213 protein-coding genes, 4 tRNA genes, 1 other RNA gene and 3 pseudogenes (1 of these 221 cut by a window edge) are annotated in these 224,818 nt (G+C 68.4%); 133 read left to right on the forward strand and 88 right to left on the reverse strand.

The genetic code is table 11. The annotated features are described in order from the left end of the window. Nucleotides 1–47: 47 nt before the first annotated feature. The 3 genes and pseudogenes from ABDW31_RS06550 (at nt 48) to ABDW31_RS06560 (ending at nt 909) form a co-directional block, all read left to right on the forward strand. A tRNA-Met gene (locus ABDW31_RS06550) sits at nt 48–124 on the forward strand. 257 nt (nt 125–381) lie between these two features. Continuing rightward, nucleotides 382–585 (forward strand): annotated as a pseudogene (locus ABDW31_RS06555) (cold-shock protein); the annotation flags it as partial. Nucleotides 586–714: 129 nt separating this feature from the next. After that, nucleotides 715–909 (forward strand): cold-shock protein, encoded by a 195-nt coding sequence (locus ABDW31_RS06560; RefSeq protein WP_233206781.1) that lies wholly within the window; start codon nt 715–717, stop codon nt 907–909. A gap of 111 nt (nt 910–1,020) precedes the next feature. Here the strand turns inward: ABDW31_RS06560 and ABDW31_RS06565 are convergent, their stop codons facing one another. Then, entirely contained in the window at nt 1,021–3,300 is a 2,280-nt protein-coding gene (locus tag ABDW31_RS06565) for an NADP-dependent malic enzyme (RefSeq protein WP_184717564.1), read from the reverse strand. 335 nt (nt 3,301–3,635) lie between these two features. Here ABDW31_RS06565 and uraH point away from each other — a divergent pair, with 335 nt between their 5' ends. From uraH to guaD, 5 genes are read left to right on the forward strand one after another with little or no spacing between them, the layout of a single operon-like run. Continuing rightward, complete coding sequence (uraH, locus tag ABDW31_RS06570) at nt 3,636–3,983, forward strand: hydroxyisourate hydrolase (protein ID WP_184717566.1); 348 nt, start codon at nt 3,636–3,638, stop codon at nt 3,981–3,983. Further along, entirely contained in the window at nt 3,983–5,428 is a 1,446-nt protein-coding gene (gene xdhA / locus ABDW31_RS06575; RefSeq protein ID WP_184717568.1) for a xanthine dehydrogenase small subunit, read from the forward strand. The genes uraH and xdhA overlap by 1 nt, the downstream gene beginning before the upstream one ends. After that, nucleotides 5,421–7,754: a xanthine dehydrogenase molybdopterin binding subunit gene (gene xdhB, locus ABDW31_RS06580; RefSeq protein WP_184717570.1), complete on the forward strand. Its 2,334-nt coding sequence runs from the start codon at nt 5,421–5,423 to the stop codon at nt 7,752–7,754. Before xdhA ends, xdhB begins: the two co-directional genes overlap by 8 nt. 5 nt (nt 7,755–7,759) lie before the next feature. Further along, nucleotides 7,760–8,755: a xanthine dehydrogenase accessory protein XdhC gene (gene xdhC / locus ABDW31_RS06585; protein ID WP_184717572.1), complete on the forward strand. Its 996-nt coding sequence runs from the start codon at nt 7,760–7,762 to the stop codon at nt 8,753–8,755. A 3-nt stretch (nt 8,756–8,758) separates the two neighbouring features. Next, the gene (guaD, locus tag ABDW31_RS06590; RefSeq protein ID WP_184717574.1) at nt 8,759–10,048 is read left to right on the forward strand and encodes a guanine deaminase; all 1,290 of its coding nucleotides are present in this window, start codon (nt 8,759–8,761) and stop codon (nt 10,046–10,048) included. 114 nt (nt 10,049–10,162) lie between these two features. Here the strand turns inward: guaD and ABDW31_RS06595 are convergent, their stop codons facing one another. From ABDW31_RS06595 to ABDW31_RS06610, 4 genes are read right to left on the reverse strand one after another with little or no spacing between them, the layout of a single operon-like run. After that, entirely contained in the window at nt 10,163–11,134 is a 972-nt protein-coding gene (locus ABDW31_RS06595) for a nucleoside hydrolase (protein WP_184723714.1), read from the reverse strand. Between the two features lie 3 nt (nt 11,135–11,137). Beyond that, entirely contained in the window at nt 11,138–11,554 is a 417-nt protein-coding gene (gene hpxZ, locus ABDW31_RS06600) for an oxalurate catabolism protein HpxZ (protein WP_184717576.1), read from the reverse strand. After that, nucleotides 11,554–12,945 carry an AtzE family amidohydrolase gene (locus ABDW31_RS06605; RefSeq protein WP_184717578.1) on the reverse strand — a complete coding sequence of 464 codons (1,392 nt, stop codon included), beginning with the start codon at nt 12,943–12,945 and terminating at the stop codon, nt 11,554–11,556. The genes hpxZ and ABDW31_RS06605 overlap by 1 nt, the downstream gene beginning before the upstream one ends. Beyond that, nucleotides 12,942–13,160 carry a hypothetical protein gene (locus tag ABDW31_RS06610; protein ID WP_184717580.1) on the reverse strand — a complete coding sequence of 73 codons (219 nt, stop codon included), beginning with the start codon at nt 13,158–13,160 and terminating at the stop codon, nt 12,942–12,944. Before ABDW31_RS06610 ends, ABDW31_RS06605 begins: the two co-directional genes overlap by 4 nt. Nucleotides 13,161–13,382: 222 nt before the next feature. Here ABDW31_RS06610 and ABDW31_RS06615 point away from each other — a divergent pair, with 222 nt between their 5' ends. The 3 genes from ABDW31_RS06615 (at nt 13,383) to ABDW31_RS06625 (ending at nt 18,668) form a co-directional block, all read left to right on the forward strand. Beyond that, nucleotides 13,383–14,327: an acetamidase/formamidase family protein gene (locus ABDW31_RS06615; RefSeq protein WP_184717582.1), complete on the forward strand. Its 945-nt coding sequence runs from the start codon at nt 13,383–13,385 to the stop codon at nt 14,325–14,327. 263 nt (nt 14,328–14,590) lie between these two features. Then, the gene (locus tag ABDW31_RS06620) at nt 14,591–17,860 is read left to right on the forward strand and encodes a cytochrome D1 domain-containing protein (RefSeq protein WP_184717584.1); all 3,270 of its coding nucleotides are present in this window, start codon (nt 14,591–14,593) and stop codon (nt 17,858–17,860) included. Between the two features lie 79 nt (nt 17,861–17,939). Beyond that, a complete protein-coding gene (locus ABDW31_RS06625) occupies nt 17,940–18,668 on the forward strand; it encodes a YceI family protein (RefSeq protein ID WP_184717586.1) in 729 nt (242 codons plus the stop codon). Nucleotides 18,669–18,671: 3 nt separating this feature from the next. Here the strand turns inward: ABDW31_RS06625 and ABDW31_RS06630 are convergent, their stop codons facing one another. From ABDW31_RS06630 to trmFO, 9 genes are all read right to left on the reverse strand, one after another. Beyond that, nucleotides 18,672–19,367 (reverse strand): TetR family transcriptional regulator, encoded by a 696-nt coding sequence (locus tag ABDW31_RS06630; RefSeq protein WP_184717588.1) that lies wholly within the window; start codon nt 19,365–19,367, stop codon nt 18,672–18,674. Further along, entirely contained in the window at nt 19,364–20,551 is a 1,188-nt protein-coding gene (locus tag ABDW31_RS06635; RefSeq protein WP_184717590.1) for a urate hydroxylase PuuD, read from the reverse strand. The genes ABDW31_RS06630 and ABDW31_RS06635 overlap by 4 nt, the downstream gene beginning before the upstream one ends. 1 nt (nt 20,552) lies before the next feature. Further along, the gene (gene uraD, locus ABDW31_RS06640) at nt 20,553–21,077 is read right to left on the reverse strand and encodes a 2-oxo-4-hydroxy-4-carboxy-5-ureidoimidazoline decarboxylase (RefSeq protein WP_184717592.1); all 525 of its coding nucleotides are present in this window, start codon (nt 21,075–21,077) and stop codon (nt 20,553–20,555) included. Then, nucleotides 21,074–21,985 (reverse strand): allantoinase PuuE, encoded by a 912-nt coding sequence (gene puuE / locus ABDW31_RS06645; RefSeq protein ID WP_184717594.1) that lies wholly within the window; start codon nt 21,983–21,985, stop codon nt 21,074–21,076. The genes uraD and puuE overlap by 4 nt, the downstream gene beginning before the upstream one ends. Continuing rightward, the gene (locus tag ABDW31_RS06650; RefSeq protein ID WP_184717596.1) at nt 21,982–23,202 is read right to left on the reverse strand and encodes an alanine--glyoxylate aminotransferase family protein; all 1,221 of its coding nucleotides are present in this window, start codon (nt 23,200–23,202) and stop codon (nt 21,982–21,984) included. The genes puuE and ABDW31_RS06650 overlap by 4 nt, the downstream gene beginning before the upstream one ends. Continuing rightward, entirely contained in the window at nt 23,199–24,452 is a 1,254-nt protein-coding gene (locus ABDW31_RS06655) for an allantoate amidohydrolase (RefSeq protein WP_184717598.1), read from the reverse strand. Before ABDW31_RS06655 ends, ABDW31_RS06650 begins: the two co-directional genes overlap by 4 nt. Before the next feature lie 169 nt (nt 24,453–24,621). Then, nucleotides 24,622–25,635, reverse strand: a complete 1,014-nt coding sequence (locus ABDW31_RS06660) for a mechanosensitive ion channel domain-containing protein (protein WP_343698444.1) — start codon at nt 25,633–25,635, stop codon at nt 24,622–24,624. Nucleotides 25,636–25,877: 242 nt separating this feature from the next. Continuing rightward, entirely contained in the window at nt 25,878–29,261 is a 3,384-nt protein-coding gene (locus ABDW31_RS06665) for a TonB-dependent receptor (RefSeq protein WP_343698445.1), read from the reverse strand. A 304-nt stretch (nt 29,262–29,565) separates the two neighbouring features. Continuing rightward, entirely contained in the window at nt 29,566–30,978 is a 1,413-nt protein-coding gene (trmFO, locus tag ABDW31_RS06670; protein ID WP_184717602.1) for a methylenetetrahydrofolate--tRNA-(uracil(54)-C(5))-methyltransferase (FADH(2)-oxidizing) TrmFO, read from the reverse strand. A gap of 107 nt (nt 30,979–31,085) precedes the next feature. On the opposite strand from trmFO, the gene ABDW31_RS06675 reads away from it, so the two are divergent. The 4 genes from ABDW31_RS06675 (at nt 31,086) to ABDW31_RS06690 (ending at nt 34,736) form a co-directional block, all read left to right on the forward strand. Continuing rightward, complete coding sequence (locus tag ABDW31_RS06675; protein ID WP_184717604.1) at nt 31,086–32,024, forward strand: hypothetical protein; 939 nt, start codon at nt 31,086–31,088, stop codon at nt 32,022–32,024. Between the two features lie 84 nt (nt 32,025–32,108). Further along, complete coding sequence (locus tag ABDW31_RS06680; RefSeq protein ID WP_184717606.1) at nt 32,109–32,867, forward strand: hypothetical protein; 759 nt, start codon at nt 32,109–32,111, stop codon at nt 32,865–32,867. After that, on the forward strand, nt 32,868–33,725 hold the full coding sequence (locus ABDW31_RS06685; RefSeq protein ID WP_184717610.1) for a hypothetical protein: 858 nt from the start codon (nt 32,868–32,870) through the stop codon (nt 33,723–33,725). It begins immediately after the preceding gene. 93 nt (nt 33,726–33,818) lie between these two features. Continuing rightward, nucleotides 33,819–34,736 carry a hypothetical protein gene (locus ABDW31_RS06690; RefSeq protein WP_184717611.1) on the forward strand — a complete coding sequence of 306 codons (918 nt, stop codon included), beginning with the start codon at nt 33,819–33,821 and terminating at the stop codon, nt 34,734–34,736. Between the two features lie 166 nt (nt 34,737–34,902). On the opposite strand, the gene uvrA is transcribed toward ABDW31_RS06690, so the two are convergent. Further along, entirely contained in the window at nt 34,903–37,812 is a 2,910-nt protein-coding gene (uvrA, locus tag ABDW31_RS06695) for an excinuclease ABC subunit UvrA (protein WP_184717613.1), read from the reverse strand. Nucleotides 37,813–38,070: 258 nt separating this feature from the next. On the opposite strand from uvrA, the gene ABDW31_RS06700 reads away from it, so the two are divergent. The 5 genes from ABDW31_RS06700 (at nt 38,071) to ABDW31_RS06720 (ending at nt 41,326) form a co-directional block, all read left to right on the forward strand. After that, nucleotides 38,071–38,709, forward strand: a complete 639-nt coding sequence (locus tag ABDW31_RS06700) for a hypothetical protein (RefSeq protein WP_343698446.1) — start codon at nt 38,071–38,073, stop codon at nt 38,707–38,709. Nucleotides 38,710–38,802: 93 nt separating this feature from the next. Next, nucleotides 38,803–38,976: a hypothetical protein gene (locus ABDW31_RS06705; protein WP_184724278.1), complete on the forward strand. Its 174-nt coding sequence runs from the start codon at nt 38,803–38,805 to the stop codon at nt 38,974–38,976. Between the two features lie 64 nt (nt 38,977–39,040). Beyond that, nucleotides 39,041–39,154 (forward strand): hypothetical protein, encoded by a 114-nt coding sequence (locus ABDW31_RS06710; protein WP_184717617.1) that lies wholly within the window; start codon nt 39,041–39,043, stop codon nt 39,152–39,154. Then, on the forward strand, nt 39,111–40,694 hold the full coding sequence (locus tag ABDW31_RS06715; protein WP_184717619.1) for an ABC-F family ATP-binding cassette domain-containing protein: 1,584 nt from the start codon (nt 39,111–39,113) through the stop codon (nt 40,692–40,694). The genes ABDW31_RS06710 and ABDW31_RS06715 overlap by 44 nt, the downstream gene beginning before the upstream one ends. Before the next feature lie 56 nt (nt 40,695–40,750). Continuing rightward, complete coding sequence (locus tag ABDW31_RS06720) at nt 40,751–41,326, forward strand: 50S ribosomal protein L11 methyltransferase (protein ID WP_343698447.1); 576 nt, start codon at nt 40,751–40,753, stop codon at nt 41,324–41,326. Here ABDW31_RS06720 and ABDW31_RS06725 read toward each other — a convergent pair. Genes ABDW31_RS06725 through ABDW31_RS06735 form a run of 3 tightly spaced genes read right to left on the reverse strand, consistent with a single transcriptional unit; the run spans nt 41,323 to nt 43,256 of the window. Then, the gene (locus tag ABDW31_RS06725) at nt 41,323–41,772 is read right to left on the reverse strand and encodes a flagellar basal body protein (protein WP_184717621.1); all 450 of its coding nucleotides are present in this window, start codon (nt 41,770–41,772) and stop codon (nt 41,323–41,325) included. The two genes, ABDW31_RS06720 and ABDW31_RS06725, sit on opposite strands and share 4 nt — an antisense overlap. 3 nt (nt 41,773–41,775) lie before the next feature. After that, nucleotides 41,776–42,132 carry a rod-binding protein gene (locus tag ABDW31_RS06730; protein WP_184717622.1) on the reverse strand — a complete coding sequence of 119 codons (357 nt, stop codon included), beginning with the start codon at nt 42,130–42,132 and terminating at the stop codon, nt 41,776–41,778. Continuing rightward, a complete protein-coding gene (locus ABDW31_RS06735) occupies nt 42,132–43,256 on the reverse strand; it encodes a flagellar basal body P-ring protein FlgI (RefSeq protein WP_184717624.1) in 1,125 nt (374 codons plus the stop codon). Before ABDW31_RS06735 ends, ABDW31_RS06730 begins: the two co-directional genes overlap by 1 nt. A 222-nt stretch (nt 43,257–43,478) precedes the next feature. Here ABDW31_RS06735 and ABDW31_RS06740 point away from each other — a divergent pair, with 222 nt between their 5' ends. Both ABDW31_RS06740 and dksA read left to right on the forward strand, forming a co-directional pair. Then, on the forward strand, nt 43,479–43,916 hold the full coding sequence (locus tag ABDW31_RS06740; RefSeq protein WP_184717626.1) for a flagellar assembly protein FliX: 438 nt from the start codon (nt 43,479–43,481) through the stop codon (nt 43,914–43,916). 212 nt (nt 43,917–44,128) lie between these two features. Then, complete coding sequence (dksA, locus tag ABDW31_RS06745) at nt 44,129–44,557, forward strand: RNA polymerase-binding protein DksA (RefSeq protein ID WP_172267878.1); 429 nt, start codon at nt 44,129–44,131, stop codon at nt 44,555–44,557. Between the two features lie 69 nt (nt 44,558–44,626). Here the strand turns inward: dksA and adhP are convergent, their stop codons facing one another. Beyond that, nucleotides 44,627–45,661: an alcohol dehydrogenase AdhP gene (adhP, locus tag ABDW31_RS06750; protein WP_184717628.1), complete on the reverse strand. Its 1,035-nt coding sequence runs from the start codon at nt 45,659–45,661 to the stop codon at nt 44,627–44,629. Between the two features lie 186 nt (nt 45,662–45,847). Here adhP and ABDW31_RS06755 point away from each other — a divergent pair, with 186 nt between their 5' ends. After that, nucleotides 45,848–47,380, forward strand: coding sequence for a cation:proton antiporter (locus ABDW31_RS06755; RefSeq protein WP_184717630.1), 1,533 nt, complete (start codon nt 45,848–45,850; stop codon nt 47,378–47,380). Nucleotides 47,381–47,383: 3 nt separating this feature from the next. Here ABDW31_RS06755 and ABDW31_RS06760 read toward each other — a convergent pair whose 3' ends face one another. Then, entirely contained in the window at nt 47,384–47,998 is a 615-nt protein-coding gene (locus ABDW31_RS06760; protein ID WP_184717632.1) for a pyridoxamine 5'-phosphate oxidase family protein, read from the reverse strand. Nucleotides 47,999–48,021: 23 nt separating this feature from the next. Further along, entirely contained in the window at nt 48,022–48,390 is a 369-nt protein-coding gene (locus ABDW31_RS06765; protein WP_184717634.1) for a response regulator, read from the reverse strand. A gap of 178 nt (nt 48,391–48,568) precedes the next feature. Between ABDW31_RS06765 and ABDW31_RS06770 the strand changes: the two genes are divergently transcribed. Beyond that, complete coding sequence (locus tag ABDW31_RS06770; RefSeq protein WP_184717636.1) at nt 48,569–49,381, forward strand: crotonase/enoyl-CoA hydratase family protein; 813 nt, start codon at nt 48,569–48,571, stop codon at nt 49,379–49,381. A gap of 2 nt (nt 49,382–49,383) precedes the next feature. Further along, entirely contained in the window at nt 49,384–49,977 is a 594-nt protein-coding gene (locus tag ABDW31_RS06775; protein ID WP_184717638.1) for a DUF3052 family protein, read from the forward strand. A gap of 124 nt (nt 49,978–50,101) precedes the next feature. Here ABDW31_RS06775 and ABDW31_RS06780 read toward each other — a convergent pair whose 3' ends face one another. From ABDW31_RS06780 to ABDW31_RS06790, 3 genes are all read right to left on the reverse strand, one after another. Further along, entirely contained in the window at nt 50,102–51,019 is a 918-nt protein-coding gene (locus tag ABDW31_RS06780) for an oxygenase MpaB family protein (protein WP_343698448.1), read from the reverse strand. Between the two features lie 71 nt (nt 51,020–51,090). Further along, nucleotides 51,091–52,560, reverse strand: coding sequence for an NAD(P)/FAD-dependent oxidoreductase (locus ABDW31_RS06785; RefSeq protein ID WP_184717642.1), 1,470 nt, complete (start codon nt 52,558–52,560; stop codon nt 51,091–51,093). Between the two features lie 129 nt (nt 52,561–52,689). Beyond that, nucleotides 52,690–55,560, reverse strand: a complete 2,871-nt coding sequence (locus ABDW31_RS06790; protein ID WP_184717644.1) for a TonB-dependent receptor — start codon at nt 55,558–55,560, stop codon at nt 52,690–52,692. Between the two features lie 186 nt (nt 55,561–55,746). Between ABDW31_RS06790 and ABDW31_RS06795 the strand changes: the two genes are divergently transcribed. Both ABDW31_RS06795 and ABDW31_RS06800 read left to right on the forward strand, forming a co-directional pair. Continuing rightward, nucleotides 55,747–56,322 (forward strand): RNA polymerase sigma factor, encoded by a 576-nt coding sequence (locus ABDW31_RS06795; RefSeq protein ID WP_184717646.1) that lies wholly within the window; start codon nt 55,747–55,749, stop codon nt 56,320–56,322. Further along, nucleotides 56,319–57,332, forward strand: a complete 1,014-nt coding sequence (locus ABDW31_RS06800) for a FecR domain-containing protein (protein WP_184717648.1) — start codon at nt 56,319–56,321, stop codon at nt 57,330–57,332. The genes ABDW31_RS06795 and ABDW31_RS06800 overlap by 4 nt, the downstream gene beginning before the upstream one ends. Here the strand turns inward: ABDW31_RS06800 and ABDW31_RS06805 are convergent. The 12 genes from ABDW31_RS06805 to ABDW31_RS06860 form a co-directional block, all read right to left on the reverse strand. After that, the gene (locus tag ABDW31_RS06805) at nt 57,298–57,705 is read right to left on the reverse strand and encodes an AraC family transcriptional regulator (RefSeq protein ID WP_184717650.1); all 408 of its coding nucleotides are present in this window, start codon (nt 57,703–57,705) and stop codon (nt 57,298–57,300) included. The genes ABDW31_RS06800 and ABDW31_RS06805 overlap by 35 nt on opposite strands. Nucleotides 57,706–57,842: 137 nt before the next feature. After that, on the reverse strand, nt 57,843–58,679 hold the full coding sequence (locus ABDW31_RS06810) for an alpha/beta hydrolase (RefSeq protein WP_221444834.1): 837 nt from the start codon (nt 58,677–58,679) through the stop codon (nt 57,843–57,845). A 143-nt stretch (nt 58,680–58,822) separates the two neighbouring features. Further along, a complete protein-coding gene (locus ABDW31_RS06815) occupies nt 58,823–59,527 on the reverse strand; it encodes a hypothetical protein (protein WP_221444639.1) in 705 nt (234 codons plus the stop codon). A gap of 26 nt (nt 59,528–59,553) precedes the next feature. Then, a complete protein-coding gene (locus ABDW31_RS06820) occupies nt 59,554–60,417 on the reverse strand; it encodes an alpha/beta hydrolase (RefSeq protein ID WP_184717653.1) in 864 nt (287 codons plus the stop codon). 11 nt (nt 60,418–60,428) lie between these two features. After that, nucleotides 60,429–61,877, reverse strand: coding sequence for a catalase (locus ABDW31_RS06825; RefSeq protein WP_184717655.1), 1,449 nt, complete (start codon nt 61,875–61,877; stop codon nt 60,429–60,431). Nucleotides 61,878–61,970: 93 nt separating this feature from the next. Further along, entirely contained in the window at nt 61,971–62,579 is a 609-nt protein-coding gene (locus ABDW31_RS06830; RefSeq protein WP_184717657.1) for a response regulator, read from the reverse strand. Then, a complete protein-coding gene (locus ABDW31_RS06835; protein WP_184717659.1) occupies nt 62,576–63,883 on the reverse strand; it encodes an MFS transporter in 1,308 nt (435 codons plus the stop codon). Before ABDW31_RS06835 ends, ABDW31_RS06830 begins: the two co-directional genes overlap by 4 nt. 11 nt (nt 63,884–63,894) lie before the next feature. Next, entirely contained in the window at nt 63,895–65,940 is a 2,046-nt protein-coding gene (locus ABDW31_RS06840; protein WP_184717661.1) for a PAS domain S-box protein, read from the reverse strand. 65 nt (nt 65,941–66,005) lie between these two features. Further along, nucleotides 66,006–66,380: a response regulator gene (locus ABDW31_RS06845; RefSeq protein ID WP_184717663.1), complete on the reverse strand. Its 375-nt coding sequence runs from the start codon at nt 66,378–66,380 to the stop codon at nt 66,006–66,008. A gap of 4 nt (nt 66,381–66,384) precedes the next feature. Then, nucleotides 66,385–66,921, reverse strand: a complete 537-nt coding sequence (locus ABDW31_RS06850) for an AraC family transcriptional regulator (RefSeq protein ID WP_184717665.1) — start codon at nt 66,919–66,921, stop codon at nt 66,385–66,387. A 386-nt stretch (nt 66,922–67,307) separates the two neighbouring features. After that, complete coding sequence (locus tag ABDW31_RS06855) at nt 67,308–68,840, reverse strand: AMP-binding protein (RefSeq protein ID WP_184717666.1); 1,533 nt, start codon at nt 68,838–68,840, stop codon at nt 67,308–67,310. A gap of 13 nt (nt 68,841–68,853) precedes the next feature. After that, nucleotides 68,854–69,666, reverse strand: a complete 813-nt coding sequence (locus ABDW31_RS06860) for a crotonase/enoyl-CoA hydratase family protein (protein WP_343698449.1) — start codon at nt 69,664–69,666, stop codon at nt 68,854–68,856. A 96-nt stretch (nt 69,667–69,762) separates the two neighbouring features. On the opposite strand from ABDW31_RS06860, the gene ABDW31_RS06865 reads away from it, so the two are divergent. The 14 genes from ABDW31_RS06865 (at nt 69,763) to murD (ending at nt 83,709) form a co-directional block, all read left to right on the forward strand. Next, the gene (locus ABDW31_RS06865) at nt 69,763–70,563 is read left to right on the forward strand and encodes a PaaX family transcriptional regulator (RefSeq protein ID WP_184717670.1); all 801 of its coding nucleotides are present in this window, start codon (nt 69,763–69,765) and stop codon (nt 70,561–70,563) included. A 108-nt stretch (nt 70,564–70,671) separates the two neighbouring features. Beyond that, nucleotides 70,672–71,367 (forward strand): hypothetical protein, encoded by a 696-nt coding sequence (locus ABDW31_RS06870; RefSeq protein WP_184717672.1) that lies wholly within the window; start codon nt 70,672–70,674, stop codon nt 71,365–71,367. Between the two features lie 295 nt (nt 71,368–71,662). Next, a complete protein-coding gene (locus ABDW31_RS06875) occupies nt 71,663–72,556 on the forward strand; it encodes a DMT family transporter (RefSeq protein ID WP_184717674.1) in 894 nt (297 codons plus the stop codon). Then, entirely contained in the window at nt 72,553–73,281 is a 729-nt protein-coding gene (locus ABDW31_RS06880; protein ID WP_184717676.1) for an N-acetylmuramoyl-L-alanine amidase, read from the forward strand. Before ABDW31_RS06875 ends, ABDW31_RS06880 begins: the two co-directional genes overlap by 4 nt. Continuing rightward, nucleotides 73,281–73,880, forward strand: coding sequence for an FMN-binding negative transcriptional regulator (locus ABDW31_RS06885; protein WP_184717677.1), 600 nt, complete (start codon nt 73,281–73,283; stop codon nt 73,878–73,880). The genes ABDW31_RS06880 and ABDW31_RS06885 overlap by 1 nt, the downstream gene beginning before the upstream one ends. A 171-nt stretch (nt 73,881–74,051) precedes the next feature. Then, nucleotides 74,052–74,432, forward strand: an RNA gene (rnpB, locus tag ABDW31_RS06890) — RNase P RNA component class A. 312 nt (nt 74,433–74,744) lie between these two features. After that, a complete protein-coding gene (locus ABDW31_RS06895; RefSeq protein WP_184717679.1) occupies nt 74,745–75,212 on the forward strand; it encodes a division/cell wall cluster transcriptional repressor MraZ in 468 nt (155 codons plus the stop codon). Beyond that, nucleotides 75,209–76,144 carry a 16S rRNA (cytosine(1402)-N(4))-methyltransferase RsmH gene (gene rsmH, locus ABDW31_RS06900; RefSeq protein WP_184717681.1) on the forward strand — a complete coding sequence of 312 codons (936 nt, stop codon included), beginning with the start codon at nt 75,209–75,211 and terminating at the stop codon, nt 76,142–76,144. The genes ABDW31_RS06895 and rsmH overlap by 4 nt, the downstream gene beginning before the upstream one ends. After that, entirely contained in the window at nt 76,141–76,584 is a 444-nt protein-coding gene (locus tag ABDW31_RS06905) for a cell division protein (protein WP_184717683.1), read from the forward strand. The genes rsmH and ABDW31_RS06905 overlap by 4 nt, the downstream gene beginning before the upstream one ends. Next, on the forward strand, nt 76,581–78,338 hold the full coding sequence (locus ABDW31_RS06910; protein ID WP_184717685.1) for a penicillin-binding protein 2: 1,758 nt from the start codon (nt 76,581–76,583) through the stop codon (nt 78,336–78,338). The genes ABDW31_RS06905 and ABDW31_RS06910 overlap by 4 nt, the downstream gene beginning before the upstream one ends. After that, nucleotides 78,335–79,795, forward strand: a complete 1,461-nt coding sequence (locus ABDW31_RS06915; protein ID WP_184717687.1) for a UDP-N-acetylmuramoyl-L-alanyl-D-glutamate--2,6-diaminopimelate ligase — start codon at nt 78,335–78,337, stop codon at nt 79,793–79,795. Before ABDW31_RS06910 ends, ABDW31_RS06915 begins: the two co-directional genes overlap by 4 nt. After that, a complete protein-coding gene (gene murF / locus ABDW31_RS06920; RefSeq protein ID WP_184717689.1) occupies nt 79,788–81,173 on the forward strand; it encodes a UDP-N-acetylmuramoyl-tripeptide--D-alanyl-D-alanine ligase in 1,386 nt (461 codons plus the stop codon). The genes ABDW31_RS06915 and murF overlap by 8 nt, the downstream gene beginning before the upstream one ends. Then, the gene (gene mraY / locus ABDW31_RS06925; RefSeq protein ID WP_184717691.1) at nt 81,173–82,285 is read left to right on the forward strand and encodes a phospho-N-acetylmuramoyl-pentapeptide-transferase; all 1,113 of its coding nucleotides are present in this window, start codon (nt 81,173–81,175) and stop codon (nt 82,283–82,285) included. Before murF ends, mraY begins: the two co-directional genes overlap by 1 nt. Nucleotides 82,286–82,299: 14 nt before the next feature. After that, on the forward strand, nt 82,300–83,709 hold the full coding sequence (gene murD, locus ABDW31_RS06930) for a UDP-N-acetylmuramoyl-L-alanine--D-glutamate ligase (protein ID WP_184717693.1): 1,410 nt from the start codon (nt 82,300–82,302) through the stop codon (nt 83,707–83,709). A gap of 67 nt (nt 83,710–83,776) precedes the next feature. On the opposite strand, the gene ABDW31_RS06935 is transcribed toward murD, so the two are convergent. Both ABDW31_RS06935 and ABDW31_RS06940 read right to left on the reverse strand, forming a co-directional pair. Continuing rightward, nucleotides 83,777–85,759 (reverse strand): TonB-dependent receptor, encoded by a 1,983-nt coding sequence (locus tag ABDW31_RS06935; protein ID WP_343698450.1) that lies wholly within the window; start codon nt 85,757–85,759, stop codon nt 83,777–83,779. Between the two features lie 243 nt (nt 85,760–86,002). Further along, on the reverse strand, nt 86,003–87,019 hold the full coding sequence (locus ABDW31_RS06940) for an HWE histidine kinase domain-containing protein (RefSeq protein ID WP_343698451.1): 1,017 nt from the start codon (nt 87,017–87,019) through the stop codon (nt 86,003–86,005). Nucleotides 87,020–87,224: 205 nt separating this feature from the next. Between ABDW31_RS06940 and ABDW31_RS06945 the strand changes: the two genes are divergently transcribed. Beyond that, nucleotides 87,225–87,656, forward strand: a complete 432-nt coding sequence (locus ABDW31_RS06945; protein WP_184717697.1) for a thioredoxin domain-containing protein — start codon at nt 87,225–87,227, stop codon at nt 87,654–87,656. On the opposite strand, the gene ABDW31_RS06950 is transcribed toward ABDW31_RS06945, so the two are convergent. After that, nucleotides 87,653–88,540, reverse strand: a complete 888-nt coding sequence (locus tag ABDW31_RS06950) for a LysR substrate-binding domain-containing protein (protein ID WP_184717699.1) — start codon at nt 88,538–88,540, stop codon at nt 87,653–87,655. The two genes, ABDW31_RS06945 and ABDW31_RS06950, sit on opposite strands and share 4 nt — an antisense overlap. A 106-nt stretch (nt 88,541–88,646) precedes the next feature. Between ABDW31_RS06950 and speB the strand changes: the two genes are divergently transcribed. Further along, nucleotides 88,647–89,444, forward strand: a complete 798-nt coding sequence (gene speB, locus ABDW31_RS06955; protein WP_184717701.1) for an agmatinase — start codon at nt 88,647–88,649, stop codon at nt 89,442–89,444. Nucleotides 89,445–89,481: 37 nt separating this feature from the next. On the opposite strand, the gene ABDW31_RS06960 is transcribed toward speB, so the two are convergent. After that, complete coding sequence (locus ABDW31_RS06960; protein WP_184717703.1) at nt 89,482–89,880, reverse strand: hypothetical protein; 399 nt, start codon at nt 89,878–89,880, stop codon at nt 89,482–89,484. 92 nt (nt 89,881–89,972) lie between these two features. Here ABDW31_RS06960 and ftsW point away from each other — a divergent pair, with 92 nt between their 5' ends. From ftsW to ABDW31_RS06975, 3 genes are all read left to right on the forward strand, one after another. Next, nucleotides 89,973–91,142 carry a putative lipid II flippase FtsW gene (gene ftsW, locus ABDW31_RS06965; RefSeq protein WP_184717705.1) on the forward strand — a complete coding sequence of 390 codons (1,170 nt, stop codon included), beginning with the start codon at nt 89,973–89,975 and terminating at the stop codon, nt 91,140–91,142. A gap of 4 nt (nt 91,143–91,146) precedes the next feature. Next, nucleotides 91,147–92,232 carry an undecaprenyldiphospho-muramoylpentapeptide beta-N-acetylglucosaminyltransferase gene (gene murG / locus ABDW31_RS06970; RefSeq protein ID WP_184717707.1) on the forward strand — a complete coding sequence of 362 codons (1,086 nt, stop codon included), beginning with the start codon at nt 91,147–91,149 and terminating at the stop codon, nt 92,230–92,232. Between the two features lie 93 nt (nt 92,233–92,325). Next, a complete protein-coding gene (locus ABDW31_RS06975; protein ID WP_184717709.1) occupies nt 92,326–92,982 on the forward strand; it encodes a DOPA 4,5-dioxygenase family protein in 657 nt (218 codons plus the stop codon). Here the strand turns inward: ABDW31_RS06975 and ABDW31_RS06980 are convergent. Then, nucleotides 92,979–93,488: a hypothetical protein gene (locus tag ABDW31_RS06980; RefSeq protein ID WP_184717711.1), complete on the reverse strand. Its 510-nt coding sequence runs from the start codon at nt 93,486–93,488 to the stop codon at nt 92,979–92,981. The two genes, ABDW31_RS06975 and ABDW31_RS06980, sit on opposite strands and share 4 nt — an antisense overlap. On the opposite strand from ABDW31_RS06980, the gene murC reads away from it, so the two are divergent. The 8 genes and pseudogenes from murC (at nt 93,487) to ABDW31_RS07020 (ending at nt 104,056) form a co-directional block, all read left to right on the forward strand. Further along, nucleotides 93,487–94,905 (forward strand): UDP-N-acetylmuramate--L-alanine ligase, encoded by a 1,419-nt coding sequence (murC, locus tag ABDW31_RS06985; RefSeq protein ID WP_184717713.1) that lies wholly within the window; start codon nt 93,487–93,489, stop codon nt 94,903–94,905. The genes ABDW31_RS06980 and murC overlap by 2 nt on opposite strands. Then, a complete protein-coding gene (gene murB, locus ABDW31_RS06990; protein WP_184717715.1) occupies nt 94,902–95,804 on the forward strand; it encodes a UDP-N-acetylmuramate dehydrogenase in 903 nt (300 codons plus the stop codon). The genes murC and murB overlap by 4 nt, the downstream gene beginning before the upstream one ends. Nucleotides 95,805–95,884: 80 nt before the next feature. Then, complete coding sequence (locus tag ABDW31_RS06995) at nt 95,885–97,288, forward strand: M20/M25/M40 family metallo-hydrolase (RefSeq protein ID WP_184717717.1); 1,404 nt, start codon at nt 95,885–95,887, stop codon at nt 97,286–97,288. A gap of 538 nt (nt 97,289–97,826) precedes the next feature. Then, a complete protein-coding gene (gene ftsQ / locus ABDW31_RS07000) occupies nt 97,827–98,735 on the forward strand; it encodes a cell division protein FtsQ (RefSeq protein WP_184717719.1) in 909 nt (302 codons plus the stop codon). A 26-nt stretch (nt 98,736–98,761) separates the two neighbouring features. After that, nucleotides 98,762–100,087, forward strand: coding sequence for a cell division protein FtsA (ftsA, locus tag ABDW31_RS07005; RefSeq protein WP_184717721.1), 1,326 nt, complete (start codon nt 98,762–98,764; stop codon nt 100,085–100,087). A 295-nt stretch (nt 100,088–100,382) separates the two neighbouring features. Next, nucleotides 100,383–100,467 (forward strand): annotated as a pseudogene (locus ABDW31_RS07010) (hypothetical protein). A gap of 16 nt (nt 100,468–100,483) precedes the next feature. Then, nucleotides 100,484–102,034 (forward strand): cell division protein FtsZ, encoded by a 1,551-nt coding sequence (gene ftsZ, locus ABDW31_RS07015; protein WP_184717723.1) that lies wholly within the window; start codon nt 100,484–100,486, stop codon nt 102,032–102,034. Between the two features lie 165 nt (nt 102,035–102,199). Then, on the forward strand, nt 102,200–104,056 hold the full coding sequence (locus tag ABDW31_RS07020) for a M61 family metallopeptidase (protein ID WP_184717725.1): 1,857 nt from the start codon (nt 102,200–102,202) through the stop codon (nt 104,054–104,056). Between the two features lie 15 nt (nt 104,057–104,071). Here ABDW31_RS07020 and ABDW31_RS07025 read toward each other — a convergent pair whose 3' ends face one another. Both ABDW31_RS07025 and ABDW31_RS07030 read right to left on the reverse strand, forming a co-directional pair. Further along, entirely contained in the window at nt 104,072–104,977 is a 906-nt protein-coding gene (locus ABDW31_RS07025) for an SPFH domain-containing protein (RefSeq protein ID WP_184723728.1), read from the reverse strand. Beyond that, nucleotides 104,967–105,191, reverse strand: a complete 225-nt coding sequence (locus tag ABDW31_RS07030; RefSeq protein ID WP_184717727.1) for a hypothetical protein — start codon at nt 105,189–105,191, stop codon at nt 104,967–104,969. The genes ABDW31_RS07025 and ABDW31_RS07030 overlap by 11 nt, the downstream gene beginning before the upstream one ends. 135 nt (nt 105,192–105,326) lie before the next feature. Between ABDW31_RS07030 and ABDW31_RS07035 the strand changes: the two genes are divergently transcribed. Then, on the forward strand, nt 105,327–105,794 hold the full coding sequence (locus ABDW31_RS07035; protein ID WP_184717729.1) for an Lrp/AsnC family transcriptional regulator: 468 nt from the start codon (nt 105,327–105,329) through the stop codon (nt 105,792–105,794). On the opposite strand, the gene ABDW31_RS07040 is transcribed toward ABDW31_RS07035, so the two are convergent. Then, entirely contained in the window at nt 105,791–106,228 is a 438-nt protein-coding gene (locus tag ABDW31_RS07040; protein WP_184717731.1) for a hypothetical protein, read from the reverse strand. The two genes, ABDW31_RS07035 and ABDW31_RS07040, sit on opposite strands and share 4 nt — an antisense overlap. A gap of 221 nt (nt 106,229–106,449) precedes the next feature. Here ABDW31_RS07040 and ABDW31_RS07045 point away from each other — a divergent pair, with 221 nt between their 5' ends. The 5 genes from ABDW31_RS07045 to ABDW31_RS07065 all read left to right on the forward strand — a co-directional run bounded on the left by ABDW31_RS07045 (nt 106,450) and on the right by ABDW31_RS07065 (nt 111,537). After that, nucleotides 106,450–107,640 carry an amino acid aminotransferase gene (locus ABDW31_RS07045; RefSeq protein ID WP_184717733.1) on the forward strand — a complete coding sequence of 397 codons (1,191 nt, stop codon included), beginning with the start codon at nt 106,450–106,452 and terminating at the stop codon, nt 107,638–107,640. Next, on the forward strand, nt 107,637–108,698 hold the full coding sequence (gene hppD / locus ABDW31_RS07050; RefSeq protein ID WP_184717735.1) for a 4-hydroxyphenylpyruvate dioxygenase: 1,062 nt from the start codon (nt 107,637–107,639) through the stop codon (nt 108,696–108,698). Before ABDW31_RS07045 ends, hppD begins: the two co-directional genes overlap by 4 nt. Nucleotides 108,699–108,842: 144 nt before the next feature. Beyond that, nucleotides 108,843–110,132, forward strand: coding sequence for a homogentisate 1,2-dioxygenase (gene hmgA, locus ABDW31_RS07055; protein ID WP_184717737.1), 1,290 nt, complete (start codon nt 108,843–108,845; stop codon nt 110,130–110,132). Between the two features lie 26 nt (nt 110,133–110,158). Further along, complete coding sequence (locus tag ABDW31_RS07060; RefSeq protein WP_184717739.1) at nt 110,159–111,166, forward strand: fumarylacetoacetate hydrolase family protein; 1,008 nt, start codon at nt 110,159–110,161, stop codon at nt 111,164–111,166. Continuing rightward, nucleotides 111,163–111,537, forward strand: a complete 375-nt coding sequence (locus ABDW31_RS07065) for a Rieske (2Fe-2S) protein (protein WP_184717741.1) — start codon at nt 111,163–111,165, stop codon at nt 111,535–111,537. The genes ABDW31_RS07060 and ABDW31_RS07065 overlap by 4 nt, the downstream gene beginning before the upstream one ends. Nucleotides 111,538–111,601: 64 nt before the next feature. On the opposite strand, the gene ABDW31_RS07070 is transcribed toward ABDW31_RS07065, so the two are convergent. The 3 genes from ABDW31_RS07070 to ABDW31_RS07080 are packed head-to-tail and all read right to left on the reverse strand — an operon-like array spanning nt 111,602 to nt 114,117. Beyond that, the gene (locus tag ABDW31_RS07070; RefSeq protein WP_184717743.1) at nt 111,602–112,084 is read right to left on the reverse strand and encodes a RidA family protein; all 483 of its coding nucleotides are present in this window, start codon (nt 112,082–112,084) and stop codon (nt 111,602–111,604) included. Nucleotides 112,085–112,109: 25 nt separating this feature from the next. Next, nucleotides 112,110–112,505: a cytochrome c gene (locus tag ABDW31_RS07075; RefSeq protein WP_184717745.1), complete on the reverse strand. Its 396-nt coding sequence runs from the start codon at nt 112,503–112,505 to the stop codon at nt 112,110–112,112. A gap of 13 nt (nt 112,506–112,518) precedes the next feature. After that, nucleotides 112,519–114,117: a flavin monoamine oxidase family protein gene (locus ABDW31_RS07080; protein WP_184717747.1), complete on the reverse strand. Its 1,599-nt coding sequence runs from the start codon at nt 114,115–114,117 to the stop codon at nt 112,519–112,521. A gap of 204 nt (nt 114,118–114,321) precedes the next feature. On the opposite strand from ABDW31_RS07080, the gene ABDW31_RS07085 reads away from it, so the two are divergent. Continuing rightward, a complete protein-coding gene (locus ABDW31_RS07085) occupies nt 114,322–114,867 on the forward strand; it encodes a GNAT family N-acetyltransferase (protein WP_184717749.1) in 546 nt (181 codons plus the stop codon). Between the two features lie 60 nt (nt 114,868–114,927). On the opposite strand, the gene ABDW31_RS07090 is transcribed toward ABDW31_RS07085, so the two are convergent. Beyond that, on the reverse strand, nt 114,928–117,318 hold the full coding sequence (locus tag ABDW31_RS07090; RefSeq protein ID WP_343698452.1) for a TonB-dependent receptor: 2,391 nt from the start codon (nt 117,316–117,318) through the stop codon (nt 114,928–114,930). A 440-nt stretch (nt 117,319–117,758) separates the two neighbouring features. Continuing rightward, nucleotides 117,759–118,121 carry a hypothetical protein gene (locus ABDW31_RS07095; protein ID WP_184717753.1) on the reverse strand — a complete coding sequence of 121 codons (363 nt, stop codon included), beginning with the start codon at nt 118,119–118,121 and terminating at the stop codon, nt 117,759–117,761. 72 nt (nt 118,122–118,193) lie between these two features. Here ABDW31_RS07095 and ABDW31_RS07100 point away from each other — a divergent pair, with 72 nt between their 5' ends. The 3 genes from ABDW31_RS07100 to phaH all read left to right on the forward strand — a co-directional run bounded on the left by ABDW31_RS07100 (nt 118,194) and on the right by phaH (nt 120,820). Further along, entirely contained in the window at nt 118,194–119,192 is a 999-nt protein-coding gene (locus ABDW31_RS07100) for a YafY family protein (RefSeq protein ID WP_184717755.1), read from the forward strand. Beyond that, entirely contained in the window at nt 119,189–120,010 is an 822-nt protein-coding gene (rlmJ, locus tag ABDW31_RS07105; RefSeq protein ID WP_184717757.1) for a 23S rRNA (adenine(2030)-N(6))-methyltransferase RlmJ, read from the forward strand. The genes ABDW31_RS07100 and rlmJ overlap by 4 nt, the downstream gene beginning before the upstream one ends. A 102-nt stretch (nt 120,011–120,112) precedes the next feature. Then, entirely contained in the window at nt 120,113–120,820 is a 708-nt protein-coding gene (gene phaH / locus ABDW31_RS07110) for a phasin PhaH (RefSeq protein ID WP_184717759.1), read from the forward strand. On the opposite strand, the gene ABDW31_RS07115 is transcribed toward phaH, so the two are convergent. After that, nucleotides 120,817–121,137 (reverse strand): YbjQ family protein, encoded by a 321-nt coding sequence (locus tag ABDW31_RS07115; RefSeq protein ID WP_184717761.1) that lies wholly within the window; start codon nt 121,135–121,137, stop codon nt 120,817–120,819. The genes phaH and ABDW31_RS07115 overlap by 4 nt on opposite strands. 197 nt (nt 121,138–121,334) lie before the next feature. Here ABDW31_RS07115 and ABDW31_RS07120 point away from each other — a divergent pair, with 197 nt between their 5' ends. Then, the gene (locus ABDW31_RS07120; protein WP_184723731.1) at nt 121,335–121,799 is read left to right on the forward strand and encodes a DUF4112 domain-containing protein; all 465 of its coding nucleotides are present in this window, start codon (nt 121,335–121,337) and stop codon (nt 121,797–121,799) included. Between the two features lie 41 nt (nt 121,800–121,840). Beyond that, nucleotides 121,841–122,296, forward strand: a complete 456-nt coding sequence (locus tag ABDW31_RS07125) for a DUF4112 domain-containing protein (protein ID WP_184717763.1) — start codon at nt 121,841–121,843, stop codon at nt 122,294–122,296. Here ABDW31_RS07125 and ABDW31_RS07130 read toward each other — a convergent pair whose 3' ends face one another. The 3 genes from ABDW31_RS07130 to ABDW31_RS07140 are packed head-to-tail and all read right to left on the reverse strand — an operon-like array spanning nt 122,297 to nt 126,443. After that, nucleotides 122,297–122,869, reverse strand: a complete 573-nt coding sequence (locus ABDW31_RS07130; RefSeq protein ID WP_184717765.1) for a Uma2 family endonuclease — start codon at nt 122,867–122,869, stop codon at nt 122,297–122,299. A gap of 31 nt (nt 122,870–122,900) precedes the next feature. Then, nucleotides 122,901–125,054, reverse strand: coding sequence for a methylmalonyl-CoA mutase (gene scpA, locus ABDW31_RS07135; RefSeq protein ID WP_184717767.1), 2,154 nt, complete (start codon nt 125,052–125,054; stop codon nt 122,901–122,903). Between the two features lie 3 nt (nt 125,055–125,057). After that, nucleotides 125,058–126,443 (reverse strand): methylmalonyl-CoA mutase subunit beta, encoded by a 1,386-nt coding sequence (locus tag ABDW31_RS07140; protein ID WP_343698476.1) that lies wholly within the window; start codon nt 126,441–126,443, stop codon nt 125,058–125,060. 229 nt (nt 126,444–126,672) lie between these two features. Between ABDW31_RS07140 and ABDW31_RS07145 the strand changes: the two genes are divergently transcribed. From ABDW31_RS07145 to ABDW31_RS07165, 5 genes are all read left to right on the forward strand, one after another. Then, a complete protein-coding gene (locus ABDW31_RS07145) occupies nt 126,673–127,680 on the forward strand; it encodes a nitronate monooxygenase family protein (protein WP_184717771.1) in 1,008 nt (335 codons plus the stop codon). A gap of 92 nt (nt 127,681–127,772) precedes the next feature. After that, nucleotides 127,773–128,489 (forward strand): DUF2793 domain-containing protein, encoded by a 717-nt coding sequence (locus ABDW31_RS07150; RefSeq protein WP_184717773.1) that lies wholly within the window; start codon nt 127,773–127,775, stop codon nt 128,487–128,489. A gap of 352 nt (nt 128,490–128,841) precedes the next feature. Next, a complete protein-coding gene (locus tag ABDW31_RS07155) occupies nt 128,842–129,417 on the forward strand; it encodes a TMEM165/GDT1 family protein (RefSeq protein WP_184717775.1) in 576 nt (191 codons plus the stop codon). Nucleotides 129,418–129,462: 45 nt separating this feature from the next. Then, a complete protein-coding gene (locus ABDW31_RS07160; RefSeq protein ID WP_184717777.1) occupies nt 129,463–133,053 on the forward strand; it encodes a hydantoinase B/oxoprolinase family protein in 3,591 nt (1,196 codons plus the stop codon). After that, nucleotides 133,035–133,526 (forward strand): low molecular weight protein-tyrosine-phosphatase, encoded by a 492-nt coding sequence (locus ABDW31_RS07165; RefSeq protein WP_184717779.1) that lies wholly within the window; start codon nt 133,035–133,037, stop codon nt 133,524–133,526. The genes ABDW31_RS07160 and ABDW31_RS07165 overlap by 19 nt, the downstream gene beginning before the upstream one ends. A gap of 4 nt (nt 133,527–133,530) precedes the next feature. On the opposite strand, the gene ABDW31_RS07170 is transcribed toward ABDW31_RS07165, so the two are convergent. The 4 genes from ABDW31_RS07170 to ABDW31_RS07185 form a co-directional block, all read right to left on the reverse strand. Continuing rightward, nucleotides 133,531–134,016, reverse strand: coding sequence for a hypothetical protein (locus tag ABDW31_RS07170; protein WP_184717780.1), 486 nt, complete (start codon nt 134,014–134,016; stop codon nt 133,531–133,533). Nucleotides 134,017–134,165: 149 nt separating this feature from the next. Further along, nucleotides 134,166–134,810, reverse strand: a complete 645-nt coding sequence (locus ABDW31_RS07175) for a DUF1190 domain-containing protein (protein WP_184717782.1) — start codon at nt 134,808–134,810, stop codon at nt 134,166–134,168. Nucleotides 134,811–134,822: 12 nt separating this feature from the next. Then, complete coding sequence (locus ABDW31_RS07180; protein ID WP_184717784.1) at nt 134,823–135,236, reverse strand: DUF350 domain-containing protein; 414 nt, start codon at nt 135,234–135,236, stop codon at nt 134,823–134,825. 14 nt (nt 135,237–135,250) lie between these two features. Then, nucleotides 135,251–135,898: a YjfK family protein gene (locus tag ABDW31_RS07185; protein ID WP_184717786.1), complete on the reverse strand. Its 648-nt coding sequence runs from the start codon at nt 135,896–135,898 to the stop codon at nt 135,251–135,253. Nucleotides 135,899–136,056: 158 nt separating this feature from the next. Between ABDW31_RS07185 and ABDW31_RS07190 the strand changes: the two genes are divergently transcribed. From ABDW31_RS07190 to pelA, 4 genes are all read left to right on the forward strand, one after another. Continuing rightward, on the forward strand, nt 136,057–136,722 hold the full coding sequence (locus tag ABDW31_RS07190) for a YjfI family protein (protein ID WP_184717788.1): 666 nt from the start codon (nt 136,057–136,059) through the stop codon (nt 136,720–136,722). An 18-nt stretch (nt 136,723–136,740) separates the two neighbouring features. Next, nucleotides 136,741–137,514, forward strand: a complete 774-nt coding sequence (locus ABDW31_RS07195) for a PspA/IM30 family protein (RefSeq protein WP_184717790.1) — start codon at nt 136,741–136,743, stop codon at nt 137,512–137,514. Continuing rightward, nucleotides 137,514–138,677, forward strand: coding sequence for a glutathionylspermidine synthase family protein (locus ABDW31_RS07200; RefSeq protein ID WP_184717792.1), 1,164 nt, complete (start codon nt 137,514–137,516; stop codon nt 138,675–138,677). Before ABDW31_RS07195 ends, ABDW31_RS07200 begins: the two co-directional genes overlap by 1 nt. 82 nt (nt 138,678–138,759) lie before the next feature. Next, a complete protein-coding gene (gene pelA / locus ABDW31_RS07205; RefSeq protein ID WP_184717794.1) occupies nt 138,760–140,070 on the forward strand; it encodes a pectate lyase in 1,311 nt (436 codons plus the stop codon). Here the strand turns inward: pelA and ABDW31_RS07210 are convergent. Beyond that, a complete protein-coding gene (locus ABDW31_RS07210) occupies nt 140,067–140,804 on the reverse strand; it encodes a copper homeostasis protein CutC (protein ID WP_184717796.1) in 738 nt (245 codons plus the stop codon). The two genes, pelA and ABDW31_RS07210, sit on opposite strands and share 4 nt — an antisense overlap. Before the next feature lie 53 nt (nt 140,805–140,857). Between ABDW31_RS07210 and ABDW31_RS07215 the strand changes: the two genes are divergently transcribed. The 8 genes from ABDW31_RS07215 to ABDW31_RS07250 all read left to right on the forward strand — a co-directional run bounded on the left by ABDW31_RS07215 (nt 140,858) and on the right by ABDW31_RS07250 (nt 148,725). Beyond that, nucleotides 140,858–141,883, forward strand: coding sequence for a N(4)-(beta-N-acetylglucosaminyl)-L-asparaginase (locus ABDW31_RS07215; protein ID WP_184717798.1), 1,026 nt, complete (start codon nt 140,858–140,860; stop codon nt 141,881–141,883). Nucleotides 141,884–141,954: 71 nt separating this feature from the next. After that, nucleotides 141,955–142,818 carry a dienelactone hydrolase family protein gene (locus ABDW31_RS07220; protein WP_184717800.1) on the forward strand — a complete coding sequence of 288 codons (864 nt, stop codon included), beginning with the start codon at nt 141,955–141,957 and terminating at the stop codon, nt 142,816–142,818. 143 nt (nt 142,819–142,961) lie between these two features. Next, nucleotides 142,962–143,420: a MarR family transcriptional regulator gene (locus tag ABDW31_RS07225; RefSeq protein WP_184717802.1), complete on the forward strand. Its 459-nt coding sequence runs from the start codon at nt 142,962–142,964 to the stop codon at nt 143,418–143,420. A 13-nt stretch (nt 143,421–143,433) separates the two neighbouring features. Continuing rightward, entirely contained in the window at nt 143,434–145,452 is a 2,019-nt protein-coding gene (locus ABDW31_RS07230; RefSeq protein ID WP_184717803.1) for an FUSC family protein, read from the forward strand. Further along, nucleotides 145,449–145,658 (forward strand): DUF1656 domain-containing protein, encoded by a 210-nt coding sequence (locus tag ABDW31_RS07235; RefSeq protein ID WP_184717805.1) that lies wholly within the window; start codon nt 145,449–145,451, stop codon nt 145,656–145,658. Before ABDW31_RS07230 ends, ABDW31_RS07235 begins: the two co-directional genes overlap by 4 nt. Before the next feature lie 2 nt (nt 145,659–145,660). Next, nucleotides 145,661–146,542 (forward strand): efflux RND transporter periplasmic adaptor subunit, encoded by an 882-nt coding sequence (locus tag ABDW31_RS07240; RefSeq protein WP_184717807.1) that lies wholly within the window; start codon nt 145,661–145,663, stop codon nt 146,540–146,542. Then, a complete protein-coding gene (locus ABDW31_RS07245; RefSeq protein WP_184717808.1) occupies nt 146,539–147,993 on the forward strand; it encodes an efflux transporter outer membrane subunit in 1,455 nt (484 codons plus the stop codon). Before ABDW31_RS07240 ends, ABDW31_RS07245 begins: the two co-directional genes overlap by 4 nt. A gap of 66 nt (nt 147,994–148,059) precedes the next feature. After that, nucleotides 148,060–148,725: a DedA family protein gene (locus ABDW31_RS07250; protein WP_184717810.1), complete on the forward strand. Its 666-nt coding sequence runs from the start codon at nt 148,060–148,062 to the stop codon at nt 148,723–148,725. Here ABDW31_RS07250 and ABDW31_RS07255 read toward each other — a convergent pair. The 5 genes from ABDW31_RS07255 to ABDW31_RS07275 form a co-directional block, all read right to left on the reverse strand. After that, entirely contained in the window at nt 148,722–150,230 is a 1,509-nt protein-coding gene (locus tag ABDW31_RS07255) for an MDR family MFS transporter (protein ID WP_221444645.1), read from the reverse strand. The genes ABDW31_RS07250 and ABDW31_RS07255 overlap by 4 nt on opposite strands. A gap of 325 nt (nt 150,231–150,555) precedes the next feature. Then, nucleotides 150,556–152,757 (reverse strand): TonB-dependent siderophore receptor, encoded by a 2,202-nt coding sequence (locus ABDW31_RS07260; RefSeq protein ID WP_221444646.1) that lies wholly within the window; start codon nt 152,755–152,757, stop codon nt 150,556–150,558. Between the two features lie 39 nt (nt 152,758–152,796). Continuing rightward, entirely contained in the window at nt 152,797–153,087 is a 291-nt protein-coding gene (locus tag ABDW31_RS07265) for a DUF3325 domain-containing protein (RefSeq protein ID WP_184717812.1), read from the reverse strand. Further along, the gene (locus ABDW31_RS07270; RefSeq protein ID WP_184717814.1) at nt 153,084–154,646 is read right to left on the reverse strand and encodes a PepSY-associated TM helix domain-containing protein; all 1,563 of its coding nucleotides are present in this window, start codon (nt 154,644–154,646) and stop codon (nt 153,084–153,086) included. Before ABDW31_RS07270 ends, ABDW31_RS07265 begins: the two co-directional genes overlap by 4 nt. After that, the gene (locus tag ABDW31_RS07275) at nt 154,643–154,948 is read right to left on the reverse strand and encodes an iron transporter (RefSeq protein ID WP_184717816.1); all 306 of its coding nucleotides are present in this window, start codon (nt 154,946–154,948) and stop codon (nt 154,643–154,645) included. The genes ABDW31_RS07270 and ABDW31_RS07275 overlap by 4 nt, the downstream gene beginning before the upstream one ends. A 171-nt stretch (nt 154,949–155,119) precedes the next feature. Here ABDW31_RS07275 and ABDW31_RS07280 point away from each other — a divergent pair, with 171 nt between their 5' ends. Beyond that, a complete protein-coding gene (locus tag ABDW31_RS07280) occupies nt 155,120–155,920 on the forward strand; it encodes a helix-turn-helix transcriptional regulator (protein ID WP_343698453.1) in 801 nt (266 codons plus the stop codon). On the opposite strand, the gene ABDW31_RS07285 is transcribed toward ABDW31_RS07280, so the two are convergent. The 3 genes from ABDW31_RS07285 to ABDW31_RS07295 are packed head-to-tail and all read right to left on the reverse strand — an operon-like array spanning nt 155,917 to nt 160,416. Beyond that, nucleotides 155,917–158,931: a TonB-dependent receptor gene (locus ABDW31_RS07285; protein WP_184717820.1), complete on the reverse strand. Its 3,015-nt coding sequence runs from the start codon at nt 158,929–158,931 to the stop codon at nt 155,917–155,919. The genes ABDW31_RS07280 and ABDW31_RS07285 overlap by 4 nt on opposite strands. Next, nucleotides 158,928–159,845, reverse strand: coding sequence for a FecR domain-containing protein (locus tag ABDW31_RS07290; RefSeq protein WP_184717822.1), 918 nt, complete (start codon nt 159,843–159,845; stop codon nt 158,928–158,930). Before ABDW31_RS07290 ends, ABDW31_RS07285 begins: the two co-directional genes overlap by 4 nt. Further along, nucleotides 159,826–160,416 carry an RNA polymerase sigma factor gene (locus ABDW31_RS07295; RefSeq protein WP_184717824.1) on the reverse strand — a complete coding sequence of 197 codons (591 nt, stop codon included), beginning with the start codon at nt 160,414–160,416 and terminating at the stop codon, nt 159,826–159,828. The genes ABDW31_RS07290 and ABDW31_RS07295 overlap by 20 nt, the downstream gene beginning before the upstream one ends. A gap of 297 nt (nt 160,417–160,713) precedes the next feature. Here ABDW31_RS07295 and ABDW31_RS07300 point away from each other — a divergent pair, with 297 nt between their 5' ends. From ABDW31_RS07300 to ABDW31_RS07310, 3 genes are all read left to right on the forward strand, one after another. Beyond that, nucleotides 160,714–161,016, forward strand: coding sequence for an HU family DNA-binding protein (locus ABDW31_RS07300; RefSeq protein ID WP_184717826.1), 303 nt, complete (start codon nt 160,714–160,716; stop codon nt 161,014–161,016). Then, complete coding sequence (locus ABDW31_RS07305; protein WP_184717828.1) at nt 161,009–163,645, forward strand: glycoside hydrolase family 3 C-terminal domain-containing protein; 2,637 nt, start codon at nt 161,009–161,011, stop codon at nt 163,643–163,645. The genes ABDW31_RS07300 and ABDW31_RS07305 overlap by 8 nt, the downstream gene beginning before the upstream one ends. Nucleotides 163,646–163,716: 71 nt before the next feature. Then, the gene (locus tag ABDW31_RS07310; protein ID WP_184717830.1) at nt 163,717–167,175 is read left to right on the forward strand and encodes a TonB-dependent receptor; all 3,459 of its coding nucleotides are present in this window, start codon (nt 163,717–163,719) and stop codon (nt 167,173–167,175) included. Between the two features lie 22 nt (nt 167,176–167,197). Here the strand turns inward: ABDW31_RS07310 and ABDW31_RS07315 are convergent, their stop codons facing one another. From ABDW31_RS07315 to ABDW31_RS07345, 7 genes are all read right to left on the reverse strand, one after another. Continuing rightward, the gene (locus tag ABDW31_RS07315) at nt 167,198–167,635 is read right to left on the reverse strand and encodes a hypothetical protein (RefSeq protein WP_184717832.1); all 438 of its coding nucleotides are present in this window, start codon (nt 167,633–167,635) and stop codon (nt 167,198–167,200) included. Between the two features lie 82 nt (nt 167,636–167,717). Beyond that, nucleotides 167,718–169,181 carry a hypothetical protein gene (locus tag ABDW31_RS07320; RefSeq protein ID WP_184717834.1) on the reverse strand — a complete coding sequence of 488 codons (1,464 nt, stop codon included), beginning with the start codon at nt 169,179–169,181 and terminating at the stop codon, nt 167,718–167,720. A 94-nt stretch (nt 169,182–169,275) separates the two neighbouring features. After that, nucleotides 169,276–169,800: a hypothetical protein gene (locus ABDW31_RS07325; RefSeq protein ID WP_343698454.1), complete on the reverse strand. Its 525-nt coding sequence runs from the start codon at nt 169,798–169,800 to the stop codon at nt 169,276–169,278. Between the two features lie 98 nt (nt 169,801–169,898). Then, nucleotides 169,899–170,699, reverse strand: coding sequence for a DUF6683 family protein (locus tag ABDW31_RS07330; protein ID WP_184717837.1), 801 nt, complete (start codon nt 170,697–170,699; stop codon nt 169,899–169,901). Between the two features lie 89 nt (nt 170,700–170,788). Beyond that, nucleotides 170,789–171,502, reverse strand: a complete 714-nt coding sequence (locus tag ABDW31_RS07335) for a hypothetical protein (protein WP_184717839.1) — start codon at nt 171,500–171,502, stop codon at nt 170,789–170,791. A gap of 112 nt (nt 171,503–171,614) precedes the next feature. After that, nucleotides 171,615–171,983, reverse strand: a complete 369-nt coding sequence (gene fliO, locus ABDW31_RS07340) for a flagellar biosynthetic protein FliO (protein WP_184717841.1) — start codon at nt 171,981–171,983, stop codon at nt 171,615–171,617. Next, nucleotides 171,983–173,170 carry an EscU/YscU/HrcU family type III secretion system export apparatus switch protein gene (locus ABDW31_RS07345; RefSeq protein WP_184717842.1) on the reverse strand — a complete coding sequence of 396 codons (1,188 nt, stop codon included), beginning with the start codon at nt 173,168–173,170 and terminating at the stop codon, nt 171,983–171,985. Before ABDW31_RS07345 ends, fliO begins: the two co-directional genes overlap by 1 nt. Nucleotides 173,171–173,627: 457 nt before the next feature. On the opposite strand from ABDW31_RS07345, the gene ABDW31_RS07350 reads away from it, so the two are divergent. Genes ABDW31_RS07350 through ABDW31_RS07405 form a run of 12 tightly spaced genes read left to right on the forward strand, consistent with a single transcriptional unit; the run spans nt 173,628 to nt 184,351 of the window. Next, a complete protein-coding gene (locus ABDW31_RS07350; RefSeq protein ID WP_221444647.1) occupies nt 173,628–174,107 on the forward strand; it encodes a lytic transglycosylase domain-containing protein in 480 nt (159 codons plus the stop codon). 19 nt (nt 174,108–174,126) lie between these two features. Beyond that, nucleotides 174,127–176,130 carry a flagellar biosynthesis protein FlhA gene (locus tag ABDW31_RS07355; protein WP_184717846.1) on the forward strand — a complete coding sequence of 668 codons (2,004 nt, stop codon included), beginning with the start codon at nt 174,127–174,129 and terminating at the stop codon, nt 176,128–176,130. Nucleotides 176,131–176,147: 17 nt separating this feature from the next. Continuing rightward, nucleotides 176,148–178,037 (forward strand): type III secretion system outer membrane ring subunit SctC, encoded by a 1,890-nt coding sequence (gene sctC, locus ABDW31_RS07360; RefSeq protein ID WP_184717848.1) that lies wholly within the window; start codon nt 176,148–176,150, stop codon nt 178,035–178,037. Nucleotides 178,038–178,052: 15 nt separating this feature from the next. After that, on the forward strand, nt 178,053–179,264 hold the full coding sequence (locus ABDW31_RS07365; RefSeq protein ID WP_184717850.1) for a hypothetical protein: 1,212 nt from the start codon (nt 178,053–178,055) through the stop codon (nt 179,262–179,264). 41 nt (nt 179,265–179,305) lie between these two features. Beyond that, a complete protein-coding gene (locus tag ABDW31_RS07370) occupies nt 179,306–179,626 on the forward strand; it encodes a hypothetical protein (protein WP_184717852.1) in 321 nt (106 codons plus the stop codon). An 8-nt stretch (nt 179,627–179,634) separates the two neighbouring features. Further along, nucleotides 179,635–180,027: a hypothetical protein gene (locus ABDW31_RS07375; protein ID WP_184717854.1), complete on the forward strand. Its 393-nt coding sequence runs from the start codon at nt 179,635–179,637 to the stop codon at nt 180,025–180,027. A gap of 12 nt (nt 180,028–180,039) precedes the next feature. Further along, a complete protein-coding gene (gene sctJ, locus ABDW31_RS07380; protein WP_184717856.1) occupies nt 180,040–180,780 on the forward strand; it encodes a type III secretion inner membrane ring lipoprotein SctJ in 741 nt (246 codons plus the stop codon). Then, nucleotides 180,777–181,304, forward strand: coding sequence for a hypothetical protein (locus ABDW31_RS07385; protein WP_184717858.1), 528 nt, complete (start codon nt 180,777–180,779; stop codon nt 181,302–181,304). Before sctJ ends, ABDW31_RS07385 begins: the two co-directional genes overlap by 4 nt. Continuing rightward, a complete protein-coding gene (locus ABDW31_RS07390; protein WP_184717860.1) occupies nt 181,301–181,900 on the forward strand; it encodes a FliH/SctL family protein in 600 nt (199 codons plus the stop codon). Before ABDW31_RS07385 ends, ABDW31_RS07390 begins: the two co-directional genes overlap by 4 nt. Further along, nucleotides 181,897–183,216, forward strand: coding sequence for a FliI/YscN family ATPase (locus ABDW31_RS07395; protein WP_184717862.1), 1,320 nt, complete (start codon nt 181,897–181,899; stop codon nt 183,214–183,216). The genes ABDW31_RS07390 and ABDW31_RS07395 overlap by 4 nt, the downstream gene beginning before the upstream one ends. 23 nt (nt 183,217–183,239) lie before the next feature. After that, entirely contained in the window at nt 183,240–183,689 is a 450-nt protein-coding gene (locus tag ABDW31_RS07400) for a hypothetical protein (protein WP_184717864.1), read from the forward strand. Further along, complete coding sequence (locus ABDW31_RS07405) at nt 183,686–184,351, forward strand: hypothetical protein (RefSeq protein WP_343698455.1); 666 nt, start codon at nt 183,686–183,688, stop codon at nt 184,349–184,351. Before ABDW31_RS07400 ends, ABDW31_RS07405 begins: the two co-directional genes overlap by 4 nt. A gap of 11 nt (nt 184,352–184,362) precedes the next feature. Here the strand turns inward: ABDW31_RS07405 and ABDW31_RS07410 are convergent, their stop codons facing one another. Continuing rightward, complete coding sequence (locus tag ABDW31_RS07410; RefSeq protein WP_184717868.1) at nt 184,363–184,998, reverse strand: hypothetical protein; 636 nt, start codon at nt 184,996–184,998, stop codon at nt 184,363–184,365. A gap of 15 nt (nt 184,999–185,013) precedes the next feature. Beyond that, nucleotides 185,014–185,247, reverse strand: coding sequence for a hypothetical protein (locus tag ABDW31_RS07415; RefSeq protein ID WP_184717870.1), 234 nt, complete (start codon nt 185,245–185,247; stop codon nt 185,014–185,016). Between the two features lie 77 nt (nt 185,248–185,324). Between ABDW31_RS07415 and ABDW31_RS07420 the strand changes: the two genes are divergently transcribed. From ABDW31_RS07420 to ABDW31_RS07450, 7 genes are all read left to right on the forward strand, one after another. Next, nucleotides 185,325–186,404, forward strand: coding sequence for a sensor histidine kinase (locus ABDW31_RS07420; RefSeq protein WP_184717872.1), 1,080 nt, complete (start codon nt 185,325–185,327; stop codon nt 186,402–186,404). Beyond that, the gene (locus tag ABDW31_RS07425) at nt 186,401–187,033 is read left to right on the forward strand and encodes a response regulator (protein ID WP_184717874.1); all 633 of its coding nucleotides are present in this window, start codon (nt 186,401–186,403) and stop codon (nt 187,031–187,033) included. The genes ABDW31_RS07420 and ABDW31_RS07425 overlap by 4 nt, the downstream gene beginning before the upstream one ends. Next, nucleotides 187,030–187,983 carry a FliM/FliN family flagellar motor switch protein gene (locus ABDW31_RS07430; RefSeq protein ID WP_184717876.1) on the forward strand — a complete coding sequence of 318 codons (954 nt, stop codon included), beginning with the start codon at nt 187,030–187,032 and terminating at the stop codon, nt 187,981–187,983. Before ABDW31_RS07425 ends, ABDW31_RS07430 begins: the two co-directional genes overlap by 4 nt. A 5-nt stretch (nt 187,984–187,988) precedes the next feature. Continuing rightward, a complete protein-coding gene (gene sctR, locus ABDW31_RS07435) occupies nt 187,989–188,651 on the forward strand; it encodes a type III secretion system export apparatus subunit SctR (protein WP_184717878.1) in 663 nt (220 codons plus the stop codon). Between the two features lie 11 nt (nt 188,652–188,662). After that, entirely contained in the window at nt 188,663–188,935 is a 273-nt protein-coding gene (sctS, locus tag ABDW31_RS07440) for a type III secretion system export apparatus subunit SctS (RefSeq protein ID WP_172268257.1), read from the forward strand. After that, nucleotides 188,932–189,741 (forward strand): type III secretion system export apparatus subunit SctT, encoded by an 810-nt coding sequence (gene sctT / locus ABDW31_RS07445; protein ID WP_184717880.1) that lies wholly within the window; start codon nt 188,932–188,934, stop codon nt 189,739–189,741. The genes sctS and sctT overlap by 4 nt, the downstream gene beginning before the upstream one ends. Before the next feature lie 130 nt (nt 189,742–189,871). Next, on the forward strand, nt 189,872–190,690 hold the full coding sequence (locus ABDW31_RS07450) for a DUF1521 domain-containing protein (protein WP_184717882.1): 819 nt from the start codon (nt 189,872–189,874) through the stop codon (nt 190,688–190,690). Nucleotides 190,691–190,802: 112 nt separating this feature from the next. On the opposite strand, the gene ABDW31_RS07455 is transcribed toward ABDW31_RS07450, so the two are convergent. Genes ABDW31_RS07455 through ABDW31_RS07465 form a run of 3 tightly spaced genes read right to left on the reverse strand, consistent with a single transcriptional unit; the run spans nt 190,803 to nt 193,362 of the window. Beyond that, nucleotides 190,803–191,300, reverse strand: coding sequence for a hypothetical protein (locus tag ABDW31_RS07455; RefSeq protein ID WP_184717884.1), 498 nt, complete (start codon nt 191,298–191,300; stop codon nt 190,803–190,805). Further along, nucleotides 191,297–191,602 carry a hypothetical protein gene (locus ABDW31_RS07460; protein ID WP_184717886.1) on the reverse strand — a complete coding sequence of 102 codons (306 nt, stop codon included), beginning with the start codon at nt 191,600–191,602 and terminating at the stop codon, nt 191,297–191,299. The genes ABDW31_RS07455 and ABDW31_RS07460 overlap by 4 nt, the downstream gene beginning before the upstream one ends. Before the next feature lie 11 nt (nt 191,603–191,613). Continuing rightward, nucleotides 191,614–193,362 carry a LysM domain-containing protein gene (locus tag ABDW31_RS07465; RefSeq protein ID WP_184717888.1) on the reverse strand — a complete coding sequence of 583 codons (1,749 nt, stop codon included), beginning with the start codon at nt 193,360–193,362 and terminating at the stop codon, nt 191,614–191,616. 120 nt (nt 193,363–193,482) lie between these two features. Between ABDW31_RS07465 and ABDW31_RS07470 the strand changes: the two genes are divergently transcribed. Continuing rightward, entirely contained in the window at nt 193,483–194,211 is a 729-nt protein-coding gene (locus tag ABDW31_RS07470; RefSeq protein WP_184717890.1) for a DUF4241 domain-containing protein, read from the forward strand. A 101-nt stretch (nt 194,212–194,312) separates the two neighbouring features. Here the strand turns inward: ABDW31_RS07470 and ABDW31_RS07475 are convergent. Further along, nucleotides 194,313–194,387: transfer RNA gene (locus tag ABDW31_RS07475), tRNA-Thr, on the reverse strand. Between the two features lie 89 nt (nt 194,388–194,476). Between ABDW31_RS07475 and ABDW31_RS07480 the strand changes: the two genes are divergently transcribed. From ABDW31_RS07480 to ABDW31_RS07495, 4 genes are all read left to right on the forward strand, one after another. Then, the gene (locus ABDW31_RS07480; protein WP_343698456.1) at nt 194,477–194,932 is read left to right on the forward strand and encodes a hypothetical protein; all 456 of its coding nucleotides are present in this window, start codon (nt 194,477–194,479) and stop codon (nt 194,930–194,932) included. Nucleotides 194,933–195,065: 133 nt separating this feature from the next. Next, the gene (gene murA, locus ABDW31_RS07485) at nt 195,066–196,355 is read left to right on the forward strand and encodes a UDP-N-acetylglucosamine 1-carboxyvinyltransferase (protein WP_184717894.1); all 1,290 of its coding nucleotides are present in this window, start codon (nt 195,066–195,068) and stop codon (nt 196,353–196,355) included. 2 nt (nt 196,356–196,357) lie between these two features. After that, entirely contained in the window at nt 196,358–196,795 is a 438-nt protein-coding gene (locus ABDW31_RS07490) for a DUF2948 family protein (RefSeq protein ID WP_184717896.1), read from the forward strand. Nucleotides 196,796–196,975: 180 nt separating this feature from the next. After that, entirely contained in the window at nt 196,976–197,170 is a 195-nt protein-coding gene (locus ABDW31_RS07495) for a hypothetical protein (protein ID WP_184717898.1), read from the forward strand. Here ABDW31_RS07495 and ABDW31_RS07500 read toward each other — a convergent pair. After that, nucleotides 197,167–197,541, reverse strand: coding sequence for a nuclear transport factor 2 family protein (locus ABDW31_RS07500; protein ID WP_184717900.1), 375 nt, complete (start codon nt 197,539–197,541; stop codon nt 197,167–197,169). The two genes, ABDW31_RS07495 and ABDW31_RS07500, sit on opposite strands and share 4 nt — an antisense overlap. Nucleotides 197,542–197,618: 77 nt before the next feature. Between ABDW31_RS07500 and ABDW31_RS07505 the strand changes: the two genes are divergently transcribed. From ABDW31_RS07505 to ABDW31_RS07585, 17 genes and pseudogenes are all read left to right on the forward strand, one after another. After that, complete coding sequence (locus ABDW31_RS07505; RefSeq protein WP_184717902.1) at nt 197,619–198,104, forward strand: MarR family transcriptional regulator; 486 nt, start codon at nt 197,619–197,621, stop codon at nt 198,102–198,104. Nucleotides 198,105–198,114: 10 nt separating this feature from the next. Beyond that, nucleotides 198,115–199,559: pseudogene (locus ABDW31_RS07510) on the forward strand (NCS1 family nucleobase:cation symporter-1). A gap of 45 nt (nt 199,560–199,604) precedes the next feature. Then, nucleotides 199,605–200,891: a histidinol dehydrogenase gene (gene hisD, locus ABDW31_RS07515; RefSeq protein ID WP_184717904.1), complete on the forward strand. Its 1,287-nt coding sequence runs from the start codon at nt 199,605–199,607 to the stop codon at nt 200,889–200,891. Between the two features lie 21 nt (nt 200,892–200,912). Then, the gene (locus ABDW31_RS07520) at nt 200,913–201,392 is read left to right on the forward strand and encodes a UPF0262 family protein (RefSeq protein WP_184717906.1); all 480 of its coding nucleotides are present in this window, start codon (nt 200,913–200,915) and stop codon (nt 201,390–201,392) included. A 5-nt stretch (nt 201,393–201,397) separates the two neighbouring features. Beyond that, nucleotides 201,398–201,856, forward strand: a complete 459-nt coding sequence (locus ABDW31_RS07525; RefSeq protein WP_184717908.1) for a low molecular weight phosphatase family protein — start codon at nt 201,398–201,400, stop codon at nt 201,854–201,856. Nucleotides 201,857–201,952: 96 nt separating this feature from the next. Beyond that, nucleotides 201,953–202,171, forward strand: coding sequence for a translation initiation factor IF-1 (gene infA, locus ABDW31_RS07530; RefSeq protein ID WP_035044427.1), 219 nt, complete (start codon nt 201,953–201,955; stop codon nt 202,169–202,171). A gap of 34 nt (nt 202,172–202,205) precedes the next feature. Further along, complete coding sequence (locus ABDW31_RS07535) at nt 202,206–202,787, forward strand: Maf family nucleotide pyrophosphatase (RefSeq protein ID WP_184723740.1); 582 nt, start codon at nt 202,206–202,208, stop codon at nt 202,785–202,787. Between the two features lie 10 nt (nt 202,788–202,797). Further along, the gene (locus ABDW31_RS07540) at nt 202,798–203,844 is read left to right on the forward strand and encodes a ribonuclease E/G (RefSeq protein ID WP_184717910.1); all 1,047 of its coding nucleotides are present in this window, start codon (nt 202,798–202,800) and stop codon (nt 203,842–203,844) included. Next, nucleotides 203,841–204,014 carry a DNA gyrase inhibitor YacG gene (gene yacG / locus ABDW31_RS07545; protein ID WP_184717913.1) on the forward strand — a complete coding sequence of 58 codons (174 nt, stop codon included), beginning with the start codon at nt 203,841–203,843 and terminating at the stop codon, nt 204,012–204,014. The genes ABDW31_RS07540 and yacG overlap by 4 nt, the downstream gene beginning before the upstream one ends. A 99-nt stretch (nt 204,015–204,113) precedes the next feature. Then, nucleotides 204,114–204,189: transfer RNA gene (locus ABDW31_RS07550), tRNA-Phe, on the forward strand. Between the two features lie 567 nt (nt 204,190–204,756). After that, on the forward strand, nt 204,757–205,650 hold the full coding sequence (locus tag ABDW31_RS07555) for a MotA/TolQ/ExbB proton channel family protein (protein ID WP_184717921.1): 894 nt from the start codon (nt 204,757–204,759) through the stop codon (nt 205,648–205,650). A gap of 5 nt (nt 205,651–205,655) precedes the next feature. Beyond that, on the forward strand, nt 205,656–206,087 hold the full coding sequence (locus ABDW31_RS07560; protein WP_184717923.1) for a biopolymer transporter ExbD: 432 nt from the start codon (nt 205,656–205,658) through the stop codon (nt 206,085–206,087). Nucleotides 206,088–206,100: 13 nt separating this feature from the next. Beyond that, on the forward strand, nt 206,101–206,832 hold the full coding sequence (locus ABDW31_RS07565) for an energy transducer TonB (protein ID WP_184717925.1): 732 nt from the start codon (nt 206,101–206,103) through the stop codon (nt 206,830–206,832). Nucleotides 206,833–206,980: 148 nt separating this feature from the next. Continuing rightward, a tRNA-His gene (locus ABDW31_RS07570) sits at nt 206,981–207,057 on the forward strand. Between the two features lie 190 nt (nt 207,058–207,247). Continuing rightward, a complete protein-coding gene (locus ABDW31_RS07575) occupies nt 207,248–207,892 on the forward strand; it encodes a YfiR family protein (RefSeq protein ID WP_184717927.1) in 645 nt (214 codons plus the stop codon). Next, the gene (locus ABDW31_RS07580; RefSeq protein WP_184717929.1) at nt 207,889–209,613 is read left to right on the forward strand and encodes an ATP-binding protein; all 1,725 of its coding nucleotides are present in this window, start codon (nt 207,889–207,891) and stop codon (nt 209,611–209,613) included. Before ABDW31_RS07575 ends, ABDW31_RS07580 begins: the two co-directional genes overlap by 4 nt. Before the next feature lie 408 nt (nt 209,614–210,021). After that, nucleotides 210,022–210,558 carry a hemerythrin domain-containing protein gene (locus tag ABDW31_RS07585; protein ID WP_184717931.1) on the forward strand — a complete coding sequence of 179 codons (537 nt, stop codon included), beginning with the start codon at nt 210,022–210,024 and terminating at the stop codon, nt 210,556–210,558. Nucleotides 210,559–210,688: 130 nt separating this feature from the next. Here the strand turns inward: ABDW31_RS07585 and ABDW31_RS07590 are convergent, their stop codons facing one another. The 3 genes from ABDW31_RS07590 to ABDW31_RS07600 form a co-directional block, all read right to left on the reverse strand. Continuing rightward, entirely contained in the window at nt 210,689–212,125 is a 1,437-nt protein-coding gene (locus ABDW31_RS07590; RefSeq protein WP_184717933.1) for a UdgX family uracil-DNA binding protein, read from the reverse strand. After that, nucleotides 212,125–213,345, reverse strand: coding sequence for a putative DNA modification/repair radical SAM protein (locus ABDW31_RS07595; protein ID WP_184717935.1), 1,221 nt, complete (start codon nt 213,343–213,345; stop codon nt 212,125–212,127). The genes ABDW31_RS07590 and ABDW31_RS07595 overlap by 1 nt, the downstream gene beginning before the upstream one ends. A 129-nt stretch (nt 213,346–213,474) precedes the next feature. Beyond that, nucleotides 213,475–213,753 (reverse strand): HU family DNA-binding protein, encoded by a 279-nt coding sequence (locus ABDW31_RS07600; protein ID WP_004617663.1) that lies wholly within the window; start codon nt 213,751–213,753, stop codon nt 213,475–213,477. 319 nt (nt 213,754–214,072) lie between these two features. On the opposite strand from ABDW31_RS07600, the gene ABDW31_RS07605 reads away from it, so the two are divergent. Further along, nucleotides 214,073–214,342: a hypothetical protein gene (locus ABDW31_RS07605; RefSeq protein ID WP_184717937.1), complete on the forward strand. Its 270-nt coding sequence runs from the start codon at nt 214,073–214,075 to the stop codon at nt 214,340–214,342. Nucleotides 214,343–214,347: 5 nt separating this feature from the next. Beyond that, nucleotides 214,348–216,951, forward strand: coding sequence for a DNA ligase D (gene ligD, locus ABDW31_RS07610; RefSeq protein WP_184717939.1), 2,604 nt, complete (start codon nt 214,348–214,350; stop codon nt 216,949–216,951). 51 nt (nt 216,952–217,002) lie between these two features. On the opposite strand, the gene ABDW31_RS07615 is transcribed toward ligD, so the two are convergent. The 3 genes from ABDW31_RS07615 to ABDW31_RS07625 all read right to left on the reverse strand — a co-directional run bounded on the left by ABDW31_RS07615 (nt 217,003) and on the right by ABDW31_RS07625 (nt 219,432). Then, nucleotides 217,003–217,860, reverse strand: a complete 858-nt coding sequence (locus ABDW31_RS07615; protein WP_184717941.1) for a Ku protein — start codon at nt 217,858–217,860, stop codon at nt 217,003–217,005. Nucleotides 217,861–217,873: 13 nt separating this feature from the next. Then, nucleotides 217,874–218,905, reverse strand: a complete 1,032-nt coding sequence (locus tag ABDW31_RS07620) for a DNA topoisomerase IB (protein ID WP_184717943.1) — start codon at nt 218,903–218,905, stop codon at nt 217,874–217,876. 119 nt (nt 218,906–219,024) lie between these two features. Beyond that, nucleotides 219,025–219,432: a helix-turn-helix transcriptional regulator gene (locus ABDW31_RS07625; protein WP_172268416.1), complete on the reverse strand. Its 408-nt coding sequence runs from the start codon at nt 219,430–219,432 to the stop codon at nt 219,025–219,027. A gap of 212 nt (nt 219,433–219,644) precedes the next feature. Here ABDW31_RS07625 and ABDW31_RS07630 point away from each other — a divergent pair, with 212 nt between their 5' ends. Beyond that, complete coding sequence (locus tag ABDW31_RS07630; RefSeq protein ID WP_184717945.1) at nt 219,645–220,658, forward strand: FAD-dependent oxidoreductase; 1,014 nt, start codon at nt 219,645–219,647, stop codon at nt 220,656–220,658. A gap of 29 nt (nt 220,659–220,687) precedes the next feature. Beyond that, nucleotides 220,688–221,851 carry an acyl-CoA dehydrogenase family protein gene (locus ABDW31_RS07635; RefSeq protein WP_184717947.1) on the forward strand — a complete coding sequence of 388 codons (1,164 nt, stop codon included), beginning with the start codon at nt 220,688–220,690 and terminating at the stop codon, nt 221,849–221,851. 19 nt (nt 221,852–221,870) lie between these two features. Here the strand turns inward: ABDW31_RS07635 and ABDW31_RS07640 are convergent, their stop codons facing one another. Beyond that, entirely contained in the window at nt 221,871–222,584 is a 714-nt protein-coding gene (locus tag ABDW31_RS07640; RefSeq protein ID WP_184717949.1) for an energy transducer TonB, read from the reverse strand. A 193-nt stretch (nt 222,585–222,777) separates the two neighbouring features. Between ABDW31_RS07640 and ABDW31_RS07645 the strand changes: the two genes are divergently transcribed. After that, the gene (locus ABDW31_RS07645) at nt 222,778–223,647 is read left to right on the forward strand and encodes a transglycosylase SLT domain-containing protein (RefSeq protein ID WP_184717951.1); all 870 of its coding nucleotides are present in this window, start codon (nt 222,778–222,780) and stop codon (nt 223,645–223,647) included. Here ABDW31_RS07645 and ABDW31_RS07650 read toward each other — a convergent pair. After that, a protein-coding gene (locus ABDW31_RS07650) for a CaiB/BaiF CoA-transferase family protein (protein WP_184717953.1) crosses the window boundary here: on the reverse strand, nt 223,634–224,818 show its 3' portion. It continues 6 nt past the right edge of the window; only the last 1,185 of its 1,191 coding nucleotides appear in the window; the start codon falls outside the window, past its right edge; the stop codon is at nt 223,634–223,636. The genes ABDW31_RS07645 and ABDW31_RS07650 overlap by 14 nt on opposite strands.

The following is a 224,818-nucleotide window of genomic DNA, read 5'->3' on the forward strand; positions in this document are numbered from 1 at the left end:
CGTTACTAAGTCCAACACCCTGCCATCACAATCACACAACACCCTGACGCGGGGTGGAGCAGCCCGGTAGCTCGTCAGGCTCATAACCTGAAGGTCACAGGTTCAAATCCTGTCCCCGCACCCAAGGTCCCCTGAAAAGGGTTGAAGTTCGATCACCCCGTCCGTCATCGGTCGGGGTTTTTCAATTTCTAAGTCTGCAACCTATAGCGGCATTTCGGCAACGCCCGTTGCCTGAAGCGTGAATTTTTCGAACGTCTGTCGCTGTTCAGCCAACTTTCTACGCTCAAAGCCCATAGCGCTTGCTGCGGTTTTGCGTCATGACTTCCGTTGGAAGGACGCGGGCCGACTATCAGCCCGTCGATTGAGGTGTTTGAGGATAATATGGCGAACGGTGTCGTTAAGTGGTTCAACCCGGCCAAGGGCTTTGGCTTCATTCAGCCCGAGGACGGCGGCCAGGACGTGTTCGTCCATATCGCCGCGGTTGAACGCTCGGGCCTGAGCGGCCTGAACGAGGGTGATCAAGTTGCGTACGAGCTGGAAGAAGACCGCCGCTCGGGCAAGACCTCGGCTGGCCAACTGCGCGTGACGGGTCACGGCGAAGTTCCCGGTGGCGGCGGCGCTCGTGCTCCGCGTCCGCAGCGCAGCTTCGACGGCCCGCGTGGCGGTGGCTACGGTGGCGGCGGCGGTGGCGGCGGTGAAGCCGGCACGGGCGTCGTGAAGTGGTTCAACACCACCAAGGGCTTCGGCTTCATCCAGCCGGACAACGGCGGTGGCGACATCTTCGTGCACATCTCGGCCGTTGAGCGCGCCGGCCTGCGCGGCCTGAACGAAGGCCAGCAAGTCGGTTACGAGCTTGAACAGGACCGCCGCTCGGGCAAGACCTCGGCCGGCAACCTGCGCATCCTCTAAGCGCCTTCCAAAAGGAAAGGCCGCCCGAACGGACGGCCTTTTCCAAGGATTTTCGAGAGGCCCCGCCGACGTGAACCGTCGGACGGGGCCTTTCTGCGTTTTGGCGAGCTGCTATTCGGCTGCCGCGCGGGCGGCCTGATTGACCGCCAGAGCCGTCAGATTGACGATGCCGCGGGCCGTGACGCTGGGCACCAGCACGTGCACCGGCTTGCTCATGCCCAGGAGGATCGGACCGACCAGCAGGGACTCGGTGGCGGCGCTGAGCAGGGTCAGGCCGATATTGGCAGCGTCCAGGGTCGGCATGACCAGCAGGTTGGCCGAGCCCTTCAGCGGGCTGTCGGCCACCATGCGGTCGCGCAGGTGCTGGCTGAGGGCGGCGTCGGCGTGCATCTCGCCATCGACCTCGAGATCCGGCGCCTGCTCGCGCAGGATGGCCAGGGCCTCGCGCATCTTGCGAGCGGTCGGCGAGTTGCTGGCCCCGAACGAGGAGTGCGAGAGCAGCGCGGCCTTGGGCGTCAGGCCGAAGCGGCGAACGGCCTCGGCGGCCAGCTGGGTGCACTCGGCGATCTGCTCGGCGGTCGGGTCGACGTTGACGTGGGTGTCGCAGAAGAACAGCGTGCCGTTGTCCAGGATCAGCGACGACATGGCGTAGACGCGGCTGACGTCATCGCGCTTGGGGATGATCGGCAGGGCGTACTTCATGTGCTGCCACCAGTCGCCGCTGCCGCCGACCAGGGCGGCCTCGACATGGCCCGACATCAGCAGCATCGAGGCGGCCACGGTGCGGCGGCCCGAGACGCGGCGCTCGGCGGCGATCGGCGGCACGCCGCGCCGGCCGACCAGCTTCTGGTAGTCGGCGACCAGCGGGGCGAAGAGCGCCTTGTCGGTCTGCGGATCGGCGATCTCGACCGCGCCGTCCAGATCCAGGCGCAGGCCCATTTCGGCGACCTTGGCCTTGATGACCTCGCGACGGCCGACCAGCACGGGGCGGGCCAGGCCTTCGTCCACGACGGTCTGCACGGCGCGCAGGACGCGCTCGTCCTCGCCCTCGGCATAGGCGACCTTCACCGGGGCCTTGCGGGCGCGTTCGAACACCGGGCGCATCAGCTGGCCCGAGCGGTAGACGAACAGCTCCAGCTCGTCGTGATAGGCGTCGAAGTCGGCGATCGGACGCGTGGCCACGCCGGTGTCCATGGCCGCCTTGGCCACGGCCGGGGCGATCTGCAGGATCAGGCGCGGGTCGAACGGCTTGGGAATGATGTATTGCGAGCCGAACACGGGGGCGGCGCCACCGTAGGCCGAAGCGACCACTTCCGAAGCCTCGGCGCGGGCCAGTTCGGCGATGGCCTCGACGGCCGCGACCTTCATGGCCTCGTTGATCTCGGACGCGCCGACGTCCAGCGCGCCGCGGAAGATGAACGGGAAGCACAGGACGTTGTTGACCTGGTTGGCGTAGTCGCTGCGGCCGGTCGCCATGATGGCGTCCGGACGGGCGGCATAGACCAGCTCGGGCAGGATTTCCGGATCCGGATTGGCCATGGCCAGGATCAGCGGCTTCTCGGCCAGCAACGGCAGCCATTCGGGCTTGAAGACGCGCGGCGCGGAAAGGCCCAGGAATATGTCGGCGCCGGGCAGGACCTCGGGCAGCGTGCGCGCGTCGGTCTGGCGAGCGTAGCGGGCCATGTTATCGGGCATGTCCGGCTCGCGGCCGGCGTGCACGACGCCCTTGATATCGGTCAGGGTGACGTTCTCGACCGGCAGGCCCATCGAGACCAGCAGGTCGACGCAGGCGAGAGCCGCCGCACCGGCGCCCGAGGTGACCAGCTTGACGTCCTGCAGCGTCTTGCCCTGGACAAGCAGGGCGTTGCGGACGGCCGCGGCGCAGACGATGGCGGTGCCATGCTGGTCATCGTGGAAGACCGGGATGTTCATCCGCTCGCGCAGCGCGCGCTCGATGACGAAGCACTCCGGCGCCTTGATGTCTTCCAGGTTGATGCCGCCGAAGGTGGGCTCCAGGGCCGCGACCACTTCGATGAAGCGGTCCGGATCCTTGGCGTCGACCTCGATGTCGAAGACGTCGATGCCGGCGAACTTCTTGAAGAGGACGGCCTTGCCCTCCATCACCGGCTTGGAGGCCAGCGGGCCGATATCGCCCAGACCCAGCACGGCGGTGCCGTTGGAGATCACGGCGACCAGGTTGCCGCGCGCGGTGTAGTCGCGGGCCAGCTCCGGGTTCTCGGCGATGGCGACGCAGGGCGCGGCGACGCCGGGCGAATAGGCGAGGGCGAGGTCGCGCTGGGTGGCCATCCGCTTGGTGGCTTCGATCGCCAGCTTTCCGGGTCGCGGGAGGCGATGGTAGTCCAGCGCCGCCTTACGGAAATCCTCGTCCATCTTGTTCCTCTTGAAGCTCTGCGCACGTCTCGCGCGGCCCGTCTTCGCGCGCGGGCCGTTAGAGGGTCTAGCTACCGGGGATGGGCGGCTTTTCCAACCCTGCGCGCCGGTTTGTGGGCTGGGCTGTGTGATAGCGGTAACATTCACATTGATGCGCGAACGCCGTTCCGGGGCTCCATAAGTAATAAAACTATTATATATTGCCTGCGCTTCGGGCGCCCACCGCCCCGTTCCTCGGCGCTTGTCCTTCCAATGTGATCGCCGGGGCCTGGGCGCTGGACAGGGTGTCCGGAGCAACCGAGCATCGATCGTTAGAGGCGATCCGAGGGCGGACCATGAGCGGACTGACGACCCACATCCTTGACCAGGCGGCCGGAAAGCCGGCGGCGGGCGTGGCCGTGCGGGTGTCGCGGCGCGAGGCGTCCGAGGTCGCGTTCGTGGCGGAATTCCGCACCGATGCGGACGGCCGTGCGCGACTTCTCGCCGTCGAGGACCTGAGGGTGGGCGGCTACCGCCTGGAGTTCGCGATCGGCGAGCACTTCAAGGCCTCGGGCCTGGCCGTGACCGAGCCGCCGTTCCTGGACGTGGTGGTCATCGATTTCGCGGTCTCGAACCTCGAGCAGCACTGGCACGTGCCGCTGCTGGTCTCCCCCTACGGCTACGCGACCTACCGGGGCAGCTGATGGGCGAGACGATCCGCTTCCTGCTGGACGGCCAGGCGCACGAGGTGCGCGGCGCCAACCCAACGACGACCCTGCTGGAACATCTGCGCGGGCCGATGCGGCGCACCGGGACCAAGGAAGGCTGCGCCGAGGGCGATTGCGGTTCCTGCACGGTGCTGGTCGGCGAAGGCGAGGGCGACACAGTCGCCTGGCGGGCGGTCAACGCCTGCATCCAGTTCCTGCCCATGCTGCACGGCAAGGCGCTGATGACGGTCGAGAGCTTGGCTGCGAAGGACGGCGCGCTGCATCCGGTGCAGCAGGCCATGGTCGACAAGCATGGCTCGCAGTGCGGCTTTTGCACGCCCGGTATCGTCATGTCGCTGTATGCCCGCGTGGTCGGGGCCAAGGGCGCGCGCGCGCCGGTGGGCGAGGTGCTGGCCGGCAACCTGTGTCGCTGCACCGGCTATGGCCCGATCATCGAGGTCGCCCAGGGCGTGGCGGCCGAGGCGGCGCCGGCCGTCGATCTCTCCGCCGTGCGTGACGAGACCATGCTGGCGCTCAGCTACGAGGACGAGATCCACGGCGTCACCCGTCGCTGGTTCGCGCCGCGCACGGTGGATGAGCTGGCGCAGGTCTATGCCGCCCATCCGGACGCGACGATCGTGGCCGGGGCGACCGATGTCGGCCTGTGGGTGACCAAACTGCGCAAGCCGCTGCCGACCCTGATCAGCGTGTCCGAGGTCGCCGAGCTCAAGGCGCTGGACGAGACCGCCGACAGCCTGCGCATCGGCGCAGGCGTCCGCTATGTCGACGCGATCGCGGCGGTGGCGAGCCTCTATCCGGACCTGGGGCGGATGATGCGGCGGCTGGGCTCGACCCAGGTGCGCAACAGCGGCACGGTCGGCGGTAATATCGCCAACGGCTCGCCGATCGGCGACATGCCGCCCGCCTTGATCGCAGCGGGCGCGACGCTGGTCCTGCGGCGCGGCGATGAGCGACGCGAGATGCCGCTCGAGGCCTTCTTCATCGACTACGGCAAGCAGGACCGCCGGCCCGGCGAGTTCGTCGAGGCGGTGATCGTGCCCGCGCCGGCGAGGGACCGGATCTTCAAGGTCTTCAAGCTGTCCAAGCGCTTCGACCAGGACATCTCGGCGGTATGCGGGGCGTTCTCGCTGGCGGTCGAGGGCGGGGTCGTCACCGACGCTCGCATCGCGTTCGGCGGCATGGCCGGCACGCCCAAGCGGGCCACGGCCTGCGAGGCGGCGCTGGTTGGCCAGGCCTGGAGCGAGGCGACGATCGAGGCCGCGATGGCCGCGCTCGATACCGACTACGCGCCGATGAGCGACATGCGCGCCTCGGCAACCTACCGGTCGCTGGCCGCTAGGAACATGCTGCGCAAGGTGTTCCTGGAGAGCCAGCACGCCGAGGTGGAAACGCGGGTCATGCCGGAGAGCGCTCATGGCTGACTCCGCCGCTGTTGCGCCGATCCAGACTTTCCAGGGCGTGCACGCCTCGCTGCCGCATGACAGCGGTCCGCGCCACGTGGCGGGCTCGGCGGTCTATATCGACGACATGCCCGAGCCGGCCGGCCTGCTGCACATCGCCTTCGGCATGAGCGCCAAGGCCCATGCCACGATCATCCGCATGGACCTGTCGGCCGTCCGCACGGCGCCGGGCGTGGTGCTGGTGCTCTCCGCCGAGGACGTGCCCGGCGAGAACGACGTCAGCCCGGTGATCCACGACGACCGACTGTTCGCGGACGGTGAAGTCTACTGCGTCGGCCAGAGCCTGTTCGCCGTCGCCGCCACCTCGATCGCCGCCGCCCGCGCCGCCGCGGCCAAGGCCGTGGTCGAGTACGAAGAGCGGCCGGCCGCCATTGACATCGCCGCCGCCCGTGAGATGAACCTGACGATCGAGTCCAGCCAGCGCATGGCGCGGGGCGACGCGCAGGCCGCCCTGGACGCCTCGCCACGTCGCGTGCAGGGCCAGTTCGCGATCGGCGGTCAGGACCACTTCTATCTTGAGGGCCAGATCGCCCTGGCCACGCCGCGCGAGGACGGCGACGTCCACGTCTGGTCCTCGACCCAGCACCCCACCGAGGTGCAGCACCTGATCGCCCGCGTGCTGGGCAAGCCCGACCACAGCGTCACCGTCGAGGTGCGCCGCATGGGCGGCGGATTCGGCGGCAAGGAGACCCAGGCCTCGCTGTTCGCCGCCGCGGCCGCCCTGGTGGCGGTGAAGACCGGCCGGCCGGCCAAGGCGCGCCCGGACCGCGACGAGGACATGGTCATGACCGGCAAGCGGCATGATTTCGAGGCCGCCTACGACGTGGGATTCGACGACGAGGGCCGGCTGACGGGACTTTCGCTGGAGCTGGCCTCACGCTGCGGGGCGACGACCGACCTCTCCATGGCGATCAACGACCGGGCGATGTTCCACGCCGACAACGCCTACTTCCTGCCGGCCATCGAGATCGTCTCGCACCGCTATCGGACCCACACGGTGTCGAACACCGCGTTCCGGGGCTTCGGCGGGCCGCAGAGCATGATCGCGATCGAGCGGGTGATGGACGCCGTGGCGGCCGCCACCGGCCTGGACCCGCTGGAGGTCCGCCGCCGCAACCTCTATGGCGGCGAGGGTCGCGACCTGACGCCCTACCACCAGGTGGTCGAGGACAATGTCGCGCCGCAGCTGATCGACGAGCTGGCCGCGTCCTGCGACTACGAGGCCCGCCGTCGCGAGATCGCGGCGTTCAACCGCGCCAGCCTGGTCCTGAAGAAGGGCATCGCCCTGACGCCGGTGAAGTTCGGCATCTCGTTCACGACGACGTTCCTGAACCAGGCCGGGGCGCTGATCCATCTGTACGCCGATGGCTCGATCATGCTGAACCATGGCGGCACCGAGATGGGGCAGGGGCTCTATGTGAAGGTCGCCCAGATCGTCGCCAACGCCTTCCAGGTCGAGGTCGCGCGGGTGAAGATCACCTCGACGGTCACCGACAAGGTGCCCAACACCTCGGCCACCGCCGCCTCGTCGGGCGCGGACCTCAACGGCATGGCGGCCCTGAACGCGGCCGAGACGATCAAGGCGCGGCTGGTCGAATTCGCCGCCGCCAAGTGGAGCGTCGCGCCGACCGACGTGGCCTTCACCCCCGCCGGCGTGCGCGTCGGGGCCGAGACCTTCGCGTTCGGCGATTTCATCCGCCAGGCCTATCTGGCGCGGATCTCGCTGTCGGCGACGGGCTTCTACGCCACGCCCAAGATCCACTACGACCGCGCCACCCACACCGGCCGGCCGTTCTATTACTTCGCCTACGGGGCCGCGTGCAGCGAGGTGCTGATCGACACCCTGAGCGGCGAGATGAAGGTCACCCGCGCCGACATCCTGCACGACGTCGGCAAGTCGCTGAATCCGGCCATCGACCTGGGCCAGATCGAGGGGGGCTTCGTCCAGGGCATGGGCTGGCTGACCACCGAGGAACTGGTGTTCGACGCGCAAGGGCGGCTGCGGACTCACGCTCCCTCGACCTACAAGGTGCCGACCTGCGGCGATCGCCCGGCCCACCTGGACGTCAAGCTGTGGGCGGCTGGCCGCAATGTCGAGGCCACGGTGCACCGTTCCAAGGCCGTGGGCGAACCGCCGCTGATGCTGGCCATCTCGGTGTACTGCGCGATCAACCACGCCGTCGCCAGCGTCGGCGACCACAAGGTCTTCCCGCAGCTGGACGCGCCGGCGACGCCCGAGGCGATCTTAATGGCCTGCGAGGATGTCCGGAGGCGCAGCCGTGCGTAACTCCCATGCGTAATTGGGCCCGCGCCGCCCTGGCTCGCCTCGACGCTCACGACGAGGCCGCCCTGGTCACCGTGCTGGCAACCGAGGGCTCGGCCCCGCGCGAGGCCGGGACCAAGATGGTCGTCTGGCGCGGCGGGCAGTCGGGCACGATCGGCGGCGGCAATCTGGAATATCGCGTGGCCGACCAGGCCCGGCGGATGCTGGACGGCGGCCAGGCCCATTTCGCGATCCAGGACTATCCGCTGGGTCCGCTGCTGGCCCAGTGCTGCGGCGGCCGGGTGCGGATGTTCCTGGAACGGCTGAACGACAACAGCCGCGACTGGCTGACCGAGGCCGCCCGGCGCATGGACGCGGCCCAGCCGTTCGAGGTGCGCACCCGCTTCGATCCGGGCCTGCTGACCAAGTCGATCGCTCCGATCCTGGCCACCGAGGACGGCGCCTCCGTCACCCTGTCCGGCGCGCCCGCTACCGCGCGCGGTGTGCGCCCCGAGCTGGGCGACGTCATGGTCGAGCGCGCCGACGCGCCGCGCCCGCCGCTGCTGCTGTTCGGCGCCGGCCATGTGGGTCAGGCGATCGCCCAGGCCTTTGCACCGCTGCCCTTCCGGCTGTTCTGGTACGATAGCCGGCCCGAGACGGCCGACATTCCCGGCGTCACCGTCCTGCCGCCCGACGAGATCGTCGCCAAGGCCCGGAGCGCCAGCCCCGACGCCTACGGCCTAGTGCTGACCCACGACCATGCCCAGGACTATGCCCTGGTGTCGGCGGGCCTGGCCGGTGGCGGCTTTTCCTACTTCGGCGTCATCGGTTCCAAGACCAAGCGTGCGCGTTTCATCAGCCGGTTACGCGACGGTGGTTTCTCGGAAGCCGTATTGACCCGAATGACCTGTCCCATCGGCTTGCCGCAGCTTAAGAGCAAGGCGCCGGAGGTGATCGCGGTCTCGGTGGCCGCCGACCTCCTGATGCGCCATGAAGCGGCGCGCATTCGAAACGACGAGATCTGACCCGTGCGAGCCTATAGGGCGTCGATCCTGCATCTGCTGGACGACCCGACCAAGACGACGGAGGGCGCGGTCGCCTTCCACAAGGACGGCCTGCTGCTGGTCGAGGACGGCCGCATCGTCGGCTGCGGCGAGTATGAGGAGCTGTCGCCCTGGTTGGGCAAGGCCGAGCTGGAGGACCTGTCCGGCCATCTGATCACGCCGGGCTTCGTCGACACCCACATCCACTTCCCGCAGGTCGACATCATCGCGGCCCACGGCAAGCAGCTGCTGGACTGGCTGGAGCAGCACACCTTCCCGGCCGAGGCGGCCTTCGCCGATCCCGAGCACGCCAAGGGCGCGGCGACGTTCTTCCTGGACGAGCTGCTGCGCAACGGCACGACCACGGCCCTGGTGTTCGGCTCGGTGCACAAGGCTTCCGTCGACGCCCTGTTCGCCGAGGCGCTGGAGCGCGACATGCGCCTGATCGCCGGCAAGGCGCTGATGGACCGCAATGCGCCCGAGGGCCTGACCGACACGGTGGAGGAAAGTCGCGCCGACATGCTGGCCTTGATCGAGGCCTGGCATGGCAAGGGCCGCCTGGGCTACGCGGTCACCCCGCGCTTCGCGATCAGCTGCAGCGACGCCCAGCTGACCATGGCCGGCGAGGTGCTGGCGACCCATCCCGACGTCTGGATGCAGACCCACCTCTCCGAGAATGTCCACGAGATCAAGGAGACCGCGCGCCTCTTCCCCAAGGCCAAGGACTATCTGGATGTCTATGACCGCTTCGGCCTGCTGCGCCCGCGTTCGGTGTTCGCCCATTGCGTCCACCTGAAGGGCGACGCGTTCCGGCGCATGGCGGCCAAGGGCGGGGCGGCCGCGTTCTGCCCGACCTCGAACCTGTTCCTAGGCTCGGGCCTGTTCCCGCTGGAGGAGGCCTGTTCGCACGGGGTGAAGGTTGGCATCGGCACCGACGTCGGGGCCGGCACGACCTTCTCGATCCTCCACACCCTGGGCGAGGCCTACAAGGTCGGCCAACTGCGTGGGGATGCGTTGGACCCGTTCCATGCGCTGTACCTGGCCACCCTGGGCGGGGCGCGGGCGCTGGATCTGGGCGACAAGATCGGCAACCTGGAGCCCGGCAAGGAAGCTGACTTCCTGGTGCTGGACCTGGCCGCGACCCCGCTGCTGCAACGGCGACTGGCGGCGGCCCGGACGCTGGAAGACAAGGTGTTCGCGCTGACGGTGCTGGGGGATGACCGGGTGGTAGCGCGGACGTACCTGGCGGGCGTGGAGCGGCATCGGCGGGGCTAGCGCGAGCACTAGCCCCCTCCGCGCCTCCGGCGCTCCTCCCCCGGAGGGGGAAGACGAAGCACCGTCTGCCCCCTCCGGGGGCGGACGACCGCGAAGCGGTCAGGTGGGGGCAAGTTACCCGTGCGCCGCGTTCATCGTGTCCGCGTACAGCTTCAGCAACCGCTCGCCATCCACCGCCACGGTCGCGGCCTGGATTGGCTGGTCATCCCAGGCTGAGGGGCCGAACAGTTCGCCCTCGGGGCTCTGGCAGGTCTGGCCCAGGGTGATGCCTTCGGTGACCACGCGCACCGCGCCGCGGCGAACTTCAAACAACGTCGGGTCGATCACGAAGGCCACCGCCGCGGCGTCGTGGACGCAGCAGCCGACGATGCCGTCGCGGCCGCCGTAGAAGGCCGCATAGGGCTTGGAGATCTCATTGAGGAACACGCCGGCGTCGCTGCCGCCCGAGGCCAGGGCCTCCATGTAGGCCGGCGACATCACGACCTGGGTCGTCACGTCCAGGCTGACAGCAGTCAGGCTCCACGGCGCCGTGAAGACCTGATCGGCGGCTTCCGGGTCGTTCCAGATATTGGCCTCGGCCACCGGGGTGACGTTGCCGGGCTTGCCGGCCACGCCGAACGCGCCGCCCATGATCACCACGGACTTGAGCAAGCTGGCGATTTCCGGATCGGCCTGCAACGCCAGGGCCAGGTTGGTCAGCGGACCAACGGCGCACAGCACCACCTCGCCCGGATACTGGCGGGCCAGGTCGATGATCGCCTGGTGCGCCGGCTTGGCCTCGGGCTGGGCGGGGACCAGGCCGTCGAGCTCGACATCGCCCAGGCCGTTGACGCCGTGTACGAAGGTCGGCGATGGGTTGCGCGGGCGGGTCAGCGGCTTGCTCGCGCCCTTGTAGACCGGCGCCGTCAGCCCGAAGCGTTGCTTCAGATACAGGGCGTTGCGGGTGGTGGTCTCGATGTCGGCATTGCCGAAGACGGTCGTCACCGCGATCAGGTCGAGAGCGGGGCTCGCCTCGATGAACAGCAGCGCCATGGCGTCGTCGATGCCGGGATCGGTGTCAAAAATGATCTTGGTCGTCATTGTCAGGCTCTAGCGCTTTTCCGTGTCGGACGCGAGACGTTGGTCGCTGACGCCCTGCATCAGGGAGACGTGGGCGGCCACCACCTTCCAGCCAGCGTCGGTGCGCACCCAGGTCTGGCTCTGGCGGCCGGTCTTGCCGGTGTCGTCGCGGCGGAACTCAATATTGGCCACGGCGAAGTCGGCGCCGAAGGTGGTGATCTGGGTCCGCAGGCGGGTGCGCGGTGGCGAGCCGCCGGCCCGGGCCAGGCGGAAGGCGGCGATCTCGTCGAAGCTCCACAGGTTCTCGGCCACGCCCAGGCGCACCGTGTGGGGCGAGACCCAGAACGCGCCGTCCAGGGCCTGGACATCGTTGCGCATCAGCGCCGCCTCATAGGCGTCGACCTGGACGGTCACTTCGGCCAGGGTCTCAGGATCGTCGACGACCATCAGGCGCCTTTCGGGGGATGGGCGGCCACGACGCCGTCGCGCTGCAGTCGGGCGGCGGCGGCGAAGGCCAGGTCCTCGCGCCAGGGCGGAGCGATGATCTGCACGCCGATCGGCAGCAGGCCCGGCCGGTTCACCGGCGCGGCCACCACCGGCAGGCCGATATAGCTGATCGGCTGGGTGAAGGCGCCCAGGTTCTTGCGGACCGAGACGGGGACCCCGTCCATGTCCATGGTCGCCTGGCCGATCGGCGGGGCGGGGCACACCGACGACGGGGCCAGCAGCACGTCATAGCGCTCGAACGCCTTGGCGACCTCATCGCGGAAGACGGTCCGATAGCGCTGGGCCGCACGGTGCACGCCTTCCGGCAGCAGGGCGCCGGCCAGCAGGCGGTCACGCACAGCCGGGTCGTAGTCCATGGCCCGGGCAGTCAGGTCCTTCAGGTGCAGTTCGCCGCCCTCGAAGGCAGTCAGGGTGAAGGCCGCCGCCCGCGCGGCCTGGGCCCCGGGCAGGGCGAGCAGGCCCTCTGCGCCCAGCGCCTGGGCCACGCGGTCCAAAGCCTCCAGCACCTCGGGGAAGGCGCCTTGCTGGAACCAGCCACCCATCACGCCCACACGCAGGGGCTGGTCAGCCAGGGCGTCCAGGCGTTCGGCTAGCGGCTGGGCTTCACGCACGCAGATCGCGTCGCCGTCGGGATCGGGACCCTGCAGCACGTCATAGGCCAGGGCCAGGTCCTGGATCGACCGCGCGAACGGGCCGACATGGTCCAGGCTCTCGACGAAGGGAAACACCCCCTGGCGCGACAGGCGGCCATAGGTGGGCTTCAGGCCATAGACGCCGCACAGGCTGGCTGGAATGCGGACCGAGCCGTTGGTGTCCGAGCCCAACGTCAGCGGGACCAGCCCGGCCGCCACGGCCGCCGCCGAACCGCCCGACGAGCCGCCAGCGATCCGCGTGGGGGCGTGCGGATTGCGGACCGGTCCGTCATGGGCGTTCTCGGTGACGAAGCCATAGGCGAACTCGTCCATGTTCAGCGCGCCGACCATGATGCCGCCCGCGGCGGCAAGACGCCGGACCAGGGTGGCGTCATAGGCGGGCGGCGCGGCGTCGCGACGGATCTTCGAGCCGGCCAGGGTCGGCAGGCCTTCAAGGTCGAACAGGTTCTTCACCGCGAACGGCACGCCGGCCAGCGGACCGACCGGGCGGCCGGCGGCCAGGTCGGCGTCGACCGCCTCGGCCGCGGCCAACGCGCGCTCGGCGGTGACGGCGGTAAAGGCGTTGATGCCGCCGTCCAGGCGCGCGACCCGCGACAGGGTGGCCTCCGTGACGGCGCGGGCGGTGACGCGGCCGGCGCGGACCTCGCCGGCGATCTCGACGATGCTACAGAAGCTCACGGCTGGAAAGTCTCCGGAGCCTCGGCCGCCTGATCGCCGAGCGCGGCGATGAACAGCGCCGACTGGCCCCGCAGCAGGGCGATGTTGTCGATCACGGCGGCCAGGGCAGAGGGCGGCAGGGAAAGATCACGTTCGGCGGCGCGGGCGGCGGTCCAGGGGGCGACCTCGGCGTCGGTGAGATCCAGGAAGGCTTGCGTTTCCGCGTCCAGCGCCATGAGGCCCGCGCTCCATAAGTAAGAAAAAACTTCATACACCCGCGTTCGCGCGCCGCGCCAGTCCCGCACGCCTTCGCGGGCCGATCCGCCCAAGCCTGCGCCACCTGTCGCCACGATCGCCCGGATGGTGGGCAGGGGAGGGCGATCCAGCGCCCTCGACCGCTTCGCGACTTGGGCCTGCCTCGCGGCCCGCGCCAGATGTGCAGGTAAGAAGGAACTTACTTGATGGCGCATCACCGACTGGCTTCCACGCCCGACACCATCCGCTTCGGCATGTTCGACGCGGCGTTCGATCCCGTACTGACCGTGCAGCCCGGCGACAGCGTCACCTTCGAATGCGTCTCGGGCGGGGTCGAGGTGATGCCGCCAACCGGATCGCCCTACGCCGTGCCGCCGGCCCTGCAGGCGATCCACGACAGCAAGCCCGAGCGCATCGGCCCGCACATCCTCACGGGCCCCGTCGCCATCGCCGGCGCCGAGCCCGGCGACGTGCTGGAGGTGCGCATCGAGGCGATCGAGCCGAACAACGACTGGGGCTACTGCGCCGTGCGCCCGCTGGCCGGCACGATCCCCGAGGACTTCCCCGAGCGCTACGTCAGCCACATCGCCGTCGATCGCGCCGCCGGAACCTGCAAGCCGGAATGGGGGCCGCAACTGCCGCTGGCCCCGTTCTTCGGCACCATGGGCGTGGCCCCGCCGGCCCGCTATGGCCGTCTGTCCAGTCGAGAGCCGCGCGAGCACGGCGGCAACATGGACAACAAGGAACTAGTCGCCGGCTCTACCCTGTATCTCCCGGTCTGGGTCCCAGGCGCCAATTTCTCGGTCGGCGACGGCCATGGCCGCCAGGGCGACGGCGAGGTTTGCGTCAACGCCCTGGAGATGGGCCTGACGGGAACCTTCACCTTCCTGCTGCACAAGGCGGGAGATCTGAAGCAGCCCCGCGCCGAGACGCCGACCCACTACATCCTGATGGGCTTCCACGAGGACCTGGACCTAGCCATGAAACAGGCCCTCCGCCAGACCATCGACTTCATCACCGCCCGCTCCAGCCTGACCCGCGTGCAGGCCTATCAGTTCTGCTCGCTGGCCGTGGACTTCCGCGTCACCCAGACCGTCAACGGCGAGAAGGGCGTCCACGCCCTGCTGGCCAAGGGGCTCCTGTTCTGAACGATCCCGGGGCTCTAGCCTCCACCTCCGCGCGTGCGGAGAAAACGGCCGAAGGGCGCTCCCGGGGCGATGGTCCCTGGAGCGTTCTTACTTCCAAGCCAGACCATGCGGGCCTTTGTGGCAAAAGGCTTTGACGTCTCTTTACGGCACAGCTGGCCCGGTTTGATCCGCCGAAAGGCGGTTCAGGCCCCCAAAAACGCGGCGCCCCTCTTGCAGTCGACAGGTCACGCTGAAGTTGCAGCTGGGGTGGAGGGGTCTCGACGATGTTGTTGCAGGGCACGATCAACGCCGACGTTCTGACGGGCGGCGCAGGGGACGACATCATCAACGGCTACGGCGGCAACGACACGCTGCGCGGCGGCGCGGGTGACGACGGCCTGGCCGGCGGCGACGGCGACGACATTCTGGAAGGCGGCGAAGGCGACGACTACCTGATGGGCGGCGCCGGCAACGACACGCTCGATGGCGGTCCGGGCTCGGACTGGGCCGGCTACGAGGACGCGACGTCCGGCGTGAAGGTCGACCTGAACATCACCGGGGCCCAGAACACCGGCGGCAGCGGCCGCGATCGGCTGATCAACATCGAGAACCTGCACGGGTCGGACTTCAACGACACCCTGACCGGCGACGCCGCCAACAACATTCTGGACGGCGGCAAGGGCAATGACACCCTCTACGGCATGGGCGGCGACGACACCCTGGTGGGCGGCGACGGCAATGACATCCTGGACGGCGGCGACGGCGACGACTGGCTGATCGGCGGCGCGGGCGACGACATCATCCGCGGCGGCGCGGGCGCCGACTGGTCGTCCTACGAGCATGCGACGGCCGGCGTGATCGTCGACCTGAGCAAGACCGGTCCGCAGGACACGGTCGGCGCCGGCAAGGACACCTTGAGCGGCATCGAGCACCTGTACGGCAGCCAGTACGATGACGTGCTGACGGGCGACGCCGGGACCAACTACCTCTATGGCGGCGCGGGCGACGATAAGCTGTACGGCGGCGCCGGCGACGACAACCTGTCGGGCGGGACCGGCAACAACCTCATCGACGGGGGCGAGGGCTGGGACCTGGTCGACTACGGGTTCAGCGACGTTGGGATGACGATCGACCTGGGCATGACCGCCAAGCCGGTGACGGGCGACTGGCTGATCTCGATCGAGGGCGCGGTAGGCTCGGCCTATGACGACGTCATCACCGGCAATGCGGCGGAGAACTACATCGCCGGTGGTGCGGGCAACGACGTTCTGATCGCGGTGGGCGGCAATGACACGCTAGAAGGCGGCGACGGCGACGACATCCTGCGCGGCAGCTTCCGCAAGCCCGGCGACATCCTGGTCGGCGGCGCGGGCGACGACCTGGCCATCGTCTTCGTCGGGCCGGGTAGCGAAGGTCTGACGATCGTCGATGGCGGCGCGGGTGTCGACACCCTGAGCTTCGCGTCGGTCTACGACATCAACTTCGATCTTTCGAACACCAACGAGCAGGTCGTCGCTCCGGGCGTGCGCTTCAACGTGCGCGAGGTCGAGAACGTCACGGGCGGCGCGGGCAACGACCGCATCACCGGCGATGCGGGCGCCAATGTCATCAGCGGCGGCGCGGGCGACGACATCCTCGACGGTGGGGCGGGCTTCGACATCGTCTCCTACGAGGGCGGCTCCGCCGTTCGGGTTGACCTGTCCAAGACCGGCCCGCAGGACACCCGCGGCGCCGGCGTCGACACCCTGAGCAACTTCGAGGGGATCAAGGGCTCTTCCCTGGGCGACATCCTGATCGGCGACGCCAACGACAACACCCTGCAAGGCGGCATGGGCGACGACATCCTGGATGGCGGCGCCGGCAACGACACGGCGATCTTCTGGGGCAATGCGTCGGACTACACCTGGAACCGCAACGCCAACGGCGCCTGGACGGTGAAGGGCCTGGATGGCGTCGACACCCTGCTGAACATCGAGACGCTGAAGTTCAACGACAAGTCGGTGACGCTGACCCCGTCGGCTACGACGGTGACGGTGGATGACCTCCTGAAGCCGAAAGTGCTGGCCAGTTCACCGACAGGAGAACTGCGGGACGCCGTGCTGTCCTCGGATGGCCGAACGGCATATGTCTCGAGCGACGACGGCTATGTCACCGCCTATGGCTCGTTGACGGGCGAAGTCTTGGGACGCTGGAAGGTCGGCGTTTCGCTGACTGGGATGGATGTCTCGGCTGACGGACGCTTCTTGGTCGTGTCGGAGTATGAAGCCGACAATCCCTATGTCCTCAACCCCCAGATCAGAGTCCATTTGCTGGACCTGGCAACTGGATCGGTGAAGGATTACGTGGCGTCGGGTTTCGGCTCGGACGGTTTCCACGATGCAGCCTTCACGAGCGACGGTAAGGTCGTGCTGACCCAGGCCTTTTTGAATGGCTCGGGGGCGCAGCCGCTGACGACACTAGACCTGGCCACAGGTGTCTTCACCATGATCGCACAGGCGTTCGGTCAGACTGCCGCCATTTCTGTCAGCGCCGACCATCAGACCATGCTGCTCGCGCCGGCCAATATCTCAGACGCGCCATTGTCGATCTATAAATCGGGCCAGGGTATTAGCGCATTCCACGGCTGGTACGCCGATGGTGTGCAGGGGGGCAACCGCGGCCTTCAAGCGCTGTCCAACGATGGCAAGCTTGTCGCCCAGTCCAGCAGCAGGGACCAACTGAATGTCTATGACGGCGCATTGAAATTTGTTGGCAACTTAGCCAAGACCCTGCCGCTGCTATCAAACGTTTACGGACTGGATTTCAGCGACGACGGCAAGCATCTCTATGTGGTCGATGCTGAAGCTGATCGTGTGCTTCAGATCTCGACCGAGACGTGGGGGCTCGAGCAATCCTTTACCATCGGCGTAGACATTGTCGCGGACTACCCCGTCTTCTACGATAGCGCGCCAGCCGCTTATGGCGACCGCGTCGCGGTGAGTGGCGACCGCATGATCATCGCGGGAGAGAAGTCAGTGGTCTCGCTGAACCTGATGGGGCTTGCGCCCAGTAGCGCCACCAACGGCGGCGACGCTCTGGTTGGGACCAGCGCGGCTGACGACATCAATGGCTTGGATGGCGACGACTATATCGTTGGTGGCGGTGGGGCAGACGTGATCACCGGCGGCAAAGGCGCCGATATCCTGACTGGCGGCAGTGGTTCCGACACCTTCGTGTTTGGCCTCCATGACTCGATGCCAGTCGACATCACAACCGGCGCAGGCGTCGACATGATCACGGACTGGGAAAGCAACGACGAAGTTCGCTTCGTCGGCAAGGATCTGCCGGTCAGCTTCGGAACCTACGCAGCCGCCAGCTTCTCGGCAGCTCAAGCGACGGCTGACTGGTTGTTGAAGACCCCCGGCTACAACCAGCTGTACATGGCGTTCCAGGTTGGTTCGGATGTCTACGTCTTCGCGGGGCAAACCGTCGATCCGAACGCGCCGGCCTTGGAAAATGTGATCAAGCTCGTCGGTGTTTCGACCAACGACATCAGCATCGAAAACTTCCACTGACGACTGGCCGCAACCTTCACCGTCCCCCTACGTTGACCTCTGGTCGGCGTAGGGGCGCCGCGTTCAAGGAGGGAAGCGTATGAGGACGATCCTGCCCGTCGTGGCCCTGCTGGCCCTGGCCGCCTGTTCGCCGGCTCCGGCCGACAAGAAGGAAGACGGGCCGCCCGTCGTGCCCGCGCCCGCCGCGACCACGCCCAAGCCGCCGAAGGCCGATATCCCGGCCGGCGACTACACGCTGGACAAGACCCACGCGACCCTGGTGATGAAGGTCAATCACCTGGGCTTCTCGAACTACACCGCCGCCTTCGCCAGCTTCGACGCCAAGCTGAAGTTCGACCAGAACAACGCCGCCGCCAGCAGCCTGGAGGCGACGATCGATCCCAAGTCGCTGACCCTGCCCGCGCCGCCGGCCGGCTTCCTGGAGGAGCTGACCGGGCCGCAATGGCTGAACACGGCCAGCTATCCGGCTATCACCTTCAAGTCGACCAAGATCGAGACCACCGGCGCCGACACCGGCAAGGTGACCGGCGACCTGACGCTGCACGGCGTCACCAAGCCGGTCGTTCTGGATGTGACCTACAACGGCGGCTACACGGGCCATCCGATGGACCCGCACGCTCGCATCGGCTTCTCGGCCAAGGGCATGTTCAAGCGCTCGGACTTCGGCATCGCCTACGGTGTGCCGGCCCCGGGCACGACCATGGGCGTGTCTGACGAGGTCCAGGTGATCATCGAGGCCGAGTTCAGTGGCCCGCCGCTGGCGACCGCGGCCCCTGCCGCCACTGCTCAGCCGCCGGCCGCCCAGTAGCGGTCAGCGCGCGCCGCGCGTGAGATAGCCTTCGAGCAGCGCCAGGGCGTGGTTCAGCCGCGCCCGGCGCCACTCGGGGGCGCTCATGTCGGTGTCCAGCGTCGCCGACAGCGAATAGCCGTTGGCCAGGTGGAAGCGGCTCATGGCCGCGATGGTCACGTAGATCTGCACCGGGTCCAGGTCGGATCCGAACAGCCCCTTGGCCTGACCGCTCTCGATCAGCTTCTCGATCGTGCGGCGCAGTGGGAAGGCCGTCTCGGTCACAACCCGCGACTGAGCGGCGAACTTGCCGTGCTGCAGGTTCTCGTTGCGCAGCAGCCCCTCGAAGCGCGGGTTCTTTTCGAAATAGTCGAACGTGAAGCGCTGCAGCTCCATGAAGCCGTCGAGCGGCTGATCGAAGTCGATCTTCAGCTCGGCCTCGCGCGCCCGCAGGTCCATGTAGGCGCTTTCGAGGACGGCCATGTACAGGCCCTTCTTGTCCCCGAAGTAGTGGTACAGCATCCGGATGTTGCACTTGGCGGCCTTGACGATCCGCTCGATGCGCGCGCCCGCGAAGCCGGCTTGCGAGAACTCCTTCAGCGCGGCGGCCAGGATCGCCTTGCGGGTGCGCTCGGCGTTGCGCTTGCGCGGCGCGCCCCCGGAGTCGAGCAGGGCGGTCTCGGCTTCGGCCTTGTTCGCGTCCAGGACGGCGTCGGTCACGGGATCTTGGCTCCCTGTTTGATCCAGGCGCCCAGCTGGGCCCGCTCCTCTACGGTCATGCCGGTCTCGTTGCCAAGGGGCATGCTGGTCGAAGCCACCGCACGCTCGTGGATTTTCGGCGCATAGGTGGCGATATGCTCGGGCGTGTCGAAGACCGCGCCCAGCGGCGGGGCCGAGAAACCGGGGTGAGTAGGGGTCGCGCTATGGCAGGCCGTGCAGTGCTTTCCGATGATCGCCTGGGCGGTGGTGAAGGGCACATCGCCGTCGATCTGGACCACATCCTTGGGCTTGAGACTGGCGACCATGGTCGCGGCGAATACCAGCATGAAGCCGTAGAACAGGAAGTCGTGGCGGATCTTGCCGTGGTGCTTGAGCAGGAAGAACTGGCGGATCGAGATCCCGCCGGCGCTGATCATCGCCAGCAGCAGCCACGACAGCGGATGGCCGGTGACCATCGGATAGTGGTTGCTGATCATGATGAAGATGACCGGCAGGGTCATGTAGGTGTTGTGCACCGACCGCTGCTTGCCCATCGCCCCCAGGCGCGGATCGACCGGGCGGCCGGCCAGCATGTCGGCGACGATTTTCCGCTGGTTGGGGATGATCACCAGGAAGACGTTGGCGACCATGGCGGTGCCGATGATCGCGCCGACGTGGATGAAGGCCCCGCGGTCGCTGAACAGCTGCGACAGCGCCCAGGCCGCGCCGGTCAGGGCTGCGAACCAGATGATCCCGAAGGCGAGGCCACGCTGGCCCAGCGGCGAGCGACACAGGATCTCGTAGACGGCCAGACCGCCGAAGATGAAGGCCAGGCCTGCGCCGATCGCGGCTGGCTGGCTGAAGGCGTGCTTGGCGGTGTCGATCAGATAGACCGGCGCCTGCCAGTAGTAGAGCACGATCAGCAAAGCAAAGCCCGACAGCCAGGTGGTGTAGGCCTCCCACTTGAACCAGTGCAGGTGGTCGGGCATGTGCGCCGGAGCGACCATGTACTTCTGCGAATGGTAGAAGCCGCCGCCGTGCACGGCCCACAGCTCGCCTTTGACCCCGTCCTTGGGGGGATCGGGTTCGCGCAGATTGTTGTCCAGCCAGACGAAGTAGAACGAGGCGCCGATCCAGGCGACGCCGGCGATCACGTGCAGCCAGCGCAGGCCCAGGTTCAGCCAGCCGGGAAGATCGTATTCCATCTCAGGCGGTCACCGCGTCGAGCAGCCGAAGCTTGGAGATCAGGCCGATCTGGGTGATCGCCTCGGCGATCTCGGCCGCCTCGTCATTGGCCGCGCGCGCTTCCATGGCGGCCAGGATCGAGGCCTTGTCGTTCAGGCGGACGGCGATGATGAACGGGAACGAAAAGCGCGCCTGATAGGCCGCGTTCAGCTGGTGGAAGCGGGCGAATTCGTCCTCGGTCAGCCGGTCGAGACCGGCGCTGGCCTGTTCGGCGGTGCTCTCGGCGGTCAGCTGCTTGGCGATCGCCGCCTTGCCGGCCAGCTCAGGGTGGGCGCGGATCAGGGCCAGCTTGTCGGCGGTGGTCGCGGCGCGAAGCACGTCCATCATCGCGTCGTGCAGGGCCTCGACGCTGGCGAACGGCCGCTCGCTCCAGGCGCGCTCGACCACCCACGGCGACAGCTCGAAGGCGAAGCCCAGCGCGGTGGTGAAGCCCGTCTGGTTCATGCTGTTCAGGCGGGCCAGGGTCAGGGGCGGAGCGCCGCTCATGCCTCTACCTCGTAAGGATGGGTGGCGATCCAGTGGCGGGCGATATCGATGCGCTTGGCCACCCACACCCGATCGTGCCGGGTGATGTGCTCCAGGAACCGTCGCAGGGCGCCGATGCGTCCGGGCTTGCCTACGACGCGGCAGTGCAGGCCGACGCTCATCATCTTTGGCGCGGTCTCGCCCTCCCGATAGAGGGCGTCGAAGGCGTCGCGCAGATAGGTGAAGAACTGCTCGCCGGTGTTGAAGCCCTGCGCCGCGGTGAAGCGCATGTCGTTGGCTTCCAGGGTGTAGGGGACGATCAACTGAGCGCGGCCGTGCTGGTCGTCCCAGTAAGGCAGGTCGTCGGCATAGCTGTCAGCGTCGTAGACGAAGCCGCCGTCCTCGGCGATCAGCCGGGCGGTGTTGGGACTGGTGCGGCCCTGGTACCAGCCCAGGGGGCGCTCGCCGGTCAGGCGCTTCTGGATCTCGATCGCCCGCTGGATATGCTCCAGCTCCTGGTCGGGCGTGAAGTGCTGATAGTCGATCCAGCGATAGCCGTGGGAGGCGATCTCCCAGCCCGAGGTCATCATCGCCTCGACGGCCTCGGGATGGCGCTCCATGGCCTGGGCGACGCCGAACACGGTCAGCGGCAGGCCGAACTCTTCGAACAGTCGCCGGATACGCCAGAAGCCGGCGCGCGAGCCGTATTCGTACAGGCTCTCCATCGACATGTGGCGCATGCCCTGGATGGGCTGGGCGCCGACCATCTCCGACAGGAAGAACTCGCTGACGGGATCGCCGTGGAGCACGCTGCGCTCGGCGCCTTCCTCGTAGTTCAGCACGAACTGCACGGCCACCCGCGCGCCGCCCGGCCACTGGGCCTGAGGCGGGTGTTCGCCATAGCCGATCAGATCTCTCGGATAGCTCATACGAAGACCTTTGCGGCTGCGTCGACGCCTGCGCCGGCCGGAGCCTCGAAGCCTTCCCAGCGCAGCACGGCCTCCAGCGCCGCCAGGGTCTGTAGAACCGTATGCTTGCGGGCGTTCATGCCCATGGTCCCGATGCGCCAGATCTTGCCAGCCAGGGGGCCGAACGCCGCGCCGATCTCGATCTCGAACTCGGTGCGCATGCGCGCCTTGACCCGGTCGTAGTCGACGCCGCCGGGCGCGATCACACCGGTGACATTGGTCATCTTGTGGGCCTGGTCGCCATAGACCGTCAGCCCCAGCGCCTCGATCCCTGCGACCATGGCCGCACCGGCCTGCTTGTGGCGGGCGAAGCGGGCTTCGAGACCTTCCTCCAGCACGATCCTCGCGCATTCGCGGGCCGCGAACAGCATGGAAGCCGCTTCCGTGTGGTGGTTCAGGCGCTTGTCGGACCAGTAGTCCATGATCATCGCCAGATCGAAATAGTTGGAGGCGATGCGACGGCCGTTTCCGGTCATGCCCGGACCCGCCAGACCCTTCTCGACATGGCGGCGGCCGAAGATGTGGTCGGCGGCGCGGTCGCTGATGGTGATCGGGGCCGAGCCCGACGGACCGCCCATGCACTTCTGCAGGCCGGCGGTGACCAGATCGGCCTGCCAGGCGTCGACCGGCACGCTCATGCCGCCCAGGGTCGCGGTGGCGTCGACATAGAGCAGGGCGTCGTGACGGCGGCAGATCTCGCCGATGGCCTCGATCGGCTGGGCGATGGTGGTTGAAGTGTCGCCGTGCACGCAGGCCACAAGGCGCGGCTTGACGCGCTTGACGGCGTCCTCGACAGCCTGCGGATCAACGGCCTTGCCCCAGTCGCCTTCGACGAAGGTCACCTTGGCGTCGCAGCGCTCGGCGATCTCGGCCAGCAGCAGACCAAAGCGCCCGGCATTGACCACCACGACGTCGTCGCCGGGGTTCAGCGTCGAGACCAGCGCCGCCTCGATCCCGGCGCGCGAGGTGCCGTCGACTAGGAACGTCCATCGGTTCTTCGTCTCGAACACGCCGCGGTACAGCGCCATGACCTCGTTCATGTAGCCGGTGAACTCGGGGTCGAACTGACCCAGCAACTGCACCGACATGGCCCGCAGCACGCGCGGGTGGACGTTGATGGGGCCTGGACCCATCAGCAGCCGGGCGGGGTGGTCGAGCTCTTTGAAAGTTTCGGTCATGCGCGTTCGCGTCGTTCTAGCTTGTCGATGAAAAGGAGCATGGCCTGGGCCGCCAAGGCGCAGTCGGCCTCGGTGACGGCTTCGGCCGGATTATGGCTGATCCCGCCCTCGCAGCGGATGAACAGCATGGCGGTGGGGCAGAGGTCGGCCATGACCATGGCGTCGTGACCCGCGCCCGACGGCAGACGGCGCAGCGGCAGATCAAGGTCGCGCAGGGCTTGCTCCAGCAAGCTCATGAGCGATGAATCGCAAGGGCTCTCGGCCAGGGCCTGCATCAGGGTGACGGTCGCCGACAGTCCGCGCTTGGCGGCTAGTGCGTGGATCTCGGCGCCGATGGTCAGTACGGCTTCGTCGCGCGTCGTCGACGTCTCGGCGCGGATGTCCATCGAGAACTCGACCGCGCCGGGGATGACGTTGAAGGCGCCGGGCAGGGCGGTCATGCGGCCCACCGTGCCGACCAGGCCGTCGGTTCCCGCGCGGCAGATCCGCTCCAAGGCCAGCATGGCCTCAGCGGCGGCGGGGCCAGGGTCCTTACGCAGGGTCATCGGCGTGGTGCCGGCATGGCCCGCAACGCCCTCGATCCGCACCATCAGCCGCTTCTGGGCGGCGATGGCGGTGACGACGCCCAGGGCCAGGCCCTCGGCCTCCAGCACCGGTCCTTGCTCGATATGCGCTTCCAGGAAGGCCAGCACATCTTCCGGTTTGCGCGCGGCCGAAGCGACGCCGGCCGGATCGCCGCCGAACGCCGTCAGGGCCTGCGCGACCGACACGCCCTCGGCGTCCTTCATCTCCAGGGCGCTGGCGTCCAGCGTGCCGGCGATCGCCCGGCTGCAGCTCATCGAGGCGGGAAAGCGCGAGCCTTCCTCGTCGCCGAACGCCACGACCTCGATCGCGAAGGGCAAGCGGCGGCCGGCGCGGCTCAAGGCCTCGACCACGTCCACGCCCAGCATGACCCCCAGCGGCCCGTCGTAGCGCCCGCCGTTGCGCACGCTGTCGATGTGCGAGCCAATGATCAGCGCCTTGGCGCCGGGCGTCTCGCCCTCGTAGCGACCGATCAGGTTGGCGGCGGCGTCGCGGCGCACGCTCATGCCGGCTTCGAGCATCCAGTGCGTGATAGCGTCCAACGCCGCGCCATGGGCAGCGGTGAGGAACCGCCGCGTCAGCTGGCCCTCGGCCTCGCTATAGGGCGGGGCGCCCAAGGCGTCGCAACGGGCCTTGGCCCTGGCGCCGATATCGAGACCCGCGGTCACGTCCGCCTTCGCTTCCATCCCAGAACCCTAGCAGGCTGACCCCGCCGCTCTTCGTCGACAAGCGTTCTCGGCAGAGGTTCCCGCCCAGGCGCCCGCGCGCGCGCCATGTCGAGACGGCGGCGCCTCTTCATAAGTCATAATTTGCTTACTTGCGGAAGGCCGCGCTCGCTCAGCCCGCTTCGGCCGCCAGCGCCAGGCGCTGCTTTGGGAAGGCTTCCGGGAGTTCGTCGCGCAGGAAGGCCATCATTTTTTCGCGGACTTCGCAACGCAGGTCGAAGGTCTTGGGGGCGTTGCGGGCGCTGACCAGGCAGCGGATCTCCATCACTTCCGGACGAATGTCGGTCACCGCCAGATTGACGACCTTGCCGTCCCACAGCGGCGAGTCCTTGGCGATCTCTTCCAGCTTGGCGCGCAGGCGATCCACGGGGGCGGCGGGGTCGACATAGAGCATGGCGGTGCCGATCAGGGCGGCGCTCTCGCGGGTCCAGTTCTGGAACGGCGTCTGGATGAAGTAGCTCAGCGGCAGCACCATCCGCCGCCAGTCCCACAGGCGCACCACCACGTAGGTGGCGTTGATCTCCTCGATGTTCCCCCATTCCTTCTCGACGATGACGGCGTCGTCGATGCGGATCGGCTGGGTGACGGCGATCTGGATACCGGCGATCAGGTTGGTCAGCAGAGGCTGCAAGGCCAGGCCGACGATCAGCGAGGCCGCGCCGCCGGCGGCCAGCAGGCTGACGCCCCACTGGCGCACGCCGGGAATGGTCATCAGCGCCAGGGCGACCGTGACGATGCCGACCAGGATGGCCACCGCCCGCCGCAGGATCCGCACCTGGGTGATGTGCTTGCGGGCCAGCAGGTTGTCTTCGACGTCGACCTTGAAGCCGCGCAGGTAGAGGGCTGCGGCGATGTCCAGCGCCGTCATCGCCATCCAGCCCAGCAACAGGATGAACAGCACCAGCAGGCCGTGCTTGGCGGCTTCGGACTGGGCGTTGTTGAGCGGGGAGGCGGTCACTGCCGGGCCCAGGGCGGCGACGATGATCGCCAGCCGGGTGACGCGCCGCGTGCGGGCGATCAGGGCCTGCCAGAAGGCGTCGCGCTTGGAGAGGCTGTGGCGGACGAGGCGCACCAGCACCGCATGGACGGTGAGGGCGACGGTCACGGCCAAGGCGATCAACGCCATGCTGACGAGCCAAGGCGGCGCCCAGCCGATGAGCCAGACGGAGTCGGAAAGCCAGTCTTGTACGCGGGTCATGCGGGGGCGAACGCCCTGGGTCCCGGAAGGCTGCATGACAAAAAAAGAAAGGGCCGCGTCGTGATCGACGCGGCCCCAGTCAAAGCGTTGGGAGGAACTAACGCTCTAGTTCGTTGGCGCGTGGCGGGCGCCGAAACCGGTTTCCACTTTCGGCTGCCACGCTTGCCGGATCAGTAGACGAAGCGGACGCCGCCGAAGATCGAGCGGCCGACCGCGGCGTAGCGCGTCACGACCGGGTCGTTCTCGTAAGCCCAGCGGTTTTCCGTCTGGTTCGTCAGGTTCAGGGCTTCCAGCGAGAACGTGATGTTGTCGTTCAGCTTGTAGGTCATCGAGCCGTCCAGGTTGAACGTGCTCTTGTTGCCCAGGAAGTCGTTGACCAGCGGGCTGTCGCAGTAGCCCGGCTCACAGGTGCCGGCCGCGATCGGGTACTGGGTCTTGTAGTTGGTGCGGTAGGCCGACGACAGGCGGGCGCTGAACTTCTCGACTTCATAGTAGACGGTGAAGTTGAAGGCGTTCGGCGAGGCGCCGGTGAACGGACCCTTGGCGGTGATGGCGGCCGTGCCCAGGCGGGCGTTGGCCGGAGTCACGATGTACTCCATCTCCGACTTCAGGTGCGTGGCGTTGAACTGCACGCCCAGGTTCTTGAAGTACCAGGGCAGGAACGTGAGGTTCTGCTGGTAGTTGAACTCGATGCCGCGGATGTAGCCGCCGGGCGCATCGCCGAACTGGCGAACGTCGAACGGGTTGTTGGCGTCGATATAGGCGACCGCCTGCGGGTTGGTCTGGGCCGCGCGCAGCGCCGCGATGGCTTCGGCGTCGAGGAACGAGCTCAGGTTCGACGCGGTGACCAGGGTCTGCGGGAAGTTCGAGATGTCCTTGTTGAACACCGCGACCGAGACCAGGGCGCCGGGCTGGAAGTACCATTCCAGGCTCAGGTCCAGGTTGGTGGCGCGGAACGGTTCCAGCTTCGGATTGCCGACCGTCAGCGAGCCGCCGACCGTTGCGCCGTTCGAGGGCACGCTGATCGAGGTCACGTTCGGGGCCAGGTTGGCCAGCAGCGGACGGGCCATGACCTTGGCGGCGCCGAAGCGCAGCAGCATGTTGTCATAGACCTCGTACGAGGCGTTCAGCGACGGCAGGAAGTCGTTGTACTTGTTGTGGCCCGAGATCGGACGCGAGGTGTTGGTCAGGCCGTCGGAATCGATCTCGGTGATCGCATAGCGACCGCCGATGTTACCGCGCAGTTCGCGACCGAACAGCTCGGTGTCGTAGTCGAACTGGACGTAGTAGCTGGTGCTGGTTTCGTCGACCGAATAGCGGTTGGCCGCGCTGGCCAGGTACGACAGACGCCAGTCGCCGTACTTGTTGATGCAGTTACAGTCGAAGTCGAACAGGCTGACCATCTTGTTCAGGTCAGGCGCCAGGAACGCGGTCGTGGTGCCGGCCGGGACGTCCAGGCCCGTACCCCAGTTGATGACCTTGCTGACCGAGGCGATGTCCGAATTGCCTTCGCGCAAGCTCGGGTTCAGCGTTTCGCCGGTCAGGCGGCGATATTCCGAGGTACCGAAGCCGTACTTGCGGCGGCTGCCGCCGAAGCGGACGGCGTAGTTGTCGCCCAGGTCGTACTTGAAGTCGAGGCGCAGGGTCTCGTAGTCGTTGCGGGTGTAGCGCTGGAAGTGGCGCAGGGCCGAGTAGCCCTTCACGAAGTCCCAGGCGCCCGTCTGCGTGGCGTCGAAGCCCAGGTTCAGCATCGGCATGTCGCCACCGCCGCGGGCGTCGTAGACGAGGTAGTCGTTGCCGGCCACGCCCTGACCGCTGTCCAGGCGGATGAAGTCCGCCAGCAGGCCTTGGGTTTTATTGTTCGACGACGACTTGCCGTAGATGGCGCTCATCGAGAAGCGGTCGTTGAACTCGTGGTCCAGACGCAGCGACGTCTGACGGAAGTAGGTGCTGAAGAAGGCGGCGTCGGCGGCCGAGCGCAGGTCGACGTTGCCCAGCTTCAGGTAGTCGGCGTTGGCGCCCGAAGCGCTCAGGGCGCCGTCGATCAGCTTCACCGACGGACGGCCGATGAACTGGGTCAGCATCGCGATGCCGGCCGGGTCGGCCACGTAACCCACCGAGCGCGGGTTGTTGTAGTAGTCGTACGGGTCGAGGTTGTTGGGGTTGTAGCTGAACGCCATGCCCGGGACGAGCGCGCCGCCGTTCATCGACTGGCCGCAGTCGATGGCGTCCTGGATCGCGCTGGCCGCACGCGCGGTGCAGTTGGCGTACAGGGCGCGCTTGGTGGCGATGTCGCTGCTGGCGCCGATGCCATTCAGGTTGGCGTTGGTGTTGTTGCGGTTCAGGCCAACGGTCTGGATCTGGTAGTTGACCGAGTCCTGCTTCAGCTCCGAATAGGCCCAGTCCAGCGACACCGTGGTGCGGCTGGTCGGACGCCATTGCAGGGCGCCGGTCATGCCGGTGCGCTTCTGGTCCAGGTCCTGCTGGTTCAGGGTCGCCAGGGCCGGGATGCGGGCCAGCGGACCGGCGGCCGTGATCTGGCCGTTCGCGACGGTGGCCGTGGTCGGGTTGTTGATCAGGTTGTAGGCGGCCGGGTTCGAACCCGTCAGGGCCGAGCAGACGGCCGCGTTGGTGATGTTGACGCCCGGGATCACGCCGTTGTTGCAGGCGGTGCCGGTCGGGGCGGCGAAGCCCTGGCGACCTGGGGTGGCCGTGGTCGAGCCCGTGCCCAGGAAGGTCGACTGGCGATACAGGTAGTCCGACTGGCCGGCCTGACGGGCGTAGCTGTCGATGATCTGGCTGCGCTTGTTGAAGGCCAGCGAGAACAGGGCGCCGAATTCACCCCAGTTGGTGTCCCAGCGGTCCGAGACCAGGCCGGCGAAGCGCGGCGAGTGGGTGCCGCCGTTCTTGTAGTAGGCGTCCTGCACCGAGAGAGCCAGGCGACGGCCCTTGAAGCTCAGGGGGCGGCCGGTTTCCAGGTCGACGGTCGCGCCCAGCGAGCCTTCGTCGGTCTCGGCCGAGGCGGTCTTCTGGACCTTCAGGGCGTTGAAGAGTTCCGAGGCGAAGGTGTTGAAGTCGAAGCCGCGCGAGCGGTTGGCGCTGTCGCCGGCGGCCGACGGACCGGCCGTCGACAGGGCTTCCAGGCCGTTCAGGCGCACGCGGGTGAAGTCGCTGCCCAGACCGCGGACGGTGATGGTGCGGCCTTCGCCGTTTTCACGGTCGATCGAGACGCCCGGCAGGCGCTGCAGCGACTCGGCCAGGTTGGCGTCGGGGAAGTCGGCGATGTCCTCGGCGTTGATGGCGTCGACCATCGTGTTCGAGTTGCGCTTCAGGCTGATGGCGCTCTGCAGGGCGGCGCGATAGCCCGTAACGACGACGGCCTCGACTTCGGCGCTTTCGGTTTCCGGCGCGGGGGCTTCGGCCGGAGCGGGCGCGGCCTGCTCCTGGGCGAAGACGGCGCTGGCCGACAGCGTGGCCGCGGCGATGGTCAATGCGCCGAGCGAGGCCTGAGCCAGCAGCGCGCATGTACGATTATGCTTGGAACGAATTTGCACGGTTCCCTCCCGGAAAGTTGGAAGAGGGCCCGGCTCTTGTTCGGGTCGGCCGGTCCCCAGAAATGGCTGGTACCGCTAACGGATACCGGTGTCACTCGCAAGAGAAACCGGTGTCAGATGAAACTTTGTCACTAATGTTGAAAAATGAACGCCGTAATCCGGCCGTGGTTAAGGCGTCGCGTACGTTGACGTAAGCGTCGAGATAAGGGGTTGAATAATCTGTCCTATGCGCGTCGAAAGGGGTAAATCACCCAGACGCGAAAAGGCCCTCGCACGCGCTGCGTGGAGGGCCTCACTTAAGGGATCAGGCGGCCGTCCAGGCGTCCAGATCGGCCAGGGCGCGCACGCTCATCAGCCGCTTCTTGGCCCGTCCACGCTCCTTGAGCGGGATCTTCTTGCCGTCTTCGTCGACCTTCGGCGCCTCGAGCGGCGGCAGCAGGCCATAGTTGATGTTCATCGGCTGGAAGCTGCCCGGACCGTTGCCGGCCGCCAGGTGACCGCCGGTGATGTGCTCGACCAGGGCGCCCAGGGCCGTTGTCGGCGGCGGGGCGTCGATCGGCGCGCCCTTGCGGTCGGCGGCCGCGAAGCGGCCGGTCAGGAGGCCCATGGCCGCGCTTTCGACATAGCCTTCGACGCCGGTGACTTGGCCAGCGAAGCGCAGGCGCGGCGCGGCCTTCAGGCGCAGCGAGCGGTCCAGCAGCTTGGGCGAGTTGATGAAGGTGTTGCGGTGTAGGCCGCCCAGACGGGCGAACTGGGCGTTCTCCAGGCCCGGGATCATCCGGAAGGTGTCGGCCTGGACGCCGTGCTTCAGCTTGGTCTGGAAGCCGACCATGTTCCACAGCGTGCCCAGGGCGTTGTCCTGGCGCAGCTGGACGATGGCGTAGGACTTCACCGTCGGATCGCGCGGATTGGTCAGGCCGACCGGCTTCATCGGGCCGTGGCGCAGGGTCTCGCGGCCGCGCTCGGCCATCACCTCGATCGGCAGGCAGCCGTCGAAATAGGGGACGTTCTCCCACTCCTTGAACTCGGACTTCGGGCCGGCCAGCAGAGCGTCGATGAAGGCTTCGTACTGCTCCTTGTTCATGGGGCAGTTGATGTAGGCGGCCGCGTCGCCGCCGGGGCCTTCCTTGTCGTAGCGCGACTGGCGCCAGGCCTTGTCCATGTCGATCGACTCGAAATGGATGATCGGGGCGATGGCGTCGAAGAAGCTGAGTTGGCCTTCGCCGGTAGCGTCCAGGATGGCCTGGGCCAGGGCAGGGGACGTCAGCGGGCCGGTGGCGACGATGACATTGTCCCAGTCTTCGGGCGGCAGGCCGGCGATCTCCTCGCGGACGATGGTGACCAGCGGGTGCTGCGACAGGCGCTTGGTGACCTCGGCCGAGAAGCCGTCGCGGTCGACGGCCAGGGCGCCGCCGGCCGGCACCTGGTGCTGGTCGGCGCAGGCCATGATCAGGCTGTCCAGCTTGCGCATCTCGGCGTGCAGCAGGCCCACGGCGTTGAACTGCCAGTCGTCCGAGCGGAACGAGTTGGAGCACACCATCTCGGCCAGGCCGTCGGTGTTGTGGGCGTCGGTGGTGACTTTGCCGGTGGCGTCGTCCTTGCGCATCTCGTGCAGGATGACGGGCACGCCGGCCTGGGCGATCTGCCAGGCGGCCTCGGAGCCGGCCAGGCCGCCGCCGACGACATGGACGGGCTTGTGGGTCGAGTTCGAATTCATGGCGCGCCCTATACCCCCGGCTGTCGCTCGGCGAAACCTGCGTGTAGGCTCGCGCGAGGGGAAGGAGCCTTCGCGCTGCGCGCGCATGGCGAAGACGAGGAGGGGAGATGCCGAGCTTTTCCGTGACCGCGGCCGCAACGGCCGGTTTCGGCGTGATCGGGCGCAAGCCGTTGGCGGTGGTCGGATGGGGCCTGGCCCTGATCGTCGCCCTGGCCTTGCCGGCCTTGCTGTGCGTCGCGGCCATGGGGCCCGACTTCATGACCCTGTTCCAGGCCGCCGCGGCCCAGTCGGGCGGAGAGCCCGATCCGGAGCTGTTGAACCGCATGATGCGGATGCAGTCGGGGATGATGGCCCTGAATATGCTCTATTGGCTGTGGTCCAGCTTCGTGACGGCGGTGCTGTGCGCGGCGGTGTTCCGCGCCGTGCTGTCGCCCGAGCAGTCGGCCTGGGCCTATCTGCGGGTCGGCTCGCGCGAGCTGTGGCTGACCTTGCTGATGCTGGTCGAGCAGGTGCTGGCCATGATCGTGGTGTTCGTCGTGGTGCTGCTCGTGGCGGTGCTGACGGCCATCGCCGGCTTCGGCGGCGGTGAGAACGGCGTCGTCGCCGCGATCGTCACCGGTAGCGCGGGCGCGATCGTCGCCGGCGCCGTGCTGGCCTGGTTGGCGCTTCGCCTGTCGCTGGCCCTGCCGATGACCTTCGTCGACAACCAGTTCCGCTTGTTCGAGTCGTGGGGCCTGACCAAGGGCCATGTCTGGAAGCTGCTGGGCGTGGCGCTGCTGATGGTGCTTTGCGTGTTGGTGCTGGAGATCCTGGCGGGCGGCGTCGTGTTCGGCCTGCTGGTCGCGTTCGCCGGATCGCTGGCCGCGGTGAGCGGACCGGTCGACGCCGACACCCTGTTCAACCAGGCCTCGATGCAGTCGCTGCGGGCGCTGTGGCCGTTCATCGCCGGCGTGGCGGTGCTGATGGCGGTGTTCGGCGCGGTGCTGCAGGCGCTGTTCTACGCCCCGTGGGCCGCCGTGCATCGCGCCTTGACCCAACAGCCCTAGGCGCGCCCATCGCCAGACGCCGCGCGAGGCCCTAGATTGGCCGGGCGCGGCGACTCAGGGGTGAGCGCCGCGGCGGAGGTTGGAATGAAGGACGGATCGGCGATGGTCGGCGCGACGCTGCGCGCGGGCTTGTCCGACGTGACGGGCGCGGTGAAGGACTGCTGGGTCGCCCTGGCCCTGGCCGCGGCTCTGGGCGTAGCGTCCAACCTGTTGCCGCCGGGCCTGCGCCTGCCCGCCGCCGTGCTGGCCGGCGTCATCGCCCAGGGCGCTCTGTTTCGCCGCGCCTTCGGTCGCCAGGGCGGGCTCAAGGGCCTGCGCTGGGGCCGCGACGAGTGGCGGCTGCTGGGCGCTCAGCTGATGATCCTGGCCTTGTTCCTGCTGATCGGCGCGATCCTGATGATCATCGTCGGCGGCGTATCGCTGGGCATCGCCCGCACCGCCTCGCCGGACTTCGACGCCAGCACGACCGCCGGCTGGAAGGCCGCCTATGCCAGCGCCGGCCCCGCTGGCTTCGTCGTCGCCCTGGTCCCGCTGGCCGCCTTCGCCATCCTGCTGTGGCTGGGCCTGCGCCTGTCGCTGTCGGCCCCGGCCACGGTGGACCAGGCCGGCGTGCGGGTGCTGAGCGCCTTCCCGCTGACCAAGGGCTATGTGCCGGTGCTGCTGGCCGTCGGCGTTGTCATCGTACTGCCGGTCGTGCTGGTCAGCACGGCGATGCGGTTCGCGCCCCAAGGTTTCGTGGTCGCCGCCATCCTGGCGGTCTGCGCCTATTTCTACGCCATGCCGGCCTGGGCCGGCGCCCTGGCCCACGTCTACCGCCGCCGCGCGGCCCTGCAGGACGCCTAGATGTCTGTTCGCCCCGTCGACGCCGCCCTCGAGGGCCTTCGCACCGTTCGCCGCAAACCCAAGGCCGTCGCGGCCTGGGCGGCCTTCGCCCTGGTCATGCTGCCGGTGCTGGGCCTGATCGTGCAGATCGTGCTGGGTCCGGAAGGGCGCGCGGTGCTGCGCGGTCGCGGGGCCTCGGCCGATCCGCGCGAGATCCTGGAGCTGGTCACCCATCTGGGCGGGGCCATGGTGCTGCTGATCGTGCTGGCCCTGGCCATCGGCGCGGTGCTGGCCGCGGCGATCATCCGTTCGGTCCTGCAGCCCGACGACAAGCGCTTCGCCTATCTGCGGCTGGGCAAGGAAGAGATCCAGCTGCTGATCGTCTCGCTGATCACCTGGGTAGCGGCCCTGCTGGCCACGGTCATTCCCTCGGGCGCGGTGGTGCTGGGCACGGCCCTGCTGTCGGGCAGCGCATCGACCTGGTTCGCCTTCCTGGGCGGCCTGGCCGTGATCGGCCTGTCGCTGTGGATCGCCGTGCGGCTGTCGCTGCTGGGCCCGCACGCCTTCTCGCACCACCACATCGACGTCCGCACGGCCTGGATCCAGACCCATGGCCAGTTCTGGCGGCTACTGGCGATGTACGTGATGGTCATCGTCATGACGGCGGTCATCTCGATTGTCGGCACCATCGTCGCCTCGCTGATCGGCTGGGTGATCAGCCTGGCCGCCGGCTATCCGGCCCTGATCCTGGCTTCGCTGGTCAATATCGTCATGGTGCCCATCGTCCTGACCCTGCAGGCGGTGGTCGTGACCTCGGCCCCGGCCCGCGCCTTCGCCCACCTGAACCAGGACGAGATCGACGCCGGCCTGCACGACTGATCGCGCACCCGAAAAGTGGGCCTCGGGCCTGTCGAAGCGGCTCGAACCTTGTTAGGCCTGTCGGCCAATTCACGATCCAGTCCAGAGCGCGACATGTCCAAGTTTTCGGCCTCCGACGCGGCCTTCTCCGGTTTCCGGCTGGTGCGGGAAAACCTGAAGACCGTCGCCATCTGGGCGGCCGTCATGACGGTTGTCTCGATCCTGACCAACGTCGCCGCGATCCAGTTCTTCGGGCCGCAGCTCGAGGCCTTCCTGGGCTACATGCAGGACAACAACAATCCCGAGCCGGACGAGTTCATGCGCCTGGCCTCGGCCCTGACGCCGCTGACCCTGTGGATGCTGCCGCTGAGCCTCATCCAGAATGGCGTCGTGTTCGCCGCTCTGAACCGGCTGGTGCTGCGCCATGACGACAGCCGCTACGCCTATCTGCGTCTGGGCAAGGACGAGGCCCGCCAAGCCGCCGTGTGGCTGCTGACCGGGCTGACGCTGATGGGGACGCTGTTCCTGGGCTCGGCCGTGTCGGGCTTCCTGGGCGCGATGGGTGGGGCCACCGGCGCCTTCCTGGCCCTGGCGGGTCTGATCGGCTCGATGTGCGCGGTCGTGTGGCTGGCTATCCGCCTGTCGTTCGCGCCGGCCGTCACTTTCGACACTGGCAAGATCACCCTGTTCAAGTCGATGCCGCACACCAAGGGCCTGTTCTGGCCGCTGATGGGCGCCTACTTCCTGGCCGCCGTGATGAGCATCATCGTGGTGCTGCTGATCTGGACCATCGTCTCGGCCGTCGGCTTGGTCGCCTCGGGCGACTTCGCCGCCACCGGCAAGATGATGCGGGCCGACACCAGCTCGCTGCAGGCCTATTTCACGCCGGCCGGCATCGTCCAGGCGCTGTTCTCGGGCGTGATCCAGGTGTTGACCACCCTGATCGTCTTCGCCCCGCCGCCGTCGATCTACAAGGAGCTGAAGGAGCGCGAGACCCCGCCCATGCCCAGCGCCGGCAACGGCGGCTGGTAGGTATTCTCTTTGCCTTCCTCGCCCTTGTGGCGAGGACCCATCGCGCCGCCAGGCTTGGCGCAAAGGAAAGGGCGCGGCCAGTGTTGGCGCGCGCCCTTGCTTCTCAGTACGGGCTGAACCCTGAACCCTGGGCCCTAGGCACAAGGCCTAGGGAGGCAGAGAAAGCTTAGGCCCGCTTGCTCTTCTTCAGCTCGGCCACCCGCGCCTTGCGGCGTTCCTCGTGGCGGTCCAGCAGCTCCTTGAGGTAGCGGCCGGTCCAGCTGGCCTCGACCTTGGCCACGTCCTGGGGTGAGCCGGTGGCGACCACCTGGCCGCCGCCGTCGCCGCCTTCCGGACCGAAGTCCAGCAGCCAGTCGGCGGTCTTCACGACGTCCAGGTTATGCTCGATGACGACCACGGTATTGCCCTGGTCGACCAGCTCGTGCAGCACCTCGAGCAGCTTCTTGGTGTCCTCGAAGTGCAGGCCGGTGGTCGGCTCGTCGAGGATGTACAGCGTTCGGCCGGTGGCCCGGCGCGACAGTTCCTTGGACAGCTTCACCCGCTGCGCTTCGCCGCCCGACAGGGTCGTGGCCTGCTGGCCGACCTTGATGTAGCTGAGACCCACGCGCTTGAGGGTCTCCATCTTGTCGCGGATCGGCGGCACGGCCTTGAAGAAGTCGGCGGCCTCCTCGACGGTCATGTCCAGGACGTCGGCGATGGTCTTGCCCTTGAACACCACATCCAGGGTCTCGCGGTTGTAGCGCTTGCCCTTGCAGATATCGCAGGTGACGTAGACGTCCGGCAGGAAGTGCATCTCGATCTTGATGACGCCGTCGCCCTGGCAAGCCTCGCAGCGGCCGCCCTTGACGTTGAACGAGAAGCGGCCCGGGCCGTAGCCGCGCGCCTTGCTCTCCGGCAGGCCGGCGAACCAGTCGCGGATCGGACCGAAGGCGCCTGTGTACGTCGCCGGGTTCGAGCGCGGGGTGCGGCCGATCGGGCTCTGGTCGATGTCGATGACCTTGTCGAACTGCTCCAGGCCCTCGATCCGCTCGTGCGGGGCGGGGGCGTCGCTGGCGTTGTTCAGGCGGCGCGCGGCGGCCTTGTACAGGGTCTCGATCGTGAAGGTCGACTTGCCGCCGCCCGACACGCCGGTGATGCAGGTGAAGGTCCCGACGGGGATCTCGGCCGTGACGTTCTTGAGGTTGTTGCCGGTGGCGCCGATGACCTTCAGCACCTTCTTCTTGCTGATGGGGCGGCGCTGTTCGGGCACCTCGATCTCGCGGGCGCCGGTCAGGTACTGGCCAGTGATGCTGTTGGGATTGGCCATCACCTCGGCCGGCTTGCCCTCGGCGATGATCTGGCCGCCGTGCACGCCGGCGGCCGGACCCATGTCGATGACGTAGTCGGCGGTCATGATCGCCTCCTCGTCGTGCTCGACGACCAGCACCGAGTTGCCGAGGTCCCGCAGGCCTTGCAGCGACTGCAGCAGGCGGGTGTTGTCGCGCTGGTGCAGGCCGATCGACGGCTCGTCCAGCACGTACAGCACGCCGGTCAGGCCTGAGCCGATCTGGCTGGCCAGGCGGATGCGCTGGCTCTCGCCGCCCGACAGGGTGCCCGAGCCGCGCGACAGGTTGAGATAGTCGAGGCCCACATCGACCAGGAACCGCAGGCGATCATTGATCTCCTTCAGGATCCGGCGGGCGATCTCCATCTGCTTGTCGGTCAGCTGGCCTTCCAGGCCGGCGAACCAATCTCGAGCAGGCCGGATGGCCAGGCCCGAGACCTCGGCGATGTCCATGGCGGCGATCTTCACGGCCAGGGCTTCGGGCTTCAGGCGCTTGCCGTGGCAGACCTCGCACGGCGTGTCCGACTGATAGCGGCCCAGCTCCTCGCGCACCCAGCTCGAGTCGGTTTCGCGCCAGCGGCGCTCCAGGTTCGGCAGCACGCCCTCGAAGGGCTTCTCGACCTCGTATTTGCGGGCGTTGTCGTCATAGACGAACTTGATCTTCGTGCCCTTGCTGCCTTGCAGGACCACGTCGCGGGCCTCGGCCGGCAGCTTGTACCAGGGCTCGTCCATCGAGAAGCCGTAGTGACGGGCCAGGGCCTGCAGGGTCTGGGTGTAGAGCGGCGAAGGGCCCTTGGCCCACGGCGCGACGGCGCCTTTGTGCAGGCTACGCTCGCGATCGGGGATCACCAGGTCGGCGTCGAAGGCCAGCTTGGCGCCCAGGCCGTCACACGCCGGACAGGCGCCCGCCGGATTGTTGAACGAGAACAGGCGCGGCTCGATCTCGGCGATCGTGAAGCCGCTGACCGGACAGGCGAAGCGCTCCGAGAACAGGATCCGGCGCGGCTCCTTCTCACCCTCTTCGATATTGGCGAACTCGGCGACGGCCAGACCATCGGCTAGGCGCAGGGCCTGCTCGATCGAGTCAGCCAGGCGCTGCTCCATGTCAGGCTTGGTCACCACGCGGTCCACGACCACGTCGATGTCGTGCTTGAACTTCTTGTCGAGCGCCGGGGCGTCCTCGATCGGGTAGTATTCGCCGTCGATCTTCAGCCGCTGGAAGCCGGCCTTCTGCCACTCGGCGATCTCCTTCTTGTACTCGCCCTTGCGGTCGCGAACGACGGGGGCCAGCAGGTAGAGACGCGTGCCTTCGGGGAGGGCGGTGATCTTGTCGACCATCTGGCTGATGGTCTGGCTCTCGATCGGCAGGCCGGTGGCGGGCGAGTAGGGGACCCCGACCCGCGCCCACAGCAGGCGCATGTAGTCGTGGATCTCGGTCACCGTGCCGACGGTCGAGCGCGGGTTGCGCGACGTGGTCTTCTGCTCGATCGAGATCGCGGGCGACAGGCCCTCGATCAGGTCGACGTCGGGCTTGCTCATCAGCTCCAGGAACTGACGGGCATAGGCCGACAGGCTCTCCACATAACGGCGCTGGCCCTCGGCATAGATCGTGTCGAAGGCGAGCGACGACTTGCCCGAGCCGGACAGGCCGGTCAGCACGACCAGCTCGCCACGGGGGATATCGACGCTGACGTCCTTCAGATTGTGCTCACGGGCGCCGCGAACGCGGATGAAGTTCAGTTGCTCGGCCATGTTTTCCGGAACGTTGGGCCGCGACATTGGTCGCAGCGCAGCGGCTATATGTAGGGCTCGAAGCGCGAATTAACACAAGAACAAGGTGTGAACAAATGTCGCGCGCGCGAGGCGGGCCGATTGCTGACAGTGGATGTCAGCAGCCCGACACGTCGCACGGCGCCGCTTGGCCATGTTAGCGCCTCGAAAGCGGCGCCAGTGGCGCGCGTCCTTCTGTCCAACTGAGCCGGAGGTGGTGGGCGGATGGGGCGGGGCGCGGTGACCCGGCGATGGATCGCCGGCGCGGGCGGGGTCCTGGTCAACGCCCTGGTCCTGGGCGGCCTGGCCCTGCTGGAGCGCGCACCGCCGGTCGCTGAGGCGCCGGCGATGATCCTCGAACTCGAACGGGCCGAGCGAACACCGGGGCGCCGGTCGGAGGCGGCGAAGGCGGGAGCCTCCTCGGCCGCAGCGCAAGCACAGGCCTCGGTCCCGTCGATGGTATCGGGCGACAGCGTGTCCGTCGCTGCGCCAGCGGAGCCCGGGCCGCCCGCCGTCGAGCCTGCCTGGCGCGTCGATCCCAAGGCTGTCGAGCGCTGGAAGATCACCGAGGGCAATCCGGACGCCGGCTGGGGGCGCTATCATCGGGCCTGCTACGGCCACAGCAACGAACACATGACGCCCGAGGAGAAGGAGCGCTGCTACGACGCGTGGGGCGGTCGTCGCGACAAGCGGCCGTCGCCCCAGTTCGTTGGCCCCATCGACGAGACGAAATGGGAAGAGCCCGAGCCCGCCCCACGCAAGCCGCCGACGGCGGACCAGGAAAGGCGGCGTCATCGCGACCTCTGCAAGGTCTATGGCCAGCGTCGTAAGGCCGACCCGTCCGCACCGCCCGTGCTGCGCCAGGGCGCCTGCCCCTGATCAAGGCCGTTCGGATTTCTGAAACCCTGTTTGGAAGCGGGTTCTTCAGTCCACGCATGGTCTAAGCGTCACGGTCGGGCAGAAGTCCGAGGCATGCAGGAACTCGCCATGGCCAAGGCCGCCGCCAGCGGAAAACAGGGCGCCAAGCAGGACGCATTCGACGCCCTGAAGGCCCCCAAGCCGCGCTCGATCGTCATCGACGGCCTGGTGTTCTTGGGCGGCGTCGGCTCGCTGATCTGGGTCCTTCACGCCATGGCGCCGACTTAAGGCCTGATCCCGGCCAAGCTTGCCGAACCGCGTTCGCGGGCGTAGAAGCCCCGCCTCACGTCCAATGGAGGCTCCCATGATCAGCAAGACGGAAGACCGCTTCGTCCTTCCCGTTTCCCTGACCGTGGGCTCGCATGTCCTTCATCACTCTGGATGCCGTTTCCGCCGCCACGCCTGATGGCCGGCCGCTCTTCGAAAATCTGAACCTAGCCCTCGGGACCGAGCGCATCGGTCTGGTGGGTCGTAACGGCGCGGGCAAGTCGACCTTGCTGGCGCTGATCGCCGGCGCACGCGCGCCGACGGCCGGGACCATCACCCGCGCCGGGACCGTCGCCAGTCTGGCGCAAACGCCGGACGTCTCGCCCGGTGCGCGGCTGGCCGACCTGTTGGGCGTGCGTTCCGCGTGGGATCGCCTGTCGCGTATCGAGCGCGGGGAGGGCGACGACACCGACCTCTCTGAAGCCGACTGGGACCTGCCGGCGCGGCTGGACCAGGCTCTGAGCGATGTCGGTCTGGCGGGCCTCGATCCCGAGCGGCCGGCGGCGGCGCTGTCGGGCGGCCAGGCGACGCGGGCAGGGCTGGCGAGGCTTCTCATCGCCCGGCCCGACGTCCTGTTGCTGGACGAGCCGACCAACAACCTCGACGCCGACGCCCGCGAGATCGTCGCCAGGGCGCTGGCGCGCTGGAAGGGCGGGGCGGTGGTGGTCAGCCACGATCGGTCCCTGCTGCGCGGCATGGACCGCATCGTCGAGCTGTCGTCGCTGGGCGCTCGGTCCTATGGCGGCGGCTACGACCTCTATGCCGAGCGCAAGGCGCTGGAGGCTGACGCCGCCCAGCGCGACCTAGACCACGCCGAGAAGGAGGTCCGCCGCGTGGCGCGCGAGGCCCAGGTCGCCCGCGAGCGCAAGGACCGCCGTGACGCCGCCGGCCGCAGGTTCGCCGACCGCGGCGGCACACCGAAGATCGTGCTGGGGATGATGGCCGAGCGGGCGCAGAACAGCGGCGCGCGCGAGGGACAGCTGGCCGACAAGCTGGCGGCCGAGGCGGCGCAGGCCAAGGCGTCGGCGCAAGCCCGCGTCGAGCGGGCCCGCACCCTGGGCTTTGATCTGCCGTCCAGCGGACTGCCGGAGGGGAGGTCGGTGCTGGCCTTCGATGAGGTCGGGTTCGTCTGGCCGGATGGGACGCCAGCGATTACCGGGCTGTCGTTCCGCATCGCCGGTCCCGAGCGCATCGCGGTGATCGGGCCGAACGGGACGGGCAAGACGACCTTGATCCGGCTGGCGACGGGCGATCACTCCCCGACCTCCGGCCTGGTGAAGCTGTCGGTCCCGGTCGCCCTGCTGGACCAGCGGGCGGCGCTGCTGAACGACGACGAGACCATCCTGGAGAACTTCCGCCGCCTGAATCCGGCCGCCAGCGTCAACGACGCCCACGCCGCCCTGGCGCGGTTCCTGTTCCGCAACGCCGCCGCCCACCAGGTCGCCGGAACCTTGAGCGGCGGCGAGCGCTTGCGAGCGGCCCTGGCCTGCGTGCTGTGCGCCGCGACACCGCCGCAGCTGCTCATCCTGGACGAGCCGACCAACCATCTGGACCTGTCGTCGATCGAGGCGGTCGAGGCGGCGCTTTCCGGCTATGACGGCGCGCTGCTGGTCGTCAGCCACGACGAGGACTTCCTCAACGCCATCGGCGTGGAGCGGCGCATCGCATTGGGAGCCTGACCCTGGACATCGCCGCCTTCATCCAGGCCAACCTGCCGCTGGAGCCCGTGCCAGGCGTGCCCGAGATCCGCCTGCACCGGGCCGGACCACGCAGCGGGCTGATGCGGCTGGCCGATGCTGATCCGGACTTTGGCTCGCCCTACTGGGCGCGGCCGTGGGGCGGTGGACTGGCCCTGGCGCGGCATGTGCTGGATCGGTCGGCGACGGTGAAGGGCAAGCGCGCGCTGGATCTCGGCGCCGGCTCCGGCCTCGTCGCCATCGCCGCGATGATGGCGGGCGCGAGCGCGGTGACCGCCGCCGACGTCGATCCCTATGCGCTGACGGCCACGCGCCTGAACGCCGACGCTAACGGCGTGACGGTCGAGACGGTGTTGGCCGACCTGACGACGGGCGATCCGCCAGACGTAGACCTGATGCTGGTGGGCGATCTCTTCTACGACCCGGACCTGGCGGCGCGGGTCCTGGCCTTCCTGGAGCGCTGCACCGCGGCGGGGATCGCGGTGTTGATCGGCGATCCGTGGCGGACGCCCCTGCCGGCCGACCGTCTGCGGGTCGTGGCCGAGCATGTCGTGGCGGACTTCGGCGATCCGGACGGCGCGGCCCGGGCCGCCGCCGTCTTCGAACTGATCTAGGCCTTGCGGTTCAGCGTGATCGCCGAGCCGAGGGCGGGGCGGTCGTTGATCATGGCGCCGGCGCCGTAGGTAGTGGCCGGGGCGGCACGCTGGTTGGCGATCTCCGAGGCCACGGCATGGACCAGGCCCTCGGTCACGGTCTTGGCGGCGGCGACGGCGCGCGACTGGCGGGCCAGCACGGCGTCAAAGGCCTCGGTGGCGCGCATCAGCCGCTGGCGCAGCTCGGGCCGGGCGGCCTCGACCAGGGCGACATTGGCCTTAACCCGCATCGACTCGTGCCGATAGACATTGGCGAGCTTGGCGGTTTCTTCAACGTACTGCGCCGCCTCGTGCGGGCGGTGGTTCTCGAAGGCCGTGGCTTCCTTGGCGACCAGCTCGGTGAGGCGCTCGGTCAGCAGGGTCAGCTGGTGGACGCGATCGTCGGCGTCTGCGGCGGCGATGGCCATGGGCTACTCCTTCAGACCTTGCATCTTCAGCATTTCGCGCTGGATCGTGCTGGACAGGCCGACGCCGCCGGCCTTGGTGACCTCTTTGGACATCGCGTCGGTCAGCATCGACTTGAACATCTCCTCGCCCTGGCCGCCGCCGAAGGGCTCGGAGGTTTTTACGCCTTCGAACATCTGCTGCATCATCACCGACAGGAACGAGGCCTCGAAGGTCTTGGCCGTGTCGGCGATCTTGGCGCGCTGGGTTGTTTCCTTGGCGGCCGAGGCGGCGGCCTTGACCGCGTCGGCGGCGGTCTTGGTAGCCGAGACGGCGGCGCCGAACTGGGGAACCAGGGTGGAGATGGTGGACATCGCGTTCATCACATCACCTCGATGTCGGCTTGCAGGGCACCCGCGGCCTTCACGGCCTGCAGGATCGAGATCATGTCGCGGGGCGTGACGCCCAGGGCGTTCAGGCCGCCGACCAGGCTCTTCAGCGAGGGCGAGCCGCCCAGGGTGACCAGCTTCTTGCCCTTCTCCTCGTCGACGCTGACGGTCGACTGCGGGATGACGGCGGTCTGGCCCTGGCTGAACGGCGCGGGCTGGCTAACGGCCGGGGTTTCCTGGACCGAGATGGTCAGGTTGCCCTGAGCGATGGCGACTTGGCTGATGCGCACGTCGTCGCCCATCACGATCACGCCGGCCACTTCGTCGATGACCACCTTGGCGGGGCCTTCGGGCTCGACCTGCATGTTCTCGATGGCCGTGATGAAGCTGATCATGTCCATGCCGGCCGGGGCGCGGACCGCGACGATGGTCGGGTTCTGGGCCTGGGCGCAGCTGGGGAATTTCTGGTTGATGGCGTCGGCGATGCGGCGCGCGGTGGTGAAGTCCGGGTTGCGCAGGGTCAGGCGCAGGATGTCCATGCTGACCATCTGGAAGCCGGTCTCGCGCTCGATGACGCCGCCGCCGGCGATGCGGCCCGCGGTCGGAACGCCCTTGGTGACCGACGAGCCCGAGGCGCCCCCGGCCGAGACCGAACCGGTCTGCACCGTGCCTTGAGCAACGGCGTAGGTCTGGCCGTCCGCGCCCTGCAGGCTGGTGACGATCAGGGTGCCGCCCAGCAGGCTCTTGGCGTCGCCCAGGGCCGAGACGGTGACGTCCATCTTCGAGCCGGCGGCCGCGAACGGCGGCAGGTTGGCGGTGACGATGACCGTGGCGGTGTTCTTGGTGTTCAGCGTCGCGTCGCGGACGTTGACGCCCTGGCGCTCCAGCATCGCTTCCAGGCTCTGCTTGGTCATCGGCGCGTTGCGCAGGCTGTCGCCCGTACCGTTCAGGCCGACCACCATGCCGTAGCCGACCAGCGGGTTGTCGCGGACGCCCTCGAACGAGACGATGTCCTTGATGCGCGACTTGGCGAACGCCGGTGCGGCCACGAAGACGCTGGCGACGACCACAGCGGCGAGGACCGGGCGGAGGACGGTGCTGAAGAATGAACGCGACATGGCAATCTCGTAGCGGGGGAGAGGTCCCCGCGCCGCTCATGCCAGAAGCGGGCCAGTTCTAAGGGCCTTGTGACTCAAGGGATTCCTGGGATGGCGCTGGTCCGCTCGGCGCCCTCCGGCAGATTCTGCCCGGCATTAACCATACTTCAAACGCCGAGGGAGATTATGATCTCGCGTCGGGATAGTATGACGTAACGCGTGTGAGCTTATTGGAGCTGTCGGATGAAGGTTTCAGGCACGGGGAGCGTAGGAGCAGCCGGCGCATCGCGGGCCAAGCCGGCCGGCGGCTCGTCGTCCAGCTTTTCGCTGCCTTCGGTCAACGCCGCCAGCGGCGCGGCCAGCACGGCTGCCGTCGGCGGTCTGTCGGGCGTCGGCTCGGTCGATGCTCTGCTGGCCCTGCAGGAGACCGGCGCGGTCGGCAGCCCGCTGGAACGCAAGAAGCGCGCGGTGCGCCGCGCCGACCAGATCCTGGACATCCTGGGCGAGGTCCGCGTCGCGATGATCGACGGCGACATCTCCCAGAACACGCTGGAGCGCCTGACCCGCGCCATTCGCGAGCAACGCGAGAACACCGACGACCCCAAGCTTGAGGGGGTCCTCAACGAGATCGAGACCCGCGCCGCGGTCGAGCTGGCCAAGCTTCAGAGCCAAGGCCGCTGACATGGGTAGCGGCAGGGAACCGAATTGGTTTTCTTCCTGCCACGCTTCGCCGTCTCGCGCGTTTTACACCTGTCGTCGTCGGGTTCCGGGGCCCCGCACGCGAGCAGCGCGTGCTGAACGCGCTACTCACGCGAGGTTCATTGAACGCGGCTCACCTTTTGGTATAAGCACCCGCCCGTTTCGGGCTGCGTTCATTGGGGCGTGAGGCGTTAATGCAAACGGCCACTGTTCTAGTCGAAGAGTCTGGGTATCGTCCTTCCGAGGACGAGCCTTTTATGAACGACCGGCAGCTTGAGTATTTCAAGAACAAGTTGCTGGCCTGGAAAGAGGAAATCCTCCGCGAATCTCGCGAGACGGTTGCTCATCTCCAGAAAGAAACCGAGAACCACGCCGATCTAGCCGATCGCGCGTCCTCGGAAGCTGATCGTACGCTCGAGCTTCGTACCCGCGATCGCCAACGGAAGCTGATTTCCAAGATCGACCAGGCCCTGCGCCGAGTCGAGGATGGCTCCTATGGCTATTGCGAGGAGACGGGCGAGCCGATCGGTCTGGCCCGACTGGATGCTCGCCCCACGGCGACCATGAGCGTCGAGGCCCAGGAACGCCACGAGCGCCGCGAACGCGTCCACCGCGACGACTAAGCGACCCTCAGGCGACTATGTGTTTCGAACGGCCCGGGGTGGGGAGCCTCGGGTCGTTCTTGTTTTCACCTATTGGGTCAGGTCCAGGACGACGCGGCCCTCGATCTGGCCCTTGTGCATGCGGGCGAAGACGTCGTTGACGTCGTCCAGGCGGGCGGTGCTGATCGTGGCCTTGACCTTGCCGTCAGCGGCGAAGTCCAGCGACTCCTGCAAATCGAGGCGCGTGCCGACGATCGAGCCGCGCACGGTCACGCCGTTCAGCACCATGTCGAAGATCGACAGCGGGAAGTCGCCGGGCGGCAGGCCGTTCAGGGCCACGGTGCCGCCACGCGAGACCATGCCCAGGGCCTGACGGAAGGCGATCGGCGAGACGGCCGTCACCAGCACGCCCTGAGCGCCACCGGAGGTCTGCTTCTTGATCTCGGCGGCCGGGTCCTGGCTGGTCCTGGCGTTGACGGTGACGGTCGCGCCCAGTTGGCGGGCCAGGTCCAGCTTGGCGTCGTCGATGTCAACGGCGGCGACGTTCAGGCCCATGGCCTTGGCGTACTGCACCGCCATGTGGCCCAGGCCCCCGACGCCGGAGATCACCACCCAGTCGCCGGGCTTGGTGTCGGTAACCTTCAGCCCCTTGTAGACCGTGACCCCGGCGCACAGCACCGGCGCGATCTCGTTGAAGCCGATCTCCTTGGGCAGGTGACCGACGAAGTTCGGATCGGCCACGACATAGTCGGCGAAGCCGCCGTTCACGGAATAGCCGGTGTTCTGCTGGCTCTCACACAGCGTCTCCCAGCCGCCCAGGCAGTGCTTGCAGTGGCCGCAGGTGCTGTAGAGCCACGGTACGCCGACGCGGTCGCCTTCCTTGACGTGCTTCACCCCGGCCCCGACGGCCGAGACGAAGCCGACGCCCTCGTGGCCCGGGATGAAGGGCGGGTTCGGCTTGACCGGCCAGTCGCCCTCGGCGGCGTGCAGGTCGGTGTGGCAGACGCCCGAAGCCTGGATGCGGACCTGAATCTGGCCGGGACCGGGCTCGGGGATCGGCGCGTCCTCGATCACCAGCGGCTTGCCGAATTCCCGCACGACGGCGGCCTTCATCGTCTTGGCCATGGGCGGATTTCCTTTCGCGTTTCCTCTGCGGCGAGGCTCGGACGCGGGACCCGGCGGGGCTAGACGGGCGGGGTAGGGGAGGGCGCGAAGCGTCGCAGAACTGCGACAGTCCGAGGGGCCGACAAACATCGTTGTGCGGACGACGCACTTGCCCCCTAAGGTCGCTCAACGGTTGGAGATCGCCGCTTGAGCTTCTTTGAGAGTTTGCTGGTCCTGCTGTTGGCGGCGGTTCTGCTGTTGCAGGTGTCGCGTCGACTGACGGTGCCCTATCCGACCATGCTGGCCGCCGCCGGGGTGTGCATCGCCCTGGTCCCCGGCGCGCCGCGCATATCGCTCGAGCCGCACACGACCCTGGCGCTGTTCCTGGCCCCGGCCCTAGTCGATGCAGCCTTCGACTTCCCCGTCGGCGACGCGCGCAAGCTGTGGCGGCCGCTGTTCGCCCTGGCCGTGCTGGCGGTGGTGATCAGCGCCGGGGCGGTGGCGTGGTTGGGCGTGGCCATGGCCGGCCTGCCGATCGCCGCGGCCCTGGCCTTGGGTGCGATCGTCGCCCCGCCGGACGCGGCCGCCGCCACCGCCGTGCTCAGCAGCGTACGCATGCCGCGCGGCTCGATCGTGGTGCTGAAGGGCGAGAGCCTGCTGAACGACGCCTCGGCCCTGCTGCTGTTCTCGGCGGCCCTGGCCTTCCAGGCGCGCGGCGAGGTCGACGGACACCTGGCGTGGCGCCTGGCCTTGGCCGCGCCGGGCGGGATCATCCTGGGCATCGTGCTGGCCAAGGTGCTGCGCGCCCTCAATCCGCTGGTCAGCGGCACCTTGGGCGGCAACGTCCTGGAGTTCGTCACCGCCTTCGGGGTCTGGGTGATCGCCGAGCGCCTGGGCCTGTCGCCGGTGCTGTGCCTGGTGGCCTTCGCCATGACCATCGCGCGCCGGGCCGGCCTGCGTACGCCGCCGCGAATGCGGATCCACAGCTTCGCGGTCTGGACCTCGGCGGTGTTCTTCCTAAACGTGCTGGCCTTCCTGCTGATGGGCCTGCAGGCGCGGATCATCCTGGCCGACATGAGCCGCGAGCGTCTGGTCGAGGCCGCCGGCTTCGTCTCGGCGGTGATCGCCTGCCTGATCGTGGTGCGGATGGCCTGGGTGCTGATCTATATCCGCCTGGCCCAACTGATCCCGTCCTTGCGCGGCGGTTACAAGCCCAACCTGCGGCACGGGGTGCTGGTCGGCTGGTGCGGCATGCGGGGCCTCGTCACCCTGGCCACGGCCTTCGCTCTGCCGGCCGATTTCCCGCAGCGCGACCTGGTGGTGCTGACCGCCTTTGCGGTGGTGCTGGCCACCCTGGTGATCCAGGGGCTGACCCTGTCGCCGCTGGTCAAGCTGCTGGGCCTGGACGGCGAGACCGGCATCGACGCCGAGCTGGTTCATGTGCGCGCCGAACTGGCCGCCGCCGCCTTGAAGGAACTGGAGAACGACCACGGCGAGGCCGCAGACCACTGGCGCTTCCGCTTCGCCGCCGTCCCGGTTGGCTTCCCGCCCGCCACCGGCCCGCTGGAAGCGCGCTGCACGCTGGGCCTGAAGGCCCTGGCCCGCCAGCGCGTGCGGCTGGAGGAACTGCGCGACGAACAGATCGTCGGCGCCGACGCCTTCCTGATCGTGCAGGAGGAGCTGGATTTCGAAGAGGTCTCGATCAGCCGCGACGACCAAAGGCAGATCGAGGAGAGTTGATCGCTACCACATGGTCTTGGCGGCGCGGCCGGGCCATTCGCGGTCGTAGGTGTCGCCGCCGACTTCGCCGGCGGTGACGGCGGCCAGCATGGCGCCGGGCGTGGGGAGGGTGGCGGCCGCGACCTGGCTTTCCGGCTTCCACAGGCCTGAGCGGACGATGGCGCGGGCGCACTGGAAGTAGGCTTCCTCGACCGTGACGACCATCACCGTTCGCGGCGGCTTGCCGTCGACGGCGAAGCTGGCCAGCAGGTCGGGATCGGCGCTGAGCACCGCGCGGCCGTTGACGCGGAAGGTGGAGCCCGAGCCCGGGATCAGGAACAGTAAGGCCACGCGCGGGTCGCGGACGATGTTGCGCAGGCTGTCGATGCGGTTGTTGCCGCGCCGGTCGGGCAACATCAGGGTCTTGGGATCGGCGATGCGGACGAAGCCGGGCAGGTCGCCGCGCGGACTGCAGTCCAGACCTTCGGGCCCCACGGTGGCCAGGGCCACGAATGGCGAGGCGTCGATCAGCGCGGCGTAGTGCGGGGTGATGTGGCTCGTGACCTTGACGGTCGAGGCGGCGACAGGCGCGGGTTGGTACAGCGCCTCGAGCGCGTCCAGGGTGGTGATCTCGTGCATCGCAGCCTCCTGCGATCCCCAGTCTAGGGGCGGGGGAGGCCGACGTCCACGCAGGCGGCGGCCAGATGTCGGCGCGAGATCGGTTTGTCGACGATCGGCTTGACCTGCCCCCGAAGCTGTTCGGCGTTGCCGGTGACATAGACCACGGGGATGCGACCCAGGAGGCGCTGGATAGCCTCGACGGCTTCGAGCCCGGTGCCGCCGACAATGCGGTAGTCGGCCGTGATCAGGTCGGGCGGATTGGCCGTGGCCATGGCCAAGGCGTCCGCCGGACTGTCGGCGATATCAAAACTCGTGAAGCCCATCTCCGCCAGAAGGGCCTCGACCTCGAACGCGACGAGGATTTCATCCTCGATAATCAACACGTGTCGGGCCTTCGCGTGCTCGGTCATTCACCGCGCCTTCGTCTTCGTCCCAAGAGACATACAGAGGATGTCGCAGCCTGGTGCGCCAGTCGCGTTTTCGTGATCGGTGTGATCGCACAGGTTGTGGTGGCGGGTTCGGCTGCGCGGCGGCGGAAAGCAGGCTATGCAAGGACAAAACGAATAATATGCAGGAGCGCCTCACCCCATGTCCGTCGACAACAAGTCCCTCATCCTCACCGAGAAGCGCGGCCACGTCGCCATCCTCACCCTGAACCGCCCCGAGGCGATGAACGCCCTGGGCGCGCCCGGCGACGGCGACCAGGTGGCGACCGCTTGCGAGGCGATCAACGACGATCAGGACATCCGCTGCGTGATCCTGACCGGCGCGGGCAAGGCCTTCTCGGCCGGCGGCGACGTCAAGGCCATGAAGGCCCGCGAGGGCGCGTTCGGCGGCAACGGCGTGGCCGTGCGCGACGGCTACCGCAAGAACATCCATCGCATCGTCCGGGCCATCTACGGCCTGGAGGTCCCGTCGATCGCGGCGGTCAACGGCGCGGCCATCGGCCTGGGCTGCGACGTGGCCTGCATGACCGACATCCGCATCGCCGCCGACACCGCCAAGTTCGGCGTCACCTTCCTGAAGCTGGGATTGATCCCCGGCGACGGCGGCGCCTGGCTGATGCCACGCACGATCGGCATGAGCCGCGCGGCGGAACTACTGTTCACCGGCGACGTCATCGACGCGGCCAAGGCGGCCGAGTGGGGTCTGGTCAGCAAGGCCGTGCCGGCCGATACGCTGATGGACGAAGCCCTGGCGCTGGCCAACCGCATCGCCCAGCAGCCGCCCCACGCCCTGCGTATGGGCAAGAGCCTGCTCAAGCACGGCCAGACGGCCAGCTACGACACCCTGATGGAGATGAGCGCGGCCGCCCAGGCCATCGCCCACCACACCGAGGACCACATGGAAGGCGTCGACGCCATCCTCGAGAAACGACAACCGAAGTTTGAAGGCAAGTAGGCATGGGTAAAGAAGCGAGCGGCGTCTGGGGGCAACTGTCCGAGGGCGAGAGCGAGGGCAAGCTACTGTGGGAGCCGCCCAAGCTGATCTTCCGCGGGGCCTATCGCGGCATCTATCAGGGTCACGCCCTCAAGCACGTGCGGGTCGAGGGCGATGACCTGGTGCTGCGGGACGGCACGCGCTTCACAATGGAGCCCGGCCAGGCGCAGACCTGGGTCCACGCCATCGAGAACCCGCCCACGCGCCTGGACAAGCTGGGCGTGAAGCCCGGCATGACCGTGGTGATCGACGGGCTGGAGGACGCGGCGTTCCTGGCTGAGCTTTCGGCGCGCGTCGAGCCGGTCGAGGCCGACGAGAACGTCGACCTGCTGTTCCTGGCCGCCGAGGACCTGGCCGACCTGGATCGCCTGGAGGACTGGGCCGGCGCCCTGGCCGACAAGGGCGCGGTCTGGGTCGTGGCCCAGAAGGGCAAGGGCGCGCCGCTGAAGGACGCCGAGATCCTGGAAGCCGCGCGCGGCCTGGGCTTCGTCGACACCAAGGTCTGCGCCTTCTCGACGACTCACTCGGCGCTGCGGTTCGTGGTGCGGAAGGGGTAGTGAGATGCTCCCCTGCGATGCGGGGGAGCTGTCGCGGAGCGACTGAGGGGGCTAATGCGGCAGATGTCCAGCTAGCCCCCTCCGGCCCTTCGGGCCACCTCCCCCGCATCGCGGGGGAGGATCTTCAGGCCGAAGCCGCCGCCAGCGAACCCTCCCGCTCCGCCAGCAGCCGCTTCTGCTCGGCCTGGCTGCGGTACAGGAAGTCGTACGGCAGCCCCAGGCGGAGGCTGGCCTGGCTGGGCGGGCTGGACTTGATCGCGATGCGGTCGGCCAGCTTGCCCGCCGCCTTCAGCGACAGCGTGTCCAGCGGCGTCAGGTCGTATTCCCGGCCCAGCGCCAGCTTGGTCCGCACGATCGGCGGCAGCAGCGACACCGAGGCCCGGGCCAGGGCCTTATGCAGGAACTTCGGCGCGGCGGACGCGGCCTTGCCCGACTGGATGATGTCCAGGAACTCGCCGACGATCGGGTGTGGCTCGAAGCGCGGCGCCAGCTTGTCCATCATCGCCATGAAGTCGGCCTGGTTGCTGGGCGAGTACTTCACGCCATAGAGCCGGGCGATCGGATGGGCCTCTTCGTAGAACCGGGTCTTCTGCGCCTCGCTCAGCGGGGCGACGAAGCGGTCATAGGCGTTGAGGAAGCCGTAGCCGGCGGTGGCGCTGACCCAGTCCAGCAGCTCGACATCCAGCGCCTTATAGGCCTCGCCCTTGGGCGTCTCGCCGACCACGCGGGTATGCATGTTGGTGACGCCCTGGATCACGCGCCGCGCGGCGGCCTGAGGGCCATAGACCCCGACCATGGCGGCGATGCCGGTGCGCTTGGAGCGGCCGATCGGGTCGGCCTTGTAGGTCGAGTGATCCCAGACGCCCGAGCGGATCCGCGCGTCGGCGAACTCCAGCAGCACGGCGGCCACGCCCCCGACCGCCAGGGCGATCGGGTTCTTGTACACCCGCCAGTGCATTGAGCCCGGCTCCAGATAGGCGGGCTCGCCGGGCGGGTTGGCGTAGTCGATCTTCCAGCCCAGGTACGAGGACGGTGCGGCCATACGGGTCTCCTTACCCTTGAAAGGTCGGAGCCGCCGCCACCGGTTGCAACCTATCAGATCCGATAGGGAAACTAGGCCGCGACCTTGGCCGGAGTCGCCGCCGCCTTGCCGAACGCCATCACCCCGTCGTCCATCTTGCCGAAACGCAGGGCGACCAGGTCCAGCGCGTAGTTCTGGTGCACCTTCCACGGCTTGCGCAGGCCCTGCTTGGGGAACTGGTCCATTGAGCGGGTGACGTAGCCGGACGAGAAGTCCAGCCACGGGGCGGTCTCGATCGCGCCGTCCAGGCGCGGCGCGCACCAGTCGGCGCCCACCCGGTCCATGTGGTTCAGCAGGCGGCAGACATATTCGCTGGTCAGGTCGGCCTTCAGCGTCCAGCTGGCGTTGGTGTAGCCGAACGCCGAGGCCAGGTTCGGCACGTCGCTGAACATCATGCCCTTGTAGCTCATCGATTGTGCCAGGTTGGCCACGACGCCGTCGACCACCACCTCCATGCCGCTCAGCAACTGCAGCTGCAGGCCGGTGGCGGTGACGATGACGTCGGCGGGCAAGGTCCTGCCCGACTTCAGCAGGATCCCATTCTCTGTGAAGGTCTCGATGTGGTCGGTGACCACCGAGCTGGAGCCAGCCTTGATCGAGTCGAACAGGTCGGCGTCGGGCACCAGGCACAGGCGCTGGTCCCAGGGATTGTAGCGCGGCGTGAAGTGAGTCTCGACGTCGTAGTCGGGGCCCAACTGGTCGCGGACCAGGCCGATCAGCCGCTCCTTGGTCTTCTCCGGTTTCTTGCGGGCCAGGTTGAAGAACAGCATCGACAGCAGCACGTTCTTCCAGCGCGTGAAGCCGTAGGCGGCCATCGGCGGCAGCTTGGTGCGCAGCCAGTTGGCCAGGCCGTCCTCGGCCGGGCGCGAGACCACATAGGTCGGCGAGCGCTGGAGCATGGTCACGTGGCCGGCGGTCTTGGCCATCTCCGGCACCAGGGTCACGGCGGTGGCGCCGCTGCCGATCACCACGACCTGCTTGCCGGCATAGTCCAGATCCTCAGGCCAGTGCTGCGGGTGGACGATGCGCCCCTGGAAACGGTCGCTTCCGGCGAAGTCGGGCGTGTAGCCGGACGAATAGCGGTAATAGCCCGAGCACATGTAGAGGAAGCCGCAGCTGAACTTGACCACCTGGCCGTCGTGCTCGGCCTCGACCGTCCAGGTCGCCGTCTCGGTGGACCAGCTGGCGCGCTTGACCAGGTGCTTGAAGCGGATGTGGCGGTCGACATCGTTCTCGCGCGCGGTTTCGCGGACATAGGACAGGATGGATGGCCCATCGGCGATGGCCTTGGCGGCCTTCCACGGCTTGAAGCTATAGCCCAGGGTGTACATGTCGCTGTCAGAGCGGATGCCTGGATAGCGGAACAGGTCCCAGGTGCCGCCGATCGCCTCGCGGCCTTCCAGGATTGCGTAGGTCTTGCCCGGGCAGTGCTTTTTCAGGTGATAGGCCGCGCCGATCCCCGAAAGCCCCGCGCCCACGATCAGTACGTCGACATGGTCCATGGTCCGCGTCCTCCCCGTTGCCATCCTTCAGTTGACCCGAAGTGACGGTATGTGAACAGTGTTCACCAACAGACGACCGTTTTGACCGAACGTCAACTGCGGCCGTTGGCCCAGCGGCAAGGACGGTGTCTAGAACCGCGCGATCAGTGTCGCTTCCACGCGCCGCTGCAGCGGATCCTCGAGCGACCATCGGTCGAGTAGGTTGCGCACGCCCAGGCGAAGCTCGGTCTGCGGGGCGTCGAGAGGCGCGGGGAGTTTCCAGGCGAACGAGAGATCCACCGTCGTGCGCGCCGGCAGGGAGGTCACTGCGTAGGCGTCGACGTAGCGCATGGTCGCTGACGCCGCGATGCGGTCGTTCGACCATCGCGCGCCGAGCGCGCCGCGCCATTCCGGCGTCGCCCCGTCCTGCGTGCGCTTGGACACGATGTTGTCGGGCGGCGCGCGTCGGCGCAGGGTCGGCTGCCAGGTCAGGGCGGCGCTGAATGCCAGCCGGCCGCTGCCCAGGTCCAGATCGTGATCCGCGGCGATGTCGACCGCCTCGATCAAGCTCGACCCCGTGTTCTCGTTGAGGTCGCGCACCTCCAGGATGCGGCCGGCCGTGTAGCCCTTGGCGCGGTCGGCCTCACTGAGCGGCGCGCGAATGACAGTCCCGGGGAAACGATCCTCGTTCTGGAGGTAGAAGTCGTAGCCGCGATAGACCTGGACCAGCAGGTCGCGGCCTTCGATGCGGGTATAGTCGACGGACAGACGGGACCGAGGCAGCCGCCGCGGCGTCAGCACCATGCCGGCCGAATAGGTTCGCATCTGGTCGGGCCGGAGATCGGGAGAGCCGCCCCAGGCATGGCGGAACCAGCCTTCCGCCGAGATCGGCTGGGTGGGATTGCGCTTGGGGTCGATCAGGCTGCTGATGCCCGCGCCCACCGCGCTCATGAACATGACCGGCTCGGGAAGCTGCGCGCCAGAGGCATAGGCCATGCGCAGGGTGAGGCCTGGCGCGGGCTCGGCCTTGGTGCCCAGCAGATAGAGGTCGGCGGTCTTCTCGACCGGACCGGCGGGACCGCCGTAGAAGATGCGGATGCGGCCGACCTGCCGTCGCGCTGCAGCCTGCACCTCCAACCCCGGAACCCCGGTCAGGCCTTCCAGAGGCGCGCGCAGTTCGCCAAACAAAGAGCGCGAGCGCATCGAGACATGGTTTCGCGGCTCGCCGGGGAAGTTGGGCAGGCTTTCCCAGAGCTGCTGCGCGGTGAGCGAGAGCGTGACGTCGCGACCCCTCAGCCGGGCCAGGGGGCCGGAAGCGCGTAGCGAAATGTCTTCCAGGCGGGATGAACCGTAGGGAGCAGGTTCTGCCCAGTTGCTTTGGTATTGGCCCAGGTCGGCCAGAAACTGGGTCTGGTCGCCGAACGGGTTTGGCGCGCGCCGCCCGTCCGCGGGCGCGACGCCGCTGGCGATGCTGGGGCGCGCCTGTTCGTCGAAGCCCACCTCCTGGGTGACCTGGCGAAAGCGCACATCGCCGACCGCATAGTCCAGACCGCCCCGCCACCGGGCCGGGAGATCGAACACCAGCCCGACGGTCGTGCGGCGCGAGATCAATCGGCTGTCCGACGTTCCGAACACATAGGGCAGGGGCGCGACCAGTTCGACCGGACTGCTCCCCGACAGCATCGTCGCGATCCCCTGGCCCGGCGTGAGTTGGGTGGAAAGGGCGCCGTAGGCGAGGGGGGCGGCGTCGTGGCTCGCCAGGTAGATGTGGTCGAAATAGGCTTCGGCGCCGCGCCACAGGCGCTGGCGGAGATTGACCAGCACCGCGTCGGTGCGGCTGTCGGTGGTCAGCAGGCCGTCTCGGTGGGCCGGCGCCAGGCCGGGCGCGGACCGGCCGGCATTGGCGATCAGCACCGTCTCGATTGGTGTCGAACCGTCATAGTCCGCCGGGATGTAGGTCTTCAGCATCTCGACGCCGCCGACCGTGAAGGGGCCGTTGAGGCCAAACAGGGTGACGCCGTTTCCGGGCGGCCGGTTGTAGGCCTGGCCCGGCTTCATCTGCGCGCCGTCCAGAGGCGCCGCCGCCTGGTTTCGATCACCGAAGGTGACGCCGTTGAAGCGCTTCTGGCCATAGCGCACCATCAGGGCCGTGGCGCCGTCCGCGGTGCTATAGCCCAGGCGGGCGTCCAGCCGACCATAGCCGCCGTCGCCGTGCTTGCCGCTGCCGACCGTGGCGGCGACCTCGGCCCCACGATAGTTGCGATCGATCACCAGATTGACCACGCCATTGACCGCGCCCAGGCCATAGAGCGCGCCGCTGCTGGCGCCGAGGGTTTCGATCCGCCCGATCGCCGCCAGCGGAATGGGACCAACATCGGCCTGCGCGAGCTGCGCTATGCCGGGCACCGCGGGCATGCGTCGCCCGTCCACGAGCACCAAGGTGCTGGAGAGCGCCGAAGGATCGCGGAAGCTGAAATTGGATCGTGACGGCGGCAGGCCGCGTCCGCGGCTGGGCACGATCTCGTGGGTGTCGCTGTTGCTGGTCAGCCAGGTCTGGAGAAAGTCATCGGCCGACAGGCCCTGGGCCGCTCTCAGCGTCGCGCGGTCGAAGACCCGGTAGGGTTGGATGCCATCGGGATCGCGTCTCTGGTCGACGTTCTGGGTGCGCACGCCCACGACCAGAAGCTCGGGCAGGACCACAGGATCGGACAGCGCCGCAGCCTTGGTGACGCGTCCCGCCCGCACAACATAGCCCTGACCCTCGAGGCTTTCGAACTCCAGGCCCGAGTCCGCGAGCAGCAGCTGCAGCGCCTGGCCGGGCGTGTAGCGACCGCGCAGAGACGGCGCACGTCGGTTCCCGACGCTGGCCGACGAGAGCAGGATGTCGACGCCGGCCTGCCGGCTCAGCTCGACCAGCGCGTCGTCCAGCGGCAAGGCGGGCAGGGCGAGGGTCACGGCGCGCTCGGCCGCCCCCGCCGGCGTCGCCAGCAAGCCGGCGCAGGCCATGGCCGCCAGCCGCAAGGGGGCGCCTGCCCTGGAACCTAGAAGTGAACGTCGTTCGCCCATTGCGCCGATCATGGAAGAGCAGGCGGGGCCATAGAACGAACATCGTTCTGTCGGCAAGCGTCGCTTGCTGCGCCGGACCTGGACGGTGCGGATTTTCCCGCCGGCTGCGTGTTTCCTAGAAAGCCCGCGCTGGAGTTTGCGATGCTATTGGCCCATGAACAGCGCATGGGGGAGCCGGTCGACGTGTCGGCTGACGGTGAGAACCGCCACGCCAGCGCGCGGGGCGGCGCGATGGCGGCGTTGCTGGCCAAGCCGCTGGCGGCGTTCTTCCGGCGACGCCTGGGGCCCGGCTACGAGGCCGAGATCGAGGATCTGGTCCAAGACGTCTTCCTGCGCGCCGCCGACCAGTTGAATCTAGCCGAAGAAGAGCACGCACGGGCCTACGCCTTTCGGGTGGCGGCCAGCGTCTGGATCGACCGGCATCGCCGTCGCCAGGCGCGCCAGGCCGATCAGCATGTCTCGTTCGACCCAGCCCGGCACGATACGGCCGACCGCGACCTGGCCCGGCAACTGGATGCGCGGGAAACCCTGCGGGCGGCGACCCTGGCGCTGGCCGACCTGCCCGAGCGCACGCGCGCGATCTTCATTCTGAGGCGCATCGAGGGTCTGGCCGTGCGCGAAGTCGCCGCCAGGCTGGGGCTGTCGACGAGCGCGGTGGAGAAGCACATGGTTCGAGCGCTCGAACACATACTGACGCAGACGAGGGCCTGGCGATGAGCGACCGCATGCCCAGCGACCTCGACGGACTGACGCCCGACCAGGTGGCCGCCCGCCTGCTCCTGCAGGTGGACGAAGCCGATCCGGTCCAGGCCGCGCGCCTCGATGCCTGGCTGGACCAGGACCCGGCTCATCGTCAGGCCTGGCTGGACGCCCAGGCGGTCTGGGCCAGTTTCGACGCGGCTGACGCCCATCGCCCTCTGGATCTGCCGCGCCGCCGGGCCAAGGCGCTGAAGGCTGGGCGTGCGCCCGTTCAGTGGATCGCGGCGGCCGCCTGCGTGGCCATGGCGCTGGGAGTCGTTCTGACGCCCTGGCGGCGCGCGACCGAGGCGCCGGCGCCAGTCCAGCATGTCATCTATGAAGCGACGGGCCAGCAGCGCCTGCTGACCTTGCCCGACGGCAGCAAGGCGGTGCTGGCGGCGGGCGGCGCCCTCGACCTGGCCTATGCCGGCGACGCGCGGCGCGCGCGCCTGATCCGCGGCCGCGCCTATTTCGACGTGGCGCACGATGGATCCAGGCCCTTCGTGGTCGAAGCGGGCGGTCGGTTGATCACGGTCCTGGGCACGCGTTTCGACGTGGCAAGCGACGCCGAGGGTCTGAGCGTGACCTTGCTGGAGGGCAGCGTCCGGGTGGCCGCGCCGGGGGGCGACCCTGTGGTGCTGCGGCCGGGTCAGGCGCTGGTCGTCGCGCACGGGCGCACGCAGGTCCGGCAGGCGGACGAGGCGGCGACCGAGCGCTGGCGCGAGACGCGGGCGGTGTTCGACGACAAGCCCTTGAGCGAGGCCATTGTCGAGATGAACCGTTACTCGGTTCTGCAACTGGTCATCGATGATCCGCAGGTGGCGGCCCTGCGGATCACCGGACAGTTCCGCGTCGGCGACAACGCCCGCTTCGCCCGCGGTTTGGCGCGGCTCTATCCGTTGCGCGCGGTTCCCGACGGCCCCGCGCGCTTGAAGCTCGTAAGCGGCCGGCCGCTCAGTTCGCCCGATGGGTCCGGCGCCAGGCGTTAGGCGTAAGGCCCGTCACGTGGCGGAAACGGTTCTGGAAGTGGGGCTGATCGGCAAAGCCGCAGGCCAGGGCGATCTGGCTTAGCGGATCATCCGTGGTGGCCATCAAGCGCTTGGCATGGGCCAGCCGCATGTGGACGATCAGCGCGCGGGGGCCGAGACCGAAAGTCTCTCGGCAGGCTCGGCCGAGATCTCGCAGACCTAGTCCTGACAAGGCCGCGACCCGCGCGACGGTCAGCGGCAGGCTGATGTTGTCCTCGATGGAGCGTTCGATCACCTGGGCTCGGGCAGGCGGCGGACGGTCGCGATCCTGGCTCCCGATAGAAGTGATGGTTTCGCGCCGCGAGGCGCCGGTTTCGACGTGCAGTCCCGACATGGTGTTCTCCCCGAGGCGAGGGGCCTCGACAGTGAACACGCAGCGGTTGGGCGAAATCCGTATTTCGCCGAACGGCGTTCACGATGTGCAAAAGGGGGCGCACGGGATCGCGCGCCCCAAGCGGACGGCCGGATAGCTCAGGCCTTGATGAAGGCCAGCAGGTCGGGGTTCACCACGTCGGGATTGATCGTGCAGACGCCGTGGCCCAGGCCCTTGTAGGTCTTGAGCTGGCCGTGCCTGAGCAGCTTGACCGAAAGCGGGGCGCTGTCGGCATAGGGCACGATCTGGTCGTCGTCGCCGTGCAAGACCAGGGTCGGGACGGCGATCTTCTTGAGGTCCTCGGTGAAGTCGGTTTCTGAGAAGGCCTTGATGCAGTCGTAGTGAGCCTTGGCGCCGCCCATCATGCCCTGGCGCCACCAGTTCCAGATCACGCCCTGGTCGGCCTTCGCGCCCGGCCGGTTGAAGCCGTAGAACGGGCCGGCGGGGACATCGTGGTAGAACTGGGCGCGGTTGGCGACGAGCGCGGCGCGGAAGCTGTCGAACACCTCGATCGGCAGGCCGCCGGGGTTCTTGTCCGACTTGACCATGATCGGCGGCACCGCGCCGATCAGCACGGCCTTGGCCACTCGGCCGGGCTTGGCGCGGGCGACATAGCGTGCGACCTCGCCACCGCCGGTCGAGTGGCCGATATGGACGGCGTTCTTCAAGTCCAGATGGTCGGTCAGGGCCGCGACGTCGGCGGCATAGGTGTCCATCTCGTTGCCGGTGTCGGTCTGGGTCGAGCGCCCATGGCCTCGGCGGTCATGGGCGATGACCCGGAAACCCTGGGCGTAGAAGAACAGCATCTGGTTGTCCCAGTCGTCGGCCGACAGCGGCCAGCCGTGGTGGAACACGATCGGCTGGGCGGTCTTGGGACCCCAGTCCTTGTAGAAGATCTGCACGCCGTCCTTTGTGGTGACGAAACCGCTGCTCATGGTCTTGGCTCCTGGAGAAGTCGGGGCCGCCACGGCGGCCAGGGCGGGGGAGGCGGAGGTCATCGCCAGCACGGCCATGCCGAAGCCGCTGGTGAGGACGCCGCGGCGCGAGGCGCCGTCGATGGCGGGCGGGAAGGCGTCCATCAGCGGGTCACCTTGCCCGGCAGGCTGAGATCGCCCGACGCCACGTCGAAAACGTCCGAGATGCACAGCAGCGGCGCATGCAGGTTGGCGTTGACCTTCAGGGCCGAGGTGACACCGTCGAACTTGACGCCCTCGACCGCGCCGATGACCGCGCCCGGCACCTTGACCTCGACGGTGTCGGTGGCCAGGGACGTCGGGTAGGTCGGGCTGTCGATCAGCAGCGGCACGCCGGGCCAGGTGGCCGGCACCTTGGGCTTGGTCCCCTCGGGGATGTCGCGGACCTTCAGCGCGCCCACGCCGCAGGCCTCGTCCTTGACCAGCACCACCCAGTGCGGATGCCAGACGTGCCGGTTGACCGCGCCGGCCGCGCCGTCGTCGAAGTCCGGGTGGAAGGTCACGGCCAGGGCCAGAATGCCTTGCGCAGTCTCGAAGCCGACCGTTCCGCTGTCCAGCGAGGTCGGCCAGACGTAGCTGTAGACGGCGCTGCCGGCGAACTGGCCGACGGCCTTGGGCTTCAGGTCGCCCGCCTTGCCGGCCACCTGAACCTGGAAGACGACCTCGGGCCCGACGCTCTTGACCGAGGTGCGGACGATGTCGAAGGCGGCCATGGTCTTGGGCGACTTGGGCGAGGTGATGTCCTGGGCGAGTACGGGCGCAGCCGCGACGCTCAGGGTCAGGATCAGGGGCGTGGAAAGGCGACGCATGGACAGGCTCCTTGAGGCGAAAGGGATCAGTCGGCGACCTTGACGAAGGTCCCGATGTGGGCGGCGCTGGAGACGGGGTGCTGGTGCTGGGGGCCGTGGCCGGCGCTGGGATAGGTCAGCAACTGCAGGGTCGGCAGCTGGTCGTTCAGCGCGTACCAGTTCTCGACGGGGCAGATCAGGTCGTGGTCGCCGCCGATGTGCAGGATGGGGATGCTGGTCGACTTCAGGATCGCCAGGATCGGTGGGGCTGGAAACGGCTCGGCCTTGGGTCCGTCGCCGAGATTGGCGGCGGCCCATTCGTAGGGGACCGGCGTGGCGCGCTCGGCCGTGCGCGCGGCGATGCGGTCGTGCGAGGCCCTGGCCGCCGCGCGGCTGGCCGGCGCGTTCGGCTCGAAGAACAGGATGACCTCATCCTCGAAGTCGTTCTGGCGGATGGCGACCTCGTAGAACAAAGGCTCGGCCAGCTTGGCGGTCGGTCCCGGCGGCGTCGTGCCGATCAGGACCAGGTGGCTGATCTTCTCGGGGAAGATCGACAGGGCCGCCTGGCCGGCGAACCCGCCCAGAGACCAGCCCAGCAGGACAACCGACGTGAGGTCCAGGGCGGTGATCAGGTCGCCGGCGTCCTTGGCCCAGTCGAACGGATTGAGGGATTTCTCGCCGGTGGACAGGCCAAGGCCCGAATAGTCGAAGGTGATGACCCGGAAGCCCTGGCCGACCAGACTGTCCAAGAACAGCGGATCCCAGTCGTCGATCGTGCCGCGAAAGCGGGTGCACAGCACCATGGGCTGGCCGGTCCCGATCGAGCGGTAGGCCAGGCGTCGGCCGTCGAGTTCGGCGTAGCGGGTCGGGGCGTTCACGGCCCCGGCGAGCGGGAGATCGGACACGGTCATGCCGGGACCCTTCAGGCTTTCTTGGAGAGGCGCGCGATCGCGTCGGCCACGCCCGCGCCATAGGCCGGATCGGCCTTGGCGCAGTTGGCGACGTGTCGCTGCTGGACGTCGGGCGAGGCGCCGGCGATCGCACGGGCGGTGTTGTCGAACAGGGCCTGCTGCTGGACCGGCTCCATCAGTCGGAAGAGGTCGCCCGGCTGCTGGTAGTGGTCGTCGTCCAGGCGGTGGTCCCAGTGGGCGGCCGCCCCGTCCAGGGGCAGCGGCGGCTCGGCCAGCTCGGACTGGTCGATCCACTCGCCGCGGCTGTTGGGCCAGTAGGTCGGCGTGGCGCCCAGATTGCCGTCGGTGCGCATGGCGCCGTCGCGGTGATAGGCATGGACCGGGCAGCGCGGGGCGTTGACCGGGATGTGGTTGAAATTGACCCCCAGCCGGTAGCGCTGGGCGTCGCCGTACGAGAACAGGCGCGCCTGCAGCATCCGGTCCGGCGAGAAGCCGATGCCAGGCACGACATTGGCCGGCGTGAAGGCGGCCTGCTCGACCTCGGCGAAGACGTTGTCGGGATTGCGGTTCAGCTCCAGCACCCCGACCTCGATCAGCGGGAAGTCGCCCTTGGGCCAGACCTTGGTCAGGTCGAACGGGTTGAAGGGAAAGGCCTTGGCCGCCTGCTCGCTCATCACCTGGACCGACAGCGTCCAGCGCGGATAGTCGCCCTGCTCGATGGCCTCGAAGAGGTCGCGCTGGCTGCTCTCGCGGTCCTGGCCGACGAGGTTCTGGGCCTGGGCGTCGGTCAGGTTTTCCACGCCCTGGTGCGTGCGAAGGTGGAACTTGACCCAGGTCCGCTCGCCCTGCGCGCTGACGAAGCTGAAGGTATGGCTGCCGAAGCCGTGCATGTGGCGATAGCCGCGCGGCAGACCCCGGTCGCTCATCACGATGGTCACCTGGTGCAGGGCCTCGGGCAGCAGGGTCCAGAAGTCCCAGTTGTTCTGGGCGCTGCGCATGCCGGTGCGCGGGTCGCGCTTGACCGCATGGTTGAGGTCGGGGAACCGCAGCGGATCGCGGAAGAAGAACACCGGGGTGTTGTTGCCCACCAGGTCCCAGTTGCCCTCGTCGGTGTAGAACTTGATCGCGAAGCCGCGGATGTCGCGCTCAGCGTCGGCCGCCCCGCGCTCGCCGGCCACGGTCGAGAAGCGCACGAAGACCGGCGTCTGTTGGCCGATCCGCGCGAACAGGTTGGCCTTGGTGTGGCGGGTGATGTCACCGGTCACCACGAAGGTCCCATAGGCGCCCGAGCCCTTGGCGTGCATGCGTCGCTCGGGAATCACCTCGCGGTCGAAATGAGCCAGCTTCTCGATCAGCCAGACGTCCTGCAGCAGGGCGGGGCCGCGCGGGCCGGCCGTCTGGATGTTGACGTTGTCGACGACAGGCGCGCCGCTGGCATGGGTGAGGCGGTGGTCCGACATGATCCGCTCCGGTCTGGCGATGACGGGAGCTTGCCGGGTTCGAGGCCCTGGTTATTGGACGGATTGGCGCGTTCTGGCGCCGATCGGCCGTGGTCAGGGTCGCTTCAGGCCCAGGGCGTCGGCCATGCGGATCAGCTCCGCGAAGGTGCGAGCGCCCATCTTTCGCATCGCTGCGCCGCGATGGATCTTCACGGTGATCTCGGAGAGGTCCAGGTGGCCGGCGACCTGCTTGTTCATCAGGCCGGACGTGACCAGGGTCATGACTGCCTGCTCGCGCGGCGACAGGGTGGCGAAGGCTTCGCGCAGGGCTTCGATCCCGACCGCGCCCTCGCGGCGCTCGGCGTCGCGGGCCAGGGCGGCGGCGACCGCGTCCAGCATGTCCTGGTCCCGGAACGGCTTGGCCAGGAAGTCGACGGCGCCGGCCTTCATGGCCTGGACGCTCATCGGAATGTCGCCGTGGCCGGTCATCAGCACGACCGGCAGGGCCACGCCCAGGGCGGTCATCCGGGCCTGGAAGTCCAGGCCGCTGAGGCCGGGCAGGCGCACGTCCAGCACCAGGCAGCCGGGCGTGTCGTCGTGATCCTCCAGGAACGCCTGCGCCGAGCCGTAGGTGCGGGTCTTCAGCCCTACCGAACGGAACAGGCTGTCTAAGCCTTCACGCAACGAAACGTCGTCGTCGATGATGTGGACGGTCTGGCTCACGGGGTCTGCGCCTGCAGTCGGGTGCGGATCTCGGCATGGGCTTGAGCGGTCAGGGCGTGGCCGCGGGCCAGCAGGGCGGCCACCAGGCCGATTGCCGCCGGCGCCCAAATGGCCATCAGGGCCAGCGCGCGAACGGTCTCGGGCGCCTGGGTCGCCGTCTTGGCCTGGAAGCCGGTCGCGCCCAGCACGGCGAAGGCGACGGCCGGGCCGATCACCGCGCCCAGCTTGTTGGAATTGGAGAACAGGGCCGAGATCAGGCCGGTGTGGTCCGCGCCGCGCAGCAGCCGCTCCTCGTCGCCGACATCGGCCAGCATCGAGCGCACCAGCACCGGACCCGCCGACAGGGTGGCCCCGAACAGCATCATGACCCCCGCGCCGACCGGCAGGCGCTCGAATGGCGCCAGATGGACGATCGCCAGAAGCGCCGCATAGGCGATGAAGCCGACGCTGGCGGCCTGGTGCTTGCCGATCAGGCTGCCCAGCCGGCCCCACAGCAGGGCGCCGATCAAAGAGCCCAGATTGGTCGCGAACAGCAGGATCGCCGCCTGGCCGAACGGCAGGCCGCGCGCGAAGCCGAAATAGAAGAAGAACAAGGCCGCATTGGTCGCCACCGCCACGCCGATCAGGAGGTCGATGGCCAGCAGCCGGGCGATGTTGGGACGGACCATCAGCTTCAGATAGTCGGCCAGGGCGACCCTGGGGCGCGGACCGGACGGCGGCTCCGGCACGACCAGCAGGGCCACGATCACCGCCAGCGGCGTGGCGATCAGGATGAATTGGCCCATGGTCGGCACGGCCAGGGCCGGATCGGTGCGCAGGGCCGGGGTCAGGGGCAGGGTGGTGATCACCAGGCTGCCCAGCAGATAGGCCGCCTGCCACCAGCCGAAGATGCTGTTGCGCTCGGCATAGTCGCCCGACAGCGCCACGCCCCAGCCCAACTGGGAAACGAAGCAGATCGACCAAGCCGCGTAGGCGGCCAGCAGGGCCAGGACCAGATAGGTCAGACCCGCGCCGGCCGGCGGCATGAACAGCGCATAGACCGCCAGCATGAACAACGGCGTGCCGACGGCCATCCACGGCTTGAAACGGCCAAAGCGCGTCCGCGTCCTGTCCATGGCCGCGCCGATCAGCGGGTCGAAGCCGATGTCCAGCAGGCGGATGATCGCGAAGGCGGCGCCGACCGCGGCGATCTGCAGGCCGCGTTGGGTGGCGTAGTAGGTCGGCAGGAAGATCAGCAGCGGCAGGCTGACCCCGGCGAGCCCGACGCTGGGCGCGGCATAGGCGGCTTTGGTGAGCAGTCGCATGGGTCCCCCGACTAGTCGCTGCGCAGGTCGAGCGGGAGGGTGAAGCTGAAGACCGCGCCGCCGTCTTGTAGGTTTCGGACGCCGATCGCTCCGCCATGGCTCTCCACGATCGAGCGGCAGATCGATAGCCCCATGCCCATGCCTGTGGGCTTGGTGGTGAAGAAGCTGTCGAACAGCCGGGTCAGGTCGGCTTCCGGCACGCCGGGGCCGCTGTCCTCGACGATGACCGCGATCCGTCCGGACCCGTCGAGAGCGGCGCGGATCGTCAGGTCGCGTTGGGAGCTGCTGGCCATGGCCTGCAGCGCGTTCATGGCCAGATTGACCACGACCTGCTGCAACTGGGTGCGGTCGCCCAGCACCGGAGGCAGGTCGGGCGCGATGTCCAAGGTCAGGCTGGCCTTGCGGCTCTGGATTTCGTGACCCAGGAACACGGTCGCTTCCTCGATCAGGCCGGCCAGGGCGATCGGGACCCTGTCATCGCCGCCCCGCGCCACCATCCTCTGGATGCGGGCGATGATGTCAGCGGCGCGGCGGGCGTCGGAGACCATGCGGGCGGTGGCGGTGCGCGCCTCGTCCAGGTCCGGCTCGGGCCGGTTCAGCCAGCGCAGGCCGGCCTCGCCATGGGTGGTGATCGCCGCCAGCGGCTGGTTGACCTCGTGGGCGATGGAGGCGGTCAGTTCACCCAACATCGACACCCGGGCGGCGTGGGCCAGGTCGGCCTGCATCCGCTCCAGCGCCCGCCCGGCGGCGACCCGCTCGGAGATGTCCACGACGCCGATCAGGATGTTGCCGCGCGCGGCGTTGTCGGCCGGCACCGTTGCGGTGAAGATGACGTCGATCCGACGGCCGTCCAGCGTGGCCAGCTGTGTCTCGGCTTCGAAGTGGGCCTGGCCGTTCAGATTGGCGTTCAGCGCCTGGACGAACACCGCGCGGCTCTCGGGCGGCCAGTAGGGCTTCGCCGGGCCCAGCAACGCCTCGCGCGCGCCGCCGGCGGCGAAGAGCTCGACGGTCTTGGCGTTGACGTCCACCACCGTGGTGCGCTCCAGCGCCTGCTCCAGGAACTCCGGATGCGCGCGGACATGGGCCGGCAGGTCGCTCACCCCGGCCACGACCAAGGCGTCGAGGTCGGTGCGCACGGCGCGGAAGTCCAGCTCCCAGAACGATACGGCGGTGGCCTGGAAGATGTTGCGATAGCGATCCTCGCTGGCCCGCACCTCGCGCTCGGCGGCCTTGCGGTCGGAGATGTCGATCACCCCCACTAGCACCGTGCCCTTGCCCTTGTTCTCGGTCGGCCAGGCGACCGTCAGCAGCGCGTCGAACAGCGTGCCGTCGGCGCGCGCCAAGACGGTCTCGGCCATGAAGCGCGGGGCGTTGACGATGGCGGCCATCAGGCTGGCGGCGAACACGTCCTGGCTGATCGCCGGCCAGAACGGGCCGATCGAGGCGCCGATCAGGTCCTCGCGCGACACCCGATACATCTCCAGGGTCTTGTCGTTGACGTCGACCACGCGAGTGGAGTCGATCGCGGCGCGGATGAATTGCGGGTGCTCGGCGAAATAGGCGCGCGGATCGGTGACGCCCGAATTGAACAGGTCCTCCAGCATTCGCCGCACGCCGGTGAAGTCCAGGTCCCAGAACGAGGCGGCCATGGCCTGAAACAGGTTGCGGTAGCGATGCTCGGTCTGCCGCGCCTCGCGCACTTCACGCGAAAGACCTCCAAGGTCGCGGCCGATCTCGACCACGTCGCAGGGACTTCCGTCGGCGTCGCGTCGCAACCGCCAGCGGGTTTCGACCAGGATCTCGTCGCCGGCGGCGTTGCATCGGGTGACTTCGCCCGCCCAGGCGTTGTCGGCCCAAAGGCGACGCTCGACCTCGCCGATGGTCAAGGGATGGCGGCTGCCCAGCAGGTCGTGGGTGATCTGGCCCAGAGCCTGGTCGCGCGACCAGCCGTAGAGCCGTTCGGACACCGCGTTCCAGGCCGTGATGCGGCCCTGCGGATCGCGCACGATGATGCTGTCTTCGACCAGGTCGAGGATAGCCGCGTCGTCCGCCCCCATCGCCGTCCCCCAAACGCCTGCCTGGCGTTCTTGCCCCGTAACGACGGTCGACGAAAAGCGAAATCTCAACCTTGGCGACGGGCCAACGCCTTTTCCACACAGGCCAGCAGAGCGTCGGCGGCGAAGGGTTTGCGCAGCACGCAAAGCGCGCCGGTCGCCGCCGCCCGGCTCAGAAGGTCGGTTTCGCCGCGAGCGGTGATGATCACGACCGGCGGCGATGGCGTCGCATCGCGCAGCCTCAGCGCCAGGTCGATCCCGCTGAGGCCGGGCAGTTGGAGGTCGGTGACGACGCAGTCCGCGCTCCCGGCCTCGCCGCTTTCCAGGAACGCCTCGGCCGAGCCGTGGCCGCTGCCGATCCAGCCCACGGCCGCGAACAGGGTCATCAGAGCGTCTCTCAGCGACGCGTCGTCTTCGACGATCGAGATGCGGGGCGAACGCACCGACCTACTGCAGGACCTGGCCGCGCATCCGCCGCCAGCGGTGCGGCGTGACGCCGGTGAGCTTGCCGAACACCCGCGTCATGTGAGCCTGGTCGGCGAAGCCGCAGGTCAGGGCGATATCGGCCAGGCTCTGCTCCGCCTGGCCGATCAGGTTCTGGGCCAGAGCGACCCGGCGACCCATCACATAGGCATGGGCGGATTGACCGAAGGTCTTGCGGAACGCCCGGCCGAAATAGCTGACCGACAGATTGGTGAGCCGCGCCAGTTCGGTGTTGCAGATCACCGCGTCCAGATTGGCGTCGATATGGGCCTGAAGCCGGCGCGCCTTCCAGACGGGCAGGCCGCCGATTTCCGTCTCGATCGTCTTCGGGGGGAGGAGGGCGGGCTCGACCGGTGCGAGCACGTCCAGGCCAGCCATCTGGGCCAGACGGGCGATCGCCGCGCGGGCTTCGTGGAGAGCAGCAGGGGGGATGTGCTGAGCCTCGGCCAAAAGGGCCTGAAGCGGAGCGGCGGCGGGCTGGGTCGAGGTCTGGAAGGTCATGGCGTGTCCCCGGTTCGAAGGTTTCGAAGTCGGGATCACGATGATCGGCCCAGCATTCGCCAGCCATCGGACCTAGGTCTCGACCGGGGCCTACTTGAGTATGAGCCCCCCTATACGAAGGTATGGTTGGCCAAGGCCATGGATCGCCACAAGGGGGGGCGTCCTAGGCGGCGCGTCCCATCTCCTCCAGATACAGCGCCTCCAGATCCTGGGCGGTGATCGTGTCGGCCGCGAGGGTGCGACGCAGGCGGCCGGCGCGCATCAGGCCATCATCATAGCCCCCAAAGTGCTCGAAAGGAATCGTTATGATATAATATATCATCTTTATCTCGCGCTTAGGGGAAGGGGCGTGAAGCTGTCAAGCTTGGGGCCAGAACGTCGCGCCGTCAGTCGGCCAACATGCGCGCCTTCAGGGTCTTGCGATCCAGCTTGCCGACGGCCGTCTTCGGGATGGCGTCGGCAAACACGATCCGGTGCGGCTTCTTGTAGGAGGCGATGGCGCCCGCGACGTGGGCGGTCAACTCAGCCTCGCTCACGTCCTGGCCGGCGCGCCGCACGATCACGGCGGTGACGGCCTCGACCCACTTGTCGTCGGGCAGGCCCACAACCGCGACCTCCAGCACCGCCGGATGGGTGATCAGGGCGTCCTCCACCTCGCGCGGATAGATGTTGTAGCCGCCCGAGATGATCATGTCCGAGGTGCGGTCGCGCAGGTGCAGCAGGCCGATCGCGTCGAACAGGCCGACGTCGCGGGTATGGACCCAGCCCTCAGCGTCGAAGGTCTGGGCGTTCAGGTCCGGGGCGTTGAAGTAGCCGGCCGCGGCGCTGGGCGTGCGCACCAGGATCTCGCCGGTCTCGCCCGCCGCCACGTCATGGCCGGCCTCATCGACCAGCCGGATCTCGACATCCGCCGCCGGCCGCCCGCAGGCGCCCAGTTGATCGCCGTGGTGATCCTCGGGTCGCAGCACGGCGATGCACAGCGGGACCTCGGTCTGGCCGAAATACTGCCAGAACCGATCCTGGCCGAAGCGGGCGATGGCCCGCTGGATCACTGCACGCGGCATGGGCGAGGCGCCGTAGATGATCCGCTCCAGCGACGAGACGTCGAAACGGTCGATGTCGGGATGCTCCAGCAGCATCTGCATCATGGTCGGCACCAGGTTGATTGCGGTGACCCGATGCTCGGCGATCGCCTGCAGGAAGGTGGCGGGCGCAAAGCCCGGCAGCACGACATTGCGCGCCCCGCGCAGCCACAGCGGCAATACGAACGTGCCACTGGCGTGGATCAGCAAGGCCGAGTGCAGCATGGCGTCGTCGGGGCCGGCCGGGAACAGGTTCATCAAGATGTTCCGGCAGATCGCCGCATAGGAGCCCTGCGTGTGTTGGGCCGCCTTCAGCACGCCGGTGGTGCCCGACGTGTAGAGTGTGACGATCACGTCCTCGGGCCGGGCGTCGGCCTCCGGTGCGGTGGTCGGCATCGCCTCGGCCATGGCCAGCAGGTCGTCGCCGTCGTCCAGCCGCGCCCCCAGGCCCAGGCAGGCCAGATCCGGCTTCAGCGCCTTCAGCTCGGCGGCGCGGTCCAGCAGGTCCGGGCCGAACACCAGGACGCCGCACTGGGCCTCGGTCAGCATCCGGGCGTGCTCGGCGGCCGACAGGCGGGCGTTCAGCGGCACGCGGTTCAGGCGCGCCTTCACGCAGGCGAAGTCCAGGGGCACGCTGTGGACGCCGTTATTGGCCAGCAGCGCCACGCGGTAGTGCGGCGACAGGCCGGCCGAGCGCATCGCGTGGGCCAGTCGGTTGGCGCGAAGGTTCACCTCGGCGAAGGTCAGGCTTTGCCCCTCGGCGATCACGGCGATGCGGTCGGCGTGCTGGCGCGCGCCGCGCTCGATCAGCTCCAGGCAGGTCGGGCCTTGGGTCATGGCGGGATCTCCCTCAGCGTCCGAACTGGCCGTGACGGCCGGCGCCGCCCACGAAACGACGCGCGCCCGCGCGGCCTTCCGCCGCCACGATCGGCGCGCCCAGGCGACCCTCCTGTTCCAAGGCGGCGTCCAGCGGCAGGTCCCACTGGGCGTAGGCCGAATGGCGGTCGGCCTTCATGCAGGCCTGAGGGAAGGCGGCGATCTCGCGGGCTAGGGCCTCGGCGGCGGCGCGGGCCTGGCCCGGCGACACGACCCGGTTGGCCAGGCCCATGGCAAGGGCCTCGCGGGCGTCGACCGGACGGCCGGTCAGGATCATGTCCAAGGCGCGCGACATGCCGATCGCCCGCGGCAGGCGCACCGTGCCGCCGTCGATCAGCGGCACGCCCCAGCGCCGGCAGAAGACGCCGAAGATCGCGCTTTCCTCGGCCACCCGCAGGTCGGCCAGCAGGGCCAGCTCCAGTCCGCCGGCCACGGCATGACCGGTCACGGCGGCGATCAGCGGCTTGGACAGCAGGAGGCGCGAGGGTCCCATCGGGCCGGCCCCGCCGCCGCTAGGGTCCAGCTCGTGGGCCCGGGCCGGATCCTCCAGCGCCGACAGATCCGCGCCAGCGCAGAACGCGCCGCCTTCTCCGAACAGCACCGCCACAGCCTGGCTGTCATCGGCCTCGAAGGCCTGGAACGCCGCGCGCAACGCCAGGGCCATGGGGCCGTCAACGGCGTTCCGCCGCTCGGGCTTGCTCAGGATGATGGTAGTGATCGCGCCGTTGATCTCGACCCGGACGCCGGCGTCCGAGCGGTCGGGCGCGGGGGTGCTGTCCGCCGTCACGTTGTCCTCCCTGGTTGAGATGTTACAGATCATGATGAAAATAGATCATCAAGAGAAACATTCGGCCTGAGGTAAAATCGGGCTAAGAGCTGAAACATGACGCCGGTCGTTCCGCCTGCCACCGATCTCGTGCTCGACCTGCTGACCGCGGTCGACGGCGGCAGGCTGTCGGTCCAGGACCTGGGCCGCGCAGGGGCGATCCTGGGCGTAGGCGAGGGCCAGATGCGCGTGGCCCTGACCCGGCTGGTCCAGCAGCAAAAGCTCTGCAAGGCCGAGCGGGGGCTGTACGGCTTCCATTCCGCCTATCAGCCCATGGCCGAGGACGTGATCGGCTGGCTGGGCCGGGTGTCGTGGATGACGCCCTGGGCGGGCGACTGGGTCGCCGTCGTCGACCCCCGGATCCCGACGACGGACCGCACTCGGCTGCGCCGGCATCAACGGGCCCTGAGCCTGCGGGGCTTTCGCACCTGGCGGCCGGGCTTCCACCTGCGCCCCGCCAACCTGGTCGGACGGGCGGAGAGCCTGCGGCTTCAGCTTCCGCAGCTGGGCCTGGCCGAGGGCGCCGAGGTGATCGGTGTGGAGCGGCTGGACGCGGTCCAGCACACCGAGGTTCAGGCGTTGTGGGCCATCGACGCCTTGCGCGCCAATTATCGCCGCCTGATCCAGGCCCTTGTCGAGAGCGAGCCGCGCCTGGACCAGTTCGCGCCCGAGGCCGCCGCCCGCGAGAGCTTGCTGCTGGGCCGCGCGGTGATCGCCGAGATCATGCACGACCCCTTGCTGCCCTCCGAGCTGATCGGGGGCGGCGAACTTCTGGAGCTGGTCGAGCGCATGCGTCTCTACCAGGAGCGCGGACGCCGCATCTGGAGCCACGTATTGGGGCAGGGCGCCGCGCGCTAACCGGCGCTGGACTGGGTGGCTGGTCGGCAAAGCGCGAGTGTTCGGCTTACTATGCGCCATGCGATCTGGGAAGGTCGCCGGGTCGCTTCGTTCGATCGGATTGGCGCCATGATCCCCAAGGCTTCGCAGATGGACTTCATCCGTATTCTCCGGTCGCTGGAGGAGTTCCTGTACGAGGTGATGACCTGGCTGGTCTTCTATCCTCGGACGTTGCTGCGCACCGCGTTCCGGCCGGTCGAGGTCCTGGAATATTCGCGCACGGAAATGCGCAAGCCCGAGGAGGAGCAGTTCCAGGACGCCCTCAGCGCGCCGCTGTTCCTGATGCTGACGCTGGTCATCTCACACACGCTGGAGTTGGTGGTGGCGCCCAAGGTCTTCGACGTCGGAGGGCCGGCGGCCGCGCGGCTGTTCGGCTCGTACCAGAACCTGGTGATCCTGCGCTCGCTGATGTTCGCGGCGTTCCCGCTGATGTTCGCCCTGCAACAGGTCAAGGACACCAAGCAGGCCCTGACCCGGCAGACGCTGCGCGGGCCGTTCTTCGGCGAGTGCTATCCGGCGGCGGTGTTCTGCCTGGTGTTCGGCATCGGCGCGACCCTGGCCCAGGGCTTCCCGCACCATCGCCCGATCGGCTGGATGTGCATGGCGGTGGCGACCGTCTGGTACCTCGTGCTTCAGGTGATCTGGCTGAAGCGCTTCAACGAGCGCTGGAGCCGCGCGATCCTGGTCACGGCGACGTCGTTTCTCAAGGCGCTGGTCGTGGTGTTGATCGTCTCGGTATCCGTGGCCCTGGCGATCAAGGATTAGGGCCGACGCGCGAGCGCCGGCCCCGTCCTGGCTAGAACTTGCGATCGCCGCCCGACGATTTGACCACGACTAGGTGACATTCGATGTGCGAAAAAGTCGAGTTCAGCCTCGCATGCTGCTTTTCGTTGATTGCGGCGCGGCCCTGGTCCAAGGCTCGGCGGCGGCGCTGATGGCGAACCGGTACTAGTCGCAAGCGGCGATCCGGCCCGGTTTGCCCAATCTGCGCATTTGGCGATCCCCTGAAAATCCAGCGTGCTAAAGGGGCAGTCCAAACCTGCACGAACAAAAACGCTTCATGTCCCTGCGCGACTTCGGTCTTCTGGTCCTGATCTGCCTGGTCTGGGCCGGCAACAACATCATCTCGAAGATCGTGGTCGCCCACTGGGGCGTGCCGCCGCTGTTCTATGCGGCCGTGCGCTTCGCTCTGGTGATGCTGGCGACCCTGCCGTGGCTGCTGCCCGCGCCGCGCCCGACCTGGCGCATCGTGGTGGTGGCGCTGCTGATGGGGGCGGGGAACTTCGCGCTGCTGTTCATGGGCTTCAAGACCGCCTCGCCGTCGGCCGCCTCGGTGGTGATCCAGCTGGGTGTGCCGTTCACGACCCTGCTATCGGTGCTGATGCTGGGCGAGAAGATCCATTGGCGGCGAGGCCTAGGCATCGCCCTGACCCTGGCTGGCGCGGTGACGGTGATGTGGAGCCCCAAGGGCCTGCAGCTGTCACCCGGCCTCTGGCTGATCGCCGCCGCCGCCTTCGCCGGTTCGCTGGGGGCGGTGATGATGAAGCAGGTCGAGGGCGTCAAACCGCTGCAGTTCCAGGCTTGGGTCGGATTCTCGTCGGTGTGGCCGCTGGCGGCGATGAGCAGCTTCATGGAGCCGGGACAGGTCTCGGCCGGCCTGGCCGCCGGCTGGCCGTTCATCGTGGCGGTGGTGTTCTCGGCCCTGGTGGTTTCGGTCGTGGCCCACACGGCCTATTACGGTTTGATCCAGCGCTACGAGGCCAATCTGATCGCGCCGCTCACCCTGCTGACGCCGCTGTTCACCATTGGGCTCGGAGTGTTGGTCACCCACGACCACTTCGACCTGCGGATGGGGATCGGCGCGGCCCTGGCTTTGTTCGGCGTTCTGATCATCGCGCTGCGGCGGAATCAGGTCATGCCCTTGCTGATGTCGATCCGGAACCGCGCCCAATGAGCCTGTCCTTTATCGAGGCCCCGTCGCCGAACTTCGACGCCCGCAAGGCCGTGCCCGACACCGTGGTGCTGCACTACACCGGCATGGAAACGGGCGAGGCGGCGATCGAGCGTCTGCGCGATCCCGAGGCCAAGGTCTCGGCCCACTACTGCGTCGAGGAGGACGGCCGCATCGTCCGCCTCGTGCCCGAGGAGCGCCGCGCCTGGCATGCCGGGGCCGCCTTCTGGAAGGGCGCCAAGGACATCAACTCGGCCTCGATCGGCATCGAGATCGTCAACCCTGGCCACGAGTTCGGCTATCGCCCGTTCCCGGAAGCCCAGGTCGCTGCCGTGATCAATCTGCTGGCCGACGTGCGCTCGCGCTGGATGATCTCCGACAGCCGGATCCTCGGCCATTCCGATGTCGCCCCTGCGCGCAAGATCGATCCGGGCGAGCTGTTCCCCTGGCAGCGCTTGGCGCAAAGCGGCCACGGTCTGTGGATCGAGCCGCCGCCGTCTCCCGGCGCGCCGCTGGGTGAGGGCGAGGAGGGGACTGGCGTCTTTGCCCTGCAAGCCGGCCTGAGCCGCCTGGGCTTCGACTGCGCCCCGACCGGCAAGTACGACGAATGGACCACCACTGTCGTCTCGGCCTTCCAGCGCCACTGGCTGCAGACCCGCTTCGACGGCGTCGCCGACGGCGAGACCCGCGCCCGCCTGGTCGGTCTGCTGCGGGCGGCGGCCGAGTAATGCATCCCGCGGCCAGCTTCCATGTCGAGGACCGGACGGTCCTGCTCGACTTCCTGCGCGCCCATCCGTTCGTGACGATCGCCGCCTCCGTCGGCGGCCGGCCGTTCGTGGCCCAGAGCCCGGTGGTGATCCGCGACCTGGGCGGCGAGATCGCGCTCGACTTCCACCTGTCGCGCGGCAACGTGCTGACGCCGCACCTGACGCAAGGCTTCCGGGCGGTGGTGCTGGCCACGGGGCCGGACGCCTATATCAGCCCCGACTGGTACGAGAGCGCCGACCAGGTCCCGACCTGGAACTACCAGTCCGTCGAGGCGGCGGGCTCGGTCGCGCCGCTGAACGACGAGGAACTGGTCGCGCTGCTGGACGACCTCTCGGCCCAGGAAGAGGCGCGGCTGCTGCCGAAGACGCCCTGGACCCGTCACAAGATGAAACCCGGCAAGTTCGAGGCCATGCTGCGCGGCATCCAGGGTGGCCGCCTGTTCGTCGAGCGGCTGGAGGGCACGTTCAAGCTCTCCCAGAACAAGACCGCCGCCGACCGCCTGGGCGCGGCCGCGGGCCTGGGCGATCATCCGATCGCGAGGTTGATGCGCTCCACATAGACTGTCATCCCGGCCAAGCGCGCAGCGCGCCGAGCCGGGACCACGACAAGCATTAGCGTTTCCGGCGGTCCCGGCTCTCCGCTTCGCTGCGGCCAGGATGACAACTATTGTTGACGTCAACGTTGTCTAAAGTTGACGTTTCCATGTCGCGCCGTCAAACACCCTCCCGGACCAGATGGTCGGGCGGTCGCGTCGTCTTCGGACGCCGAGGAAAGTCCGGGCTCCACGGTGACAAGGCGGTGGGTAACGCCCACCGGGAGCGATCCCAGGGATAGCGCCACAGAAAGCAAACCTCCTCCCTACGGGGCGGGAAGGGTGAAAGGGTGGGGTAAGAGCCCACCGCGGACCTGGCGACAGGGACGGCATGGCAAGCCCCGCCTGGAGCAAGACCGAATAGGGACCCCGCGCCGGCCTCGCGTCGGATAGGCCGTCACTGGCTGAGAGGGTCCGGGTAGGTCGCGAGAGCCGTCCAGCAATGGCCGGCCTAGAGGAATGATCGTCGCCGTTTCTTCGGAAACGGAACAGAACCCGGCTTACAGACCGTCTGGTCCGTCTTGGGGCGGAGAGCTTCGGCTCTCCGCCCGCATTGCTTGGCCTCGACTCTGGGCCGGCCTCGCAAAACTCCGTTTTTCAGCATCGCGATGGGACGAGATGACACCGTATGAGTCTTGCGGCGCAATAGTTCTGTGTATGTTCTGTTAATTAATGTCCTGCGCCGGTGAAGAAGGGGTGCGACACCTTTGAAAACTCGACGAAATGGGTTTGGTGTCATTGTCTCCCAGTTCATCCCATGTTAACCCAATTGGCGTCGGAGCGAGATGGCTGCTCGCCGTCCGGCTTGGGTTTGGCGGGGTTTAAGCTTCAGTGTTTCTCTCGACCTTCGAGAAACAGCTCGACAGCAAGCGGCGCATCGTTGTGCCGCAGGAATTCCGCGCGGCCGTCTCGGGCATGTTCGACGGCATCTTCTGCTTCCCCGCCATCGAGGCCGACTGTCTGGAAGCGGGCGGCAAGGCCCTGTTCGACCGCTACATGGGCGTGATCGAGGAGTTGCCGTTCGGCGATCCGACCCGCACGGCGCTGGAAACCAGCATCCTGGGCGGCATGGCCAAGCTTTCGTTTGATACAGCTGGTCGCATTACGCTTCCGGACCACTTGTGCGAAATGTGCGGTCTCACGGATTGGGTGACCGTCGTCGGTATGGGTGAGCGTTTTCAGATCTGGTCGCGCGAGGCTTTCCAGGCCCATCGCGCCGCCCAGCGTGACTTGGCCCGCGACGGCCTGGCGGCCTTGCGCGCCCAGCAGCGCGCCGCAAAGCTGGGGAGCGCCTCGTGAGCGCCGCCCCTCATATCTCGGTCCTGCTGAACGAAGTCGTTGAGGCGCTCGACGCCAAGCCGGGCGACGTCGTCATTGACGGCACTTTCGGTGCAGGCGGCTACACCCGCGCGATCCTGGCGACGGGCGCGAGCGTCGTCGGCTTCGATCGCGATCCCACCGTTCAGCGCTTTACCGAAGGTCTGCCGGCCGACCGCTTCCGCCTGATCGGCGATCGCTTCTCGCAGATGGCCGAGCATTTCGAGCCCGCAAGCGTTGATGGGGTCGTGCTGGATATCGGTGTGTCGTCGATGCAGCTGGACGAGGCCGAGCGCGGCTTTTCGTTCATGCGTGACGGTCCGCTGGACATGCGGATGAGCGACACCGGGCCGACCGCCGCCGATCTCGTGAACACGCTGGACCACACCGAGCTGGCCCGCATCCTGTATGTCTATGGCGAGGAGCACGCCTCGCGCCGCATTGCCAGCTTCCTGATCCGTCGCCGGGAAGAGCGCCCGTTCGAGCGCACCCTGGATCTGGCCCATGTGATCGAGCGGGCTCTGGGCGGCCGCAAGGGCGCCAAGGTGCATCCGGCCACCCGTTCGTTTCAGGGTCTGCGCATCGCGGTCAATGACGAGCTGGGCGAGCTGGAGGCCGGCCTCGCCGCCGCTGAGCGCATCCTCAAGCCGGGCGGCCGCCTGGCGGTGGTCACCTTCCACTCGCTGGAAGACCGGATCGTCAAGAATTACCTGGCCGAGCGGGCAGGGCGCACGCCGGGCGGCTCGCGCCACCTGCCGCAAGTCGTGGCGGGCGCGCCGGCCAGCTTTCAGCTGATCGCCAACAAGGCCATCGCGCCGGGCGAGGCCGAGCTGGCCGTCAATCCGCGCGCTCGCTCGTCGAAGCTGCGCGCCGCCATCCGCACCTCGGCCCCGATCTGGGAGGCCGAGGCATGAGCTCGGTCGGCCTGTTCAACCGCCGGGTCCGGGGTTTTCGCGTCGTCGAGGTCGTGGGCCTGGGCATCCTGCTGACCTTGGTCACCAGCGTCTATCTGGCGAAGACCTTCGCCGGTCGCGAGCGCCAGGAAATCAGCCGCATCGAGCAGCAGATCCAGGACGAGGCGTCGCGCAAGCGCCTGCTTGAGGCCGAGGTCGCTCACCTGGAGCAGCCGCGCCGCATCGAGCAGCTGGCGATGATGATGCAGCTGAAGCCGATCGCGCCGGATCACGAGATCACCGAGGACGCGCTGATCGACGTCGCGCGTCGCCGCGACCTGCCCCGCGGTCCCGTCACGGCCACGCCGGTCGCGCCCGAGGCCCTGATCGCCGACGAGCCGCAGCCGGTGCCGGACGACACCTCGACCCCGCCCCAAATCTCCGGGGAGGCTCTGCGATGAGCCTTTCCAACCTCGGTCCCGGCGGTTTCCAGTCGCGCACCTGGCGCTGGCTGAGCGAGCATGTCTGGCGGCTGGAGCACGCCTTCGAGCGCTCGCGCGCCGCGGCAAAGCCTGAAGACGACACCCGAATCCGCATCTTCCTGGTGATGGCGTTCTTTTCGCTGTGCTTCATCGGCCTGGCGCTGGGCGCGGGCTGGTCGGCGCTGTTCTCCAACGCCGGTCGCGGCAACGGCTACGCCCAGGGCCTGGAAGGCGCGCGCGGCGACATCGTCGACCGCAACGGCAAGCTGCTGGCCGTCGACCTGGCCCACTACGCGCTCTACGTCGATCCGCGCGAGGTCTGGGACGCCAAGGAGACGCGTCGCGCCTTGGGCAAGGCTCTGCCCCAAGTGCCGGGCAAGCGCCTGGACAAGGTGGTGTTCGGCGATCACCGCACCTTCGTGCTGGGCGGCCTGACGCCCGAGCAGAAGGACAAGATCTTCGAGCTGGGCCTGCCGGGCATCTCGTTCGAGGAGCAGGAGCGGCGGATGTATCCGCTGGGCCCGACGGCCGCGCACCTGGTCGGCTTCGTCGACAGCGGCGGCAAGGGTCTGGCCGGCGTCGAGCGCGCCCTGGACGATCCGATCCGCAAGGCCGCGGGCGGCGAGGGCGCGCCCACCCAGCTGTCGATCGACATCCGCGTGCAGGCGGCGCTGGAAGACGAGCTGCGCAAGGCGGCGATGGAATTCACGCCCAAGGGCGCCGTCGGCCTGGTCACCAACGTCCACACCGGCGAGATCCTGGCCCTAGCCAGCTATCCCGACTACGACGCCAACAAGGCCGGCGACGCCACCGACGAGCAGCGCCTGAACCGCGCCGCGGCGTCCGTCTACGAGATGGGCTCGACCTTCAAGGCCTTCACCGTGGCGATCGGCCTGGACACGGGCGTGGCCAACATGGCCTCGACCTTCGACGCGCGCGAGCCCTACAAGCTGGGCTACCGCACGATCCACGACTACCACGCGGCGCGGAAGGTCCTGACCCTGATCGAGGTCTTCCAGCACTCGTCGAACATCGGCACCGCCATCCTGGGCGAGAAGGTCGGCGGCGAGCGTCTCAGCAAGTACTTTACCAATCTGAACCTGACCAAGCCGGCCCAGGTGGAGCTGCGCGAGTCCGCCCGGCCCCTGACCCCGCGCAAGTGGGACATGGACGCGGTGGCCTCGACCTCGTTCGGTCACGGCATCAATGTCAGCCCGCTGGCCCTGGCCCAGGCGATGGGCGCGCTGCTGAACGGCGGCAAGATGATCCCGCTGACGATCAAGAAGATGCCGCCCGGCGTGCGTCCCGAAGGGCAGGCGGTCCTGAACGAGAGCACCTCGCAGCAGATGCTGACGATCATGCGCGCCAACGTTACCGGCGGCAGCGGCAAGACGGCCAACATTCCGGGCCTGTCGGTCGGCGGCAAGACTGGCACCGGCGAGAAGTACGACCCGTCGATCCGGGGCTACAACCACCAGCGCCAGGTGTCGTCGTTCGCGGCCGTGTTTCCGACCGAAGGGGCGATCGAGGCCGATCGCTACTTCGTATTGATCCTGATGGACGAGCCGCACGGCACGGCCAAGACCTTCGGCTTCTCGACGGGCGGCTGGGTCGCCACGCCGGCGGTCGGCCGGGTCATCGATCGCATCGCGCCCTTCCTGGGCGTGCAGAGAAAAGCCGAGCTGGTGACGATCGCCCAGCCGAAGTCGACTGCGCCGGAGGCGGGACTATGACGAAGCGACTGTCCGAGCTTTTCAACCGTCCCTTCGCCGTCGATCCGGCCGTCGCCGGGGTCACCGCCGACAGTCGCAAGGTCACGGCCGGCTGGCTGTTCGCAGCCCTGCCGGGCTCCAAGGTCGACGGCCGCGAGTTCGCCGCCGGCGCAGTGGCTCAGGGCGCCGCCGCCATCCTGGCCCCCGAGGGCGGGCTGGAAGGCCTGGGCGTTCCGGTCGTCCGCTCCGAGGACGCCCGCCGCGCCTACGCCCTGGCCTCGGCCGCCTTCTGGGGCAAGCAGCCGGCCATGTGCGTGGCGGTCACCGGCACTAACGGCAAGACCTCGGTCGCCGGCTTCGCCCGCCAGATCTTCGCCGGTCTTGGGCGTAAAGCAGCTAGCATGGGCACCTTGGGCGTGGTGGTCAGCGAGAAGGGCCAGCCCGACCAGCAGCTGACCCCGCCGGGCCTGACCACGCCGGACGCCGGCGATGTGGCCGAGATGGTCGCGCGCCTGGCCGACATGGGCGTCACCCACCTGGCGCTGGAAGCCAGCTCGCACGGCGTCGATCAGCGCCGCATCGACGGCGTGCGCCTGAACGCCGCCGGCTTCACCAACTTCACCCAGGATCACCTGGACTATCACGGCTCGATGGAGGCCTATCGCGCCGCCAAGCTGCGCCTGTTCGACACCCTGGCGCCCAACGGCGGCACGGCGGTTCTGAACGCCGACAGCGAGGCCTTCCCCAACTTCGCCGCCGCCGCCGTCACCTCGGGCCAGAGCATCTTCTCGGTCGGCGAGGACGGCCAGGGCCTGCGCCTGATTTCGCGCACCCCGACCCCGGAAGGCCAGACCCTGGTGATCGAGGCCGGCGACGAGACCTACAAGATCAAGCTGCCGCTGGCGGGCGCCTTCCAGGCCTCGAACGTGCTGGTCGCCGCCGGCCTGTGCATTGCCGCCGGCGAGGATCCGGTTGCGGTGCTGAAGGCGCTTGAGACCTTGGAAGGCGCGGCCGGCCGGCTTCAGCGTGTGGGCCGCGGCCCCAAAGGCGGCGAGGCCTATGTCGATTACGCCCACACGCCTGACGGCCTGCAGACGGTGCTTGAGGCTCTGCGCCCGCACACGCGCGGCAAACTGATCGCCGTGTTCGGCGCCGGCGGCGACCGCGATCGCGGCAAGCGCCCCCTGATGGGCGCGATCGGCGCCAAGCTGGCCGACATCGCCATCGTCACCGACGACAACCCGCGCTCGGAAGACCCCGCATCGATCCGCGCCGCCGTGCTGGAAGCCGCGCCGGGCGCGCGCGAGATCGGCGACCGCCGCGCCGCCATCCGCGCCGCCGTGGCCCTGATGGGCGAGGGCGATGTGCTGGTCATCGCTGGCAAGGGCCACGAGCAGGGCCAGACCATCGCCGGCGTCGTCCACCCGTTCGACGACGTGGCCGTGACCCTGGAAGCGCTGGAGGGCGTCGATGCCTGAAGCCCTCTGGACCGCTGACGAGATCGCCGCCGCGACAGGCGGTACGGTCGCCGGCGACTTCGCCGCCAACGGCGTCTCGATCGACACCCGCTCGGTCGAGCCGGGCGACCTGTTCGTCGCCCTGGTCGGCGCGCGCGACGGCCACGACTTCGTCGGCGACGCCCGCATCGCCGGCGCCACCGGCGCCCTGGCGTCCAAGTCCGTCGCCGGTCCCGCCGTGATCGTGGCCGACACCTTCAAGGCCCTGGAAGCCCTGGGCGTCGCCGCCCGTGAGCGCGCGCCGCAGTGCCGACGCGGCGCGGTCACCGGCTCGGTCGGCAAGACCAGCGTCACCCGCGCCGTCGAGGCCGGCCTGCGCCTGGCGGGCAAGGCCCACGCCTCGGTGAAGAGCTACAACAACCACATTGGTGTGCCCCTGACCCTGGCTCGGATGCCGCGCGACACGGAGCGCGCCGTGTTCGAGATCGGCATGAACCACGCCGACGAGATCACCCCTCTCAGCCAGTTCGTCCGCCCGCATGCGGTGGCCATCACCACGGTCGGCCCGGTCCACCTGGAGAACTTCGAGAACGAAGAAGGCGTGGCCCGCGCCAAGGCCGAGATCTTCGACGGTATCGAGCCCGGCGGCATCGCCGTGCTGAACGCCGACAACAAGTGGTTCGACCTGCTGAAGGCCGAGGCCGAGAAGGCCGGCGCCACCGTCTGGAGCTTCGGCGAGGCCGCCGGCGCGACCGCGCGCCTGACCGGCTTCGCGGTCGAGGGCGAGGGCGCGACGGTGTCGGTCGAGCTGCGCGGCGAGGCGATCCGCTTCCCGATCCTCCAGACCGGCGTGCACTGGGGCCCCAACAGCCTGTGCGTCCTGCTAATGCTGGAAGCCCTGGACGTGTCGCGCGAGACCGCCCTGGCGGCCCTGGGCGCCTTCGCCCTGATCGAGGGCCGCGGGGCCGAGAAGACGGTGCGGATCCCGGGCGGGTCCTTCACCCTGGTCGACGAGAGCTACAACGCCAATCCGGTCTCGATGCAAGCCGCCCTGAAGACCCTGGGCGCGCGCAAGGTGGCAGGCCGCCGGGTGATCGTCCTGACCGACATGCTCGAACTGGGCGAGGACAGCCCGCGCTTTCACGCCGAGCTTGCAGGGCCGATCGCGCGTGCAAACGTCGACGCGGTTTTTCTCGCAGGCGTCCACATGAAATCGCTGTGGGAGCAGCTTCCGCCGACTCGGCAGGGCGGCTACGCGGAAGTTACTGAAAAGTTAACGTCGTCGCTGACGGGGGCTGTCCAGCCTGGCGACGTGGTGATGGTGAAGGGGTCGAACGGATCCAAGGCCGGCGTCCTCGCCAAGGCCCTGGCCGCGCTCGATCTTGGGGAACAGGGCTGATGCTGTACTTCCTGTATGAATGGCTGGCGCGCTCGCAAGAGCATGTCCCGGCGCTGAACCTGCTGAAGTACCTGACCTTCCGGTCGGGCATGGCGATGCTTACCGCCTATATCGTGGCCGTCGCCATGGGCTCGCGCTTCATCCGCTGGATGAAGGCCAAGCAGGGCAAGGGTCAGCCGATCCGCACCGATGGCATCGCGCGCCACGTCACCGAGAAGGCCGGCACCCCGACCATGGGCGGCTTCATGATCCTGGCCGGCCTGTTCGCCGGCGCGCTGCTGTGGGCGGATCTCCGCAACATTCACGTCTGGGTCGTGCTGCTGGTCACCGGCAGCTACGGCGTGCTGGGCTTCATGGACGACTACGCCAAGGTCACCAAGCAGACCACGGCCGGCCTCTCCAGCGGCCAGAAGCTGGTCGCCCAGTTCATCGTGGCGATCATCGCCACGGTTATCCTCATCCAGTTCGCGCCCAAGTCGCCGATGACGCCGGGGATGGAAACCAGCGTGGTCTTCCCGATCTTCAAGGCGCTGGTGATCAATATGGGCTGGTTCTACATCGCCTTCGCGGCGGTCACGATCGCCGGCTTCTCGAACGCCGTGAACCTGACCGACGGCCTGGACGGCCTGGCCATCGTGCCGGTGATGTTCGCCGCCTCGACCTTCGGCCTGATCGCCTATCTGGTCGGCAACTACCGCTTCGCCGACTATCTGAACCTGCACTTCGCGCCGGGCGTCGGCGAGCTGGCGGTGGTCTGCGCCGCCATCATCGGCGGCGGCATGGGCTTCCTCTGGTACAACGCCCCGCCGGCCAAGATCTTCATGGGCGACACCGGTTCGCTGGCCCTGGGCGGTGCGCTGGGCGCGATCGCCGTCTGCGCCAAGCACGAGCTGGTGCTGGGCATCGTCGGCGGTCTGTTCGTGGCCGAGGCGCTGTCGGTGATCATCCAGGTCGCCTACTTCAAGAAGACCGGCAAGCGGGTCTTCTTGATGGCGCCGATCCACCACCATTTCGAGAAGCTGGGCTGGGCTGAATCCACCGTCGTGATCCGCTTCTGGATTGTGTCGATGATGCTGTCCTTCGTCGGCCTCGCCACCCTCAAGCTGCGCTAGGAGAGGCGAGAAGCATGATCCCGGTCCGTGGTTTCGAGGACAAGACCGTCGCCGTGTTCGGCCTGGGCCGCACGGGGCTGACGGCGGCGCGCGCCTTGATCGCGGGCGGGGCGAAGGTCGCCCTGTGGGACGAGAAGCCGGCCAGCCGCGAGGCGGCCGCCGCCGAGGGCTTCCCGGTCGTCGACCTGGAAACCGCCGACTGGTCGCAATTCGCGGCCCTGATGCTGTCGCCGGGCGTGCCCCTGACTCATCCCAAGCCGCACTGGACCGTGACCAAGGCCAAGGCCGCCGGGGTCGAGGTTCTGGGCGACGTCGAGCTCTTCGCCCGGACGGTCAACGCCGCCCCGGTCCACAAGCGTCCGAAGATCATCGCCATCACCGGCACCAACGGCAAGTCGACGACGACGGCCCTGGTCGGCCACCTGTGCGCCTCGGCCGGTCGCGACACCCGCGTCGGCGGCAATATCGGCCTGGGCGTCCTGGGTCTTGAGGACATGCACGGCGGCGCGGTCTACGTGCTGGAGCTGTCCTCGTACCAGCTGGACCTGACCTCGAGCCTGAAGCCCGACGCGGTCGTGCTGCTGAACATCTCGCCCGACCACCTGGACCGCCACGGCGGCATGGAAGGCTACGTCACGGCCAAGCGCCGGATCTTCCTGAACCAAGGCAAGGGCGACACCGCCATCATCGGCGTCGACGATCCGTGGTGCCAGCAGATCTGCACCGAGATCACTGCCGCCAACCGCCGCACCATCTGGCCGATCAGCGCCGGCAAGGCCATGGGCCGGGGCGTCTACGCCCTGCAGGGCGTGCTGTATGACGCCACCGGCGAACGCGTGGTCGAGGTCGCCGATCTGCTACGCGCCCGCAGCCTGCCGGGCCGTCACAACTGGCAGAACGCTGCGGCCGCGTACGCCGCCGCCCGCGCCATCGGCATCCCGGTCCACCAGGCCGTCGAGGGGCTGATGACCTTCCCGGGCCTTGCCCACCGCATGGAAACCGTCGGCAAGATCGGCAAGGTCCGCTTCGTCAACGACAGCAAGGCCACCAACGCCGACGCTGCCCGCCAGGCGATGTCCAGCTATCCGAAGTTCTACTGGATCGGCGGCGGCGTGGCGAAGGCTGGCGGCATCGACGATCTCAAGGACCTCTTCCCGCGCATCGCCAAGGCCTATCTGATCGGTGAAGCCGCCGACGCCTTCGCCACGACCCTGGCCGGCAAGGCCGAGGTCAAGATGAGCGGCACGCTGGAAAAGGCTGTGCAGCAGGCTCATGCCGACGCCGCCGCCAGCGGCGAGGACGCCATCGTCCTGCTCTCCCCCGCCTGCGCCTCGTTCGACCAGTTCAGCGACTTCGAAGCGCGCGGCGAGGCCTTCCGTAATGCAGTGATGGGCCTGAGCACCGGCAAGGCGGCGGTCGCCTAAGGGCGGCGTCGCGGAATGGCTCTGACAGGCTGCTCTCGACCCGTTTTGGTCGTTGCGAGCATCTGCTTCAGGGCTCTCCACCGAAGCGCACGCGTACGCCGGCATTGGCGACACGTCCGTCGGTCGGCCCCCAGGCATCGACCGTCCAGCTTCCATCGTTGGCGCGGCGTGGTCTCAGCATCGGGTCGGTCTTGGACTGGCGGACGTCGAGCAGGTTCTCGACATTGACGAAGACGCTGATCTTGCCGAACCGTCGCTCGCCCATCAGGCCCAGCAGCACATAGGGCTTGGAACGGGCGCGATAGGGGTTGTCGTCGAGCGACTGGCGACCCGTGAAATAGCTCTCGAAGCCGATACGTCCGAAGTCTTCGCGCTCCCACACCGCGACGAAGCTTGCGGCGTGTTTTGGCGTCAGCGGAATCTCACGGCGACCCGCGCCGTTGGGATCCGGCTCGCTGGACTGGGTGTAGACATATGAGCCCGTCAGGGTGACCTCGCCGACGCGGTAGCGCAGCAGGGCCTCGGCGCCGTGGGTGCGGGTCTGGCCACTGGCGTTGATCAGTCGCACGAGGGAAGGTCCCGAGTCCGCCAGCTGGATCGCGTCGTGGATGCGCGAGCCGAACAGGTTCAGGTTCGCCTCGAACGGACCCATGGAATATCCGGCCTCCAGCGAAGCGTTTTCGGCGGTCTCGGCCTTCAGCCCCGACATCGGCGCAAGGCGCGAAAGGCCCGCCGCCTCGATCTCCTCTACGAACGGCGTCGGGGCATAGAAGCCGCGACCGATCGAGGAACGTATCGTCCACGGGCCGGGGCGATAGAGCACAGAAAGGCGAGGGCTGAGATGGGTCCCGTAGTTGCTGTGGGCGTCCAGGCGCGCGCTACCCGCGATCGTGAGATCCTTGGTCAGCTCGTGCTCTGCCTGGGCGAACACTGCAGGGACGTCATAAGCATAGTCGAACGCCGGAAGGGACTTGGAGCGGTAGACGTCGCGCTGCACGGCCACGCCGCCCAGCCAGGTCGTCACGCCCTCGCCGCCAGCCAGCGACAGCTCCGAGAACAGGGTGTCGTGGCGGTCCTTCTCGAAGTCGGCGCCGAACCGATGCTTGTGGCCCTGAGTGACCGCCGAGGCGCGCAGGTGCAGTTTCCCCAGCCCCTCGATCGCATGATCGGCGATCAGGCCCGCGTCGAAGCGCCGGCTGTCCTGGGTCTGGCGATAGGGCGTCCCGTCGGCGACGGTGCGCCCCGGAAGCGTACCGCCCCGCCTCTGCTCGCCCATCGCGCCGACAGTCAAAAAGGCCGTGGAGCCGTCATCGCCGGTCCAGAAGAGGCGAGGACGCAGCGTCCAGCGGTCAAAGCCGGCGAGATCCGCATAACCGTCGTCGTTCAGGTCCTTGGTGGTCTGGTGATGCAGGCCGACGACGATCGACTGGCTCCAGGTGTCCGACAAGGGTGAGGACGCGTAGCCGGTGAAATCCTGCCCGCCCAGGGTCGTGGCGTTGACGAGCACCTCGTCGACGGGTTCGGGGCTTGGCCGTCGCGCGATCAGGTTGATGACGCCGCCCAGCGCCGAGGGGCCATACAGCGCCGACGCCGCGCCCTTGATGATCTCGACCTGGCCAAGATCGGTCGGCGGAATTTGGAGCAGGCCCAGCGATGAGGCCTGGCCGCCGTAGAGCGGCAGGCCGTCGGTGAGGAACTGCGTGTAGCGCCCCCGCATGCCCTGCACGCGGATGTTGGAGCCGCCCAGGCCGGGCGAGGTGACCTGTACCCGCAGCCCTGCCGTTTCGCTCAGCATCATGGCGATGTTGCCAGGGCGCATGGCGATCTTTTCCTCGATCTCCTCGCGGCTCAGCACATCGACATGGATCGGCTCGTCCTGCACGCGGCGGCCGGATCGCGTGGACTGGACGATCAGGGCCTCCACCTCGTCACCGTCGCCCGCTGGCCGCTCCTGGGCCCGGGCTGGCAGGGCGGCGCAGGCGGTGGCCAGCACAAGGGCGGCGGGCGCAAGACGAGGGAAGCGCCGCGACGGCGAAGCAGCAGTTTTCAAAGCAGAACCCTAGGCGGTAAAGGGCCGGCCTTGCACATCGGGGACGGCCGGCGCCGTTCGATGCACCTTGAAGTCGCTATAGGGTCAAGGACGAAAATCGGTGATCCGTCGTCGGTCGTCGGTCGTCGGTCGTCGGTCGTCGGTCGTCGGTCGTCGATGTCCGCTTCCATCCGGTGCAGTCCCTCATAACCGACCCTCAGTGAGGCGGTTCGGGAGTGCTTTGCGTTCTTGGAGGCACCCCACTCACCCCAGCGGCATGAACGCGTCGACCTTGTCCAGGGCCGCCAGGGGCGAACGGATCGTGCAGCGCAGGCCTTCGGCGCGGTAGTCGACATCGACCGCGCCGCCCAGTTCGCCGGGCAGGGCCAGTTGCACGATGCGCGAGCCGAAGCCGCGGCGTTCGGGCGGGCGCACGGGCGGGCCACCGCGTTCGGCCCACTCGATATAGAGCTGGTCGTCGGGCTGGACCGACCAGCGGATGTCGACATGGCCACCGGGCGCTGACAGGGCGCCGTACTTTAGGGCGTTGATTGCCAGCTCGTGAAAGGCCAGGGCCATGACCACGGCCGGCTTGGGCGAGACCCTCAGGTCCTGGCCCGTGATGGTCAGCTGCGTGGGGCTGGCGCGATAGGGCGTCACCGAGCCGTCGACAATCTGGCGCAGGCTGGCCGCCGACCAGTTCTGGTCGGTCAGCACGTTGTGGGTGGCGGCGATGGCCATCAGCCGGCCTTCCAGGGCGTCGCGCACCGAGGGATCGACCCCGGCGTTGCGCAGTGACTGCTGGGCGATCGACTGCACGGTAGCCAGGGTGTTCTTGACCCTGTGGTTCAGCTCGTTGACCAGCAGCAGCCGATGGACCTCGGCGGTCCGCTCGTTGCTGATGTCGCGCGAGGTGGCCAGCACGCGGATCACCCGGCCGTCCTCCAGGATCGGCGAGACGGTGGTCTCCCACCAGCGCGGCGACCCTTGCGCGGTCGGGCAGAAAGCGCGGAACGAGGACGGGTGGCCGGCCATGGCTGCGTGCAGGGCCTGTTCGACGGTGTCGCGGCTTTCGGCCGTCCACATGTCGGGCCAGTAGCGCCGGCGGTTGCGGCCTTCGAAGTCCTGGATCTCGAACAGCGCCTGGCCCTGGGCGTTCATGTACTCGACGACGCCGTCGGCGCTGATGACGCGAATGCAGTCCTGGCTGGCCTCGACGATGCTGAGGAAGTACGCGCCGACGCCTTCCAGAACCGTCTTGTCGGATTTGTCGTCGGCCACCGCTCGCCCCTGTCGCCGCGCCACGGCCTGGCGCGCGAATTCAGCAACGTCTCTCATCCTAAGGGCGAACGCTGTCGAGTGAAATGTTTCTGGCAGGCTTGCGGCCGCGTGCGGGCTTGGCCATCTGGGCGGCTCCTGCTGAAGGGCAGGGGAACGGGCCCTGTTTCGGCGGTGTTCCTGTGGCCAGGATTTGATGGAGCCGGCGATGTCTCAGGTGGTCTGCGTCAACTGCGGAGCCGGTAACCGGCTGCCCGAGGACCGCGACCCGCTGGCCGCCAAGTGTGGGCGCTGCAAGGCGCTGGTGTTCACCGGCGCGCCGACCGCCGTGACGGGCGCGGACCTGGACCGCCACCGCCGCCTGACGAAGGGCGTAGGCCTGCTGCTGGACGTCTGGGCGCCGTGGTGCGGTCCGTGCCGGACGATGGCTCCGAACTTCGAGGCCGCCGCCCGTCAGCTGGAGCCTGCCGTGCGGCTGCTGAAACTGGATAGCGAGGCCGAGCCCAACGCAGCGGGCGCGCTGGGGATCAGCAGCATCCCGACCCTGATCCTGTTCAAGGGCGGCAAGCCGGTCGCCCGGCAGTCAGGCGCGATGAGCGCCGCCCAGATCGTCGACTGGACGCGGCGCGGGCTAACCTAGGCCCCTGGCGTTGCGATCAGGGCCTCGACCACGGCCCTGACACGCGCCGAGCCGCCCAGGGTGGGGCGGGTCACCGCCTGGATGCGGCGGGTCAGGACAAGGTCCGCCACCGGCCGCGCCACGACGCCAGCCAGGCCGAAGACCATCTCCGGCGCGAAGCCGACGCCCAGGCCGGCGGCCACCATCCGCAGCATCAGGTCGTAGTCGTCGATCGTGTGGACGATGCGCGGCGCGAAGCCGGCCAGGGCGCAGGCCCGCTCGGCCAGGCGATGGTCGTCGGACTGCCGCGAACCGACGATCCAATTCGCCTGGGCGAAGGTCTCCAGCGCGACAGAGCCGGTGGGCGCCCCAGCGGCGGGCAGGGCCAGCAGCACGGGCTCCTCCAGGATCGGAAAGGTCGTCAGGTTCGCTGCGTCGCCGCGCGGGGTGAGGCTGTAGGCGAAGTCGATGACGAGGTCGCGGCGGCCCTCGCGCAGGGCCTCCAGGGAGTCAATCGGCTCTTCCTCGCGGATCGTCACCGTCAGGCCGGGCCAGCGGTCGCGCAGGCGCAGGATGGCCGGCAGCAGCCGGGTCTTGGCGAAGCTGGGGAAAGTGGCGACCTCCAGCACCCCGTCGGGGGCGTCGCGGGTGGCGCGCAAGTCCAGCTCGGCGGCCTCCACGGCCTGCAGGATGGTTTCGGCGTGCGCGGCGAGCGCCTGCCCCTCGGTCGTCAGGCGCACCCGGCGGCCGATCCGCTCCAGCAGCGGCGCCCGGGCCTCGCGCTCTAGGATCGCCAATTGCTGCGACACGGCGGAGGAGGTCTGGCCCAGCGCCTCGGCCACCGCGGTCATGGTGCCCAGGCGGGCCAGGTCGCGCAGCAGGCGCAGGCGGGCGAGGTCGAGCACAGCGGCAAAATCTCGTAGGAAAGCTTATCAATATGATTAGCTCATCGAAGTGGAGCTAACAAAGCGTGCGGTCTAGGGCTGGGGCTCATCCTGACCGAGGCCGAAGATGATCTCCCTGCTGGGCGCGCCCCATGACGACTATTCATCCCATCTGAAGGGTGCGGCCGCCGCGCCGGGACCGATCCGCGACGCTTTGTGGTCAGACGCCTATGGCCTGATCACCGAGACCCGCGTCGACCTCGGCGCGCCCGGCGTGTTGGTCGATCATGGCGACGTCGCCTTTCCGGCCGGGCGCGATCCTTGGGACGCCATCGAGGCTGCCGTCGATGCGGCCCTGGCGGCGGGCCATCCGCTGATCAGTCTGGGCGGCGATCACGCCATCACCCACCCGATCCTGCGCGCCGTGCGCAAGCGCCATCCGCGCCTGACCATCGTGCAGATCGACGCCCACAGCGACCTCTACGACGTCTATCAGGGCAACCGGCGCTCGCACGCCTGTCCGTTCGCACGGATCCTGGAGGAGGGGCTGGCCGACCGGCTGATCCAGATCGGCATCCGCTGCATGAACCCGCACCACGACGCCCAGATCGAACGGTTCGGCGTCGAGGTGTTCGAGATGGCGGCCTGGCGTGGCCAGCCGTTGAGCCTGGACGGGCCGGTCTATCTGTCGATCGACCTGGACGGCCTGGATCCGGCCTGCGCGCCCGGCGTCGCCCATCCCGAGCCCGGTGGCCTGACGACGCGGCAGGTCATCGACATCATCCAGGCCATCGACCAGCCGATCATCGGCGCCGACATCGTCGAGCTGAACCCCGGTCGCGATCGGAACGGCCTGACCGCAGCCGTCGCGGCCAAGCTGCTGAAGGAGATCGCCGGGGCGATGATCCTGACGCGCGCGCCCTGAACGTCTCCGGCAGGTCGCTCTGCCGAGGGATGTCAGCCTATTCGAACATGTCCGCGGCTTCCTCGAGCAGGGCGATGCGCCAGATCTCGAGATTGGCTGCGCCGCGGGCGCGGTCCAGAACGGCGACGGCGGCTTCGACCTGTTCGCCGTCGGCTTCTTCCACCGTCTCAAGCGCCTGCAGCGCCTCGTGGGCGACTTCCGCGTCGCCCGTGGCGACCAGTTCGGCCAGCAGGGGCAGGTGTTCAGAGCAGTCCAGCTGACCCAGGGCGTGAACCAGGCGCGCGCGCTTGTCGGCCAGGTCCGGACGGCGGATCAGCCTCTCCAGCACCGCGTCCAGGCCCGGCGTGCCGGCCTCCGCCAGTTTCAGGGCCAGATCGTCGCGATCGGTGTCGTCGGCGAGGGTTTCGAGGGCGTGGAGATCGTCTGAAGCAGCCATGGTCCTCTCTTCACGCGCTTTTCGACGCATGTCCACCGGCGTAGAACGCTGCAGCAAGCTTTGATTAACCCTGCAGTCCGACTCTCCGCGCCATGGCCTCCAACGCGACACATGCTTTCGCCCGCACCGACCGCAGCGCGATCGGCCTGTGGTGGTGGACGACCGATCGCTGGCTGCTGGGCGCGACCGTCCTGCTGGCGACCCTGGGCGTCTTGCTGTCGTTTGCCTCCAGCCCGGCCGCGGCCCAACGGATCGGCATTGACGACCAGTTCCACTTCGCCCTGCGCATGTGCTTCTTCGCCAGCGCCTCGACGGTGGTGATGCTGGCGGTGTCGATGCTGTCGCCCAAGGGCATCCGGCGGGCGGCCTTCTTCATCTATATCGGCGCCATCCTGGTGATGATCGCCCTGCCGTTCATCGGTCACAACGCCAAGGGCGCGACCCGCTGGCTGCAGTTCGGCGGTTTCACCCTGCAGCCCTCAGAGTTCATGAAGCCGGCCCTGATCGTGCTGGTCTCGTGGATGTTCGCCGAGGGGCAGAAGGGCGAGGGGGTGCCGGGCGTCTCGATCGCCTTCCTGCTGTATTTCATCGCCGTGGGCCTGCTGCTGGTGCAGCCCGACGTCGGCCAGACCGTGCTGATCACCGTCGCCTTCGGCGCGGCGTTCTGGATGGCCGGGGTGCCGATCTCGTGGATCATGGGTCTGGGCGGCGTGGCGCTGGCGGGCCTGGGCTCGACCTATTTCCTGTTCGACCACGTCCACGCCCGGGTGCAGAAGTTCCTCAGCCCCGATCAGGCCGACACCCACCAGATCACCCGCGCCGCCGAGGCCATTCGCGCCGGCGGCCTGTTCGGGCGCGGCCCGGGCGAGGGTGTCATGAAGCGCCATGTGCCCGACCTGCACACCGACTTCATCTATTCGGTGGCGGCCGAGGAATACGGCCTGATCTTCTCGTGGGCCCTGATCGCGGTTTTCTGCTTCGTGGTCGTGCGCGGCCTCTACAAGGCGATGAAGCTGAACGACTCGTTCGAGCAGGTCGCGGCGGCCGGTTTGTTCGTCCTGGTGGGCCAGCAGGCCATCATCAATGTCGCTGTGAACTTGAACATGATCCCGACCAAGGGCATGACGCTCCCGTTCATCAGTTACGGGGGCTCTTCGATGCTCGCGATGGGTTTGACGCTGGGCATGGCCCTGGCCTTGGTGCGCAAGCGCCCCGGCGCCTACGGGGCGACGGGCGAGTTCGGCGTCGGCGCCTACGCGTAAGATGATGAGTAAGCTTGCTGTCGTCGCCGCCGGAGGAACCGGCGGCCATATGTTCCCCGCCCAGGCCCTGGCCGAAAGTCTGGCCGCGCGCGGTTGGCGCGTGGTGTTGGCCACCGACGAGCGCGGCGCGCTCTATGCCGACAAGTTCCCGGCCCAGGAGCGGCTGGCCCTGTCGGCCGCCACCGCCAAGTCCAATGACCCGCTGGGCATGATCAAGGCCGGCTTCGTGGTGATGCAGGGCGTGCTGGAGGCCCGCAAGGCGTTCGACCGCCTGGACCCGGCCGTGGTCGTCGGCTTCGGCGGCTATCCGGCGCTGCCGGCGCTGCTGGGCGCGCTGAGCCAGAAGCGCCCGACGGTGATCCACGAGCAGAACGCGGTCCTTGGCCGCGTGAACCGCTTCCTGGCCCCGCATGTCAACGAAGTCGCCTGCGCCTTCCCGACCCTGCAGATGGCCAAGCCGGCCGTGAAGGCCCGGGCCCATGTCGTGGGCAATCCCGTGCGCCCGCCGGTGCGCGCCCTCTACGACGTCGCCTATCTGCAGCCCGAGGTGCAGCTGCGCATTCTCGTGACCGGCGGCAGCCAGGGCGCGCGCCTGCTGTCTGAGCTGATCCCCGAGGCCATCGCCAAGCTGCCCGAAGAGATGCGCGGCCGCCTGAAGGTGTTCCAGCAGGCCCGCGCCGAGAGCATGGAAGGCGCCCGCAAGACCTATCGCAACGCCATGGTCGACTGCGAGGTCGCGCCGTTCTTCCGCGACATGGCCGGCTATCTGCGCCAGGCCCACCTGGTCATCGGCCGTTCGGGTGCCTCGACCTGCACCGAGCTGGCCGTCGCCGGCCGGCCGTCGATCCTGGTGCCGCTGAAGATCGCCGCGGACGACCACCAGCGCTTCAACGCCCGGCTTCTGGAAGAGGCGGGCGGCGCGGCTGTCTGTCTCGAGGACGAGCTGACCGTCGACGCCATGGCCGGCGCCCTGAACGCCCTGCTCAAGGACCCTGAACGCCTCGGCCGCATGGCCGCCGGCGCGCGGTCGGTGGCGACGCCGGACGCGGCCGAGGCCCTGGCGGACCTGGTGGAGCGCACGGCGCGGTAGCTCCGCTTAATTCCTAGCGAGTTAATCTGATTTGTCGCGATGGCCCCACGGGCCGACAAAAACCCTCGAACTTTCAAGCTTCGGGGGTCTTCGATGGGCAAATCCACTACGGCCAAGGGTGTCGATCGGCGCGGTCTGATGCTGGCCAGCGGCCTGGCCGCCGCGACGGGGCTTTCGGCCGCGTCGCCGGCCAAGGCCGAATCCGTCTTGCCGCCGCCGGCCAAGCAGCCGCGCGCGCCGGTGGGCGGCAAGAGCCCGTGGGGCTACGACACCTACAGGCAGGCCACGCCGACGCCGGTGTCGATCCGTCCGGGCGAGGATCCGCTGCCCACGGCGCCGCGCGCCTATACCGACATCAAGAGCTATCACGCCCACGTCTATTTCGACGAGGGCACCTCGGAGAAGGCGATTCTGCTGCGCCGCTGGGTGGCCGAGCGGTTCGAGGTCGAGCTGGGCGACTGGAACGTCACGCCGCGCGGGCCGCACGTGACGCCGTCATTCTATTTTGGCTTCACCAACGACCTGCTGCACGTGCTGCTGCCGTGGCTGCAGCTGAACAGCCTGGGCCTGACGATCCTGCTGCACCCCAATACCGACGATCCGCGCGCCGACCACATCCACTACACCGCCTGGATCAACCGTTCGCAGCCGGTCAACGCCTACGGCATGAAGAAGCCAGCCGCTGACGAGCCTCAGGTCGAGCTGATCTACCCCAACACCAAGCCGACTGTGGCGATCGAGCGGGCTTAGGGCTCGGCGCCGGTCTCGATGAGCGGGCGGCCAATTTTAACGGCCGCCTCGACGCTGGTCGCGACCGGGACCTTGGCGTAGGGTCGCCAGGCGTCGCAGACCACCTTGGCCACCGCGTCGTCGGCGCTGCCCGCCGACAGAGGCGCGGCAGGGCGCTGGTCGCCGGTGAGGGGGCCTTCGCGGCCGCCGGCCCGGATGCTGGCGAAGCCGGCGTGGGCGATGGTGCGGGCCTGGCAGTCGATCACTTCGTGACGCCAGCCGCCCCAGAAGGCTTCCGCGCCCGCCGTGAAGCCGCCCTCGGCGACTTGCAGCACGCGTAATTTCACGACGCTGCCCGTCCGCTGGACGGCGCCCATGTCGACGAACACCGCGAACCGGCCGACATCGGCCAGGCGCAGTTCAAGCGGCGCCGGAGCGGGTGTCTGCGCCCAAGCTGGTGATGCGCACATCATCAGGCCCAAGAGGGCGTTTCGCGTCGCGCGGAATTGGTCTAATCGGCTTTTCATGATCCAGCGTCGACGCCCCGTCCCCTTCGAACTCGGCCCCGTGCACTTCATCGGCATCGGCGGCATCGGCATGTCCGGCATCGCCGAGATCATGCTGCGTATCGGCTACACCGTTCAGGGTAGCGACGCCAAGGCCAGCGCCAATACCGAGCGGTTGGAAAAGCTGGGCGCGCGCATCTTCATCGGCCAGGACGCGGCCAATGTCGAAGGCGCGTCGGCCATCGTCTATTCGACCGCGATCAAGGCCGACAATGTCGAGATGGTCGCCGGCCGCGACAAGCGCCTGCCGCTGGTGCGCCGCGCCGAGATGCTGGCCGAGCTGATGCGCCTGCAGTTCTCGATCGCCGTGGGCGGCACCCACGGCAAGACGACCACGACCTCGATGGTCGCGGCCCTGCTGGACGCCGGCGACCTGGACCCGACCGTGGTCAATGGCGGCATCATCAACGCCTATGGCACGAATGCCAAGGTCGGCGAGGGCGACTGGATCGTCGTCGAAGCCGACGAAAGCGACGGCTCGTTCCTGAAGCTGAAGTCGACCGTGGCCATCGTCACCAATATCGACGCCGAGCACCTGGACCACTGGGGCGACTTCGACGCGGTGAAGAAGGGCTTCCAGGACTTCATCGAGAACATCCCGTTCTACGGCTTCGCGGCGGTCTGCACCGACCACCCGGAAGTCCAGGCCCTGACCTCGCGCATCGAGAACCGCCGCCTGGTCACCTACGGCACCAATCCGCAGGCCGAGGTCCGCGTCTCCAACATCGAGATGGGCCCGGAAGGCGCCACCTTCGACATCGTGGTCTCGCCGCGCGAAGGCGAGGAGGTCCGCTACGAGGGCCTGAAGATGCCGATGGCCGGCCACCACAACGTGCTGAACGCCACCGCCGCCGTCGCCGTCGCCCGTGAACTGAGCGTCGACGCCGACGCCATCCGCCAGGGCCTGGCCGCGTTCGGCGGGGTCAAGCGCCGCTTCACCACCACCGGCGTCGCCAACGGCATCCGCGTGGTCGACGACTACGGCCACCACCCGGTCGAGATCGCCGCCGTGCTGAAGGCCGCCCGCGCGGTGACGCAGGGCAAGGTCATCGCCGTGGTCCAGCCGCACCGCTACACCCGCCTGCGCGACCTGATGACCGAGTTCAGCAGCTGCTTCAACGACGCCGACACGGTCGTCGTGGCCGACGTCTACACCGCCGGCGAACAGCCGATCGAGGGCGTCGACAAGGACCACCTAGTCGAAGGCCTCAAGAAGTTCGGCCACCGCCGCGCGCTGCCGCTGGAAAGCCCCGCGGCCCTGCCGGCCCTGATCGCCGAAGAGGCCAAGTCAGGCGACCTCGTCGTGCTGCTGGGTGCGGGCGACATTACCAGCTGGTCGTACGCCTTGCCGGGTCAGCTCGAGGCGCTCAACAAGTGAGCTGGAAGACCCAACTCCCCGCCGTCCGGGGCAAGCTGCTGATCGACGAGGCCCTGGCGCCGTTCACCTGGTTCCGGGTCGGCGGTCCGGCCGACGTGGTGTTCCTGCCGGCCGACGAGCAGGACCTGTCCGACTTCCTGAAGGCCCTGGATCCGGCCGTGCCGGTGCTGGCCATCGGTGTCGGCTCCAACCTCTTGGTCCGCGACGGCGGCGTCGAGGGTGTGATCATCCGCCTGGGCAAGGGCTTCAACACCGTCGAGGCCCTGGGCGACAATCGCATCAAGGCCGGCAGCGCCGTGCCCGACGTCATCCTGGCCCGCAAGGCGGCCGAGGCCGGCATCGCGGGGCTGGAGTTCTATGCCGGCATCCCCGGCACGATTGGCGGCGCGGTGATCATGAACGCCGGCTGCTACGGTTCGGAGACCGTCAATGTCATCAAGTCCGCGCGGGTGATGAACCGCCAGGGCGAGGTGTCGGAAATCTCGGGCGAGGGCTTCGGCTACACCTATCGCCACAGCGACCTGATGGGCGCGGACCTGATCGTGCTAGACGCGATCTATGAAGGGACCGCCGATGCGCCGGACGCGATCAAGGCCCGCATGGCCGAGATCACCAGCCGTCGCGAGACGACCCAGCCGATCCGCGAGAAGACCGGCGGCTCGACCTTTAAGAACCCGCCGGGACACTCGTCCTGGAAGCTGGTCGACGAGGCCGGCTGGCGCGGCAAGCCGTTCGGTGGCGCGATGTTCTCACCTCTGCACAGCAACTTCCTGATCAACACCGGCGAGGCCACCGCGGCCGACCTGGAAGGCCTGGGCGAGGCTGTCCGCGCCGACGTCCTGGAGAAGACCGGCGTTCAGCTGGACTGGGAGATCAAGCGGATCGGGCGCAAAGACTAGGCGCCCGCCACACTTCACGCGCTGCTGACTCCCCGTGGCGCGAACCGGTGCTATGACTCGCGCGCCATTGGGGAGAATCCTTGCTCATGTACCGTCGTCTTCTGGCCGCTTCGGCCGTTCTTTCGCTGATTTCGGGCGTCGCCCACGCCCAGGATGTCCGCACGGCCGAAGCCCTGCGCGACAAGGCGCTGCTGGACCGCACCGCTTGGGACATCACCGAGGACCTGACCACCAATATCGGTCCGCGCGTTGTCGGCTCGCCGGCCATGGCGCGCGCCAAGGACTGGGGCGTGGCCAAGTTCAAGGCGTTGGGCTTCACCAACATCAAGGTCGAGGAATTCGCCAAGCCGTCTTGGACGCGCGGCGAGGAGAGCGCCCAGTTGGTCGCGCCCTATCCGATGAAGCTGGACATCGTCGGCCTGGGCCGCACGGTCCCGACCCCGCCTGAAGGCATCGAGGCCGAGGTCGCCCTGTTCCGCACGTATGCCGAGATGATCGCCGCCCCGGAGGGCGCGCTGAAGGGCAAGATCGCCGTCATCACCCAGCCGATGGTCACGGCTCAGGACGGTTCGGGTTACGGGATCGCGGGCATCTCGCGCCGCGCCGGCCCGGTCGAGGCCGCAAAGCGTGGAGCCGTGGCGCTGCTGATCCGCTCGATCTCGACGTCGGACTCGACCGTGCCGCACACCGGCATGACCGCCTTTGGCGAAGGCGTGACCACCATCCCGTCGGCCGCCATGGGCGTGCCGGAGGCCGAGCAGCTGGAGCGCCTGGCCAAGCAAGGCAAGCCGCTGCGCATCAAGCTGAAGCTGGCCTCGACCACCAACCCGGCCGACGTGGCCTGGAACATCTCGGGCGAGATCAAGGGCACAACCAAGGCCGACGAGCTGATCGTCATCGGCGGTCACCTGGACAGCTGGGACGTCGGCACCGGCGCCCTGGACGACGCCACCGGCATCGGCATCACCACGGCTGCGGCCAAGCTGATCGGCGACCTGCCCAAGCGTCCCAAGCGTACGATCCGCGTCGTGATGTGGGGCTCGGAAGAGAGCGGCGGTTCGTCGGAAGCCTATCTGGCCGCCCACAAGGACGAGGTCTCCAAGATCGTCCTGGCCGGCGAGAGCGACACGGGCGCCGACCGAGTCTATGCGCTGAAGCTGCCGGCTGGCGCGCTGACGCTGCCGATCGCCACGACGGCGGCCAATGTGCTGGCCCCGCTGAAGGTCTATGTCAGCCGCACCCCGGCCTCGCACGGCGGCGCCGACATCGAGGGCCTGGAGCAGGCCGGCGTACCGTCGGTCGAGCTGGAGCAAGACGCCAGCCGCTACTTCGACTACCACCACACCGCCGACGACACCCTGAACAAGGTGCGTCCGGACGAGCTGGCGCAGAACGTCGCCGCCTGGGCCAGCTTCATCTATCTGGTGGCCGACAGCGACGTCGACTTCCGCGCCGTGAAGCCGGCAGCCGCGGCCGCGAACTAGGCCTGCAGCGCCCTCCCCGTCGTGGCGAGGGGAGGGCGCTTGCTACCCAGACACGATGTCGCGCGTGACCATGTGTTGCAGCGATCGTTAAGACGCCTCTGGCGGCGAATATCGCCGCCCAAAGTCAAGCTTTGGCGCGATAACGCGCCGTCTGCCTCAGTATTCGGGGCGAAAATGCACTTCCTGCATCCTTGGGTGAGTCAATTGGCCCCAGGGGGCGCCTCAACGAACTGCGTGCATCCACAGGTTTCTTAAAACGGGTCGTGAAGGCTTCACACGCGGCCCAGATTCGGTCGAGGCTTGCTTAAAGTCAAATAACCATAAGGGTTTAGCGCTAGGAAACGACGCCTGCCGTCCGCCGCGATCGTGGTTGCCAAGCCATGACCCGGGCGTGTCCCCGTTATGACGACATTAACGACCTTTGGGGCCTTCTGGAGGTCAATCAAAGCCCGGCATGACCTCGACCCGCTCCCCCGAGCAGGTCGCCCACGTCGGGATCTCGTCTGACCCTTAGTTTTATGGATCGTGGAGGACGCTTATGCCCGCTGTAGTGCGGGGGGGACCGCCTAAGCCTAGGCGACCCCGGGCCGAAGCGCCCGCAAGTCCGAGCAAAGGCAAGCCGGCGCCCCGGGGGGCGCAGCCGGCCGCGAAGTTGCACGCCGCCAAGGGCGTGGGTTTGTCGCCCACGGTGGCCCTCAGCGTAGCGGGCGCGGCCTTGGGTCTCGGTCTTGTGATCATGCTGGCGACCGGCCATCGGGCCGAGCGTCTCGGCGCGTCCATGGTCCGCGGGGTGGGCGGCAGCTTTGCTTCCGCCGGTTTCAAGTTGAAGACGGTTCATATCCGCGGCGCCTCGGCGACCGCACAGGGCGACATCCTGGCGGCCTCGGGCCTCTATCTGGACCAGCCGACCCTGGGCATGGACCTGAATGACGTTCGGACCCGAGTCCAAGGCGTGGGCTGGGTCAAGGACGCCAAGATCGTGCGCATGCTGCCCGACACCGTGCTCATCTCGGTGGAAGAGCGGCCGGCTCTGGCCGTCTGGCAGAACCGTGGGCGCATGAAGGTGATCGACGGCGAGGGCCGGGTGATCAGCGAGGCCGATCCAGCCCGCTTCCCCCAGCTGCCGCTGGTGGTGGGGCAGGGCGCGGATCAAGCCGCCGGCCTGATCCTGCCGGCCGTGGCCTCGCGTCCGCGTCTGCGCGACCGACTGGAAGCGCTGGTGCGGGTGGATGACCGCCGCTGGGATCTTCGTCTGAAGGACGGCTCGCTGATTCAGCTGCCGGCCATTGACGAAGAATCCGCGCTGATTCAATTGGATCAGCTCGACCAGCGGCAGCGAATCCTCGACATGGGTTTCGCGCGGATCGATCTGCGCGATCCTGAAATGGTGGCTGTGAGACCTCGCGACGGCGCGCTGCCTGGGCAGCCCGCGGCCGGCGGGGCGTAAACGAGTTTATTGAGGTGACGATAGCGATGTCGCGATTGGAGGAACGGAAGCAGGCTCGCGAGGGCCTGAAGGCCACGCTCGTGCGCCAGCCCGCCATCGCGGCCGTGGACTTGGGCGCGTCCAAGGTCACGTGCTTCATCATGAAGGCCGACGGCATTCATCGCGACAACCGCACCCTGACGACGGCCGGTGTCGGCTACGTCCAGTCGCGCGGCGTGCGCGGCGGGGCGATCGTCAATCTGGACGAGGCGGCGCAGGCGATTGCGCAAGCCGTGGAGCGCGCCGAGACCGTGGCCGGCGTCAACGTGCAGGGCGTCAGCGTCTGCACCGCCGGCGGCCAGCTGGCCAGCAACCGCGTCCATACCCAGGTTTCGCTGGGCGCCCGCCCGATCGGCGACGGCGACCTGTCGCGCGCCATCGCCTCGGCCTTGGCGCAAGTCCGCATTCCCGGCCGCAAGCCGATCCACCTGCTGCCGATCGCCTGGTCGGTCGACGGCCAGCGCGGTATCCGCGACCCGCGCGCCATGTTCGGCCGCTCGCTGGGCCTGGAACTGCTGGTCGTCTCGGTCAACGAGAACATCTTCCACACGCTGGCGCACTGCGTAGAGCGCGCTCACCTGTCGTTCGAAGGCGTGGTCGCCGCGCCGTTCGCCTCCGCGCTCGCCGCGCTGGAAGAGGACGAGATGGACCTGGGCGCGGTCTGCATCGACATGGGCGGCGGTTCGACCTCGGTGGCCGTGTTCAACAACGGCGCCCTGTGCCACGTGGACAGCCTGGCCGTCGGCGGCGGACACGTGACGCAGGACATCGCCCGCGGCCTGCAGACCTCGGTGGTCGGCGCCGAGCGCATCAAGACCCTGCACGGTTCGGCGATCGCCTCGGCTAACGAGGACCGCGAGATGATCGAGGCGCCGCCGCGTGGCGACGATCCGGGCGCTGGTCCGGTGATCGCCCCGCGCTCGCTGCTCAAGGGCATCATCCAGCCGCGCGTCGAAGAGACCCTGGAACTGCTGCGCGAGCGCCTGAAGGCCTCGGGCGCACCGGTCGAGCCGGGCGCGGGCATCGTCCTGACCGGCGGCGCCAGCCAGCTGGCCGGCGTGCGTGAAGTCGCCGTGCGCGTCTTCGATCGTCCCGTCCGCCTGGGCCGTCCGCGCCGAGTGCCGCATCTGGCCGACGCCGCCTCGGGTCCGGCCTTCTGCGCCGCCGCCGGTACGCTGCACCGCACCGCCTTCGGGCCGCGCGAAGCCGTCTCGTCCAAGGCCCTGGCCGGTGGCCCGGTCCGCAAGCGTCCGCTCGATCCCAACGCCAGCCCGGTCGCCCGCGCGGCCGCCTGGCTGCGCGACAACCTCTAAGGAGCGTGGTGGAGGAGGGCCGATTGACCCGCCTCAAGGCTCCGAACCTTTAAGCGTGATTAACTCTACTGCTTAACTTTGAAAGCCCGGCCAAGCTTCTTGGTCGGGCTTTTTGCTGCCCGAAATGGTCTGTATTCGTGAGAATTCGAACGCAGCGTCGTTCGGTCGCACGCGCCTGTGGATAGCTACGGAACCCTTGGCCCGACTGGAGTTTCTGTTGATAGACCACAATTTATCCCACAGTCGCGCTCGACCAGACCACGACTCAGATTATGCAATTAACTGCCGATTAACGATGGTGGTTGTTTTGTTAACACGATCGTCGAGGCAGTCCTGGGCGATTGGGTGTCGCCGAGGTCATTCTGACGATTTCGGCGTAAGGACGCGAGGGTCCCCATGGCAATTTCTCTTTCCGCGCCGCGCACCACCGAACTGAAGCCGCGTATCGTGGTGTTCGGCGTTGGTGGCGCTGGTGGCAACGCCGTGAACAACATGATCGAGGCTGGCCTCGAGGGTGTTGAGTTCGTGGTCGCCAACACCGACGCGCAACAGCTGCAGTTCGCCAAGACGGACCGCCGCATCCAGCTTGGCGTGCAGATCACGCAGGGTCTGGGCGCCGGCGCGCACCCGGAAGTCGGCATGAGCGCCGCTGAAGAGAGCTTCCCGGAGATCGGTGAGCACCTGGACGGCGCCCACATGGTCTTCATCACCGCCGGCATGGGCGGCGGCACCGGCACCGGCGCCGCCCCGATCATCGCCAAATGCGCTCGTGAACGCGGCATCCTGACCGTCGGCGTCGTGACCAAGCCCTTCCACTTCGAAGGTCGTCACCGCATGCGCCTGGCCGATAGCGGCATTCAGGAGCTGCAGCGCTACGTCGACACCCTGATCGTCATTCCGAACCAGAACCTGTTCCGCGTCGCCAACGAACGCACGACCTTCGCCGAAGCCTTCGGCATGGCCGACCAGGTCCTGCACTCGGGCGTCCGTTCGATCACCGACCTGATGGTCCTGCCGGGCCTGATCAACCTCGACTTCGCTGACGTTCGCACGGTCATGACCGAGATGGGCAAGGCGATGATGGGCACCGGCGAGGGCACCGGCGAAGACCGCGCCCTGATGGCCGCTCAGAACGCCATCGCCAACCCGCTGCTGGACGAAGTCTCGCTGAAGGGCGCCAAGGCCGTGCTGGTCAACGTGACCGGCGGCATGGACATGACCCTGCTGGAAGTCGACGAGGCCGCCAACGCGATCTCGGATCAGGTTGACCCGGAAGCCAACATCATCTTCGGCGCGGCCTTCGACCCGTCGCTGGAAGGCGTGATCCGCGTGTCGGTCGTGGCCACCGGCATGGACGGCGCCTCGATCGCCCAGATCGAGCCGAAGCCGACCACCCGCAACACCTCGGCCGCCCCGCTGATCGCCGAGACGACCCGTCCGGCTCCGCAGCCGGAACCGGCCCGTCCGGCCGCGCGCTACGAAGCCGCTCGCCCCGCCGAGCGTCCGTCGTCGGCCTTCTCGACCTACGCTCCCGAGCCGACCCCGGCTCCGGAGCCCGAGATCGTCATGGCGGCGCAGCCGGCGCCCGAGCCGGAAGCCCAGCTCTACTATGAAGAGCCGGTCGCCGTGGAAGAGCCCCGCATCGCCCAGCCGGCGCCGCGTCAGGTGACCCGCATCGTCGATCCGATGGTCGACGATAGCCCGGAAGAGCCGCTGTTCCCCGAGAACAACTATTACGAAGAGCGTCGTCCCCAGAAGCAGGGCGGTGGCTTCTTCTCGATGTTCGGCGGTGGCCGTCAGCGCTACGAGCAACAGCCCTCGGCCCCGCAGCCGCAGGCCCGCTCGACCCAGAGCGCCCGCCCGCAGCTGCAGCCGATCGAGACGCCGCACACCGACGACGGCGAAGACCTGGAAATCCCGTCCTTTCTTCGGCGACTCGCCAACTGAATGGGTGACCCCGACAAGGGGCCTAGATAAGTCGAAGCGCCCCAGGTGAAAGCCTGGGGCGTTTTGCTGTGGCGTTTTGCTGTTCTGGCCCGCCTTGCGACTCCCCGCCGGCTTGGCCCATGGTGCCGCCTTCGATCGCGATAGTTCTGCGATGGGGGAGAGCGCATGCGGAAGTCTCTGTTCGGCCTGACCGGCCTGGCCCTGGTGATGATGGCCTCGGGCGCCGCCGCGCAGGATCCTGGCCCCAACGCCCCGGTCAGCTACGAGGTCTCGTTCGAGAACGCCCAGCACCACGAGGCCAAGATCGTCGCCACCTATCGCGACGCGCCCGCCGGGCCGCTGCATGTACGGATGTCGCGCTCCTCGCCCGGCCGCTACGCGATCCACGAGTTCGCCAAGAACGTCTACCAGGTCAGCGCCGTCGATGGCGCCGGCAAGCCGCTGAAGGTCGAGCGCACCGAGCCCTATGGCTGGAGCATCGCCGGCCACGATGGTGTGGTCACCGTGACCTACACCCTCTATGCCGACCGCGGCGACGGCACCTATTCGCAGGTCGACGCCACCCACGCCCACCTGAACATGCCCGCCACCTTCCTGTGGGCCGACGGCTATGACGCCAAGCCCATTCGCGTGAAGTTCAAGCGCGCCGACGCCGCCTGGAAGATCGCCACCCAGCTGCCGCCGGTCGCCGGTGACGCCGACGCCTTCTGGGCCCCGAACCTGCAGTACTTCCTCGACAGCCCGACCGAGATCAGCGCCTTCGCCCTGCGCGAATGGAAGGTCTCAGACCAGGGCCGCGACTACACTTTCCGGCTGGCCCTGCATCACCCTGGGACCGACGAGGACGCCGACCAGTTCACCGAGAAGCTGAAGGCCATCGTGCCCGAACACATCAAGGTGTTCGGCGAGCTGCCGAAGTTCGACCACGGAACCTACACCTTCATCGCCGACTACATGCCGCAGATCACCGGCGACGGCATGGAGCACCGCAACTCGACCTTCATCAGTCAGCCGCGTTCGCTGTTCCGCGCCAACTTCGCTCAGCTGGGCACGGCCAGCCACGAGCTGTTCCATGCCTGGAACGTCGAGCGCCTGCGCCCGGCCGAGCTGGAGCCGTTTGACTTCACCAAGGCCAACCCGACCCCATCGCTGTGGCTGGCCGAGGGCTTCACCCAGTATTACGGCCCGCTCTTGATCCGCCGCGCCGGCCAGTCGACGACGGACGAGTACCTGGCCATCCTGTCGGGCACGCTGAACGGCGTGGTCAACGGTCCCGGCCGCCTCTACGGCTCGCCGCAGGAGATGAGCCTGCGCGCGCCGTTTGTCGACGCCGCCGCCGCCTTGGACCCGGTCAACGCCAACATCTTCACCTCGTACTACCCGTATGGCGCGGTGATCGGCCTGGCGCTGGACATGCAGCTGCGCGGTCGCGCCAAGCCCCTGACCCTCGACGACTACATGAAGCGCCTGTGGCGCACCCACGGTGCGCCGGAGAAGCCCTACAAGCCGGCCGACCTGCAAACCGCCTTGGCCGAGACCACGGGCGACGCGGCCTTCGCGAACGGGTTCTTCAAGGCCAGCATCGAGGGCTCGGCCTTGCCGGACTTCGCGCCCCTGCTGGAACAGGCCGGCCTGAAGCTGCGGCCAAAGTCGCCCAAGAAGGCCTGGTTGGGCGCGGCCAAGGTCCGCGCCAGCGGCAGCGAGGTGATCCTCGATCAGGCTCCCGTCCCGAACTCGGCTCTCTACGCCGCCGGCGTCGAGAATGGGGACCGCATCCTCAGCATCGGCCGCTTCGAATTTGCCAACGAAGGCGACTGGACTGATGCGCTGGACCGCCTCAAGCCCGGCGACGCGACGACCGTGAAGTACCTCCAGCGCGGCCAGCTCCGCGAAGCCCCGCTGAAGGTAACCGCCGACCCGACGCTGGAAGTCGTCCGCTTCGAGAAAGCCGACCTCAAGCCGACCAAGGCCCAGCTGGCCTTCCGCGCCGCCTGGCTGGGTGCGGAGCCGGGAGCGAAGTAGGGGGCTTTCGCCCCCTTAGTCGATCTTCACGAAGGGCGTTGAGCCGCCGGTGACTTTCGGCAGCTCGCCGTTCCACTTCTCGATGGCCAGCTGCTGCAGGACCTGGGGGTTGGCGCGCAGGGCCTCGCCCTTGACGCGGATGGCTTCGGCTTCGCCGCGGGCCTTGGCGACGGCGGCGTTGGCCAGAGCGGTTTCCTTGGCTTCCAGGGCCTTGGCGGCCAGCGCTTCCTGCTCCAGCTGGGTCTTGGCCTGCATCTGCTGGATGATCGCCGCCGGGTAGCGGATCGAGCCGATCCAGTCGAGCTGCGACACCGTCACCCCGTGCCGGGCCCACTTGCTGGCGACCCGGGCGTAGGCGCGCTGGATCACCTGCTGGCGGCCGCCGCTGTACAGGGTCTCGACGCCGACCTTCTCGGCCTCGGCGGCGACGGCCGAGCGCACGTCGTTGCGGATCGGGCCGTCCAGCAGCTGGTCGAACGACAGGCGGTAGGTCTGGTAAAGGTTCGGGGCCGAGGCGGGATTGACCTGCAGGGTCACCGAGATGTCGGCGGTCATCGGTAGGCCGGTGTTGTCCGAGAAGGTGATTTCCTCGTTGTCGTTGCCGCGCTCGTCCTTCTCGCGGGTGTAGCTGTAGGTGCGCTGGATCACCGGGTACTGGATGATCCGCTCGCCGATGCCGCGGAAGTACCACCGGGCGGGCAGGGGCTCGGGCGCGACGCCGGCCGACGAGCCCAGGGTGCGGATCTTGACCCCGACATTGCCCGGCTCGACCGTGGTGCTGTGGGTGGCGACGGAGCACGAGCCCAGCAGCAGGACCAGCACGGCCGTCGAACCGATCAGGATCTGCTGGCCCTTCTTCTGGAGCGGCGACTGGCGCCGCCCTTGCGTTGGCCGGCGAAGGGACTGTCGGTCATTCGGAATCCTTGGACTGAAGCTTGGAAATTCTGGCGAGGTCACGCAGCAGGATCGCGGCCAGCTTGCCGAGAGCCAGGACGCCGACGACGAAGGCGACGGGCGCGGCGACGAGGCCGAAGTCCGTGCCCGAGCCCCACAGTGGCCCGACCACCACGCGGAGCAGGACCACCACCAGGCAAACCCAGCCGGCCAGATAGGCGGTCGCCTTCGCGTAGATCACTCGGCAGCCCCCTGCGTCGAACTCCTCCCATGGTAGATCGCCAAGCTGGGCCGGATGCAAGGGGCGGTGTCGCGCAGAGCCTGTTGTTCGGCTAGGTTGGCGCCTTCTGCCAACGCTTCCCAAAAACGGGTCACGATGAAGCTCACCCGCGCGGATCGGAAGATCCTTCAGATCCTGCAGGAGGACGGCAAGATCTCGAATGTCGACCTGGCTGAGCGGGTGGGGCTGTCGCCCAGTCCGTGCCTGCGGCGGGTCAAGCAGCTAGAGGCGGCGGGGCTGATCGCAGGCTATGTGGCGCTGCTGGACCGGCGCAAGGCGCGGCTGGACGTGCTGGCCTATGTCGAGGTGCAGGTCGACCATACCGAAGGCGCGGCCGAGGCCTTTCAACAGGCGGTGCTGCGCGAGCCCGAGGTGGTGGGCTGCTATGTCATGACTGGCAGCTTCGACTATCTGCTGCGGGTGGTCGTGCCCAATCTCGACGCCTATGCCGACCTGACCATGAAGCGTCTTTTGAAGATGCCAGGGGTCAAGGACGTGCGCTCCTCGTTCGTGCTGGACACGATCAAGGATTCCACGGCCTTGCCCCTGGACTACATGGACTAGTCGGCCGCGCGCCGGGTGAAAACGCCGACGGCCGAGGCCAGCAAGCCGGCGGTCAGGATCAGCAGGATCTCGGCCAGGCCCGGGGCCCAGATCACGAAGGGCGGGGCGCCGCCGTCATAGACGATGCGCACGACCATGTTGGTGGCCTGGAACACCGCGCCCGCCAGGCCCAGCAGGATCCCGCCCCACGCCAGCCGTTCCGACAGCCGCGCGCCGGCGGGCCATTGTCCGCGCCGCAACGCCCCGACCAGGGCGGCGACGATCAGGGCCAGCAGCACCACGACCAGGGTCTTGGTCACCGGGCCGGTGTCCAGGAACACCGCGCCGAACTTGTTGCCGCGCGCGCCCGTCCGCACGGCGTTTTCGCACAAGGCCGGCCCGGCGCTGGTCATGGCCGCCGCGACGCCCAGGGCGATTTGATGAATACGTTTCATGATCCCTCCGATGTACAGATGTAATCTTCTTATCGAAGAGAAATTACGATCGTCAATCGCAATCGACTCGTGCTGCGCCGGCGCGGATTGGCACGTTGTGGCGATGTTGTTTTCCTGAGAGATGGAATGTGACCGAAGTGGCGGCTTAGGCGGTCATCATCGCCACGTTCTGCCTCTCGGGCCGCGATAGGCTGCTTCCGTCGACCCAACGGAATGCCGTCATGACTTCTTCCTCCGTTTTCGCCGGCCTGTCGCCGCAGGCCCCGGATGCGCTGCTGTCGCTGATCGGCGCCTATCGCCGCGATCCGCGCGCCGACAAGATCGACCTGGGCGTCGGCGTGTTCCGCGACGACCTCGGCGCGACGCCGGTGATGCGGGCGGTCAAGGCCGCCGAGCAGGTGCTGGTCAATGTCCAGCCGTCCAAGGCCTATCTGGGTCCGGAAGGCGACATCGGCTATCTGGACCTGCTGAAGCCGATCATCTTCGGCAATCAGGTCAGCCACGAGGTCTTCGGCGTGCAGACGCCGGGCGGCACCGGCGCGCTGCGCCTGGGTTGCGAACTGCTCAAGGCCGCCAAGCCGGAAGCCCGTGTGTTCGTGGGCGCGCCGACCTGGCCCAACCACACCCAGATCCTGGACCAGCTGGGCCTGGAGACGGTCACCTTCCGCCACTACGACCAGCGCGCGATGCGCCTGGACTTTGACGCGCTGATGAGCGCGCTGGAGACGGCGCGGGCAGGGGACATCGTTCTGCTGCACGGCTGCTGCCACAACCCGTCAGGCGCCGACTACGACCTGGCGCAGTGGGCGGCGATCGCCGAGATCACAGCCCGCAAGGGTCTCACTCCGTTGATCGACCTGGCCTATCAGGGACTGGGCCTGGGCCTGGAGCCCGACGCGGCCGGCATGCGCCTCGTTTTGGCGGCCGCCGACGACGCGCTGCTGGCCTATTCCTGCGACAAGAACTTCGGCCTGTACCGCGAGCGGGTGGGCGCGCTGTACGCCCTGTCGCGCGACGCCGACATCCTGGACCTGGCCGCCAGCAACATCCGCGCCCTGGCCCGCACAAACTGGTCGATGCCGCCCGATCACGGCGCAGCCATCGTCCGCGTGATCCTGGAGTCCGAGGCCCTGACCGCCCAGTGGAAGGCCGAGCTGGACGCCATGCGCACCCGGGTGAACGACCTGCGCGCGCGCCTGGCCAAGGCCGTGCCCGGCCTGGCGCCGCTGGCCTCGCAGCACGGCCTGTTCGCGCTGCTGCCGCTGGTTCCGGCCCAGGTGGCCCGCCTGCGCGAGGACCACGCGATCTACATGGCCGGTTCCGGACGCATCAATCTGGCCGGCCTGACCGTTACCAACATCGACAAATTTGCGCGGGCCTATGAAGCCTGCCTGCAGGGAGAGCCCGCATGACCGTGACGCAAGACAACCCCCTCGGCCTCGACGGTTTCGCCTTCGTCGAGTTCACCAGCCCCGAGCCGGCCGCCATGAAGGCGCTGTTCGAGCAGATGGGCTTCGTGGCCGCCTCCACCCATCCGACCAAGGCCGTGACCCGCTACAAGCAGGGCCGCATCAACCTGCTGGTCAATGACGAGGCCGCCGGCCAGGTCGCCGAGTTCCGCGCCGCCCACGGCCCGTCGGCCAACGGCATGGCGTTCGGCGTCGCCAACGTCGAGCAGGCCTATGCCGAGGCCCTGAAGCGCGGCGCCGTCGCCGCCGACGCCTCGGCCACCGTGCTGGGTGAGGGCGCGCGGGTGCTGGAAGGCATCGGCGGCTCGATGCTGTATCTGGTCGAAGGCCCCGAGGCGGTGTTCTCGACCTGGACCGCCGTGCCCGGCGCGGCCGAGGCCGAAGCGGCCAACAATGTCGGCCTGGACCTGCTGGACCACCTGACCCACAACGTGCGCCGCGGCCAGATGCGCACCTGGTCGACCTTCTATCGCGACGTCTTCGGCTTCGAGGAGCAGAAGTACTTCGACATCAAGGGCCAGGCCACAGGCCTGTTCAGCCAGGCGATGATCGCGCCCGACAAGGCCATCCGTATCCCGCTGAACGAGAGCCAGGACGACAAGAGCCAGATCGAGGAGTTCATCCGCCAGTACAACGGCGAGGGCATCCAGCACCTGGCCCTGACCACGGACGACATCTACGAGACGGTCGAGAAGCTGCGCGCCCGCGGCGTGAAGCTGCAGGACACCATCGAGACCTACTACGAGCTGGTCGACAAGCGCGTCCCCGGCCACGGCGAGGACCTGGAGCGCCTGAAGAAGAACCGCATCCTGCTGGACGGCAATGTCGGCGAGGAAGGCCTGCTGCTGCAGATCTTCACCGAGAACCTGTTTGGGCCGATCTTCTTCGAGATTATCCAGCGCAAGGGCAATCAGGGCTTCGGCAACGGCAACTTCCAGGCCCTGTTCGAGAGCATCGAACTGGACCAGATCCGCCGTGGCGTGATCACGGTCGAGGCTTGAGGCCTTTCGATAGCAAAGAGGGGATGATTACCTCTCTCCCGTCTCCCCGGCGAAAGCCGGGGCCCAGGTGAAACCCACGAACCGCCCAGGATGAATCTGGGTCCCGGCTTTCGCCGGGAAAGTCGGAGGTGGGGGAGGACACACGTGACCAGCACCGACGCGCTCAAGTACCAGACCGGCTTCCGCAACCACTTCGCCACCGAGGCCGTGCCCGGGGCCCTGCCGATCGGCCAGAACTCGCCGCAGCGCGTGCCGTTTGGCCTGTATGCCGAGCAGCTGTCGGGCGCGGCGTTCACCGCGCCGCGCCACGAGAACCTGCGCAGCTGGCTCTATCGCCTGCGGCCCAGCGCCGGGCACGGCCCGTACCAGCCCTATGCGCAAGCCAACCTGGTCTCGACGTTCGGCGGACCGGTGACGCCCAACCGTCTGCGCTGGAGCCCGCTGGAGATCCCGGCCGCCCCGACCGACTTCGTCGACGGGCTGACGACCCTGGCCGGCAACGCCGACGCGGCGACGCTGAACGGCATCGGCGTGCACGTCTATCTGGCCAACACGTCGATGAAGAACCGGGTGTTCTACAACGCCGACGGTGAGCTGCTGCTGGTCCCGCAACAGGGCGTGCTGACCCTGGTCACCGAGTTCGGCGTTCTGACCGCCGGCCCCGGCCACATCGCGGTGATCCCGCGCGGCGTGCGCTTCCGCGTCGAGGTCGACGGGCTGTCGCGCGGCTATGTCTGCGAGAACTACGGCGCGGCGTTCCGCCTGCCGGAGCTGGGGCCGATCGGCTCGAACGGCCTGGCCAACCCCCGCGATTTCGAAACCCCTGTCGCGGCGTTCGAGGATATCGACGCTCCCACCCTGGTCATCCAGAAGTTCCAGGGCGCGCTGTGGGCCGCCGAGTGGGACCACAGCCCGCTGGACGTGGTGGCCTGGCACGGCAATCTCGCGCCGTACCGCTATGACCTGGCGCGCTTCAACACCATCAACACCGTCAGTTTCGACCACCCCGATCCGTCGATCTTCACGGTCCTGACCTCGCCCAGCGACACGCCCGGGACGGCCAATTGCGACTTCGTGATCTTCCCGCCGCGCTGGATGGTGGCCGAGCACACGTTCCGCCCGCCTTGGTTCCATCGCAACGTGATGAGCGAGTTCATGGGTCTGGTCCACGGCGCTTATGACGCCAAGGAGGGCGGCTTCTCGCCGGGCGGGTCGTCCTTGCACAACTGCATGAGCGATCACGGCCCCGACGTGGCCAGCCACAAGAAGGCCACCGAGGCCGAGCTCGGTCCCCACAAGATCGACGGGACCATGGCCTTCATGTTCGAAAGCCGTTGGGTGATCCGCCCCACGAAGTTCGCACTGGAGAGTTCGGCGCTTCAGAGTGACTATGACGCCTGCTGGACGGGCTTCCCCAAGGCGCGTCTGCCTTAAGCAACCACAAGAACAAGGAAGCGCTGATGAAGCTCGCGTCTCTCAAATCCGGTCGTGACGGCCGGCTGGTGGTGGTCTCCAACGACCTGGCCTGGTTCACCGACGCCGGCACGGTCGCCCCGACCCTGCAGGCCGCGCTGGATGACTGGACCCGTTGCGAGCCGCTGCTGCGCGGCCTGGCCGAGAGCCTCGAGCACGGTTCGGTGCCCAAGGAGCGCTTCCACGAGCATGACGCCGAGAGCCCGCTGCCGCGCGCCTACCAGTGGGTGGACGGCTCGGCCTACGTCAACCACGTGCAGCTGGTGCGCAAGGCCCGCGGCGCCGAGATGCCCGAGACCTTTTGGACCGATCCCCTGATGTACCAGGGCGCGTCGGACGGCTTCCTGGCCCCGCGCGATCCGATCCCGCTGGGCGACGCGGCCTGGGGCTGCGACCTGGAAGGCGAGATTGCCGTGATCATCGGCGACGTGCCCATGGGCGCCAGCCGCGAAGAGGCCCTGGAGGCCATCCGCCTGGTCATGCTGTGCAACGACGTCTCGCTGCGCAACCTGATCCCGGCTGAGCTGGGCAAGGGCTTCGGCTTCGTGCAATCCAAGCCGGCCAGCGCCTTCTCACCGGTGGCGGTGTCGCCCGACGCCCTGGGCGACGCCTGGAAGGACGGCAAGCTGCACGGCGCACTGCTGATCGAGCTGGACGGCAAGGACTTCGGCAAGGCCGACGCCGGCGTCGACATGACCTTCGACTTCGGGACCCTGGTGGCCCACGCCGCCAAGACCCGCAATCTTTGCGCAGGCACCATCGTCGGCTCGGGCACGGTCAGCAACCGCGACGCCGACGGCGGTCCCGGCAAGCCGATCTCGGAAGGCGGCCTGGGCTATTCGTGCCTGGCTGAACTGCGCACGGTTGAGACCATTCTGCATGGCGCGGCCAAGACGCCGTTCCTGGCCGGAGACGACACCATCCGCATCGAGATGAAGGACGCCAAGGGCCACTCGATCTTCGGCGCCATCGAGCAGACGGTCGAGCGGGTTTGACGCAAGAGGCGGCTGCTGTCGCGAGAATCTGGTCGACGCGGGCGGGGATCAATCTCGGCCCGCTGGACCTGATCGCCGACGGCAAGGCACGTAACTACGTGCTGCAGATCGGCGAGGCGCGTTTCCACGGCTTTGTGGTGCGAAAAGGCGAGGCAGTGTTCGGCTATGTCGACCGCTGCCCCCATGCCGGCCTGCCGCTGGCCCAGGAACTGGACCGCTACCTGACCCCGGACGGCGACCTGATCATGTGCTCCTGGCACGGGGCGGTGTTCACGTTGGAGGAGGGCGCCTGCGTCGGCGGTCCCTGCGTGGGCGCCAAGCTGTCGCCCTGGCCGGTCGAAGTCCGCGAGGGGCGGATCGTCACCGCGTAACCGGACAAGAGAACGGCCGCCTTCCAGAGGAAGGCGGCCGCTTTCGTTGGCGTTGCGCCGAAGTCTACTTCTTCTTTGCGGCTTGCACTTCGATCTCGACCAGCATGCCGTCGGCGACCAGGGCCGTGATCTGGCTGGTGATGCGGGCCGGCTTGTTGGGCTGTTCGGCGGTGCCGAAATAGGTCTTGTAGCCTTCCATCATGCCGGCGAAGTCCATCTTGCCGCCCTTGGCCGGGTCGCCGACCAGCAGCACGCGCATCATCACGACGTCGGCCATGGTGGCGCCTTGCGTCTTCAGCGCGGCTTCGATGCGGCCCAGCACGCCCAGGGTCTGGGTCTTGGTGTCGCCGAACTTGGCCACGCCCGTGGCCTTTTCGTCGATGACCGGCGGGGTCATCCCCGAGACATAGATGGTGTCGAAGCTGGCCGGCACGGTGACGACGCTGGCGATGATCGACTTGGGATCGCCGCCGCGGACGATCTCCTGAGCATTGGCCGCGCCGGCGATGGCGCAGAGGCCGACGGCCAGGGCGATGAGGCGTTTCATGGTCTTCTCCCGGTTTGAACTGAAACTAGTGGGCTTGCAGGCCGCGGGCCTGGGCGCCGGCTTTGGCCGCGGCGCGGGCGGTGGCCACGTCGCTGGGGCGGACGGCGCCGGCCTTGTTGCCCCATGACGAGCGGACATAAGTCAGGATCGCCGCGAGCTCGGCGTCGCTGAGGTCGTCCTTGAAGGCGGGCATGCCGGCGCGGCCGTTCAGCACGGTGGTGGTCACCACGCGGGCATTGCCCGTCACCAACGGCGAGCCGGCCAGGGCCGGAAAGGCGCCTTTGACGCCCTTGCCGGTGGTCTGGTGGCAGGCCGAGCAGTTGTCGGCGTACTGCGATTGCGGCGTCGGCGGCGCGGCGAGGGCAGGCGAGGCGAAACCGGCGATCAGAGCCAGGGCGGCGAGACGGGAAGCGAGGGTCATCTTGGGTCCTGCCTTAAGCTTGCTGCACGCGCGCGTGGATCTTTGCGATCTGCTGCCAAGCCGACTCGATGGCCCCGGCTTGCCAGCCGCCAAGGTAGCTGAGGTGTTCGCCGGCCAGATAGAGGCGGCCATCGGGCTCACAGAGGACGGGGTAGGCGTTCTTGCGGCCGTCTTCGCCCCACTCGGCCCAGCCGCCCAGATTGTGCTCGGCCAGGTGCCAGCTGAACGAGAAGGCGTTGTCGAAGTTCTCGGCATATTCCGGGAAGATCTTCTGGCCGCCGGCCACGGCGAAGGCCGCACGATCAGCCGGCTTCTTGGCGCTGATCCGCGCCGCCTCGCCGCCGAAATTGTAATAGCCCAAGAGCACGCCCTTCTGCCCTTGCCACCCATAGGAGGGCAGGCTGATCGAGCCGATGCCGGGAATGTCGTTGTAGATGTGGCCGCCGTAGATGTGGTGCTTGTCTTCCCAGAAGCGGGTCTTCATCTGCAGGCCGATCTTGTTGACCGGGGCGTAGGCCACGCCCTCCATCGCCGCCTTGAACGGCGCCGAGGCGTCCAGGTCGATCTGCTTGAGCACGCTGAGCGGGATGGTGCAGACGCAGTAGTCGGCGGTGACCTCGCCGGTCTTGCCGTCGGCGCCCTTGAACGAGACCGTCACGCCGGTGGCCGACTGCCGGATCTTCTCGACCACTGTCGAGTAGCGGATCATTGGCCCGACCTGCTTTTCGAAGGCCTTGGCGATCTGGTCCATGCCGCCGATCGGCTGCAGCATGGTGCGCTGCTGCTCGTAGCCGGTCACCGAGCTCAGGACCCGCCAGGCGCTGCTGTCCAGCACGTCCTTGAAGGCGAGCGGCGGCAGCTCCTTGCCGGGGCCCGGATTGACGCCGGCGCCGGGATGGATCGAGAAGCCGCGGCCTTCGGTGCCCTTGTAGGCCAGGTCCTTGGTCAGGCGGCCTTCATTGACCAGGTAGGCGATGAACTTCTCGCGGTCGACGCCCGACAGCGGAGCGTCCAGCTGGCCCTGGCTGGCGGCCTTGGCGACCAGCTCGGCGGTGTAGCCGCGGACGTCGGCGGCGATCTCGCCCTTGCGCACCGGCTTGCCGGCCAGCGGCCCCGCGCCCTTCTCGAAATAGACGTAAGATGCGTCGTTGTCGTTGACGAAACTCTCCAGCGGCACCCCGAACTGCTTGGTGTAATGCAGGGTCGAGCGGTGGTGATACGGGATCCGCCAGGCGCCGTGGTTGATGTAGTGGCCGTCGTCGAACTCGCAGACCTGGGTGTTGCCCAGGAGGTCGGTGTGCTTGAAGCCCTTGCGCGCGGTCTGGCAGCGGCCGCCGGCGAAGTCGCGGGCTTCCAGGATCTGCACCTGATAACCGGCCTTGCTGAGCTCATAGGCGGCGGTCATGCCCGCCAGGCCTGCGCCCAGTACGATGACCTTGGTGTTCTTGGCCCCGCCGGTCAGCGTCGGCGGCAACTCGCTGGCCGAAGCCATGCCGTAGCCCAGGGCTTCCATGCCCGACAGCACCAATGACATGCCGCCCACCGCGGCCAGGCTCTCGAAGAAGCGCCGGCGCGTCAGCACGCCCCCAGCAGACGCGTTAAACTCACTCATGACTATCCCCGCCGTCTTGTTGAAGGCATCTCGAAAGTCGGACCGCGCGGGCGCAATCCGTTTCCCGGCCAGACCGGCGCCGACCTGCCAGACGCCTCGCCATTGGGCGCCGGAAACGGTCATTGTGCGATCGGTGGGCGGGATCGTCCGTCGAGATCCGAATCCCTGTTTCCTGGACGCGAGCCGTCCGCGATGGAGTCGCCCATGACCTCGACCCCTCCCGATCTGCGCCTGCGCCTGGCGCGCGCCGAGGATATGCCGGCGCTGTCGGCGCTGATGGACCGGGCGATCGGCGAGCTGCTGCAGGCCTTCCTGCCGCCCGAGGGCGTGGCGGCCTCGTTCGAGATCATGGGGCTGGACACCCAGTTGATCGCCGACGGCACCTATTTCGTCGTGGAGGACGGCGAGGCGATCGCCGGCTGCGGCGGCTGGAGCCGGCGCGCTACCTTGTTCGGCGGCGACCATTCGGCCGGCCGCGACGCCGCGCTGCTGGACCCTGCGGTGGACGCGGCCCGGGTGCGGGCGATGTACACCGACCCTAACCACGCGCGGAAAGGCGTCGGCCGGCTGATCCTGGACGCCTGCGAAGCCGCCGCCCGCGCCGAAGGCTTCACCCGCGTCGAGATGGCCGCCACGATGGGCGGCGAGCCGCTGTACCGCGCCTGCGGCTACGCGGTGATCGAACCGTTCGAAGCGGTGACCTCGACCGGCTACCGCGTGCCGCTGCTACGGATGGGCAAGGGGCTGTAGACAAGCAAAAGGGGCGGGCCTTGCGGTCCGCCCCTTCGCGTTTCCGTGGTTCGATCCGCCTTAGAAGGCGAAGGTCAGGCGGCCGTAGTAGTAGCCGCCGTTGATGCCGTAAGGCGAGAAGCCCGGATACTGGGTCACGCAGCCGCCGCCGGACGCGATACAGGCGGTCTGGAAGGCGGTTGAGAACTTGTCCGGATACTTGTTGAAGGCGTTGTTGGCCCCGATCGCGGCAACCACGCCCATCGGGAACTTGTAGGACAACTCCACGTCGGTGATGGCGGCGGCGCTGGCGACCGTGGTCTGCAGCGGACCCGTGCCCGGATCCGACAGGGCCTCGGCCTTGCCATAGAAGGTCTCGGTCAGGCTGAGCGTGACCTTGCCGAAGGTGTAGAGGCCGTTGAGGCCGATCTTGTACTTCGGCGCGGCCTTTTCCAGCAGCGAGGCGGCGTTGCCGGCGAACAGGACCTGACCGCTCGGGAAGGCGGTGCTGGGCGTCGCCAGGGCGGCCGGGGCGGCCTTGACCTTGGTGATCTTGGTCTTGTTGAAGTTGCCCGACAGCGTCAAGTCGATGCGACCCAGGCCGTCCAGGTCGACCGGGTAGGCGACCACGAAGTCCAGGCCGCGGGTGCGGGTGTCCAGACCGTTGGAGAAGATGTTGACCCCGGTGCTGGCCACGGTGTTGTCCAGCACGTTGCCGTTGGCGGCGATTGCGGCGTTGACGTTGCTGTTGACCACGACGCCGTTGCGAATGCCGTAAACCGAGCTGGAGCCGAAGATCCGGTCCTTCAGATTGATCTGATAGGCGTCGATCGTGGCCGTCATTTTCGGGATCGGGTGGGCCACGATGCCGAAGCTGTAGTTCTTCGACTTTTCGGGCTTCAGCGCGTCGATGCCCAGCAGGCGGGCGGCCGGCGAGTTCGGGGCCAGTTGCACGAAGGCGCTGGTCGGCGACACGTTGGTGGCCGAGTAGAACGACTCCGCCAGGGTCGGGGCGCGGAAGCCGGTCGAGACGGTGCCGCGCACGGCGATCATCTCGTTGAAGTCATAGCGGCTGGTCAGCTTGGCGACGGTGGTGTCGCCGAAGTCGCTGAACTTCTCATAGCGGACGGCGGCGTCGATCTTCCAGGCCTCGACCGGGCTGATGGCCACGTCGCCATAGACGGCCCAGCTGGTGCGGGCGTGGCCGCCGGCGTCGGTCTTCTGGAAGCCCGGATACGACTGCGAGCCTTCCTTGTAGGTCGAGGCCGCGTCGCCCGCGCCGATGCGGTAGGTGTCACGGCGCTGTTCGAAGCCCAGGGCGACGTCCATCGGCGTGGCCATGCCGACGTCGAAGCCGCGGCGGACGTCCAGGTTGTTGGTCCACTGGGTGGTGCGCCAGCTACCGGCGTGGAACGAGGTGGGCGAGAAGCCCTTGGTCGTGGCGGTCGAGGTGTCGACATAGAGGCTGGCGTTGATCGAGTCCTCGACGCGCACCTCGATGTCGTCCTTGCCGTAGGTCGAGGACAGGTCGACGTTCCAGCCGGCCAGCTCGCCCGAGGCGCCCAGGGTCAGAGCGTAGTCGTCCTCGATGATGCGTTCGCGCGGGCTAAAGCCCATCGGGAACGGCCGATCCACCGCGCCCATCTTGCCCTGCACGCGGTTGTAGCGGCGGTAGTTCTCGTAGGCCGAGGCGTCCTTGTGACCGTAGGTGCCGAACGAATAGACCTCAAAGCCGCCGCCGACCTCGACGCCGCCATTGAAGGCCAGGTTCTGCATCCGATACTCGGCGTCGCCGGAGATCAGGTTCAGGAACGGATAGCCGGGGATCTGGCTCTCGACGGCGTTGTGGGCGGCCGTGTAGCCGGGGCTGGCCGGGTTGAACACGCGCTGGTCGGGCAGGCCGCGGTTCGAGAAGCCATGATACTTGGCTTCGACCGTGACGTTCAGATAGCTGTTCTCGGTCGGGGCCATGCCGACGTTGACCGACGCGCCGGCCGTCTTGCCGCCGCCGTCGATATACTCGCCGCCCGTGGCCGAGATCGAGCCGCCGCCGGGGTTCTTCTTCAGGATGATGTTGACGACGCCGGCGATGGCGTCGGTGCCGTACTGAGCCGCAGCGCCGTCGGTCAGCACCTCGATGCGGCCGATGCCGGCCATCGGGATGAAGGCGAGGTCGGCCGCGGCGGCGCCCTGATACACGCCCGACAGGACGGCCAGGTTACCGGTGGTGTGGCGACGCTTGCCGTTGACGAGGACCAGGGCCTGGTTGGGCGAGAGGCCGCGCAGGCGGGCCGACAGGGTCAGGTTGGCGGTGTCGCCGCCGAACGCCTGAGCGTTGAACGACGGGACCAGATTGGCCAGGCCCAGGCGAAGGTCGACCGTGCCGGTGCGCTCCAGCGTGCTGGTGTCGACCACTTGCACGGGGGCGGGGCTGTCGATGACACGCAGGCCGGTCTGGCGCGTGCCGGTCACGATAACGGTATCGATCTCACTGCTTTGTTCCGGCGGCGTAGCGCCAGTCCCTGCACCAGCTGCGAGTGCAAGAGATGAGTATCCCATAGTAACGGATAGCGCCGAAATGCCCGCGAGAAGCGCGAGTTTAGAACGCTGAGTCATTGATAGCCCCCTCATTATATTTATTGACGCGTGATGAATCCCTCTTCCATGACGTTATTCTCCCCAGGATTATGATTTTTTGACGCGGGCACTAAAAATAGATCGGTTACTGTCCGATCTATTCATGGGGGTTGAAGTCGGCGCGTTCGGCAATGGGGGGCTGTCAGGAAAACGCCACAACCGCGCCGGCGCCCTGTGGGCGCCATTTTGCGCGGCGACGGATTGCGGATTTTAGGCAGAACGACGTTCGGATCGGCGCATCGCGGGGGCGTTTCGTGCGCGGACCGGACGTCCGATCAGGCGACGAGGCGCATCGGTTCGGCCATTTCGCCGGTCTTGTTAGGGGTCTCTTCCGTCTCGAAAAGGTCGAAAGCCTCTTCCCAGGCGGCCCGTCGCGACTCGCGCAGTTCGGCGTCGTCGGTGATGCGCACGATCTGGTCCTCGCGGTCGTTCCACACCAGGCCAATGTCGGTGACGCGCTCGACATCGCGGCCCAGCAGCAGGAACATGTCGGCCTTGGCCGCGCGTTCGTGGCTGATCCGGCGCAGGGTGCGGCCGCCGCCCATGTCGCGGTGGATGTCGGCGAAGTCCATCACGGCCGAAATCAGGGCCTGATTGACGGGGGCGACGGTCCAGGCGGGGCAGGCGAAGCGGGACATCGGATTCTCCAGTGTCGATACCTGAAGAATGTATGGCGTATGCGACAAAAGCGGTCGTATAGGATTTCGCTTATGAGACACGAGAAAGCGACCCGTCTTCTGGATCTGGCCCGGATGCTGGCCGGCTCGGCCGAGGGGCTGACCCTGGACGAGATGGCGCGCAACCTGGATGTCGGCCGCCGCACCGCCGAGCGGATGCGTGACGCCGTCTGGACGGCCTTCCCGCAGATGGAGGCGATCGACGATCCGCCGACCAAGCGCTTCCGCATCCCCTCGGGCCTGGACGGCGTGTTCCAGACCCCGACCGCCGAGGAGCTGGCGGCCCTGCGCACCGCCGCCGACGGTTACAAGGCCTCCGGCGCGGACGCCCGCGCCGCCTCGCTCTACGCCTTGGAAGGCAAGCTGCTGTCGGCCCTGCGCGGTGCGGCCCGCCGCAAGGTGGCGCCCGATGTCGAGGCCCTCGTCCAGGCCGAGACCATTGCCATCCACGCCGGTCCGCGTCCGTTCGAGGACGAGCAGGTCCTGGCCGCCATCCGCACGGCGATCAAGGGTTTGCAGGCCCTGTCGTTCACCTACGGGGGCGGCAGCACGCCGGGCCGCACGCGCGAGGTGACGCCGCTGGGCGTCCTCTTCGGGCGCAGCAATTATCTGGTGGCGGCCGAGGGGCAGGGCGGTCAGCCGCGTTCCTGGCGCCTGGACCGCATGAGCGACCTGAAGGTGCTGGACCGCCCCGCCGCGCCGCCGGCCGACTTCTCGCTGCAGGCCTTCGCCGACGAGAGCTTTGGCATCTATCACGACGAGATCCAGGACGTGGTCCTGCGCATCAAGGCCACGCGCGCCGAGGACGCTCTCCGCTGGCGCTTCCACGCGACGCAGAAGGTTGTGCAGGAGGCCGACGGCTCGGTGACTGTCACCTTCCGGGCTGGCGGCATGCGCGAGCTGGCTTGGCACCTGTTCACATGGGGCGGCGATGTCGAGATCATTGGGCCCCAGGCGCTGAAGGACACCATGGTCCGCGAACTGCGCGAAGCTGGCCTTGCGCACGGCGCGTGGGTAGAGAGCGACGCATGAACTACCGCCACGCCTTCCACGCCGGCAACTTCGCCGACCTGCACAAGCACGCGATCGTGCTGGCCAAGCTGTCGGCCCTGCAGAAGGACAGCGACGCCCTCTCGGTGATCGACACCCACGCGGGGGCGGGCGGCTATGACCTGTCCGGCGAGATGGCCCGTCGCTCGGGCGAGGCCCAGGCGGGGATCTTCCGGCTGAAGGCGGCGACCGACGCGCCGGCAGTGTTCGCGCCGCTGCTGAAGGCCGTGGCCGACATGAACGGCGGCAAGCCCGGCGACCTCTATCCCGGCTCGCCGCTGCTGATGGCGCGGGCGCTGCGCAAGACCGACCGCTATGCCGGCTGCGAGCTGCGGCCTGACGACGTCCAGATCCTCCGCCAGACCCTGGCGCCCTACGCCAACGCCCAGGCGTTGGAGGCGGACGGCTATGCGACCGCGGGCGAGCGGGCCGGCAAGGGCGGCCGAACCTTTGTGGTCATCGATCCGCCGTTCGAGCGGCCGGACGACTACCGGCAGATCGCGGCTACAACGCGCGCCGTCCTGACCCGCGCGCCCGACGCGGCCATGGCGATCTGGCTGCCGATCAAGGACCTGGAGACCTTCGACTCCTTCCTGCGATCGATGGAGACGGTGACGAAAAAGCTGCTGATCGCCGAGCTGCGTCTGCGGCCGCTGATCGATCCGATGAAGATGAACGGCTGCGCGATGGTGATGATCAATGCGCCGTCTCCGGTTGAGGCTGCGGCCATCGAAGCGGGCGACTGGATCGCCTCGCGCCTGGGCGAAAAGGGCGGCCGGTCGCGGGTCTGGAACGTCTGACCTAAGGGAAGCATTTTTGCAGGTGCGAACGCGTTTTCCGTGTTACGCTGCGCTGCAATAGATCGCTGTCGTCCTAAGTCTTGCCGACCCGGGAGTCCCGCCATGGTTTCGATCTTCTCCTTCCTGCCCGACTACACGCCTGAAAAGGCCGAGACCCCGACCGCCCCGCATCTGGCGATCGGCGCGGCCTCGCCGCTGTGGCTGATGTTCGGCGGCGCGGCCGCCGCCGGCGCGACCTACTGGTGGTGGGCTTCGCGCTGGCGCGAGAGCGTCAATCTCGAGGCCATGCTGGCCCTGGCGCCCGAGCCGGCGACCGTGCCGGCCCAGACCCTCGCGGTGCTGGAAACCCCGGCCGAGCCTGTCGTCGAGGCCGTGACCCTGGCCGCCGAAACCACCGAGACGGTGCTGGACGCCGCCCAGGAGATCGCCGAGACGGTCGCCGAGCCCCTGGTCGAGACCGTGACGGCTGCGACCGAGCAGGCTGCCCAGGCGGTGGTCGAGCCCGTCGCCGTCATCGAGCCGGTCACTGCGGAAGCGGTGGAGCAGGCCGAGAAGACGGTCGAGGAGGTCGCCCCGGTCGCGCTCGAAACCGCCAAGGATAGCCTCGACGACCTGACCCGCCTGGTCGGCGTCGGTCCCAAGCTGGCCGCCTCGCTGGGCGAGCTGGGCGTCACCCAGTTCCAGCAGATCGCCGCCTGGACGCCGGACGAACTGGCCTCGTTCGACCAACTGTTGAACCTGAAGGGCCGCGCCGACCGCGAAGCCTGGATCGACCAGGCCAAGCGCCTGGCGGCTGAAGTGACGGCCTAGGACAGAACCACGGCGGTCCCGGACACCGACACCATCATCATCGAGCCGTTGGGGCCGACGGTGTTGTAGTCGAGGTCGACGCCCAGGATGGCGTTGGCGCCCAGGGCCTCGGCTTCCTTGGTCAGGTTCTTCATGGCGTCTTCGCGGGCCCTCGCCAGGACGCGCTCGTAGGACTTGGAGTGGCCGCCGATGAAGTCGCGGATCGAGGCCAGCAGGTCCAGTACGACGTTCGCGCCCAGGATCGACTGGGCGTAGATCGCGCCTTTGTACTCACGAACCGGGCGGCCTTCGATGAACGGGGTCGTCGTGATCAGCATCCGGGAATCCTGGCTGGCAACAGGGTTAACTTAAGCGCAAACGCAGCCGTTCGCGAGGGGCTCCCCCGAAAGGCGCGACTTTCGATCACGGCGTTCGCCCAATGGGGGAATCTGAAGCGTCGCCACTTCCGGCGCGGCCGGGCTTCAGGCAGATTGCCCCTCGTTCACCCTAGCTTGGGTTTACCGTCCGGAGCCGCCTGGTGATCTTCGCCAAATCGCACATCGAGCTGCACAACATCCGCAACAACGTCGAGCGGGTGAAGAAGCTCTCGGACAACGTCGTCGGCGTGGGTCCGTTCGGCGTGGGCCTGGACGGCCTGCTGACCTGGATCCCCGGCGCGGGTGAACTGTACAGCCTGGGCGCAGGCGGGCTGATCGTGCTGGATGCGCTGCGGGCGCGGGCCGCGCCGATGATCGTCATCCAGATCGTGGCCATCATCCTGATCGACACGGTGGCGGGCATGGTCCCCGTGGCCGGCAAGGCGATCGACGTGCTGTTCACCGGCCACAAATGGTCGGCCGACATGCTGACCAACCACATGGACGACACCATCTATTTCGAGGGCTCGCGCAAGGACGTGCAAGCGACCCAGGAGTACCGGGACCTGCTGGCCCGGATCCAGGCGGGCAAGGAAAAGCGCCGGGTCGTCTTCCTCGGCTAACGGCCAAGCAACGAGTGGAGGGGAGGGGCGTTCAGGCAAGCATGACCGACGAGATTTCATTCTCCCCTTCCGAACGGTCGCTGGACCGCCGCGCCAAGGCCCACCGCGCCTGGCGTTCGGCGGAGTCGATCAAGCGCCTGTCTGACCGCCTGATCGGCATCGGTCCCATCGGCCTGGGTCTGGACGGCGTGCTGGCCTGGGTGCCCGGCGCAGGCCTCATCTACGGCGTCGGGGCGGGTGGGCTGCTGCTGGTTCAGGCGTTTCAGGCCGGAGCCTCGGCCGGGACGATGGCGCGGATGACCGCCTATCTGGTGGCCGACAACGTTCCGGCCACGGTGCCGGGCCTGGGCTGGCTGATCGATACCCTGTTCCCCGGCCACCTGATGGCCGCCAAGGCGCTGCAGAAAGACATCGAGGCCAAGCACGGCCTGCCCGATGATGTGGCGCTGGAGCGAAGCAAGAAGCGCCGCGGGTTGTTCCGCAGGAAGGGCGGCTAGCTAGAGGGACGGTAAGTCCGCTAGGCACAGGGTAATCCGCGGCAGGTGCTGGGCGGATATCGTGTCGCGCGCCGAGTGATAGACAACGTCGCGATAGGTCCCGCCGGCAAGGGTGCGGTGGGTAACGACCGTATCGGCGTTGATGTCGATGACCCAATACTCCCTGACGCCGTGCTGGGCGTAGAACTCGGCTTTCAGAGTCAGATCATACTTTAGGGTCGATTGTGCAACCTCAATGACGAGGCCCACATTACCGCCTGTGACCTCCTCCAGCCGAATAGACGCATCGTAAAGATAGAGATCTGGGTCAGGCGCATAGGTCGGCGCCAAGGGCAGCGTAGAGTCTATGATGACCCGAACGCTGGCGCCCATCATGGCCATGAAACGCATGGCCAACTGCATTTTCACGCGAGTATGCGGTGTGCCTTCGGGGGCCATCTTGACCAGCATCCCATCGATCAGCTCGACACGCGCGCTTTCGTCGAGGATCCCAGCCTCCTGCATCCGCAGGACGTCTTCCAGCGTGAAGCGGTGCTGTTGCGACGTCTCCAACACTCGGACGATGGCGTTCATGCGCTCAGGATAACACGGAGATAGCAGATCGCTATGCGGCCGTGCCCTGGCTGTAGCCCAGCTGAACGTTCAGCTTTTCCAGCACCTCGATGGCCGCTTCGGCGATGACCGTGCCGGGCGGGAAGATGCTGGCGGCGCCGGCGTCCAGCAGGGCCTGGAAGTCCTGGGGCGGGATCACGCCGCCGACCACAACCACGATGTCGGAACGATCGCGGGCGGCCAGCTCGGCCTTCAGCTCCGGCACCAGCGTCAGGTGGCCTGCGGCCAGGGACGAGGCCCCGACCACGTGGACACCCGCCTTGATCGCCTCGTCGGCGGCCTCGGCCGGGGTCTGGAACAGCGGCCCGATCTCGACCTGGAAGCCCAGGTCGGCGAAAGCGCTGGAGATCACCTTCTGGCCGCGGTCGTGACCATCCTGGCCCATCTTGGCGACCATGATGCAGGGCGGACCGCCATGGGCCTCGCGGAAGGCGGCGACCATGGCCCGGGCCCGGGCGGTCTTGGGATCGGCGCCGGCTTCCTTGCCGTAGACGCCCTCGATCGCCTTGATCACGGCGCGGTGGCGGCCGAAGACCTTCTCCATCGCCAGGCTGATCTCGCCGACCGTGGCCTTGGCGCGAGCCGCGTCGACGGCCAGGGCCAGTAGGTTGCCGGTCCCACGGGCGCCGTCCTCCAGGGCCTTCAGCGTGCGTTCGGTCTCGGCCGGATCGCGCTCGGCCTTCAGGCGGGCCAGCTTTTCCAGCTGCTGAGCGCGCACGGATCCGTTGTCGACCTTCAGCATCGGAATGTCGTCGGCGACCTCGGGCTTGTAGCGGTTGACGCCGACCACGCTCTGACGATTGGCGTCGATGCGGGCCTGGGTCTTGGCGGCGGCTTCCTCGATGCGCAGCTTGGGGATGCCTTGCTCGATGGCCTTGGCCATGCCGCCGGCCGCCTCGACTTCCTCGATGTGCGCCAGGGCCTTCTGGGCCAACTCGTAGGTCAGGCGCTCGACGTAGTAGCTGCCGCCCCAGGGGTCGGCGACGCGGGTCGTGCCGCTCTCCATCTGCAGGAACAGCTGGGTGTTGCGAGCGATGCGGGCCGAGAAGTCGGTCGGCAGGGCCAGGGCCTCGTCCAGGGCGTTGGTGTGCAGGCTCTGGGTCTGGCCGTTCACGGCGGCCATTGCCTCGACGCAGGTGCGCGAGACGTTGTTGAACACGTCCTGCGCCGCCAGCGACCAGCCGCTGGTCTGGCTGTGAGTGCGCAAGCTGAGCGAGCGGTCGTCCTTGGGCTCGAACTCGCGCTTCATCAGGCGGGCCCACAGCAGGCGGGCCGCGCGCATCTTCGCCACCTCCATGAAGTAGTTCATGCCGATGGCCCAGAAGAAGGAGAGGCGCGGGGCGAAGACGTCGATGCTCATGCCGGCTGCGACGCCGGCCCGGGCGTATTCGATGCCGTCGGCCAGGGTGTAGGCCAGCTCCAGGTCGGCCGACGCGCCGGCCTCCTGCATGTGATAGCCGCTGATCGAGATCGAGTTGAACTTGGGCATGTTCGCCGAGGTGAAGGCGAAGATGTCCGAGATGATCCGCATCGAGGGCGCGGGCGGATAGATGTAGGTGTTCCGCACCATGAACTCTTTGAGGATGTCGTTCTGGATCGTCCCCGACAGCTTGTCGGGCGAAACGCCCTGTTCCTCGGCGGCGACGATGTACAGCGCCAGGATCGGCAGCACCGCGCCGTTCATGGTCATCGACACGCTCATCTTGTCGAGCGGGATCCCGGAAAACAGCGTGCGCATGTCCAGGATCGAGTCGATGGCCACGCCGGCCATGCCGACGTCGCCCTTCACACGCTCGTGGTCGCTGTCATAGCCGCGGTGAGTGGCCAGATCGAAGGCTACCGACAGGCCCATCTGACCGGCGGCGAGATTGCGGCGATAGAAGGCGTTCGAGTCCTCGGCCGTCGAGAAGCCCGCGTACTGGCGCACCGTCCACGGGTTGGTGACGTACATGGTCGGGTAGGGGCCACGTACGAACGGCGCGACGCCCGGGAAGCCGCTGGTGAAGTCGAGGCCGGCCGCGTCGTCCGCGTCATAGGCCGGGGCGACCGCAACGCCTTCGGGCGTGTTCCAGGCCTCGCCCTGGGGCGTGGCGCTCGAGGCGGTCTCGGCGAAGTCGATCGTGGTGAAGTCGGGGAACTTGGACATGGCTCAGGCGGCCTCGAAAGCGGCGGCGAAGCGCACGGGCATCAGGGCGGGGCACTGGCCGTCGGGGCCGGGCAGGCGGGTGTCGGGGCCGGTGACGGCGACCGCGTCGGGCGTCTCGACCTCCGGCGTCTTGTCGTCGGCATTGGGGAAGACGGTGACGCCCAGGATCTTGCGCGACTTGTCGGCATAGGCGGCTTCTTGCATGGCGCGGGTCTTGGCCACCGCGTCGGCGACCAGGCCGGTCTCCAGCGCCTTGACGATGCCGCCGGCGGCCTCGATGGCCTGGAAGCCGCCCCAGGCGGCGCGGGCCAGCTGGTCGGTCAGGCTGTCCAGGTACCAGGCCCCGCCGGCCGGATCGGCGACGCGGCCGAGATTGCTCTCTTCCATCAGGACAAGCTGGGTGTTGCGGACCTGGCGGCGGGCAAAGGCGGTGGGCAGGCCGATGGCGTCGGTGAAGGCGTCCAGCACGATGACGTCGGCTCCGCCGACCGCGCCGGCGAACCCGGCCGAGGTCAGGCGCAGCAGGTTCGTCCAAGCATCGGCCTTGGCCAGCATCCGACGCGAGGAGCGGGCCTCGATCTTCGGCGCGACGGTGACGCCACAAGCCTCCGTGAGCCGCGCCCACATCGCCTTGGCCGCCCGGACCTTGGCGACGCCGGTGAAATATTCGCCGTCCAGGCTGACGCCCAGCACGACGCGGCCGAAGGCGTCGTCCATCGACAGGCCCGAGCGCACCATGGCCTTGGCATAGGCCAGGGCGCTGGCGGTCATCATCGCCAGTTCCTCGGTGTTCGAACCGCCGGCCTCGTGGGCGGCGCGGCCAGTCGCCAGGAACAGGCTGGCCTTGGCGTAGGTCCCGGCGAGGCGCGCGCCGACATTGGCGGCGTTGAAGATATGGGCTTCGATCGGGCCGGGGCTGACGCCCGTCTCGGCGAAAGCGGTCAGCGGATCCAGGTGAAAGGCCAGCGGCGCATTGGGCGCGGCCTTGCCCAGGACGCCCAGCCAGTCGGCGGCCTTCGGACCCATGAAGCCGGCGTCCAGGGCGACGGGGGCCAGATCCACCAGCACGCCCGACAGCGCCTTGGCCAGGTCGTCGACCGAGCCGACGGCGATGCCGTTCACACCCGTCGGATCCAGTTGCAGCAGCACCGAGGCCGCGCCGTTTTCCAGGTCGGTCAGGATGTCGCCGGCCGCGCGGACCGGATCGGGATGGGCGGCGCGGACGCGCAGGTCCCAGGGCCGGTCGGGATCGCGCAGGCGCAGATCGCGGGCCACGGCGACGCCGTCCTGCGCCGTGTAGAGCGGCTGGATCGTCAGGCCGTCGGGCGTCGTCACCGTCAGGGCGTCGTCGAAGCTCTGGCCCTTCAGCGTCTTCTCGACCAGGGCCATCCAGCGCGCGCGGGTCGCCGCGTCGCCTTGCGCGCCGAAGTCGTCGGCCAGGGGCGTGGCGGTCACGGCGTGTCTCTCCTGAGATGGGGTATTCGAAGCCATTTTTGAGCGAGTTGCTCCCCTGCCGTAACGACCGTCAAGCCTTGCGCGGGCGGCAAACGGGCGTTTAATCTGATCGTCGTTCATATAGTCGGCGCGGAACGCCGATCACCGAAGGGGAAACTCGCCCATGGCTCTGCCGCCGATCCTGCGTGACCGTCTGCGTCTTCCGGTCATCGCCTCGCCGCTGTTCATCATCAGCAATCCCGATCTGGTGATCGCCCAGTGCAAGGCGGGGATCGTCGGTTCGTTCCCCTCGCTGAACGCCCGCCCGATCTCGCAGCTGGACGAGTGGCTGCACCGGATCACCGAGGAGCTGGCCGCCCACGATCGCGCCCACCCCGAGGCGCCGTCGGCCCCGTTCGCGGTCAACCAGATCGTCCATAAGACCAACAACCGGCTCGAGGAAGACATCGAGCTTTGCGTGAAGCACAAGGTGCCGGTGGTCATCACGTCGCTGGGCGCGCGTGAGGACCTGAACCAGGCGATCCACTCTTATGGCGGCATCACCCTGCACGACGTCATCACCGACCGCTTCGCCCGCAAGGCCATCGAGAAGGGCGCCGACGGCCTGATCCCGGTCGCGGCCGGCGCCGGTGGTCACGCCGGCACGCTGTCGCCGTTCGCCTTGATCCAGGAAATCCGCGAGTGGTTCGACGGGCCGGTGGCGCTGTCGGGATCGATCGCCTCGGGGCGCTCGATCCTCGCCGCCCAGGCCATGGGCGCGGACCTAGCCTATATCGGCTCGGCCTTTATCGCGACCGAGGAGGCCAACGCCATCGAGGGCTACAAGCAGGGCATCGTCGACGGCCAAGCCGACGGCATCGTCTATTCGAACCTGTTCACCGGCGTGCACGGCAACTATCTGCGCTCGTCGATCGTCAATGCGGGCCTGGACCCCGACAACCTGCCGCAAAGCGATCCGTCCAAGATGAGTTTCGGCTCGGGCGGCAACCAGGAGGCCAAGGCCTGGCGCGACATCTGGGGCTCGGGGCAGGGCATCGGCGCGATCAAGGAAGTGCTGCCGGCGGCTGACCTCATCGCGAAGTTCGCGCAGGAGTACGAGCAGGCCAAGGCCGAACTGGCGGCCAAGACGGCGCTTACGTCCGGAAATCACTTGGCTTTCGCCGCCGAGTAGACGGGCGGATCACGGGGACGAAGCAGGCTTCGTCCCCGCACCTTTCGGCGGCCTGATGCTGGAGCGGTCTTCAATCCGCTCCGGAGCCGCAAATGTTCGACGACGTCACGCCCCGCCTCGGCCTGCCCTATGTGGTCGCCGCCCAGGCCCAGAAACACATCCCCATCAATGAGAGCCTGGCCCGTCTGGATGGCCTGGTGCAGCTGGCCGTCGAGAGCCGGTCGGTCACGGTCCAGCCGGCCAATCCCGTCTCCGGCGCTGTATGGATCGCCGCCTGGCCCGGCCCGCCCGCCGGGACCCTGGTGCGCTTCGAGGCCGGCGCCTGGGAGGTGATCGCCCCGGCCGAGGGCGTGCTGGCCTGGGTCAAGGACGAGAACCAGATGGTCGCCTTCGACGGCGTGGCCTGGGTCCCGCTGTCGGCCACCTTCAAGAGCCTGACCGCCGCCCAGACGGCCAACCAGGCCAGTACTCGGCTGGAGATCCTGGAGCAGGAGCTGACACTGTCCGGCGCCGCGGTCGCCACCAGCATCGCCATCCCGAGCCGCGCCATCGTGCTGGCGGCCTCGACCCGCACCACGGCCGCGATCACCGGTGCGGCGTCGTACAATTGCGGCGTCGCGGGCGAGGCCAACAAGTTCGGCGGCTCGCTGGGTGTCGCCAAGAATTCCAGCAATATCGGCGTGGTCGGCCCGACCGCCTACTATGCCGACACGCCGGTCGTGCTCACCGCCATCGGCGGCAGTTTCGTCACCGGCAAGGTGCGCGTGGCCATCCACGTGTTGCGTTTCGACGCGCCGGCGGCGGTGTAAAATCTCCTCCCCTTCTGGGGGAGGTGGCCCGGAGGGCCGGAGGGGGCTAGCTCTGCATCCGCCGCGTTGCCCCCTCCGTCGGCTTCGCCGACACCTCCCCCAAGAGGGGAGGAGAGAGCTGGCTTGACCGTCGCCATCCCCTCCGCTACACGCCGCCTCACCTTTGGGGAGTAGCCGCCCGCGCCTATCAGCGGGCCCCGCCGTCAACACACTTGGTCTCTCGGGACCATGGCGCGGGGAAGGGAAGCGAACTTAGAGCTTCCTTGGCGAGACCAATGGCGACGATCTCCATCCGGGCCGGCTGGGTATCGACGCTATTGGCATGCGCCCGGCCCAGAGAGTCTTGCGAACCATGGAAGCCCTCCTCGTCTCGACCCTGGTCGTGGCCATCGCCGAGATCGGCGACAAGACCCAGCTGCTGGCCATCATCCTGGCCACGCGCTTCAAGAAGCCCATCCCCGTCATCCTCGGTATTCTGGTCGCCACCCTGGCCAATCATGCCCTGGCCGCGACCGCCGGCTACTGGGTATCGGACTTCCTCAGCGGCGACGCGTTCCGCTGGGCTATCGCCGTCTCGTTCATCGCCATGGCCGCCTGGGCCCTGATCCCCGACAAGGCCGATGACGAGGATGGCGGCAAGGTCGGCCGTTACGGCGTGTTTCTGACCACGACCATCGCCTTCTTCCTGGTCGAGATGGGCGACAAGACCCAGATCGCCACCGTGGCCCTGGGCGCCAAGTTCCACTCGATCTTCTGGGTCTCGATGGGCACCACCCTGGGCATGATGCTGGCCAATGTGCCGGCCGTGTATCTGGGCGAGGCGGCCACCAAGATCGTGCCGCTGAAATACGTGCGCATCGGCGCGGCCTTGATCTTCTTGGCTCTGGGCCTGTGGCAGGCGGCGGAGCTTCTGGGTCTGTTGAAGTAGGGGCTCCAGGCGCTAAGAGGGGCGGAGCAAGGAGTTCCGCCCCTCATGACCGCCACCCCTGAAGTTCCGCGCGGCTGGGAGTTCTGGATCGACCGGGGCGGCACGTTCACCGACATCGTCGCGCGCCGGCCGGACGGGGCTCTGGTCACCCATAAGCTGCTGTCGGAAAATCCCGAGCACTATGCGGATGCGGCCGTCGCCGGTGTCCGGGCCCTCTTGCCGCAGGGCGCTGCCATCGACGCGGTGAAGATGGGCACCACCGTCGCCACCAACGCCCTGCTCGAGCGCAAGGGCGAGCCCACGGTCCTGGCCATCACGAAGGGTCACGCCGACGCCCTGCGGATCGGCTACCAGGCGCGGCCGAAACTGTTCGAGCGCCATATCGTCAAGCCCGAAGCCCTGTACGACCGCGTCGTCGAAATCGACGAGCGGATGAGCGTCGAGGGCCAGGTGCTGCGACCGCTGGACGAGACCGCCGCGCGGGCGGGACTGCAGGCGGCGTTCGACGAAGGCTTCCGTGCCATCGCTATCGTGCTGCTGCACGGCTTCCGGTTTACCGACCACGAGGCGCGGGTAGCGACGGTCGCCTGCGAGATCGGCTTCACCCAGGTCTCGGTCAGCCACGAGGTCAGCCCGCTGATGAAGCTGGTCGGGCGGGGCGACACCACGGTGGTCGACGCCTATCTGTCGCCGATCCTGCGCCGCTATGTGGACCAGGTGGCGGACGCGCTGGGCCACGACACCCGTCTGCTGTTCATGCAGTCGAACGGCGGGCTGACCGACGCACGGGCCTTCCGGGGCAAGGACGCCATCCTGTCCGGTCCGGCCGGCGGCGTGGTCGGCATGGCGCGCACCGCCGGCGAGGCCGGGTTCGAGCGGGTGATCGGCTTCGACATGGGCGGCACCTCGACCGACGTCTGCCACTATGCCGGCCAGTACGAGCGGGCCTTCGAGACCGTCGTGGCGGGGGTGCGGATGCGCGCCCCGATGATGAACATCCACACCGTGGCGGCCGGCGGCGGCTCGATCTGCAGCTTCGACGGCGCGCGGCTACGCGTGGGGCCGGCTTCGGCCGGCGCGGTGCCGGGACCGGCGGCCTATCGCCGGGGCGGGCCGCTGACGGTCACCGACTGCAATGTCATGCTGGGCAAGCTGCGGCCGGAGTTCTTCCCGCAGGTGTTCGGCCCCAACGCCGACCAGCCGCTGGACGCCGAGGCCGTGACGCGCGGCTTCGAGGCGGTGGCGGGCCAGATCGCGACGGCGACCGGCAAGGCCATGACCCCGCAGGAGGTCGCCGAGGGCTTCGTCACCATCGCGGTCGAGAACATGGCCAAGGCCGTGCGGCAGATCTCGATCCAGCGCGGCTACGATGTCACCCGCTACGTGCTGGCTTGTTTCGGCGGGGCGGGCGGGCAGCATGCCTGCCCGGTCGCCGACGCCCTGGGCATGACGAAGGTGATGATCCACCCGTTCGCCGGTGTGCTGAGCGCCTACGGCATGGGCTTGGCCGACCTGCGCCTGATCCGCGAGGAGACGGTCGAGCGGCCGCTGGACGATGCCGGCGACCTTGCCGCGCGGGCGAAGGTGCTCGCCGCTGAAGCCGAGGCCGCCTTGCGCGCCCAGGACGTGCCGATGGCCTCGGTCGAGACGGTCGCCAGCTTGCGGGTGAAGTACGCCGGCACCGACACGCCGCTGGTCGTGCCGTTCGGCGATCGGGTGCGCGAAGAGTTCGAAGAGCTGCACCAGCGTCGCTTCGGTTTCACGTCGCCTAATACGCCGCTGGTGGTCGAGACGCTGTCGGTCGAGGCGATCGGGCATTCGGATGCCGGCCAAGCGGACTTCCAATTCGGTGCTCCTGGAAGCGTCGAGCCACTGGCTACCTTCGACGTCCGGATGGCCGGTTCGGTTCACGCTACCCCAGCCTTCGACCGCGAAGCCCTCGCCATCGGCGTTGAGGTCCTCGGCCCCGCCATCATCCGCGAGGCCACTGGCGCCACCATCGTCGAACCTGGCTGGCGCGCCACCGTCGACGCCCACCTGAACCTGATCCTCGACCGCATAGTCGCCCTGCCGACCCGCAAGGCGATTGGGACGGATGCCGATCCGGTGATGCTGGAGGTGTTCAACAACCTGTTCATGGCCGTGGCTGAGGAGATGGGTTTCGCCCTGCAGAACACCGCCTATTCGGTTAACATCAAGGAGCGCCTGGACTTTTCCTGCGCCCTGTTCGACCGCGACGGAAACCTGATCGCCAACGCGCCGCACATGCCGGTGCATCTGGGTTCGATGGGCGACAGCGTGCGGGCCATCCGCGATGCGCGGGAGGGTGACGGCCGCGGCATGAAGCCCGGCGACGTCTACATGCTGAACGCGCCCTACAACGGCGGCACCCACTTGCCGGACGTGACAGTGGTGATGCCGGTGTTCGACGCAGGTGGAGCGTTGCTGTTCTATGTCGCCGCTCGCGGGCACCAGGGCGACATCGGCGGGATCACGCCCGGCTCGATGCCGCCGACCAGTCAGACGGTCGAGGAGGAAGGCGTCCTGATCGAGAACTTCCTACTGGTCGAGGGCGGGCGATTCCTGGAGGCCGAAACCCGGTTCCTGCTGGCCTCGGGCCGTTGGCCCGCGCGCAATCCCGACCAGAACATCGGCGACCTCAAGGCTCAGATCGCCGCTTGCGCGCGCGGGGCCGAGGCCCTGACCGGCCTGATCGCCGAGTTCGGCCAGGATGTGGTCGAGGCCTACATGGCCCACGTCCAGGACAATGCCGAGGAGGCCGTCCGCCGCGTGCTGGCGACGATGCGGAGCGGGTCATTCGCCTACGAGCTGGACGACGGCTCGGTCGTGAAGGTGGCCATCACGGTTGATCAGCGCGCTCGCACCGCCCGCGTCGACTTCACCGGCACGAGCGACCAGGTCCCGACCAACTTCAACGCGCCGGCGTCGATCTGCCGGGCGGCGGCGCTGTACGTGTTCCGCACGCTGGTCGACGACGAGATCCCGATGAACGACGGCTGCCTGCGGCCGGTTGAACTGGTCATTCCGGAAGGCTCGATGCTGCGGCCGCGCTATCCGGCGGCGGTGGTGGCTGGCAATGTCGAGACCAGCCAGGTCGTGGTCGACGCCCTCTACGGCGCCTTGGGCGTGATGGCCGGGGCGCAGGGGACGATGAACAACTTCACCTTCGGCGACGCGCGGCGGCAGTACTACGAGACCATCTGCGGCGGCTCGGGGGCGGGGCCGGACTTCGCCGGGACCGACGCGGTCCAGACCCACATGACCAACAGCCGCCTGACTGATCCCGAGGTGCTGGAGACCCGCTATCCAGTGCTGGTCGAGGCGTTCTCGATCCGGCGCGGCTCGGGCGGGCAGGGCGCGCACCGGGGTGGCGACGGCGTGGTGCGCAAGATCGGCTTCCGCGAGCCCATGGTCGCCACTCTGCTGTCCAACCGCCGGCGCGTGCCGCCGTTCGGGCTGGCGGGCGGTGGTTCGGGGCAACTCGGCGCGGCGCGGATCGAACGCGCCGATGGTTCGGTTCAGACGATGGCCGCCACCGATCTCGTCGAGGTCGCGGCGGGCGATGCGATCGTCATCGAAACGCCCGGTGGCGGCGGTTGGGGGAAGGCGCAATGACCAAGGCCAGCGTACTGTTCGTCTGCATGGGCAACATCTGTCGCTCGCCCCTGGCCGAGGGGGCATTCCGGGCGGAAGCCGAGCGGCTTGGCCTGGACGTCACGGTCGACAGCGCTGGCACCGGCGGCTGGCACAAGGGCGAGGCCCCGGACCCGCGCGCCATCGCCGTGGCCCGCCGCAACGGCGTCGACATCGGCGGCCTGAAGGCGCGCCAGGTGAAGCCCGACGACTTCCGGACCTTCACCCACATCTACGCCCTGGACCACGACAACCTGCGCGGCCTGCTGCAGGTGGCGCCGTCGGACGCGACCGCCGAGGTCGGGCTGCTGCTGAACCTGGTGGAGGGCCATCGCGACCGCGCCGTGGCCGATCCCTACTATGGCGACGACGCCGGCTTCGACGTGACCTGGAACGATGTGACCATGGCCGCTCAGGCCCTGGCGAAGAAGTTGGTGGATGAGGGCTGGCGGTAGGGGGCTAGTGCAGCGTCGGCCGCTTCACGGGCGCGACCGGCGTTTCCGGCTCGTCGAAGCGCATCGGCAGGGCCTTGCCTTCGTGCGAGAGCGCCATGTTCAGGAAGCGCGCCGAGACCGTGACCGACTCCGGCATCACTACCAGGGCTTCCAGCAGGCGGCCGGCCATTTCGGGGGAGGCGGGGCAGACGCCGCAGGCGGTGACCAGGCGCTGTTCGTCTTCCGCATAGCCCTTGCAACAGGGGGCGGAAACGCAAAGCGGGCGGCGCACCTGTCCCTCGATCGCCGTCATCATCAGGATGAAGGCGGCGGCGACTCGTGGGGAGACGAGCGTGCCAGCCTCGCGGGACAGGCGCGCCCCGGGCTCCTGGCCCAAGACCCGCGCCGTCACCCACTGACGCAACATCCACAGAACGATCCGCTCGCCTTCGGAAAGGCCGTTCGGGCCGCAGTGGTTGTAGTCCAGTCGGGTAAATTGGTCGGGCCGCACGCCGGAAATCTCCTCGCCCGGGGCAGGGGGCCGACACCCACCTGGGCGAACCGATTTCGGTGAGCGGCCCGACACGCGTCTTGCGAACGCTTCGCAACTAAACAGTATGCGATTTTGCGAGTCAATCTCAAAAAGAAGCGATCGGAATTTTATCCGCCGAAGCCGCCGCGATAGCTGCTGCCGCTGGTGGCGTAGCTGCGCCCGCCGCCAAAGCCGCCGCGCGAGACCACCGACGTGCGCGTCTGGACCTTGGGCGGGGCGTTGCGGATGGCGTCCGGCGGATCGATGCTGTCGCGGCTGATGATCGTCTTGCCCGAACCGTAGTCGCGGCCCAGGCGGCCGCCATAGGTCGAGTAGTAGCCGCCGCCATACTGGTCGTCGCGGCGATACATGCCGGTGCCGCGATAGCCGCCGTCCAGCATCTGGCCGATCACGAAGCCGGTCAGCAGGGGGGTGAAAAAGCTGCCGCCGCCCTGACTGCCCTTGGGTACGCAGTTGCCGGCGCCGTAGACCTCTTCGCAGGTGGCGCGCTGGTCGTAGCGTGGCGCGTTCTTTTCATCGTCGGCCTTGGCGGCGGCGAACGAAGTCTCACACTGCTGAGCGGTGACCTCCTTGGCCTCCTTGCACTCTTCCAGCGTCTTGTAGCTGAAGGCCTCGACCTGCTCGCCGCGGTTGGGATCCCAGCCGGCCTGGGGCGCGGGGCCAGGATCGTCGCAGCCGGCCAGGGTCAGGGCGGTGGCGCTGGCCAGCATGGTGGTCAGCTTCAGCGAATTGGAGCGCTTGCGCGTGGTCATCGCCTTAAGCCCTCACGAGGTCATGCAGGCGGCGTTCAGCAGGCCGACCGCGATGGAGATGCCCGCCATGTAGACGCCGATCGAGACCTCGTTGTTCTCGACCCGCGCCTTGATGTCTTTCAGGGCGATGAAGCGCACACCGGCGAAGACGGCGATCTGGATGACGCCGGCCAGGGTGGCCCAAGCGCTGAACTCGATCAGGCTGAAGGTGTGGCTGAGCGCCGAGGCCAGCGGCAGGACGTAGCCGATCAGGGCGCCGGCCAGGGCGATGGCGGCAGTCATGTTGCCCTGCCGGATCAGCTCCTTCTCATTGTACGGTGTCACCCACTGGTAGATGTACTTGAAGGCGATCGTGAACAGACCGGCCGCCACGAAGGCCATCAGGAACGCGGCCGCGCCTTGCTGGAAAGCGGTGAAGTCGAACATCTGGTTTCTCGCCCCTAAGCTCTGAATTCGCCGACCGACAGCGGCAGGCCGATCATGGTCTCGTTGGTGACGTCCTTGCTGTCCTCGGGCTCGAGGGTCAGGGCCAGCAAGAGCTCGCGCCCGTCGCCGCCGGCCAGGTCGCGGTGGAATAGCATGGTGGTCTGGAACAGGCGGCGAGCTGGCGTCTCGGCGTCGCGGTCGTAATAGACGTCTTCCCACAGGGTGACCGGGTCTTGCTGCTCGGCCTCGTCGCCGAACCACAGGCGCGTATAGGCGGGCAGGCCCTCGGGCTGGAAGGTGCGGGCGCGCAGGCGGGCGCTCCACAGGTCGCGGTCGCTGCGGTCGGCCGGATACTCGCTGGCCCACGGCAGGAAGACGGTAAAGTCGTTGGCGCGCTGGCCCTCGCGGTCGTCCGAGACGACCTGGAAGACGATCTCGTCGTCCGTATAGAAGCGGTGCACGAAGGCTCCGTCGTTCAGCTGGATCAGGCCCTGGGCGGTGATCTCCAGCGTATCGCGGTCCAGGACGAACTTGGTCTCGGCCCCGAAGCGGCGCCAGGTCAGCGGGTCCAGCACCACCGTCCGGCCGATCGTCACATTGCGGATGACGGGCAGGGCGGGGCGCGCCGCGTTGTCTTTCTTGCCGAAGAGCTTTCCGAACATTCCGGTGCGCTAGCCCCTCAAAAGCGTGGCTGGCGGGCCCATATCGAGGGCGACGCCGAAGGCGCCCGAAGGTGGGTTGCCCTCGGGTGAACTTGGGGCGCAGGATGACGCCGATCCCCGCCTTGTCAAGCGTACATGGTATGCGTACATGTAACGTCATGCCTGCCAAGACGACGAGAGGCGCTCAGGCCGCCGAAAGGACCCGCGCGTGGCGAGAAGCCCGCCGGAGCGCCGGCTTCGTGAAGATCGAAGTCTGGGCGCCGGCGGCATGCAAGCCTGACATCCTTTCGGCCGTACAAGCCATCGTCGTCGAGTCGGTCCGAGGGCCGGCGCTGAAGACCAACCCCTATCCTCCCGAGGGTCACATGGACGCCGTTATCGACACCGCCTGGACGATCCACAGTCTGCGCAACGCGCTGGTGGAAAGCGCCCTGATCCGCCAGGACGAACTGACCGCCACCGTCATCGAAGGCGTCGAGCCGGTGCTGATGGTCGTCATGCATGAGTACGGCGACCTGCCAGTCTATGTCAGCGGCGGCGAGCTGCAGCTGACGGTGTCGACCATCCTGTGGCCCTGCGACGAGCAGAACGACCGGGCCGAGTTCAACGAATTCCTGCTCAAGGCCCAGAAGGTGGTGCCGCTGTCGAACTTCGGCATCACCACCATCGAAGGCCGCGACTATTACGAGCTGATGGGCGAGATCTCGTCCAAGACCACCCTGCAGACCCTGGTCATCGAGCTGCGCACCCTGGCCGACAACGCCATCGCCGCCGCCAGCGACCTGCGGGATTCCTTCGAAAAGAGCCGCGGCGCGGCCGCCTAAGAGACCGGAGAACTGAACATGTCGATCTGGAGCAAGCTCTCCGCGCTCTTCCGCGGCACGGCCCATGACGGGGCCCAAACCATCGTGGACGCCAACGCGCTGCGCATCCTGGACCAGGAAATCCGCGACGCCGACAACGCCCAGGGCAAGGCCCGGGACGAGCTGGCCAAGCTGGTCGCCCGCCGTCGCGCGCTGGAGACCGAGGTCGCCCAGCTGACCGACCAGTCGCGCAAGTACGAGAGCTCGGCCCGCGCGGCGATGAACAAGGGCGACCAGGCCCTGGCCCTGGAAGTCGCCCAGCGCATCTCCGACCTGGAGACCGACGCGACCCAGAAGGCGACGCAGATGAACGAGCTGCGCGCGGCCGAGGAAAAGCTGCGCACGATCATCGCCCAGACCGACACCAAGGTCGAAGCCCTGCGCCGCGAAATCGAGATCGTGAAGGTCAACGAGAGCGTCCAGAAGGCTCAGGCCGCTGTGATCTCGCGCTCGGGTTCGGCCAGCGGCGTCGTCGGCTCGGCCGCCGATAGCCTCAAGCGCATCAAGGAGCGCCAGTCGGTCCGTGAAGAGCAGTTCCGCCTGCACACCGAGTCAGAAGATCGCAAGAGCGGCGCTGACCTGGACGCGAAGCTGGCCGCGGCCGGCATCCTGCCGGGTGGTGGCGGCGCCGAAGACGTGCTGGCCCGCCTGATGGCGCCGAAGGACGAGGCTCTGCCCGCCCCGATGCTGGCCATCGAGGACAAGCAAAAGGTGGCCCCCAAAAGCAACGATAGGGACGGTTCGGAAGCCTGATGCGCCGCATCGATCTGACGCCTCGGTCCGACTGGAAGTCCAAGGCCGAGGCCGTCGGCTTTACCTGGCACCACGCCGACGGCATGCGCTACTGGGACGAGCGGGCGGCCTACGCCTTCACGCTCGAAGAGGTCGGGGGCCATATCGAGCCCGCGACCGAGACGCTGCACAAGCTGTGTCTCGACTTGGTGGATGACGCTGCCGGCAGCGACGCCCTGATGGCGCGGCTGCAGATCCCCGAGGCGTCGCGCGATCTGGTCGCTGCCTCGTGGAAACGGCGCGATCCGTCGCTGTATGGCCGCTTCGACTTCTTCTACGACGGCGAAGGCCCGCCCAAGCTCTACGAATACAACGCCGACACCCCGACCAGCGTGTTCGAGGCCGGCGTCTTCCAGTGGCTGTGGCTGGAGGACCTGATCGCCCGGGGCGAGCTCCCCGACAGCACCGACCAGTTCAACAGCGTCCACGACCGGCTGGCCGAGCGGTTCAAGGAGATCTTCCCGAACGGCGGCTTCGTCCACTTCGCCAGCGACGCCGACTTTGTCGAGGACCGCCAGACCGTGCGTTTCCTGGAGGACATGGCGACCCTGGCGGGCCTGGAGCCCAAGTTCGTGCCGCTGAAGGATATCGGCCTGGACGCCGACGGCCGCTTCGTCGACCAGGACAACTACATCATCGGCGCGATCTTCAAGCTGCACCCCTGGGAAGAGATGCTGCGCGAGCCCTATGCCGCCAACATCGCCGGCAGCAAGACGCTGTTCCTGGAGCCGCCGTGGAAAGCGGTGCTGTCGAACAAGGCGCTGCTGCCGCTGCTGTGGGAGCGTCATCCGGGTCATCCGAACCTGCTGGAGACCTATTTCGACGACGACCCCAAGGTCGAGCGGCTGGGCAACAACTACGCCCGCAAGCCGCTGTTCAGCCGGGAAGGCGCGAACGTCGAGCTCTATAAGGACGGCCGCAAGGGCCGGGTTCTGGACCTGGGCTATGGCGAGGAAGGCTGGATCCGTCAGGAGCTGAAGCCGCCGCCCAAGTTCGGCGCCAACTATCCGGTGATCGGTTCGTGGGTGATCGGCGACCAGCCGGCCGGCATGGGCGTGCGCGAGGACCGCAGCCGCGTGACCCGCGATCGCTCGCGGTTCGTGCCGCATATCATCGAGGGCTGACGCCGCGCGGCAGGTGACCGGTATCATTTCCCGTGACACAAGGGGGTCAACGACAACGACGCCCTCGGGGAGAGACGTCCAGATGACCCGCCACGCCGCCGCTCTCGGCCTGCTTCTGTCCGCCGGCCTGCTGGCCTCGCCGGTGCTGGCCGGCGTCATCGGGGCCAACGTCCCGGCCAAGCCGATCACCGCCGAGCGCATCGCGGCCCTGCCGGCCGCCCAGCAGCCGGCATGGAAAGCCTATCTGGCCCGCTCGATCGCCCAGGAGAAGGCCGACCGCGCCGCTCTGGCCGCCGAGCTGAAGCCGGGCCAGGCCGCCCCGCCGCCGCCCGGTGGCGGCCACGGCGACAACGGCATGGCGCTGAACAAGGACGCGGCCTGGTATGGCTCGGCCGAAGCGCGCCACGTCGCCGACGTCATCGTCAGCTTCCAGACCCCGGCCGGCGGCTGGAGCAAGAACCAGGACCGTCACGGCGCCCTGCGCCTGCCGGGCCAGCCCTACGCCTCGGACAACAATTCCAAGCACCTGAGCGAAGCCGATTTCGACGCCGCCCGAGATCCGAAGTGGGGCTATGTCGGCACGCTGGACAACGGCGCGACCATCACCGAGCTGCGCTTTCTGGCGAAGGTCGCCGCCCAGGCGCCCGGCAAGGACGGCGAGGCCTATCGCCAGAGCTTCCTGAAGGGCGTGCGCTATCTGCTGGCCGCGCAGCTGCCGAACGGCGGCTGGCCGCAGGTCTGGCCGCTGCAGGGCGGCTACCACGACGCCGTCACTTTCAACGACAACGCCGTCTCCGAGGCCGCCGGTCTGCTGACCGACGTGGCGGGCGGCGAGGCCGAGTTCGCTTTCGTCCCGGCGGATTCACGCGCCCAGGCTCGCGCCGCCGCCAAGAGGGGGCGCGAGGTCATCCTCGCCGCCCAGATCCGCGTCGACGGCAAGCCGGCTCTCTGGGGGCAGCAGGCTGATCCGTTCACCCTGGCTCCGGTCGCCGGCCGCAACTACGAGCCGCCGGCCATGGCCAGCGGCGAGAGCGCCGACTTGCTGCTGTACCTGATGAGCCTGTCGGACCCGACCCCGGCCGAGGTCGCGGCGGTGCATGCGGGCGTGGCCTGGCTGAAGGGCGCGGCTCTGATGGGCAAGGCCTGGACGGTGGACAAGGACGACCCCAGCGGCGGACGTCGCCTGGTCGACCAGCCGGGCGCGGGGCCGCTGTGGTCGCGCTACTACGATACCCAGGGCAAGCCGGTCTTCGGCGAGCGCGACAAGACCCTGCGCGACGACGCCAATGAACTCTCGCCCGAACGCCGCCGGGGCTATTCCTGGTTCAGTGCGGGCCCGGCCAAGGCGATCAGCGCCTATGAGGCCTGGGCCAAGGCGCACCCGGCGGCTTAAAGCGCGCGCAGGATACGCACGGCGTCGGCCACCGACGCCTGTTCGGTGTCACGCAGCGTCGGCGGCACGAAGCCCATCCGGCCTAGCCTGGTGTCCGGATCGGCGCCGTGCACAGGGCCGCCGAACGAGCCGTGCACCTCGCGGACGCCGGTGCGGCGGACGAGGTCGGCGATATTGCCAGGCCGCACGCCTGCGCCGGCCAGGATGGCGATGCGGTCGGCGGCCTGCTCGACCAGCGCGGCGATCGCTGCTGCGCCGGCTTCCGCCGTCAGGGCGCCGCCCGAGGTCAGGATGCGCTCGAAGCCCAGAGCGACGGCGGCCTCCAGCGCGACGGACTGTTCGGGGACCAGGTCGAACGACCGGTGCAGGGTCATGCCCAGCCCCTGCGAGTGGGCGACCAGCAATTCCAGCGCGTCCAGGTCCAGCTGGCCGTCCGGCCGGTTCGCGCCGATCACGACCCCGGCCAGGCCGTAGGCGCGCACCGCGTCGATGTCGCGCCGCATGGCGTCCAGGTCGCCGGCGTCGTAGCAGAAGTCGCCGTTGCGCGGCCGGATCATCGGATAGACCGGGATCGGCGCTTGCGCCGCGATCGCCATCAGGCCGGGGGCGGGGGTGAGGCCCTGCAGGGCCAGGGCCGCGCAAAGTTCGATCCGATCCGCGCCACCAGCGATCGCCGCCGCCAGTCCGGCGGGCGTATCGACACAGACTTCCAGCAGAATGCGGTCGGTGATCATCGTGCAGCTTCCTATCGTGCTACGGATTCGGCGCGATCTGTTGGAGCACGAGAATGTTGAATCGCAGAGGCCTGATCGGTGCGTCGCTCGTCGGATCGGCGATGCTGGGCGCGAAGGCGTCCGCCGCCCAGCCGGTGACCAAGCTGGACGGTCCGTGCGTGATCTCGACCTGGGACTTCGGCGTCGCCGCCAACCAGGCCGCCTGGGCGGTGCTGTCCAAGGGCGGCCGGGCGCTGGACGCCGTCGAGGCTGGGGCGCGCGTGCCCGAGCAGGACCTGAAGAACCACACGGTCGGCCGGGCCGGCTATCCCGACCGCGACGGCCATGTGTCTCTGGACGCCTGCATCATGGATGAGCAGGGCAACTGCGGTTCGGTGGCGGCGCTGGAGCACATCGCCCATCCGATCTCGGTCGCCCGCCGGGTGATGGAGAAGACTCCGCACGTGATGCTGGTCGGGGCCGGCGCCCTGCAGTTCGCGATCGAGCAGGGCTTCCCGCGCGAAGAACTGCTGACGGCCGAGTCCAAGGCCGCCTGGGAAGCCTGGAAGGCCGACGCCAAGTATGCGCCCAAGGCCAATATCGAGAACCTCGACTATCGCAGCACGACCGGCCAGTTCGGCACGCCGGGCGGCGCCAACAACCACGACACCATCGGCATGCTGGCCATCGACGCCAAGGGCGACATTGCCGGCGCCTGCACCACCAGCGGCATGGCCTGGAAGATGCGCGGCCGGGTCGGCGACAGTCCGGTCATCGGCGCGGGCCTCTATGTCGACAACGAGGTCGGCGGCGCCACCTCGACCGGCGTCGGCGAGGAGGTGATCCGCAATGTCGGCAGCTTCCTGGTCGTGGAGCTGATGCGCCAGGGCCGCTCGCCCGAGGCCGCCTGCCGCGAGGCTGTCGAGCGGATCCTGCGCAAGAAGCCGCACGCCAAGGACTTCCAAGTTGGCTTCCTGGCCGTGAACAAGCAGGGCGAGGTCGGGGCCTGGGCGATCCAGTCGGGCTTCACCTATGCCCTGTGTGACGGCCGCAAGCAGGACCTGCTGCTTCCCGGTAAGGCGACGTATCAGGCCGGTTAGCCAAACTGGATAGGCGGCGCGAGAACGCGGTTATAGGGTGCCGCTCCCAGCTCAGAGGGAGAGACCGCGCCATGTGCGACGACGATATCCACCAAGGCCTCGTTCACGATCCCAGCGTCTCGCGCCGCATGTTCGGCCTGATGACCGTGGCGGCCACCGGCGTCGCCACCGTCGCTCGCGCCGACGACAAGGTCGAGGAGCGCGACGTCACCATCAAGACGCCTGACGGAGTGGCCGACGCGGCGCTGTTCTATCCGAAAGGCAAGGGCAAGTGGCCGGCGGTTCTGGTGTGGCCCGACGTCATGAGCCTGCGGCCGGTGTTCCGCGACATGGGCCGCCGCTTGGCCGCCGCCGGCTATGTCGTCCTGGTCCCCAACCTCTATTACCGGGTCAGGAAGGCGCCGGTGATCGAGGGAGGGTTCAACTTCGCCAACCCCGATGACCGCGCCAAGATCACGCCGCTGCGCGCCACCGTCACCCCGGCCGGCGCCGACAAGGACGCCGAGGCCTATGTGAAGTTCCTCGACGCCCAGGCCCAGACCGACAAGTCCAAGAAGATCGGTGTGCAGGGCTACTGCATGGGCGGTCCGCTGGCCTTCCGCACCGCCGCGGCCGCGCCCGGCCGCATCGCCGCGGTGGCCAGCTTCCATGGTGGCGGCCTGGTCACGGCCGACGCCGACAGCCCGCACCTGCTGATCCCCAAGACCCACGCCCACTACCTGATCGAGATCGCCGACAACGACGACAAGAAGGAGCCGGACGTGAAGGACAAGCTGAAGGCCGCCTTCGCCGAGGCCAAGCGCCCGGCCCAGGTCGAGGTCTTCGAGGGCGCGGCCCACGGTTGGACGGTCAAGGGCAGCCAAGTCTACAATGAACCGGCCGCCGAGAAGGCCTGGAGCAACCTGCTGGCGCTGTACAAGACGGCGCTGGGGTAACGCGATCGCGAAAGGGCTCGGCCAAGGCCGGGCCCTTTTCTTTTGCACTGCATCAAATTTCTTCGGCGCCGCGCTTGAGGTTGGATAGGTAGGATGCTATCTAATTTAAATAGGAAGCTACCTATCTAAAAGATCGTTGTTCCATGATCCCGCCCCGCACTCTCGATGAACGCGCTTTCGCCCAGACGCTGCTGCGCCTGGCGCGGATCTATCGCCGCGAGGTCAATCGCGCCCTGGCCGCTCATGGCATCTCGGACGCCAAGGCCATGCCGGTGCTGCATATCGCCCGGGCCGGCGGCGGCATGCGCCAAGGCGTGCTGGCCGAGGAGGTCGGGGTCGAGGGGCCGTCGATGGTCCGGATCCTGGACCAGCTGTGCCAGACCGGCCTGGTCGAGCGCCGCGACGATCCCACCGACAAACGCGCCAAGACCCTGCACCTGACCGCCGAGGGGCAGGCCCTCGCCAAGGACGTCGAGGACGCCGTCCAGGTGGTGCGCGCCCAGATGCTGGCCGGGGTCAGCGACGCCGATCTCTCCGCCGCCCTGCGAACCTTCGCGGCCTTCGAGGCCGCCCTGGACGCCGCGGCCGGGCAGGGGGGCTAAACGCCAAAATCCCATGCTTCCGAAGTTCAATCGGTTCACGCTGCTGTTCTCGGTGAACAGTTTCGCGGCGGCGCTGCTCGCCCTTTACATCGGCTTCGCCCTGGGCCTGCCGCGGCCGTACTGGGCCATGGCGACGGCCTATATCGTCAGCCAGCCGCTGGCCGGGGCCGTGCGCTCCAAGGCCGTCTATCGCGTGCTGGGCACCATGCTGGGCGCCGCAGCCGCTGTCGCCCTGGTGCCGAACCTCGTCAACGCCCCGTGGCTGCTGTCGCTGGCCCTGGCCCTCTGGGTCGGCGCGTGCCTGACCATCTCGCTGCTGGACCGCACGCCGCGCAGCTATGTGCTGATGCTGGCCGGCTATACCGCCGCGATCATCGGCTTTCCCAGTGTCAGCCAGCCGGGCGCGGTGTTCGACGTCGCCGTCTGGCGGGTGGTCGAGATCGGGCTGGGCATCCTGTGCGCCACCCTGGTCCATAGCCTGGTGTTCCCGCAGCCGGTCGGCACGGTGCTGAAGCAGCGCCTGACCACCTGGCTGGGCGAGGCCGACCGCTGGGCGCTGGACGTGCTGCGCGGCCAGGACGCCGAGGCCATCGCCCGCGACCGCCGCCACCTGGCCGCCGCCGCCAGCGAGATCCAGATGCTGGCCGTCCACCTGCCGTTCGACACCTCGCGCCTGCGCGAAACCACCGGCGTCGTCCGCGCCCTGCACGAGCGCATGCTGATCCTGATCCCGCTGCTGTCCGGGCTCGCCGATCGCATGGAGGCCCTGCGGGAGGTTCGCGACGACGGCGTGCGCGGCGCGCTGAACGAAGTCGTCGCCTGGATCGAGGCTGGCGGCCAGCGCGACGCGGGCCTGGACCTGATCGAGCGCTTGAAGGCCTTGGCCGTCGCCCGTCGCGGCGCGGCTTGGTCGAACCTCTTGCTGGAAAGCCTGCTGGTGCGGCTGTCCGACACCGTCCGGGCCCTGGCCGAGGGCCACGCCCTGATGGCCCGCCTGAACAATCCTGACGCGCCGCTGTCGCCGCAGCTGGACGCCTCGACCCGCGCCAAGGGCCTGAACCCCATGCACGCCGACCTGCCGTTGGCTCTGCTGTCGGGCGGGGCGGCGGTGATCGCCATCATGCTGTCCTGCGCCGTCTGGATCCTGTCCGGCTGGGGCGATGGCGCGGCAGCGCCGGTCATGGCCGCCGTCTTCTGCTGCTTCTTCGCGGCGATGGATGACCCCGTTCCGGCCATCAAGAGCTTCGGCATCTTCTCGCTGGCGGCCTTGCCGCTGTCGGCGGTCTACATGTTCGCCATCCTGCCGGCGATCGATGGCTTCCCGCTGCTGCTGGCGGTGATGGCCCCGCCGCTGATCTTCATCGGTCTGTACATTCCCGACCCCAAGCGGATGGGCGCGGCCCTGGCCGTGCTGATCGGCTTCTGCAACGCCCTGGCCCTGCACGAGACCTTCAGCGCCGACTTCGCCAGCTTCCTGAACGGCAATCTGGGCCAGTTCGTCGGTCTGCTGTTCGCCATCGTCGTCACGGCGGCCCTGCGCTCGATGGGCGCGGACGCCAGCGCCCGGCGCTTGCTGGTTCGCACCTGGCGCGGCCTGTCGCGTCTGGCCCGTGCCCGCCAGGCCCCCGAGCCCGCCGCCTTCGCCGCCATCCTGGTCGACCGCCTGGGCATGCTGACGCCGAAGCTGGCCGAGGCCGGACCGCAACGTGACTTCGTCGGCGTCGACGCCCTGCGCGACCTGCGGATCGGCATGAACCTGGTCGCCGTCCAGGCCGCCCGCCCGGACCTGCCGCCCGAGAGCCAGGACCGCCTGGACGCCGCGCTCGATGGCGTCGGCGACCACTTCGCCGCCCTGGCCGCCGGCCGTCGCCAGCCGCCGGCCGACGACCTGCTGACCCGCATCGACGCGGCCCTGCGCGGCCTGTCGATCGCCCCTGCGGCCTCGGCCGTGAACGGCGTCTCGGGCCTGGTGGGCCTGCGCCGCAACCTGTTCCCGGAGGCGCCCGCCTTCGTTCCGGAGACCGTCCGATGACCGGAGAGCTGAATATCGACGGGGTCTTCCTGTCGTCCGTCCTGGTCTCGGCCGTGCTGGCCCTGGCCGCCTCGTTCGTGCTGCGGCGCGTGCTGTCCAAGGTCGGCGCCTACCGGTTCGTCTGGCACCCGGCGCTGTTCGACACCGCCCTGTTCGTCATCCTCTGGGCCGCGATCGTCGCGGTCCCTTCACCGCTGAAGTTCTGACCATGCCCCCGCTGAAGACCATCCTGCCCTATGCCGGCCGCGTCGCCGTCACCGGCGTCGTCGTCGCCGCCGCCCTGATCGGCGGCAAGGCGCTGTGGACCCACTACCAGGTCGATCCCTGGACCCGCGACGGCCGCGTCCGCGCCGACGTCGTCCAGGTGGCCCCCGACGTCTCGGGCCTGGTCACCCGCGTCGACGCGGTCAACGACCAGACCGTCAAGGCCGGCCAGCCACTCTTCTATGTCGACCGAGAGCGCTACGCCTTGGCTCTGAGGCAGGCCGACGCCGCCGTGGCCGCCCAGCGCGCCGCCTTGGCCCAGGCCCGTCGCGAGTTCTCCCGCAACCGGACCCTGGGCGACCTGGTGGCGGGCGAGATCACCGAACAGAGCCAGTCCAAGGTCGAGCTGAGCCAAGCGGCTCTGGCCCAGGCCCTGGCCGCCCGCGACGTCGCCGCCCTGAACCTGGAGCGCACGGTCGTCCACGCCCCGACCGACGGCTTCCTGTCGGACCTGACCTTGCGCACCGGCGACTATGTCACCGCCGGCAAGCCGGTGCTGGCCCTGATCGACGCCCGCTCGTTCCGCGTCGAGGGCTATTTCGAGGAGACCAAGCTGTCGGGCCTGCGGATCGGCCAGCCGGTCTCGGTCAAGGTGATGGGCGAGGATCGCGCCCTGAAGGGTCACATCCAGTCGATCGCCGCCGGCATCGAGGACCGCGACCGGGGCGCCAGCAATTCCATGCTGCCCAACGTCAATCCGACCTTCAGCTGGGTGCGCCTGGCCCAGCGGGTGCCGGTGCGGGTGGCCCTGGACCAGACGCCGCGCGACCTGCGCCTGATCGCCGGCCGCACCGCCACCGTCGCGGTGATCGGAGCCGCGCGATGAGCCCGCTCAGAACCCTGGCGGTCGCCGGCTCGCTGCTGGCCCTGGCCGCCTGCACGACCGTCGGCCCGAACTACAAACTGCCGGAAGAGGCCAAGATCAACGCCCCCACGGCGCAGGGGCCGTTCATGGGCGCGGCGTCCAAGGTCGTCAGCCAGGAGCCGGTTCCAGCCGGCTGGTGGAAGCTCTATGACGACCCGGTCCTGAACGGCCTGGTCGAAGAGGCCCTGGCCGCCAACACCGACCTGCGCGTCGCCGCCGCCAATCTGGCCCGCTCGCGCGCCATCGCCGGCGAGGCCGACGATGCGGGCGGCTTCAAGCTGGGGGCCTCGGCCGCGGCTATGCACTCTCGCGAGTCCGGCGAACAGTTCCTGAAGGCCGAGCAGCTGCCGGTCGAGAACCTGGCCGATGTCGGGGTGAAGGTGTCCTACCAGGTCGATCTGGTCGGTCGGTTGAAGCGCGCCGCCGAGGCCGCCCATGCTGACGCCGAAGCCAGTCAGGCCGCCCTGGATCTGGCCCGCGTCAGCGTCGCCGCCGAGGTCGCTCGCGCCTATGTCGAGGCCTGCGCCAACGGTCACGAACTGGGCGTCGCCCAGCACACGGTCGACCTGCAGGTTCGCAGCCTGGACGTCACCCGCCGGCTAGTGAAGGCCGGACGCGGCACGGCCGTGGACGTCACCCGCTCACAGGCCCTGCTGGACCAGTCGCGCGCCAGCCTGCCCTCCTTCGAGAGCCGCCGCCGCGCGGCGCTGTTCAAGCTGGCCACCCTGACCGGCAAGCCGCCGGCGGAATTCCCCAAGGCGGTGGAGGCCTGCGCCCATCCGCCGACCCTGACCCAGGCCATTCCGGTCGGCGACGGCGCGGCGCTGCTGAAGCGTCGTCCCGACGTGCGACAGGCCGAGCGGACCCTGGCCGGGGCCACCGCCCGGATCGGCGTCGCCACTGCCGCCCTCTATCCGAACATCACCCTCGGCGCGGGTGCCGGCTCGACGGGTCTGCTGGCCGATATCGGCCTGGCGCCCGCCAACCGCTGGGGCCTGACTTCGCTGATCACCTGGACCTTGCCAGGGGAGGGCGAGCGCGCCCGGATCCGCCAGGCCGAGGCCGGCGCCGACGCGGCCCTAGCCCGTTTCGACGGCGTGGTGCTGAACGCGTTGCGCGAGACCGAGACAAGCCTGGACGCCTATGCCCACGACCTGCAGCGCCAGGCCGCGCTCAAGACCGCGCGCGATCAGGCCGAGCTGGCCGAGAGCCAGGCTCAGCGTCTCTATCGCGCCGGTCGCAGCCCCTATCTGGCCGGTCTGGACGCCCAGCGAACCCTGGCAGGAACCGAGGCGGCGCTTGCCGCGTCCGAGGCTCAGGTCGCGGTCGACCAGGTGAACCTTTTCCTGGCGTTGGGCGGCGGGTGGGAGCCGAAATCGGCGGTATTTCAGCCACAGTCGAATTTAAAGTGACGCAGGGACATTGCGTCGCCTTATAGCGGACCACGATCGCGCCTATCTGCGCGTTCGAAGGATCTCATGACCAGTTTGCTCGCACCCGTCACCGCGTTCATTTCGGACCACCAAGCCTGGGCCGGTCCCCTGCTGGGGGCGTTGACCCTGCTTGAGTCGCTGGTGCTGATCGGTGCGTTCGTTCCGGCCGCGGCGCTGATGCTGCTGGCCGGCGGTCTGATCGCCAGCGGCGTGCTGCAGATGCACGAAGTGTTCGCCTGGTGCGTGGCCGGCGCGGTGATCGGCGACGCCATCTCGTTCTGGATCGGCCGCCGCCTGGGCGCGCGCGCCATGCGTCACAAGGCCTTCAAGCCGCACCGTCGCGCCCTGGCCCGCACGCGCCTGTTCGCGCGCCGCTACGGCGTGGTCTCGATCTTCGTGGGCCGCTTCTTCGGCCCGCTGCGCGCCTTCGTGCCGGTGATGGCCGGCATGCTGCAGATGCGCAATTGGGTGTTCCAGTCGGCCAATGTCGGCTCGGCCGCGATCTGGGTCGCCGCCCTGCTGGCCCCGGGCTATGTCGCCGCGCGCGGCTTGGCCATGTTCGAGCTGGAAGGCCTGGCCCTGTGGCTGGCCATCGGCGGCCTGGCGCTGCTGGTCGCGGTCATCGTCGCCGGCGTCCACCTGTACCGCACCCTGCGCGAGCGTCAGGCCCCCAGCCTGCCGCTGGTCAAGGCTCGCACCTACGCCTCCTAAGCGCTTTTCCGGCCGCTGAGCTCGGCGCCGGCGTCCTTGTCGAAGCGGCGGTTCCAGATCGTCGCCGAGGTCGAGATCGCCGTCACCACCAGGAAGGCCAGGGTGAAGTCGCGCAGGCGCGGCGTCTCGTGGCCGCCGGCCAGCATGCCGACGTGCAGCGCCCCGGCCCCCACGCACACCCCCATCGACAGCATCAGCTGCTGGAAGGTCGAGTAGAAGCTCGTCGCCGCGCTCATCCGCTCGGGCGGGATCTCGTCATAGGCGATGGTGTTGTAGGCGGTGAACTGGAACGACATGCAGAAGCCGCTGACCAGCAGGGTCAGGAAAATCAGCCAGACCGGCCATTCGGGACGGAAGAAGCCGCAGACCGCATAGCCGGCGCTGGCGGCCAGGCCGCCGACGATCATGCTGTCGCGGAATCCGAAGCGGCGCAGCAGCCGTGGCGCCAGGCTCTTCATGGCCAGCGAGCCGATGGCCCCGGCGATGGTGATCGCGCCACTGGCGGCGGCAGTCATACCAAAACCCAGCTGCAGCATCAGCGGCAGGAGGAAGGGCTGGGCGCCTTGCGTGATCCGGGTCAGGGAGCCGCCGATCACCGAAAGCCGGAACGACGACACGCGCATCAGGCTGAGATCCAGGATCGGCGCGATGTGGCGCTTGGCGTGGCGGATGTAGAGCACGCCGGCTGCGAAGCCGATGGCGATCAGCACCAGAGCGGCCGGCAGCTCGCCGCTGCGGCTGGTCATCTCGAAGCCGAACAGCAGGCAACCCAACGACACGCCCGACAGCAGGAAGCCGAGGCCGTCGGCCTTGGGCGGCCGCTCGCCGCGGATCTCGTCGATGAACAGGGTGACCAGAACGATGCCCAGAATGCCGATCGGGATGTTCAGATAGAAGATCCAGCGCCAGTCCAGATAGGTGACGATGAAGCCGCCGATCGGTGGGCCCAGGATCGGACCGATCAGGGCCGGCATGATCAGCCACGAGGTCGCCGAGACCATGTCCTGGCGCGCCACCGAACGCAGCAGCACCAGGCGTCCGATCGGGATCATCATCGCCCCGCCCACGCCCTGGAGGAAGCGGGCCAGGATCAGGGTCGGAAGGTTGGGCGCCAAGCCGCACAGGATCGAGCCCAGCATGAAGACCGCGATCGCCAGCCGGAACACGGTCTTGGCCCCGAAGCGGTCGGCCAGGCGGCCGCTGGCGGGGATGAAGATCGCCAGGGCCAGCAGATAGGTGGTCAGGGCCGAACTGAGGCTGGGCGCGGGCACGCCGAAGTCGCGGGCCATGGTCGGCAGGGCGGTCGCCAGCACGGTGGCGTCCATCTGCTCCATGAAGAGGGCGCAGGCGATGATCATCGCCACGACGCGATACGAGCGCTTGTGCGGCGGATCGACGACCGCCCCCGCAGCGGGGGCGACGGTCACGCCGTCGGCGGCGGGCACGATGCCGTCGCGGACTTCGGCGCTGATGGAGGCCAGGCCGCGCCGGCGCAGCCTCACCACGCCAGGGCTCGCACGTCCTTCGAGGATGTCGGGGCGGGGAGCAGGCAAACGGTCACGGTGACACTCGACGAGCTACGGCGTTTCCCCCGCGCACCTCTTAGGCCGCGTCGTCGCGCACGCACAGGGGCGATGGCCGCTTTTGTCTTCGCTATGGGGAGGGAAGTGCGGCCCGGCGTCTGTCGGGGGGGCGTGAGGCCGGGCCGCTGGCGTCCCCAGGGCCATGAAGCCGCTGTCCGGACGCAGATAAGAACCGGCTGAGCAGACTTCCGTTCCCACCAACCGCGAAAAAGAAAAGGGGCCGCGCGAGCGACCCCTTTGTTGCGCCCTAGTAGCGGGCGCGCAGGTTGAACAACACCCGGCGCGGCTCGCCCCAGTAGCCGCCGTTGAAGTAGCCGACGTTGCGATAGTAGTGCTTGTCGAACAGGTTGGTGGCGTTGACGCCGACGCTGATCTTGTCGGTGAAGGCGTAGCGGACGAGGGCGTCGGCCAGGACGTAGCTGCCCTGGGTGACGCGGGTGGCGGCCAGGATCGGCGCGCCCGCCGCGGTGAAGCGGCCCGTCGGGGCGTTCATGTTCTGGAACACCTCGGTCTGCCACTGGACGCCGCCGCCCAGGGTCCAGCGGCCCAGCTTGTAGGTCGAGTTCAGCTTCAGCATGTGCAGCGGATTGACCGTGAACACCCGCTGGCCCTTGGCGTCTTCGTTGTGGGTGTAGGTATAGCCGCCGGTGATGCTCCAGGCCGGGGTGATCGCGCCCGACACCTCGAACTCACCGCCCTTGGTCTTGACGCCGCTGACCGTGCGGTAGGGCGTCGAGCCGTCGGGCAGGCTGTTGGGCAGCGCCGTCGGGTCGATCTCGGCGACGTTGTCCTGCTCCATGTAGAAGCCGTTCAGCGACGCATAGAGGCGCTTGTCGAAGAACTCGGCCTTCAGGCCGCCTTCCCAGTTGCCGCCGATCTTGGGGGCGATCTGCTCGAAGTTCTTGTCGCGCAGGTTCTGGGGCTGGAAGACGTCGGCATAGCTGACGAAGGCGGTCAGGTTGCTGGTCAGGTCGTACAGCACGCCCAGATAGGGCGCGATGCGGCTCTCGCCATAGCGGCCGGTCGTGGTGGTGTAGGCGGCCGTGGTGACGTTGTAGTTGTCGGTCTTGGTGTCCCAGTCGCTGAAGCGGCCGCCGGCGATGATCTTCAGGCGATCGGTCGGGTTAAGGCGTACGGCCGCATAGAGACCGGCCTCGGTGGTGTTGGCGATGCTGCGCGGCTTGCCGGTGTTGGAGACGCCTGGCAGGCCGATGTCGCCGTTCCAGTCATAGATGCTGGGGAAGGCGCTCACGACGTAGGGACGGCTGGTGATGCCCGCGTTGATGGTGCGCAGGTTGCGATTGAAGAAGTTGCCGCCGATGACCAGTTCGTGCTGGCGACCGAACGCCTCGAACGGACCCGAGGCATAGGCGTCGACCGATTGCTCGCGCGTCTCGCTGACCGTGTAGGTGTCCGAGATGGTCAGGCCGCGCCCCGTGGTGCGATCGGCGAAGCCGGTGCTGTTGGAGCCGGCCAGCAGCAGGCTCTCGGTGTCGGTCGAGCGGTTGTTGTAGGCGACGCGTCCCACCCAGCCGGCGCCGAAGTCGTGCTCGAGCACGCCGAATGCATTGTAGCTGTCACGCTCCCAGCGGTTCCACTTGGCGCCGGCGCTGTACGAGCGCGGGAACTCCGCGCGCGTACCGTCGCGGAAGAACAGTGGCGAAGCGCTCCAGGCGCCGCCCTGCGAGTCGGTGCGGAGATAGTCGGCGCCGACGCGCAGACGGGTGTTGTCGGTCAGGTCGACCTCGACCACGCCGTACAGGCTGGGCGAGCGGTCATGCTGGAAGCGGACAAAGGACTCGCGGTCGGTATATGCGCCGACCAGGCGGCCGCGCACCTTGCCGTTCAGGGCGAGCGGGCCCGAGATGTCGAACTCGCCGCGGCGATAGTTCCACGAGCCGGCCGACAGGCTGGTCGAGGCGCGGAAGTCTTCGGTCGGGCGCTTGCGCACCATGTTGATCGTCGCCGACGGATCGCCTGCGCCAGTGACAAGGCCCGTAGCGCCGCGCACGACCTCGATACGCTCATAGATCGAGGTGTCGGAGAGCACCGAATTGCCGCCGGCGCCGGTGGTGTACTGGGTCGGCACGCCGTCGAACTGGAAGTTGGTGATCGCAAAGCCGCGCGCGTTGAACAGGATTCGGTTGGAATCGTACTGCTGGACGTTGACGCCCGGGGTCTGGGCGAAGACCTCGGCCACGGTGATCAGGTTGAAGTCCTCGATCCGCTGGCGGGTGAAGACGGTCAGCGACTGGGGCGTCTCGCGCAGGGTCAGCGGCAGCTTGGTGGCGGTGTTGGTGCCCTTGACCTGGTAGCCCTCGGTGCGGCCGGTCACCAGGACGCTGTCGACGGTGGTGTCATCGGTCGCCTGGGCATGGGCGGCGGAGCTCATGGCCAGGGCGGCGAGCAGGGCGAGGCGGGATACGGACGTGCGGAAGGGCGCGGACAAGGCAGGGCTCCTGTGCGTTTCGGGAGGGAAGGAGGGGCTTTAGGGTTTTCGGCGGATCGCCAGGCGATGCGGCGCGTAGGTCAGGATCAGCAGCACCGGCGCGGCCCCGGCGCTGAGCACGCCCAGCCAGCCGATCACGCCGTAGGCGGGGCCCCAGGCCACGACGCTGGCCACCAGCGACAGGGTCAGCGCCGTCGCGCCGCCGAGTTGCATCAGGTGCTTCCGGCGCTTGTCGGGGCGGGTGCGGTGGACGGCCTGGTGGTGGCGGTCCATGGCCAGGGCCAGGGTCGCAAAGCCGACCAGGCTGAGAAGCAGGGCCAGGACGATCATCCGCGCGCCTCCGCCAGTTGCGGCGCGCGCACGCGCTCGGCCTTGCGCGGGGCGCGGGGCTTGGCGACGCGCCAGGCGATGAATAGGAAGGCTGCGCCCAGGCTCAGCAGGCCCAGCTCCATGCCGACTAGGGCGCCGTCGCCGGCCTTGAGGCTGTCGATCAGGCCGCGCGCCGTGGCCGCCTGGTCGAAGACGGGCAGCAGCACCAGGGCCAGGCCCGTGAGGCCCGGCTGCTCGATCCAGGCCTTGCGCGGCGGACGGACGAAGGCATGCAGCAGCATGACCAGCCAGGTCAGGGCCATGACGTGGACCTCCCAGTCGCCTCGGTTCGGCAGGTTCAGCGGTAGCAGGCGGTTGGCCCACAGGAAGCCGGTCATGGCCAGCGGCAGGCCCGCGACCGTGCCGATGTTCAGCCGCTCGACCAGCCAGAAGCCGAAGTGCCTGCGGCCTTCCAGCTTGGCGCGGCGCTTGGAGGTCCACATGACCAGGCCCGTGGCGACCATGGCGGTGCCGGCCACGCCCGACAGGAAGAAGAACCAGCGCAGGGTCATCGGCGAGAAGCGCGCCGCGTGCAGTCCGACCATGCCGCCCCGGGCGATCATGCCGCTGGAGCTGGGCTCGGCCGTCGAGCGGATCTGACCGGTGACGCCGTCCAGCACGAGCTCGTGGCGACCATCGACCAGGGTTTCGCTGGGCCGGCGATAGGCGGTGATCTGGGCGGCCTTGTCGCCGGGATTGTCGATGCGGATGACGGTGGGCTTGCCGCCGTCCCAGGCCTGGTCGGCGACGCGCAGCACCTGGCCAATGTCAACCAGCGGCGCGGCCTCGCCCGACGCCTTGGGCGGCTTGGGCAACGCGGTGGCGGCGTAATAGGCCTTCAGGGTCGGATAGTTCGCCGTCGCGCCGAACGGCATGTACAGCACCATCAGCGTGATCAGCCCGGTGTAGGTGATCATCGCGTGGAACGGCAGCGACAGCACCGCCAGGGCGTTGTGGGCGTCCAGCCAGCTGCGCTGACCCTTGCCCGGCCGGAAGGTGAAGAAGTCGGTGAAGATCTTCTTGTGTGTGATCACGCCACTGATGATCGCGACCAGCATGAACATGGTGCAGAAGCCGACCACCCAGCGGCCCCACAGCACGGGGATGTAGCGCAGGTCGAAATGCAGCCGGTAGAAGGCGTTGCCGCCCTCGGTGTCGCGCACCGTCACGGGCTTGCCGTCAGGGCCTATGATGACGGCGTTCGGGTCCGTGCCGCGCCGGAAGGCGGGCTTGCCCTTGGCCTTCCAGGTGGCGGTCGCGCCGCTGGCCCGTTCGTCGGGCAGGGTGATGGTCCAGGAGGCGGCCTTGGGCGCGGTGACGCTCAGGTGGCTGATCGCGCCGCGCGCGACGGTCTCCAGGTCCTTGGTCGCGGCGATCTCGGGGCGCGACCAGCGGGTGATCTCCTCGCGCCAGTAGCTGACCGTACCGTTCAGGAAGATCAGGTAAAGGATCCAGCCGACCAGCAGACCGGTCCAGGTGTGCAGTCCGGCTTGAGACTGTCGGAAACGCTGCTTCTTCATGCCGCCCACCCCGCACCCAGCCAGGCGACGAGGCCGACCGCCGCCACGACCGCGCCGGCGCGCAGGGCGCTGGCGGCGGCGAAGATCCAGATCACCAGCGCGCAATAGACCGCGAACGACAGGATCGTGGCCCACAGCGAGGCGTCCAGCCGCGCGGCGGGGAGCGTCCGGGCCATCAGCATCGCGCAGGCGGCCGAGGCGTAGTAGGCGCCCGGAATGGCCAGCACGATCCGCGCGGCGACATCCACGCCGCCGAGGATCTTTTCCCTGGATTTGTCCTGCACGATGCCCGCCGTCTTCACGCCCGATGACTCTCTGTGGTCAAGCCAATTTGAATTCGGCGTCGCCTAGCGCTATTGAGAACCAGTCGCAATGATCGGGCGCGCCTTTGGCCCGATCGCGGAACATATCGACCCGTTCCAGATCGGCCTTTCGGGCAGACCTGTCGCGCGAAGCCAGTTTAGAGAATCCTGTTGTCCGTCCGCGACCTAGCCGAACCGCCTATCGACCAGAGCAGCGCCGACCATCCGCCGGTCCGCCCCGTGGTCGGCTTCTACGGTCGCTCGTCCAAGGGCTATTACGACCCGCCGCACGCCCACGATCGGGCGCAGTTCTCGTACCGGCTGGAAGGCGTGGCGGCGGTGCGGGCGGGGGACGCGGCCATCGTGCTGCCGCCGGGACGCGGGGTGTGGATCCCGGCCGGCATGCGCCACGAGGTCAGCTGTCGAGGTCCGGCCGCCTACAACGTCCTCTACGTGACCGTGGACGCCGCGCCGCAGCCCGACGACCTGCGCGTCATCGACATCAGCCCGTTCCTGCACGCCCTGATGAAGGAGCTCCTGACCTTCGACGCCCGCTATGACGCGGCGGGCCGGGAAGGCGAGATCGTCCGCCTGATGCTGGGCGAGATCACCCGCGCGCCGCCCTCGACCGAGGCCGGGCCGCGCCTGCCTGACGACGTGCGGCTGCAGCGGGTCTGCGCGGCGCTACGCAAGGACCCGGCCGACCCGCGCGACATCGACGCCTGGGCTGATGAGGCGGGCATGAGCCGCCGGACCTTCACCCGCAACTTCCGCCTCGAGACCGGCATGAGCTTCGTGGCCTGGCGCCAGCAACTGCGCATGACCCAGGCGGCGGCCATGCTCAGCGCCCGGCAGTCGGCGACCCAGGTGGCCCGCACCCTGGGCTTCTCGAGCCTCAGCGCGTTTGCGACCCTGTTCCAGAAGTCGTTCGGCATCTCGCCCGGCCGCTACGCCGAGCAGCTGGACCGCTAGAACGTCATCCGTAGGCCGAGCCGTACGTCGCGGCCCACCCGGTGCAGATAGGTCGGGATGTGGGTGGTGTCGCTGAACTGCCGGTCGGCGGCGTTGGTCAGGTTGAAGACATCCAGGGTCAGCTCGGCGGCGGGCGAGAGCCTGTGGCTGGTGTTGATATCCACGCGGGTCAGGGCGTTGACCCCGTCGACATCCCCGCCATTGGGAGCCGGGGCGGTGGCGACAAAGGCGCTGCGGTGGCTGATCGTGACGCCGGCGCTGGTCGGTCCGTCACGCCGCTGCACCGACAGGAAGGCCGCCGTTCGCGGCGCGCCCAGGGCGTCCTCGGTGCGGACCAGGGCCCCGGACTTGCCGATCAGCCAGACGTGCGAGCGGGCGTGCGAGGCCGCGCCATTGATCCGCCAGGCCACGCCGTCGCCGCGCTCGATCCGCCGACTGAAGGCCAGCTCGACGCCGTCCAGTCGGCCCTCGCCGGAATTGGCGGGCCGTGCGAACTGCCAGATCGGTAGGTCCGGCGAGCAGCCGGGCGAGGACCCGCAGGCCAGGGTCGCCACGTCCGCCGATAGGCCGAACGGATTGGCCGCGAAGGCGCCTGGCCGGGTGACGGTCGACTGCACCACGGTCGACAGCGACTTGTGGAAGACGGCCAGGTTCAAGCCCAGGTCGTCGGTCGGCCGCCACTCCAGCGCCAAGTCCAGGGTGCGGGCCTGGGTCGGCTCGAGGTCTGGATTGCCGACGACCACCATCTTGGTGCCGGTGGTCGAGACGCCGAGGCCGGGGCGAAGGCTTGCCAGGTCCGGTCGCGCCACGACCTTGGCCGCGCCGAAGCGCAGCACCGCGTCCGGGGCCACGCGCCAGGCCAGGTTCAGCGACGGCAGCAGACGGCGGTCGCGGCGTTCCAAGCTCTGCTCGCCAACCAGGCCCGAGGCCAGGACGCCTAGGCCGTCGATGTCGTAGCGAGCCGCGATCCAGCGCAGGCCCAGCTCGCCCCAGACCCGGCGATTCTCACGGAAGGGCCGGGCGACCTGAACGAAGGCCGCGTCGATGGTCTCGCCGATCGCGTAGTTGAGGCTGGCCGCCGTCTCGGGACCCAGGCTGGGGCGCGCCAGTCCGGCCAGGGTGCGCTCGACGTCCATCGCCCGCCAGCGGCCCGCACCGAACGCGGAGTTTATCGAGATCAGCCGACTCAAGGCGTCGATCGGTGCGGCGGCCAGGTCGGGCGGCACGTCGCTGTTGAGGTTGGCGATGGTCCCGTTGCTGCGCGACAGGGTCGTGGCGGCGTTGACGTATCGCCGGTGCAGCACCCCGGCCCGCCAGGCCACCGGCCCGTCGCGCTCGATGTCGAAGGCCGCCGACTTGTGGATGTTGTCGACCCAGTTGGGCTCGGCCCGGAACTCGGCCACTCGCCACGCCGCCGCGCCCGTCAGGTTGGCCGAGCCGAAGGTGACGCGCGGTAGTTTGGCGTCGCTGAAGTCGTAAGCGAAACCGGTGACGCCGCTCTGCTGCAACCAGATCGTATCGCGCCGGGGATTGCCGAAGTCCGAGCGGCTGTAGCCCAGCAATACGCTGGCCTTGTAGCCGTCGCCGAGCCGGCGGGTCGCCGACAGGGTGGACTGCCGGAACACCGTCTTCAGGATGTCGCGACGGGCCTCGCTGCGGACATCGACATTGTCGAAGGTCCCGGCGATCAGCACCGGCACGCGGCCGCCCTGGTCGACGATCTGCGCTTCGGTGACCGTCACCCCGCCCAGGCCGCAGCCCTGGGCGTCGCAGCCGCCGGCGGTGCGGAAGGTGAAGCTTTCCAGCAGGTCCTCGCGCCGCTCGACGTGCAGAGAGGCGTAGAGGAGGTCGGCGGTGATGTGGGTCTGGTCGTCGGGCCGCCATTCCAGGCTGGCCGTCAAGCCCAGGCGCCGCTGGTCGGCGCGCACGGCCTCCAGGCGCGGGATGCGGGCGTGCAGCGCCTGGTTCAAGACCTCCAGGCTCTCGCCGGAGCGGCTGGCGGCGAACCCGGGGAAGATCGCCGTGCCGCTCTCCCACTGGCCGGCGCTGGCCCCGGTCTCGGCGGTGGTGCGCTCGCGATAGGCGGCCGAGATCAGGAAGCCCAGACGGTCGTCGCGGTCACGGACCGAGGCCAGGAGCGAGACCCCCGGCGCGGTGCGACCCGACGCGCCGTTGTGCGTGGCCTCGGCGGTCATGCGCAGGCTGCGCGCCGGCAGGTCGAACGGCGAGCGGGTGCGCATGTCGACGCTGGCTCCCAGCGAGCCCTCCTCCAGGTCGGCCGAGGCGGTCTTTTGCAGGCGGACCTGATGGAAGAGGTCGGCGGCGAAGACGTTGTAGTCGAAGGCTCGGCCGCGATTTGTGCCGCCGCCGGCGTTGGTGGCGCCGAATGTGGCCAGGGTTTCCAGGCCATTGACCCGCACCAGGGTGAAGCGGGCCCCGACGCCGCGCACGGCCAGTTGTCGGGCCTCGCCGGCGTCCAGGCTGGCGCTGGCCCCGGGCAGGCGCGCGAGGGCGTCGCCGACCCCACCCGGACCGGCCCGCTGCAAATCGTCCTCCACCAGGATGTCGATCAGGCGCGGCGAGATGCGGTCCTGGCTGGCGGCCGCCTCGCCCAGCGGCCGGGCGACCACGGTGATGACCGAGACGGGCAGGTCCTCGACCGGTTCCGGGGCGGCATGGGCCGGGGAGGGGGCGACGACGACCGGCGGCGCGCGGCGGATCAGGATCACGCCATTGGCCTCGACGCCGAAGGTCAGGCCGCTGCCGGCCAGCAGGCGGGGCAGGGCTTCGCGCGCGGTCATGCGGCCGGTCACGCGCGGGGCGGCGCGGTTGGCGGTCAGGGCGGCGGGCGCGACGATGACCACGCCGGAGCGGGACGACAGGTCGACCAGCGACCGCGCCAGCGGCTGGGCCGGCAGATCGAGGTCGAGCCGTCTCTGCGCCTGGGCCTGGGCGCTCGTGGCCAGCGTCGCCAGGGCCAGGCCCGCCGCCAGGCGGTGGCGAAGCCTCATCGCGTCCGGGGCGCGATCAGCCGCACGCCGTCGGGCTGGGTGCGGACCTCCAGCGGCAGTAGCGCCGGCAGGCTGTCCAGGAACGCCTGCGCCTGGTCGGCGCGGAAGCTGGCGGTCAGGCGCAGGTCGGCGACGGCCGGATCGACGGCGACCTTCAGGTCTGAGAAGCGGTTGATGTCGTCGGCCACGTCGCGCATCGGGGCCGAGGTATAGCTGAGCTGCCCGTGTCGCCAATCGGCCGCCGCTTCCGGATCCGACAGCCGCACACGGCGCACGCCTGAGGCGTCCAGGGTCAGGGCGTCGCCGCGCGCCAGGACGGCCTCGAAGGTCGCGCGGCGCACGGCGACCCGGCCGCGTTCGACCGCCACGCCGATCTCGCCGCTGGCGCCCTTGCGCACGTCGAAGCGGGTGCCCAGCACGGTGACCTGCGCCTCGCCGGCCCGGACCTCGAACGGCCGACCCTCGGCGTGCTGCACGTCGAACAGCGCCTCGCCGCGCTCCAGGTCGTAGCGGCGGCCGGACAGCCAACCGGCCTCGCGCAGGCGGGTGCCGGGCGACAGGATCGCGGTGCTGCCGTCGCGCAGGGCCACGGTACGTACGGCGCGGTCGCTCTCTAGCACGGTGGCGCGGTTGGAAACCCCGATGCCGATGGCCGCGCAGGCGGCTAGGGGCAGGGCAGCCCAGATCCAGGCGCGGCGCGCGGGCTGACGTTGCGGTTGCGCCAGGGCCGGCACGTCGCGCAGGGACAGCATCAGCTGCTCGGCTGAAGCGTAGGCGGCGGCGTGGCGCGGGTCGGCGTCCAGCCAGGCGCGGAAGGACTGCGCGCGGTCGGCCGGCAGCCGCTCGCCGAAGACCGCCAGCGCCCATTCGCGAGCCTGGGTCTCGATCTCGCCGTCAGGCGCGGTTGCGTTCACGGGACAGTCCTCGAAAGTCGATCGCGCCGCCGGCGACGGCGCGTTGGCAGGCGGCGACCGCTTCGCCGACGGTCTTGCGGACCAGGGCTTCGGACACCCCGTGCCGGCGAGCGATCTCGGCGAAGCTGAGCCCCTCGACCCGGTTGGCGGCCAGAAAGGCGCGGTGCCGGGGTGGCAGGCCCGCGACCACGCGGCTCAGGACGTCCAGTTCCTGCTTGGCGATCAGCGCCCGCTCGGCGTCAGGCTCTGCGTCGGCCTCGAGGACCGGATCCGAACTGCCGACGATCCGCGTCGTCAGCCTTTGCCGCCGGAAGGCGTCGCGGGCCAGGTTGATCGCCACCCGGAACACGAAGGCTCGGGGGCTCTCGTGCCGCTGGTCGGCCGGACGCTCGCCCAGCCGGACGAAAGCCTGTTGCGCCACGTCCTCCGGCTCCGGCGGTCCCGGTCCGAAGCGCGCGCGCAGGAAGAGGCACAGATCGCCCCAGTCGTCGGCATAGGTCTCGCGATAGGCGGCCAGGCCGCTCCACAGCGGTCCGTCGGTTTCGGCGCCCGGCCGTTGCGGTTTCCCCACGGCCCCTCCCTATATCTGTGCGCCGAACTTGGCCAGACGATGCGGGCTGCGACGTCCGCATTCAATGCGGCATCAAAAAAATCACGCCTTCGGACGGTTTTTCGTGCGGGTCGGGCCGGCTCGTTCGTTGATCCAGTTTATGCCGCGTTGTGCGCAATATGATTGCGTCATTTTCCCAATGTGACCGGTAACTTTTCGCTTTCGAAATCGAAAATGGCATGTTTATGTCGCCTCATTGATACCGGTAACTAGCCGGAGGGGCGGCCGTCACAGGCCGCGAAGGGGAGGAAGGTCGCGGTGCGCGTCGACGGTCAGTTCGTGCAGCCCTTGGCAGACGTGACGCGCATGCTCGATCGCGAGCTGTGCGACGTGCTGGTCCAGTCGCTGCTGCGCCGGATGCGCGACGCCTTGCTCGAGGGGCAAAGTCTCGAGGTTCCGAATATCGGCCACATCAGCGTCCGCCAGACACGGCCCTACGCGCTGGTCAATCCGGTGAGCGGCCAGGCCCAGGCGCTGGGCGGCGAACGCACCCTTCTCTTCCGTCCCGACCGCCAGTTGGTGCGGGACCTCAACAACAGTCAGGACAATCGTGATGCGTGACCTTCGCGTACTTCTGGGGGTCTCCACGGCCGTGAGCCTGGCGTTGGCTACGCCGGCCTGGTCGCAAGAGGCGTTCAAGAACGCCAAGCTTTCTTCGGCCCAGCGCGCCGCCGACCTCATCTCGCGCATGACGCTGGAGGAGAAGGCCGCCCAGCTGCGCCACGTCGCCCCGGCCATTCCGCGCCTGTCGGTGCCGGCCTACAACTGGTGGAACGAGGGCTTGCACGGCGTGGCTCGCGCCGGCGAGGCGACCGTGTTCCCGCAGGCAGTGGGCCTGGCGGCGACCTTCGACGCCAAGCTGATCGGCCAGGTCGGCGACGTCATCAGCACCGAGTTCCGCGCCAAGTACGTCGACAAAGTCGGGCCCGACGGCTCGACCGCCCAGTATCGCGGCCTGACCATCTGGTCGCCCAACATCAACATCTTCCGCGACCCGCGCTGGGGCCGGGGCCAGGAGACCTACGGCGAGGATCCGCACCTGACCGCCGAGATGGGCGTGGCCTTCGTCGAGGGCCTGCAGGGCCCGGACCTGGCCCATCCCAAGGTCGCCGCCCAGGCCAAGCACTACGCCGTGCACAGCGGCCCCGAGGCCGACCGTCACTTCGAGGATATCCATCCCTCGCGCCACGACCTGGAAGACACCTACATGCCGGCGTTCAAGACGCTGGTGACGCGGGCCAAGGTCGAGTCGGTGATGTGCGCCTACAACGCCGTCGACGGTGTGCCGGCCTGCGCCAGCGACGCCCTTCTGAACCAGCGCCTGCGCCGTGACTGGGGCTTCAAGGGCCATGTGGTCACCGACTGCGGGGCGATGGCCGACATCTATCTGCCCAAGGCGCATAACTACCGGAAGACCCCGGCCGAGGCCTTCGCCGTCGCGCTGAAGGCGGGCACGGACGTGGCCTGCGACTTCGGCGGCAAGCTGGGCGTCGAGGCCCCGGCCATCGTCGAGGCCGTCCGCACGGGCCTGGCGACCGAGGCCGAGGTTGACGTCGCCCTGAACCGCCTGTTCGAGATCCGCTATCGCCTGGGCCTGATGGATCCGCCGACCAGCGGGCCGTGGGGCAAGATCACCGCCGCCGACAACGACACCCCGGCCCACCGCGCCCTCAACCTGCGCACGGCCCAGGCCTCGCTGGTGCTGTTGAAGAACGACGGTCTGCTGCCGCTGAAGGCCGCGCCGAAGTCGATCGCCGTGATCGGTCCCAATGCCGACAGCGTCGACGCCCTGATCGGCAACTATGCCGGGACGCCGTCCAAGCCGATCACCGTGCTGGCCGGCATCCGCGCTCGCTACCCCGACGCCAAGATCACCCACGTGCCGGGCACGGGCCTGATCGGTCCGGCCAGCACGCCAACACCCGACGCCATCTTCTGCCAGGACGCGGCCTGCGCGACCCCGGGTCTGAAGGTCGAGGACTTCGGCAACCTGGATCTGGCGGGCACGCCGCAGGTCCGCACCGACACCAACGCCAAGTTCCGCTGGGGCTGGCCGACGCGCGAGATGCGCAAGGGCTCGATCCGCTGGAGCGGCTTCGTCAAGGCGGGACAGACCGGGCCGCACGGCTTCACCCTGACCGGCGACGGCGGTTGGCGCATCAAGGTCGACGGCCAGACCCTGGCCGACTTCTGGCACGCCACCATCGACCCCTCGATGGGCAAGTCGGTCAATCTGACGGCCGGCAAGACCTACGCCATCACCATCGAGGCCCGCCAGGACAGCGAGCGCGGCACGCAAGGCCTGATCTGGAACCAGCCGGCCGACGACGGCGACGCGGCCCTGGCCATCGTCAAGGACGCCGATCTGGTGATCTTCGCAGGCGGCCTGACCGCCCGGGTCGAGGGCGAGGAGATGAGCGTCCACGCCCAGGGCTTCGCCGGCGGTGACCGCACCAGCCTGGACCTGCCGGCCCCGCAACAGAAGCTGCTGGAAAGCGCGCACGCCCTGGGCAAGCCCACGATCCTGGTGCTGATGAACGGCGGCGCGATCAGCAGCAACTGGGCCGACAAGACCCTGCCGGCGGTGATCGAGGCCTGGTATCCGGGCGGGGAGGGCGGCGCGGCCATCGCTAGCCTGATCGCCGGCGACTTCAGCCCCTCGGGCCGCCTGCCGGTCACCGTCTATCGCTCGGCCGACCAACTGCCGCCGTTCAAGGACTACGGCATGGCCGGTCGCACCTACCGCTATTTCGGCGGCGAGGCGCTGTACCCGTTCGGCTACGGCCTGTCCTACACCCGCTTTTCGTACGGCAAGCCGGCCCTGGCGCGCTCGGTCGCGGCAGGCCAGCGCGTGAAGGTCACCGCGCCCGTCACCAATGCTGGCGTGCGTGACGGCGACGAGGTCGTCCAGCTCTACGTCACCCGTCCCGGCGTGGTCGGCGCTCCGGCCCGCGCGCTGAAGGGATTCCAGCGCGTGTCGCTGAAGGCCGGCGAGACCAAGACCGTGACCTTCGAGCTCGAGGCCGACGCCTTCTCGACCGTCGACCAGGCCGGCCAGCGCAGCGTCGAGCCCGGCGCGGCCCAGCTGTGGATCGGCGGCGGCCAGCCGCTCTCGCGGCCAGGCCTTGAGCAACCCGCCGGCGTCCGCGCCGACCTCACGATCACCGGCAGAAAGGCGCTCGCCAACTAGCCACGCAAGACCAGGGGCGCGGACAAAAACAACACCGCGCCCCGCCAGACCAAACTCTTGGGGAGGAAATAATGACTACGATTCAACGCCATCTCCGGCGGACGACCCTGCTCGCCGGTATATCAGCCGCCGCCTTCGTGGCCGCGGCTCCCGGTCTCGCCGCCGCGCAGGCGACCGAGCCAGTAAAGACGGCTGATGGCGACACCGTCAGCGAGGTGGTCGTCACGGGTTATCGCGCCTCGCTGCGCAGCGCCCTGAACGTCAAGAAAAACGCCGACGTCATCATGGACGCCATCAACGCCGAGGACATGGCGGACTTCCCGGACTCGAACCTGGCGGAGTCGCTGCAGCGCTTGCCCGGCATCTCGATTGACCGCGACAACGGCGAAGGCCGGACCATCAGCGTGCGCGGCCTCTCCGGCGATTTCAGCCGCGTCCGCATCAACAACATGGAAGCTCTGTCGACCGGCGCCGCCAACGACGCCGGCGGCAGCCCGAACCGTTCGCGCGCCTTCGACTTCAACGCCTTCGCCTCCGAACTCTTCAGCTCGGTGCGGGTGCGCAAATCCTCGTCGGCCGAGGCCGATGAAGGCTCGCTGGGCGCCACGGTCGACCTGATCACCGGCCGCCCGTTCGACTACAAGAACGAGGCCTTCGCCCTGTCGGCCGAGGACTCCTATTATCGCAATGGCAAGAAGCACAGCCCGCGCATCACGGGCTTGGCCTCCAAGCGCTGGTTCGACGGTCGGCTGGGGACGCTGGTCTCGGCCGCCTACGCCAAGCGCAATTCCGAGGACGACAGCTATGGCCGCGGTGGCGGCTCGGCCGACTACACCTATCGCGGCAGCACCTGGACCGGCGACGAACTGCCCGGCCGCGCCGGCTTCGCCGCCCCGACCGGCACCGTCTTCAGCGCCCTGATCCCGACCACCCTGACGGGCTCGGCCCTGGACGCCTACAAGGTCAATCCGGCCAACTACTACAATCCGCTGGCCAATCCCGAAGCCTATGCGGCGATGACCGGCTCGGACCCGGCGGCTTACGCCAAGCTCTATCCGGGCTGCGCGGCCGCGGCGGCACAGTCGATCGCGACGCTGACGCCGACCAGCCCGGGCTGCAACAACTCGCTGATCCGCTTCCCGGCCCTGCCGTCGCTGAACCAGCGCAATGTCGAGACCGAGCGTCTGGGCCTGACCGCCGCCATTCAGTTCGAGGTCAGTTCTCGCACGCGCGTGTCGATCGATGGGCTCTATTCGAAGTTCGACAGCGTCAGCACCAACTACCAGATCTCGCCGGTCGGCCTGAACCGCAACAACACCAACGCCAGCTATCAGTACGGCGGCAACGTCCCCACGGCGGCGGTTCCTGGTGGCTCGGCCATGACCGAGGCTCAGCGTCGCGCGCTGTATCCCGGTGGCTGCACCTATGCCGACGAGACCGACCTGAATCCCGGCCAGGACTGTGGCCAGTCGCTGAACGGCACCGCGCCGCTGGCGGGCTACACGTTCAGCTACAACCCCAACAATCTGGACGTCTACGAGTACTACACCAACCGCAATTCGCCTGGTTATCTCGGTCCCGCATCCAGCCTGCCGTTCCGCGGCTCGCTGATCGGCCGCCCGGCGGTCAAGCTGCTGGACGCCGAGGTCGTTGGCCAGAACGCCGAGTACCTGAAACTGGGCAATGTCGACTGGCGATCGGCCGCCGACCGCGGCGCCTACACCACCGACTTCCGCCAGGTGTCGGTCAATCTGGACCACGAGTTCAGCGACAAGCTGAAGGGGCAGTTCTCGGTCGGCGCGTCGCGCTCGGAGAACAAGAACCAGGGCACCCTGGTCGAGTTCAACTACATGGACGCGGCCGAGCCCTTCATCTTCGACTCGCGCGGCCTGTCGGGGATGCCGAAGTTCGATCCGGGCTTCAACGCCGCCGACCCGAACAAGTGGGGCATCGTCAAGGGCTTCTCGGCCATGCGCAATTACGAGCGCAACACGGTCAACGACTACAAGGGCGGCAAGATCGACCTGACCTATCAGCTGGACGATCACTGGACGATCAAGGCCGGGATCACCAAGCGCGAGTTCGGGTTCTCGACCGACCAGTACGAGCGCAACAACGACCTGCTGAACCCGACCGAGAAGGAGGCCAAGGTCAGCATCGCCTCGCTGGGCCAGGTCATCGACTTCGGCCAGGGCCTGGACGTGCCGGCCGGCTCGGTGACCAGCTTCTTCACGCCCAACCTGGAAGCGTTCAGCAGCGTCTTCGGCTTCGACTGCAACTGCATCAACAAGTTCGGCGACTTCCGCATCACTCGGAAGCGCAACCGCTCGGCCTCGTTCGAGGTCGACGAGAAAAACCTGTCCTATTACCTGCAGTTCGGCTTCAGCTACGACGTCTGGGGCGGTCGCCGCCTGTTCGGCAACGTCGGGGTGCGCCAGGCCAAGACCGACGTCTTCGCGGTGGGCGAGACGACCGCCGGCCGTCGCATCACCGGCGAGAACAACTACACCGACACCCTGCCGTCGGCGAACCTGACCTGGGAGGCGTGGGATAACCTCTACATCCGCGTCGCCGCCGCCAAGGTCATGGCGCGTCCGCTGCTGGGCAACCTGTCGCCGGCCATCACCGGCATCAGCATCCCGGGCGACGGCAACGTCACCGGCGGCTCGCTGACGGTGGGCAACACCAAGCTGTCGCCGTTCCGCGGCAAGGCCTTCGACGTCGCCGCCGAGTGGTACTTCAACGAGGGTGGCCTGATCAGCCTGGGCTACTTCCGCAAGGACATCGACAGCTTCCCGCAGACGGTGTTCTACGAGGCCCCGCTGTCGACCTTCCTGGACGCGGAAGCCATCGCCCAGCTGAAGCTGCAGTTCCCCGGCGAGACCGGCGGCGACATCTTCCGTCGCGCCTATATCGATGCCGACAACCCGATGCTGGCCCGTCAGGTCCGCGACGCGCCGGGCGGCTATCTGCAGGGCTGGGAGTTCAACTTCCAGCAGGACCTGACCTTCCTGCCTTGGTACTTCAAGAACTTGGGCATCCAGTTCAACATGACCAAGCTGGACACCAAGCTGACCTACATCCTGGATCCGGGGGCGGTCACGGCCGGTACGGGCGTGGTCACCAAGGCGCCGACCTACGGCACCGGTCCGTGGCTGGGCGCCTCGCCCAAGGGTCTGAACTTCACGCTCTACTACGAGACCGAGAAGTTCAACGCGCGCATCTCGGCCGCCCAGCGTGACGAGTACTACACCAAGTACCCGATCAGCGCAGGCACCTGCGATCCGGGCCTGCAGCCCAATGGTGCGGCGTGCGACGGTCCGCTGATCAACGAGTTCGACGGCAATCGTTCGACCATGAACGTCGACTTCTCGATGCGCTACCAGCCGACCAAGCAGATCAGCATCACCTTCGAGGCGCTGAACATCACCGACGAGATGGCCGAGCGCTTCACGTTCAGCGATCCGGTCGTGCTGTCCTACGGCGGCAGCGGCCCGAACTACCGGGTCGGCATCCGCTACAAGTACTAGGCTCTCCCCCTACAGCGCCGGCTTACGAGCCGGCGCTGTTTCTTTTCGTGGCGACGGCCAGGATCTTGTAGTCCAGCTGCTCGCCGGGGACGGGCGTCTCGATCACGGCGATGGCGATGACTGCGCCGGGGCGCTTCCAGGCGCGAGCGTCGGCGGCGCGGATATGCGCGGGCAGGGCCGGCTCGGGCTGCCAGGACGACAGGCCCGTCTGGTAGTGGCCGGCGACCTCGTTCCAGGTCGCGCTCGCGGGCAGGCGATAGGCGACGACGTCCAGCTTGCCGTGGGCCGGCTCCAGGGCGTCGCGGAACTCCGACACGACGACATCCAGGCGGCGGTCGTGCGCGCCGGGCTCGGCCAGCAACTGCGCCTGGGCGGGCGGAGCCGGCGGCGCGGCGGTCGTGGCGGGCGAGCAGGCGACGACGGTTAGCACGGTCATGGCGGCGATCCACTTCAGAAGCATCGGCGTCTCCAGGGCGCCGACGCGCGTTCGGCCCGCTCCGGGGAACGCCCGGAACAGGCCAATGGCTGCGTCTGCAAGGTCCTCAGCGCTGGCCGTCCAGCACGCGGCCCAGGGCGGTGTCGTAGTCGCCCTCGGCCGGACCCTCATAGGGGGTCTTGGTCGTCGGGTCGTGCGGGAAGGACAGCTCGAAGAAGGTGTCCTTCAGCGAGGCCGTGCCGGCGGCATAGGCCGCGACTCCGTCCTTGACCAGGGCGTCGGTGTACATGCCGATGGCCGCGCCCGCGACCGGGCCGGCCGAACCGGTGGCCAAGCCCACGGCGGACTTGAAGATGCCGCCGACCATCTCCGCCTTGGCCTTTTCGGACGCGGTGGCCTTGTCCACCGCCGCCTGGGCGGCGCCGGCGAAGTAGCCCAGGTCCTGGGCGTTGCGGTGATAGCCGCCGACCTGGGTTTCCAGGCGCGTGATCGGGTTTTCGTTCAGGGCGTTGCCGGTCTGCAGCTTGGCGACATAGCCGCCGACGACCGCCTCGCCGGGCTTGCCCTGCTTGAGGGTCTCGGTGAGGAAGCTGGTCATGGCGCCGCCATAGCGGTCGGCGGTTTCCAGCTGGCGCACGACGCCGGTGACGTCGGTGTCTAGCAGGCCCTGGAGACTGTCGCGGACCTTGGCGGCCTCGGCGGCGGCGGTGGAGTTCACCGAGAAGGCGCTGCCGGCGTTGGCGATCTCGCCCAGCATCGTACCGCCCTGGGCGAAGACGCTGGCCTTGACCGAGGCGTTCTGACTGGTGGCGGCCGCGTTCAGGATGCCGGTCAGCGTGCCGACGTCATAGTGACTGGCCATCGCGCCCGTGGGCGACTGGTTCGTGGTCAACTCGGCCGATGACTTCATCACCGCGCCCAGCTCGGCCTTCGACAGGGACGAGACGGCCGTGTCAAAATGGACGCCTTGCAGGCTGCCCAGCACCGTGCCGACGGCCAGGGCCTCGGCGTCGCTCTTGTAGGTCACCGAGCCGGCGAGGCCGAACATGCTGCGCTCGACTTCACCCTTCAGGCCATCGGTCGTGCGGCTGGCCATGGCCTCGACATAGCCGACCTTGGCTTCCGGCGTGGCGAAGGTGGCGACAGCCTCGGCCAGGGCGGCGACGTCCTCGCGGCTATTGAAGGCTTCGGAAACCCGGCCCAGCTGCGCGCCCGACAGGCCGGCGGCCAGGTCGTTGAACACGTCGTGCTTCTCGTCGGCCGTCAGGCCCTGGGCGCCCAGGACGCCGCCAGCGTTGATGTCTTCGGCCAAGCCCTTGAGGTCGGCGTCGCTGAGCTTGGAGACGGTAGCGTCCAGCTCGGCTGGCGACAGGTCGCCGATCGTGTCGGCGACGCTCTGCATGTTGGCGTTGCGGCTGGTGCCTAGCAGGCCGTCTTCACGCGTCAGGTCCTGGACCTGGCTGACCGCGGTGTCGACCTTGTCGGCCGCCGACGGGGTCGAGGCCGCCGAGCAGCTGTTGCTCGACGACGAGTCCGTCGACGACGAAACGGAGTTGGAACCGTCGGCCATGGGGATGCTCCTGGATGGCGGTGTCGATCTTGCGGAAAGCCTATCGACGGTCGCGCGGCGCGTTCAGTGGGATGATCCCTAGCTGGGGAAAACCCTAGCGGCGGTCGTCCTGCGTGGGGGCGGCGACGCTGGTGGCGCTGGCCAGTTCGGCCGGCGGGCGATCCAGCTTGCTGAACGGGGCCAGCACGAAGTCGAGATCCGCCTGGCCGCGCAGCTGGCCCAGGCGCTGATCGAGGCGCGAGTCCTCGATGTGCTCGGAGGTCTCTTCGAACTCGCGTTCGGTCGGGGTCTCGACGGCGGCGTCGGTGGTGCGGGCGACGGTTTCGCCGACCGCGCTGACCGTGCCGCCCACGAGGCCGTCCTTGCCTAGCAGGCCTTGCTCGCCGAGCAGGCGCTCCAGCGCGCCGCGCTGCTGCGGGGCCAGGCCCGACAGCGCTTCGAGCAGGACGGACGGCGCGGCTTCCGAGAAGGCCGTGAGGTCGAGGCGGCCGGTGGCCTCGAAGCGGGCCAGGGCGGTCTCGAGCGGCTTGGCCGGCGCCAGGGCAGGCGGCGCCGCGCCGGCGGCCAGGATGCTGTCGATGGAAGACATGATGATCTCCGCGATGGGACGATCGATCATGAGATCCGCCAACAGCCCGGCCTATTGGGGATTACCCTAGGCTCCCTTTTTCGGCGCGTGACGGGCGCCGAAACCGGTTCCCACTTTCGGCTGTCACCCTAGCCGCGAACGAAGCCGTTGTTCGTCAGCGTTAGCTGGCGCAGGTCCACGCCCATCTCGTTGCGGAAGCGGGTCACGGCCGCGTCGCCCAGGCGGCGGGCGGTGGCGCGGTCGCCGCGCTTCATGGCGTCCAGATAGGCCGCATGCTGGATCAGGAAGTTCAGCATCAGCACCTCGGACATCTCCTGGCGCTGGGCCTCGTTCAGCCGGGCGTAGCCGGGATTGGAGGCGATCATCGGCTTGACCTGGTTGCGCACGGCCTGGGCCTGGGCGCGGTTACTGTCGCCGCCGTTGGCCATCACCCAGTTGAAGATCCAGTAGGCGGCCATCGAGTCGGCGGTGTCGCCGGGGCGCAGGCCGTCGCCGCCGACGATCTGGGCCCAGCTGCGGACCGGGTCGCGCTGGGCCAGGGCCTGGGCGATCTTGCGGCCGCCCTCGGGGCCGGCTTGCGTGCCCATCCAGTCGGCGAACTGGCGACGCACGCGGGCGCTCACCTCGGGCGAGGCGCGATAGGTGGTCTGGGTCAGGGCCGGGCCGCTGGGCGCGCCAGGGCGACCCACCAGGCTGGTCGGCGAATTGGACGAATAGCGCGGCGCAGCGCGCGAGGGCTGCCGGCCATAGCTGCCGCCGCCGCGGCCCGAATTGATCGCCGAGTCGACCCTCTGCTTGTTGAGGATGTCGGACAGCACGTAGTTGTTCGGCATCACCGTCGGCATGTCCTGGGCGGCGACCGGCGCGGCGAAGGGCAGGGCCAACAACAGGGCGGCGGGCGCCAGGAAACGGGCAAAGCGCAGGATCATCAGGTCGGGTCCTTCTTCCATGCTTGGCTGGCAACGCAGAAAGCGGCGGATTGCTCCGCCGCCTTCCACAACCAATTTCCGGTCCGCGATTATTGCTTGCGGGCCAGGGTCGAAACACTTTCGCCGATCGACTTCAGCGCCGTGTTCAGGGCGTTGGAGAGGATGGTGATTTCCTGACCCAGCGCGGTGAGCTTGGCGCCCTGCTGGGTGATCTGCGAGTCGGCGCCCTTGTCGCCGTCCTTGGCGGCGTTCTTGGCTTCGTCGATCTCGCCGGCGATCTTGAGTTGCTCGTCCATCTTGGCGTCGATGGCCTTGCCCAGCGCCAGGGCCAGGCGGACCAGGAAGCTTTCGCCGCCGGCCGCACCGCCCGCCGCACGGGTCTTGGCGTTGCCGCGGACGTTGCCGTCCTCGTCGGAGCCGTTCTCCAGCTTCTCCTGGACGTTGTTCTGCAGCATATCGAGGACGTTGAACGCCTTGCTCTCGATCTCGCCGGCGCCGAACTGGTCGAGGCCCGCGGCGCTGGCTAGGCCCTGGCTGGCCTCGCCGATGTTCTGGACCGCGCCGCCCGGGTTGCCGGCGGCGGCGTGGAAGGTGGCCTGGGCCAGGTCGATGACCGGCTGCGGCAGGCCCAGCTTCTGGCCGATGTTCTGCAGCAGCTGATCGCCGATCGACATCATCAGGCCCTTCAGGGCCGTGGTGACCAGCAGCGAAGCGCCGCCGGTCGCGACGCCCAGGGCGCCTTGCAGGGCGATGCTGGCGACGCTGCTGAAGAGGTTACCGCCAAGTCCGCTCAAGAACGACATCTCAAAACTCCGTTGTTTTCCGTGGGTTCGGTTTGCTCGGAGGGCTTGGAGACGTCGCTCCGTTGCCCGGCCTGATCAGACAACCACCTCGGGCGCGGCGTCATAAGTTGGGTCATTCCCTAGCTAGGGTTTTCCCTAGAAAACGGCGGATGTTGGCCGGAACGGCGGCCTTCGTGGTCCAGACCGGTTGCGCGGGCTCCTCGGCAGCGGGCTCCTCGGCCGGACGTGGGCGGCGGTCGATGATGGTGATCTGGCCGGCGGTGACGCCCAGCAGCAGGACCTCGTCGCGATACTCGACCACCGTCAGCCGCTCGCGGGGGCCAACGGGCAGGGCGCGGACGTAGCGGATCTCGTCGCCGGCCCCAGGCTTTCCGGCCTGGGCGCGCTTGAGCAGTTTCAGCGAGAAGAACGCCAGGGCCAGGACGATGGCCAAGGCGACGCCGACGGTGGCGAGGTCGAGCAGGGCGGTCAGAGCGGTCATCAAGCTTCCTTGTCGGGGGAATCGGTATCGGAGCGGTCGGCGGGGCGGACCGCCATCTCGGGCAGGGCGGGGTAGGTGGGACCGGCGGGCGGCGCGTCCTTGGCGGCCTCTTCAGCGGCCTCCTCGGCGGCGGTCTCGCGCACGCGGCGGGCCCACAGGATCACCTCGGCGACGGCGGCGAACAGGTCCTGGGGCACGATGTCGTCTATGTCGGCCTTGTCGCGCAGGGCGCGGGCCAGCTCGACATTGCGGATGATCGGCACGCCCTCCGCTTCCGCGGCTTGACGCATGGCGGCGGCGACCAGACCCTCGCCCTTGCCTAGCAAAACGGGCGCGGCGTGCTGGCTGGGATCGTAGGCCAAGGCGCAGGCGATGTGGGTCGGATTGACCACCAGGACGGAGGCGTCGCGGGCCGCCTGGGTGGCGCTCTGCTGCGACCATTCCTGGTGCATCTGCCGCCGTTGCGAGCGGACGTGCGGGTCGCCCTCGGCGTCCTTCATCTCCTGCTTGATGTCACGCCGGCTCATCTTCATCTTTTTGATAAAGCTGTGTTTTTGGTAGACGAGGTCCAGGGCCGAGACGAGCAGGAACGCCGCCACCGCGGACGCCGTCAGCTTGAAGGTCGTGGAGGAGAGGGCGTGCAGCACGTCGCGCGGCTCGTTGGCCGGCAGGCGGGTCAGCTGCGCGAAGTCGCCGACGACCACCAGCCAGCAGATCAGCAGCAGCAGCAAGGTCTTGGCCAGCGACTTGGCCGTCTCGACCAGGTTGTCCATGTTGACCATGCGCTTGAGCCCCTCGCCGGGGTTCATGTGCGACAGCTTGGGGGTCATCTTCTCGAGCGTGAAGACCGGCCCGACCTGCAGGAACTCCGCGACCGTGCCAACGATCGCCACGGGCAGGAAGGTCACCGCCGACAGCAGCACCAGCGCCTGGAAGGCGGCCATGCCGGCAATGCCGTAGGCTTCCTCGAACGGGCGGTCGGTCAGGGTCAGCACCTGGTCGAACAGGGCGGTCAGCCGCTGCAGCCCGAACGCGCCCAGGCACAGCCCCACCAGCAGCCAGGCGCCCAGCGTGACCGTGGACGACAGGTCCTTGCTCTTGGCGACGTCGCCCTTCTTGCGGGCGTCGGACAGGCGCTTGGGTGTCGGCTTCTCTGTCCGGTCGCCGGAGTCATTCTTTTCGGCCATCGATCAGACCCGTGCGAGGCTGCTCAGACTATCGTTTTGCGCGAGCTTATCTGTCCGAATTTCAAAGTGTTTCCATGGTGAAGTTTCAAGCTCTACCATAGTATTTTCCTTGGTGTGTCAGTATAAGGAGCGTTTAAAAAGTCTTACTTGAGCTGTTGACAGGATTGATACTCGAAAGTTAGGACTTATCAAGGCTGGGGAATACGGGCTGGGCGCATAACATAGGGACGAGTTAATGCGCAAGTTGTGCCTGAGTGTGTCAGCGTATTGCGTAATCTTGTTTCCGCCATATTTTGCTCTCGCATATGAATGCGAGACTTTCAGCGGTCTGAAGTTCAGCTCAACTCAACCGCTCAACGAGAAGTTCTCTTTGGCGTTTGCGGATTGCAGCGCTGAAACAAAGTCGCAAGTCGGCTCAGAACAACTCCGCCTTTACGACTCCGGCCAAGTCACCAAGGTGATCTCAGCGGGTCGCTACACGCCGGCCGTGACCACCGAACCGGTGGCGCTGCGAGCGCCGGCGCGCGTCAATTACGCCGATCACGTCGCCGCCGTCGGGCGCGACTTCGACATCGATCCCAGCTTCCTGGCCGCAGTCATGCACGTGGAATCGCGCGGCAACGCCAAGGCGGTTTCGCCCAAGGGCGCGCGCGGCCTGATGCAGGTGATGCCGGCCACCGCCAAGCAGATGGGCGTCAGCGATCCGCTGGTGCAGCTGGACGACCCGCTGACCAATCTGCGCACCGGCGCGGCCTATCTGAAGACCCTGCAGCGCCGCTTCGGCAACAACCTGGATCTGGTCCTGGCGGCCTACAACGCCGGCGAGGGCGCGGTCATGAAGTACGGCCGCAAGATCCCGCCGTATCGCGAGACGCAGGGCTACGTCGTCAGCGTCATGGACCGTTACCGCGGCCTCCGCGCCGCAGGTTCCTGGTAGCCCACGGCGGAGCCCCCCGATGAGCGTCGAAACCTATCTCAAGCGCGCCCGCGTCGCGCCCGCCCGCGGCCTGGCGTCCCGCTTCAGCGACCTGTTCCTGGTCGGTGGCGTGGTGGCGATCGTCGGCCTGATGATCCTGCCGCTGCCCGCCCTGGCGCTGGACGCCCTGGTGGCGGTCAACATCTGTTTCGGCGTGATGCTGCTGCTGGTGTCGATCTACATCTCGACCATCACCGAGTTCTCGGTCTTTCCCAGTCTTCTGCTGATCACGACCCTGTATCGACTGGCCCTGTCGATCGCCACGACCCGGCTGATCCTGCTGGAAGGTCATGCCGGGCACATCATCGACACCTTCGGGGTGATGGTCGCTGGCGGCAATCTGGTGGTCGGCCTGGTGGTGTTCCTGATCATCACCGTCGTGCAGTTCATCGTCATCGCCAAGGGCGCCGAGCGCGTGGCCGAGGTGGCCGCCCGCTTCAGCCTGGACGCCATGCCCGGCAAGCAGCTGTCGATCGACAGCGACCTGCGCTCGGGCCTGATCGACAAGGACGAGGCGCGCCGCCGCCGCAAGGCGCTGGAGATGGAAAGCAAGCTGCACGGCAGCCTCGACGGCGCGATGAAGTTCGTCAAAGGCGACGCGGTCGCCGGCATCATCATCGTGGTCATCAACCTGATCGGCGGCCTGACCGTGGGCATGCTGCAGCAGGGCCTCGACTTCGGCACGGCCATCCACAAGTACTCGATCCTGACCATCGGCGACGGCATGGTCACCCAGATCCCGGCCCTGCTGGGCGCCATGGCCGCCGGCCTGCTGGTCACTCGCACCACCGACGAGGAGGGCGACGGCCACCTGGGCGAGGCGGTCCGCTCGCAGTTCGCCGCCAAGCCCCGCGTGTTCCTGGTCGCCGGCGCGATCTGCTGGCTGCTGGCCCTGGTGCCCGGCTTCCCGGTCGCGGTGTTCCTGGTCCTGGGCGGCGTGGCCCTGGTCACCGGCGCGCTGCTGGACGTGAAGATGCGCGCCATCCTGGCCAAGCGCGTCGCCGGCCTGCGCGGCGAGGTCGCCCGCGAGGACGTCCCGGCCATCGCCCACACCCGCGCACTGGAAGCCCAGCCGATGGTGCCGCTGCTGCTGGAGCTGGACGGTTCGGGCGCCCGCGTCCGCCACACCGCCGAAGTGGTCCGCACTCTGGAGGACGTACTGGACGCGTTCGAGCTGCGGCTGGGCGTGGCCCTGCCCAAGGCTTCAGTCCACTACGGCGCCGAGACCGGCGAGACCCGCTGGCGCCTGTTGGCCTTCGAAGCGCCGATCGGCGAGGGGACCTGGGTTGATCCCGGCGAGATCAACGAACTGCGCGAAGCCGTCGGCCAGAGCCTGCGCCGCAACGCCGGTCTGTTCGTCGGGGTGCAGGAGGCCAGCAACCTGCTGACCCGCGCCGGCGGCGACTATCCCGAAGTCGTCAAGGAAGCCGCCCGCGCCCTGCCGCTGGCCCGCATCGCCGAGGTGCTGCGCCGTCTGGTCGAGGAAGAGATCCCGCTGCGCAACATGCGTGACGTGCTGGAATCCCTGGCCGACGCTGGCCAGCGCGAGAAGGACCCTTTCGCCCTCACCGAGTTCGCCCGCGTCGCCCTGCGCCGGCAGATCTGCCACCGCTACGCCCCTGACGGCCGCTTGCGCGCCATCGTGCTGGAGCCGGCCCTGGAGCAGCAAATCCGGGAGGCCATCCGCACCGGCGGGACCGGCCAGCAGCTGGCCCTGGATCCCGAGGTCGCCCGCCGCGTCATCGACACCATCACCGTCACGGCCACCAACGCCGAGGTCACGGTGCTGCTGACCGCGATCGACCTGCGCCGACATGTCCGCAAGCTGATCGAGCCCGAGCTGTTCGACCTGGCCGTCCTGTCGTTCCACGAACTGCTGCCCAGCCTGAAGCTCGAGGTCGCCGGCCGCGTCGGCCTGCCGCCTCAGACCCTGACCGTCGTCGAAAGCGATGGTCCTTCCCAAGCCGCCCCCGCCGCCGCCTGAGCGTCCCCGGAGATCGAATGACCGAACGTCGTGAGCACCTCTCGAAGTCTTCCTTCCGTCGCGGCATGCTCGCCGCGGCAGCCTGGATCGGCGTGTGCCTGGCCGCGCCGGCCGTCCAGGCCGGCGAACCGCCGGTCGGCGCACGCAGCGTCGACCTGACCGCCCGCGAGCAGCCGATCGCCCAGTTCCTGCAAGCCTTCTACAGCCAGCTGGGCCTGCCGGTCTCGATCTCGCCGGGCGTCACCGGCACCATCAACGGCCTGTTCCGCGGCCCGGCCGGGAAGATCCAGGCCGACGTCTCCAAGGCCTTCGACCTGGTCACCTATTACGACGGCTCGGCGGTGCACGTGTACACCGCCGCCCAGATCTCCAACCGCAGCTTCCCGCTGTCGGGCTCGGCCGCGCGCCGGGTCGACCGCAGCGCCCGCCAGCTGGGCCTGCTGGACGACCGCAACGGCCTGCGGACCACGTCTGACCTGCTGGTGGCCACCGGCACGCCGCGCTTCCTGCAGCAGATCGACGATCTGGCGCGGGGCGGGGCGCAAGCTGAAGCCATCTCGCCGACCCTGCAGTACCGGGTATTCTACCTGCGCTACGGCTGGGCCGAGGACGTCAGCCTGAGCGTCGGCGCCAAGCAGGTGCAGATCCCGGGCGTGGCCTCGATCATCCGCTCGCTGGTCAGCACCGATCCCAAGGAGCGCGCCGGCTCCAGCGCCCGCACCGAGAGCCCGATCCCGGCGGCGGTGCAGGGCCTGCGCGGCCAGGGCCTGGCGACCCTGGGGTCGCCCAACCCCTCCGGTCCCGGCTATTTCGACGCGACCCAGAACGCCAACGGCACTCTGGGCCTGCCGCTGGCCTCGGAGCAGACCGGCAGCTTCGCGCCGCAGAACCCGGTGCGCGTGCAGGCCGACTCTCGTCTCAACGCCATCATCGTTCGCGACATCGCCGAGCGCATGCCCGCCTACGAGGAGCTGGTCCGCGCCCTGGATGTCGAGCCGCAGCTGCTGGAGATCGAGGCGGCGATCATCGACATCGACACCGGCCGGGCTCGCGACCTGGGCATCAATTGGCGCTTCGACGATGGCCGGGGCGGCGTCCAGTTCGGCCGCGGCCCCGACGCCCCGCCCGGGCTGGAAGACAGCGGCCTGGTGCGCGGCCAGACCTCGCCCCGCTCAGCGGCCGGCCTGGTGGCCTCGACCATCATCGGCAATGGCGACTATTTCGCCGCCCGCCTGAACGCTCTGGAGACCGAGGGCGTCGCCCGCGTGGTCTCGCGTCCGCAGGTCGTGACCCTGTCAAACATCGAGGCGGTGTTCGAGAACAGCCGCGACTTCTATGTCCGCCTGGCCGGTGAGCGCGACGTCGACCTGTTCAACGTCTCGGCCGGCACGACCCTGCGCGTCACCCCGCACGTGACCCGCGACGAGAACGGCGCGCGCATCCGCATGCTGGTCAGCATCGAGGACGGCTCGCTGACCAACGACCGCGTCGACAACATCCCCGTGGTGCGCCGCGCTGCCCTGAACACCCAGGCGATGATCGCCGAGGGCCAGAGCATGCTGCTGGGCGGCCTGACCGTGCAGTCCGACACCCGTGACACCAGCAAGATCCCCGTGCTGGGCGGCATTCCGGTGCTGGGCAACCTGTTCAAGGTGCAGTCGCGCAGCAGCGGCCGCATCGAGCGGATGTTCCTGATCACCCCGCGCCTGGCCTCGGTGGGGCAGCCCCGGGCGATCCCGGCCGGCCTGCGCTACGACGCGCCGGTCCAGGGCGTGGAGAACGCGCCGCTGCCGCCCGCCCCGCCGCTGGCCACCAAGACCCGCTCGACCCCTGTCGCGGTCGCACCGCCACCCCCGCCTCCGCCGCCTCCCTCGACGGCGTCGATGAAGCCCATCCCCAATCCGTAAAGCGAGAGACGTCCCATGCTGGCCCAGAACGCCACCGTCGAACGCGACGACAATCCCGCCGAAGAACCGTTGGCCGACGCTGGCCCGATCCTGGTCCTGAAGGTGCTGGCCGGCCGGGCCCAGGGCGCGCAGGCGTCTCTGGACCTGGGGACGGCGGTGACCATCGGCCACGACCTGGACTGCGACTTGGTCCTGCGCGACCCCAGCGCCAAGGGCGTAAAGCTGCGCCTGACCCCGGCCTCGCCCTCGGCCGAGATCGAGGTGCTGGCCGGCGAGATCGAGCTTCTGGGCCACGCCGTCGCCGCGCCGGGCACGGCCATGCTGCCGGCCTATCTGCCGCTGGTCATCGGCGACAACGCCTTGGCGGTCGGGACGCTCGACAGTCCACGCTGGAGCGAGGCCGAGCGTCTGCTGGGCGCGCGCCAGCGGGCCGACAATGACGACGCCGATCAGGACGAGGAGCCGATGCCGGCGTCGATGGCGTCCAGCGCCTTGGAGGTGCTGGCCGGCTGGCGGTCGATCCTGGGCCGGGCGGGGGCCATGGTCCGCAAGACGCCGCACGCGGCCTCGATCCTGTTGTTCGGCGGCGCCCTGGGCTGCGTGACCTACGCCGCCGCCAACGCCCCGCTGTGGGACGCCCGCCGTCCCGACACCAGCCGAGTGCACGACATGCTGAGCCAGAACGGCTTCGCCCGCCTGGCCGTCAAGGACAGTCCGACCGAGGGCAAGGTGGTGATCGGCGGGGTGCTGCCGCGCGAGAGCGACAAGGAGCGCCTGCACCAGATCGTCGACAACCGCCGCCTGCCGGCGCGGATCGAGGTCGTCACCGGCGAGGGCCTGGCGAAAAGCGTCGAGGACGTCTTCGCCGCCAGCGGCCTGCCGGCGGCGGCGCGACCCGAGGGCCTGGCCGGCGTGCGGGTCGAGGTCGCCGGTTCGGCGGACCGCGTGGCCGAAATCGAGCGCACCGTGCGCACCGATGTCCGCGGCCTGCGAGCCTTGAAGATCGAGCGCCGTCCGGGCGAGGACAAGGCCGGCAAGCTGTTCGAGGACGGCCCAGGCAAGCGCGTCGTCTCGGTTGTCGCTGGCGAGGCCGGCTTCGTCACCACGGCCGACGGCGCCCGCTATTTCACGGGCTCGGTCCTGCCGACCGGCGACCGCATCGTCCAGGTCGCCAGCCAGAGCGTCACCGTCGAGAAGGACGGCCGCACCACCCAGCTCATGTTTTGAACACCCCCACCCAACCCAACGATTTCAAGGGAGATGAAGTCATGTCGGATAGCGTGAACAACTTCGGTATGGGCGGCTTCGGCTCGCTGTCGATCGCCCCGGGCCTGAACGGCTCCAACAGCAAGAACCGCCCGGGCTCGTGGTTCGAGGCCATGGCCCACGCCTGGGGTCAGACGCTCGACGCCCAGGCCACCCGCATCACCGAACTGTCGGACCAGATCAGCGTCGGCGGCGAGGACAAGCCCTCGACCATGGCCATGCTGACGGCCGAGAGCCTGCGCATGAACTTCATGGCCAACTCGGAATCCACCTCGGTCGACAGCGTCGGTCGCGCGCTGGAAACTATGGCCCGCAAGAACTGAGGTCCGCCATGTCCATCGAAGCCGCCAGCGCGGCCGGGGCTCTGGTCGCGCCGGAGTTCCAGGTCACCCAGGCGCCCTACGGGGCGTCGATCACCGACGCGGTCCAGTTCCAGGGCGCCATGCACGCCGCCGCCAGCAACCCGGTCTCGGTCGGCGGCGTCGAGCCGCTGGGCGGGGCCATGAAGGGCGCTTTCGAGCAGCTGGAAGTCGTCAACGGCCAGGCCTCCAGCCTGGCGGAACACGCCAAGGCCGCCGAAGCCAAGGGCGCGGCGGTGTCGCCCGGCGAGATGATCGGTCTCACCGTGCGCTGCCACGAGTTCATGTTCAGCTGCCAGCTGACCTCCAACATCGCCAACCGCACGTCCGACGGGCTGCAGCAGCTGTTCCGTCAGCAATCGTAGAAGGGCTTGGTCATGCGCAGAGGCGTTATCGCCGGGGTTCTCGTCGCCGTCGCCCTTCTGATGGCGGGGTGCGCCGAGAAGGAGCTCTACGGGGGCCTGACCGAAAGGGAGGCCAACGAGATGGTGGCGGTGCTGCAGAGCGCCGGCGTCGGCGCCTCCAAGGCGTCGAAGGACGGCAAGCTGTGGTCGCTGCGCACCGAGTCGGGCGACTTCCCCCGCGCGGTCGCCGTGCTGCATGACCAAGGCTATCCGCGCGACAAGTTCGAGAGCCTGGGCGAGGTCTTCAAGAAGGAAGGCTTCGTCTCCTCGCCGATGGAGCAGCGCGCGCGGCTGATGTACGGCCTCAGCCAGGAGCTGAGCCAGACCGTCTCGTCGATCGACGGGGTGGTGCAGGCGCGGGTGCATATCGCCGTACCCGAGGCCGATCCGCTGGCCGACGAGCCCAAGCCGTCCTCGGCCTCGGTGTTCATCCGCCACAATCCCGATGTCGACCTGTCCAGCCAGGTGGGCTCGATCAAGGCGCTTGTCACCAACTCAATCGAGGGTTTGCCCTATGATCGGGTGACGGTGGTGATGTTCCCGGCCCGTCCGGTGGCCGCGCCGCCACCGACCCCGGCCAAGTCGTTTACCGCGCCGCTGCTGGCCATCCTGGCCGCCATCGTCGGCGTCGGGCTCTATATCGCCTCGCGGATGCGCAAGAAGGCGCCGCAGCCGGTGCTGACCCTGCAGCCGACGCGGAGCTCGACCACATGAGCGCCGCGCGCCGCGCCGAGATCGCCGCCCGGGCCCGCGCCCTGAGTGGCGCCGACCTGGGGCCGCGCGCCCGTCGGCTGGCTGAACGGCTTGCGCCTTCGGCCGCGCCGCTGGCCTTTGCCGACGTCGCCGCCGCGCCCGACTGGGTGCTGTGGTCCGACGCGGCGCGGCAGGACCTGGCGCGCATCGCCGGGGTCGCGGCCTGCGCCCCGAAACTGCGCCGGATCATCGACGGCAAGGCGCTGCGGATCTTCGCCCAGACCGTCGGCGCCGACCGCCTCGACGCCCTGCTGTCCGGGTCCGCCCTGGGCGAGATCGACGCGGTGGAGACGTTGCCCGACAGCGCCGAGACCCTGGCCGCTCTCGGCGCCGCCGTTCTGCGGTCCGACGCCGAGGCCCCAGCGCTGGCGGACCGCCTCGCGCGCCTGCTGCCGACCACCGACGTGGCCATCGACACCGGCGCCGGCCGCGCCGCCGCCGCCCAGGCCCGCCAATGGGCCATGCTCCAGGAACCGACCGCATGAGCTATGTCCTGTTGGCCAGCGCCCCGACCGCCGCCTTGCTGAGCGACCAAGCGGTTATCCCCGCCAAGGACGTCGCGCGACTGGAGACCGCGGCCGCGCTGGTCGAGACTCTTGAGGCGCACCGCGACGCCGTCGCCCGCCACGCCCGCGCCGAAGGCTTCGAGGCCGGCCGCGCCGAGGGCCTGGACCAGGCCGCCCGCCACGTTGCCGAGACCCTGGCCGAGATCCATCGCGTGCTGGACGCCGAGCGGGTTCGCCTGCGCGGCCAGGCCGCGAACCTCGCGCTGGACATCGTCCGCCGCATCACCGTCGAACTGGGCCCCGACGCCACCGTCGCCGCCCTGGCCGAGCGGGCCGTGCGCGACCTGCTGCCCCAGGAGCCGATCCGCGTCCGCGTCGCCGCCGAGCGGGTGGGGGCGGTGTCGGCTCGCCTGTGGCCCATCCACGAACGGGTTGAGGTCGCCGCCGAGCCGGGGCTTGGCCCCGACGAATGCCTGATCGACACGCCGTCTGGCCATGTCCGCGCCGGGCTCGACGTCCAGCTGGCGGCGCTGGATGCGGTGTTCGCGCGGATCGACACCGAGGCCGCCGCATGAGCCTGGAAACGCCCGACCTGCTGCAAGCCGCCCTGCGCCGCACCCGCACCGTCGAGCGCCGGGGCCGCGTGGCCCACGCCTTCGGCACCACGATCCGCGCCACCGGCCTGGACGTGCGCATCGGCCAGGAGTGCGAGATCCTCGACCCCGCTGGCGGCGCGGCGATCAAGGCTCAGGTGGTGGGCCTGCAGGACGGCGCGGCCATCCTGACGCCGATGGCGAGCCTGGACGGCCTGTCGGTCGAGGCCGAAGTCGTGGCCGGTCCCAGCCGCGGCGAGATCGCGGTCGGCGACGGCCTGCTGGGCCGAGTCATCGACGCCCACGGCGCCCCCCTGGACGGCCTGGGGCCGATCACCGGCGCCTCGCGCCTGTTCCCCGTCTTTGCCGACGCGCCCAATCCGCTGGAGCGGCCGACGATCGACGCGACTTTCGCCACCGGCGTGCGGGCCGTCGACACCCTGCTGACCACCGGCGTCGGCCAGCGGGTCGGGGTGTTCGCCATGGCCGGCGGCGGCAAGTCGACCCTGTTGGGCATGTTCGCCCGCCACGCCCGCTCGGACGTCAATGTCATCGCCCTGATCGGCGAACGGGGCCGCGAAGTGCGCGAGTTCCTGGACGACAGCCTGGGCCCGGAAGGCCTGGCGCGCTCGGTGGTCATCGTCTCCACCTCGGACCGGCCGGCCATGGAGCGGGTGCGCGCCGCCCATATCGCCACCGCCATCGCGGAAGGATTCCGCAGCCAGGGCCGCAAGGTCATGCTGCAGATGGACAGCGTCACGCGCTTTGCCCGCGCCCTGCGTGAGATCGGCCTATCGGTCGGCGAGCCGGCCGTGCGCCGGGGCTTTCCGCCGTCGGTCTTCGCCGAGCTGCCGCGGCTGTTCGAGCGCGCCGGCTCCGCGCCGGGCGGCGGGGCGATCACCGCCTTCTACACCGTGCTGGTCGAGGACGAGGACGGCGGCGACCCCGTCGGCGAAGAAGTCCGCTCGATCCTGGATGGCCACATCTATCTGTCGCGCAAGCTGGGCCAGGCCGGCCACTATCCGGCCATCGACATCCCCGCCAGCCTCAGCCGCCTCTATCCGCGCCTGGTGAGTCCGGCCCGGCAGGCCGCCGCCATGAAGGTCCGCGCCTGGATGGCCAAGTATGCCGAGGTCGAGTTCCTGCTCCGCATCGGCGAGTACAAGCCCGGCGGCGATCCGCAGGCCGACGAGGCCATCGCCGCCTGGCCCACCATCAACGCCCTGCTGCGCCAGACCCCGCACGAGCGGATCGGTCTCGACGAGGCCTGGATGGCGCTGGAGGCCCTAGCCCGATGACCCCGTCGCGGAAGATCGAAGCCTTGACCCCTGTCGTAAAGCTGCGCGAACGGCGGCTGGACATGGCGCGCCAAGCCGCTGCTCAGGCCCAGGAAGCCGTCGCCACCGCGGCCGGCCTGCTGGCCCGAGCCGAGGCGGCCGTGCTCCACGCCGGTGACGAAGCCCGTCAGCTGGACGCCTGGTTCGCCGAGCAACTGACCGGCTCGGCCGCCGTGGTCCAGGCGGGGCTGGCCCGGCGCGAAACCCTCGCAGCCGCCAAGGTCCAGGCGATCCGCGACCGCGACGCCGCCCACGACACCCTGGACGCCGCCCGGGCGATCCTGGCCGAAGCCGTCGCCCTCGTGATGCGGGCCGAGGGCCGCTGCGACGCCATGCGCGACCAGCTTTCGGGCGCCCGCGCCCAGCGCCTTCTCGACCGCGAGGAGCGCGAACAGCTCGAACTCGAAGACCTGACTAGGAGACGCGCGTGGTGACCGGACCCGACATCGACACCAGCGCCGACCGGGTGCGTGCGCCCAAGGCGGCCCCGCGCCAATCGAGCGCGCCGATCACGCCGGACTGGCGCGGCGGCGACGACTTCGCCGCCTTCCTGCGCGCCGCCGAACCGCGCGAGCGCCAGCCGGTGAAATCGCAGCCCAAGGCGGCCAAGCGGGAAGAGAAGGAGCGGGAAGGCGAGGGGCTGTCGTCCCTGTTCGGGCCCGCGCCGGCCCAGGCTCAGGCGGCGAAGACCGAGGGCGACAGCTCGGGCATTTCGGGCCTGGCGCCCGCGACACAGGGCGGCGGCCAGGCGGCCGAGATGGCCGTGCCGATCCCGACTGCCGGCGGCACGGCCGGCGACGTCACCGCCCTGATGGCGACCATGGATCGGGCCTGGGCCGCGGCCATGGGCGACAAGGGCAAGGCCCTGAACGTCTTCATCGAGCAGGCCTCTGTCGTGGGCCTGGGCGTCAAGCGCGGGGCCGACGGCTCGCTATCGCTGATCCTGGCCGCGCGGCCTGACGCGACGCCGGAAGTGACCAAGTCGCTGGAAGCCCTGCGCCGTCGCCTGGAGGCGCGTGGCCTGACCCTGTCGGAACTGCGTCTGGCGATGGGCGAGGATGGTCTGGACCCGAAGGTCCCGGGGGCCATGGAGTGAGGGCTGTGGCGTCAGAACGCCGGCAGGCCGAAGCGATCGCCGCGATCGGCGCGGGCGCTGCGCAGCACCGCCTCGGCGATGCGGTCCGGGGTCTCGCCTGCGCGCCAGTGCTCGGCCAGGGTCTGGACCAGCCGGCGGCTGGCAGCGTCGTGCAGGCCCTCGGCCGGGTCCTCGATATCGATCAGCAGCTTGTCGGCATAGAGCGCCGCGGCCCGGGGCGAGGCCGAAACGAGATCCAGCACCAGAGTCAGGGCGCTCTTGAAGGCCTCATCATCCAGCCGCTCGCGGGCGACGTCGCGCACCAGCCAGACGCACAGGAATTCCAAGGGACCCACTGGACGCGAAGCGCCGCCGAAACCGCCGGGCAAAGCGCCCCAGGCCGGCACGCGGGTCGAGGGCAGGCGAGCGGTGATCAGGGCATGGGCGAGCGCGTCAGCGGCCAGCGTCTTGACAGCCGGCGAGCCGAAATGGCCCAGGGCGGCCAGCAGCTTGGCGAAGCCGGGATACAGCGCCTCGCCGAAACCGTCGCAGACGCGCTCCAGCACATCGACGCGGCCGTCGAGGGTGGTCTGGGCCTGCAGGCCGGCGGCCAGGGCCGCCGCGCCGCCGCGCCAGTCGGGTTCGGCTTTGAGAGCGCGCTCAATCATCTAGCGGGGGGGCGCCTAGAACAGGCTGTCGCTGCGCAGTTCGGTCAAGCGGTCGATAACCGTGCGGGCGGCGTCATCGGCGCTGAAGCTCGAGGCGGTCAGATCGACCGAGCCGGCTTCCGAGGCGCTGAACGCCGAGAAGTCACCGAACGGTTCGGAGTCGCTGCGGCGCGATACGCCGGCGTCGAGGTCGAGACGCGCGGCCCAGGCGGACGACAGGCCCTGCAGGTCGTTGCGGATCGTGCTCATGACGGTCTCCTTCACAGCCTAGATAGGAAATATGGGCTGATGAGGCCATGCGGGTTTTCCCTAGGGATGCGCGCCGCATGACCCTGACTCAACGGGCGAAGCCGCCGTCCGATCCGGCCTGGACCGCCCTGGCGGCCCTGGACCTGGCCGTAGCCGCCTTCGAGGGCGCGCCGCCGCGTCTGGCCTGGCGCAGTCCCGCCTTCGCCCGCCTGCTGCCGGCGCTGGAGGAGGGGGCCTTGCCTGGCGCGGTGTTGAGCCCGGCCTTCGACGCCGCCGCGCGCGGCGAGCCGGCATGGGTCGCCTCGCCCGAGGATGGCGCGGTGTTCGAGGCCCGCGCCTCCCGCGACGCCGACGAACGCGTCTGGCTGATGCTGACCAGCGCCGAGGAGCGCCAGGCCGCCGAGGGCCGCCGCCTGGCCGACCGCGAACGGCTGCTGCTGACCTCGCGGATGATGTCGGTCGGCGAGATGGTCTCGATGATCGCCCACGAGCTGAACCAGCCGATCGGCTCGATCGCCAATATCGTTCGCGGCTTGCGGGCCCGGGCGGCGCGCGGCGCGCTGACGCCGGAGACGCAGGACGAGGCCCTGGCCAAGGCTTCGGAGCAGGCGCTGTACGCCGCCGACGTCATCCAGCGCATCCGCGGCTTCGTCGAGCAGCGCAAGCCCAAGGCCGAGCCGCTGGCCCTGGCCGGCCTGGCCCGCGCGACGCTGGATCTGCTGGACTGGGAGATTGTCCGCGACCGCGTCGAGGCGCGCTCGGATCTGGCCGACGACCTGCCGCCGGTGCTGGGCGACGCGGTGATGGTCCAGCAGGTGCTGGTCAACATCGCCCGCAACGGTCTGGACGCCATGCGCGACCGGCCGGGCCCGCGCCGCCTGGCGCTGGCCGGGGTGGTCAGCGCCGACGGCCGCTTCGTCGAGGTGACGATCGCCGACACCGGGCCGGGCGTGCCCGAGGACCAGGCCCTGCGTCTGTTCTCTCCGTTCAGCTCGACCAAGGCGGGCGGGATGGGGGTCGGTTTGGGAATTTGCCGCTCGATCGTCGAGCTGCACCGGGGACGGCTGTGGCACGCCGCCGGACCCGGAGGGGGGAGCGTCTTTCACATCGCGCTGCCAATCGCGCTTTCGGGCGCGCAGCAGGAGGAAGAACCATGACTCCGTCCACATCCGAGCCGGCGGTGACCGGCGAGGTCTGCCTGGTCGACGACCACGGCGAGTTCCGGGAGTCGGCCGCCTGGTGGCTGGAAAGCCTGGGCTACGCCGTCAGCACCTATGACGATCCGCGCACCTTCCTCGACGCCGGGGATCCGCCAGCCGGCAGCTGCCTGGTGTTCGATGTCCGGATGCCGGGTATGTCGGGCCTGGAGCTGCTGGACGCCCTGCGCGCCCGCGGCTGCGAGCGGCCGGTGATCTTCATGAGCGGCCACGGCGACGTGCCCCTGGCCGTCGAGGCGATGAGCAAGGGCGCGGTGACCTTCCTGGAGAAGCCATTCCGCGAGGCGGCGCTGGAGGCGGCCCTGAAGAAGGCCTTCGCCAGCCTGCCGACGGCCAGCCCTGAGCAGGACGATTTCCAGCAGCGCCTGTCGACCCTGACCGAGCGCGAGCGGCAGGTGATGGACCTGGTGGTCGGCGGCGACGTCAACAAGGTCATCGCCTACAAGCTGGGCATCAGCCCCAAGACGGTCGAGCTGCATCGCTCGCGGATCATGACCAAGATGGGGGCCAGCAACGTCTCCAACCTGGTGCGGATGGCGGTGGCTGGCCGCATGGACGGCGCCCGATGAGCGAGCTGCTCACGCCAAAAGAAGCAATGGGCGAACCGCTGGTCGCCCGTCTGCCGCCGCTTTCGCCGCGGCTAGCGGCCGCCCGCGAACGGATGCTGTCGATCCTGAACCGCTCGGTCGAGGGTCTGACTCTGAAGGCGGCGATCGTCGAAGACGCGCCCGAGGCGCCGTGGGTGGTGTTCGACACCACCGCCGGCCGGGTGGGCCTGGCCCAGACCGACGCGACGCCGCGCGATCACGCCGAGGTGTTGGCGCGGCTCGACCAGCTGGAGCCGCTGCTGGCGGCGCTGGAGACCGGCGATTTCACTTTCGATCCGGTCGATGTCGAGGACGGCGCCGAGGCGGCTCTACTGATCGGGCTGGAGGCCTTCGACGCCGAGGCTGTGCGCCGTCACGCGGTGGTGCTGGCCCTGGATCTGGCCGCCGCCGAGGCCTGGCCCGAGCTGGGCGCTGAAGCGGATTTCTCGGCTCTGTCTGTACCTCTGCCGGTCGTCCTGACCCTGGATGGGCCGACCGTGCCCGCCAGTCAGGGCCTCGGCGTCGGCGACGTCGTCCTGCTGCCGTTCGGCGCCGAGCGCGCCGTTGTGGCGACCCTGGCCGTCGCCGGCCGCCGCGCGCGGGGCGCCTTCATACCCGCCGGGGGGCGGTTCTCGATCAACAGCTTGGAGCCGATCGCCATGAGCGACCTGTCCATCCAAATCGACCCCGCCGCATCCCCCGATCCGGGCGCGCTGGCCGACCTGCCCGTGACCCTCAGGGTCGCCCTGGGGGAGGTGACGCTGACGGTCGCTCAGCTGGCCGCCCTGCGTCCCGGCTCGACCGTCACGCTGGAAGTCCCGCCCGCCGAGGCCCGCGCCGTGCTGCTGGCCGGCGAGCGTCCCGTGGCCGCCGGCCGCCTGGTGGCGCTGGGCGAGGCCTATGGCCTGGTCATAGACAGCCTGGAGGCCTGATCCGGATGGACCTTACCCAGTTCTCGCCCGGCTCGGCGCTGATCACGGTCATTCTGCTGGCCCTGGCGCCGTTTGTGGCGGTGATGGTGACCTCCTTCACCAAGATCGTCGTGACCCTGAGCCTGCTGCGCAACGCCCTGGGCCTGCAGCAGGTGCCGCCCAACATTGTGCTGAACGGCCTGGCTTTGATCCTGACCCTGTACGTCATGTACCCGGTCGCCCAGGACATCGGCCGGGTCACGGCCAACCAGGCGCCGACCACGGCGATCAGCAGCGACACCAAGCAGCTCTACAACTACGTCGAGCGCGCCAAGGAGCCGCTGCGGGGCTTCCTGATCAAGCACTCCAGCCCGCGCGAGCGCGCCTTCTTCCTGAAGACCGCCCGCCGCATCAACACCCCCGAGCGCGCCGCCGCCATCACCGAGCGCGACTTCATCGTCGTGGTCCCGGCCTTCACCGTCTCGGAGCTGTCGGCCGCTTTCCAGATCGGCTTCCTGATCTTCCTGCCGTTCCTGATCATCGACCTCGTCGTCTCCAACATCCTCTTGGCCATGGGGATGATGATGCTGTCGCCCACCACCGTGAGCCTGCCGTTCAAGCTGCTGTTGTTCGTGCTGATCGACGGCTGGGTGAAGCTGGCCCATGGCCTCGTTCTCTCTTACGCCTGAAGGAGCCCGCCATGATGAATTCGCAAGCCATCGAGCTGGTGAACCAAGCCCTGTGGCTGGTCTTGGTGCTGTCGGCCCCGCCGATCGCCGCGGCCTCGATCGTCGGCCTGCTGGTCGCCATCGTACAGTCGGCCACCCAGTTGCAGGAACAGACCCTGCAATACGCCGCCAAGTTCTTCGCCATCGTGCTGACCATCTTCGCCACCGCCAGCCTGGTGGGCGGCTCGCTCTATCGGTTCGGGGACCGAGTGTTCACCGAATTCCCGGCCATGATCCGCCGATGAGTCCTACGCCAGACTGGATGACCGCCGTCTTCGGCCAGACCCTGGTTCTGGCCGTGGGCGCGACGCGGATCGCGGCGGCGTTCGCCCTGATGCCGCTGCTGTCGCCCGACACCGTGCCGGCCCTGGTGCGTAACTCGATCTTCCTGTGCTTCGGGATCATCGTGGTGACGATGCAGCCGCAGGTCACCCAGCTGGACCTGCCGACGGTCCAATGGCTGCTGATCTTCGGCAAGGAGGCGCTGGTCGGGGTGATCATCGGCTTCTTCTTCTCGACCATGCTGTGGGCGTTCGAGGCGGCCGGCCAGATCATCGACGCCAAGGTCGGGGCGACCATGGCCCAGGTCGTCGATCCGCTGAGCGGCCACCAGACCTCGCTGACCGGCGAGTTCATGGCCCGACTGGCCAACTTCGTCTTCATGTTCGCCGGCGGCCTGCTGCTGATGGTCGGCACCATCCTGGACAGCTACGTGCTGTGGCCGATCGGCAGCCTGTCGCCGGTGCTGAGCCTGCGCAGCCTGACCCTGTTCGAGGGCGAGTTCTCGCGGCTGATGACCATCGCGGTGATGCTGGCCGCGCCGGCCCTGGTGATCCTGTTCCTGGTCGACGCGGGCCTGGGCCTGGCCAACCGCTACGCTCCGCAGCTGAACGTCTTCGCCCTGGGCCTGGCCATCAAGGCCTGGATCGCCACGGCGGTGCTGGTGGCGATGATGACCGGCTTCGTCCAGCTGCTGCTCAATGAGATGGGCGCGCGGCCAGCGCTGATCCTGCAGGTGCTGAAGACCATGTCCCGCACCGCCGGCGGCTGAGCTAGGGTTTTCCCCCCAAGCTAGGGTTTTCCCCAATGGGATAAGCCCCAGCTATCGGCCCAGGCGACCTGGGACCAAGCTCCTTTCCGAGGCCGACGAGCGGCCGAACCTTCTGGAAAGGGGCTCACCCATGACCACGATCAACGGGGCGCTGACCGGCGCGATCAACGCCACCCTGCTGTCCGGTTTCGCCGCCCAGCTGGGCAAGTCGATGAACTTCGGGACCATGCAGTTCGCGCTGGGCTCGGCCGCCGGCGGCGCGGTGTGGGCCCCGCCCGAGGCGCCGCGCTTTACCGCGACCATGCCCGCCGAGGGCAAGGCCGAGGTCGACATCGGCGACGGCTACACCCTGTCGATCGACGAGGCCAACTCGCAGATCGTCGTGCGTGACGCCGACGGCAACAACACGCGGATCTGGGGCGACCCCCACTTCGAATACAACGGCAAGGCCGTCGGCGACTTCTGGGGCACGACGACCCTGCAGCTCGAGAACGGCACGAAGATCACCATCAACACCGAGAAGTCGCAGGACGGCCGCGACATGACCTATGCCAGCCAGGTGGTGGTCACCCGCGGCGACCAGGCCTTGGTCATCGACGGCGTCAGCGAGCTGACCAAGGGCGACCTGTCGGTCTCGCTGGGCGGCAACGGCTATGCGATCGACGCGGCCAATGACGACGGCCTGGTGATCAACGAGAACGACGCCTCCACGACCGGCTGGAGCAGCGACCTGACCGGCGGTGATGTCGGCCAGGCCGACTTCAACCTCACCCGCGACGAAAACAAGGCGCTGCTGGAAGGCCTGCAGAGCTTCAACAGCAGCCTCGGTTTGTTCCTGACTAGCTGGCTGCTGGGCGGCGGCGGGATCAACCTGCTGGCCGGCGCCTCGCTGCAGACCGAGACCAGCCTGGCCGCCCGCTTCCTGGGGCTGCCCAGCCCCAACTTCTAATAACAAAAACCCTCCCTCTGGGTCCCACACCCCAAGCGTTCCGCTTTCCCGGAGCGCTGATTGGCCCCCGCTTCGGCGGGGGCTCTTTTTTGTTTGGGAGGGGAAGGAAGAGTTAGCGGGCGAGTTGGTCGCGCGCGGAGTCGATCAGGCGCACGAAGCTCTCGACCGGATCCTGGCCAGCGCCCGGCAGGGGCGACAGCTGGTCGCCGAGGGCCCGCAGCAGCGGCTCGACCAGGTTGGCGGTGGTCAGGTGCGGACGCTCCTGGGCCTGAACCCTCAAGGCGCGGGCGAAGTCCATCAGGGCGCGCTCGATGCGGCCGGCGTCGACCGGTGAGCTGGACGACAGGCGGGCGGCCACCGTCTGGCCGGTCTGGGCCGTCAGGCTGCGAAGATCGCCGGCGACCTGGGCGTGGCCTTGCTGGTGCATGTCGCTCCAGCCCTGGCTCAGCACCACACCGCGATCGGCGCCGCCCAGCGGATCGGCGACGGCCGAGCCCGCCATGGCCGCCATCGCTTCGACCGCCACCCGCGCGACACTGACGTGCTCGGCGGCGGGGCGGGGCACGTCGGTCGACAGCGAGACGCCGTCGATCGCTTCGATGGCTTTCATCGGCCGGCTCCTTCGATGCGGGTGACCTTCAAGGCGGGCTTCAGGGCCGACCAGTCGACCGTCTCGCCGATGCGCTTGAAGCTGTTGGAGCCGTCGGCCAGCTCCTCGTTCTCGCCGTCGAAGGTGAGGACCGCCACGGGGCGGCCGTCGCGCAGCACGGCGAACTTGGCCCAGGGATAGTCCTGGACAATCTTCAGCCGCGTGCCCGGCCAGGCCGCATGGGCCTTGGCCAGGTCGTCGCCGACGGCGAGCGGGGAAGCGTTGAGGAAGGCCAAGGCGGCCAGCGCAATGAGCGTCTTCATGCGGTCTCCCGTTACGGGTTCAGCATGTTCAACGCGTCACGGCGCTCCTCGGCGAAGCGATTGGCCACCGAGGTCTGCACCGCGGCGCTGGCGCTGGTGAAATAGGCCAGGCCGCCGGTGTCGCTGCGCCGGCCGCGCTCGTCATAGATCGCATTGATCAGGGCGCGGTCGAAGGCGTCGCCCTCGCTGGGCGTGTGGCCGTCGGCGCGGACATTGGCGATTGCGCGGGCGATGACCTGGGTCTCTGGACCGTGCTGGACGGCCGTCGACCAGACGACGTCGCGCAGGGCGGCCGAGCGGTTGGTCACGTCGATGCCGGTCCCGCCCTGAACCTGGTCGGCCTGGACCTGGTAGTGGGTGCGCTGGATGTAGTCGTGCTGGGCGGCCTCGAAGGCCTCCGGCTCGCGGGCGGCGATCTCGCGCCAGGTGGCGCTGAAGGCGGCCGAACCCGGGGTCGAGTTGCCGAACTCGGCGGCCCAGCGCTGGCCTTCGTTGGCCAGGAACTGCTGCGGGCGGTCGCGATTGCCGGCCAGCTGATAGGTGCCGTACGAAACGCCGCCCGGATCGCCGGTCCCTGACGAGACCGTGCCAGGGCCGCGGCCGCCGGATTCGTACTGCTCGGACAGGCCGCCGATGGGCTGCTGGTCGGTGTTGGCCGGCGTCGTCGCCTGGGTCTGCGCTTGCGTGGTCGGGGCGCCCTGCGTGCCGACATTGACCAGCACGTAGTTGAACTTCGATTGGTCACCCAAACTGCTCCAGAAGCTCTGGAAATCGCCCGGCTTCATGGTCTGGCAGCCGGCCGAGCCGGTGTTCGTATTGCCGCCGGCGTGGAACAGGAACGAGCCGTCGGTGCTCTGCACCGTCTTGTCGCCGGCGCCGATGCGACCGTCGTGATTGGTGTCGCGGACGATGGAGTGGGCCTCGGTCGGGCGCAGCACGTCGCCCAGCTTGCCGCTGGTGCTCTTGCTGAAGGTCACCGTGCCCTCGGCGATGCGGCCCAGCTCCTTGCGGCCGTCGCTGTCGGCGTCGCCGCCGAAGCGGCCGTCGTACTGGCTGGAGGGTTCTGTGGCGGCCGAAAACTCGCGGACCTGCGCGCCGGCTTGCAGCACCACGACCCGGTCGTCATAGGCGCCCTTGCCGTTGTTGACGTTCAGCGCCGTGTCGGTGCGCAGGCCCAGGATCACCTGCTTGCCGTCGGCGAGATCGGCCTTGGCCTGGGCGTCGCCATAGGTGTTCACGTAGTTGGAATAGAGCTCGAACTTCTGCGCGTTGCTCATGCCCTCGGTGGAGGGCAGGGCGCCGGTCGGCGCGGCGGTTCCCGTCGCAGTCCCGGTCGTCGGCCCCGTCGCGGGCGAAGTGTCGTTGGCCGGGCGCCTGGGCGTGCTCGACGGCGCGCCGCCGCCGGGGATCACCAGTTCCTGGTTCGGCGAGATCAGGTTCGGGTCGCGCAGGTTGTTGGCCTGCGCAATCGCCTGCCAGGACACGCCCAGCTTGGCGCCGATCGCCGACAGGGTGTCACCCGGCTTGATCACATAGCTGCTGTCGCCTTCGCGCGGCGGCACGTTCACCGCCTGGCCCGGGCGGATCAGGTTCGGATTGACGATCTGCGGGTTGGCGGCCAGCAGGCTGTTCAGGGACACGCCCCGCTCGGCGGCGATGCCCGACAGGGTCTCGCCGCTCTTGACGATGTGCTCGCTGGACGAGCCTCCGCCGGCGCTGCTGGTTTCCACGCTCGAACGGCTGGCGGCAGACACTTGCATCGGACACGCTCCCTGGCGAACTCGATGCGGAGCCTATGTCCGTCCAGGCGCGAGCGGCATTAGGGAGAACCCTAGCTGCCTCGCCTGCGACATGGCTTTATCCCTCCCTGGGAGAGATCGATGTTTCGCAAAGCCCTTCTTCTGTGTGTGGCCCTGCTCTGTGGCTGTACGGCGAACGCCCAGGTCAAGCCGAAGCCTGACGTCCTGAAAGCCGCCTTCGGTGGCGGTTTCGTCGCGGAGGCGGATGGCGAGCGCTATCCGGTCCGTGTCGTGCGTCTGGGCGAGCTGAACCTGTCGAGCGGCCGGCTCATGGTCGCCGACCCGTTCACGCTCTCCGGCGATGAAAAGGCCCTCGATCTGGCCATTCCGCCCGGGCGCTATCCGGTGGACCTGGCCGTGGCGGACACGGGCAAGAGCGGACACCGCATCGCCCTGGCTCGCCTTGTGCTGTCCGACAAGCCTCCGGTCCGGTGGCGCATCGCCGTCACGGCCGAACAGGACGCCCGCAGCCTCAAGGGCTCGGAAGTCTTCGGATACGGCGTGGACGCCGGGACCGGCGCCTTCATCGATGGCGGGGCGCTGGCGTCCCTGAAGGCCCTCCCGTCCGACGCATGGGAAGCTTTGGGAGAGCAGTGGCAAGTGCGGGGCGAGGCGCAGGGGCCAAAGCTGGGCATGCCATATCAGTTTGCGCTGATGGAAACCGTGGGCCCCGGCGGGATCGCCATGTTCTCATCCGGCTGGGGCGACGGCTTCTATGCGTCCTGGGTCGGCTACGACGCCCAAGGCCGCCCGACGTCGGTCATCACCGATTTCGGCGTTATCGACGCGGTCACGACGCCGCGCGACTGAGCGCCAAGGCGTGTCGGAAAACGCGCCGGCCGGACAATTTCAGGAGGGAATCTCTTCGCTAATGGTCGGGACCCAAAGCTTTGAATTGCTTTGGGTCCCGATGGTGCCACGACTGGGACTCGAACCCAGGACCTCAGCCTTACCAAGGATGCGCTCTACCACTGAGCTACCGCGGCGAAGAGGAGGGGCGTATAGCGACGGGAATCGCGATCGCCAAGCCTAAAATCGCCTTGACCGAAGAAGTTTGTCGCCGCACCCCCGTCGCATGCCGATCAGCGACGACAAATCCACCCGTGAAGCCAAGCTGGCCGAAGCGCTCCGGACGAACCTGCGGAAGCGAAAAGCCGCGGCCCGTGGGGCTTTTCGCGAGGATGGCGACCCGGCGGCCGCTGCAGCCGAAGCCGCGCCGCAACCGTACAACGTCGTTCGCAAGCTCTTGGGGATAAGTCTGAGGGGCGGTGAGCGGGTCGCGTTGACGATCGAGATGTCGGTCCCGTTCGCGCATCCGGACGGGCAGGGATGGGCGGTCGCGGTGCGCCTGGACGGCGATGGCGGCGGGTTCGACACCGATTACGGCAAGGCCGCTTTCGGCCGCGACGGGCTGGAGGCGACGCGCAAAGCCCTGGAGCTGGTCCAGCTGGCCCTGGACCTGGCGATCACCACCCACGATCTGCGCTGGCCCGACGACGAACGGCCCTACGACCTCTCCGCGCCGCTGTGAGCTCTTCTATCCAGGTCTCGGGCCAACTTAAGATGGGGAAGCTCTTGCAACCCCTCTTGCAACGGATAGAACCCGCCCCTCACATGTGAGCCGCGCGGACAGCCCCCACCGCCCGCGCGTTCGAGGGACGTGAATGGATCGCATCGCCATCATCGGCGGCGCGCAGCTGAACGGGTCGATCCCGGTCAGCGGCGCCAAGAACTCGGCCATCAAGCTGATGGCCGCCAGCCTGCTCACCGACGAGCCGCTGCGCCTGACCAATATGCCGCGCCTGGCCGACACGCGCTTCCTGGGCAAACTGCTCAAGCGCCTGGGCGTGGAAGTGACCGAGAGCGACGGCCCCGACGGCCAGCAGACGCTGCTGCACGCCGCGGAGATCACCAGCGGCTTTGCGCCTTATGACCTGGTTCGCCAGATGCGCGCCTCGTTCAACGTGCTGGGTCCGCTGGTCGCCCGTTCGGGCCAGGCCAAGGTCAGCTTGCCTGGCGGCTGCACCATCGGCGCGCGCCCCGTCGACCTGCATCTGCAAGCCATTGAGGCGCTGGGCGCCAAGATCGACCTGCACGAAGGCTATGTCTACGCCCAGGCCCCGCGCGGCCTGAAGGGCGCGGAGATCACCTTCCCGTTCGTCTCGGTGGGCGCCACCGAGCACGCCATGCTGGCCGCCGTGCTGGCTGAAGGGACGACGGTGATCCACAACGCCGCCTGCGAGCCGGAACTGGTCGACCTGCAGGAGTGCCTGAACGCCATGGGCGCCAAGGTCGAGGGCGCGGGCACCCCGACCGTGACCATCACCGGCGTCGCTCGCCTGCACGGCGCGACCCATTCGGTGATCCCCGACCGGATCGAGATGGGCACCTATGCCGTCGCCGCCGCCATGGCCGGCGGTGAGGTTCGCCTGACCAACGCCCGTCCGGGCCTGATCGACGCCCTGCTGGACAAGCTCAAGGAAGCCGGCGCCGGTGTCGAACAGACCGCCGACGGCTGCATCATCCGCCGCAACGGCCACCGCCTGGAAGCCGTCGACGTCGAGACCGCACCATTTCCGGGCTTCGCCACCGACCTGCAGGCCCAGTTCATGGCCCTGATGACCACGGCCAAGGGCGAGAGCCGGATTCGCGAGACCATCTTCGAGAACCGCTTCATGCACGCCCCCGAGCTGATGCGCCTGGGCGCCGACATCTCGGTGTCGGGCGGCGAGGCCCGCGTGCGCGGGGTCGAACAGCTGGAAGGCGCCGAGGTGATGGCCACCGACCTGCGCGCGTCGGTTAGCCTGGTGATCGCCGGCCTGGTCGCGCGCGGCGAGACCACGGTCAGCCGCATCTATCACCTGGATCGCGGCTTCGAGCGCCTGGAAGAAAAGCTGGGCGCCTGCGGGGCCCAGGTCCGCCGCATCGCGGGCGACGGCGAGCCGGAGCTGTAGTCATGGCGCAGACGGGCAAGCCGCTGCGCCTGCTGGCTCAGGACGTCGAGGATCTCGGCGTGCTGTCGGCCGCCCTGCAGGACGCTGTGGCCAAGATCGGCGACATCCGCTGGGACGCGCAGAGCCGCACCCTGACGATCGCCTGCAACCGCTTCCGCTGGGAAGCGGACGCCAAGAAGGGTGAGCGCGTGCGCTCGGCCCTGCAGTTCGGCGACGTCACCGGCGTGCAGGCCCGCAATCTGCGCCGCGACGCCAAGGGGGCTGTGGTCTCGCTGATGTCGATCGGCTTCGAGCCCGCCGAGGAAGCGCCGGCCGGCGTGGTGACCCTGGTCTTCGCGGGCGGCGGCGACATGCGCGTCAGCGTCGACTGCCTGGACGTGGCCCTGGCCGACGTCTCCGAGGCGTGGGCGACACCCCGGACTCCGGGCCACGCGGACTAGAATTCAGGCGCCTGCTCAAACTCTGAGCGGCGCCTTTTTTTCTGATCTTTCGACGCGCAGGCCTCGCGCCTGGAATTCGTCCCACGCGCTAGTGATCGGTCGGCCCATTCGCCCGTCAGGCGAGTGGTGTTAACCTTCCTGCACGCGTCCGATAGAGGCGCACTCGTCAGGGAGGCCGAAATGGCCAGAAGGACATCCTATGCGACTGGGGAAACCCAGTCGGTTTTCTTCCGCGCGTGTGACATCACCAAGCCGCAGCCGCCGGTGCTGCGCCACGGCGGACCCTGCTTCGACTGGGGCAGGGCGACCCTGGTGGCGCTGAGCGTCGTCTTCTTCGCTGGCCTGGCGACCCTGGCCTACGCGGCGCTGCTCTAGACCTCGTCCTGCACGTCGAAGCGCGTGACCTTGCCGTCGCGCAGCCGGAAGACGTGGCCGACGGTCTTGTCCTTCAGTCCGTGCGTCTGGCCCTCCAGAGGGTTGCCGTCCAGATCGCGGATGGTCTGGATGACCCGCGCCACGACCGCGCCGTCGGCGGTGCGCTCGAAGCTCACGGGCTGGACATGCGGGCTGACGATGGCCCATTGCCGCGTCCAGTAGGCGCGCACAGCCTCGTGGCCGTGCTCGTGCCCGCCCTCCATCGCATTGGCCCAGGCGACGTCGTCGGTGAGGGCGACCAGCACCCCGTCGATGTCGCGGGCGTTGAAGCGCACATAGAGGCGTTCCAGGGTCTCGATATCAGCGTCCATCAGCTCGTCTCCGTGCATTGCGCTCAATTGCATACGTGCATATGTATCTATCTGGAGCAAGCGCAAGGGGTGATGTGATGGATGTGCTGTCGACGCCGGGGCACCTGATCAGCTTGGCGTCCCGCGGCGTCACGCGGCTGAGCGAGGCGCGGCTGAAGCCGCTGGGGTTCGGGGTCGGGCACTTGCCGGTGCTGGTCGCCTTGCGAGACGGCCAGGCCAGCACCCAACGCGACCTGGCCCGCTTCGCTCGGATCGAGCAGCCGCCGATGGCCCAGATGCTGGCCAGGATGGAGCGTGACGGCTTGATCCGGCGCACACCCGATCCCGCCGACGGCCGCAGCAGCCGCATCACCCTGACCGAGGCAGCGCAGGGCCGCCTGCCGGACGCCATAACCGTCCTGCTGCAGGGCAATGCCGAGGTGCTGGACGGCTTCTCGCAGGATGAGACGGCGACCCTGGTCCAACTGCTGACCCGGCTGATCGACAATCTGGAACGGGTCGCCGGCGCGGAGTCCGAAGACCGGCGTTCCGCCATCTTGCCGGAGATCCCCGACCGCTCCTAAGCTTCGCCGCATGAGCACGCCCGACAGCGACCTGTGGAACGAGGACCTGGCGCCGACCAGCGCGGCGCAGCGCACCTGGCGCTGGTGGCATTTCGCGGCGCTGTGGCTGGGCATGGTGATCTGCGTGCCGGCCTACATGCTGGCCTCGGGTCTGATCGAGCAGGGCATGTCGGCGGGGCAGGCGTGGTGACCGTGCTGCTGGGTAATGTCATCGTCCTGGTCCCGATGCTGCTGATTGGCCATGCCGGCGCGCGCTGGGGCGTGCCCTATGCGGTGCTGGCGAGGGCCTCATTCGGCTGGAAGGGCGCGCGGGTGCCGGCCGTGGCGCGGGCGATCGTCGCCTGCGGCTGGTACGGCATCCAGACCTGGATCGGCGGCGGCGCGCTGCTGACCCTGCTGGGCGTCATCGTCGGCCGCAAGCTGGAGGGCGCGCCGCTGCCGCTGCTGGGCATAGGCGCGGGACAGCTGCTGGCCTTCCTAGCGTTCTGGGCCATCCAGCTCTTGTTCGTCACCAAGGGCCTGAACGCCGTCCGCAAGCTGGAAACCTGGACCGCGCCCATCAAGATCGCGATCTGCGGCCTGATGGTCTGGTGGGCGGTGTCGAAGGCCGGCGGCGTGGGACCGATCCTGCATCAGCCCTCAGCCTTCGCGGACGGCGGGGCCAAGGCAGGCCAGTTCTGGAGCGTGTTCGCCCCGGCCCTGACGGCGATGGTCGGCTTCTGGGCGACCCTGGCCCTGAACATTCCCGACTTCACCCGCTTCGCCAAGGCGCAGTCGGATCAGATTCTGGGCCAGGCGATCGGCCTGCCGCTACCGATGGGCTTGCTGGCCCTGGTCAGCGTCATGACCACCTCGGCCACGGTGCTGGTCTTCGGCAAGGCGGTCTGGGACCCGGTGCAGCTGGCCGGCGACATCGGCGGGATCGCCGTGGTCGTGGGCCTCCTGATCATCAGCCTGGACACCGTGTGCTGCAACATCGCCGCCAATCTGGTGGGGCCGGCCTACGACTTCTCGGCCCTGTGGCCCAGCAAGGTCAGCTATCGCATCGGCGGTTGGATCACGGCCGGCATCGGCGTGGTGATCATGCCGTGGAAGCTGCTGGAGACCACCCAGGGCTACATCTTCACCTGGCTGGTCGGCTACAGCGCGCTGCTCGGGCCGATCGCCGGCATCCTGATCGTCGACTACTGGCTGGTGCGAAAGGCGCAACTGGCGGTGGACGACCTCTATGTCCGTGATGGGGCCTACGCCTACCGGCGCGGCTGGAACCCGGCGGCGATCATCGCCCTGGTGCTGGGCGTCGCGCCGAACCTGCCGGGCTTCCTGGCGGCGGCCGCCCCGCACCTGTTCAGCGGCGTCGGTGCGTTCTGGACGGGCCTCTACACCTACGCTTGGTTCGTGGGCCTGGCGATCGCCGCGGCGGTCTATGGGCTGATGATGCGGGGACGTGCTTAGGCTTTCTGACTTGTGTCAGGCGTAAAAACCCGCATCTAGCAGGCCATGCGCCGTTTCTCGTTTTCCGCCCCCGATTTCCAGGCCGCCTTCAAGGCCTTCCTCGACGAGCGTCGCGGCTCGCCGGCTGATGTCGACGCCGCTGCGGCCGACGTGCTGGAGGCTGTGCGGACGCATGGGATCGACGCGGTGCTCGATTACAGCCGTCAGTTCGACAAGGTCGAACTGACGGCCGAGACGATCCGCGTCACCGCCGAAGAGATCGAGCAAGGCTGGGCCGACACGCCCGCCGACGTGCGCGAGGCCATCGCCTTCGCCGCCGCCCGCATCCGCGCCTATCACAGCCGCCAGCGTCCGGCCGACCAGGCCTGGACCGACGAGGCCGGCGTCGAACTGGGCTGGCGCTGGACGCCGCTGGAGGCCGTGGGCGTCTATGTCCCCGGCGGCCGCGCGGCCTACCCCTCGACCGTGCTGATGAACGCCGTGCCCGCCCAGGTGGCCGGCGTCGACCGCATTGCCATGGTCACCCCGCCCGGCAAGCTGCAGCCCGCCGTGCTGGCCGCCGCCAAGGAAGCCGGCGTGACCGAGATCTGGCGCGTCGGCGGAGCCCAGGCCGTGGCGGCGCTCGCCTATGGTGCCGGTCCGATCCAGCCGGTCGACAAGATCGTCGGCCCCGGCAACGCCTATGTCACCGCCGCCAAGCGCCGCCTCTATGGCGTGGTCGGCATCGACGCCCTGGCCGGTCCGTCCGAGATCGTCGTCGTGGCCGACAACAAGAACAATCCCGACTGGATCGCCGCCGACCTGCTGAGCCAGGCCGAGCACGACCCCGCCGCCCAGTCGATCCTGATCACCGACGACGAAGCCTTCGCCGCCGCTGTCGAGCAGGCTGTGGCCGAGCGCCTGAAGACCTTGGCCACCGGCGAGGACGCCGCCGCCTCGTGGCGCGACCACGGCGCGGTGTTCATCGCCCCGCTGGACGAGAGCCCGGCCCTGGTCGACGCCATCGCGCCCGAGCACGTCGAGTTCGCGCTCGACAATCCGGAAGCCCTGTCGGACCGCGTGCGCCACGCCGGCGCGATCTTCCTGGGGCGCGTGACGCCCGAAGCGATCGGCGACTACGTGGCCGGTTCGAACCACGTGCTGCCGACCAGCCGCGCCGCCCGCTTCCAGTCGGGCCTGTCGATCTACGACTTCATCAAGCGCACCTCGATCGTGAAGTGCGATGCGGCGTCGTTCGGCATCCTGGGCCCGCACACGGTGGCCCTGGCCACGGCCGAGGGGCTGCCGGCTCACGCCTTATCGGCCGAGATCCGGTTGCCTTCTGGCGATTGACGCGCGAACCTCCTCCGACAGATGAGCACCGACGCCACCGCCAGCCACCGGATCAAGTCGATCGAGATCGACGACGACAGCCTCGCGGCCGCCTCGCGCGACCAGGAGCAGGAGCGCCAGGTCGCGATCTTCGATCTTCTGGAGGCCAACTATTTCGAGCCGGTCGAATCTACAGGCGGTCCCTACGACCTGCGCCTGTCGCTGATCGAGAACCGACTGGCCTTCGACATCAAGGGGCCGGATGCCGAGCGTCGGCATCTGCTGTCGCTGTCGCCCTTCCGGGGAGTGATCAAGGACTACTTCCTGATCTGCGACAGCTACTATTCGGCGATCCGCAACTCGACGCCGCAGCAGATCGAGGCCTTGGACATGGGCCGGCGCGGCCTGCACAACGAGGGCTCCAACCTTCTGCGCGAGCGGCTGGAGGGCAAGGTGAAGACCGACCTCGACACCGCGCGGCGCCTGTTCACCCTAATCTGCGCGCTGCACTGGCGGGGCTAGGGGGCGTGGTCGACTCGCTGCCCGGCGCGGTGCTGTTCACCTGCAACTTCAACCGCGTGCGCTCGCCGATGGCCGAGGGGCTGTTCAAGCGATTCTACGGCACGCGGGCGTTCGTCGATTCCTGCGGGCTGAAGCCGGATCCGGCGGGGGAGGGGGTCGATCCCTTCGTCGTCGTGGTCATGGACGAGCTGGGCCTGGACGTCTCCGACCACCAGCCCAAGACCTTCGCCCAGCTGGAGGACGACAGCTTCGACGTCGTCGTTTCCCTGACACCGGAAGCCCAGCACCGGGCGGTGGAGCTGTCGCGCGATCGCTCCGTCGACATCGAATATTGGCCCACCCACGATCCAACGCTCACGGACGGTTCCCGCGAAGCGCGGCTGGAGGCCTATCGCGAGGTTCGCGACACCCTGGCCGAGGCCATCAAGCAACGTTTCGGGGCACCATCGACGTTTGGGGGGTGAATGCGTTATAGAGGCGCCTCGCCGCGAATGGCCTCGTTCTGACTCGATGTCGGACGGGGGCTCGCGGCTGTCCGATTCGTTCCATTGAGAGGCCTGATGGCTAAGGAAGAACTGCTCGAGTTTCCCGGTACGGTCAGCGAACTGCTGCCGAACGCCACCTTCCGGGTGACGCTTGAGAACGCACACGAAATCATCGCCCACACCGCCGGCAAGATGCGCAAGAACCGCATCCGCGTGCTGGCCGGCGACAAGGTCCTGGTCGAAATGACCCCCTACGACCTGACCAAGGGCCGTATCACCTACCGCTTCAAGTAGGACGGCGATGGTCCAAACGACGGCTGTCCAAGCGATGGCCGCCCAGCCGGCGCTGGTGCTGGCCAGCGCGAGTCCGCGCCGCCTCGATCTCTTGGCCCAGGTCGGCGTCACACCCGACCGGGTCGATCCCGCCGACATCGACGAATCCGCCCTGCGCGACGAGACCCCGCGCCGCCATGCCCTGCGTCTGGCGCAGGAAAAGGCGCGCGTGGTCGCCGCCCGCGCGCCGGGCGACTTCGTCCTGGCCGCCGATACGGTGGTCGCGGTCGGCCGGCGCATCCTGCCTAAGGCCGAGACCGAGGCCGACGTCCTTTATTGCCTGAAGCTGCTGTCGGGTCGGAACCACAAGGTGCTGACCGGGGTGGCCCTGATCGGACCGGATGGCCGCGAGGCCTCGCGTCTCGTCGAGACCAAGGTCGGCTTCAAGCGCCTGTCCGACGCCGAGCGCGACGGCTATGTCGCCAGCGGCCAATGGAAGGGCAAGGCGGGCGGCTATGGCGTCCAGGGCCTGGCCGGCGGCTTCATCACTGAGCTGCAGGGCTCGTATCCCAGCGTCGTCGGCCTGCCGCTGTACGAGACGCTGAATCTTCTGACCGGGCTGGGATACCGCGCATGAGCGCCAAGTCGTGAGTGAACGCAGGGCCTATCTCTATAAAGGCGTTGGCGAGACCGTCGGGGTCGTGACCCTGGACGGTCGCCCCGAGCGCCTGTTCGTCTCCTGGCCCACCGACGATGTCCTGGACGCCGAGGGCGTGCGCGGCGTCGCCCGCGTCAAGAAGATCGAGAAGGCCTTCGCCTCGGCCTTCGTGGCCCTGCCGGGCGGCCAGGACCTGATCCTGCCGCTGCGGCCCGACATGCCGGCCCTGGTCGAGGGCGGGCTGGTCGAGATCGAGATCAAGACCGCCTCGCGTCGCGGCAAGTCGGGCGTGGCCCGCTTCATCGCCGAAGGGCAAGGCGAGCCGAGCGTGCTGGAAGCCGCCCCGACCATCGAGGAGCGCCTGCGCCATCATGTGAAGGCCGGCTCGCCGTCCACGGGCGACAAGGCGCTGCTGGCGGTCGAAGAGGCTGAAGCCGATATTCTGGCGACCATCTTCGCTCTGCCGGGCGGCGGCGATATCGCCGTCGAGCCGACCCGCGCCCTGACCTCCGTCGACGTCGACCTCGGCGCGCGCGAGGGGGCCGATTCGAAACGCGCCGCGCGCCAGGCCAACATGGCCGCCCTGAGCGTCGCCGCGCGCGTCCTGCGCCTGAAAGGGCTTGGCGGCATCATCGTGTTCGACCTCGTCGGGCGCGGTCACGATGCGCCGGCCCTGACCACGGCGGCTCGCAACATGTTCTCGCCGGACAATCCGGGTGTCGGCGTCGGCGGGATCAGCAAGTTTGGCACGATGGAGATGATCGTGCCGCGCCGCGCGCCGCCGATTCTCGACCGCCTTCTGACCGAGACGGGCGCATCGAACCCTCGTTACGTCGCTCGGCGCCTGGCGCGGGCGCTGGAACGCGAGGGGAGGGCCGATCCTGGCGCGCGCCTGACGGCCCGCTGCGCAGCGGCCGTCGCCGAGTCGTTCGCTTCGGAGTTGGAATCGGGCGTCGCCGACCGTCTGGGGCGTAGATTCGCTGTGGAAGCGCAGTCCGATTGGCCGGTCGACCGCCTGGAGGTGTTCGCCGGATGAGCACGGGATGCCCCATCTGCGGCAAGCCGGTCGAAAAGACCTTCCGCCCCTTCTGTTCCAAGCGCTGCGCTGACGTCGATCTGCAGCGTTGGCTAAGCGACCGATACGTGGTCCCCGGGACCGACGAAGACGACGAAAATCCCCTGTCGGAAAGCATCAACAGGGAATGACAAAAGGGCGCTGGACTTCGTGTTCGGCCTCCCTTATAGACCCCCTCCTCGCTGAACGGCGAGGTCGCCGAGGCGGTTTTCACCGCTTGAGGCCAAGGTGCCTGAGTAGCTCAGTTGGTAGAGCAGCGGATTGAAAATCCGCGTGTCACTGGTTCGAATCCGGTCTCAGGCACCACTTTCCTTCCTTTCGGAAGTTTTGCAGTCGGTCTGCCCCGTCGCTGGGTCGGGCCTGTCGTCATTTCCCGTCGTGCGGCGATTTAGCCCGACGGCCTGACGAGCGATCTGCCGCCCGTGCGGGCGCCTTTCTTCATCGACCAGCGTTTTGTTGCCTTGCTGCAGTGCAGCATGGTCATTCTCGTTGAAAGGGAAAAACCGCCCTTATTTCCAGGAAACCCTTTTGTGCGCTGCAGAAAGCGGCAGTGAGGAGGGGGATCAACGACGAATTTGTGCCCACACGATCCCCTTGACGGTGCGAAAAGGGGTTGCCAAAGGACCACAGCCGCAATTCTAACATTGCGGTAAGACCGGAGCCCGAAAGGGCGTCGGTTGCCCGCGCTTCGAAACGATCCTTCTTGGGGGCTAGTCCTCGTGAGGGGCGTAACGGGTCGAGCGCAGCGAAGCGGGTCCGTCCGGGGGGAGAGAGATCAAACCCGGGTGCGGACTATTCAGAGTTAGGGTGGAGACGCTCTCGCGCGACGACCCTCGGTCCAAACGTGCTAGACCAATCAGGAACTGGCGAAAGATGCTCGACATTAAACGGAAGACCCCCCTCATCGCTCTCGTCGGCGCCGTTGCGCTGATGGCGAGCGCCCCGGCTTTCGCCCAAGACGCCGCGGCTCCGGCCCCCGCGACTTCGGAAGCCGCCGCCCCGGCTGCTGACGCTGCTGCTGCCCCGGCTCCGGAAGCCCCGGCCGCGGACGCTCCGGCCGCCGAACCCGCCAAGGCTGGCCACGCGCTGACCCCGGTCGGCATGTTCATGGCCGCCGGCGCCGTCGTTAAGGTCGTCATGATCGGCCTGATCCTGGCCTCGGTCTTCTCGTGGGTGCTGCTGCTCACCAAGCTGTTCGAGTTCGCCGCCCTCAACAAGCAATCGGACAAGTTCCTGGAAGCCTTCCGCGGCGCTCGCTCGATCGCCGACATCGCGCGCATCAGCTCGTCGGAAGAGTTTGAAGGCAACCCGATGGCCGACATGGCCTCGGCCGCTTCGCAAGAAGTCGAACTGTCGCGTCAAGCTGGTCTGGCTGTCGCCGGCGAGCACCGCGACTCGACGCTGGGCCGCGCCACCTACGCCATCAACGCTGTGCAAGCCTCGCTGGCCAAGCGTCTGTCGGGCGGCATGGTGTTCCTGGCTTCGGTCGGTTCGGCCGGTCCGTTCATCGGTCTGTTCGGTACGGTGTACGGCATCATGACGTCGTTCATTAACATCGCGAACACGAACACCACCAACCTCGCCGTCGTGGCCCCGGGTATCGCTGAAGCGCTGCTCGCCACCGGTATCGGTCTGTTCGCCGCTATTCCGGCCGTTATCTTCTACAACTACTTCCAGACCCGCATCTCGGGTTACGGCACCCGCTCGGAAGGTTTCGTTGCTGAACTGATGAACGCCATCTCGCGTCAGCTCGACAAGGGGGCGTAACACCCATGGCCGCCAAACTCTCAGGCGGTGGGGGCGACAGGTTTAACGTCGAACAGAACAGCGACATCAATGTCACGCCCTTCGTGGACGTCATGCTGGTGCTCCTGATCATCTTCATGGTGGCCGCCCCAATGGCCTCCGTGTCGGTCGAAGTGAACCTGCCGTCGGCGGTGGCGAAAGCGACGCCCAACCCGCCGAAGCCTGTCTACATCTCGATCAAACAATCGGGACAAGTGTACATCGGGGACAATGAGACCACGGTGGACTCGATGGGACAGGACATGGCCAGTGCTATCGGCCGCCGCGATCCGTCCAAGGAGCGCATCTTCATCCGGGCCGACGAGAAGGTTCGCTACGGGGCTTTTATGGAGGTCATGAACACCCTCCAGGATAACGGCTTCTACAGCGTGGCTCTCGTCGGACGGGATGATAGTTAAGTAGGGGTGCTGCATGGCTGAACAAAATACGCCCGAGCATCGCCACTACGATCCGCTCACCTCGGACGGCCCGCGCCGCAAAAAAGGCGGTGGTCCTTTCACCATCGCCTTGGCTGTGGTGCTCGGCCTCCACGGACTGCTCTTTGCGTACCTCGCGAAGCAGAAGTTCGAGTCGGTGCTGAAGGAGTATTCGGACGAAGCTGTGGAAGTGGAGCTGCCTCCGCCTCCGCCGCCGCCTCCGCCGCCTCCTCCGCCGCCGCCGCCGACCAACGAGCCGCCGCCGCCTCCGGCCGTCGTGCAGCCGCGTCCCCCGGTGGCTCCGCCGCCGGACGTGACGCCGCCGCCGCCGCTGCCGATCCCGCCCGTCGAAAAGCGGGTGGAACAGACGGCTCCGCCGGTGATCTCTTCGGCGCCTCCGGTGCCGACGAATCCGCCGGCCCGCGCTTCGGTGATCACGCGTCCCGACTGGGCCCGTAAGCCCTCGGGCGATGACATGGCCCGGTACTATCCGGACCGTGCTCAGCGGATGGAAGTCAGCGGTCGCGCCACGATCCGGTGCTCCGTGACGGCCAAGGGTACTCTGGAAGGCTGCTCGGTCGTTTCCGAGTCGCCCGCCGACATGGGCTTCGGCGACGCCGCGCTCAAGCTGGCGCGTCTGTTCCGGATGAAGCCGAAGACCCTCGACGGCGCGCCCGTCGACGGTGGTGAGGTGACCGTCCCGCTGGTGTTCCAGGTCCCGCAATAGGGCTTGGATCCAGGCGAAAGCTAAGAAGCGCCCCGGAGTTTCGGCTCCGGGGCGCTTTTCTTTTTTGCTGTCACGTTTTCCTTGAAATCGTGCGGATCGGCGCTTGATCCCGAAAGGCGATTTCACTAAAGACAACGCCTCGCGATGCGCCGCCTTAGCTCAGTTGGTTAGAGCGCCGGTTTGTGGAACCGGAGGTCCTCAGTTCAAGCCTGAGAGGCGGTACCATCGCAGAGCTTGAAAAGCCCGGGTTCGTCCCGGGCTTTTTGCTGTCCGGCCCTTCGGCCGCGCGCCGGGCCCACGGCAACCTCGGCAATATTCCTTCATCGACGCTGTTCTTGTTCGCCTCCAAATTGTCACGGGGGTAGGATGGAACAGCCGTGCTTCGCGTTGTGAACGCTGTGAGGGGGACTGGCGTATGGTTCTGGGCGTCCCGCCCCACGCCCCGCGATTGAGGTCCGGATGGCGTCACCGCCCGCTCAGCGTTCTCGCGGCGGGGCTGGTGCTGTGCGGCCTGGGCGTGTTGCTGCCGGCCGACGGCGCCCACGCGGCGCGCCAGGTCGCCGAGCCCGAGCGTCCCCAGGTCCCTGTTCGCATTCCGGCCTACGTGCTGAAGGCCAACTATCTGCACAAGTTCACGCCCTTCACCCAGTGGCCGGCCACGGCCTTCGAGCGGCCAGGCAGCCCGTTCCGCCTGTGCATCGGCGGCCATGACCCGATGGGCGAGGTGGTCGACCGCCTGGCGCGTGGCCGACGGGTCGGCGAGCATCCGGTGGTCGTGGTGCGGCTGGCCACGGTCGGCAAGGATTCCAACTGCCACGTCCTGTTCCTGGGCGTGTCGCGCACCCAGACCCCGCAAGAGGTGCTGGCCCTGGTCGCCGGCAAGCCGGTCCTGACCGTCGCCGACGAGACGCTGGACGCGCCGGGCGCGGTGATTCAGTTCGTCACGGTCGGCGGCCGTCTGCGCTTCGAGATTCGGCCCGAGATCGCCCAGGCCCAGGGTCTGGGGCTGAGCTCCAAGCTGAAGGCGTTGTCGGCGTCGAAGTCCGGAGACGGACGATGATCTCGCTCGCCAAGCGCCGACTGGGCTGGCGGCCCGCCCTGACCGTGTCCATGGCCGTGGGCCTGGCCATCGCCATCGTGGTGGCCGCCTTCGCCCTGGCCGCGTTCAACGAGCGTCTGGGCCAGCAGGAGCGGTTCCGCCAGGCCGAGGTGCAGCTGCGCATCCTGGCCGGCAGCATGGCCGCGCCCCTGGCCTTCGACGACCGCTCGGCCGCGCGGGAATATGTCAACGCCCAGGCCTCCAACCCCGATGTCGAGGCCGTGGCGGCCTACGACATGCAGGGCGAGTTGGCGGCCGAATATGTCCGCGCCGGCGCGCCGCCTCCGCCGGCCCGCAACGCCCTGGAAGCCCCGCGTCGCGACGGCGCCCGCCTGGTGCTGACCGCGCCGGTCACCGAAGGTGACACGGTGCTGGGCTCGGTCTATCTGCGCACCGTCCTGGAATCGCCGACCCGCCGAGCCATGCGCTACGGCGGCTTCGCCCTATTGATCGTCATGGCCGCCATGCTGGTCGGCGTGCTGGGCGTGGCCAGCGCCCGCGAGGCCGAGGCCTATCGCAAGCTGAAGGCCGAGATCCGCGAGCGCGAGAAAGCCGAGGAGGCTTTGCGCCAGTCGCAGAAGATGGAGGCCATGGGCCAGCTGACCGGCGGCGTGGCCCACGACTTCAACAACCTCCTGATGGTCGCCTCCAGCGGCCTGGACCTGCTGGAGCGCACCACCGATCAGGCCCGTCGGGCTCGGCTGAAGGACGGCATTCGCCAGGCCATCGATCGCGGCGCCAGCCTGACCCAGCAACTGCTGGCCTTCTCCCGCCGTACGCCGATCAAGCCGGAAGTGGTCGACATCGCCGCGCGCCTGAACGGCATGCACGCCCTGCTGGACCGGTCGCTACGCGAGGACGTCACCGTCGAGATCAAGATCGCGCCGGACCTGTGGCGGGTCGAGGTCGACGCCTCGCAGCTGGAGGTGGCAGTGCTGAACATCGCCATCAACGCCCGCGACGCCATGCCCGCCGGCGGCAAGATCACGATCGAGGCCGTCAATGCGCCGTCGGGCCGCGAGGACGGGACGGGAGACGTCGTGCGCCTGTCGATCCGCGACACCGGCGTGGGCGTGGCGCCCGACATGATCGGCCGCCTGTTCGAGCCGTTCTTCACCACCAAGGCGGTGGGGAAGGGGACGGGCCTGGGCCTGTCTCAAGTCTATGGCTTCGCCCGCGCCTCGGGCGGCGAGGTGGGCGTCGACAGCGTGCTGGGCGAGGGCACCACCATCTGGCTGCGCATTCCGCGCTCCACCAAGGCCTTGGCCGTTGCCGCCGCGCCGGCCCAGATCCGCGCCAAGCCCGAGGGCCGCCGCCGAATCCTGCTGGTCGAGGACGACGACAGCGTCGCCCAACTGGTCGAGGAGATGCTGCGCGAGCTGGGCTACGAGGTGGTGCGCGCCAACGAGGGCAAGGCGGCGCTGGACACCCTGCGCGCCGACCGCGACTTCGACCTGGTGTTCAGCGACATGGTCATGCCCGGCGACATCGGCGGCCTGGACCTGGCCCGCGACATCACCCGCCAGTGGCCCGGCCTGCCGGTCGTCCTGACCACCGGCTACAGCGCCGCGGCGGCCGCGGCCACCAACGAGGGCCGGCGGGTGCTGGTCAAGCCGTACCGCATCGAGGCCCTGTCGGCAGAGCTGGACGCGGCCATCTCGGGCCTGTCGCGAGCGAGCTAGGGTGTAGGAACCGCGCTCCTTTGGGGTTGGTTGATGAGGACCACCCAAAGGAGGACGCCATGTCCAAACCGCCTCCCATCCCGCCCGAATAGCGCGCCTTCAAGGGCCAGAAGCCCGAGCTGGACGACGGCCAGACCGACCTGTCGGCCAGCAAGTCCGGCAATGCCGACGTGAACCTCGACGAGCAGGGCGCGTCGGGCAATCTACGCCAGAACACGTCCCATTCGGGCAACGTCCAGAACCGCTGATCGGCCTGGATGTCGGGCGGTCGACTGTCGGCCGCCCGACATCCGATCGCGTCCTGAAAGTGCTTCTCATTTAAAGGCTTAGCGCAAACGAGCATCGTGGGAACGGGCCGCTGCGCCGTGTGTTTGGAGGACCGTCGGGGGACATCGCAGGGAGATTTCCATGGCCGCCGCCACCAAGACCTCGACCAAAGCCAAGACCGCCAAGCCGCGCAAGTCGACCCGCCGCACCGGCCGCCGCGATCCGCTGGCCATCCGCCTGCTGAAGCAGGACCACCGCGAGGTCGAGGCCATGTTCGACGAGTACGAACAGCTCGAAGCCGACAAGGACAAGCTGGCGCTGTTCAATAAAATCGCCCTGGCCCTGAAGGTCCACACGCAGATCGAGGAGGAAATCCTCTATCCCGAGAGCCGTGGCGAGGTGGAAGACGACCTGATCGACGAGGCCTATGTCGAGCACGATGGGGCCAAGAAGCTGATCGCCGAGATCGAGGCGATGAAGCCGGGCCAGGAATTCTACGACGCCAAGGTCAAGGTGCTGGGCGAGTACATCAAGCACCACGTCAAGGAAGAGGAGCAGCCCGGCGGCTTCTTCGCCCAGGCCAAGAAGGGCGACGAGGACCTCGAGGCCATCGGCGAACGCATGAAGGCCCGCAAGGAAGAACTTATGGCCAAGATGGGCGGCAAGGCCGCGCACTGAGGCCCGTCAGGTCCTCCCCCGCGATGCGGGGGAGGTGGCCCAGAGGGCCGGAGGGGGCTAACGCGGCATAGGTCCAGCTTGCCCCCTCAGTCACTTCGTGACAGCTCCCCCGCAGCGCGGGGGAGCATCTCTATGTCACCAGCCCCGCCAGACTTCCCGCCTGCCGTAGGTCGTCGACCAACTCGGCATAGGCCCGGGCGCGCGTCGCCTCGTCCGGCACGCGCAGCAGGAACGAGGGGTGATAGGTCACCAGCCCCTGGGCCTGGTCGGCCAGCTGCAGCGGCTGGCCACGATTGGCGGCGATCGGGGTGGGCTTACCGGTCACGCCTAGGGCCGCCGTCGCCCCCAGCATCACGATCACCCGCGGCCGCACTAGGCGGCGCTCGGCGTCCAGCCACCAGCGGCAGGCGGTGACCTCGCCGCGATCGGGCGTCTTGTGGATGCGGCGCTTGCCCCGCGGCTCGTGCTTGAAGTGCTTGACTGCGTTGGTGACGAAGGTCCGATCGCGCGGGACGCCGGCCTCGGCCAACGCCTTGTTGAACATCTGGCCGGCGGGGCCGACGAACGGCGTTCCGGCCAGATCTTCCTGGTCGCCCGGCTGTTCACCCACAAACATCAGCGGCGCGGGGCTGGCGCCTTCGCCCGGTACGCCTTGCGTCGCGTCGCGCCAGAGGTCGCAGCGGCGGCAGACGCTGACCCCGGCCTGGATCTCTTCCAAGGTCGTCGGCGCGCCCGTGCCGTAGGCAGCGTCGCGGGAATGGCGCAGGGCGGCCTTCAGCACCCGATCGGATGGTTGGCGAGGCGTCGATGCGACCATGGCCGTGGCGCGCTCCTGGGCGGTTTCGATCAGCTCGGGAATGAGCCGCGCCTCGGGCAGGTTCCGCCAATAGCGTTTCGGCATTTCCTGGCGCATCTGGCGCGGGTTCAGGCGGGCCGGGTTGAAGATCGAGGCGTAGTAGGTGCGCCAGAGCTCCTCCTGGGCGTCCTCGGCCGGGGCGTCGGCCGGATCGGCGCCTTCCGACACCATCAGCCGCTCGCGATCCCAGGCCACGCAGGCGTCGGGTGTCAGGATGGTCCAGTCCATGGCGGTGAAGCGGCGGGCGAAGAACGGGGCGGTGGCCTCGGTCACCCGGTGAGCCGGCTCGAACCAGGCGGCGTAGGTCTCGGTCGCCGCGCCTTCGACCAGGCGGAAGCGGACAAAGGCTTTCATCTTGTGGGCCGAGCGGCTGACGGCCTTGGCCATGTCGCGGGCCCTGGCCATGTCGGGATCGGCCGGATTGTCGATCAGCCGCGGCTCGCGCTCCAGCCGCCACAGGATGCGGTAGAGCAGAGCCAGGCGGTCGGGAGCGCGGTGCAGGATCACCTGCTCGGCCAATTCGACGAAGGCGGCGGGGACGGTGAAGTTCGCGGGCTTGCCGCACGGCGGGGCAAGGGTGTCCAGGTCGAACAGTTCCCGCTCCACCGTCCAGACCACCGCCTGCGGCTCGACGCCCTCCGCGCGCAGCGCTCGCGCCGCCGCCCGCCAGCCGGCGAAGTCGATCTCGGAGGCCAGCCGCACGACCCGCATCAGAACAAGCTCAGCTGCTGCGGCGGGACCAGGGCGGCCTTCAGGCTGTCGCGGTCGGTCAGGGCGCCCGGCGTCCAGTCGGCGGTGACCACGAAGGCCCTGGCGCGCTTCACGACGGCCCCGACGCGCTTGAGATCGTCCAGTGTCAGGCGCGCCACCTTGCGGGCGGTGAGGATGCGTTCCACGGCCTTCGCGCCCAGGCCCGGCACACGCAATAGCGTCTCTTTGTCGGCGGTCTGGACGTCGATGGGGAACTTGGCGCGGTTGCGCAGCGCCCAGCTGGTCTTGGGGTCGACCGACAGATCCAGGTCCTCGCCCTCGGCGACGATCTCGGGCCGTTCGAAGCCGTAGAAGCGCATCAGCCAGTCGGCTTGGTACAGCCGGTGCTCGCGCAGCAGCGGCGGGCGGGCCAGCGGCAGGCGGTGGCTGGCGTCGGGGATCGGGCTGAAGGCTGAGTAGTAGACCCGTCCCAGGCGGTAGGCGCCGTAGAGATTGGCGCTGCGGGCCAGGATATCCCCATCCTTGGCCTCGTCCGCCCCGACGATCAGCTGGGTCGACTGGCTGCGGGCGAAGGTGCGGCGCGCGGCCTTCTTGCCCGGCTCGGCGTGGTCGTCGATGGCCAGGCGCATGCGGCCCATCGCGCGCTTGATGTCGGTGGGGCTCTTCTCGGGGGCGAGGGTGGCCAGGCTGTCGTCGCGCGGCAGTTCGATATTGATCGACACCCGGTCGGCATAGAGCCCGGCCTCGGCCGCCAGTTCGGGCGAGGCCTCGGGGATCAGTTTCAGATGGATGTAGCCGCGGAAGTCGTGGTCCAGCCGCAGCGACTTCGCCACCCGGACCATCTCTTCCATCGTGTAGTCGCCCGTGCGGATGACCCCCGACGACAGGAACAGGCCCTCGATGTAGTTGCGCTTGTAGAAGTTGAGCGTGAGGTCGACGACCTCCTTCACCGAAAACCGCGCCCGGGGCGTGTTCGACGACACGCGGTTGATACAGTAGGCGCAGTCGTAGATGCAGAAGTTCGTCAGCAGGATCTTCAGCAGGCTGATGCAGCGCCCGTCGGGCGCGTAGGCGTGGCAGATGCCCATGCCCTCGGTCGAGCCTATGCCCTTGCCGCCGATCGAGTTTCGCTTTTCAGCCCCGGAGGAGGCGCAGGACGCGTCGTATTTGGCGGCGTCGGAGAGGATGGCGAGCTTGCGCCTGAGATCGAGAACGGCCATGCGGCCTAAGTTATAGTTCTCTTTTTGTTCTGAAAAGACTTCACGCGCGACAGACGCATGGAGCAGAATGTCGCGCGTGAATAGAAGCGTCGAGGAGCAGACTTTTCGGCCAACTCCCCGCCGAAGGGATTAGCCGTTGACGGCGTCCTTCAGTTGCTTGGCCGGCGTGAAGGCGACCTTCTTGCTGGCGGCGATTTCGATCGTCGCGCCCGTGGCCGGGTTGCGGCCGGTGCGGGCCGGCTTGGCCTGGACCTTGAACTTGCCGAAGCCCGGGATCGAGACTTCGTCGCCCTTCACGGCGGCGTCGGAGATCGACTTGAACACGCCATCGATGATGGCCTTGGCTTGGGTCTTGGTCAGCTTGTCGTCGGCGGCGACGGCGGCGTCGACCAGGTCGGAAACGTTCATTTTCTCAGCTCATTCCTGTGGAATCAGGGAAATCCGAGCCTGCCGACGCGGATCGGGTTTGTCACCCGTTAGGGAAGGTTAAAAAGCTGATTCATGGGGGCAAAACGCCCGTGGGACGGGGTTTTTCACGGAATCGTCGCCTCCGGAACGGCCAAGTTAAGGGTAAAATCCTTAATAATGGTCCCAAAACTAGACCTTCAGTCGACTGGTGCAAAAGCTGATTCTGCCGACGGACGGTGAGTCGGGGCCTCGAAAGCCGCGCGCCGGAACGCCGGAAGGCCCCCGGCATTCCCTCCTGCAGGCATCAGGAGACACCGCCATGACCGACATCGACATCGGACGCGAAGAGGGCTGGGACGAGCAGGACGGCGCCGAGGCGCTGGACGAGGACGTGGTCGGCAAGGACGGCGAACTGCGCACCTTCGAGGAGCTGCCGGACGTGCTGGACGTCACCCAGGCCGAGGGCGACGCCGACGATGACGACGCCCTGATCGGCGAAGATCTGGACGATGACGAGATCATCGCGCTGGAGCAGGACGAGGACGGCGATCCCGACGACGTTCGTCCCGAAGTCTTCGACGGCGAATAGCCGCCATGGCCGCGCGGAAGCTGGCGGCTTACGACGCCAAGCGCGACTTCAAGGTGACGAGCGAGCCGACGGGCGCGGTCCAGGTGGCCGCGTCTGAGCGCGCGCGGTTCGTCATCCAGAAGCACGACGCCACGCGGCTGCACTATGACCTGCGGCTGGAGCACGAGGGCGTGTTCCTGTCGTGGGCGGTGACGCGCGGGCCCTCGCGCGATCCGCACGACAAGCGGCTGGCCGTGCATGTCGAAGACCACCCGCTGGCCTATGGCGATTTCGAGGGCACGATCCCCAAGGGCCAGTACGGCGGCGGCACGGTGATGCTGTGGGACCGCGGCTGGTGGGCGCCCGAGCCGGGCTTCGACCTGGAGAAGGGCCTGAAGAAGGGCGAGATCAAGCTGGTCTTCGCCGGCGAGCGGATGAAGGGCGGCTATGTGCTGGTCCGCATCCATAACGACAAGAAAGGCGGCAAGCGTGAGAACTGGCTGCTGATCAAGCACCGCGACGAATTCGCGATCGATGGCGATACGGACTTCCTGAACGACACGGCGTTCTCAATCGCCTCGGGCCGGAAGATGGAAGACATCGCCGCCGGCAAGGGCAAGGCGGCCAAGCCGTTCATGACCGCCAAGACCACGCCGCCGGACGCCACCTGGAACAGCAAGCCCTCGCCCGAGGCGAGCGGCGAGAAGGCGGCCAAGGAAGCGAAAGCGCCTAAGCGCAAGCCGGCGGCGACCAAGGCCAGGAAGGTCGAGGCGAAGATGCCCGACTTCGTCCCGCCGCAGCTGTGCAAGCTGGTCGACCGGCCGCCCGGCGGCGAGGGCTGGGTCCACGAGATCAAGTTCGACGGCTATCGGATGCAGCTGCGGGTCGAGGGCGGCAAGGCGGCCTTGCGCACCCGCACGGGGCTGGACTGGAGCGACCGCTTCCCGCGATTGGTTGCTGATGCGGCCGAGTTGCCCGACGCAATGATCGATGGCGAGGTCGTGGCCCTGGACGAGGCTGGCTCGCCTAGCTTCGCGGGGCTGCAGGCCGCCTTGGCTGAGGAGGACACCAGCGACCTGATCTTCTTCGCCTTCGACCTGCTGCATGCGCAGGGGGAGGACCTGACCGACCAACCGCTGGAAGATCGCAAGACCCAACTGAAGGCGCTGCTGCCGAAGGACGACGAGCGCCTGCGCTATGTCGAGCACTTCAAGAGCGGCGGCGAGGCGGTGCTGCAGTCGGCCTGTCGCATGTCGCTGGAAGGCGTGGTCTCCAAGAAGCTCGACGCGCCCTATCGTTCGGGCAAGGGCGCGACCTGGACCAAGGCCAAGTGCCGGGCCGGCCACGAGGTGGTGATCGGCGGCTGGACGACGACGGGCGACGCCTTCCGGTCCTTGATCGTCGGGGTCTATCGCGACGGCGACCTGGTCCATGTCGGCCGGGTCGGCACGGGCTATGGCCGCGACAAGGTCGCCAAGCTGCTGCCGAAGCTGAAGGCCCACGTTCGTAAGACCTCGCCGTTCAAGGGCAAGGGCGCGCCGAAGGGCGGGGCGGGCGTGCACTGGGTCGACCCGGTACTGGTGGCCGAGATCGAATTTGCGGGCTTCACCGGCGAGGGCGCGGTGCGCCAGGCCTCGTTCAAGGGCCTGCGCGAAGACAAGCCGGCCAAGGCCGTCGAGGCCGAGGCGCCCGCGCCGGCCGAGGCGGTCGAACTGGCGCAGCCGAAGGCGGGGAAGGCGATCGTGAAGGGCGTGACCCTGTCCAATCCCGACAAGGCCCTGTGGCCCGACGCCGGCGACGGGACGCCTGGGACCAAGCTGGATCTCGCCCGCTACTACGAGGCGGTCGGCGACTGGATGCTGGAGCATATCCGCGGCCGGCCCTGCTCGGTGATCCGTACGCCCGACGGCATCGGCGGCGAGAGCTTCTTCCAGCGCCATTCGGGCAAGGGCGTCTCGGCCCTGATCGACGAGGTCACGGTCAGCGGCGACCACAAGCCGTATCTGGTGTTCAACACCGTCGAGGCCCTGGTCGCCGCCGGCCAGTGGGGCGCGACCGAGCTGCATCCCTGGAATTGCCGCGAAGGCGAGCCGGAGGTTCCGGGCCGGCTGGTGTTCGACTTGGACCCCGGGCCGGACGTCTCGTTCGACGCCGTGGTCGAGGGCGCGCGCGAGATCCGCGACCGGCTGGAGGCCCTGGGCCTTGTCGGCTTCTGCAAGACCACCGGCGGCAAGGGCCTGCACGTGGTGACACCGTTGAAGGGCTCGAAAGTGGACTGGGACGCCGCCAAGGCCTTCGCCCGCGAGGTCTGCGCCCGCATGGCCGCCGACAGTCCCGACCAGTACCTGATCACCATGGCCAAGAAGGACCGGGGCGGCCGGATCTTCCTCGACTACCTGCGCAATGACCGCATGAGCACCGCCGTGGCGCCCTTGTCACCGAGGGCGCGTCCCGGCGCGCCGGTGTCGTGGCCAGTGGCCTGGACCCAGGTGCGGAAGGGGCTGGATCCCTCGCGGTTCAACATCCGCATGGCGCCGCGGATGGTAAAGGAGCTCGACGCCTGGGAGGCCTATGCGGAAAGCGAGCGGGACCTGGCGGGGGCGATCAGGAAGCTGGGGAAGATGGGGTAGGCCCGATCCTCATCGTCATCCCGCGCATAAAGCGCGGGATGACGGGTTTGTTTAGCTCGCCTTCTTCCGCGCCGGCGCCTTGTGCGCCGTCTTCGCCGCCGGCTTCTTTGCGGCCGGCTTCTTCGCCGGCGCCTTACCCAAACTGCTTCGCAGCGCCTCCATGAGGTCCACCACATTGGTGTCCTCGGGCTGCTCGGGCGCGGCGACCTTGCGGCCCTTGCCCTTCTGCTTTTCCTTGATCAGCGCCCGCAGGGCGTCCTCGTAGCGGTCGTTGAACTGCTCGGGATCGAACGGGCCTTCCTGCTGCTCGATGATCTTCTGGGCGATCTGGATCATCGCCGCGTCGGGCTTCTTGTCAGGGATGGCGTCGAAATACGCAGCCGCGTCGCGGACCTCGCGCTTGTTGCGCAGGGTCCAGGCGACCATGCCGTCGTCGCGGGGCTCGATGGCCAGCAGGCGCTCGCGCTGGTGCATGACGACCCGCCCGAGCGCGACCTGGCCTTCCTTGGTCATGGCCTCGCGGATCACGCCATAGGCCTCGGCGGCCAGCTTGCCGTCGGGGACCAGGAAATAGGGATTGTCCCAATAGAGCCGATCGATGTCGCCGGCGCTGACGAAGCGCTCGATGTCGATGGTGCGAGTGCTTTCCAGGCGGACGCTGTCGATCTCGTCCTGGGTCACCACCACGTACTGGCCCTTCTCGTATTCGTAGCCCTTGACGATGTCGGCGCGCTCGATGGGCCCCAGATCCGGATCGGTCGGGATCATCCGAATGCGGTTGTGAGTCTTCTTGTGCAGCATGTTGAAGTGCACGTCGCCGCGCGAGTCGGTGGCGGTGTACATCGCGACAGGACAGGTCACGAGCGACAGGCGCAGGTGGCCCTGCCAGGTGGGACGGCCGGCGGCCATGGGCGTTTCCTTCTCAGGCTTGCGCGCACGAGGCCTTCGCGGCCTCCAGGAAGCGGATAACGGCCAACTCGAAGGCGCGCTCCGAGCGACCGGCCTTCAGCGGCAGCGTCCCCTGCTGATAGGCCTCCAGCACTAGCGGGTGGATGTAAGAGCCGCGGCAGACGGCGGCGGTGTTGCCCAGCAGGCCCGCAACGGCCTTCACGCAGGTGTTGACGTTCCGCTTGGCCTCGGTGGCGCTGCCGGCCTTGGGGATCAGGCACAGCGCCCGCGCCGCCGCCAGGGTGCCGGCCCAGGTGCGGAAGTCCTTGGCCGAGAAGTCCTCGCCGATGGCGGCGCGGATATAGCCGTTGACGTCGGCGCTCTCGACCGCGCGGCGTTGGCCGTTGTCGTCCAGGTATTGGAACAGGCGCTGGCCGGGCACGTCCTGGCAGGCCTTGACGATGCGGGCCAGCCGCCGGTCGCGGAAGCCCGTGGTGTGGACCTTGCCGCTCTTGCCCTTGAACTGGAACGTGCCACCCACGCTGGACAGCTTGGCGTGGCGGTCGCGCAGGGTGGTGAGGCCAAAGCTCTTGTTGGCCTGGGCATATTCCTCGTTGCCGATCCGGATCAGGGTCAACTCCATCAGCCGGATGACGGCGGCGATGACCTTTTCGCGGGGCAGGCCGCGGCGGGCCAGGTCCTTGTCGACCTGGGCGCGCAGCCGGGGCAGGGCGCGGCCGAAGGCGATCATCCGGCCGAACTTCAGCCCGTCGCGGTCGCGCCGCCACGCCTCGTGATAGCGATACTGCTTGCGGCCCTTCTGGTCGCGGCCGGTCGCCTGGATGTGGCCGCGCGGCGAGGGGCAGATCCAGACGTGGGTCCAGGCCGGCGGGATGGCCAGGAGGCGGATGCGCTCCAGCGTGTCGGCGTCGGTGACGCGGTCGCCGTCGGGGTCGCGATAGTCGAAGCCGTCGCCGGCCTTGATCCGCGCCAGCCCCGGGTCGTCGTCATTGACGTAGGCCAGCCCGGGAGTCGTCACCGAGAAATCAATCGTGTCGCGCGGCATGTCGCCAGCCCTCCGATCCATCTTCGGATCAACGGAGCGCGAAGGGGCAGGTTCCGGGCATGAAAAAAGGCTTCGAGGCGAGCCTGAAGCCTTCGTCCATCTCCGGTTGGGCGCGCGCCTTACGGGGCGTCGTCGTCCACCATGGCGCGCACCAGATCCACCACGCGGCGGCGCAGGCGGCGGTCGTCCAGGCGCGGGAACAGGCTAGCCAGCTCCAGGCCTTCCGGGGTCGAGACGAACTCGGTCATGCGCTGGGCGAAGCCGTCGTCCAGGCCGCCGTCGGTGTCTTCCAGGCCTTCGAAGAAGTAGGAAACCGGGGCCTGCAGCAGCTTGGCCGCGTCATAGAGCTTGCTGGCGCTGATGCGGTTGGCGCCGCGCTCGTACTTCTGGATCTGCTGGAAGGTGATGCCCAGGGCGTCGGCGACCTGAGTTTGGCTGAGGCCCATCATCTTGCGGCGAATTCTCAGCCGGGCTCCCACGTACAGATCAACGGGGTGGGCCGCTTCGGCTGCGGGTCGATCGTTCATCCGCCTCAATTCCATCAAGCGCCGCCGTGCGGCTCTAACATATGCGTTAACGGGTATGCCTCAGCTTGGCTGCATCGTCACGTGCTGCGCATGCACAGATCGGGTCTTCCCGTCCAGGCGGAGCAAGGGGTTTTCGCGACCTGGGATGGATTTGCACCGCTTAGGGATCGCACGGGGTTGACGTCCGGGACCTCGGGGAGTGTCTGCGCGCCATGACAGTTCAATCGGGCGTGCGCGTCGCCGTGGCTGGGGCCGGGGCGTTTGGATCGGCGGTGGCGCTGAAATTGGCCCGAGGCGGGACGGACGTGACCGTGTTCGATCCGGCGCCGCCCGGCCAGAACGCTTCGGGCGTGGCCGCGGGCATGCTGGCCCCGGTCAGCGAGGCGCTGTTCGACCCGGCTTCACGCGGCCATCTCGACGTTATGCGCCGCGCCCGCGCGCTGTGGCCGGCCTTCGCCGACAGCCTGGGGATCGCGCTGGGCCTGGCCGGCGTGCGCATCGAGGGCTCCGACACATGGCGCGGCGAGGTCGAGGCCAGGCTGCGCGACCTGGGCGTGCCCGTCACCGACCACATCACCGAGGACTGGCGGATCGACGCCCCGGGCGCCCTGGCGGCGATGCGGGCCGCGGCGGAAAGCGCCGGCGCGCGGTTTGTGCAGGCCGCGGTCACGGGCTTTACCCCCGGCGCGCTGGCGTTGGCCGACGGCCGGGCCCTGGCCTTCGACGTGCTGGTGCTGGCCACCGGTCCCGGCGTGCGCGAAGGACGCTTGGCCCCGGAGACCACGGCCCTGGCGCCGGTGAAGGGCCAGATCCTGCGGACCGCTCCGGTGGGTCTAGAGGACACGGTGGTGCGCGGCGAAGGCGTTTACATGGCCCCGGGCGAGGTCCTGGCCATCGGCGCGACCATGGAAGTCGGCCGCGACGACCTGGCGCCTGACGCTGAGGCGACCCGGGCGCTACGCGCGGCCGCCAAGGCGCTGCGGCCGGAACTGGATCTCGATGCGGCCCAGGTCGATGTCGGCGTGCGGGCCACCACGCCGGACGGCTTGCCGCTGGTCGGCTGGAGCCGTGCGCCCGGCGTACTGCTGGCAGTGGGGGCGCGACGCAACGGCTGGCTGTTCGCGCCGCTTGTGGCCGACATGGCCGCAGCGTATCTGAATGGTGATAACCCGGGCCCCGACGCCGCCGCCATGGACGCGCGCCGTTTCGAGGAGCTCGAGACCTAAGACAAGCGCACGCAGGGGAGTAGGGCCGGATGTCCGGATTCTGGTTGACCGACGAACAGGAAGCCATCCGCGAAGGCGTCGCCAAGGTGTGCGCCGGCTTCGATGACGAGTACTGGCGCCGCACCGACGACACCGGAAACTTTCCTGAAGAGTTTGTCGCTGCCATCGCTCAAGGGGGATGGCTGGGCGTGGCCATGCCCGAGAGCGTCGGCGGGGCGGGCCTGGGCCTGACCGAGGCGGCGATCATGATGCAGGCCGTGGCCCAGTCGGGCGCCGGCTTCTCGGGCGCCAGCGCTATCCACCTGAACATCTTCGGTCCCATGCCGCTCTTGAAGTTCGGCAATGACGAGCAGCGCCAGCGCCTACTGCCGCGGCTGATCTCGGGCGAGGACAAGATGTGCTTCGCGGTCACCGAGCCGAACTCGGGCCTCGACACCTCCAGCCTGGAGACGCGAGCCGAGAAGGTCGAGGGCGGCTATCGCCTGAACGGCCGGAAGATCTGGACCACCGGCGCCCAGCGCGCCAACAAGATCCTAATCATCGCCCGCACCACGCCCAAGGACCAGTGCGCCAAGCCGCACCAGGGGCTGTCGCTGTTCTATACCGACCGCGCCGAGATCGAGGCCAAGCCGATCCCGAAGATGGGCCGCAAGGCCGTCGAATGTAACATGCTCTTCATCGAGGACCTGTTTGTCCCCGCCGCCGATCTGGTCGGCGAGGAGGGCAAGGGCTTCCAATACCTCCTGCACGGCCTGAACCCCGAGCGGGTGCTGTTCGCCGCCGAAGCCGTGGGTCTGGGCCGCGCCGCCCTGGCCAAGGCGACGACCTACGCCAAGGAACGGGTCGTGTTCGGCCGGCCGATCGGTCAGAACCAGGGCGTGGCCCATCCGCTGGCCAAGTCGTGGGCCGAGCTGGAAGCGGCGAACCTTTTGGCTTTCAAGGCCGCCGCCCTCTACGACGCGGGCAAGGAGTGCGGGGCCGAGGCCAATGCCGCCAAGTACCTGGGCGCCGAGGCTGGCTTCCACGCCTGCGAGGCCTCGGTCCTGGCCCATGGCGGCATGGGCTACGCCAAGGAGTACGACGTCGAGCGCTACTTCCGCGAGGCGATGATCGCCCGCATCGCCCCGATCAGCCGCGAGATGATCCTGAACTTCATCGCCGAGCGCGTCCTGGGGCTGCCCAAGAGCTACTGAACGCGCCCGGCGAGGGGCCTTAGACCCCCGCGCTGAAGCGGATGGGAATGCGCACGGTCGCGCCGTCGACGGCCTGGCCGTTCTCCATCTGCGGCTTCATCTTGAAGAAGCGCGAGACCTTCAGGGCGGCGCCGCCGAAGCCTTCCTCGGCCGGTGTTTCCGACAGGATCGTGCAGTCGCGGACCGTGCCGTTCACCGCCACCACGCAGTTCAGGGTCGCCACGCCCGACACTCCGCGCCGCTGGGCGCTTTCGGGGTAGTAGCGGGCCATGTCGTCGGCCGAGGGGAGCCGCAGCCAGTTGGCGCGGGTGATGACCTTCGCGGGCGGCGAGACCGGCGGCGGCGCGGGCGGATCGGGCGTGAAGGTGATCGGCCCCGGGACCGGAGGGCCATCGGGGATGTCCAGGGTCTTCACCGGCAGGATTTCAGGCGGCGTGATCGGCGTCGGCACGGGCGTGTGGACCTTGATCGGGTTTGAGGCCTTGGGCGGCTGGTCGGCCGGCGGGGGAGGCGGCGGCTTCGGCGGCGTGTATGGCGGCTCGATGATCAGCACGGGATCGTCGACCATCGGCGCCAAGGGCGTCACCCACTTCTGGTAGGCTAGGTAGCCGACCAGGGCGACGTGCGCCGCCGCGGAGACGCCCAGGCCGATCAGCAGCATTTTCGAGGGCTTGCGCGGGGCGGCGTCCAGGCCGGGAATGCCGGAACCATTGGGATTGAGGGCCAGGGCCATGATGACCTCCTAGATGAAATTACACCCGTAGCATAAGGTCATCACAGGTGTCGCTGGCTGTAAATTGACAATCGTAATCCGACTGTCGATTTTTCTTACGTTTGTAAGATCGGGTGCGACATCTCGCCTCCGGATGGGGCGAAGCAGGCGTGGTTAATTCGTCATTAACCATGATCGCGGACTCATCACGTCCATGCCTGCCGTCAGTTCCATCCGCAGCGTCGTCGAGTCGGCGATCCAGCGCGCTTCCAGCGCGACGGGGGTCGACTTCTCGTTCCTGGTGGGCACGGCCAAGCGCGAAAGCGGCTTCAACCCGGCCGCCAAGGCGCGCACGTCCTCGGCCTCGGGCCTGTTCCAGTTCGTCGACCAGACCTGGCTGTCCACGCTGAAGAAGCATGGCTCCAAGTACGGCTATGCCCGCTATGCCGACCTGATCTCGCAAGGCAGCGACGGCCGCTATCGCGTCGAGGGCGACGAAGCCCGCAAGGCGGTGCTGGGCCTGAAGATGGATCCGCACGCCGCCTCGCTGATGGCCGGCGAGCTGGCCTCGGACCACGCCTCCTATCTGCGCGGCCGGGTGGGGCGCTCACCCACGTCCGGCGAGCTCTACGCCGCCCACTTCCTGGGTCCGGCCGGTTCAGCCCGCCTGATCGAGGCCGCGACCAGCAACCCCGGCGCCAGCGCCGCCGCGATGTTCCCGGATGCGGCCCAGGCCAACAAGTCGATCTTCTATCGCGACGGCCGCTCGGCCACGGTCGGCGAGGTCTATGCCAACCTGACCAAGACCGGCGGCGCCAGCCGTGTCACCGACCCGGCGCCCGCGCGCCAGCAGCCCGACAGCGTCGACCAGGGCTTCATCCAATATGCCAGCGGTCGTCGCCTGGAGCGGATCAAGCAGCAGGAAGCGGTGGTCGACCTGATCCTGCGCGGCTCGCAGGACGCCAATCCGTTTGGCGGCGGCGAGATCGGCGGCGGCGCAGGTCAGCGTCTGGCCAGCTCGATGTTCTCGGCCGAAATGCTGCGGGTGCTGGCCGACGCCAACGACAAGGTCAAGCAGCGCTGACCTGGGTCAGAGCCGCTACCTGGTCTTCCGACCAACCCAACTCTCTGAATACGCTCTCGGTATCTGCGCCCAGCTTGGGCGCCGGACCGCGCGGCGTGTCGTCCACGCCCGGGAAACGGGCCGGGGCGGCCGGTGACTTGAACGTACCGCCCGCGCCGTCGGGCGTGTCGACGAAACAGCCCGCCGCCTCCGCCTGGGCGTCCTGCGCCAGTTCGCGCGGGGTCTGGTAGGGGGCCCAGGTGATGTCGCCGGCGTCCAGCGCCGCCTCGGCCTGTGGATAAGTCATCGCCCCGAACGCCTCGTCCAGGATGTCGACCAGGGCCTGGCCGTGCTCGCGGCGGCTCTTGGCCGAGGCGAAGCGCGGGTCGTCGACCAGTTCGGGTCGGCCGGCGGCGGCGGCGATGCGCGGCCAGTCGACCGAGCCCTGGCGCGGCAGCAGGCAGATCCAGCGGCCGTCCGACGTCTTGTAGAAGTTGGCCAGCGGTTGCACCGCCTCGCGCCGACCGCGGGTCGAGGCCAGCTTCCCGAAGCGGAGCTGGATGGCCATGTCAGAGCCGATCGCGTAGACGCCGGTGCGCAGCAGCGAGGTCTCGACCAGCCGGCCTTCGCCAGTCTTGGTCCGCTCGTGGACCGCCGCGAGGATCGCGGACACCGTCGCCAAGGAGGTGACGTGGTCGCCCATGCCGGTGCGGATCGGGAAGGGCTCGGCCCCCTTGGGCGCGGTGATCGCCCCGACGCCGGCCCGCGACCAGAAGGCCGCCACGTCCATGCCCGGCTTGTCGCGATCGGGACCGACCAGGCCATAGCCGGTCAGGCTGCAATAGATCAGGCGGGGATTGATGGCCTTCAGCGTCTCGTAGTCCGCGCCCGCCCGGGCCAGGGCGGCGGGGCGGACATTGGTCAGGAAGATGTCCGCCGTGGCGACCAGCGCCTTCAGCGCCTCGCGGCCCAGGTCGCTGCGGATGTCCAGCACCACGGCGCGCTTGCCGCGGTTGTCCAGCTCGAAGATCGGGTTGGCGTCCTGGTCCGAGCCGATGGTGTCGAAGAACCGCCGCATCGGGTCGCCCTCGGGAGACTCGACCTTGATGACGTCGGCGCCCCAGTCGGCCATGATTCCGGCCGCCCCCGGAGCAGCGATATAGGTCGCCAGCTCGACCACCCGCAGTCCCTG

The organism is Caulobacter sp. (genome assembly GCF_039596335.1).
Lineage (GTDB): Bacteria > Pseudomonadota > Alphaproteobacteria > Caulobacterales > Caulobacteraceae > Caulobacter.

Bases quoted from the DNA above. Each gene is read 5' to 3' on its own strand.
- ABDW31_RS07575 (WP_184717927.1), top strand. From the start codon at position 207,248: ATGGTTCTGGGCGTCCCGCCCCACGCCCCGCGATTGAGGTCCGGATGG.
- ABDW31_RS07385 (WP_184717858.1), top strand. From the start codon at position 180,777: ATGAGCGCCGCGCGCCGCGCCGAGATCGCCGCCCGGGCCCGCGCCCTG.
- ABDW31_RS06770 (WP_184717636.1), top strand. From the start codon at position 48,569: ATGTCCGTCGACAACAAGTCCCTCATCCTCACCGAGAAGCGCGGCCAC.
- ABDW31_RS07480 (WP_343698456.1), top strand. From the start codon at position 194,477: ATGCCGATCAGCGACGACAAATCCACCCGTGAAGCCAAGCTGGCCGAA.
- ABDW31_RS06690 (WP_184717611.1), top strand. From the start codon at position 33,819: ATGTCCAAGTTTTCGGCCTCCGACGCGGCCTTCTCCGGTTTCCGGCTG.
- ABDW31_RS06765 (WP_184717634.1), bottom strand. From the start codon at position 48,390: ATGACCGAGCACGCGAAGGCCCGACACGTGTTGATTATCGAGGATGAA.
- ftsW (WP_184717705.1), top strand. From the start codon at position 89,973: ATGGCCTCCAACGCGACACATGCTTTCGCCCGCACCGACCGCAGCGCG.
- ABDW31_RS07125 (WP_184717763.1), top strand. From the start codon at position 121,841: ATGACCGACGAGATTTCATTCTCCCCTTCCGAACGGTCGCTGGACCGC.
- pelA (WP_184717794.1), top strand. From the start codon at position 138,760: ATGACCCGCCACGCCGCCGCTCTCGGCCTGCTTCTGTCCGCCGGCCTG.
- ABDW31_RS06810 (WP_221444834.1), bottom strand. From the start codon at position 58,679: ATGAGCAGCGGTTTCGTCACCACAAAGGACGGCGTGCAGATCTTCTAC.
- phaH (WP_184717759.1), top strand. From the start codon at position 120,113: ATGGTTTCGATCTTCTCCTTCCTGCCCGACTACACGCCTGAAAAGGCC.
- sctC (WP_184717848.1), top strand. From the start codon at position 176,148: ATGACCGAACGTCGTGAGCACCTCTCGAAGTCTTCCTTCCGTCGCGGC.
- ABDW31_RS07150 (WP_184717773.1), top strand. From the start codon at position 127,773: ATGTTCGACGACGTCACGCCCCGCCTCGGCCTGCCCTATGTGGTCGCC.
- xdhB (WP_184717570.1), top strand. From the start codon at position 5,421: ATGGCTGACTCCGCCGCTGTTGCGCCGATCCAGACTTTCCAGGGCGTG.
- ABDW31_RS07395 (WP_184717862.1), top strand. From the start codon at position 181,897: ATGAGCCTGGAAACGCCCGACCTGCTGCAAGCCGCCCTGCGCCGCACC.
- ABDW31_RS06875 (WP_184717674.1), top strand. From the start codon at position 71,663: ATGTCCCTGCGCGACTTCGGTCTTCTGGTCCTGATCTGCCTGGTCTGG.
- ABDW31_RS07430 (WP_184717876.1), top strand. From the start codon at position 187,030: ATGAGCGAGCTGCTCACGCCAAAAGAAGCAATGGGCGAACCGCTGGTC.
- ABDW31_RS06705 (WP_184724278.1), top strand. From the start codon at position 38,803: ATGCAGGAACTCGCCATGGCCAAGGCCGCCGCCAGCGGAAAACAGGGC.
- ABDW31_RS06625 (WP_184717586.1), top strand. From the start codon at position 17,940: ATGAGGACGATCCTGCCCGTCGTGGCCCTGCTGGCCCTGGCCGCCTGT.
- sctR (WP_184717878.1), top strand. From the start codon at position 187,989: ATGGACCTTACCCAGTTCTCGCCCGGCTCGGCGCTGATCACGGTCATT.
- ABDW31_RS07375 (WP_184717854.1), top strand. From the start codon at position 179,635: ATGTCCATCGAAGCCGCCAGCGCGGCCGGGGCTCTGGTCGCGCCGGAG.
- ftsQ (WP_184717719.1), top strand. From the start codon at position 97,827: ATGCCCGCTGTAGTGCGGGGGGGACCGCCTAAGCCTAGGCGACCCCGG.
- ABDW31_RS06905 (WP_184717683.1), top strand. From the start codon at position 76,141: ATGAGCTCGGTCGGCCTGTTCAACCGCCGGGTCCGGGGTTTTCGCGTC.
- ABDW31_RS06565 (WP_184717564.1), bottom strand. From the start codon at position 3,300: ATGGACGAGGATTTCCGTAAGGCGGCGCTGGACTACCATCGCCTCCCG.
- ABDW31_RS06795 (WP_184717646.1), top strand. From the start codon at position 55,747: ATGCTATTGGCCCATGAACAGCGCATGGGGGAGCCGGTCGACGTGTCG.
- trmFO (WP_184717602.1), bottom strand. From the start codon at position 30,978: ATGAATTCGAACTCGACCCACAAGCCCGTCCATGTCGTCGGCGGCGGC.
- ABDW31_RS07100 (WP_184717755.1), top strand. From the start codon at position 118,194: ATGAGACACGAGAAAGCGACCCGTCTTCTGGATCTGGCCCGGATGCTG.
- ABDW31_RS07325 (WP_343698454.1), bottom strand. From the start codon at position 169,800: ATGATCGATCGTCCCATCGCGGAGATCATCATGTCTTCCATCGACAGC.
- ABDW31_RS07615 (WP_184717941.1), bottom strand. From the start codon at position 217,860: ATGGCCGCCGGCCGTCCCACCTGGCAGGGCCACCTGCGCCTGTCGCTC.
- ABDW31_RS07180 (WP_184717784.1), bottom strand. From the start codon at position 135,236: ATGTTCGACTTCACCGCTTTCCAGCAAGGCGCGGCCGCGTTCCTGATG.
- ABDW31_RS07155 (WP_184717775.1), top strand. From the start codon at position 128,842: ATGGAAGCCCTCCTCGTCTCGACCCTGGTCGTGGCCATCGCCGAGATC.
- ABDW31_RS07620 (WP_184717943.1), bottom strand. From the start codon at position 218,905: ATGCCGCGCGACACGATTGATTTCTCGGTGACGACTCCCGGGCTGGCC.
- ABDW31_RS06785 (WP_184717642.1), bottom strand. From the start codon at position 52,560: ATGGACCATGTCGACGTACTGATCGTGGGCGCGGGGCTTTCGGGGATC.
- ABDW31_RS06980 (WP_184717711.1), bottom strand. From the start codon at position 93,488: ATGAAAAGCCGATTAGACCAATTCCGCGCGACGCGAAACGCCCTCTTG.
- ABDW31_RS07160 (WP_184717777.1), top strand. From the start codon at position 129,463: ATGACCGCCACCCCTGAAGTTCCGCGCGGCTGGGAGTTCTGGATCGAC.
- ABDW31_RS06780 (WP_343698448.1), bottom strand. From the start codon at position 51,019: ATGGCCGCACCGTCCTCGTACCTGGGCTGGAAGATCGACTACGCCAAC.
- ABDW31_RS06865 (WP_184717670.1), top strand. From the start codon at position 69,763: ATGACGCCGGTCGTTCCGCCTGCCACCGATCTCGTGCTCGACCTGCTG.
- ABDW31_RS07095 (WP_184717753.1), bottom strand. From the start codon at position 118,121: ATGTCCCGCTTCGCCTGCCCCGCCTGGACCGTCGCCCCCGTCAATCAG.
- ABDW31_RS06885 (WP_184717677.1), top strand. From the start codon at position 73,281: ATGCATCCCGCGGCCAGCTTCCATGTCGAGGACCGGACGGTCCTGCTC.
- ABDW31_RS06680 (WP_184717606.1), top strand. From the start codon at position 32,109: ATGAAGGACGGATCGGCGATGGTCGGCGCGACGCTGCGCGCGGGCTTG.
- yacG (WP_184717913.1), top strand. From the start codon at position 203,841: ATGAGCACGGGATGCCCCATCTGCGGCAAGCCGGTCGAAAAGACCTTC.
- ABDW31_RS07565 (WP_184717925.1), top strand. From the start codon at position 206,101: ATGGCTGAACAAAATACGCCCGAGCATCGCCACTACGATCCGCTCACC.
- sctJ (WP_184717856.1), top strand. From the start codon at position 180,040: ATGCGCAGAGGCGTTATCGCCGGGGTTCTCGTCGCCGTCGCCCTTCTG.
- ABDW31_RS07145 (WP_184717771.1), top strand. From the start codon at position 126,673: ATGGCTCTGCCGCCGATCCTGCGTGACCGTCTGCGTCTTCCGGTCATC.
- ABDW31_RS07425 (WP_184717874.1), top strand. From the start codon at position 186,401: ATGACTCCGTCCACATCCGAGCCGGCGGTGACCGGCGAGGTCTGCCTG.
- ABDW31_RS07085 (WP_184717749.1), top strand. From the start codon at position 114,322: ATGACCTCGACCCCTCCCGATCTGCGCCTGCGCCTGGCGCGCGCCGAG.
- hpxZ (WP_184717576.1), bottom strand. From the start codon at position 11,554: ATGGTCGTCGACGATCCTGAGACCCTGGCCGAAGTGACCGTCCAGGTC.
- ABDW31_RS07365 (WP_184717850.1), top strand. From the start codon at position 178,053: ATGCTGGCCCAGAACGCCACCGTCGAACGCGACGACAATCCCGCCGAA.
- ABDW31_RS07625 (WP_172268416.1), bottom strand. From the start codon at position 219,432: ATGAACGATCGACCCGCAGCCGAAGCGGCCCACCCCGTTGATCTGTAC.
- ABDW31_RS06825 (WP_184717655.1), bottom strand. From the start codon at position 61,877: ATGTCGGACCACCGCCTCACCCATGCCAGCGGCGCGCCTGTCGTCGAC.
- ABDW31_RS07330 (WP_184717837.1), bottom strand. From the start codon at position 170,699: ATGATCCTGCGCTTTGCCCGTTTCCTGGCGCCCGCCGCCCTGTTGTTG.
- ABDW31_RS07630 (WP_184717945.1), top strand. From the start codon at position 219,645: ATGACAGTTCAATCGGGCGTGCGCGTCGCCGTGGCTGGGGCCGGGGCG.
- speB (WP_184717701.1), top strand. From the start codon at position 88,647: ATGATCTCCCTGCTGGGCGCGCCCCATGACGACTATTCATCCCATCTG.
- ABDW31_RS07305 (WP_184717828.1), top strand. From the start codon at position 161,009: ATGCGTGACCTTCGCGTACTTCTGGGGGTCTCCACGGCCGTGAGCCTG.
- ABDW31_RS07225 (WP_184717802.1), top strand. From the start codon at position 142,962: ATGATCCCGCCCCGCACTCTCGATGAACGCGCTTTCGCCCAGACGCTG.
- murC (WP_184717713.1), top strand. From the start codon at position 93,487: ATGATCCAGCGTCGACGCCCCGTCCCCTTCGAACTCGGCCCCGTGCAC.
- ABDW31_RS07470 (WP_184717890.1), top strand. From the start codon at position 193,483: ATGTTTCGCAAAGCCCTTCTTCTGTGTGTGGCCCTGCTCTGTGGCTGT.
- murD (WP_184717693.1), top strand. From the start codon at position 82,300: ATGATCCCGGTCCGTGGTTTCGAGGACAAGACCGTCGCCGTGTTCGGC.
- ABDW31_RS07060 (WP_184717739.1), top strand. From the start codon at position 110,159: ATGAAGCTCGCGTCTCTCAAATCCGGTCGTGACGGCCGGCTGGTGGTG.
- ABDW31_RS07020 (WP_184717725.1), top strand. From the start codon at position 102,200: ATGCGGAAGTCTCTGTTCGGCCTGACCGGCCTGGCCCTGGTGATGATG.
- hppD (WP_184717735.1), top strand. From the start codon at position 107,637: ATGACCGTGACGCAAGACAACCCCCTCGGCCTCGACGGTTTCGCCTTC.
- ftsZ (WP_184717723.1), top strand. From the start codon at position 100,484: ATGGCAATTTCTCTTTCCGCGCCGCGCACCACCGAACTGAAGCCGCGT.
- ABDW31_RS07075 (WP_184717745.1), bottom strand. From the start codon at position 112,505: ATGACCCTCGCTTCCCGTCTCGCCGCCCTGGCTCTGATCGCCGGTTTC.
- ABDW31_RS06685 (WP_184717610.1), top strand. From the start codon at position 32,868: ATGTCTGTTCGCCCCGTCGACGCCGCCCTCGAGGGCCTTCGCACCGTT.
- ABDW31_RS07190 (WP_184717788.1), top strand. From the start codon at position 136,057: ATGCCTGCCAAGACGACGAGAGGCGCTCAGGCCGCCGAAAGGACCCGC.
- ABDW31_RS07230 (WP_184717803.1), top strand. From the start codon at position 143,434: ATGCTTCCGAAGTTCAATCGGTTCACGCTGCTGTTCTCGGTGAACAGT.
- ABDW31_RS07235 (WP_184717805.1), top strand. From the start codon at position 145,449: ATGACCGGAGAGCTGAATATCGACGGGGTCTTCCTGTCGTCCGTCCTG.
- ABDW31_RS07495 (WP_184717898.1), top strand. From the start codon at position 196,976: ATGGCCAGAAGGACATCCTATGCGACTGGGGAAACCCAGTCGGTTTTC.
- ABDW31_RS07535 (WP_184723740.1), top strand. From the start codon at position 202,206: ATGGCCGCCCAGCCGGCGCTGGTGCTGGCCAGCGCGAGTCCGCGCCGC.
- ABDW31_RS07520 (WP_184717906.1), top strand. From the start codon at position 200,913: ATGAGCACCGACGCCACCGCCAGCCACCGGATCAAGTCGATCGAGATC.
- ABDW31_RS07490 (WP_184717896.1), top strand. From the start codon at position 196,358: ATGGCGCAGACGGGCAAGCCGCTGCGCCTGCTGGCTCAGGACGTCGAG.
- uvrA (WP_184717613.1), bottom strand. From the start codon at position 37,812: ATGGCCGAGCAACTGAACTTCATCCGCGTTCGCGGCGCCCGTGAGCAC.
- ABDW31_RS07415 (WP_184717870.1), bottom strand. From the start codon at position 185,247: ATGAGCACGATCCGCAACGACCTGCAGGGCCTGTCGTCCGCCTGGGCC.
- mraY (WP_184717691.1), top strand. From the start codon at position 81,173: ATGCTGTACTTCCTGTATGAATGGCTGGCGCGCTCGCAAGAGCATGTC.
- ABDW31_RS07355 (WP_184717846.1), top strand. From the start codon at position 174,127: ATGAGCGTCGAAACCTATCTCAAGCGCGCCCGCGTCGCGCCCGCCCGC.
- ABDW31_RS07605 (WP_184717937.1), top strand. From the start codon at position 214,073: ATGACCGACATCGACATCGGACGCGAAGAGGGCTGGGACGAGCAGGAC.
- ABDW31_RS07215 (WP_184717798.1), top strand. From the start codon at position 140,858: ATGTTGAATCGCAGAGGCCTGATCGGTGCGTCGCTCGTCGGATCGGCG.
- xdhC (WP_184717572.1), top strand. From the start codon at position 7,760: ATGCGTAATTGGGCCCGCGCCGCCCTGGCTCGCCTCGACGCTCACGAC.
- murA (WP_184717894.1), top strand. From the start codon at position 195,066: ATGGATCGCATCGCCATCATCGGCGGCGCGCAGCTGAACGGGTCGATC.
- ABDW31_RS07410 (WP_184717868.1), bottom strand. From the start codon at position 184,998: ATGATTGAGCGCGCTCTCAAAGCCGAACCCGACTGGCGCGGCGGCGCG.
- ABDW31_RS07585 (WP_184717931.1), top strand. From the start codon at position 210,022: ATGGCCGCCGCCACCAAGACCTCGACCAAAGCCAAGACCGCCAAGCCG.
- ABDW31_RS06650 (WP_184717596.1), bottom strand. From the start codon at position 23,202: ATGACCGAAACTTTCAAAGAGCTCGACCACCCCGCCCGGCTGCTGATG.
- ABDW31_RS07240 (WP_184717807.1), top strand. From the start codon at position 145,661: ATGCCCCCGCTGAAGACCATCCTGCCCTATGCCGGCCGCGTCGCCGTC.
- ABDW31_RS06730 (WP_184717622.1), bottom strand. From the start codon at position 42,132: ATGAACGCGATGTCCACCATCTCCACCCTGGTTCCCCAGTTCGGCGCC.
- ABDW31_RS07590 (WP_184717933.1), bottom strand. From the start codon at position 212,125: ATGCGGGTCGTGCGGCTGGCCTCCGAGATCGACTTCGCCGGCTGGCGG.
- uraH (WP_184717566.1), top strand. From the start codon at position 3,636: ATGAGCGGACTGACGACCCACATCCTTGACCAGGCGGCCGGAAAGCCG.
- ABDW31_RS06850 (WP_184717665.1), bottom strand. From the start codon at position 66,921: ATGACCTTCCAGACCTCGACCCAGCCCGCCGCCGCTCCGCTTCAGGCC.
- ABDW31_RS07270 (WP_184717814.1), bottom strand. From the start codon at position 154,646: ATGAAGAAGCAGCGTTTCCGACAGTCTCAAGCCGGACTGCACACCTGG.
- ABDW31_RS07595 (WP_184717935.1), bottom strand. From the start codon at position 213,345: ATGGCCGTTCTCGATCTCAGGCGCAAGCTCGCCATCCTCTCCGACGCC.
- ABDW31_RS06635 (WP_184717590.1), bottom strand. From the start codon at position 20,551: ATGGAATACGATCTTCCCGGCTGGCTGAACCTGGGCCTGCGCTGGCTG.
- ABDW31_RS07265 (WP_184717812.1), bottom strand. From the start codon at position 153,087: ATGATCGTCCTGGCCCTGCTTCTCAGCCTGGTCGGCTTTGCGACCCTG.
- rlmJ (WP_184717757.1), top strand. From the start codon at position 119,189: ATGAACTACCGCCACGCCTTCCACGCCGGCAACTTCGCCGACCTGCAC.
- ABDW31_RS07560 (WP_184717923.1), top strand. From the start codon at position 205,656: ATGGCCGCCAAACTCTCAGGCGGTGGGGGCGACAGGTTTAACGTCGAA.
- ABDW31_RS06945 (WP_184717697.1), top strand. From the start codon at position 87,225: ATGTCTCAGGTGGTCTGCGTCAACTGCGGAGCCGGTAACCGGCTGCCC.
- puuE (WP_184717594.1), bottom strand. From the start codon at position 21,985: ATGAGCTATCCGAGAGATCTGATCGGCTATGGCGAACACCCGCCTCAG.
- ABDW31_RS06805 (WP_184717650.1), bottom strand. From the start codon at position 57,705: ATGTCGGGACTGCACGTCGAAACCGGCGCCTCGCGGCGCGAAACCATC.
- ABDW31_RS07315 (WP_184717832.1), bottom strand. From the start codon at position 167,635: ATGCTTCTGAAGTGGATCGCCGCCATGACCGTGCTAACCGTCGTCGCC.
- ABDW31_RS06610 (WP_184717580.1), bottom strand. From the start codon at position 13,160: ATGGCGCTGGACGCGGAAACGCAAGCCTTCCTGGATCTCACCGACGCC.
- ABDW31_RS07210 (WP_184717796.1), bottom strand. From the start codon at position 140,804: ATGATCACCGACCGCATTCTGCTGGAAGTCTGTGTCGATACGCCCGCC.
- ABDW31_RS06960 (WP_184717703.1), bottom strand. From the start codon at position 89,880: ATGGCTGCTTCAGACGATCTCCACGCCCTCGAAACCCTCGCCGACGAC.
- ABDW31_RS06815 (WP_221444639.1), bottom strand. From the start codon at position 59,527: ATGCGTCGCCTTTCCACGCCCCTGATCCTGACCCTGAGCGTCGCGGCT.
- ABDW31_RS06870 (WP_184717672.1), top strand. From the start codon at position 70,672: ATGATCCCCAAGGCTTCGCAGATGGACTTCATCCGTATTCTCCGGTCG.
- ABDW31_RS07040 (WP_184717731.1), bottom strand. From the start codon at position 106,228: ATGAAACGTATTCATCAAATCGCCCTGGGCGTCGCGGCGGCCATGACC.
- ABDW31_RS07450 (WP_184717882.1), top strand. From the start codon at position 189,872: ATGACCACGATCAACGGGGCGCTGACCGGCGCGATCAACGCCACCCTG.
- ABDW31_RS06620 (WP_184717584.1), top strand. From the start codon at position 14,591: ATGTTGTTGCAGGGCACGATCAACGCCGACGTTCTGACGGGCGGCGCA.
- ABDW31_RS07045 (WP_184717733.1), top strand. From the start codon at position 106,450: ATGACTTCTTCCTCCGTTTTCGCCGGCCTGTCGCCGCAGGCCCCGGAT.
- murG (WP_184717707.1), top strand. From the start codon at position 91,147: ATGAGTAAGCTTGCTGTCGTCGCCGCCGGAGGAACCGGCGGCCATATG.
- infA (WP_035044427.1), top strand. From the start codon at position 201,953: ATGGCTAAGGAAGAACTGCTCGAGTTTCCCGGTACGGTCAGCGAACTG.
- xdhA (WP_184717568.1), top strand. From the start codon at position 3,983: ATGGGCGAGACGATCCGCTTCCTGCTGGACGGCCAGGCGCACGAGGTG.
- ABDW31_RS07390 (WP_184717860.1), top strand. From the start codon at position 181,301: ATGAGCTATGTCCTGTTGGCCAGCGCCCCGACCGCCGCCTTGCTGAGC.
- ABDW31_RS07455 (WP_184717884.1), bottom strand. From the start codon at position 191,300: ATGAAAGCCATCGAAGCGATCGACGGCGTCTCGCTGTCGACCGACGTG.
- ABDW31_RS07460 (WP_184717886.1), bottom strand. From the start codon at position 191,602: ATGAAGACGCTCATTGCGCTGGCCGCCTTGGCCTTCCTCAACGCTTCC.
- ABDW31_RS07335 (WP_184717839.1), bottom strand. From the start codon at position 171,502: ATGTCGTTCTTGAGCGGACTTGGCGGTAACCTCTTCAGCAGCGTCGCC.
- ABDW31_RS07140 (WP_343698476.1), bottom strand. From the start codon at position 126,443: ATGGCCCTGGTCGAGAAGACGCTGAAGGGCCAGAGCTTCGACGACGCC.
- adhP (WP_184717628.1), bottom strand. From the start codon at position 45,661: ATGGCCAAGACGATGAAGGCCGCCGTCGTGCGGGAATTCGGCAAGCCG.
- ABDW31_RS07640 (WP_184717949.1), bottom strand. From the start codon at position 222,584: ATGGCCCTGGCCCTCAATCCCAATGGTTCCGGCATTCCCGGCCTGGAC.
- uraD (WP_184717592.1), bottom strand. From the start codon at position 21,077: ATGAGCGGCGCTCCGCCCCTGACCCTGGCCCGCCTGAACAGCATGAAC.
- ABDW31_RS07505 (WP_184717902.1), top strand. From the start codon at position 197,619: ATGGATGTGCTGTCGACGCCGGGGCACCTGATCAGCTTGGCGTCCCGC.
- ABDW31_RS07345 (WP_184717842.1), bottom strand. From the start codon at position 173,170: ATGGCCGAAAAGAATGACTCCGGCGACCGGACAGAGAAGCCGACACCC.
- murF (WP_184717689.1), top strand. From the start codon at position 79,788: ATGCCTGAAGCCCTCTGGACCGCTGACGAGATCGCCGCCGCGACAGGC.
- ABDW31_RS06760 (WP_184717632.1), bottom strand. From the start codon at position 47,998: ATGCACGAGATCACCACCCTGGACGCGCTCGAGGCGCTGTACCAACCC.
- ABDW31_RS07130 (WP_184717765.1), bottom strand. From the start codon at position 122,869: ATGAACGCCATCGTCCGAGTGTTGGAGACGTCGCAACAGCACCGCTTC.
- ABDW31_RS07465 (WP_184717888.1), bottom strand. From the start codon at position 193,362: ATGCAAGTGTCTGCCGCCAGCCGTTCGAGCGTGGAAACCAGCAGCGCC.
- ABDW31_RS07320 (WP_184717834.1), bottom strand. From the start codon at position 169,181: ATGGCCGACGGTTCCAACTCCGTTTCGTCGTCGACGGACTCGTCGTCG.
- hisD (WP_184717904.1), top strand. From the start codon at position 199,605: ATGCGCCGTTTCTCGTTTTCCGCCCCCGATTTCCAGGCCGCCTTCAAG.
- ABDW31_RS06675 (WP_184717604.1), top strand. From the start codon at position 31,086: ATGCCGAGCTTTTCCGTGACCGCGGCCGCAACGGCCGGTTTCGGCGTG.
- ABDW31_RS07310 (WP_184717830.1), top strand. From the start codon at position 163,717: ATGACTACGATTCAACGCCATCTCCGGCGGACGACCCTGCTCGCCGGT.
- ABDW31_RS07245 (WP_184717808.1), top strand. From the start codon at position 146,539: ATGAGCCCGCTCAGAACCCTGGCGGTCGCCGGCTCGCTGCTGGCCCTG.
- ABDW31_RS07070 (WP_184717743.1), bottom strand. From the start codon at position 112,084: ATGAAACGCCTCATCGCCCTGGCCGTCGGCCTCTGCGCCATCGCCGGC.
- ABDW31_RS06725 (WP_184717621.1), bottom strand. From the start codon at position 41,772: ATGGCCATCGCCGCCGCAGACGCCGACGATCGCGTCCACCAGCTGACC.
- ABDW31_RS06880 (WP_184717676.1), top strand. From the start codon at position 72,553: ATGAGCCTGTCCTTTATCGAGGCCCCGTCGCCGAACTTCGACGCCCGC.
- ABDW31_RS06715 (WP_184717619.1), top strand. From the start codon at position 39,111: ATGTCCTTCATCACTCTGGATGCCGTTTCCGCCGCCACGCCTGATGGC.
- ABDW31_RS06840 (WP_184717661.1), bottom strand. From the start codon at position 65,940: ATGGGGGCGGACGACGCGGCTATCCTCGACCTGGTCGAAGACAGCATC.
- ABDW31_RS06775 (WP_184717638.1), top strand. From the start codon at position 49,384: ATGGGTAAAGAAGCGAGCGGCGTCTGGGGGCAACTGTCCGAGGGCGAG.
- ABDW31_RS07195 (WP_184717790.1), top strand. From the start codon at position 136,741: ATGTCGATCTGGAGCAAGCTCTCCGCGCTCTTCCGCGGCACGGCCCAT.
- ABDW31_RS07420 (WP_184717872.1), top strand. From the start codon at position 185,325: ATGACCCTGACTCAACGGGCGAAGCCGCCGTCCGATCCGGCCTGGACC.
- fliO (WP_184717841.1), bottom strand. From the start codon at position 171,983: ATGACCGCTCTGACCGCCCTGCTCGACCTCGCCACCGTCGGCGTCGCC.
- ftsA (WP_184717721.1), top strand. From the start codon at position 98,762: ATGTCGCGATTGGAGGAACGGAAGCAGGCTCGCGAGGGCCTGAAGGCC.
- ABDW31_RS07580 (WP_184717929.1), top strand. From the start codon at position 207,889: ATGATCTCGCTCGCCAAGCGCCGACTGGGCTGGCGGCCCGCCCTGACC.
- ABDW31_RS06835 (WP_184717659.1), bottom strand. From the start codon at position 63,883: ATGCGACTGCTCACCAAAGCCGCCTATGCCGCGCCCAGCGTCGGGCTC.
- ABDW31_RS07080 (WP_184717747.1), bottom strand. From the start codon at position 114,117: ATGAGTGAGTTTAACGCGTCTGCTGGGGGCGTGCTGACGCGCCGGCGC.
- sctT (WP_184717880.1), top strand. From the start codon at position 188,932: ATGAGTCCTACGCCAGACTGGATGACCGCCGTCTTCGGCCAGACCCTG.
- ABDW31_RS06820 (WP_184717653.1), bottom strand. From the start codon at position 60,417: ATGACCGTGTCCGATCTCCCGCTCGCCGGGGCCGTGAACGCCCCGACC.
- ABDW31_RS07250 (WP_184717810.1), top strand. From the start codon at position 148,060: ATGACCAGTTTGCTCGCACCCGTCACCGCGTTCATTTCGGACCACCAA.
- dksA (WP_172267878.1), top strand. From the start codon at position 44,129: ATGCAAACGGCCACTGTTCTAGTCGAAGAGTCTGGGTATCGTCCTTCC.
- ABDW31_RS07220 (WP_184717800.1), top strand. From the start codon at position 141,955: ATGTGCGACGACGATATCCACCAAGGCCTCGTTCACGATCCCAGCGTC.
- ABDW31_RS06735 (WP_184717624.1), bottom strand. From the start codon at position 43,256: ATGTCGCGTTCATTCTTCAGCACCGTCCTCCGCCCGGTCCTCGCCGCT.
- ABDW31_RS07035 (WP_184717729.1), top strand. From the start codon at position 105,327: ATGAAGCTCACCCGCGCGGATCGGAAGATCCTTCAGATCCTGCAGGAG.
- ABDW31_RS07645 (WP_184717951.1), top strand. From the start codon at position 222,778: ATGCCTGCCGTCAGTTCCATCCGCAGCGTCGTCGAGTCGGCGATCCAG.
- ABDW31_RS06910 (WP_184717685.1), top strand. From the start codon at position 76,581: ATGAGCCTTTCCAACCTCGGTCCCGGCGGTTTCCAGTCGCGCACCTGG.
- scpA (WP_184717767.1), bottom strand. From the start codon at position 125,054: ATGTCCAAGTTCCCCGACTTCACCACGATCGACTTCGCCGAGACCGCC.
- ABDW31_RS06855 (WP_184717666.1), bottom strand. From the start codon at position 68,840: ATGACCCAAGGCCCGACCTGCCTGGAGCTGATCGAGCGCGGCGCGCGC.
- ABDW31_RS06740 (WP_184717626.1), top strand. From the start codon at position 43,479: ATGAAGGTTTCAGGCACGGGGAGCGTAGGAGCAGCCGGCGCATCGCGG.
- ABDW31_RS07600 (WP_004617663.1), bottom strand. From the start codon at position 213,753: ATGAACGTTTCCGACCTGGTCGACGCCGCCGTCGCCGCCGACGACAAG.
- ABDW31_RS07285 (WP_184717820.1), bottom strand. From the start codon at position 158,931: ATGAGGCTTCGCCACCGCCTGGCGGCGGGCCTGGCCCTGGCGACGCTG.
- ABDW31_RS06660 (WP_343698444.1), bottom strand. From the start codon at position 25,635: ATGGCGTTGATCGCCTTGGCCGTGACCGTCGCCCTCACCGTCCATGCG.
- ABDW31_RS06975 (WP_184717709.1), top strand. From the start codon at position 92,326: ATGGGCAAATCCACTACGGCCAAGGGTGTCGATCGGCGCGGTCTGATG.
- ABDW31_RS07200 (WP_184717792.1), top strand. From the start codon at position 137,514: ATGCGCCGCATCGATCTGACGCCTCGGTCCGACTGGAAGTCCAAGGCC.
- ligD (WP_184717939.1), top strand. From the start codon at position 214,348: ATGGCCGCGCGGAAGCTGGCGGCTTACGACGCCAAGCGCGACTTCAAG.
- ABDW31_RS07370 (WP_184717852.1), top strand. From the start codon at position 179,306: ATGTCGGATAGCGTGAACAACTTCGGTATGGGCGGCTTCGGCTCGCTG.
- ABDW31_RS07185 (WP_184717786.1), bottom strand. From the start codon at position 135,898: ATGTTCGGAAAGCTCTTCGGCAAGAAAGACAACGCGGCGCGCCCCGCC.
- ABDW31_RS07115 (WP_184717761.1), bottom strand. From the start codon at position 121,137: ATGCTGATCACGACGACCCCGTTCATCGAAGGCCGCCCGGTTCGTGAG.
- ABDW31_RS07175 (WP_184717782.1), bottom strand. From the start codon at position 134,810: ATGACCACGCGCAAGCGCTCCAATTCGCTGAAGCTGACCACCATGCTG.
- ABDW31_RS06915 (WP_184717687.1), top strand. From the start codon at position 78,335: ATGACGAAGCGACTGTCCGAGCTTTTCAACCGTCCCTTCGCCGTCGAT.
- ABDW31_RS06800 (WP_184717648.1), top strand. From the start codon at position 56,319: ATGAGCGACCGCATGCCCAGCGACCTCGACGGACTGACGCCCGACCAG.
- ABDW31_RS07500 (WP_184717900.1), bottom strand. From the start codon at position 197,541: ATGGACGCTGATATCGAGACCCTGGAACGCCTCTATGTGCGCTTCAAC.
- sctS (WP_172268257.1), top strand. From the start codon at position 188,663: ATGATGAATTCGCAAGCCATCGAGCTGGTGAACCAAGCCCTGTGGCTG.
- ABDW31_RS06710 (WP_184717617.1), top strand. From the start codon at position 39,041: ATGGAGGCTCCCATGATCAGCAAGACGGAAGACCGCTTCGTCCTTCCC.
- ABDW31_RS07555 (WP_184717921.1), top strand. From the start codon at position 204,757: ATGCTCGACATTAAACGGAAGACCCCCCTCATCGCTCTCGTCGGCGCC.
- ABDW31_RS07635 (WP_184717947.1), top strand. From the start codon at position 220,688: ATGTCCGGATTCTGGTTGACCGACGAACAGGAAGCCATCCGCGAAGGC.